The sequence below is a fragment of the Gibbsiella quercinecans genome, assembly GCF_002291425.1.
In the GTDB taxonomy this organism is placed as follows: Bacteria; Pseudomonadota; Gammaproteobacteria; order Enterobacterales; family Enterobacteriaceae; genus Gibbsiella; species Gibbsiella quercinecans.
This window is the reverse complement of the sequence record NZ_CP014136.1, coordinates 1,266,806-1,493,491: the sequence shown is the minus strand read 5'-3', so window position 1 is coordinate 1,493,491 and position 226,686 is coordinate 1,266,806. Positions and strand designations below refer to the sequence as shown.

The following is a 226,686-nucleotide window of genomic DNA, read 5'->3' as shown; positions in this document are numbered from 1 at the left end:
GCCTTGATTCGTCGCCTGACGGCGATGGGCACCGCGGTGCTGTATATTTCCCATCGCCTGGCCGAGATCCGCGCGATCGCCAGCCATGCCACGGTGCTGCGCAGCGGCAAAACCATCTCGACGGTGCAGCTGGCGCAGGTCACCAATGGCGATATCTTTGAAATGATGGTGGGCCGGCGCTCTGCGCACAGCCAGGCCGCCGCGCGGGCGACGCCGCAGCGGCAACAGGCGGCGCTGGTGGCCAACGATCTGTGCGGGCAAAATTTCCGCGATGTGTCTTTCCAACTGTTTAAAGGCGAGATCCTCGGCGTGGCCGGCCTTGAAGGGCAGGGCCAGCGCGAACTGTTCCGCACGCTGGCGGGCCTGATGCGCCCGCAGGGCGGGCAAATGCTGCTGCAGGATCATGAAGTTACGCTGCGTAACCCGCGCGACGCGTTGCATAAACATGGCGGCATCGCCTTTGTGGCCGAGGATCGTAAAAGCGAGGGGATTTTCCCCACGCTCTCGACGGCGGCAAATGTCACCCAACCGGTTTTGCAACGTTTTGCCCGCGCGGGGCTGATTTTCGGCGATCGCGAGCGGCGATCGATCCAAAGCGTCGCGCCCGAAGTGGAACTGAGTGAGCGCTATTTGAACTTCAAAATCAGCAACCTTTCCGGCGGCAATCAGCAAAAGGCGTTGATTGCCCGCGCGCTGTTGACCGGCGCAGAAACGCTGCTGCTGTTTGATCCTACCCGTGGCGTTGACGTGGGCACCAAAGAGATCATCTACCAGGCGATCAATCGCTTTGCCGCTAAAGGCGGGGCGGTGCTGGTGTATTCCACGGATCTGGCTGAATTACAGGCGCTGGTGGATCGCTGCCTGATCATGTATAGCGGGCGGATCGTCGCCGATCTTCCGCGGGAGCAGCTTGATGAAGGAGAGATGGTCGGCTTTATGACCGGTAACCGTGCGGGCTAAGGAGATTTCCCGCGCCGATGGGCCGCGGGAATGCCATCGTGGGCGTTATCAAGCGCACCGATACCGGCATTGCGCTGTATGCCATCGGTGCGGATGACACCGCCGCCGGGCTGTCCGGCATCGGCGTGAAGTGGGCGCGCTGTAAGGCTTTCATCCTGGCCGGCGGCATGGATTTGTCGGTGGCTTCACTGTTTATGTACGGCGGCGTGATGTCGGCGGGCATGATCGGCAGCAGTGGCGACAGCATGATGCGGCGTGCGATATTTGACTCAGAAACTTGCGATATTTGAGTATCAATTGGGCGTGTTAGAAATTCCGTGTCACGATAAGTTCGTTATAGCGTAATCACCTTATTCAGCCGCCCATCAAAATAAATGGCTAACTGCGATAAGGTCAAGTTCCAGTTCTGAATCGGCATGGTCCATTTCTTCTGCGCATTCATCAGCCCCAGGTAAAGCACCTTTAACAGGCTGTTTTCATTCGGGGAGGCGCCTTTGGTTTTCGTCAGCTTACGGAACTGCCGGTGAACTGACTCGATGGCGTTGGTGGTGTAAATCACCTTGCGGATGTCTGCCGGATAGCGGAAGTAGGCCGACAGATTTTCCCACTTGCGACGCCACGATTGGAGCACCACCGGATACTGCTGGCCCCATTTCGCCTCCAGCGCATCCAACGCCATTTCTGCCGCTTCTTTTGACACCGCACGCTTCCATACCAATACAACAAGGCGGGAGATTGGCAAAATACGCCAACATTTTTGAGGGCGGCAACTGTTTTTTGAGCACAGTCTTACCCTGTGCATCAATGTCGTGGAGTTGAAAGACGCTTTTTGCCAGATCGATACCAATCGTTGTAATCTTCATGGTGGACGCTCCTGTTGTAAAATAGTGTGCTATGACACAACCATTTTGGCACATTGATGCCGGTTAAATGGGGGCGTCCATTCCATTAGAATGGTGTACAGGCTCCGTTAATCGTTTCTAGCAGTTGCTCCAAAGATGATACCCCTCACATCCTGATTCGCCGCGACATACGGCGTGGATGTGAAGGGTATGGAGTGTGTTATTTAGAGGCTTATCCGATCAGCGCTTTTGCTTTAGCCCTGATATCTGCAAGTTCGGCAGCACTGACTATCCCTTTTTTGGCAACCTTCCTTGCCCGCCAGTCTATGCATGTCACCTGATCCGCCAGTGCCACGCCGTCCCTATCACCCGCGATTTCCACCTCAAATGGATAATCCTTAGCCTTTGTCGTGCATGGAACGCACAGCAATAGCCCAACCTTGTTGTTGTAGGCAAAAGGTGACAAGACAACAGCTGGTCGGCGTCCGCCCTGCTCATGCCCTTCTACCGGATCGAAGTCTAGCCAGATTAAATCACCGGCATCAGGTACAAAACGCGATACCATTAGATCAATTCCTTCCCAACCGGTCCACCAAAATCCACTTTCTCATGCAGATTTTCATCAGTTATTCCAACTAACAACGCATCTAACGAATACTCTTTCGCTCGTACCGGAACGATCACAATACGGCCATTTTCTACGACAATATCCACAGTATCATCAACATTCAGCGCTGCTGCTTTCATAATCGCCGCTGGCAACCTTACAGATGGGCTATTGCCCCATTTTTTAACCACTGACTGCGCCATAATTCATTCTCCACAAGATGTATATACGTTTGGATATACATTAAGCCGGGTTAAAAAAAGAGTCAACATTGTTGATACACTGAAAAAATCACAATCTCCGCACCACAGCTGCTCTAATCACAAACAGGAGCTGTTATGGAACAGAACGGTAATCCCCCCAAAAAAGCAGAGTATTCAACCGGTTTTGCAACGTTTTGCCCGCGCGGGGCTGATTTTTGGCGATCGCGAGCGGCGATCGATCCAAAGCGTCGCGCCCGAAGTGGAACTGAGCGAGCGCTATTTGAACTTCAAAATCAGCAACCTTTCCGGCGGCAATCAGCAAAAGGCGTTGATTGCCCGCGCCCTATTGACCGGCGCAGAAACGCTGCTGCTGTTTGATCCCACCCGTGGCGTTGACGTGGGCACCAAAGAGATCATCTACCAGGCGATCAATCGCTTTGCCGCTAAAGGCGGGGCGGTGCTGGTGTATTCCACGGATCTGGCCGAATTACAGGCGCTGGTGGATCGCTGCCTGATCATGTATAGCGGGCGGATCGTCGCCGATCTGCCGCGGGAGCAGCTTGATGAAGGGGAGATGGTCGGCTTTATGACCGGTAACCGTGCAGGCTAAGGAGATTTCCCGCGCCGATAGGCCGCGGGAATGCCGCCAGAGCGCCGGTTGTGGCGCAACCGTGGGCGTTATTTCCGCGCCAGGAGGGTGGCGAAACGCAGGCGGATACGGTTGCCTTCGGCATCGGTTTTATGCAGTGCGCCCACGTCCTCATTGTATTTGATGATATCCCAGCCCTGGTAGGCGTTTTTCAGCTCGCCGGGCTTAAAGGTGAACGGGAAGGGCAGCGGGCACGGGTAGTCAGGGGTATCCATTGCGGCGACGATCAGGTTATAGCCGCTGGGCACGGTGCTGGCCTGCATGTCCAGCAGCAGGCGCGGTATGGCGGCCGGCTCCAGGAACATCATCACCACCGTTGAGAGGATAAAATCATACTGGCCGCTAAGGCGCAGGCTGTTGAGATCCCGCTCGGCGGCGGTGATGTTGCTCAGCCTTTCTTGATCGATAATGCCGTTGAGCGTGGCGATGCTCAGTGGGTTTTTATCCCAGGCGGTTACGTTGAAGCCTTTCAGGTTCAGATACAACGCATTGCGCCCGCTGCCACAGCCCAGATCCAACGCGTTGCCGGGGGCGATCTGCTCCACGGCTGCAATGACTTCAGAGTGGGTGCGCGTCAGGCCGTGTTTTTTCTGGTAGTAGTCTTCCGCGCTGCAGTAAAACGCCAGTTGGCAGAGCATATCGGCAGAACAGGAAACGATGCGGTGCCATTGCTGCGGCTCCACGAACGGCGGCTGGCTTTCCGGGGTGAACTGCAGGGTTTGAGTGGTTTCCCCGGCTTCGGTCATCAGTGCAAAATCCAACGTGCCGCGCAGTATCCGCAGCCTGGCCCAGGTGCCGGCCTGCGTGTTGTGCTTTTGCCGGAAAGCCGCGGGCAGCGTGGCGTTGTCCCATTGCGGCATGGTTTTATAGCAGAATAGTGTTTCCATGGGTTTTCCCCTGATGTGGCGCCGGTTTCGGCCTGATGATGATTAATAAGATGCATGTAAAATACACCTTATTGGCAGTGATTAACATGGCCGGCAGGCGTTTTTCCGCCGTGTGGGCTGGATCATAATGCCCGGCTGGGATAACGTCACCGCAGTCTATTCGATGATCTTCAGGGAAAAAATGCCAAATTACCGTATTTTTGCGCCGCGTGGCTGCGTGCTGGCTGCGTTGCTGGCGCTGGCCGGCTGTACCAGCAAAGCACCCGAGGCGCCGGCGCCGCGCCCGGCGGACGTTAAAGCGCAATTGGGCCGGCTGCTGCCGGCAAATGCCAGCGATCGCCAGGGCTGGGCCACTGACATTACCGCCGCCTTTGTGGCGCAGGGCATCCCCGCCAGCAATGAGAACCTGTGCGCGGTATTGGCCGTTACCGAGCAGGAGTCCACCTTCCGGGCTAACCCGCAGGTGCCGGGGCTGGCGAAAATCGCCTGGCAAGAGATCGATCGCCGCGCCGGCCAAATGCATATTCCGCCGTTTTTGGTGCACACCGCGTTGTTGATCACATCGCCAAACGGCAAAAGCTACAGCGAACGTTTGGACAAAGTGCGTAGCGAAAAAGAACTGAGTGAGATCTTTGATGATTTCATCGATATGGTGCCGATGGGGCAGAAGCTGTTTGGCCGCCTGAACCCGGTGCGCACCGGCGGGCCGATGCAGGTCAGCATTGCGTTCGCCGAGGCGCACGCCAAAGGCTACCCCTACGCCATCGACGGCTCGATTCGCCGTGAAGTGTTCAGCCGCCGTGGCGGCATGTATTTCGGCATCATGCACTTGCTTGGTTACCCGGCTGATTACAGCCAGCCGATTTATCGCTTTGCCGATTTCAATGCCGGTTGGTACGCCAGCCGCAATGCCGCGTTCCAAAGCGCGGTCAGCCGCCTGAGTGGCATTCCGCTGGCGTTGGATGGCGATGTGATCAATTACGGCACGGACAAGCCCGGTTCAACCGAACTGGCGGTGCGCTCGTTGGGCAAGCGCCTGGCGATGAGTGATTCGGCGATCCGTCGTGCGTTGGAAAAGGGTAACGAGCAGGCGTTTGAAGACACTACGCTCTACCAGCGGGTTTATGCACAGGCAGATAAGGCCGCGGGTAAAACGCTGCCGCGGGCGATACTGCCGGGCATTTCGCTGGAAAGCCCGAAAATCACCCGTAAACTGACCACCGCCTGGTTTGCCAAGCGGGTGGACGAGCGCTACCAGCGCTGCCTGGCCAGGGCGCAGTAGCCGGCTAGAAGAAGGCTGACCACAGCGATGAAATAGGCATCGCCAGCACCAGCGCCGGCAGCATGTTCGCCACCGGGAACAATTTGATGCCGCAGATGCGTAGCCCGGTCGCCAGCATCATCAGCCCGCCAACGGCAGAGAAATCCGCCTGCATGGCGGTGGTAGTGAGCGGCAGGATAAACACCGCGCCGAATGCCAGTAGCAGTTGGATCGCCATTTGGGGAATGGCGATCAGCGCCACGGCGATCCCCAGCGAGGCGGCGAAAATGGTGGCGGTGAACAGATCGAGAAACGATTTGGCGATCAGCACGCTGGCATCGCCGGTCATGCCTTCGTGCATCGATCCGAAAATGCCGGTGCCGCTGGCGCAAAACAGCACCACAATGGCGACGAACGCGTCCAAAAACTCCTGTTGGCCGCCGGCCGGCGCTGAGCGCGCGGATGAACGCGGGGCGATAAGCCCGCGCGCCCAACCGGCAAGGCGGCCAATGCCGCGCTCAATGTAGCAAAGCTCGCCAATCAGGGCGCCAAGCACCAGCGACAACACCATCACCGGCATGTGCGCCACTTTGACAATCAGCACCACGCCCATGCCCATTGAGGCAATGCCGAATGTTAAAGGCAACGCCAGGCGCACCCGCTCCGGCAGTTTGTTGCTTAGTACGGCGCCGGCGATGCCGCCCAGCAAAATTGCCGCCGCATTGATAAATGGCCCAACAACCATAATTCCCGTCTCCCAAAATTAAAATATTGCCCCTGCCATACGCCTGCGCGTTGCAGCCGCCACTATACACAAAATCATTCAAGGTGCATCGAGGCGGCAAGTGAGGAAATCCCCGGGAGCATAGATAACTCTGTGACCGGGGTTGCTGAACGCAGCCAACAAAGCGGCAGCTTGAAGGGTGACGTGTATATATCTGCCGGCATTAAAATTACCCGCCTGCTGGTGGTGCGCTAAACTTTTGTCATAAACGCGTTGGTTTTGCCCGTTACCCTACAAATTATTTCGAGTATAGGTTTTTTCTGATAGAGCGCGGTACCGGATATGGGCAGAATCGCTGACACCCGAGATATTGCACATGCCGCTAGGTGAAGCCATACCTAATATCACACGCTGTCAGCCGTCTGGGATCGAGTAACCACCCGCATGCCTGCAACGTGCAGTATGACGGGGATAGGCCGTTGATATTCATGCCTCTGGCGATAACGAAACTTAATAGACCGTCAACAAGTGATAAAAGTCGCTGGATAAAGAAAATACAGTTCTTGATATTCTCCATACGATCGGTAAGAATCCCCGGCCTTAATTTATGCAGGAGTTCTATGATGTTTTTTAAACGGACACTTTTGGCTTGCTCCCTGGCGTTGATATTTCCTGCACTGCCTTCTTATGCCGAGGTTAGTGCAGAAAATGGCAATGTGCAGCAGACGGAGAATCCGGGGTTGTGGCAACGCTTCAAAAGCAATGTGGCGGAAACCTGGAACAACTCGCCGAATCATGACGTATACCTGCCGGCGATTACCTGGCATAACCGTTGGACTTACGATCAGGAAAAGATCGACAAGTACAATGAGCGGCCGTGGGGCGCAGGCTATGGTATTTCGCGTTTCGATCAGGACGGTGATTGGCACGGTATTTATATCATGGCATTCAAGGATTCCTTCAATAAATGGGAACCGATTGGCGGCTATGCCTATGAGAAAATCTGGCGCCCGCTGGATGATAAAGATTTCCGGCTGGGGTTAGGTTTTACCACCAGCGTTACCGCACGCCATAACTGGGACTATATTCCGATCCCGGCGCCGCTGCCGTTGGCTTCTATCGGCTATAAGCGGTTGACCTTTCAGGCCACGTATATTCCTGGCACATACAATAACGGCAACGTATTCTTCGCGTGGCTGCGCTGGCAGTTTTAACCCTGCAAGGGCCGGTAACGCGGCCCCCTGCGATATCGCCCGATATTTTCTTCCTCTATTCCTAAAATACTGCGTTGGCCAAGATAAAAGGAACTTGTCGGCGTGGTGGGCATCAATATAGCGCTTAATAGGATTATTTGGCTTTTAACGTATAACGCTGATTTTTGGCTGTTATCATGAAGAAAAAACAGGAGTTTTCGCATTATGAGCAACAAATATCGTGTATTGCTGGCGCTGGCATTGAGCGCAACCATGGCCTGCGGTGCCGCCCAGGCGGCTGGCCTGATGGATTCCCTCAGCAGTGCGGCGGGTGAGTTGAGCAAATCGGGGAGCAGCGATAGCGGCAGTACCTCTCTGTCTTCATTAACCGGCCTGCTGAACGGCGGCAATAACGCATTGAGTTCTGGCAGCATGACCAACGCCGCCGGCGTTCTGCAATATTGTGTGAAGAACAACGTGCTGTCGCAAAGCGGCACCGAAACGGTGAAAGACAAACTGTTGGGTAAGCTGGGCATCAGCAGCAGCGAAAACGCCAATAGCCAGGATTACCAGCAAGGGCTGGGCGGCCTGTTGCAGACCCGCGAAGGCAAGAGTGTGGATCTCAACAGCCTGGGCAGTTCGCAACTGACAGAGAAAGTGAAACAAAAAGCCTGCGATCTGGTGTTGCAGCAGGGCAAAGCTTTTATTTCCTGATCATAGACGGCGCGGCCGCCGCGCCGGTAATTCAGACGCTGTTAGCCAAGGTGGGCAACATGAATAAAACGTTGGTTCCTTCCCGCATTTCCCCTGCGCGGCGCACGATTGCCGCCTACTGCCTGCCGCTGTTGGCGGCCGTTACATTGCTGCCTGGGTGCAGCCGTGCGCCAAACCGCGAAGCACCGCCGCCGCCGCGGGCGACGATCGGTATGGCGAACCCCGCAGACGTTTATTGTACGCAAATTGGCGGTACGCTCTCCGCCAAAAAAAATGACCAAGGGCAGTACAGTATCTGCACGCTGCCAAACGGTGAGTCACTCGACAGCTGGGCGCTGTTCCGCCGCGATCACCCGGTGCAAAAATAGCCGCAGTTAAAACCCGCCGTTGCCGATCGGGTGGAACGGTATTCCCTCCGCCGCCGCCAGTTGCAGGGAAAGCCGCTGTTGCGGCGTTTTATCCAGGGTAACGGGCGGGGACTGGAAAAAACAGCCGCTGTTGATATCTTTGATTTTCACCACATATTCCTGCGCCGGCGTGATTTTTATATTGAAGCGCCCGCTGGCGGGAATGAAAACCTCGGCCGATTGCTGCGGCGCGTTCTGGGGCTCGAGTTTCACCACCACGGGGAAGTTGTTGTGTTGATTATCCAACGTCAACGGCTGTGCATTGGCGCCGCCCTGGCGCGTTGGCAGGTGCAGGTAGCCGGGGGCGCTCGGCCAGGGTTGGCCGTTGTTATCATGCAGCGGCCCGTCGCAGTGTTCACGCGCCTCGCGGTGCGGTAACTCACGCGTGATGGCGTAATGGCGTAATGGCGCGGCGGCCAGTTCGTCGCTGGGCTGGGGCGCGCGAAGATAGTGCTTGATGCCGAACAGCGCGGCCGCCAGCAGCATAAAGAAAATAAAAATCGTCAGGCGATTTTTGAAGATCCCTCCAGCCAACCTGCCGGGCAATTGGAACAGCCATTTTACGATTTCTACCAGCATCGTTTTTCCTTCGCGCTTAAGTCGTTACGTCTGGGGTAACGTTATTTCACCAGTATAGCCAACATCTTTATTTGCAACGTTTTTTCTGCCGGCGGCATTACCGCGCCCGCCAGTGTTGGTTGGCGTTGCTATCACCGCCTATCACCCTGCATAGGCAACTGAATGAAATACCGGGGGAAAAGCGCGATATTTACGCATCTTTACCTTCAGAGTGATTGAAATATCAACAGTCCGGCCCAATATAATAGCCTGTTCAGCCAAAACAAGGAGCATGTATGGGCATCAGTGAAGAAGAGTCTATCCGCCGGCTTAGCAACGAAAAGAACGCGGTGGGGAATATGGCAAAATGGGTGGCGATTGTCTCTGCGGCTTATTTTATTTTGATGGTGTTTTACGGCCATCCGGTTGACGTTTTGGCGATGTCCGGCACGGTGTTTGTGGTTTCAGCCGTCACTTGGCTGCGCAAACGGCGGAAGGTGAAAATCTATCGGCAGGCGCTGGCGAAAATCGACGATGCGGAGACCGCACAGCAGCCCTGATCGCTACCACCCGCCAATTATCGGCATTTTGCCAGCATTTTGCGCCGGCCGGGCAGCGTTATTGCTGTTTGTTGGCCTTGTGTGAGTTTTCGCGTTGATAGATGCCGGCGGCAAAGCCAATACCCTGCGCGCCGAACACCCTTGATTATCCTCTCTGGCCTCTGTTGGGCTACACCCCTCACATCAAAGAAATGAACCGTCGTCATCGTTGAAGTCGCTATCGAAGCCGTTATCGGTCAAATCATTGTCGTTTGAATAATCCGCCTGCTGGAACCCCGCATCGCCATTATTGAACGTATCCAGATTGTTGGCGGCATCAAACTGCTGCATCGCGCTGTTATCAGCCGGCGTTTCATTGATGATGTTAACGATTTCTTCCGGTTGGGTATGGTGGAACATGCCGGTTAGCATATCGGCCAGCACCACGCCGCCCGCCACGCCCGCCGCGGTTTGTAACGCGCCGCCAAGGAAACCCGCTGCCCGGGAAGGCGCGGCCTGCGGCTGGCTGTATTGTGGGTTGCCCCAGGCCGCGTTATTTTGCTGGGTTGGCTGCGGCGCCTGGGGCGTGCGGTTGCCGCCGCCGAACAGCCCGGCCAGAAAGCCGCCGCTGCCCTGTTGGCCGGCATTATTTTGCTGCAGTTGGGCTACCTGGTTTTCCAGCTCTTTCACCCGTTGATCCATCTGCTTCAGCGCCGCTTCCTGAATGATCAGCGCCTGCGCCATATAATACGGGGCGGCCGGCTGCGCGTGGATGTACTGGCTAATTTGCTGTTCAGCCTGGCGATCCCGCGGGCCTGTTTTTTGCTCTGTGTCTTTCAGGCGGCTAAACAGACCATCGATAAGGCGTTGTTCTTCCGTTTGCATAAGTTAACCTCGCGAAGATGCAAATCACGTGATGAAAATCATCATGGATAACGTCCACCCTAGCGCGTTCATGCGGCGTGATAAATCGCCGGTAGGTAAAGCTATTTGTGAATTTGTTACCAGTTACGGCAGCGGGATTAACATCACTAGCTTCAACCCGCTGTTTTCCGCCGGGTGGAAGGTCATCTGCCGAAAGCGCAACCGGCCTTGCCGGGCGTGAATAAATTCCCGTTCGCCGCCTTCGCGCGCCATCACATCGTGCTGTTGCCACCAGTGATTAAAGGCTTCGCTGTTCTGCGTCATGTGGCGCACAAATGCGCGCATCTCTTCAGTGCCTTGATGGTGGCTGGTTTCGGCGCGAAACTCGGCCACGATGCGTTTGGCGCGCTCATCCCAACTGCTCACCAGGGTTTTTGCCAACGGATGGAAAAACATAAAGTGCAGCAGGTTCGGCGTATCGGCCCGATCGAGCCAGCCGCAGAACAGCTGCTCGGCCTGCGCGTTCCAGGCCACAATATTCCAGGTGTTGCCCAGCAGGTAACTGGGCACGGCGATCTGCTGCACGCTTTGCAGCAGCGCGTCGTTGGTGGTTTCCTGCTGCTGTTCCTGCGCCGGATCGGCTATGCGCGCCAGGGTAAACAGATAGTGGCGCTCGGCCGGCCCCAGGCGCAGCGCTTGCGCAATACGCGCCAGGGTGTCTGGGGAGATGGAGACGTCGCGCCCTTGTTCAATCCAGGTGTACCAGGTGGCGCTGATACCGCTGATTTGCGCCAGCTCTTCGCGGCGCAGCCCGCTGGTACGGCGCCGGGGCGCGCTGGGCAGGCCGAGCATCTCCGGCGTAATACGTTCACGGTGCGCGCGCAAAAACGCGCCCAGGGCCTTGGGGCCGGATAAAGCGTCTGTTGGCATAAGGGTAGTACCTATTCATACTAGGATAACTGGTTATATTGTACCCGTATAATCCCCCGATTATAGTGTTTACACACCATTAAAACAGGGGAAGCAAACATGAGCACCAGTAACAGCCATAAAAACGCGGTCGATCGCCAGTTCGGTGAACAGGCCGGCGCCTATCTGACCAGCGCGGTGCATGCGCAGGGTAAAGATCTGCAACGGCTGGCTGCGCTGCTGGCGGCCGAAGCGGGCGCGCGCGTGCTTGATCTGGGCTGTGGCGCCGGGCATGCCAGTTTCACCGCCGCGGCCAGTGCGGCACAGGTAGTGGCATACGATCTGTCTGCGCAGATGCTGGAGGTGGTGCGCCAGGCCGCGGCAGAAAAAGGGCTGGGCAACATTGTGCAGCAGCAGGGCGTTGCTGAATCCCTGCCGTTCGACGATGCTAGCTTTGATATTGTGATCAGCCGTTACTCGGCCCACCACTGGCATGATGTCGGCCAGGCGCTGCGTGAAGTGAAACGCGTGCTGAAGCCGGGCGGCAAAGTGGTGTTGATGGACGTGGTCTCGCCGGGGCACCCGTTGCTGGATGTTTACCTGCAAACGGTTGAGGTGCTGCGCGATACCTCGCACGTGCGTGATTACGCGCCAGGTGAATGGTTGAGCATGTTCACTGAAGCCGGGCTTACCATCAGCGGCGTGACGGCAGACCGTTTGTTGCTGGAATTTAGCAGTTGGGTGGCGAGGATGCGCACGCCGGAGCACTTCGTGACGGCGATCCGTGCGCTGCAGCAGGGGGCTTCGCAAGAGGTGATGAACCATTTCGCTATCCAACCGGACGGTTCATTTTCCACGGACATCATGATGATTACCGCCAGTAAGGGGTAAGCGCCAACGGGCAGCCATAGCGGCTGCCCGCTGCTATGCTATGAATATCCAGGGAAAAGAATCTGTTTTCCCATTGGTGAGTAATCTTTGCCAGCGAATGTTACCCGTTGAATAATGATATTATTTCGCCTGCGGTTTTATCCCGATGGTAGGTTTGACGCATTTTCTCCTTATTTCTCTCACAATAATTGATGTTCTTTACATCGAATTACGTCGGTTTTCATTGGCTGGTTAATAATTAATATCACTGACGTTCAGTCAGCCAGAAAATAGGAGACAATGATGAAATTATTACCTACCATCGCCGCCGTTGTGATCGCGACAGCCTCTTTCTCCAGCCTCGCGGCGTCTTTATCGCCAAAGCAGGTCGATAGCGAACAGGCGCTTAACCTGCAAAGTATCGGGGTCGTTTCTGTTTCCGGCATCACCGGTTCTACAGATGATGCAATCCATGTGCTGAAAGAAAAAGCAGCGCAAGACGGCGCTTCCTATTATCGCGTCATTGGGGTGGATACCCCGGGGGATTCAAGTAATTGGCGCGGCAATGCGGAAATTTATCGTTAATAAATCAGGAAAGGTATTTCCCATGCTATTAACAACCCGCCATAATATATACCCAAAATAATTCGAGTTGCAGGAAGGCGGCAACGCCGCGAATCTCCAGGAGCTTACTTCAGTAAGTGACTGGGGTGAGCGAGGAAAGCCAACACACCTGCAACTTGAAGTATGAAGGGTATAAACGGTTGTGAATAATACCCAGCACGGCTAACGTTAGACAGCCCGCGGGTTATTATTGCAGCCGTTTTTTTCTGTCTCAAATATGCCTGTTGCATTTTATTACAACTGTTTGGGCCGCTTTCGGATTTATTTTAATGAAACGCTAAGAATTTCGGCTCAGATTAGAGGCTTCCAATCAGAGGAGGCTCGAATGTTAAATGCGACGCGGCTGCAGTTGAAGAACCATTTTTCCTATATCCAGCAGTTTATGGCAGCACCTCGCACCGTTGGCACCCTAATGCCTTCCTCCCCCTGGCTTTGTCAGGCGATGCTCAATCAAGTGGAATGGACCCGCGCCTTGTCGATTGCCGAGCTGGGCGCCGCCGATGGGGTATTGACCAAGCGTATTCTGGCCCGTATGCGTGCGGATGCGGTGTTGGACGCCTACGAAATCCAACCCGGCTTTGTGCGCCAACTGCGCCAGATTGACGAGCGTCGCCTGCGGGTGATGGCGCATTCCGCCGAGCAATTGAGCCAGGACTATGACGTGATTTTCTCTTGCCTGCCGCTGTTGTCGATGCCGGTAAAGGTCAGCATGCGTATTTTGCAGCAGGCGCAGGCCAGGCTACATGCGCGGGCGGGGGTGTTGGTGCTATTCCAATACAGTCCGCTGTCTGAAAAGTTGCTGTCGCGTTATTTTTATTGGAAAAAGCTGCGCGTGGTGCGCAACTTCCCGCCGGCGCTGGTGTACGTATGCACCCCGATTAAAGGCGTTTGACCATGATCACGACGTTGCCGCCAGGTTGTGTGCGGCGTTCGATCGCCTGCCAGCCCCAACGGGCATAGAGCATTTCTGCTGAATCCGTTTTCAGGTATAACGCCGGGTAATGCCGTTGCCGTGCCAGGCGTTCGATAGCCTGCGTCAGGCGTTGTGCAATGCCTTGCCGCCGATAGTCCGGGTGGACAAATAGCCCTGTCAGCCAGGGTGAAAGCGGCATACGGTGGTGATCGTCACTGGGCCACAGGCTGGCCATCGCCAGTGGGGTAGGGCCGGCCACCATCAGCAGCGTGGCATGATCGGCGCTTTGCCGCGCGCACAGCCGAAAGCGCTGGCGTGCCTGTTCCAGCGTACCACCGTGTTGTGAGCCCCATTGTTCAAACGCCCAGGCGGCGCAAACGTCAATAAACTGGGGAACGTCGGCCAGAGGCACAATGCGTTGCGGCATCTTTTTCTCCCGTTTTCCCGCTATTTCTCCCGCTTTATCACCGTATATTGCGTTTTTTTAACTTTCTAAATCGGTTTAAGATTGCCGCTTATTGAAAGCGTTAATATGAATGATTATTATGCGCAAAATTTTTCTTATTGATATAAATCATGCGAAATCCCCTCATTTTATGCCTCTTTTCCCTGCTATTCGCTGTAATCAACGTACAGGCGAAAACCGTTACCGATATCCTGGGCCGCCAGGTCAATGTGCCGGACAATCCGCAGCGTATTGTGTTGGGGGAAAGCCGCATGCTGTATACGCTGGCGCTGCTGGAGCCGGGGAACCCGGCGCAGCGGGTCATCGGCTGGCCGGGAGATCTGGCGCGTTATGATGCGCAAAGCTGGCAGCTTTACACCGAAAAATTCCCTGCAATTAAACAGATCCCATTAATTAGCCCGGGCAACCTGCGCCAGATTAATGCAGAAAGCCTGCTGCAACTGCGCCCCGATCTGGTCATTTTGCCGCGCTTTGCACGCGAAGAAGGCGACAGCGACATGCTGCTCAAAGGGCTGATGCGCGCCAATATCCCAGTGATTTACGTCGATCTGCGGGTAGATCTGCTGCACAACACGGTGCCCAGCGTGCGCCTGCTGGGCGAGGTGCTCAACCGGCAGCAGCGAGCAGAGCAGTTTGTCGCGTTCTATCAGCAGCATATGGCGGTGATCCAGCAGCGGCTGGCCGGCTATCAGGGCAGCAAGCCCACGGTGTTGCTGCACCTGCACCTGGGGCGGCGCGAGACGTGCTGCACCACGGCTGCCCACGGCAACCTGGGCGATCTGGTGGCCTTTGCCGGCGGTGATAATATCGCCAATGCCAGCATTAAAGGGGTTTATGGCGAGCTGAACCCAGAAACCATCCTGGCCGCCAACCCACAAATTTATATTGGTACCGGCATGGCCGGGCCACAGGGTAAACGCTATTCCAGCCTGCTACTGGGGCCGCAGGTAACACAGCAGGAGGCGGATGAAAGCTTCCACCAACTGATGCAAAACCAGCCCTTGCTTGCCAACCTGCGCGCCGTGAAGGACCACAAAGCCTGGAGTATCTGGCACAACTTTTATCTCAGCCCCTACCACGTGGTGGCGGTAGAGATGTTTGCCAAAGCCTTCTACCCGGCGCTGTTTGCCGATATTGAGCCGGAGCAAACCTTCAAGCAGCTCTACCAACAATTTTTACCATTGCCTTTTTCTGGGACTTATTGGAGTCAGTTAACAAATGAATAATGATAAGCGCCGTCTATGGTGCGTAATACCTCTGGCTGTCTGTGTTTCGGCGCCGGCGAGCGGCGAGGAGCAAAAGACAGAGGAAAAGCTGGTGGTTACGGCCCAGAAAGACGGGGCAGGGGCACAACGTTACCAGCCGATCACCAGCGTAACCGGCACCCGCAGTGAAACCCGTTTGCTGAACGTTCCGCAGGCGATTGACGTGGTGCCGCAGCAGGTGATTGCCGATCAGGCGGTAAGCAATCTGGATGAGGCGTTGTATAACGTCAGCGGGATTACCCAGGGCAATACCCTGGGCGGAACGCAGGACGCGGTAATGAAGCGCGGCTTTGGCGATAACCGCGACGGCTCGATCCTGCGCGATGGTATCCGTTCGGTGCAGGCGCGCAACTTCACGCCGACCACCGAGCGTGTAGAAGTGCTGAAAGGGCCGGCTTCCATGCTGTATGGCATGGGTGAACCCGGCGGTATGATCAACATGATCACCAAAAAGCCGCAGTTGCAGCAGCATACCCATGTGGAAGGCTGGGGCAGTAGCTTTAACGGCGGTGGCGGCCAGGTGGACGTCACAGGCCCGATCGGTACCTCCGGTTTTGCTTACAGGATGATCGTCGATCATGACGAAACCGATTACTGGCGTAACTTTGGCCGCAACCGCCAAACCGTGATCGCGCCATCGCTGATGTGGTATGGCGAGACCACCACGGTGCGCCTGGCCTATGAGCACATGGAATACCTGACGCCGTTCGATCGCGGCACCATTATTGATTCGCGCACCGGCAAACCGGTCAATACGCCGCGCGATCGCCGTTTTGACGAGAGCTACAACGCCACGCGCGGCGATCAGGACAGCGTGACGCTGCAGGTCGACCAAACGCTTAACGAAAGTTGGAAAACCTCATTAACCTATTCCTATAACCGCAACGCCTATAGCGATAATCAGGCGCGAGCAACCGCGCTCAACCCGACCACTGGGGTACTGACTCGCCAAGCGGATTCGACGGCCCACGCCGTGAGCCGCGCGCATGCCGCGCAGCTGACCCTGAACGGCGATGTGGATTGGGGGAGCGTTAACCACCAGATGCTGTTCGGCTTTGATTTTGAAGACAACCGCACCTTCCGCGGCGATATGATCCGTGGTACCCGTGACACCAACTTCAATATCTATAACCCGGTGTACGGTCTGATGCCGGCTTCCACTGCGGTGAGCGCCGCGGACAGCGATCAGCGTGAGAACCTGACCAGCTATGGTTGGTTTATGCAGGACTCAATCCAACTGAATGAAAAATGGTTGGTGATTGGCGGCCTGCGCTACGACTCCTTTGACGTGTACGCCGGCAAAGGGCGGCCGTTCGTCGTGGGCGCCGACAGCTCTGACAGTAAGCTGGTGCCGCGCGCTGGCGTGGTGTACAAGCTGACGCCGAACGTTTCGCTCTACAGCAGCTACACCGAATCGTTTAAGCCGAACTCGTCGATTGCCACACAGATCGGCGCGCTGCCGCCGGAGCAGGGCAAAGCCTGGGAGGTGGGCAGCAAGGTTGAACTGCCTAACGGCGTGACCGGTACGCTGGCGTTATTCGATATCACCAAGCGCAACGTGATGGTCAGTGAGCTGGTGGGCGGCGAGACGGTTACCCGCACCGCCGGGCGCGTGCGTTCACAGGGCGTGGAGTTGGATGTTGCCGGCAATATTACCGATTCTCTTAGCGTTATCGGTACTTATGCCTATACCGATGCGCGCGTTGTGGACGATCCGGACAACAAGGGCAAGGAAATGACCAACGTGGCGCGCCATACCGCTTCACTGTTCCTGACCCAAAACCTGGGATCGCTCGGTCTGTACAGCGGCGATGAACTGCGCGTGGGCGCGGGCGCGCGTTACGTCGGCCGCCGGCCGGGGGATGCGGCGAACAGTTTCTATCTGGACAACTACACCGTCGCCGATGCGTTTGCGGCATATACCATGCCGGTTAACGGTTATCGGGTGAAATGGCAGTTGAACGTGAAAAACCTGTTCGATAAAACCTATTATCCGTCCAGCGGCAACAACCTGCGTGTGGCCATCGGCGAGCCGCGTGAAGTGGTGCTGCGCGCCAGCGTCGATTTCTAACCCCACCGGCGGCGCGCTTTGCCGCCGTGCTCACGGGCCGTGCGCTGTTCAGCGCCTGCCGGCCCGCGAGCCCTGGCATTTACGCCGTTGTAAAGATTGAAATACAGGCGGATGACGGTATGATGCAGCAACCATATCATCAAGTGAACCGTGCACTGGTTAAGCAGTGTACAGGCTTGTGCTCAAGCCATCGTAATCAAGGGACAACCCGTCATGACACAACCCATTTTCATGGTAGGCGCTCGCGGAGCCGGTAAAACGACCGTGGGGCGCGCACTGGCGCAGACGCTGGGCTATCATTTTGTCGACACCGATCTGTTTATGCAGCAGACTGCGCAGATGAGTGTGATGGAAATGGTTGAGAAAGAAGGGTGGCCGGGCTTTCGTCAGCGTGAAACCCTCGCGTTGCAGGCGGTTACCCAACCGCGCACCGTTATCGCCACCGGCGGCGGCGTGATTCTGGCGGAAGAAAACCGCCGCTTTATGCAGCAGCAGGGCATCGTGATCTATCTTTGCTCGCCTGCCGGAGTATTGGCCCAACGGCTGCAGGTTTCCCCGCAAGATGCGCAGCGCCCAACGCTGACCGGCCGGCCGATTGCAGAAGAAATGCGTGATGTGCTGGCTGCGCGTGAAGCGCTGTATCAGGAAGCCGCCCACCACGTGCTGGACGGCACTACCCACCCGGCGCAGGTGGTGGAGCAGATCCTGGCCGTGCTACAGCGCGAGACGGTAAAGTAACTTCCCTGGCCGCCTCGGCCAACCCACGGTATTTTTCTCTATTGAACCGGCCCCGCGCCGGTTCGCCTGCTTGCGCCTGCGGTGGGTGGCGCGTAAAGTAAGCAACAGCGTGACAGTTCTTGCATCAATCAGGTTGTTCAACGGGCCAGCGGGCCTGACGGGTAAATCGACTATGAAAGCGCTCCAGCGGTTTTTTCACCAGCATGCCAAAGCCTTACCGGCCTTTTGGGCGCTGTTGATTATCCTGTTTGAGGCATCAATCGCGCTCTACATTCTGCGTAATTTATAGTTCTCTTCAACGGTGGTTGATCGCTAATCCTCGGTTTAACGTGCAATAAAATTTTCTTCTCCCAGGCCGCCGTGGGATGACTTCATAGATTTTCCCCAACGCTGCCGCAATACCTGCCTGAACGCCGCGGTTTCAGTAGCATTTTCCGCTACGGCCTGCCGCTATTTTCGCGTGAAAAACCAGTGACAGGGCGCGCTCAATCCCCCAATATGGCCTTTCCACAAAGATAATTAGCGGGACGCGTTATGCTGAATGTAAATGAGTATTTTGGCGGGAAAGTGAAGTCGATTGGTTTTGACAGCGATAGCATTGGCCTGGCAAGCGTTGGGGTGATGGCCAAAGGGGAATACACTTTTGGCACCGGCAAGCCGGAAGAGATGACGGTCGTCAGCGGCGCGTTGAATGTGCTGCTGCCGGGCGCCACCGAGTGGCAAGAGTTTAACCCCGGCGAATCCTTCCGGGTGCCGGGCAACAGTGAATTCAATTTGCAGGTGGCCGAAGCCACCTCGTATCTGTGCCGTTACCTGAGTGAGTAAGCCCGAAAGGTTCCGGTAACTGCCGCAACGTGGGCTGGCAAGCCGCCGGCCCACGTTGGCAGGTTAGCGCTGGGCCTCGCCGCCCAGGGCTTCAATCAGGTTCTGGATCAGCGCAGCCAGTTCGCTGGTCATCAAAATAAAGTCGGCGTCAAAGCGTTGGGCGAAATCATCGCGGTCAATATCATCGTTTTGATCGCGCAGCGTATCGGCAAACTTCAGGCGCTTAATCGAACCGTCGTCGGCAATCACCACTTGGATCCGCTCCTGCCAGTCAACCGCCAGCTTGGTCACCAGCTTGCCGGCCTCAATATGCACCGCAATTTCGTCGCTGATCAGGTTTTGCTTTTTGCAGCGGATCACGCCACCTTCTTCCAGTATCGCCTTCAGCTCGGCTTCGTCCTGAATGATAAAACCGGCCGGCAGCTCGCCGGAACGCACCCATTCGGTTAGCGTCAGTTCGATCGGGCTTTCCATGGTCAGCGGCACCACCGGCAATGAACCCAGGCTCTTGCGCAGCAGCGCCAGCGTGTCCTCGGCGCGTTTGGCGCTGGCGGCGTCGACCATGATCAGATTGTTGACGGTGTCGATCCACATAAAGGTTTGGTTGAAACGGCTGAAGGCCCGCGGCAGCAGGCTATGCAGCACTTCATCTTTCAGCGAGTCTTTCTCGGTTTTCTTCAGTTTGCGATGCTGCTCGCCTTCCAGCTTGTCGATCTTGGCCTGCAGTTCCTGCTTGATGACCGGTGAGGGCAGGATTTTCTCTTCCTTGCGGGCGCAGATCACAATCTGGCCGTTGACCGAGTGGGTCAGCGCGTCGCTGTGGGAGCCCATCGGGGAGACCCAGCCAGTTTTCGCCATATCCTGGCTACCGCACGGCGTGAACGAAAATGCGCTGAGCTGTTTTTCCATTTCATCCGCGTTCAGCGCCACGTCGCTGCTCAAACGGTAAACCATCAAATTCTTAAACCACAGCATATTGTTATCCCAGGCTGGGCGTGCATTTTACACGCTGATTCATCAAAAGCAGGGCGGCATGATAACCAATCAGCCGTGAAAAATCGCCCTCTTCCCACGCAATTCCCTCTCCGTCGGGTTCAGCGGCGGGATGGGCGCCGGGGCGTGTGGTGATGCGCAAGCGGCCACCGGCCGCCGCTTAGTCGGTGTCGAGGGAGGGCGTTTCGCTTTCGCTGCGCACCCGCTCGATATGGATCGTCAGGAACAGCATTTCTTCGGTAGTGAGCTGATGCTGGTAGTGTTTCTCTATGTGTTGGTTGATTTTGCCGGCGCAGGCGAACGAGGTGCGATATTTCTCTTTCACCATCTGGTAGAGCGAATCATCGGCGTTGTCGACGTAGTTTTTCCCCAGCAGGCGTTGGGCGAAGAACTTCAGGTGGGTAACGAAGCGGTGGTAGCTTAACGCTTCTTCGTTGTAATCAAATTGGAAATGGTATTTGACGATGTTGAGGATTTCCTGCATCACGCGGGTGATGTGCAAGGTGTTTTGCATTTCGTCGTTCAACTGGGCATTGACCAGGTGCAACGCGATAAACCCCGCCTCATCTTCAGGCAGCGTGGCGCCAAGCCGCTGGGCAATCAGCGCCAGCGCCTCCCGCCCGATCGCGAACTCATTAGGGTAAAGCTTTTTGATATCCCATAGCAGCGCGTTGCGGATGTTAACCCCTTGTTCATGGCGCTGCAGCGCGGAATGAATGTGATCGGTCAGAGTGATATAAGCAATGTTGTGCAGCTTGCCCGGCAGGCGCTCGCGGGCGAGGGTAATGATTTTATCCGCGGTAGTGACGCAGGCTAAAGGGATCTCCGCCAGCAATTGTTTGAAATGTTCGCTCACTTCCCCCTGGTTCAGGGTGAAGACTTTTTCAATCAGGCTCTCATCTACGCTGTCGCCGACTTTCTTTTTAAAGCCGATGCCGCAGCCCATTACTACTGTTTCTTCCGTATGCGCATCAAGCGTAATCACCACGTTATTATTAAGTATTTTAGCGATCTTCATGGCTTTTCCCGGCGTTGTTGCTCGCTGAAAACAAAAAAACCTGACGCCCAGGTATAGCCCCGGATGTCAGGTTTTGCCTGCGCCCCCACATTCTTCTTCGCTACGCAGGCATGCTGTCTTTCTGCTAATGCGCGTGATGTGGGGGATTTACACAGTGACAATCCTGTAACCGCTCTATGATAACGGTTCTCAGTAGCGGTTCAACGCTTTTCACCATGGACTGCCGCCGGGATCACATTTATCAGTCGCTGCCCGACAGCATCATATCTTGCGGTGCGTTGCGGCGCTGAGTTTTGGTCAGCAGGAAGTAAACGTAGCCGCAGGCCATCAGGGCGATAAACAGGCCGCCGATGATCGGGTTAAACCACAGCATGGCGATCAGGCAAACGAAGGCCAGCACCAGTGCGATGGCCGGCACCACCGGGTAGCCGGGCGCCCGGAAGCTGCGCTCCAGATCCGGCGCGCTGCGGCGCAGTTTGAACAGGCTGAGCATGCTCATCAGGTACATCACGATGGCACCGAATACCGCCATGGTGATCATCGCGGCGGTCAGGCTCATCCCCTGCAGGTTGATCACGCCGTCGCTGAAGATCGCGGCAATCCCGATGACCCCGCCGGCAAGAATGGCGCGGTGCGGCGTTCTAAACCGCGACAGCTTCGCCAGCGACGTGGGCAGATAGCCTGCGCGCGCCAGGGCGAAGAACTGGCGGGAATAGCCGAGGATAATGCCGTGGAAGCTGGCCACCAGCCCGAACAGGCCGATCCACACCAGCATGTGCATCCAGCCGGAATTCTCGCCCACGATCATTTTCATCGCCTGCGGCAGCGGATCGTTAATGTTGGCGAGCTTGCTCCAGTCGCCGGCACCGCCGGCCAGCAGCATCACGCCCAGCGCCAGCAGCACCAGCGTCATAATGCCGGAGATATAGGCGCGTGGAATGGTGCGTTTGGGATCCTTGGCCTCTTCGGCGGCCATTGCGGCGCCTTCAATAGCCAGGAAGAACCAAATGGCGAACGGAATGGCGGCGAATATGCCTGCCACGGCCGTGCCGCTGAATGTATTACTGCCGGCCCAGCCGTTGAGCACAAAGTTGCTGAAGCTGAAGCCCGGCGCCACTACCCCCATGAACACCAGCAGTTCGAACACCGCCAGTACGGTAACGCACAATTCGAACAGCGCCGCCAGTTTAACGCCGAGGATATTCAGCGTCATGAAGATCGCATAGGCGCCGACGGCCGCCACCTTGGGGTTCAGCGCCGGGTACTGCACGTTGAGGTAGGCGCCGATCGCCATGGCGATAGCCGGCGGAGCAAACACAAACTCGACCAGCGTGGCCAGCCCGGCGATCAGGCCGCCAGTTTCGCCGAAAGCGCGGCGGCTGTAGGCAAACGGGCCGCCGGCGTGTGGGATCGCGGTGGTCAGTTCGGTGAAGCTGAAGATGAAGCAGCTGTACATGGTCGCCACTAATAGCGTGGTGATCAGGAACCCGAGGGTGCCTGCAACGCCCCAGCCGTAGCTCCAGCCAAAGTATTCCCCTGAAATTACCAGCCCGACGGCAATCCCCCATAGGTGCAAGGTGTTTAGCGTGGGTTTGAGTTGCATGGTCATTGGTGTTCTCCCGATCGAAACGGTGCATAGCCGCCAGACGCCGGTCAACCGGCGCGGGCGGACGTCATTTCCACCGGTCTGGGCCTGCCAGACCGCCCTGCAAGATATTCGGATGCTATCAGTGCACCGAAAAATTATGTTTTTCAAAAAGATACTAGCCATCTTGGCGAGTGTGGCCTTATGGGTAGGGTGTGCTGCTCGCGCAGCCCTTGGGGGGATAATGCCTGTGCAACTGAGGGGAAACTTGACCACGGAATAACGAAAAGGGCCATTTACGGTCAATTTTTGCCATTGAGAAACGCGCTTGCAACCTAAAGTCAATATTTTGCGCCCTGCGGTCAAGCGGGGTGGGCTCGGCCACATCATGCTGGAAGCCTGTTGACCGCTATGGAGTGACGCGCGATGACCGCAACACAGTACGACACGTTGGATAATCATACCCTGCAGCAGATTGCCGAACGCGGGCTGCAGCGTTACGCAGCCACCCTGAACGGCGCTCTGACGCTGTTATGCCGTTCCGAAAACGCTACTTTCAAGCTTGATAGCGCCGACGGACGGCGTTATGCCCTGCGCATTCACCGCGCCAACTATCACCAGTGCGATGAAATCGCCAGTGAATTGGACTGGCTGGATGCGCTGCGTGAACACGGCATCGTGGTGCCGCAGGCGGTCTATGGCGAGGATGGCGAACGAGTACAAACCATCACTTTGGCCAACGGTGAAGTGCGCCACCTGGTGGTGTTCCATTGGATCGAGGGCGATATGCCGACCACCGAGGTGGATCCTCGTGCCTTTCAGCGGTTGGGGGAAATCACCGCCCAACTGCATCAGCACAGTCGCAGCTGGCAGCAGCCGGCGGGCTTCCGGCGTATTATCTGGGATCATCCTTCCATGGTGGGTGAAGCGGGCCACTGGGGGCGCTGGCAGGATGCCCCTAACCTGGCGCAGGCCGATCATCCGGTGATCGAAGCCACGCTGGCGCGCGTTGGCCGGGAACTGGCGCAGTACGGGCAAGATCGCCAGCGTTATGGGCTGATCCATGCCGATCTGCGCCTGACCAACCTGCTGTTGCAGGGCAATGAAACGCGGGTGATCGATTTTGATGATTGCGGATTCGGCTGGTATCTGCACGATTTGGCGGCGGCAATCAGCTTCGTTGAGCATCATCCGCGGGCGGCCGAGTGGGTGGAGCACTGGCTGGCCGGTTATCAGCGCGTTTGCTCACTGAGCGAACAGGATCTGGCGATGGTGCCGACTTTTATCATTCAGCGCCGCATTCAGATGCTGGCCTGGATAGGCTCGCATGCCGAAACGGAAATGGCGCTTAGCCTTGGCGATCGTTGGGCGGCGGAAAGCGTGCGTTTGTGTCGCCGCTATCTGGAAACCGATCTGCTGCCGGTGGGCGCCGCCTAGGCGCACCAAAACCGGGCGGCCCGATGGCGGTGATGTATCGCGGTGGTGAACGGTTAACCGGCAACGGCCAACATTGGGCGCGCACTGGCGTGCTTTAATGTGCCCTGCACGCCGCAGTTTGCCGGCAGCGCGCCGTGTTGGCCTGGTTAACCCGGCGCTGCGGGCAATCTGGTACAGAAGTTGCTTCATTCCCTGAATCATTTTACAACCACAGTGGGATGAATCATGCAGATAGCACTTTCCAGCCAGCCGGGGTTGTTCTCACATCTGGATGCCGGTCTGGCACAAGGCAACCGTGGCGTTCTGGCCGCTGCCGCCAGCGGCCTGAGCGAGTTCATACAGAATAAGGGTGGCGATGTTGATCGGATTTTCGGCATTTCCGGCATTGATGCGGAACAGTTGGCCTGCCCGACGCTCAGTATCGGCCTGACCAACTATTGCCAGGTGCTGGAGCAGGCAGCGCGCCATTCCGGTTGTGATAACTTCGGTTTGCACTACGGCCAGCAGTTTAAACCGCAGTCATTAGGCCTGATTGGCTATGTCGGCCTGTGTTCGCCAACGCTGGAAATGGCGTTGAAGAATCTGGTGACGGCATTTCCCTATCACCAGCACAGTACGCTGACGCGGCTGGTCGATAAGGGGGAATATTATCGCTTCGATTATCAGGTGCAGCACGGCGCTATCCTGTGCAAGCGCCAGGATGCCGAACTGACGCTCGGCATGGTGATGAACCTGATCCGCCATGTGCTCGGCAGCCGTTGGGCGCCGCGCGAGGTGCATTTTGAACATCCGCGGCCGGAGAGCTGGCATGAGCACTGCAAGCTGTTCGATGCCCCGGTGTATTTTGATCAGCCTTACAATTCCCTGATCTTGCCCAAACGCGATCTGGCCCGCGCGATGCCGGAACGTGACGCAACGTTGCTGATGGTGGTGCAGGATGCGATCCGTCGGCTTAACGCGCAGGAGCCGCACCAGACGCTGGTGGACGGCGCGCGCGCCCAGGTGCGCCATGCGTTGCTCAGTGGTGAGCCCGCGCTGGAAATCATTGCGGAAAAAATGGGGATGTCTGCCGGTTCGCTACAGCGCCGGCTGCGCGATCAGGGGCTGACTTTTACTGCGCTGGTGGATAAGGTGCGCTGTGAGCTGGCGACGTACTATTTGCAGCAGCGCCATTTGCCGATTTCTGAGCTGGCGTTGTTGTTGGGGTATTCGGAGGTGAGTGCGTTTTCACGTGCTTTCCGGCGCTGGTTTGGTATCAGTCCGCGGCAGTGGCGGCAGGTGCCGAATTGAGGGGGAGGGCGTTTCGTTAACGTTCTTTGTTGTGTTCGGGGAGGGGGTTCAGTCGCTACGGCATCGTGGTTATCTATCACGATGCGGCGGGTTACAGAGTGTGGTTTCGTTAATGTTCTTTGCTGTGTTTAGAGAAGGTTTCGGTCGCCATCATATCGTAGCTTTTTGTTGCACTGCAGCTCGCGCCCGAGTTAGGGGCCGTGGGCTGTATGAACCGGGCACATAGGTTACAGATCTGACCAGCCTCATAGGTAACGCATTTATTCTTTAATCAGCCCGGATTATACGATGGTTCTGTCTATCGTACCGGGCCAATACCAACTCCCCGAACCCTATTTCGTCCGTGTCATCGTCAACTTCTTTCATCCACACCCATTCATACCTGAGGGCCTCCGATAGGAAGATTCGTCGGCCGTTGAACCATAAATCACCTTTCACTTCCACACGCAGTAACTTCGCCCCCTTTGGTACCGGCATCTCCTTTTGTGCCCCAGTATAAATCCGGGGGGAAGGACACCAGACTGATTGGGGCGTTTTTCCTCCCAGAGCCTTATGTGGCCGAACTTCATTAAATTCTTTTCTCCATGTGTTTAGCCATGTCTGTTGTTCCTCCAGAGAGGCAAATTTATGACACTGTTTCATTCCCTCTTTCATTGTTCTGTGCATTCTTTCATGACGTCCATTCTCTGTCGGTTTCCCTGGGCGAATTCGCTCGGGAGTAACACCACATTTGATTAGCCAGATAGACATCTGGCTTAATCCCCACAGCCCGGCACCGGCAAAAGGTGGACCGTTATCGGTGCGTAGAACCTGGGGCAAACCACATTCGTGGAAGACTCGCTCGAGGCAGGGAATGACAAATTTCCCATCGGGTAAATACGTGGCATCACAGGCAAGTACCATTCTGCTGTAGTTATCCGTCAGTGTGAAAGGATGACACCAACGTCCGGTTGTATGGGTGAACTTGCCTTTGAAATCCGCGCTCCAGACATCATTTGGCTGGTTTATCTTATGGAGCACATAAGACCGTTTGGGTTTGTATTTCAATCGATTACGTTTTTTTGTCAGGCCATGGATCTTAAATATGCCCCCAATAGTACTGGCAGCGGGCACATCCGAAACATCCATATTCAAAAGTAATTGTCTTATCTTTTCCGGGCCCCATGTAGGGTGCTGCTGTTTCTTCTCAAGAAGCAATTCCACCGTTGGCAGCGGTATGGAAAGTTGATGATGGCGAGCTCGGGAATGGTCAGAAAGAGAGGAAATATCATCAGGAGAAAATCGGGACAGCCACTTATAGCCAGTTTTGCGACTAATGTTGAAACGGCGGCATAGCTCAGCGACAGAAGTATCGCCCTTCAGACAAGCGGTGACAAATTGCAAACGTTGCATGGTAACACTCTCAGGCCAAGGCACAGTAAACCTCCCTATCTCGTTAACTGTGCCAGTTATAACCTGTTACCCATGTGCCCGGTGTAAAGTGTTACCCATGTGCCCGGTTCATACAGGCCGCGGCCCCTAACGACCCACGCCTGCGCCATATCAGGCGGCCGCTGCGCGGCTGCCCTCACTGTGTCACTTCGCATCACGGCCGGCTACGACAGGCGTCCCTGCCTGTCTCGCCTGAAACCGCCGTCCTGGCGGTTTCGCCTATGCTACGTTCCGCCGTTCGGCGCCTTCAATGGCTTCCACACCCGTGCTCCACTCACCTAATGAATCGTCTTTGATTGTGTCAAAATCGGCGGTTAGGTTGCCCGGTGGCGATAGATTGGGGTGTTGACGTTTAGCGCGCATCTTGGGCTGCCGAGCAAGGCACCGTTGCCAGGGGCAATCGGCCACGGACGGCCGGTTGAGGCGAGACAAACAGGGATGTTTGTCGTAGCCGACCCGTCCGGCGACGGGGACGCCGCGAGGGTACCCGCGCAGCGGGCAGGCCATGTTAAGCGCAGGCCGGGGTGTCGGGGCCGGGCCTGCGGCCCTGACAATTGCCTGCCACTATTGCCGCAGAGAAACTCGATACTATTAAGGCAATTCTATTTACGCTGGTGGTGGCAGAGTACCGTTTCGGCAATGTTCTTTGCCCTGACCGAGAGGGTTTCGGTCGCTATAACTCGGTCGTTTTTTGTGGCACCGTAGCCCGCGCCCAAGTTAGGGGCCGTGGGCGCGGCCCCTAACGACCCACGCCTGCGCCATATCAGGCGGCCGCTGCGCGGCTACTCTCACTGTGTCACTACGCATGAACGGCCGGCTACGACAGGCGTCCCTGCCTGTCTCGCCTGAAACCGCCGTCCTGGCGGTTTCGCCTATGCTACGTTCCGCCGTTCGGCGCCTTCAATGGCTTCCACACCCGTGCTCCACTCACCTAACGAATCGTCTTTGATTGTGTCAAAACTGGTGGTTAGGTTGCCCGGTGGTTTATGCCACCCGGAACTGGCTTTCGAGCTTACTGACCCCCAGCCCATTGATCTTTTTCACCTTTATCTGCACTGGAATGCGCTCCTTCATCGCCTCGACGTGGCTGATCACGCCAATGGTTTTCCCGGATGCATTCAAACTGTCGAGGGCGTCCAGCGCGGTATCCAACGTTTCGGCATCCAGCGTGCCGAAGCCTTCATCCAGAAACAGCGAATCGATGCTGGTCTTGTGGCTGACCAAATCGGACAACGCCAGCGCCAGTGCCAGGCTGACCAGAAAGCTCTCACCGCCCGACAGCGTGCGGGTATCGCGCACCGCATCCGCCTGCCAGGTATCCATCACTTGTAGCTCCAGCGCATCGCTGGTTTTACGCTGCAGCAGATAGCGGCCGTGCAGCCTGGCTAGCTGCAGGTTGGCCAGATACACCAGATGATCGAGCGTCAGCCCTTGGGCGAACTTGCGGAATTTGTCGCCTTCTTTCGAACCGATAAGCTGGTTAAGGTAGCTCCAGTCGTCGCAATACTGCTGGCTTTGGGCGATCTGCTCAAACAGCGCCTGTTGGCTGATGCGCCGTGCGGCGTCGCTTGCCAACTGGCTTTGCACTTCGCCCTGGCGCTGCTGCAGCGTTTTCAACCCTTGCGCCAGATCCGCCAATGCCTCGGCTAACGCGCCGGCGTCGGCATCGGCTTCATCCATGTCTTGCGGCCGGGTTTGCGTATGCTGTTCCAGCGTTTGCTGAGCCTGCGCCAGCAGCGCCTGGGCCTCGGCCTGCTGCTGCTGCAGCCTTTCTTTCAACTGTTGTAGCTGTTGGCGCTGTGCGTCATCCAGCAAGGCGGCGGTAAATGCCGCTTCATCGTCAAACTCGCTGGCCGATAGCGCTTGCTGCCAGTGTTGTTCAGCCTGTTGCAGACGCTCGGCCCATTGCCGTTGCTGTTTTTCCAATTCGGCAAGCTGCCCGGCCAGGCGATCGCTTTGCACCTGGGCCTGCTGCAACCGCTCCGCCGCCTGGCTGCTGGTTTGTTCGCACAACGCCTGGCGGCTGCGCAACTGCTCGCGCACCTGTGTGACCTGCTGTTCGCCAAATAACGCCAGGCGTTGCGCACGCAGTTCGCCCAGCGCTCGCGTGCTTTCCTGACATTGCTGCTGCAGGCGTTGCTGCTGGCTTTGCGCCTCACTGAGGTTTTTCTCCAACTGGCCGCGGCGTTCGTCCAGCAACAGCTGTTGCTGTTGGCTGCGCTGCTGTTCCTGTTGCAACGCCGCCAGCGCGTCTTTGGCCTGCTGCACTGCCTGGAGCGCCTGTTCGTGCTGTTGCAACTGTTGCTGACACTGGCGTTCCTCGGCTTCGCAGCTTGCCAGCCAGGCTTCCAGCTGTGTGCCTTCATGCAGGCCGAAGCCCAAATTCAACGGCGCGCTGAGGGCTTGCCAATCGTTGGCATGTTCCGCCTGCTGCCGTTCGTCCTGTGCGATGGCCAGCTGCAGGCGCTGCTGCTGTTCTTGCAGGCTTTCGCTGCGGGTGCGCAGCTCGGTGCCCTGGCGTTGCAAATCTTCGGTGGTTTTGCGTATTTCCACCAGGCGCCGTTCGGTTTCCGAAGGTTTAGCCGCCTGGTACTGCGCAATTGCCGGGTGCTGGGTGGCGCCGCACAGCGGGCACGGCTCGCCGCTTTGCAAATGCGCGCGCTCGGCTTCCAGGCTGACGATGCGTTTTTCCAGCTCCCACCGCTTTTCCACCTCCTGCTCAAGCGCCCGGTGTTGTTTGAACTGCTGGCGGGCCAGCTCGAGCTGTTGTTGTAGCGCGGCGAGCTGGGTTTGGCGTTCGCTGAATTCCTGCCGTTGCGGCTCCAGACGCTGGGCGATTTGCCGCGCCAGGGAGGAGAGCGTGTATAAGCGCTGGCGGGCAGGGCGCTGCTCGGCCAACCTGGCCTGATGCTGGCGCAGCGTGGCCAGCGGTGCGGCGGCCTCCAGCGCCTGCTGTTGCTGCTGCTGCTGCGCCAGCGCGTTCGTGAGCTGTGTCTGTTTGGCCTGGTATTGTTCGGCTTGCGCCGCCAATTGGGTGCGTTCCGCATTGAGCTGCGTTAACTGTTGCTGCTGCTGGCTACACTGCTGCGCCTGAGCGTCGCTGGCCTGCTGCGTTTCCGTCAGGGTTTGCTGCAGCAGGGCAATGCGGCCGTCGAGCGGCACCACTTGTTCGTCAATCAGCGTGACTTGCTGCTGCTGATGCGCGGCATGCGCTTGCTGTTCGGCACGTGCTTTTTCCAGCGCCTGTTGCAGCGGTGCAAGCTGTGCCAACTGCTGTTCCTGCTGCTGCGTAAGCTGTGCGATGTGCTGCTGCATTGCCGCCGCCTCCTGGCTGCAGCGCGCGCGTTGGTCCATTAAGGGGCGCAGTTTTTCCGCCGGTGCGCTGCGTGCCAGGCGTTGCAATTGCGGTTCGGCCTGGCGGTGTTCCTGCTGCACGGCCGCCAGCCGGGCCTGGGCGGTTTGCTGCTGCTGTTGCGCCTGCCGCCACTGCTGTAGCCAGTTCAACGCCAACTGCTGGCGCTGCGTTTGTTGGCTCAGTGCGGCCTCTTGCTCGCCCAGTTCGGCGCGTTGTTTTTCCAGCGCCAGGCGCTGTTCGTCGTTCAGCAGTTCAATACCGCTGGCGCGCTGGTGCAGGGCGTCCAGATCGATGCGTGCTTGCTTGTGCTGCTCAAACACCTGTTCGGACAGCCGGCCGTAAATTTCGGTGCCGGTCAGCTCTTCCAGCAGTTCGGCGCGATCGTTGGCGTCGGCATTCAAAAAGGCGGCAAATTGCCCCTGCGACAGCATCATGGATTTGGTGAAGCGGCCGAAGTCCAGCCCGGTGATGGTGGCGATCAAATCCAGCTTGTCGCGCACTTTGTCGGCGATGATTTTGCCGTCTTCCAGCAGCGCCAGTTCAACCTTCGGCGCCTGCAGGTTGCCTTCCGCCTGGTTTTTGGCGCGGCGCTGGCTCCAGAAGGCGCGGTAGCCGATGCCTTTCACTTCAAATTCCACTTCGGCCAGCGATTCGGCGGTGTGGCGCGTCATCAGTTCGTTTTGGCTGGGGGAGACGTGCAGACGCGGCGTCTGGTGGTACAACGCCAGGCAGATGGCGTCCAGCAGCGTGGTTTTGCCGGCGCCGGTCGGCCCGGTGATGGCGAACAGCCCATTGCTGGCGAATGGCTCGGCGCTAAAATCGATTTTCCACTCGCCCTGCAGCGAGTTTAGGTTTTTTAAGCGCAGGCTCAGGATTTTCATGCGGAAGGCTCCTCATCGGGCTGCGCCAAGTTGGCCACCGTCTGCTGAAACAGCAGGCGGATACGTTGTTGCCGCAGTTCATCCATTTCCGGCTCCAGCGCCAGCCGCCGTTCAAAGACGTCGTCGACGCTCAATTCGTTCAGCGTTTCTTTGTCCTGCTGGGCGATCGCCAGCCGCCGCTGCTCCTTGCTGCGGCGTAGCAGCAGCACTTCCACCGGCAGCGCTTCCGTCATTTGCTGAATGCGCCGCTGAATATCGCTGAGGTAATCCTGGGTTGCCACCTCAATATCCAGCCATACCGGCAGTTCCCCCTGGTAATCGGCGAACGGTTGCAACTGCTGTTCGATCTGCTGCAAATCGCCTTTAATCAGCTGCATCGGCTGGAAGCACGGGATCGCCAGCGGCGTCACCTGCTGCAACTGGCCGTCGGCGAAGTCCACCAGGTAGACGCTTTTACCCGTGCCAAGCTCGTCAAAGCTGAGTGGGATCGGCGAGCCGCTGTAACGGATGTGTTCGCTCTTGGCCACCGTTTGCGCCCGGTGAATATGGCCCAGGGCGATATAATCCGCCGCCGGGAAGTGCTGGGCCGGGAAGGCATCCAGCGTGCCGATATAAATGTCACGCACCGAGTCGGAGGTGGTGACGCCGACGGTGGTCAGGTGCCCGGTGGCGACGATCGGCAGCGTGATGCCCAGCTCGGTACGGCGGTCACAGGCGGCCTGGTACAGCGCCTGGTAGTGGCGGGTAATGGCATCTTGCAGGGCGAGCTGTTTTTGCGCGCCGGATTCCCCCGCCTGGCTGGTGAGCAGATCGCGCGGGCGCAGGAAGGGGATAGCGCACAGCACGGCGCCGGGCTGGCCGTCCCGCTGGTGCAGTACCACGATCTGTCGCTCCAGATCGGCCTGTGCGCTGGCCACCACGGTAGTATTCAGGCAGGAAAGTAGCTCGCGCGATTCATTAAGCGTCGCCACGGAATCATGATTGCCGCCCAACACCACCAACTGGCAGCCGGTGTGCTGCAGCTCGACCACGAAGAGGTTGTACAGCTCGCGCGCATAGCTGGGGGGCGAGCCGCTGTCGAACAGATCGCCGGCGACGATCAGCGCATCCACCTGCTGTTGTTCCACCTGGGCGATCAGCCAGTGCAGAAAAGCCTGGTGCTCCGCGGCGCGGGTTTTGGTGAAAAAAAACTGGCCCAAGTGCCAATCAGACGTGTGAATCAGGCGCATGCGGCTCTCCCGTGGCGATATCATCCTGGCGGTGATTATAAGAGGAATAGGGCAGAAGTATGATATTTCTGTGTAAATTGTAATAATCGCTATGCTTATCCTGACCCCGCAATGCGGTTGCTATGGCGATTTGTTTCATAAATCTGTCATAAAACTGACGCATAATGGCGCCCGCAAACAAGGCTGAATTTATGCTACGTGGCTGCCGGTGGCGTTTATGCGCAACTGCAAAATGATGGCACGCGGCCTCACAGAACGTTAACACATTAGCAGGATTGACGATGGCAAGACGCATATTGGTGGTGGAAGACGAAGCGCCGATCCGCGAGATGGTGTGCTTTGTGTTGGAGCAAAATGGTTACCAACCGTTGGAAGCCGAGGATTATGACAGCGCCGTGACGCGCCTGTCTGAGCCGTTCCCTGATTTAGTGTTACTTGACTGGATGTTGCCCGGCGGCTCCGGTATCCAATTTATCAAACATATGAAGCGCGAAGCGCTGACCCGCGATATTCCTGTGATGATGCTGACCGCCCGCGGGGAAGAGGAAGACCGGGTGCGGGGCCTGGAGGTGGGGGCTGATGACTACATCACCAAGCCGTTTTCACCGAAAGAGCTGGTGGCGCGCATCAAAGCGGTCATGCGCCGTATCTCCCCGATGGCGGTAGATGATATGATCGAAATGCAAGGGCTGAGCCTGGATCCTTCATCGCACCGTGTTATGGCTAATGAGTTGGCTCTGGATATGGGCCCGACCGAATTCAAGCTGCTACACTTTTTCATGACTCATCCCGAGCGTGTTTATAGCCGTGAACAATTGCTTAATCACGTCTGGGGCACTAACGTGTATGTAGAAGACCGCACCGTTGACGTGCATATCCGCCGGCTGCGTAAGGCGCTGGAGAGCAGTGGTCATGACAAAATGGTTCAAACCGTTCGCGGCACTGGCTATCGGTTCTCAACGCGCTACTAGACTCATTGGTAACGCACAGGAGAACATAGCGTGCTAGAAAACCTATCCTGGAAGCGGCTGGCGCTGGAGCTGGCCCTTTTCTGTCTTCCCGCCTTGCTGTTGGGTTTGATCGTCGGCTATTTACCCTGGCTACTGTTGATTGCCGTACTGGCGGCGCTGGTCTGGAACTACTCTAACCAACTCAAACTTTCCCACTGGCTGTGGGTGGATCGCAGTATGACGCCGCCGCCCGGCCGCTGGAGCTGGGAGCCTCTGTTTTATGGCCTGTATCAAATGCAGCAGCGCAATCGCCGCCGCCGGCGTGAACTGGCGCTGCTGATCAAACGCTTTCGTAGCGGGGCCGAATCGCTGCCGGATGCACTGGTGATGACCACGGAAGAGGGCAATATCTTCTGGTGTAACGGCCTGGCGCAGCATTTGCTGGGCTTTCGCTGGCCCGAAGATAGCGGCCAGCACATCCTTAACCTGCTGCGCTACCCAGAGTTCACTCACTACCTGCAACAGCAGGAATTCAGTAAACCACTGACGTTGCAGTTGAATAATGAGCATTACGTGGAGTTCCGCGTGATGCCCTACGCCGAAGGGCAACTGCTGATGGTGGCGCGCGACGTCACCCAGATGCGCCAGTTGGAAGGCACGCGGCGCAACTTCTTCGCCAACGTCAGCCATGAGCTGCGTACGCCGCTAACGGTGCTGCAGGGCTATCTGGAAATGATGAGCGACGCCGAGCCGGGCGGCTCGATGCGCGGCAAAGCGCTGGCCACCATGCAGGAACAGACCAAGCGGATGGATGGCCTGGTCAAACAACTGTTGACCCTGTCGCGTATTGAAGCGGCGCCGCTGGTGGATATGCATGAGAAAGTCGATATGCCGCTGTTGCTGCGCGTATTGCAGCGTGAAGCACAGTCGCTAAGCCACGGCAACCATGAGATCAGCTTCCGGGTGAATGAACAGTTGAGCGTGTTTGGCAACGAAGATCAGTTGCGCAGCGCCGTTTCCAACTTGGTGTATAACGCGGTCAACCATACGCCGCCGGGCACCCATATCGAGGTGAGCTGGCAGCAAACCCCGCACGGCGCCGAGTTCCAGGTGAGCGACGATGGGCCCGGCATCGCCGCCGAGCATATCCCGCGCCTGACCGAGCGCTTTTACCGGGTGGACAAAGCCCGTTCACGCCAGACCGGCGGCAGCGGGCTGGGGCTGGCGATCGTCAAGCATGCCCTGAGCCACCACGATGCGCGGCTGGAAGTGCTCAGCGAACCCGGTATCGGCACCCGTTTTATCTTCACCCTGCCTAATCGGTTGATTGTGCCGGCGGCTTTATCAGAAAATGCGGTGAAACATTAACGCATGGGCCCGCTATGATCCGATTTACCCGCTGGGGGCTGCTTGGCCTGTTGTTGGTTGGCCGCAGCCTGTTGGCGCAACCCGACGGTATGCTGTCGGGCAACCTGTCCAGCGTCGGTTCCGATACGCTGGCTAACCTGATGGTGCTGTGGGGGCAGGATTTCAGCCAGCACTACCCGAACGTCAACCTGCAGATTCAGGCCGCCGGATCCTCCACCGCCCCTACGGCGCTGGCGGCCGGGGCGGCGCAGCTTGGCCCGATGAGCCGCCCGATGAAGGCGGCGGAAGTCTCGGCGTTCGAGCACCGCTATGGCTATGCGCCGCTGGCGGTGCCGGTGGCGGTGGATGCGCTGGTGGTGCTGGTGCACCAGGATAACCCGCTGCGCGGGCTCAACCTGGCGCAGCTTGATCGGCTATTTTCCGCCACCCGCCGCTGTAGCGAGCAACCCCCGTTGCAGCGTTGGGGGCAACTGGGCATGACCGGGGACTGGGCGCAGCGTAGCATTCAACGGTTTGGGCGCAATTCCGCTTCCGGCACCTACGGCTACTTTAAGTTACGCGCCCTGTGCGGCGGTGATTTTATGGCGCGGGTGAATGAGCTGCCGGGTTCGGCTTCCGTGGTGCAGGCGGTGGCCGGTTCGCTCAACAGTATCGGTTACGCCAGCATTGGCTTTCGCGCCAGCGGCGTGCGCCTGCTGCCGCTGGCTGAACGCGGTGATGAGTATATCCCGCCAACGGAAGACAACGTGCGCAACGGCAGCTACCCGTTGGCGCGCTACCTGTATATCTATATCAACAAAGCGCCCAACCAGCCGCTAGAACCGCTGACCGCAGCGTTTCTCGATCGGGTGCTCTCCAGCCAGGGGCAAAGCCTGATCAACCACGATGGTTATCTGCCGCTGCCGCCGGATACGCTGCGTAAAACGCGTGCCGCATTGGGGCTGGAGCCACTTGCCCGCGGTTCGCTATCGCCGAGCGCATCGGGATCGTGAATTTTTCTCAATACACATGAAAATTCCTCAATTGCTGCTTTTGATGCGGCATGACAGGATGCTTTCCTACAGATTTAGCCGTCTAGAAGTCTGAAAATAACGCAGCGTAATAATTCATCGTGTAAACTATTTGGGCTGGCGGCGGGTGCCGCCTGCATTTAACCAGGAGCAGACATGTCCAAATCCAGTCATGCATTCCATGCCGATGTTGTCGGCAGCCTGTTGCGCCCTGCGCCGTTGAAAACGGCGCGTCAGCAGTTTCAGCGCGGCGAGATTGACGCGGCGCAATTGCGTGCCGTTGAAGACGAGCAGATCCGCTACGTTGTTGCCAAGCAGCGGGAAATTGGCCTGAAGGTCGTGACCGACGGGGAGTTCCGCCGTGCGTGGTGGCACTTTGATTTTCTGGAAGGGCTGGATGGCGTGGAAGGCTACCAGGCCACGCAGGGTATCCAGTTTAATGGCGTGCAGACCGCGGCGCGCGGCATCAAGGTGACCGGCAAGCTGGGGTTCAGCTCGCACCCGATGCTGGACGATTTCCGTTTTCTGAAGAGTGTGGCCGGCGATGCGGTGCCTAAGATGACCATCCCAAGCCCAAGCGTGCTGCATTTCCGCGGCGGCCGCCAATCGATCGACCACCAGGTTTACCCGGATCTCGGCCAGTATTTTGCCGATCTGGCGCAAACTTATCGTGATGTGATCAAGGCATTCTACGACGCCGGCTGCCGCTATCTGCAGTTAGACGACACGGTGTGGGCCTATTTGTGTTCTGAAGATCAGAAACGCCAGATCCGGGAGCGTGGTGAAGATCCAGCGCAGCTGGCGCGCACCTATGCCGATGTGCTGAACAAGGCGCTGGAAGGCAAACCGGAAGATCTGACCGTGGGGCTGCATGTGTGCCGCGGCAATTTCCGCTCCACCTGGATCTCTGAAGGCGGTTATGAACCGGTTGCCGAGATCCTATTCGGCGAAGTGAACATCGATGCCTTCTTCCTGGAATATGACAACGAACGTTCAGGTGGATTTGAGCCGCTGCGCTTTATCAAGCCGGGCAAACAGCAGGTGGTGTTGGGCCTGATCACCACCAAAACCGGCGAGCTGGAAGATCCGCAAGTGGTGAAAACGCGCATTGCGGAAGCCGCGCAGTATGTCGATCTGAAGCAGCTTTGCCTAAGCACGCAGTGTGGGTTTGCGTCAACGGAAGAGGGCAATAGCCTAAGCGAACAGCAGCAGTGGGATAAACTGCGCAGCGTGGTGGATATTGCCGAGCAGGTTTGGCGCTAGCCGCCGGCCTAAGAGTGAACCGCGCATAAACAACGCAGTAATTGTGTGTTTTGCGCGGTGAACGGCGCTATGTTTCACATTTTGTGAGGTGGTCGCTCAAAAATAATACAAATCATGTAGTGTATATTTCATAAAGTTTGGCACGATCAACTGGATGTTAAATATTATCTGGTCGATTACTCTGCTTTAGAATCCTCGTCTTGCCTTTCTGCGCTATAAACGTTTTACTTAGTCCCCGTTGTCGGACTAATCCTCTATTTTTATAACTTCTAAAGTCCAGCCCATCATCAACAGTGGTTACCGTTATTCAAGGAATAAAGCCCCACCTGGGTGCGTTTTTTCTATTGTTACAGGCAACGACGATGGCGCGGCAAGCCGGCAACCCGGGTGGGGCGTTTCGCCACCACACAACAGGCAATTTTTTATTTAACAGGCAACACGACACCTTATGAGTCATCGTTTAACGTCAAAAGACATCATGGCATTGGGCTTTATGACCTTTGCCTTATTCGTCGGCGCGGGGAATATTATTTTCCCGCCGATGGTGGGTTTGCAATCCGGCGAACACGTTTGGACTGCCGCACTCGGTTTCTTGCTGACAGCGGTCGGGCTACCGGTGATCACCGTGATCGCATTGGCACGCGTGGGTGGCGGGATCGATGCGCTTAGCACGCCGATTGGCCGTAAAGCCGGCCTGGTGCTGGCCACCGTGTGCTATCTGGCCGTCGGCCCGCTGTTTGCCACGCCGCGTACCGCCACCGTTTCCTTTGAAGTGGGCATTGCTCCGCTGACCGGCGAAGGCGCCGCGCCACTGCTGGTCTACAGCCTGATCTACTTCGCGCTGGTGATCGCCATTTCGCTGTACCCTGGGCGCCTGCTTGATACCGTGGGCCGCTTTCTGGCGCCGCTGAAAATCATTGCGCTGGGTATTCTGGGCGTTGCCGCGGTGTTTTGGCCGGTGGGTGCCCCGATTCCTGCGATTGAAGCCTATGAGGGCGTGCCGTTCTCTTCTGGCTTTATCAATGGCTATCTGACGATGGATACGCTGGGCGCGCTGGTGTTCGGCATCGTTATCGTTAACGCTGCGCGTTCTCGTGGCGTGAAAAACGCCGGCCTGCTGACCCGTTACACCATCCTGGCCGGTTTGATCGCCGGGGTTGGCCTGACGCTGGTTTACCTGAGCCTGTTCAAACTGGGCTCCGGCAGCGGCGCTTTGGTGCCGGAAGCCACTAACGGCGCGGTGATCCTGCATGCCTATGTGCAGCATACCTTTGGCAGCCCGGGCAGTGCTTTCCTGGCGGCGTTGATCTTCATCGCCTGCATGGTCACGGCGGTCGGCCTGACCTGCGCCTGCGCCGAATTCTTTGCGCAATATCTGCCGTTCTCGTATAAAACGCTGGTGTTTATTCTGGGCCTGTTCTCGATGGTGGTGTCCAACCTGGGGCTGAGCCACCTGATCCAGATCTCGATTCCGGTGTTGACCGCCATTTATCCGCCATGCATTGTGCTGGTGCTGATGAGCTTCACCCTGCGTTGGTGGAACAGCGCCAAGCGTATTGTGGCGCCGGTTATGCTGGTCAGCCTGTTATTTGGTATCCTTGACGCCGTTAAGGCGTCCAACTTCAAACCGTTCTTGCCGGCCTGGTCTACCCATTTGCCGCTGGCTGAGCAAGGGCTGGCCTGGTTGCCGCCTTCGTTATTGATGCTGGTTATGGTCGCGATTTATGACCGTGTCTGCTCACGGGCTGAAGTGACAGTGCATCAGTAACCCCCGGTCTGAGTTTGGGCCACGGACATGTCCGTGGCTTTTTTGCGTATTAGAGCCTGCCCCTCCAGGCATTGATTTATCCGGCCCGCGGCGCTGTTCCTGGCGCAACGGGCTGAATCGGCAACACCATGGGGTGGGAACGGCTCGCAGAAAACAGGTTTTTTTGTATGCAACAGGAATCATCTACACAGCAACCGGCCAATAAGCTCAAGCGCGGCCTGAGCACCCGCCATATTCGCTTTATGGCGCTCGGTTCCGCGATTGGCACCGGTCTGTTTTACGGCTCGGCGGATGCGATCAAAATGGCCGGCCCCAGCGTGCTGCTGGCGTATCTGATTGGCGGCATCGTTGCCTTCATCATTATGCGTGCACTGGGGGAGATGTCGGTCAATAACCCGCAGGCCAGTTCGTTCTCACGCTATGCGCAGGATTATCTGGGGCCGATGGCGGGCTATATCACCGGCTGGACCTACTGTTTTGAAATCCTGATCGTGGCGATTGCCGACGTGACCGCCTTCGGTATCTATATGGGCGTCTGGTTCCCAGAGGTGCCGCATTGGATCTGGGTGTTGAGCGTGGTACTGATTCTCGGCGGCATCAACCTGATGAGCGTGAAGGTCTTTGGTGAACTGGAGTTTTGGTTCTCGTTCTTCAAAGTGGCCACCATCATTATCATGATCCTTGCCGGTATCGGCATCATCATCTGGGGCATCGGCAACGGCGGGCAGCCAACCGGTATCCATAACCTGTGGGCCAACGGCGGCTTCTTCAGCAACGGCATTATGGGGACGATTCTGTCGCTGCAACTGGTGATGTTTGCCTATGGCGGCATCGAGATTATCGGTATTACCGCCGGTGAAGCCAAAGATCCGAAAAAATCGATCCCGAAAGCCATCAACTCCGTACCGTGGCGTATTCTGGTGTTCTACGTGGGCACGCTGTTCGTCATCATGTCGATTTACCCGTGGAACCAGGTGGGCACCAATGGTAGCCCGTTTGTGCTGACTTTCCAGCATATGGGCATCACGGTAGCGGCCGGCATCCTTAACTTTGTGGTGATCACCGCTTCGCTGTCGGCAATTAACAGCGATGTGTTCGGGGTTGGCCGCATGCTGCACGGTATGGCGCAACAAGGCCATGCGCCGCAGATCTTCAGCCGGGTGTCCAAACGCGGTATTCCGTGGGTGACGGTGGTCGTCATGATGGCCGCGCTGTTGGTGGCGGTTTATCTTAACTACATCATGCCGGAAAGCGTCTTTTTGGTGATTGCTTCGCTGGCCACCTTCGCCACCGTGTGGGTGTGGATCATGATCCTGTGCTCGCAGATTGCGTTTCGCCGCAAGCTGAAGCCCGAGCAGGTTAAAGCGCTGGAATTCCCACTGCGCGGCGGTGTGTTGACCTCGGCGGTGGCGATTGTTTTCCTGGTGTTCATCATTGGCCTGATTGGCTACTTCCCGACCACCCGCGTTTCGTTGTACGCCGGCCTGGTGTGGGTTGTGGTGCTGCTGGCTGGATATTACATCAAGATTAATCGCCAGAAAAAACAGGCCGTACCGGCCGCCCAGCAAGAGTAATTGCGTAAGCGCCGGCCCTGTGCCGGCGCAGTTTTAATGCCCGCCTGTTTTACCACCGCCTGCTTGTAACCCGCAAAGCGCATCCTGTCTCCACCCCCTGGCTCCTCCCCGCGATTGCCGGTAAAAGAGGAGGGGGAATGCGATCCACTATGGCACTGTAAATCATTCGCCCGTTTTGTTTCGTATCACAGGAGAAACTTCATGCTCAATGCCTGGCATCTTGCGGCCCCGCCATTCGTGGCGCAGAAAGGGCCGTATCTGTACATTACGCTCTGGCTGCAGGGGGATGAACTGCCTGAACAGGTGTTTTTGCGCGCGGAACCGGATAATGAGGAATGGTTGCTGCCGATGAAAGCGCGGGCCAGCGAGGGGCTGTGGCGTTACCAGGCCCGCCTGGCCTTAAACGAAGGGGAAGCGACGCGCCGCTATTGTTTTAAGCTGGTGTGGGCGCATAGCCAACGTTGGTTTGGCCCATTGGGGTGGGCAACCATGCCGCCGGGGCAACTGGCGCAGTTTGCGCTGGATGTACCGGACAGCAGCCCGGCGTGGGTGGCCGATCAGGTGTTCTACCAGATATTTCCCGATCGTTTTGCCAGCAGCGGCGGCAGCCACGGCATCCAGGACGGCAGTTACTACCATCATGCGGCGGCAAGCGATGTGATTCGCCGCGATTGGCAACATTCACTGGAAGATAACCATGCCGCCTCCACCTTTTATGGCGGCGATTTGGACGGCATACGCCAAAAGCTTCCCTACCTGCAGCGTCTGGGGGTGACGGCGCTATACCTTAATCCGATCTTCACCGCCCCCAGCGTGCACAAATATGATACCGAAGACTATTACCAGGTGGATCCGTACTTTGGCGGCAACGATGCGCTGCTGCGTTTGCGAGTGAGTACTCGCAAGGTGGGTATGAAACTGGTGCTGGATGGGGTTTTTAACCACACCGGCGATTCGCACCCGTGGTTTGATCGCTACCAAAACCATGGCGATGGCGCTTGCCATAACCCGGCTTCCCCGTACCGGGGCTGGTTTAATTTCTACCCGGACGGGCAGGCGCTCAGTTGGAAAGGGCACACCAGCCTGCCGAAGCTGAACTTTGCCGCGCCGCAGGTGGCCCACGCGATTTATCTGGGGGAAGACAGCGTGGTGCGCCACTGGCTGCGGCCGCCGTACAGTATCGACGGCTGGCGGTTGGATGTGGTGCATATGCTGGGCGAAAATGGCGGCGCGGCCGGTAACTTGCGCCATCTGGCCGGGATTTATCAGGCGATCAAACAGGAAAACCCGCAGGCCTATGTGCTGGGCGAACACTTCGGCGATGCTCGCCGTTGGCTGCATGCCGGGGTGGAAGATGCGGCGATGAACTACATGGGGTTTGCTCTGCCGGTACGCGCCTTTTTGGCGGGTTTGGACGTGGCGCACCATCCGGTGCAGATCGATGCCGCCGCCTGCGCCAATTGGATGGATGAATACCGTGCCGGCTTGCCGCATGGGCGCCAGCTTATTTTGTTTAATCAGTTGGATAGCCACGACACCGCCCGTTTTATTACGCTGCTTGACCACAATATGCCGCGCATGCAGATGGCGTTGGCATGGCTGTTTTGTTGGATAGGGGCGCCTTGTTTGTATTACGGCGACGAAATTGGCCTGGATGGCGCGAACGATCCTTTCTGCCGCAAGCCGTTCCCGTGGGATGAAAGCCGTTGGAACCCGGTTTTGCTGGCACAGGTGCAACGGTTGGCGGCACTGCGCAAACGCAGCATGGCCCTGCGCCGCGGCGGCTGCCAGGTGCTGTACGCCGCCGGTGAAACGCTGGTGTTTGTACGTGCTTACCATCAGGAACGCGTTTTGGTGGCGTTGCAGCGCAATGGCGGCGGCGAGGTGGTTTTGCCGTACAGCCCGTTGCTGATGCCAGGTGCGTGGCAGCAGGAAGAGGGCGAAAGTCTGCTAATGGCAGAGGAAGGGGGCGTGAGGCTGCAGTTGACGGAGGAGTCAGTGGCGGTGTGGCGCGCCCTCACCCCAACCCTCTCCCGCAGGGAGAGGGAGCAGCCCGGCGTTGTTGATGAGCAGGGTGACTAAATATCGTCTGGCGCGAAATTCGGTGTTGGCTGATCAACTGGCCTTCTGGGCAGGTTCTGTCCCCTCTCCCTGTGGGAGAGGGTTAGGGTGAGGGCGGTTGAAGCGTAAATAAGCCTGCCCAACGGACATACCGGGCAGGCTCTGCTCCCTCTCCCTGTGGGAGAGGGTTAGGGTGAGGGCGGTTGAAGCGTAAATAAACCTGCGCAACAGGTATAGCGGGCAGGCTCTGTTCCCTCTCCCTGTGGGTGAGGGTCAGGGTGAGGGCGGTTGAAGCGTAAGAAGCCTGCCCAACGGGTACAGCGGGCAGGCTCTACTCCCTCTCCCTGTGGGAGAGGGTTGGGGTGAGGGCGAGGGCTTAATACCCGATGGCAGAACCGGCTGGGCGGCGGACGTCGTTGGCGCCGTACAGATAGCCTTCACGCACCTTGCCGGACACCGCCGAATCGTTGCCCGAGTTGGCCGGCGTTACGCCCGCAGCGCCAGGCAGGCCGACCAAAATCAGCTCCGCGGCGCCCCACGGGGTTTGTTCCACCATCTTGTAGCCCATGTCGTTGAGGATTTTCAGCGAATCAGCGGAAACGCCCCGCTGCTCGTAATACACCTCATCCGGCAACCACTGCTGGTGGATACGCGGCGCGTCTACCGCCTCCTGCGGCGCCATACCGTGATCGATCACGTTCAGCGCGGTTTGCAGGGTGATGGTGATAATGCGCGAACCGCCCGGTGAGCCGAGCACCATAAAGATTTTATTATCCTTAGTCACCAGCGTCGGGCTCATTGATGATAGTGGGCGCTTACCGGGGGCAATGGCATTTGCCGTGCCTTGCACCAGTCCGTACAGGTTTTTCTCGCCCACCTTCACGGTGAAGTCGTCCATCTCATCATTGAGGAAGAAGCCCGTGCCCGGGGCGATCACCACGGCGCCGAAGCGGCCGTTGACGGTATAGGTGGTGGAAACCGCGTTGCCTTCATGATCGACGATCGAGTAGTGGGTGGTTTCCGGTTTTTCATGCGGTTCCATTCCCGGCTGCACGTTTTCGGAAGGCGTTGCCTTGCCCGGGACGATTTTCGCCCGGATCTGTTCGGCGTAACTTTTACTCAACAGCCGATCGATCGGGTTGTTGATAAACGCCGGATCGCCCAGATAGGTATTACGGTCCATATAGGCGTGGCGCATGGCTTCGGCCATGGTGTGTATCGCCGCCGCCGAGTTAAAGCCCATGCTTTGCAGGTTGTAGCCTTCAAGAACGTTGAGCGTTTCACACAGCGCAACGCCGCCGGAGCTTGGCGGTGGCGAGGAAACAAACTTATAGCCGCGGTAGCTACAGGTGATCGGCGCCGTTTCGGTGACTTTATAGTTGGCGAAGTCGGCCGCCGTCAGAACGCCGCCGCCCTTTTTCGCCGCGGCTTCCACTGCCTGCGGGATTTTGCCGTGATAAAACGCATCCGGGCCTGCTTTGGCGATCGCTTCCAGCGTATGCGCAAGATCGGTTTGCACCAGGCGATCGCCCGGCTGCAGCGCCGAACCATCTTTACGCAGGAAAATCCGCGCCGCCTCGGGATCCTGCTTAAAGCGGGCGACGGTGGTATCAAGAATGTCAGTATCGGCGCGCGTCAGGATAAACCCTTCGCGAGCCAGTTTGATCGCCGGCGCCATGACCTGTTCGCGGCTCAGTTTGCCGTATTTTTGCCGCGCGGTTTCCATCCCCAGCACCGTGCCCGGCACGCCGGCCGCCAGGTAGCCGTACAGGCTGGCGCCTTTTTTCACCTTGCCGTCGGCGTCCAGATACATATTGGCGCTGGCGCCGGCCGGCGCGGTTTCACGGAAGTTGATAAAGGTATCGGTGCCGTCCGCCAGGTGTACGGTCATAAAGCCGCCACCGCCGATGTTACCGCAGCACGGGTTGACCACCGCCTGCGCGTAGCCGACAGCGACGGCAGCATCGATGGCGTTACCGCCCATTTTGAGAATATCGACGCCAACCTGCGAAGCCAGATGTTGCGATGTCACCACCATACCGTTGCGTGCTTCGACCGCCGGGTTCGAGGCGGCGTACAGGCTGCTGCTCACCAGCATGGCCGCCATGGTGAGCGGCTTGCCCCATTTTTGTAAAAACATAGTCTTACCTGCCCTGTCAGTTTTTATTGTGTTGGTTGTTTTTCATATGCCATAAATAATTTACCAGCGTGATAATAGTTACCACAGAATGGGACTCACGCAAAATGTTGAGGAAAAAATAAAGATAAAACAAGGAGGTAAATCAAAATCCGGCCAGCGGAGTTCCGCTGGCCGGCCGGCTGACATTCGCAGGGAATTACAGCTTAGCGGCGTTTTCAGACAGGTATTTAGCAACGCCATCCGGAGAGGCGCCCATCCCTTCTTTGCCTTTTTCCCACTGTGCAGGGCAGACTTCGCCGTGTTCTTCGTGGAACTGCAGCGCGTCGACCATACGCAGCATTTCATCAATGTTGCGGCCCAGCGGCAGATCGTTCACCACCTGGTGGCGCACAACGCCGTTGGCATCGATCAGGAAAGAACCGCGCAGGGCAACGCCGGCTTCCGGGTGTTCAATGCCGTAGGCTTTTTGAATTTCACGCTTAACGTCGGCAACCATTGCGTATTTCACTTCACCGATGCCGCCTTTATCGACAGGGGTGTTACGCCATGCGTTGTGGACGAATTCAGAGTCGAAAGAAACGCCGACCACTTCAACGCCACGTTTCTGGAATTCTTCATAACGGTGATCAAACGCGATCAGTTCTGAAGGGCATACAAAGGTGAAATCCATTGGCCAGAAAAACAGGACGGCAGGTTTGCCGTTCAGGTGTTTTTTCAGGTTGAAATTTTCAACGATTTCGCCGTTGCCCAGTACGGCTGCTGCAGTGAAGTCAGGGGCTTGACGAGTTACCAGGACCATGAATTACTCCTGTAATAGTTGGTAAGTGGTTGATGTAAAAGACGGCCGCAAGTATAGGGGCCATGTGTTGGTGAATAAAGGGTAAAAAGACCAATCGATGAGATAGCTTTCACCTATCGAAGCAATCAGTAAAACTTTTCGAAGATTAAAAATAACCTTTTTATGGCAAAGGGCAAGCCAGGCGATACCCATCTGCTGTAAAGCCGGTTAAACCCCTCAATTACAGCGTTTTTTCTTTCGCCATCTGCATCATCTGTGGGTAAAACTGCCAGAAATGTGTTTCAAGCTGATGATAGTGGCGCTCCACATCGTGATAGGAGCTTGCCAGCGCCGCCAGGCGCGGGCGGCGTTTGGCCATGCCCGCCAGCACGTTGGCGATAAAGGGCAGCTCGGCATAGCGTTCCAGCCAGCGCTCTTGCCACAGGTAATTGTTCAGGTTTTGGAAGCGCGCCGGCGTGTGCGGCAGGTGCGGGACGATCTGGCGGCGCGCCGCCTGGCTAAAGTGGACCAGGCTGATTGCCGGTTCGATCTGCTGCCAATGGCGTGCCAGGAAGTGATCCCACACCACATCCAGCGTGATCGGCGCGACGCGGCGGTGTTCAGGGCTGAAATAGCGACGGCAGGCTTTAACCTGCGGCAACGAATCGGTCAGCACGTCGATGCGGCGGTGCAGCATAATGCCGCTGACTACGGCGGCGGGATAGTCGCCTGCCGGGTTGCCGCGGACAAAGTCGGCCAGCAGATTGCCCAACAGGGAGCTTTCCGCCAACTGGGCCAAATGGAGATGCGCAAGAAAATTCATGCGGCAACTATACCTCAACGTGGGCAAATCCTCCTTATTTCTTGCTGCTGAACGCTCACCGCTTTAGACTAGGCCGCTTGTTTTTTACCAACCGACTAAATATTGAAGAAGTGAATATTCATGCGCGTCGCCGATTTTTCTTTTGAACTCCCCGAATCACTGATCGCCCGTTATCCGCAGGCTGAACGCAGCGCCTGCCGTCTGCTGCAGTTGGACGGGCCAACGGGCGAGTTGACGCACGGTGTATTCACCGATCTGCTGAACCAACTGGAAGCGGGCGATCTGCTGGTATTTAACAACACCCGGGTGATCCCGGCGCGGGTCTTTGGCCGCAAGGCCAGCGGCGGCAAGATTGAAGTGCTGGTAGAGCGCGTGCTGGATGAGCACCGCGTTTTGGCGCACGTGCGTGCGTCGAAAGCGCCGAAGGCGGGAGCCGAGCTGCTGCTGGGGGATGACGAAAGCATCAACGCTACCATGGTGGCGCGCCACGATACGCTGTTTGAGTTGCGCTTCAATGACGATCGCGATGTTTTCACTCTGCTCAACGCCGTCGGTCATATGCCGTTGCCGCCGTATATCGATCGCCCGGATGAAGATGCCGATCGCGAACTGTACCAAACCGTTTACAGCGAAAAGCCGGGCGCGGTGGCGGCGCCGACCGCCGGGCTGCATTTCGATGAGCCGCTGCTGGCGGCGCTGCGTGAAAAGGGTGTGGAGATGGCGTTTGTCACCCTGCACGTTGGCGCCGGCACCTTCCAGCCGGTGCGGGTGGAAACCATTGAAGACCACGTGATGCATGCCGAATACGCTGAAGTGCCGCAAGAGGTGGTGGATGCGGTGCTGGCCTGCAAGGCGCGCGGTAAACGGGTGGTCGCCGTGGGCACCACCTCGGTGCGCTCGCTGGAAAGCGCTGCAGCGGCCAGCCAGGATGCACCGATCGCGCCGTTTTTCGGCGACACCCGCATCTTTATCTATCCTGGCTATCACTATCAGGTGATTGACGCGCTGGTGACCAACTTCCATTTGCCGGAATCCACGCTGATCATGCTGGTTTCGGCGTTTGCCGGTTACCAGAACACCATGCATGCCTATCGGCAGGCGGTGGCCGAGCAATATCGATTTTTCAGTTATGGCGATGCCATGTTCATCAGCCGTAACCCGCAGGCGGAACAAGAAACCGTCGGCGCTTAACCCCCCGATATCCCTGTTAAACGACATCAGACTGTTTCTCTGATGCTGGAGGCTGAGTGAAGTACGAATTACAAAAAACCGATGGCCGCGCACGTCGCGGCCGGATGGTGTTTGAGCGCGGCGTGGTCGAGACGCCGGCCTTTATGCCTGTCGGTACCTACGGCACGGTAAAAGGCATGACGCCGGAAGAAGTTAAAGAAACCGGCGCACAGATCCTGCTGGGCAACACCTTCCACCTGTGGCTGCGCCCCGGCCAGGAAATCATGAAGCTGCACGGCGATCTGCATGATTTTATGCAGTGGCACGGGCCGATTCTCACCGACTCCGGCGGTTTTCAGGTGTTTAGCCTAGGGGCGATGCGCAAGATAAAGGAAGAGGGCGTTTACTTCCGTAATCCGATTAACGGCGACAAGATATTCCTCAGCCCGGAAAAATCGATGGAGATCCAGTATGATCTCGGCTCTGATATCGTGATGATCTTTGACGAGTGCACGCCATACCCGGCGGATTGGGATTACGCCAAGCGCTCGATGGAAATGTCGCTGCGCTGGGCGCAACGCAGCCGCCAGCGTTTTGACGAACTGAACAACAAAAATGCGCTGTTTGGCATTATCCAGGGCGGTGTTTACGAAGATTTACGCGATGTTTCAGTAAAAGGGCTGGTGGATATCGGCTTTGATGGTTACGCTGTGGGCGGCTTGGCGGTAGGCGAGCCGAAAGAGGACATGCATCGTATTCTCGAACATGTTTGCCCGCAAATCCCGCAGGATAAGCCCCGCTACCTGATGGGGGTGGGTAAACCGGAAGATCTGGTGGAAGGCGTGCGGCGCGGCATTGACATGTTTGACTGCGTGATGCCGACGCGTAACGCCCGTAACGGCCACCTGTTCGTGACCGAGGGCGTGGTAAAAATCCGCAATGCCAAGCACAAGGATGATACTTCCCCGCTGGATCCCGAGTGTGATTGCTATACGTGCCGTCATTATAGCCGCGCCTACCTGCACCATCTCGATCGTTGCAATGAAATACTGGGTGCCCGTTTGAACACCATTCATAACCTGCGCTATTACCAACGCCTGATGGCGGGTTTACGCCGTGCCATTGAAGAGGGTAAATTAGAGCTGTTCGTTGCTGATTTCTACGGTCGGATCGGCAAGCCGGTTCCACCTTTAAAGGCCTGATCAACGTCAACGCGCGGCACGGCGGCCGGCCAATGCTCCCCAGGCATATTCACCTTTGCTTCGGGGGCTATGGGGCTGGCGGCGCTGCGCTTTGGCAGTTGAAGGGCAAGAAACGCTTGATTAAATAATTGATAACTTAATGAGGGAATTTCAATGAGCTTTTTCATTTCCGACGCCGTCGCATCCGCTGGAGCCCCGGCTCAGGGAAGCCCGTACTCTCTGATCATTATGCTGGTGGTGTTTGGTCTGATTTTCTATTTCATGATCCTGCGCCCGCAGCAGAAACGTGCCAAAGAGCACAAGAAGCTGATGGATTCGATCGGTAAAGGTGATGAAGTGTTGACCACCGGCGGGCTGATTGGCCGCGTAACCAAAGTGGGTGAAACCGGTATTATCGCCATTGCGCTTAACGACACCACGGAAGTGATGATCAAGCGTGACTTCGTGGCGGCCGTTCTGCCGAAAGGTACCATGAAGGCCCTGTAATTATTTTTCCCGAAGGGAATTGCCGTGCTAAACCGTTATCCTTTGTGGAAGTATCTGATGCTGATCGTTGTGATCGTCGTCGGTCTGCTTTATGCGCTTCCCAACATCTACGGTGAGGATCCGGCCGTACAAATCACTGGCGCGCGCGGTGTCGCCGCCAGTGAAGCTACGCTGGACCAGGTCCGTACCGTATTAGAAAAAGACAACATCGCAAGCAAGTCTATCGCGCTGGAAGATGGCGCCATCCTTGCTCGCTTTAAAGATCCCGATGTGCAACTGCGTGCCCGTGAAGCCTTGCTTGAGGCATTGGGCGATAAGTACGTTGTGGCACTTAACCTTGCCCCGGCGACGCCAATGTGGCTGACCATGCTGGGGGCAGAGCCGATGAAGCTCGGCCTTGATTTGCGCGGCGGCGTGCACTTCCTGATGGAAGTGGACATGGACACCGCCCTGGGCAAGCTACAAGAGCAGACCATGGATACCCTGCGCAGCGAGCTGCGTGACAAGGGCATTCCTTACGCCACCATCCGCAAGCTCGACAACAACGGCGTCGAAGTGCGTTTCCGCGACAACGCCGCGCGTGATGAGGCCATCAGCTACATGACCCCGCGCCAGCGCGATCTGGTGCTCTCCGCCAACGGCACCAACACGCTGAAGGCCACGCTGACCGATGCGCGCCTGAGCGAAGCGCGTGAATACGCCGTCCAGCAGAACATCACCATCCTGCGTAACCGCGTCAACCAGCTCGGCGTTGCTGAACCTTTGGTGCAGCGCCAGGGCGCAGACCGCATTGTGGTTGAGCTGCCGGGTATCCAGGATACTGCGCGCGCTAAAGAAATCCTTGGTGCTACCGCCACGCTGGAATTCCGCCTGGTGAACACCAACGCCGACAGCACGGCGGCCGCCAATGGCCGTGTGCCGGGCGACTCCGAGGTGAAAAATACCCGTGAAGGGCAACCGATCGTGCTGTACAAACGGGTGATTCTGACCGGCGACCATATTACGGATTCCACCTCCAGCACCGATGAGTACAACCAGCCGCAGGTGAATATCTCGCTGGACAGCGCCGGCGGTACGACCATGTCCAACTTCACCAAGGACAACATTGGCAAGCCAATGGCGACCCTGTTCGTGGAGTATAAGGACAGCGGTAAAAAAGATGCCAATGGCCGTGCGATTCTGGTGAAGCAGGAAGAAGTGATCAACGTGGCGAATATTCAGTCGCGTCTGGGCAACAGCTTCCGCATCACCGGTATCGGCAACCCGAACGAAGCGCGCCAACTGTCGCTGCTGCTGCGGGCGGGCGCATTGATTGCGCCTATCCAGATTGTGGAAGAGCGCACCATTGGCCCAACCCTGGGGCAACAGAACATTACCCAAGGGCTGGAAGCGTGTCTGTGGGGCCTGGTGGCATCCATTGTCTTCATGGTGGTTTGGTACCGTAAATTCGGCGTTATCGCTACCAGCGCGCTGGTGGCCAACCTGGTGCTGATTGTCGGCGTGATGTCGCTGCTGCCGGGCGCTACGCTCACCATGCCGGGGATTGCCGGTATCGTGCTGACGCTGGCGGTGGCGGTTGACGCCAACGTACTGATTAACGAGCGTATTAAGGAAGAGCTGAAGAACGGACGTTCCGTTCAGCAAGCGATCCATGAAGGCTATAAAGGCGCGTTTTCCAGTATCGTCGACGCCAACATTACCACGCTGATCACTGCGGTGATTTTGTATGCGGTAGGCACCGGTTCGATCAAAGGTTTTGCGATAACCACCGCAATCGGCGTGGCAACGTCCATGTTCACCGCGATTGTCGGTACCCGTGCCATCGTCAACCTGCTTTACGGCGGCAAACGCATTAACAAGCTGTCTATCTGAGGAGTGCGTTGTGGCACAGGATTATACTGTTGAGCAACTCAACTACGGCCGTAAAGTCATCGACTTTATGCGCTGGGACTACGTGGCCTTTGGCATCTCGCTGGTGCTATTGATCGCGTCCATTGCCATCATGTCGGTGCGTGGCTTTAACTGGGGCCTGGACTTTACCGGCGGCACCGTCATTGAGATCAGCCTGGATAAACCAGCCGATCTCGATCTGATGCGCGACACGCTGGAAAAGGCCGGCTTCCAGGATCCGATTCTGCAGAACTTCGGCAGCAGCCGCGATGTGATGGTGCGTATGCCGCCGGTTTCCGGGCAGGCGGGCCAGGAGCTGGGCAATAAAGTTATCAGCGTGCTGAATGAATCGGTGGACAAAAGCGCCACGGTGAAGCGCATTGAATTTGTTGGCCCGAGCGTGGGGAGCGAACTGGCGCAAACCGGCGGCATGGCGCTGCTGGTTGCGCTGATTTGCATCCTGGTTTACGTCGGCTTTCGTTTTGAATGGCGCCTGGCGTTGGGGGCGGTTATCGCCCTGGCGCACGACGTGATCATTACCATGGGTGTGCTGTCGCTATTTCATATCGAGATCGATTTGACCATCATCGCCTCGTTGATGTCGGTTATCGGTTACTCGTTGAACGACAGCATCGTGGTTTCTGACCGTATTCGTGAGAACTTCCGCAAGATCCGCCGCGGCACGCCTTACGAAATTATGAACGTGTCATTGACCCAGACCCTGAGCCGTACCCTGATGACGTCCGGGACGACGCTGGTGGTGGTGCTGATGCTGTACATCTTCGGTGGCGCGATGCTGCAAGGCTTCTCGCTGGCGATGTTGATCGGTGTGTCGATCGGTACCGTTTCCTCTATCTACGTCGCGTCCGCGCTGGCGTTGAAACTGGGGATGAAACGCGAGCACATGCTGCAGCAGAAAGTGGAAAAAGAAGGCGCCGACCAGCCCTCTATTTTGCCTTAATCTGCTGTCGTCTCACGCAATAAAAAGAGCGCAGTCCGGCATGCCGGCTGCGCTCTTTTTTTATGCCGCTCCCGCTATGGCGCAGGGCTTTGCGCATCACGTGGCGTAATACTGTGCAGGCGGACATAGCCCAACTGCTCCGGCGTGACCCCGCTGAAACGCAGTTCAACCTGGCGCTCGCTGCTTGCAGGCTGCGTATCGCCAACGACGATGGGTTGCGACAGTGAGCCTGCGCTGAGCGGTTTCCCGCTGGCGCTATCCAACGGCCCCCATTCCACCACGGCATGGAACGGCGCCAGCGTGTGGCCAGACGGCACCTGCAGTTGCAGTACGGCCTGGGTGCCGCCGGCTTCGGGGCGGATCTGCGTGAGCGCAATGCTCAACTCGCCGATGCTGCTCTGCAATTTTGCCGGGCTGTTGGCGGCAGGCAGCAGGTAAGCGCCGCGGGTGGAATTTTGGTTCAGCTGATTTTGCTGTTCCAGCGCCGTGGCCTGGTTGGTCAGCGTACTCAGCTTCTGTTTTAGCTCAACCACCTGATTATGCAGCTTGGGTATTTCTGTTTGTTGCGCGCAGCCGGCCAGTAGCACTGCGGTAGCCAGCAGGCAGGCTGGGCGATAACGGGTAGAAGACATGGTGCCGTTTCCTTTGCAATAACGCTGGTGCCCAGCTTAGCTAGCCGCAGGTGGAAAGTCATGTTTTAGTGCCTGAACAGGGTAATGCCGGCCTGAGAAGCGGATCGCAACAAATGAGCGCTCGCTTTTGTTGTAACCGGAGTTCAGGTTACACTGTATTAATTCTCAGATTGTTTATCAGGACGTGTTATGCATTGCCCTTTCTGCGCCGCCGTTGATACCAAAGTCATTGATTCCCGCCTGGTTGGCGATGGTTCCCAGGTGCGCCGTCGCCGCCAGTGCCTGGTTTGTAATGAACGTTTTACCACCTTCGAAGTGGCGGAACTGGTGATGCCGCGGGTGATTAAAAGCGACGAAGTGCGTGAACCGTTCAACGAAGACAAACTGCGCCGGGGCATGCTTAAAGCGTTGGAAAAACGCCCTGTCAGCTCCGACGACGTGGAAAACGCCATTAATCATATAAAATCGCAGCTGCGCGCCACCGGTGAGCGCGAAGTGCCGACCAAACTGGTGGGTAACCTGGTGATGGACGAGCTGAAAAAGCTGGATAAGGTGGCGTACATTCGCTTTGCTTCGGTATACCGCAGCTTTGAGGATATCCGTGAGTTTGGCGAAGAGATCGCCAAGCTGCAGGATTAACAGGGTTTTTTATGCATAACGATGAATTTTACCTGGCCCGCGCTTTTGAACTGGCGCGGCTGGGGCGTTTTACCACGGCGCCGAATCCGAACGTTGGCTGCGTGATCGTGCGTGATGGCCAGATTGTCGGCGAAGGCTACCACCTGCGTGCCGGTGAGCCGCATGCGGAAGTGCACGCGTTGCGCATGGCCGGGGAGCTGGCGCGCGGCGCCACCGCGTATGTGACGCTTGAGCCGTGTAGCCATCATGGCCGCACGCCGCCCTGCGCCGATGCCCTGGCCGCCGCCGGCGTGCGCCGGGTGGTGGCCGCCATGCAGGATCCCAACCCGCAGGTCGCCGGCCGCGGCTTGTACCGGCTGCAGCAGGCCGGCATTGAGGTGCGCCATGGCCTGATGCTGGCGGAGGCCGAGGCGATCAACCCCGGCTTCCTTAAACGGATGCGCACCGGTTTTCCCTATGTGCAACTGAAAATAGGCGCTTCGCTTGACGGCCGCACCGCCATGGCCTCTGGCGAAAGCCAGTGGATCACTTCCCCGCAGGCCCGGCAGGACGTGCAGCGGCTGCGGGCGCAAAGCGCCGCCATTCTCAGCACCAGCGCCACGGTGCTGGCGGACGATCCTTCCCTGACCGTGCGCTGGGATGAGCTGGACAGCGGCACGCAGCGCGTTTATCCGCGTGAAAACCTGCGCCAGCCTCTGCGCATTATCCTCGATAGCCAAAACCGCGTGACGCCGCAGCACCGGGTGGTGAACCAACCGGGCGCTACCTGGCTGGCGCGCCTGCAGCCGGATGCGCAAAGCTGGCCGCAGGAGGTGGAGCAGCGCATCTTCCCGGCGCACGGCGGCGGTATCGATCTGGTAGTGATGATGATGCAGCTGGCGCAGAGCCAGATAAACAGCGTTTGGGTAGAAGCGGGCGCTCACTTGGCCGGCGCGTTGTTGCAGGCCGGGTTGGTGGATGAGCTCATTGTGTATATTGCGCCGAAATTATTGGGTGATAATGGCCGGGGGCTGTGCCATCTGCCTGGGCTGCAGGCGCTGGCCGATGCGCCGGAGCTGGTGTTTAGCGAAGTGCGGCAGATCGGCCCTGATTTACGCCTGCGCCTGAAGGCCAAAGCCTAAATCTGAACGCCTGCCGGCCGTTTTACAAAACCGCCGCGCAGGCGGATGAAGAATATGATAGAATCCGCCCCCCTGCGGGGTATTGAACTCATTTTTAAGGAAAGCCCATGAAAGTGATCGAAGGTGTTGTTGCTACTCCTAAAGCCCGTGTGGCGATCGCCATTGCGCGTTTTAACAATTTCATCAACGATAGCCTGCTGTCTGGCGCCATCGACGCGTTAACGCGTATCGGCCAGGTGGCGGATGACAACATCACCGTTGTCTGGGTGCCGGGTGCCTATGAGCTGCCGCTGACGGCGCGCGTGCTGGCCAACACCGGTAAATACGACGCGGTTATTGCTCTGGGTACGGTGATCCGTGGGGGCACTGCACACTTTGAATATGTGGCGGGCGAAGCCAGCTCCGGCCTGGGCAGTGTTTCTTTGAACACTGAAGTTCCGGTTGCCTTCGGCGTGCTGACGACAGAAAGCATCGAACAGGCGATTGAACGTGCCGGTACCAAGGCGGGTAACAAAGGTGCAGAAGCTGCCCTGACCGCGCTTGAAATGATTAATGTTATCAAAGCTATTAAAGCCTGAATTTAGTTAAGGGGAATTCCGTGAAACCTGCTGCTCGTCGCCGCGCTCGTGAGTGCGCTGTTCAAGCGCTTTACTCTTGGCAGTTGTCTAAAAATGACATTGCCGATGTTGAATTACAGTTCCTGACGGAGCAGGACGTCAAAGATGTTGACGTTGCTTATTTTCGCGAACTGCTGTCCGGTGTGGCGGTGAATGCAGGTACTCTGGATGCCCTGATGAAGCCTTTCCTGTCGCGCCAGCTCGAAGAGCTTGGTCAGGTGGAAAGAGCCATTCTGCGCCTGGCGCTGTTTGAGCTGAAAATGCGCGAAGATGTGCCTTACAAAGTGGCTATCAATGAAGCGATCGAACTGGCGAAAACCTTCGGTGCTGAAGATAGCCACAAGTTTGTGAATGGCGTGCTGGATAAAGCAGCGCCGACCATCCGCAAGAAAAAATAAAAATTAAGGCCGGGCGACCGGCCTTAAATTCATTTATCTGGAATATCGACCATGGCATGTGGCGAATTTGACCTCATTGCCCGCTATTTTGACCGGTTCAAGAGTGTGCGCCGGGATGTTCAGTTAGGCATCGGCGATGACTGCGCACTGCTGGCAGTGCCAGAGAAACAACTGTTGGCCGTCAGTACTGATACGCTGGTTGCGGGCGTGCATTTCCTGCCGGATATCGATCCGGCCGATCTCGGCTATAAAGCGCTGGCGGTGAACCTAAGCGATCTGGCTGCTATGGGCGCCGATCCCGCCTGGCTTTCATTGGCCCTGACCCTCCCTGAAGTTAACGAACCCTGGCTGAAGGCGTTCAGCGACAGCCTGTTCGAACAGCTTAATTACTACGGCATGCAGTTGATTGGCGGCGATACCACCCGCGGCCCGTTGAGCATGACGCTCACCATTCACGGCCTGGTGCCGGCCGGGCGCGCCTTAACGCGTTCAGGCGCCCGCGTGGGCGACTGGATCTACGTGACCGGTTCGCTGGGCGACAGCGCCGCTGGCCTGGCCATTCTGCAACAGCGCCTGGCGGTGAACGATGCGGCGGCGTGCAACTATCTGCTGGGCCGCCATTTGCGCCCGCATGCGCGCGTGCTGCAAGGGCAGGCGCTGCGCGATCTGGCCAGTGCGGCTATTGATCTTTCCGATGGGCTGATTTCCGATCTGAAGCACGTGCTCAAGGCTTCCGAGTGCGGCGCGCGCATTGATCTGGGTGCATTGCCGCTTTCCCCGGCGCTGATCGGCCTGGGCGACGCTGACCAGGCATTGCGTTGGGCGCTGACCGGCGGCGAGGACTACGAGCTGTGCTTCACCGTGCCGGAAATCAACCGCGGCGCGTTGGAAGTGGCGCTGGACCATCTTGGCACCGATTACACCTGTATCGGCCAGGTTGGCCCGCTTTCCGAAGGTATTACCTTCCATCGCGCAGAGCAGGTTGTCGAACTGCCCTGGGCGGGCTTTGATCATTTCCGCGGGGAGTAAATTGCCACATGGATGAAGCAAAACGCCGGTTGCGGCTGCGCAACCCGTGGCACCTGCTGGCGACCGGTTTTGGCAGTGGCCTGTCGCCGGTGATGCCCGGCACGATGGGATCGCTGGCGGCGATCCCTTTCTGGTTACTGTTGATACAATTGCCGTGGCAGCTCTATTCGCTGTTGGTGATGTTCAGCATCTGCATTGGCGTGTACCTGTGCCACCAGACGGCCAAAGACATGCGCGTGCACGATCACGGCAGCATCGTCTGGGATGAGTTTGTTGGGATGTGGATTACGCTGATGGCGCTGCCGGTTAACGATTGGCAGTGGGTCGCCGCCGGTTTTGTGATTTTCCGCGTCTTGGATATCTGGAAGCCGTGGCCGATCCGCTGGTTCGATCGCAATGTGCACGGCGGTATGGGCATCATGATCGATGACATTGTGGCCGGGGTGATAGGGGCGGGGGTTATTTATGCCATCGGCCATCACTGGCCGGTGGCGTTGTTTTAAACGGTTTGCCGGCGGAGGCGCCGCCGGTTTAGCGCAATCGCTGCTGCTTTACCATTGGCGGCGCTTTCTCGCCGTTGATTATTGTGCCAGCCAGGCTTCAATCTGCCGCTGGATCCCGGCCGCATCCAGGCCCAGGTCGCTGCGTATTTCTTCCTGGCTGCCCTGCGGAATGAAGCGGTCCGGCAGGCCGATATTAAGCACCGGCACCGCTTGGCGCTTCGCCATCAGCAGCTCATTCACGCCGCTGCCGGCGCCGCCCATGACGGCGTTCTCTTCCAATGTCACCAGTGCACTGTGGCTGGTCGCCATTTCCAACACTCGTTGTTCATCCAGCGGTTTGACAAAGCGCATGTCCACCAGCGTAGCGTTCAGCGCTTCGGCCGCGGCTTGCGCCGCAGGCAGCAGCGTGCCGAAGTTGAGAATCGCGATATTTTCGCCCTGGCGGCGCACCACGCCTTTACCCAGCGGCAGGGCTGTCAGGGGTTCCAGTTTGGCGCCGGAGCCGTTGCCACGCGGGTAGCGCACCGCGCTAGGGCCACCGTTGTAATGGTAGCCGGTGTACAGCATCTGGCGGCATTCGTTTTCATCGCTCGGCGTCATGATCACCATGTTTGGGATGCAACGCAGGAAAGAGAGATCGAATGCGCCCTGATGGGTTTGGCCGTCGGCGCCGACAATGCCGCCGCGATCGATAGCGAACAGCACCGGCAGGTTCTGGATCGCCACATCGTGGATCACCTGATCGTAGGCGCGCTGCAGGAACGTGGAGTAAATGGCCACCACCGGCTTGTACCCGCCGATCGCCAGCCCTGCGGCAAAGGTCACCGCATGCTGTTCGGCGATCGCCACATCGAAATACTGCTGCGGATATTCACGCGAGAACTGCACCATGCCGGAGCCTTCGCGCATCGCCGGGGTGATTGCCATCAGCGCGCTGTCTTTGGCGGCGGTTTCACACAGCCATTCGCCAAAAATCTTTGAATAGGTCGGCAGGCCGCCGGCGCTCTTGGGCAGCGTACCGCTGGCCGGATCGAACTTTGGCACCGCGTGGAAACTGATCGGATCTTTTTCCGCCGGGGCGTAACCACGGCCCTTTTTGGTCATGATATGCAGTAACTGCGGGCCTTTCAGATCGCGCATGTTTTTCAACGTGGCAACCAGCCCTTGCACGTCATGCCCGTCTACCGGGCCGATGTAATTGAAACCCAGCTCTTCGAACAGCGTGCCTGGCACCATCATACCTTTCAGGTGTTCTTCGGTGCGCTTCACCAACTCTTTGAACGGCGGCAGGCCGGAGAGCACCTTTTTGCCGCCTTCGCGTAGCGTGGAATACAGCTTGCCGGACAGCAACTGCGCCAGGTGGTTATTGAGCGCGCCGACGTTCTCGGAAATCGACATCTCGTTGTCGTTGAGCACCACCAGCATATCCGGGTTGATATCGCCAGCGTGGTTCATGGCCTCGAACGCCATGCCGGCGGTAATGGCGCCGTCGCCGATCACGCACACCGTGCGGCGGCCTTTGGCTTCGCGCTCGGCGGCTACCGCCATGCCGAGGCCGGCGCTGATCGAGGTGGACGAGTGGCCCACGGACAGCACGTCATATTCGCTTTCCGCGCGCCATGGGAAAGGGTGAAGGCCGTTTTTCTGCCGGATGGTAGCGATGCGATCGCGCCGGCCGGTGAGGATCTTGTGCGGATAGGCCTGGTGCCCCACGTCCCATATCAGGTGGTCGAACGGGGTGTTATAGACGTAGTGCAACGCCACCGTCAGTTCGACGGTACCCAGCCCGGAAGCAAAGTGACCGCTGGAGCGGCTGACGCTGTCCAGCAGGTATTGCCGCAGTTCGTCACACAGCTTCGGCAGGCTTTCTTTCGGCAGGGAGCGGAGTTCCTCGGGGTTTTCCGCCAGCGCCAATGTTGGGTATTTGGCTATATCAAGACTCATTCGATGCTCATATCAGAGGAGTATGCCCTTTATCTTCCAGGGTGCAGCGGCCATCACGTAGCCCGGCCACTGAGCGATGTGGCCAGCCGCACCTCGAAATCTATGGGGTATAACGTTCGTTACACATTAATTATCGCGTTCAATAATGAAGCTGGCTAACGCTCGTAGTGGCGCGGTGTTATAAGATTGCGCTGCCAGGGCATCCAGGGCGGCTAATGCTTCCTGGTAGAGATCCCACGCTTTTGCCTTCGCGCTGTCAAGCCCGAGTAAGGCCGGGTAGGTGCTTTTGCCATGCTGTTGATCGGCGCCCTGGCGTTTACCAATCTTGGCAGTTTCACCGATGACATCAAGAATGTCATCCTGAACCTGAAACGCCAGCCCGATGGCCGCGGCGTAGCGATCGAGCAACGGCAGGGCGGCGCGGCCTCTCTCACCCGCAGCCAGCGCGCCCAGGCGCACCGCTGCGCGGATCAATGCGCCGGTTTTATGGTTGTGAACCTGCTCCAGCGCTTCCAGATTAATCTGAAGCCCTTCAGCGGCCAGATCCAGCGCCTGGCCGCCGCACATGCCGGCGACGCCGCTGGCGCTGGCCAGCTCGGAAACCATCGCCAGACGATCGCGCAGGGCGACATCGGGCATCTCGGCATCCGCCAGGATGGTGAACGCCAGCGTTTGCAGCGCGTCGCCGGCCAGAATCGCATTCGCTTCGCCAAATTTGATGTGGCAGGTCGGCAGGCCGCGGCGCAGATCGTCATTGTCCATCGCCGGTAGATCGTCATGGATCAGCGAATAGGCATGGATGCACTCTATGGCCGCTGCCGGGGCATCCAGGCTGCCTGGCTGCAGACCAAACATTTGCCCGGTTGCGTACACCAGAAACGGGCGCAGCCGTTTGCCGCCCAGCAGTGCGCCGTAGCGCATGGCTTCCACCAGGCTGCTGTCATTGAAGGGCAAGGGGGCAAGAAAATCCGTCAGTGCGCGATCGACCCGTTGGCGATAGGCCTGTAACTGGCTGTTAAAGTCAGTCATAGCAATTACTCAGCATCCGGGGTAAAAGGCGCCAGGGGCGCTTCATCGGTGCCGTCGTTAAGCAGGATCTGCACGCGTTGTTCCGCTTGCTGCAGCTTTTGTTGGCCCTGGCGCGCCAGCTGTACACCACGCTCGAATTCGTTCAACGCGTCTTCCAGTGGTAGTTCGCCCGTTTCCAGACGGGTGACGATCCCTTCCAGCTCCTGCAGCGCGCTTTCAAAGCTAAGGGTTTGCTCGGTACTGCCTGATTGTGCAGGTTTTTTCGGCATAATTTTCTTTTTACATCATCATGTGAACAGTAGGGCTAAAGACTATCGTAGCGGATTTTGAACAGTAAATCATGGCGCGCATGTATGGTTTTGCGCGCAGAGCGGCACCAGATGGTGATATACTCCGACCGCCGAATATATTGTGACTCTTTTTCCCCCGAAATCCTTATCTGACTATAAAGACCGCCATGAAGTTTATCATTAAATTGTTCCCAGAAATCACCATAAAAAGTCAATCTGTGCGTTTACGCTTCATTAAGATCCTGACGACCAACATTCGTAACGTCCTGAAGCAGTATGATGAAACGCTGGCGGTGGTGCGGCATTGGGATTTCATTGAGGTGCGCGCCAAAGACGAAAACCAGCGCCCGGCGATTGCCGATGCCTTGACGCGTATTCCCGGTATCCACCATATTCTGGAGGTGGAAGACCGTGCCTATACCGATATTCACCATATCTTCGAACAAACGTTGGAAGCCTACCGCGATCAGTTGGAAGGGAAGACCTTCTGCGTGCGCGTTAAGCGCCGCGGCAAGCAAGACTTTAATTCCCAGGATGTGGAGCGCTACGTCGGCGGCGGTTTAAACCAGCATATCGACAGTGCGCGGGTCAAACTGACGCGCCCACAGGTGACGGTTAATCTGGAGATCGAAGACGATAAGTTGATGCTGGTGAAAGCGCGCCGTGAAGGGATCGGCGGTTACCCGATCGGTACGCAGGAAGATGTCATGTCGTTGATTTCCGGCGGCTTTGATTCCGGGGTTTCCAGCTACATGCTGATGCGCCGTGGCTGCCGTGTGCACTATTGCTTCTTCAACCTCGGCGGCTCGGCGCATGAAATCGGCGTTAAGCAAGTGGCGCACTACCTGTGGAATCGCTTTGGCAGCTCGCACAAAGTGCGTTTTGTGGCGGTTGATTTTGAACCGGTGGTGGGAGAGATCCTGGAAAAAGTCGATGACGGCCAGATGGGTGTGGTGCTGAAACGCATGATGGTGCGTGCCGCTTCCCAGGTGGCGGAGCGCTACGGCGTGCAGGCGCTGGTCACCGGCGAGGCGCTGGGCCAGGTATCCAGCCAAACGCTCACCAATCTGCGTTTGATCGACAATGTGTCAGACACGCTGATTCTGCGCCCGCTGATCTCCCATGATAAAGAGCACATCATCAATATCGCACGGGCGATCGGCACTGAAGACTTCGCCAAAACCATGCCGGAATACTGCGGTGTGATTTCCAAAAGTCCAACGGTGAAAGCGGTTAAAGAAAAGATCGAAGAAGAAGAGGGCAAGTTCGACTTCACGATCCTCGATCGCGTGGTGCGCGAGGCGAAAAACATCGATATCCGCACTATCGCCAGCGAAGTTCAGGAACAGGTGACGGAAGTCGAGACCGTGGCGGCGTTCGCTGCCAGCGATGTGGTTCTGGATATCCGCGCGATTGACGAGCAGGATGAAAAGCCGTTGCAATTGGCGCAGGTTGAAGTGAAATCGCTGCCGTTCTATAAAATTGGCAGCCAGTTCGGCGATCTGGACCAGAGCAAAACCTATTTGCTGTACTGCGAGCGCGGCGTGATGAGCCGCCTGCAGGCGCTGTACCTGCTGGAGCAAGGCTACACCAACGTTAAAGTGTATCGCCCTTAAATCTGCTTTACGTTGAACCGCTTTCAGGTCGCAGCCGGTAACGCTGCGGCCTGAAGGGATCAGTCGCTGAAATCGTACATCCCTGGGATCAACACCAACTGCGCCGCCACCTCCGCCGCTTTCTCTTTCCCCAACAGTAAATCGATCAGCTTCAGGCTGAACTCCATGGCGGTGCCCGGCCCCTGGCTGGTTAGCAGGTTGACGCGTGGGTCAAACACCACGCGGCGCTCCATCCATTTATCCTGCGGAATTTTGTCTTTCAGCCCTGGGAAGCCAGTCATGTTACCCACCGGGAATAGATCGTGATGTTGCAGCACCAGCGCCGGTGCCGCGCAGATGGCGGCGACGATTTTGCCTTGCAGGTGCATGCGGCGGACTTTCTCCACCAGCAGCGGGCTATCGCGGAAACATTCGGCCCCTTTCAGGCCGCCGGGCAGCACAATGGCGTCAAAAGGCTCATCCACAATCGTCACCAGCGGCGCATCCGCCAGCAGTTTGACGCCGCGTGAACAGGTTATGGTCAACTCGCCGTCCCCCGCCACGCTGGCGGTGGTGACATTAACGCCGGCCCGCACCAACAGGTCGATCGCTGTGACGGCCTCGGTTTCTTCGCTACCAGGTGCCAGGCATACCAGCGCCGATACGCTCATAATCATTTTCCTTTTTCTTAATCAGTTCGAATAATCGGGTATTTTCCGCCAGCACGCGGCCGTGGCTGCGCGCCTTGCGCAGCACGTAGCCGTTGATGTAATCAATCTCGGTGTGCCGCTGGGCGCGAATGTCCTGCAGCATAGAGGAAATATTATCCGCGGTGCTGTCGATCACTTGCAGCACATACAGCAGCAACCCTTCACTGGAGGTATGCAGGCCCTCCATCTCCATCACGGCGGCAACTTCATTGCAGACGGCTTCGACTTCCGGCAGGTGCTGGCGCAACTCGCCGTTACGGCAGTCATACAGCGCGGTGAGTGGATTAATCACGCAGTTAACCGCCAGCTTGCGCCAGTTGGCCGCCGTGATGTTGTTGTGCCAGGCAACGTCCGGCAGCGCCTGATGCAGCACTTCGGCCAGGCTGCTGAGGTGCATGGCGCCGGGCGAGGTGGGGCCGATATGGGTGGTGCCGCTAGCCACATGAATAATGGTCGAACCGTCACGGCGCGCAGCGTGGGTGGTGGTGCCTTGCAGAATCGGCTGGCTGTTGGCGTCCAGCTCATCCTGGGTGCCCATGCCATTATGCAAAAGCAACACGGCGCATTGTGGGTTGAGGTGTGGCAGCAGGGCGTTGACTGCACCGGAAACCTGCCAGGCTTTCAGCGTGACCAGCAGAAGTTCACTTTGCGCCAGGTGTGCTGGATCGTTAGCCGGGAGATTGTGGTTAAATACGTTGCCGTCGGGGGCAATGACATTCACTGGGCAAAAAGGCTGGGGCACCCGGAGCCATCCCTGCACCTCGTGCCCTTGCCGATAAAGTTGGGCGAGCCACAGTTGGCCGAGCGCGCCGCAACCAAGAACCGTTATTTTCATCTTGCCTCCCTAAGCAGTGTCCCGCAATCGTACGTCAGCGCCGCAGGCGGTCATTGGGCGCCACGGCCTATTGCGGGGCACTGTCCTGGTGTTCGGGGTTCCGATCAACGGCGGTCTTATCATTATAGACTTTCGCGTTGCCGGGCTCCCCACGGCGATCCGTAGGGTTTTGTCTTCCCGGGTAAAGCGGTTATTATGCTCGCCATCGAATGGCCTAACGTTGTTTTAGGCTAAATTTATTTGCCATGTCGGGCCCGTAAGCGCTCTGGGTGGCGATGACCAATGCGCCTACTGGGATAGGTCGTATTCAGAAGGAGGAAGTATGCCATCTTTTGACATCGTTTCTGAAATTGATATGCAGGAAGTCCGTAACGCCGTTGACAATGCGTCACGTGATCTCGGCACCCGTTGGGATTTTCGCAACGTGCCGGCCAGCTTTGAGCTGAACGAAAAAAACGAAAGCATCAAGGTGGCCAGCGAATCTGATTTCCAGGTGAAGCAGTTGCTGGATATTTTGCGTGAGAAGCTGGCCAAGCGCGGCATTGACGGCGCAGCGCTGGAGATCCCGGATGCGCTGGAGCACAGTGGGAAAACCTATAGCGTTGAGGCTAAGCTCAAGCAGGGTATTGAAACCATGCAGGCCAAGAAGCTGGTGAAGCTGATCAAGGACAGCAAGCTGAAGGTGCAGGCGCAGATTCAGGGCGACGAAGTGCGTGTGACCGGTAAATCGCGTGACGATCTGCAAAGCGTGATGGCATTGGTGCGTGGCGCAGATCTGGGGCAGCCGTTCCAGTTCAAAAACTTCCGCGATTAACTTTTCTGCCCAGACAATGCCAAGGGCCAGCATGCTGGCCCTTTTCTTTACAGCGAATTCACCAGCGCTTCTAACTGCCGGCGATTCGTCTGCTGCGTGTCCACTTTCACATAGGCGCTGCGCTCATCCGCCACGACGATCGCTTCCGCCACGCCCGGTTGCGCTTTCAAACGCGACTCCAACGCAGAATCCTTCACCGCCAGTTCAGACAGCGTAATACGCAGGCTGCTGACGTACGGCGGCTCTTTCATCGTGCGGCATACCAGGAACCACAGTGCGGCCACCAACGCCCCGGCAATGAATACGCCGCCCGCGCCCAGCAGGCCATACAGCCAGCCGCCGGCGCTGCCGCCGATTGCCACGCCGATAAATTGGCTGGTGGAGTAGACCCCCATCGCCGTGCCTTTATAGCCGGCGGGGGATTCCTTGCTGATTAACGAAGGCAGAATCGCTTCCATCACATTAAAGGCGACAAAGAAGAGCTGCACGCCGGCGATAATGCCCCACAGGTGGGCGCCGGAAAGCCACAGCACAATCTCGGCGCAGAATAAAAACACCACACAGCCGGTGAAAACCCGTTTCATGCGGCGTTTTTTCTCGGCATAGATGATGAAAGGCACGACGGCGGCAAACGATACCAGCATGGTCACCAGATAAACAACCCAATGCTGTTGCGCCGCCAGCCCCGCCTGTTCCATTGCCAGCGGCAAGGCCACGAAGCTCGACATCAGCAGAATATGCAGGCACATGATGCCGAGGTTGAGCTTCAGCAGGCGAGGGTTGCGGAGCACTTTGTGAAAGCTGCCGCTGACGATGCTCGATTCGCGGTTTAGCACGTGGCTGTCTGCATTGGGCACCACCAACAGCGTGATGGCAATCCCGGCCAGCGCCAGCACGGCGATCATCCAGAACAGCGCGTGCAGGCCAAAGGCGTGGGTGACAATCGGGCCGATCACCATGGCGATGGCAAAGGTAATGCCGAAACTGACGCCGATGAAGGCCATGGCTTTGGTGCGGTTCTGCTCACGGGTCAGATCGGACAGCAGCGCCATCACCGCCGCGGCGATAGCGCCGGAACCCTGCAGGGCGCGGCCCAGAATGATCCCCCAGATGGAATCGGTCACGGCCGCAATGACGCTGCCGAGGGTGAAGATCAGCAGGCCGCCGACAATCAGCGGCTTACGGCCGATACGGTCAGAAACCAATCCGAAGGGGATCTGGAACACGGCCTGCGCCAAACCGTAAATGCCGATGGCGAAGCCGATAAGCGCCTCACTGGCGCCTTGCAGCGCCATCCCATAGGTGGTGAGGACCGGCAGCACCATAAACATGCCGAGCATGCGTAGCGAGAAGACTACGCCTAGCCCCCAGGTTGCCCGCCGTTCCTGTGGAGTCATGGTATTGTCGTTCATTGTTACCTCGGTAAAAACCATTCGGCAGGCGACTGCGCTGCACGGCCTGCCGAATGGTTTCTAAAAATAGTGGAAGCATTTTAGTGTGTGGGGCAGGGGGGGTAAATCGAATGTTGTTTAACAGATATTACCGGTGTGCCCCGCGATACGAATAAAATGGGCCGCAAAAGCGGCCCATGCAATACGGCGGTGTTTACGGCTTACCACACATAGGTCAGCAGGGCTTCCTGCGCCGTGCTGGCGCTGAAGTCGATTGACATCATCACGCTCAGGGAGGTGATGGCGACGATCGAAAACACAAACAGCTTGCGCGCCCAGATACTGTCGTTTTCAGCTTTATAGCCGCGCAACGCCATACCGAGCCACCATACGCTCACTGCCGCGGCGACAATCAGGTATTTGTAGCCGGCATAACCGCTCAGGGCCAGCATCAGCGTGGCGATCATAAACGCCAGTATGTAGACCGTGATGTGGTTCTTGGCGACGGAAATGCCTTTCACCACCGGCAACACCGGGATATTGGCAGCCTGGTAATCCTTGAAGCGGAAAATGGCAATCGCATAGGAATGCGGCATCTGCCACAGGCTGAAAATCGCCAGCAGGATAAGCGCCCCGGCGTCGAACTCGTTGGTGACGGCGCAGTAGCCGATCACCGGCGGCGCAGCGCCGGACAGGCTGCCGATCAGCGTGCCGTAGACCGAGTGGCGTTTCATATACAGGCTATAAAGGCCGACATAAACCACAAAGCCCATCACCGCCAGCCACATGGCCAGCGGATTGGCCGCGGTATACAGCAGGATAAAGCCGGCAATACCCAGGACGGTAGCGTAAACCAGGCTGGCACTCGGCGCGATCAGGCCTTTTACCAGCACCCGATTCTTCGTTCTCTCCATTTTTTTGTCGATGTCGCGATCGATATAGTTGTTGAAGACACAACCCGATGCGACCACCAGCGAAACCCCGACCAGGGTGGCGAGAAACAGGGGATAGTCGATGCTCCCTTTGGACGCGAGCAGAAATCCCCCGACGACAGAAATTAAATTGCCGAAAATAATTCCTGGTTTCGTTACTTGCAGGTATTGCTTAATCATCACGTGCGGCTCGGCTCTTAACTGACCATCATATTGACGTTGAGGTTGTACATAATCCAGAGTGAACCCACCACAACAATACCGATGATCATAGCGGTAAACAGCAATGCCACCAGGTTCCAGCGCTCTTCCGATGAGGTATTCATGTGCAGGAAGTAAACCAGGTGAACAATCACCTGAATTACTGCCATGCCGACAACAACCGCCAGAATAGTGGAATGAGAGGCTGCGCCGTTCATTACCATCGCAAACGGAATCACCGTCAGGATGATCGACAGAATAAAGCCGATCAGGTAAGACTTGACGCTGCCGTGGCTTGCGCCGCCGTGAGAGGTTTCATGGGATGAATGGCTCATTACATAACCCCCAGCAGGTAAACAACGGTAAATACGCAGATCCACACCACGTCCAGGAAGTGCCAGAACAGGCTCAGGCACATCAGGCGGGTTTTGTTGGTGCTGGTCAGGCCGCGTTTGCCCACCTGCAGCATCATCACAACGATCCAAATCAGGCCGGAAGCAACGTGAATCCCGTGAGTCCCCACCAGCGCAAAGAAGCTGGACAGAAATGCACTGCGATCCGGGCCAAAGCCTTCGGTAATCAGGTGATGGAATTCATAGATTTCCATACCGATAAAGCCCAGGCCGAATAGGAAGGTCAGGAACAGCCAGAGGTTAACGCCGCTCACTTTACCGTTGTTCATGGCAATCATCGCCATGCCGTAGGTAATGGAGCTAAACAACAGCAGGAAGGTTTCGACCAGCACAAACTTCAGATCGAAAATATCCTTGCCGGAGGGGCCGCCTGCGGTCCCATTAACCAGCACTGCATAAGTTGCGAACAAGCTCGCAAACAAAATACAGTCGCTCATCAGGTAGATCCAAAATCCGAAGACTTTGGTCTCTCCCGCCTCATGGTGCCCATGCTCTGCATGGGCTGCGTTATGGTTAGTCAGAGTATCAGTTGACATGTTTCACGCCTGCTTTGCTGATTTGTTCATAGTGTTGGTTCTCAATGCGCTCAATTTCGGCAACAGGCACATAGTAATCAACATCTTGATCGAAGCTCTTGGCAATCCAGACCACGATCATGCCGATGAAGCCGATGATCGCCATCCACCAGATTTCCCAGATCATCGCGAAACCGAATACCAGGCTGAAGAAGGCGATGATCACGCCGGCGCCGGTGTTCTTAGGCATATGGATCTGTTCGTATTTCGCCGGTTTCTTATACGCTTCGCCTTTTTCTTTCATGTCCCAGAATGCGTCACGATCGTGAATTTCCGGGGTGATGGCAAAGTTGTAGAACGGCGGTGGTGAAGAGGTAGACCATTCCAGCGTACGGCCGCCCCACGGGTCACCGGTCAGATCGCGGTTCTGATTGCGATCGCGGATACTGACGAAGATCTGAATCAGCTGGCACAGGATACCGCAGGCAATCAGCGCCGCACCGCCCGCAGCCACCATCAGCAACGGATGGAACTCAGGGTTGATGTTCTGGCTGATACGGCGGGTCATCCCCATGAAGCCCAGCGCGTACAGCGGCATGAAGGCAACGAAGAACCCGATGATCCAGAACCAGAATGCGCGTTTGCCCCAGGTTTCGTTCAGCGTGAAGCCGAAGGATTTCGGGAACCAGTAGGTCAGGCCGGCGAAGCAGCCGAACACCACGCCACCGATGATAACGTTGTGGAAGTGCGCAATCAGGAACAGGCTATTGTGCAGCACGAAGTTTGCGCCCGGCACGGCCAGCAGCACGCCGGTCATCCCACCGATGGAGAAGGTGATGATGAAGCCAACGGTCCACAGCATGGCGGAGTTGAACTGAATGCGGCCCTGATACATGGTGAACAGCCAGTTGAAGATTTTCACCCCGGTCGGGATAGAAATGATCATCGTGGCGATACCGAAGAAGGCGTTAACGTTCGCCCCGGAACCCATGGTGAAGAAGTGGTGCAGCCATACGATAAATGACAGAACGGTAATCGCAATGGTTGCCCATACCAAAGAGGTATAGCCGAACAAGCGTTTCTGCGAGAAGGTGGCGGTTACTTCAGAGAACACACCGAAGACCGGCAGCACCAGAATGTACACTTCCGGGTGGCCCCAGGCCCAAACCAGGTTGATGTACATCATCATGTTGCCACCCATATCATTGGTGAAGAAATGGGTGCCCAGATAGCGATCCAGGGTCAGCAACGCCACGGTAACGGTCAGAATAGGGAACGAAACGATAATCAGCACGTTTGTGCACAGCGAAGCCCAGGTGAACACCGGCATTTTCATCATTGGCATGCCAGGCGCGCGCATTTTCATGATGGTTGCGAAGAAGTTCACACCGGTCAGCAAGGTGCCAAGGCCGGAGATCTGCAAGCTCCATATCCAGTAATCAACCCCGACGCCGGGGCTGTACTCCTTGCCCGACAGCGGCGGATAGGCCAGCCAGCCAGTTTGAGCGAATTCACCCACCCCTAAGGAGAGGTTAATCAGCACCACGCCGACGACAAAGAACCAGAAGCTCAGGGAGTTCAGGAACGGGAAGGCAACGTCACGCGCGCCAATCTGCAGCGGCACCACGATGTTCATCAGGCCGACCACAAACGGCATCGCCATGAAGAAGATCATGATGACACCGTGAGCGGTGAAAATCTGATCGTAGTGGTGAGGCGGCAGGAAGCCTGCTTCACCGGCAGAGGCTAGCGCCTGCTGGCTACGCATCATGATGGCGTCGGCAAAACCACGCAGCAGCATCACCATCGCAACGATGATGTACATGATACCAATTCGTTTATGGTCAACGGAGGTCAGCCATTCGCTCCACAACCACTTCCATTTGCCGAAATATGTTATCAGCGCCAGCAGTGCCAGGCCTCCAACCACAATTGCAGCAACGGTGACCATGATGATCGGCTCATGGTACGGAACCGCATCAAGTGTTAATTTTCCCAACATCAGATTATTCCTCGGCTCCGGCGTGAGCGTGTTCACCCATGTCCATACCCTGGCTCATGTCCATACCTGCATGCGCGTTGGCTTCTGCCGGTGCGCCGTGGTGCATGTGCATGTCGCCCATGAATTTGGCAATAGTTTCTTTGAACAAATTCGGTTTGACACTGGAGAAGTACTCAACCGGGTTGTTTTCACTCGGCTCTGCCAGTTTGTTAAAGTCGTCGGTGGTATTAAGGTTGTTAGACGATTCTTTCACCTTGGCTACCCACTGGTCGAAGTCGCCTTCGGTTGGGGTGACAATCGCGGTGAATTTCATGCCGGAGAACCCGCGGCCGCTGAAGCTGCTGGAAATACCTTTGTATTCGCCTGCTTCATTGCCGATCAGGTGCAGTTTGGTCTGCATCCCGGCCATCGCATAAATTTGCCCACCTAACTGAGGAATAAAGAACGAGTTCATTACCGAGTTAGAGGTGATCTTGAATTCGACGGGAACGTCTTTCGGGAAAGCCAGTTCATTAACGGTCGCAATCCCTTGTTCTGGGTAGATGAACAGCCATTTCCAGTCAAGCGACACCACTTCGATCGTCATCGGCTTTTTGTCGGAGACAATCGGCTTGAACGGATCCAGCGCGTGGGTCGTTTTCCAGGTGATGGTGCCCAGGATAGCGATGATAATGATAGGAATGGTCCAGACGACAGCTTCAATCTTGTTGGAGTGTGACCAGTTCGGACTGTATTTGGCGTCTTTGTTGGAGGAACGATACTTCCAGGCAAAGGCAAACGCCATAAAGATAACTGGTATCACCACGATCAGCATCAGCGCGATCGCAGTGAGTATCAGTGTCCGTTGTTCAACGCCTATTGCTCCCTTGGGATTCATCAGCACGGTATCACAGCCACTGAGCAATACAGTGGATGCAATTAATGACAGCATCCCAATACTTTTATTGTATTTCTTAAGTCTCATCTAACGACCTCAATTACAAAGGCTCTATTGTCGTTTCATGTGTGCGGGCATTTTACGGGAAGGTTGCAACACTGTAAACACGCTTCAAGGAGTGTCAGTGCCTTGTTGACACTTTCTGTTAAGGGTGTCACAGATGTTACTGTTGAGTGACAATTACCAATAGCAACAATGTGTTGCCGTAGTGCATTGCCATACTCTGGCCGTATGTTCAGGAAAAGCAACGGTTATGGGCGACTATACGCTTTACCGACTATGTTTTAAACAAAAACGGAAGTATATTTAATGTAAAATAAATGTAGTTAAAAGGTGTATTTATTTTTATTTTTTTGCTGGCGTTTGTGGATGAAAATAATTAGGGCGATTCTTTTTAAATAAATTTGGTTACGACATATTTTGCGGCAGCCGGAAAAACCGGCCGCCGCAGGTATTACGCCAGGCGGGTGCGGCGCAGCGCCAAATAGTCGAGCAGGCTGCCCATCGCAATGCCGGCTACGCTCAGGATAGCGCCGGCCTCTAACGTGTTATCGGCAAGCGCCGGCAGGTTGAGCCAACCCAGCGCGTTGCCGATCAACAGCAACAGCCAAAGCCCCAGTAGGGCACACCCGGCGGTGAGCAGGCGCAGCGCCCAACGGTAGGCATTGCGGTACTCGGTGCGCGGCAGGAAGCCGTCGGTGTTCTGGGTGTATTCCAGTGTTTGCCGGCATACCGCCAGCAGGAACAGCCCCGGCAGCGCGGCAGCGATAGAAAACAGATAAAACAGCGGCCAGCCATGCGCTTCAACGAACCAACCGGCGATCGGCCCGACGTAAACGCGGCCAACGGCGGAAAGGGCGGAGAGCAAAGCAAACTGGGTGGCGGAGAAGGATTTGTTACACAGGGTCATCAGCAAGGCGACAAAGGCCGCCGTGCCCATGCCGCCGCACAGGTTTTCCAGGAAGATGGCGCTGCCCATGGTGATGATGTTTTTATCGGTCACCGACAGGACCCAATACCCCACGTTTGATATCGCTTGCAGGATGCCGAACAGCATCAGGGCGCGGAACAGCGTCAGGCGTTGCATCAGCACCCCGCCGAACAGCGCACCGACAATAGTGGCGAACAGCCCGAGGGTTTTGTTCACCAGCCCCACTTCCCCAGCGTCGAAACCAACGCCGCGGATCAAAAACGTGGTGCTCAGGCTGCCCGCGAAGGCATCCCCCATCTTATACATGACGATCAGCAGCAGAATGAGCCAGGCATTATTGCGGGCGAAAAAATCCCGCAGCGGCGCGACCACAGCTTGTTCCATACTGCGTGGCACCGGCACCTGCTCATCCGGCTCGGGCGCCATCAGGGTGGCGACTATGCCGATCAGCATCAGCGCGGCCATCAGCCAGTAGGTCGCCTGCCAGCCAAGGTAGCGATCCGCCAGCCAGAGCGCCAACCCGCCGGATACCAGCATAGCCAGCCGGTAGCCCAGCACCGAGATCGCCGCACCGGCGCCGCGTGCTTCCGCGCTTAGCAGATCGGTTTTATAAGCATCGAACACAATATCCTGTGAGGCGGAACAGAAGGCCACTAGCACGGCCAGCGCCGCCAGCCACCACAGGTGCTGTGCGGGCTGCATAAAGCCCATCGCCACAATGGCCGCCACCAGGAGCAGTTGGCTGATGAGCAGCCAGCCGCGACGCCGGCCGAGAAACGGCGGCGTGTAGCGATCCATAAAGGGTGACCAGAGGAACTTGAAAACATACGCCTGCCCGACCAAGGAGAAAATCCCAATGGTCTTCAGATCGATGTTTTCAACGGTCATCCAGGCTTGCAGTGTGCCGGAGGTCAGGGCCAGGGGCAGGCCTGAAGCAAAGCCCAGCAGCAGAAGAATGGCGGAGTTACGCTGGGTGAAGATATTCAGATACTGTTTCGACATGGGATCCTTGTCTGCGCCGCCCGATGCTCCGGGCGGCAATTAAGGCATTGACTGATTAACGCGCGTTCTGCTTGATGAAATCACTGACGCTGGTGTCTTGCGCCATATCGGCGATGACATCGCCCAGAACGGTATTGACCGCGCTGGTGATCTTGTCGTTGTTGGCGGTGAAGGCACCCTGCACGTTATAGGTAGAACGGTAGTTTTTCACCTGTTTGCTGCCGTTTTTCGCCTGAACGATGATTGAAATATCCGCCTTGGTGGTGATGTTGTAGCGCAGGTTCCCTTCAGAAACGTCGGCGTACAGGTTGTTCACCACGATTTGCAGATCGGCCTGCCCATCAGGGCCAATCATATAACCGCGCGCGCCCATTTGTTTTTCAAGCACTTCTTGCAACAGGAAGCGCAGATCGCGTGAAGGCGTCAGGGTGATCAGTTGGCCGTCGCGGTTAACTTTCGCCAGTGCCTGATCCGGGCGCTGGTCTGCGCCGTTAATGCTGATGGTGATACCCTGCAAAGTAGGATCCTGCTGCGGCAGGACGATCTTCGGCGTGACGTTCAGGGTATTGCTGCTGGTGGCGCAGCCTGCAAGCATCAGGGCGGCCAACAAGGGAATACACAGTTTTTTTAGCATATTACATTCTCGTCATTCGTGGGTTGCGTTGTCGGGCGCCAGTCGGCGCAGGCCAATTAAATGGGGAAAGCTCATCATAAAAGCGCCGACATCATAGCATCGCCGCCGGCCGGGGGAAGTGTTGAACGCCGGAGGGCGGCAAATTTTTAACTGTGGTTGATGAAAACACGCTTTTTCGCCGCTCTCAATCGGAAAAAGCCCAAGCGGGCGCGTCGATTGGCGGTTTTTTCCGCGCTCTGTCGAGAAATTTTTATTGGGCATAGTCTAACCGGATGAAAAACGGCTAATATTGAGCTAGATGGCGTGTTCCTCTGCCGGCGTAGTAAGGAGATCCTATGATTCGCGAGCAAATAGAGGCAAAGTTAAGGGCGGCGTTTGAGCCCGCGTATCTGGAAGTGGTTGATGAAAGCTATCGGCATAACGTTCCGGCGGGCTCAGAAAGCCATTTCAAAGTGGTGATCGTCAGCGATCGTTTTATCGGCGAACGTTTTCTTAACCGCCACCGCGCAATTTACGGCGCGCTGGCGCAGGAATTGGCGGACGGGGTGCACGCATTGGCGTTGCATACCTATACCTTGAAAGAGTGGGAAGGGCTGCAGGATACCGTGCCGGCTTCACCGCCCTGCCGCGGTGCGGGGACGTTGGCCTGAGGGCTAAATCTGCAGGTTTCAGTGGAACTTTCCCCCTGATTTAAGGTATTACTACTGGCGAATTTTGCGACGGCCTGCGGGCCGTTTCTGTTTTTTTGATGGCGGCAGCCGTATGGCATGCAGCGCAAATGTGGCGGCAGCGGGTGTTCTTTTAGGGGAATTCGGTAAAAGTGTGAGTTTAACTTGCCTTCGCCGCCCTGCTCTCCTCGACTCCCTCCGCATGCGCCGCTATAATGTCGCGTCTATTTTTCCGGAATGGTTTCGGGACACTTCTGACATCAGGGAACTCGGTTCTTATGTGGCCGTCCTGGTTCTTGGAACGGAGTTGACCGAGCACTGTGATTTTTTTGAGGTAACAAGATGCAAGTTTCAGTAGAAACCACCCAAGGCCTTGGGCGCCGTCTCTCTATTACTGTACCCGCTGATGTCATCAGTCAGGCTGTTAAAAAAGAGTTGAACAACGCGGCGAAAAACGTGCGTATCGATGGCTTCCGTAAAGGCAAAGTGCCGATGAACATCGTTGAACGTCGTTATGGCGCTTCTGTTCGTCAGGACGTTCTGGGCGATCTGATGCAGCGCAACTTCGTTGACGCTATCATCAAAGAAAAAGTGAACCCGGCCGGTGCGCCAAACTACCAACCGGGCGAGTACAAAGAAGGTGAAGATTTCACTTTCACCGTCGAGTTCGAAGTGTATCCGGAAGTTGAGCTGAAAGGTCTGGAAACCATCGAAGTTGAAAAACCGGTTGTTGATGTGAACGATGCCGACGTTGACGCGATGCTGGAAACCCTGCGCAAACAGCAGGCGAGCTGGAAAGAAACCGATCGCGCTGTGGCTGCGGAAGACCGCGTAACCGTTGACTTCACCGGCGCTATCGACGGTGAAGAGTTCGAAGGCGGCAAAGCGGCCGACTTCGTACTGGCAATGGGCCAGGGCCGCATGATCCCAGGTTTTGAAGAAGGCTTGGTAGGGCACAAAACCGGCGAAGAATTCACCATCGACGTGAGCTTCCCGGAAGATTACCATGCGGAAAACCTGAAGGGTAAAGCCGCCAAGTTCGCTATCGTTCTGAAGAAAGTCGAAGAACGTGAATTGCCAGAGCTGACCGAAGAGTTCATCAAGCGTTTCGGCGTGGCTGACGGTTCACTCGACGGCCTGCGTGCAGAAGTGCGCAAAAACATGGAACGCGAACTGAAAGGCGCGGTGCGTAACCGCATCAAAACTCAGGCTATCGACGGCCTGATCGCTGCTAACGAAATCGACGTACCGGCAGCGCTGGTTGACGGTGAAATCGACGTGCTGCGCCGCCAGGCCGCACAGCGTTTCGGCGGCAACGAACAGCAAGCGTTGGAACTGCCGCGCGAACTGTTCGAAGAGCAAGCCAAACGCCGCGTAGTGGTTGGCCTGTTGCTGAGCGAAGTGATCAGCAGCCACGAGCTGAAAGCGGACGAAGATCGCGTTAAGGTGCTGATCGAAGAAATGGCATCTGCTTACGAAGATCCGAGCGAAGTCATCGAGTTCTACAGCAAAAACAAAGAGCTGATGAACAACATGCGTAACGTGGCGTTGGAAGAGCAGGCGGTTGAAGCCCTGCTGGCCAAAGCGAAAGTGACTGAAAAAGCCACCACGTTCAGCGAACTGATGAACCAAACTCAGGCGTAATGCCGGTAGACGCGCCTGGCGGATAGCCGCCCAGCGCTGAAACAAAAAAGCCCGTAGCTTCGGTTACGGGCTTTTCTTGTCTATGGAAAACCCCCAGCTAGGCTGGGGGTTCCGGAAAGCTTTCAGCTTTAAGCCAGTTATTAAAACCCCTTTTGATTTGTTAAAACATCTTGCGGTCTGGCAACTGCAAAAGTTCAACAAGAAATCAAAAGGGGGTCCCAATGGGGGACGAAAAGAGCTTAGCGCACACCCGATGGAACTGTAAATATCACATAGTTTTTGCGCCAAAATACCGAAGACAAGCGTTCTACGGAGAGAAACGTCTGGCGATAGGCAGTATCTTAAGAAAGCTGTGTGAGTGGAAAAATGTACGTATCCTGGAAGCTGAATGCTGCGCAGATCATATCCATATGCTTGTGGAAATCCCGCCCAAAATGAGCGTATCTGGCTTTATGGGATATCTGAAAGGGAAAAGCAGTCTGATGCTTTATGAGCAGTTTGGAGATCTGAAATTCAAATACAGAAACAGGGAGTTCTGGTGCCGGGGGTACTACGTAGACACGGTGGGGAAGAACACCGCGAAGATACAGGAATACATAAAGCACCAACTTGAAGAGGATAAAATGGGCGAGCAGTTATCGCTCCCTTACCCGGGCAGCCCGTTTACGGGCCGTAAGTAACGGAGTCTGATGCAAATGTCAGATCGTATGCGCCTGTTAGGGCGCGGCTGGTAACAGAGCCTTATAGGCGCATCAGAAAAACCTCCGGCTATGCCGGAGGATATTTATTTTTTTGCCACCTTGCTGATTAATATCAGCTTAATTATGGCAATATGCACTATATTTACTCTGTAACGGCGGCATTACGCCAGATGCTCAGGGGCGGGGTGGTCGCTGTGCCACTATGGGGCTATTAGCCTGTCAGGAAATGCGGTGATGTTATTGACGGTTGGCCTTGAAATCGCGGCCAGGCTCCCCAATTAATGTTTACTCTCACATCAAAGGGTGTTTGCCGGATAACGCACAATGACAGCAACCGTCGGCCAGGCGCGGAGTATGTCGGATTCTTGGCGTAGTCATGGTGGCCGTTCTCAAGTAGAATCGGTCGGTAAGGGTGCCAAGGCAATTTCTATTAGGAGACGGTAATGTCATACAGTGGCGAACGAGATCAATTTGCACCTAGCATGGCTTTGGTGCCAATGGTGGTGGAACAGACTTCACGCGGGGAGCGTTCTTACGATATCTATTCCCGCCTGCTGAAAGAGCGCATCATTTTTCTGACCGGTCAGGTTGAAGACCACATGGCTAACCTGATTGTGGCGCAAATGCTGTTCCTGGAAGCGGAAAGCCCGGAAAAAGACATTTTCCTCTATATCAACTCGCCGGGTGGCGTGATTACCGCAGGCATGTCAATCTATGACACCATGCAGTTTATCAAGCCGGACGTCAGCACTATTTGTATGGGCCAGGCGTGCTCTATGGGGGCCTTCCTGCTGACGGCAGGGACGAAAGGCAAGCGTTTCTGCCTGCCGAACTCCCGCGTGATGATTCACCAACCGTTGGGTGGGTTCCAGGGCCAGGCGACCGATATTGAAATTCACGCACGGGAAATTCTGAAAGTGAAGGCGCGCATGAATGAACTGATGGCGCACCATTCCGGGCAGTCATTGGAACAGATCGAGCTTGATACCGAGCGAGATCGCTTTTTGTCTGCACAAGAGGCGGTAGAATACGGCCTGGTGGACAACGTGCTGACGCACCGTAGCTAACGTGGCTTAATCCAATGCGGGCCGATTGGCTACTATAATATTCAAAGCGGGTTTGGCCCGCTTTGTGTCAGCATCATCGGCGTTCTTGGTATAGGTTTGGGCGCACGGTTGCCGTAGTTTTCCTGCGGGACAAAGACTAAAGAAGAGGTTTGACTCATGACAGATAAGCGCAAAGACGGTTCGGGAAAGCTGCTGTACTGCTCTTTCTGCGGCAAAAGCCAGCATGAAGTGCGTAAGCTCATTGCTGGGCCGTCGGTGTATATCTGCGATGAATGTGTTGATCTGTGTAACGACATTATTCGCGAAGAGATAAAAGAAGTTGCCCCGCATCGCGAGCGCAGCGCACTGCCAACCCCGCATGAGATCCGTGCGCACCTGGATGATTATGTTATCGGCCAGGAGCCGGCGAAAAAAGTGCTGGCGGTTGCGGTATACAACCATTACAAACGCCTGCGCAACGGCGATACCAGCAATGGCATCGAGTTGGGCAAGAGCAATATTCTGCTGATCGGGCCGACGGGTAGCGGTAAAACGCTGCTGGCGGAAACGCTGGCGCGCTTCCTGGATGTGCCATTCACCATGGCGGATGCCACCACGCTGACCGAAGCAGGTTATGTCGGCGAAGACGTGGAAAACATCATCCAGAAGCTGCTGCAGAAATGTGATTACGATGTGCAGAAGGCGCAGCGTGGCATCGTCTATATCGATGAAATCGACAAGATTTCCCGTAAATCAGACAACCCGTCCATTACCCGCGACGTGTCGGGCGAAGGCGTGCAGCAAGCGCTGTTGAAACTGATCGAAGGCACTATCGCCGCGGTGCCGCCGCAGGGCGGGCGTAAGCATCCGCAGCAGGAATTCCTGCAGGTTGATACCTCCAAGATCCTGTTTATTTGCGGCGGTGCGTTTGCCGGCCTGGATAAAGTCATCGGCCAGCGTGTTAACACCGGTTCCGGCATTGGTTTTGGCGCCACGGTGAAAGGCGAGGCGGAAAAGGCCAGCGAAGGCGAACTGCTGCTGCAGGCCGAACCGGAGGATTTGATCAAGTTTGGTCTGATCCCAGAGTTCATCGGCCGTTTGCCGGTGGTGGCGACGCTGAGCGAACTGAGCGAAGACGCGCTGATCCAGATCCTGAAAGAGCCGAAAAATGCGCTGACCAAGCAGTACCAGGCATTGTTCAACCTGGAAGGGGCCGAGCTGGAGTTCCGCGATGAAGCGCTGAACGCCATTGCCAAGAAAGCCATGGCGCGCAAGACCGGTGCACGTGGCCTGCGTTCCATCGTTGAAGGCGCGTTGCTGGACACCATGTATGATCTGCCGTCAATGGATGGCGTGGATAAAGTGGTGATCGACGAATCGGTGATTGCCGGCCAGTCTAAACCGCTGCTGATTTACGGCAAGCCTGAAGCACAGGCATCAGGCGAATAATTAACCAGCCAAACCAGAAAGTTATCAGAAAAATGGGGGATTTTATCCCCCATTTCCTTTTCCACACATTCTTGCCGTTGAATGTAAGAGATTCATCCCCATATACTCATTAACCAGATTTTGTGAAACGTGATACCCAATAGATTTCAACGTGCAGCATGGCGGCGGCTAAGCGCTCATTTCAACCGCTTAGTTCACTGGGCAACGGAGGCGTGAAGGTAGCCAACGCCGTGACAACTTGAAAGATGAAGGGTATAGATGCTTACGTCTCATGAGATTCCCCTCAAACCTGGCGGAAATTAAACTAAGAGAGAGCTCTATGAACCCTGAGCGTTCCGAACGCATTGAAATCCCCGTTCTGCCTTTGCGCGACGTGGTGGTTTATCCGCACATGGTGATCCCGTTATTTGTTGGCCGGGAAAAATCAATTCGGTGCCTCGAAGCGGCAATGGATCACGATAAGAAGATCATGCTGGTGGCACAGAAAGAGGCCTCAACGGATGAACCTGGCATTAACGATCTGTTTTCTGTCGGTACTGTGGCGTCGATCCTACAGATGCTGAAGCTGCCCGACGGCACGGTAAAAGTGTTGGTCGAAGGCTTGCAGCGCGCGCGTATCACGACGCTTTCCGACAGTGGCGAACACTTTGCCGCCCAGGCGGAATACCTTGAATCTCCGGCCATTGATGAACGCGAGCAGGAAGTTCTGGTGCGCACGGCCATTAATCAGTTTGAAGGCTATATCAAACTGAACAAGAAAATCCCGCCGGAAGTGCTGACGTCGCTCAACAGTATTGACGACGCCGCACGGCTGGCCGATACCATTGCCGCGCATATGCCGCTGAAGCTCAGCGACAAGCAGTCGGTATTGGAAATGTCCGACATCACCGAACGCCTCGAGTACCTGATGGCGATGATGGAGTCGGAAATCGATCTGCTGCAGGTTGAAAAACGCATCCGCAACCGCGTCAAAAAGCAGATGGAAAAAAGCCAGCGCGAGTATTATCTGAATGAGCAGATGAAGGCCATTCAGAAAGAGCTGGGCGAGATGGACGACGCGCCGGATGAGTATGAGGCGCTGAAGCGTAAGATCGAAGCGGCGAAAATGCCGAAAGACGCGCGTGAAAAAACCGAAGCGGAACTGCAGAAGCTGAAAATGATGTCGCCGATGTCGGCGGAAGCTACTGTGGTACGTGGCTACATCGATTGGATGTTGCAGGTGCCGTGGAATGCGCGCAGCAAGGTGAAAAAGGATCTGGTCAAGGCCCAGGAAGTGCTCGATACCGATCACTACGGCCTGGAGCGCGTTAAAGACCGTATCCTGGAATACCTGGCGGTGCAGAGCCGCGTCAGCAAAATCAAAGGGCCGATTCTGTGCCTGGTTGGGCCTCCGGGCGTGGGTAAAACCTCGCTGGGCCAGTCGATCGCCAAGGCGACCGGCCGTAAATACGTGCGTATGGCCTTGGGCGGCGTGCGTGATGAGGCAGAGATCCGCGGCCACCGCCGGACCTACATCGGTTCTATGCCGGGCAAGTTGATCCAGAAAATGGCGAAGGTTGGGGTGAAAAACCCACTGTTCCTGCTCGACGAAATAGACAAAATGTCGTCCGACATGCGTGGCGATCCTGCTTCTGCGTTATTGGAAGTGTTGGATCCGGAACAGAACGTGGCGTTCAACGATCACTACCTGGAAGTGGATTACGATCTGTCCGACGTTATGTTCGTCGCTACCTCGAACTCGATGAACATTCCGGCGCCTCTGCTGGACCGTATGGAAGTGATCCGTCTTTCCGGTTATACCGAAGACGAAAAGCTGAATATCGCCAAGCAGCACCTGTTGCCGAAGCAGATCGAACGTAATGCGTTGAAAAAGGGCGAGCTGACCGTCGACGACAGCGCCATCATCGGCATCATCCGCTATTACACCCGTGAAGCCGGGGTGCGTAGCCTGGAACGTGAAATTTCCAAGCTGTGCCGTAAGGCGGTAAAAGCGCTGTTGATGGATAAGACGCTCAAGCACATCGAAATCAACGGCGACAACCTGAAAGACTACCTGGGCGTGCAGCGCGTCGACTACGGCCGTGCGGACACCGAAAACCGCGTGGGCCAGGTCACGGGGCTGGCGTGGACGGAAGTGGGCGGCGATCTGCTGACCATCGAAACCGCCTGTGTGCCGGGCAAGGGCAAGCTGACCTACACCGGTTCGCTGGGTGAGGTGATGCAGGAGTCGATTCAGGCGGCGTTGACCGTGGTGCGCGCGCGCGCCGACAAACTGGGCATCAACGCAGATTTCTACGAGAAGCGTGATATCCACGTGCACGTGCCGGAAGGCGCGACGCCGAAAGACGGCCCAAGCGCCGGTATCGCCATGTGTACCGCACTGGTCTCTTGTTTGACCGGCAACCCGGTGCGCGCCGATGTGGCGATGACCGGTGAGATCACCCTGCGTGGCCAGGTATTGCCGATCGGCGGTTTGAAGGAAAAACTGCTGGCGGCGCACCGTGGTGGTATCAAAACCGTGCTGATCCCTTACGAGAACAAGCGCGATCTGGAAGAGATCCCGGATAACGTCATTGCCGATCTGGAGATCCATCCGGTTCAGAAAATCGACGAAGTTTTGAACATCGCGTTGCAAAATCCGGCCTTCGGCGCCCAGCCGGTAGCGGTAAAATAGTGATGGATCGCAAAAACCATCGATAAATCTTGCGCTGGTAAGCTATTTCGGACTTGCCAGCGTTTTTTTGTACCGCTAACTTAGGGGGCTGTCAGGCCACGTTATGTCACGCTGTGGCAGGTTATCCGGGCCTGACGGGTTTGAATAACAGCTGCGCTGTCGCAACCGTAGGGATTTTTCGGTGCGACGATAGAATTCTAGAGGGGATGGTAGAGTGAATAAGTCACAACTGATCGACAAAATTGCCGCAGATGCTGATATTTCGAAAGCGGCAGCTGGGCGTGCTTTAGATGCAATCATTGCATCCGTTACGGAATCCTTGAAGGAAGGGGATGACGTGGCTCTGGTAGGTTTCGGTTCATTTACCGTGCGTGAGCGTTCAGCCCGCACTGGCCGCAACCCACAAACCGGTAAAGAGATCAAAATTGCTGCGGCCAAAGTTCCGGCTTTCCGCGCAGGTAAAGCGTTGAAAGACGCCGTAAACTGATCGCCACATCTACCGGTCGCGTCAGCGATTTCTTGACAAACAATCACCTGACGCAACGGAGTTGGTAAGGTAAGATATAAGGCGCATCGAAACGGTGCGCTTTTTTTATTTTTGTTGCAGGGAACGCGCCTGCGCAAGGGCTTTTAATCCACATCACAGCGGAGTGTTGTCACACTATGATGGACAATTTACGCGCGGCAGCTAATCACGTCGTGCTCAAAATCATTCTGGCCTTGATTATCGTGTCATTCGTTTTGACCGGCGTGGGCAACTACCTGATCGGTGGTTCCGGCGATTATGCAGCGAAAGTCAATGGTCAGGTGATCGAACGTGCTCAACTGGAGCAGGCTTTCCAGAGTGAACGCAGCCGCATGCAGCAGCAGTTGGGTGACCAGTTCTCTGCGCTGGCGGGTAACGAAGGCTACATGCAGCAGATGCGTCGCCAGGTGCTGTCACAGTTGATTGACAACATGCTGTTGGATCAATACGCCAAAAAATTGGGCCTGAGCATCAGCGACGATCAGGTCAAGGAAGCTATCCGTAAGGCCTCTTATTTTCAGACCAACGGCCAGTTCGATAATGCAAAATATCTCGATTTGATCAGCCGGATGGGCTACACCGCGGAAAACTTTGCACAGTACATGCGCCAGCAACTGGTTAACCAGCAGGTCATTCAGGGCGTGGCGAACTCCGGCTTTATACTGCCTGCCGAATCCCAGTCCATGGCCGAACTGGTGCTGCAGGAACGCGATGTGCGGCTGGCTACGCTGGATCTGCAAGCGTTAATCGCCAAACAGGCGGCCAGCGATGATGAACTGAGTGCCTACTACGATCAACACAAGAACAGCTTTATCGCGCCAGAGCAGGTGAAAGTCAGCTATATCCCAATGGATGCGGCGGCAATGCAGGATAAGCAGGCCGCGACCGATGCGGAAATCGCCGCCTACTACGATCAGCATAAGAGCAGCTATGGCCAGCCTGAGCGCAAAAACTACAGCATCATTCAGGTGAAAACAGAAGACGAAGCGAAGGCGCTCCTGGAGCAGTTGAAAGGCGGCGCTGATTTTGCCGCACTGGCGAAAGAAAAGTCTACCGACATCATCTCCAGCCGTAACGGCGGCGAGTTGGGTTGGTTGGAGCCGGAAACCACGGCGGATGAGCTTAAGCAGGCTAACCTGACGGAGAAAGGGCAGCTTTCGGGCGTGGTAGCCTCTTCCGTTGGCTACCTGATTGTGCGCCTCAATGATATTCAGCCGGAACAGATCAAACCGTTGAGCGAAGTGCGTGATGCCATCGCACAGCAGGTGAAGCAGGAAAAAGCGGTGGATGCTTACTACGCGCTGCAACAAAAGGTCAGTGAAGCGGCTACCAGTGATAATGAATCCCTGGCATCCGCGGAAGAAGCCGCTGGGGAAAAAGCGGTTGAAACCGGCTGGTTCACGCGTGATAACGTACCGGCGGCGTTGAACTTCAAACAGTTGACTCAGGCGATCTTCGACGGTTCGCTGATCGGTGAAAACGGCGCGCCAGGCAGCAATTCCGATGTGATTAACGTTGAAGGCGATCGCGCATTTGTGGTTCGCGTTACCGGCCACAAGCCTGAAGGGATTGAGCCGTTCGACAACGTGAAGGATAAGGTTGCCGAACTGGTAAAACGCAGCAAAGCGGAGCAAGAAGCCAAACTGCAGGGTGAAAAACTGCTGGTTGAACTGAAGCAGGGCAAGGGCGATGAGGCAATGAAAGCCGCCGGCCTGAGCTTTGGCAGCGTGCAGAAGATGGCGCGTGCGCCGGAAGACAGCCAACTGGTGGAAAGCGTGTTTGCTCTGCCACACCCGCAAGAGGGCAAGCCGGTTTATGGTATGTCGCAGGATCGCCAGGACAATGTGGTGCTGATTGCACTGGATGCGGTGAAACCGGGCGCCCTGCCGGAAAACGAAATGAAAACCTTTGCTGAGAAAATGCAAGAAAGTGCCACTGGCGTGACCTTTGACTCGCTGCTGGCTAACTTGCGCACCGAGGCCAAGATTAAGATGGGCTCTGCGGAACAATCGCCGCAATAATCCCCGCATTTCTTTGCAACGCAATGTAATAACCAAAGGCCGCTTTCGCGGCCTTTTCCACATCTGGCGTCTGCCACTTGTTGCCCATTGGCCTCTGCGGCAAGGTAGCCGTGCTGTTAAACACAAGGAGGATACAGCATGCAACCGAATGAAAGAAAAGCGGCACACCGCCCGCGTATTAACCTGAAAGCCCTGTTTGCCGCCCTGCTGCTTGGCCTGTTCAGCGTGCCGGCCAGCGCGCAGGATAACGCGCCCGATCGGCCGGTGGTGCAGCATGAGGCGGCGGCCGGCGCTGCTGAAGAAGATGCGCTGGTCAGTATCAATACGGCGGGTGCCGAGCAGTTTGCCAGCGTGCTGAAGGGGGTTGGGCTGAAAAAAGCCGAAACCATTGTGCGCTACCGTGAACAGAACGGCCCATTTACGGCGATAGAACAATTACAGGAGGTGCCAGGGATCGGCCCGGCGTTATTTGAGCGCAACCGTGCCCGTTTGAAACTGTGATCGCGATCGCGGCTGTATGGCAAGCTGCCTTGGCAGCCGCGTTCTTTTGCTACATTTTACAGGTCGTACCTGTTTCGTTCTACCGGTGCCGCCAGGCGGCGCCCAATTGCCTTATCCTCAACTGGAGTGGCTTCTGGCTATGCAAACCTCGATCAAAGTTCGCGGGTATCATCTTGATGTCTATCAGCACGTGAATAACGCACGCTATCTGGAGTTTCTGGAAGAAGCACGCTGGGCGTGGCTGGATGAACTGGCGGCGTTTCAGTGGCTGGCGGCCAACAACGTTGCTTTTATTGTGGTGAACATCAATATCAACTACCGCAAACCGGCGCTATTGGGCGATACCCTGCTGATCGATAGCCAGGTTGAGCAACTGAACGGCAAAAGCGGGGTGTTGAGCCAATGCATCACCCGGCCGCCGGAAGGAGAGCGTGTGGCGGATGCGCTGTTGACCTTTGTGTGTGTGGATCTGCACACCCAGCGGGCGTTGCCCATTGAAGGGGAACTGCGCGAGCACTTATTGGCGCTCACGCAGCAAAGCAGTGGGGCGTAGTGCCCATGGTACCGGTTTGGTTGGTTCAGGCCAGCCCGGCTTTTTGCTTCAGGCTCGCCAGCACGGCCGCCTGGTTTTCCTGGTATTGCCTTAGCCCGTTGGCGCGCAGGTTACAGGCGGCGCATTCACCACAGCCATCGCCCTGAATGCCGTTATAACAGGTCAGGGTTTCCTGGCGCACGAGCGCCAATTGGTGGTAATAATCGGCCAGCGCCCAGGTTTCTGCTTTGTTCAGCCACATCAGCGGCGTTTCAAAACGAATATCGCGCGCAATACCCAGCACCACGGCGTGGTTGAGCGCCTTAACGAACGCGTCGCGGCAGTCGGGGTAGCCGGAAAAATCGGTTTCGCATACGCCGGTGATCACTGCTTCGGCTTCAACCTGGTAGGCATAAATGGCCGCCAGCGTCAGGAACAGGATATTACGGCCCGGCACAAAGGTGCTCGGCAGCGCATCGGGTTGTTCGCTGCCGTAGGCTGGCACGGGAATATTGTCGCGGGTCAGGCTACTGATAGCCAATTCATTGAGCAGGTTCACGTCCAGCACTTTGTGCGCCTTGGCGCCCAGTCGGTGGGCGAGCCGCTGAGCGACTTCGATCTCAGCACGGTGGCGCTGGCCGTAATCGAAGGTGATGCAGTGAACCTCATCATAGTGTTGTAGTGCCTGGATTAAGCAAGTCGTGGAGTCTTGTCCACCGCTGAAAACGACGACAGCACGTTTCATTCAATTAACCTTATTGGTATGGGCCCCTCCCGATGCACATTCGGGCGGCCGGGTTAGAAAATGGCGGCTGTTATGGTAGCAGATGTGCCCTTGCCCTGCATGTCTGGCAGTTCTCGCGGCTATGTGCCCGGTGGTGGCAACCACGCCTGGCTGAAGTCAAACCAGCCGTAGGCGGTCAGCGTGACGCCATGGATATGTGGCGGGGCGTTCACCTGGTACTGGTAGTTGAAAAGCGGCGTGATGGTGGCCGTTGCCATCAGGTGCTGAAAGTAGGCGTGCAACTGGTGGAAACGCGCTGTTGGCGCGGGCTGCTGCTGGATGCGGCGCAACGTTTGCCGTTGGTGGCGCCAGCGTGCCGTGGGCAGAATGCCGCGCCAGAGCACATCCTGTTGCAACCAGCTTTCCAGCGACGCCTCCGGCGCTTCGCCAATGAGCCGATCGGCCAGCAGTAGATCGGCCTGTGCCACCTGTTCTTCGCTTTGCCAGCGCTTGCCGGCGAAGTAGTGGATCTCAAGGGTGCAGCCGTGCTGGGCCAATAGGCGCTGGAGCGCCAGGGTGACCGCCTCCAGCTCCATCGGCGGGCGGTAAAGCAGCACCAGCCTGCGCGGCAACGTGACCGTTTCATCCGCGATGTGTCGTGGGATTTGCCAACCGGGCAGCATTTCCTGGCAAGGGGTAATCACCCCGTTGGGAATGGGCAAGTTATTAAGCAGGCCCGATTGCTGGATCAGCATCAGCAATTTCTTCCCCTGGGCTTCGCTCAGGGTAGCGCGCTGCAGGTTAAGCGCCAGGTAACACCAGCCAGGGCTCAGGCTGCGCTGCACCGGGCGGGCCTGCGCCAGATCCTCCTGCTGGCCAATGGTAATCCTTACCGGATAATGGCAATTGGCGCCGCCCGGCTGCTCGGGGGTGATCCAGTATTCGATGCGTTCCAGATACGGGTGTTGCAGATGGTAGAACGGGTGCTGCTCCAGCCGTATCAGATGCGGCTCATTCAGGGCCAGTTTGAATGGCCCTGCGCCCAGCGTCGGGTCTTGCGGGTGGGGTATCAGGCACGGATATTCCGCCAGGCGGTGCGCCAGCCAGTAATCCGGCGTGTGTAAATCAAACTGCAGGCATAGCGCGTGGGGCAGGGTGATCGCCGCCACGCTGTGCAAATTGGCCCGGCTGCGTGGGTGATGGCGCAGTTTTTCCAGCGTTTGCAGCAGTTGTTGGCCGGTCAGGTTCTCGCCGTTATGCCAGCGCAACTGGCTGCGCAAGAAAAAACGCCAGCGCAGGCCATCGCGATCGATTTGCCAATGGTGCGCCAGATCAGGCACCGGTTCGGCGTTGCCGGTATTAAACCGCGTTAAGCCGGCAAACAGTGTCGAGACCAGATGCTGTTCCGCGCGGCCAGTAAGGGTGAGCGGATCGAGCGCCTCCAGCCTGCGATAATAGGGGATACGCAGCGTCGGGCTGCCCGCCTGCCACTGCCCGCCAAGATAGGGGCTGAGCAAATCCTGCAGGTGTTGCGGGGCCAACTGAGCCATCATCAGGGCGCCCTGGTGGTCGCCGGTTTGCAGTAGCCGTTGCAGGTGGCCGGCGCGCAGCTCATCCGGGGTTTTCAGGCACTGTAGCTGCGCACGTTTGCCGCGCCCGGCCTGGGCCTGCCAGCTAAGCCAGCCCTGCGCCTGCAACTGTTGCACCAGGGTTCGGGCATGGCGTTCACTGCAATACAGTATCGCCGCCACGTTGCTGACGGTCACGCTGGCCGGGGTGGTGCCGAATTGTTGAAACAGGCGTTGATACTGGCAGAGGCGGTGCACTATACGCATAGTGAAATCCGGAAGGCTTTTGGGAAATTGTTCACTATTACTTCCGCAAATACCACCTCATACTGCAGTGATTGTAATCCTGCTCACACTTCTTAAGAGATGGCTCTATGTATCGTCTAACGGCTTTTGATATGGATGGCACGCTGCTGACGCCGGCGCATCGCGTGGGTTCTGAAACCCTGGCCGTGTTGAACCGGTTGATCGAACGCGGCGTTATTGTGGCCTTTGCCACCGGGCGGCACTATCTGGATGCCCGTTCGATCATGGTGCAGCTTGGCCTGAAGGGGTATTTGATAACCGGTAACGGCACGCGTGTATATGACAGCGACGGCTGGCAGTTGCATGCAACCGATCTGGCCGCCGACGTGGCGGAAGAACTGCTGCATAGCGACTGGGGGACCCAAGCCAGTATGCACGTATTCCGTGATGAAGGCTGGTTAACTGGTTATGCGGTGCCCGGTATGCTGGAAGCGCACCATCTGAGCGGTTTTTGTTATCAACTGGCGGATTTGCGCCGGCTACCGGCTTTCGGCAACAGTAAGGTTTGCTTCTGTGGGCCGCATGAGGCATTAATCTCGCTGCAGGGCCGGCTGTTACAGCATTTTGGCGCCAGGATTGACGTCTGTTTTTCGGCTTATGATTGCCTGGATGTGTTGCCGCACGGTTGCAACAAAGGTACGGCCTTGGCGTACCTGACGGAGCACCTTGGGCTGCGGCTGGCAGACTGCATGGCGTTTGGCGATGCCATGAATGACAAAGAGATGCTGGCCGCGGTCGGCTGCGGCCTGGTGATGGGGAATGCATTGCCACAGCTCAAGGCACAGCTGCCGCAGCTACAGGTTATCGGCCACTGTGAACATCAGGCGGTCGCCCATTATTTGCAGCATTGGCTGAGCGCATCTGGCTCCCCTTATACCCCCGTATGACAGAGCCCATTCCAGCCAGCCGGGTTCGCTCGCCCGGCTTTTTTATCTCAACTTATTAAGCTGTTAAGTTATGTGCTTACAGCGCGCGGAGCTGTGTCAGATAAGGCTCTACGTCCCCAATGTGGCTATTGACCCACTGCGGATTATAGTAGGTGTCCAGATAACGTTCCCCGCTGTCGCACAGCAGGGTGACGATCGCCCCCTGCTCGCCACGGGCACGCATTTGCTGTGCTAACTGCAGCGCGCCCCAAACGTTGGTGCCGGTAGAACCGCCGGCCTTGCGCCCCAGCACCTCGGCCAGCCAGTAAAGCGTCGCAATGCTGGCGGCATCCGGCACCCGCAGCATGTCATCGATCACCGAGGGGATGAACGACGGTTCCGCTCGCGGGCGACCGATACCTTCAATCCGGCTGCCGCAACTGGCGGTCAGGGAGCGATCGCCGCGGTGGTAGCAGTCATAAAATACCGAGTTTTCCGGATCCACAATGGTGAGCTGGGTATCATGGCCCTTGTAGCGGATATAGCGCCCCAGGGTGGCGGAGGTGCCGCCGGTGCCAGCGCTCATGACAATGTGTCTGGGCACCGGGAAAGGTTCGTGCGCCATTTGGCGGAAAATACTGTCGGCGATGTTGTTGTTTCCGCGCCAATCAGTGGCCCGCTCTGCGTAGGTGAATTGATCCATGTAATGGCCATTGAGTGTGTTGGCCAATTCTTCCGAGGCGGCATAAATCTGTGCGGAATTATCGACAAAATGGCAGCGCCCACCATAGAAGGTGATCTGTTCCACCTTACGGCGTGCGGTGGATGAGGGCATTATGGCGATAAACGGCAAGCCGATCAGTCGGGCGAAATAGGCTTCGGATACCGCGGTACTGCCGGAGGAGGCTTCGATAATCGTGGTGTTTTCCGTGATCCAGCCGTTGCACAGGCTATAAAGAAACAGCGAGCGCGCTAAGCGGTGTTTCAGGCTACCGGTAGGGTGAGTGCTTTCATCCTTGAGGTACAGGTTAATGCCGGGGAAGTTCGGCAAGTTCAGGCGGATCAGGTGCGTATCGGCTGAGCGTTGGAAATCCGCTTCTATTTCGCCGATCGCATATTTTACCCAAGCGTTTGTCATCATCAGGCCTCAGAATAGGGAAGGTTATGTGGGCTAGCATAGCGTTTCCATCAGGGAAAAAGGTTGCCATTTAGCCTACGGTTTTGGCTAAATGGAGAAAATTTTTCTCTGGAGTGGCGTTATGTTGGATAAAACAGACCGTAAGTTGTTAAGCCTGCTGCAACAGGATTGCACACAGCCGCTGCAGGCGCTGGCCGATGCGGTGCATCTGACATCGACCCCCTGCTGGAAACGGTTAAAGCGCCTGGAAGATGAAGGATACATCCGCAAGCGCGTGGCGCTGCTGGACAGCGATAAGCTGGGCCTTGGGCTAACGGCGTTTGTTTTGATTAAAACCCAGCAGCACAGCAGTGATTGGTATCAGGCGTTTGTGCAGTTCACCCGACAAATGCCCGAAGTCCTGGCGTTTTATCGCATGGCCGGGGAATACGATTATTTGATGCAGGTGGAAGTGGCTGATATGAAGAGCTACGACAATTTTTACAAGCGCCTGGTGAATGGCGTGCCGGGGTTGATTGATGTGACCTCAAGCTTCGCGATGGAAAAAATCAAATACACTACCGCACTGCCGCTGCCGGAGTGAAAAGTTCAACAAACTGGCCGGTTAACAATGGTATTCTACTGCGCTAAAACGTGGGTGCCTCTACGCGCTGTGGCGAGACGGGCAGGTAACCCCCCGGCAAGAGATAGATGTACCGCGGCCGGGCGCCGTTCGCCGAATCAAAGGAACTAAACCACTATATTTTGGAATAAAACTGCGTGAGATTATTTGCTCAAATCGGCTGGTACTTCCGCCGTGAATGGCGCCGCTACCTGGGGGCTGTGGCGCTACTGATCATCATCGCTATACTGCAACTGCTGCCGCCCAAGCTGGTGGGCATTATCGTCGATGGCATAACGCAAAAGCAGATGTCCACCAGCATGCTGATGGCATGGCTGGGGCTGATGTTAGGCACGGCGATTGTGGTTTATCTGCTGCGTTATGTATGGCGGGTGCTGTTGTTCGGCGCGGCTTATCAACTGGCGGTTGAACTGCGCGAGCGCCTTTATCAACAGCTTAGCCGCCAGAACCCTTCCTTCTACCTGCGCCACCGCACCGGAGATCTGATGGCGCGCGCCACCAATGATGTGGATCGCGTGGTTTTTGCCGCCGGCGAGGGCGTGTTGACGCTGGTGGATTCGCTGGTCATGGGGCTGGCGGTGTTGGTGGTGATGAGCACGCAAATCAGCTGGCAACTGACTCTGCTGGCGTTGATCCCTATGCCGGTGATGGCGGTTATCATCAATTATTATGGCGATCAACTGCACCAGCGCTTTAAATCCGCCCAGGCGGCGTTCTCCAGCCTGAACGATCAGGCGCAGGAGAGCATGACCAGTATCCGCATGATCAAGGCATTCGGCCTGGAGGATCGCCAGTCTAGCCAGTTTGCCGAAGTGGCGGCGCAAACCGGCGCCAAGAACATGAAAGTGGCGCGGATAGACGCCAGGTTCGATCCCACTATTTACAGCGCCATCGGTGCGGCCAATCTGCTGGCGGTGGGCGGCGGTAGCTGGATGGTGGTGCAAGGCACGCTAACGCTGGGCCAGTTGACCAGTTTTGTGATGTACCTTGGCCTGATGATTTGGCCGATGTTGGCTCTGGCCTGGATGTTCAATATCGTTGAGCGCGGTAGCGCCGCCTATAGCCGAATTCGCAGCCTGTTGGACGATGCGCCGGTGGTAAAGGACGGCGAACAGGATCTGCCCGCCGGGCGCGGCGTTCTGGCGGTGGACATTCGTGCCTTCCACTATCCGCAAAATTCGCGCCCGGCGCTGCATGATGTGGCGCTGAACCTGGCGCCCGGGCAAATGTTGGGGCTGTGCGGCCCCACCGGCGCGGGGAAAACCACCTTGCTGGCGTTGATCCAGCGCCAGTTTGATATCGATGACGGCCAGATCAGCTACAACGGCCTGCCGCTAACGCAGCTGAAATTGGATGCATGGCGTTCGCGCCTGTCGGTGGTGAGCCAAACGCCGTTCCTGTTTTCTGACAGCGTAGCGAACAATATCGCCCTGGGTAAGCCGGGGGCCACGCAGCAGGAAATCGAACAGGCGGCGCGCCTGGCCAGGGTACATGACGATATTCTGCGCCTGCCGCAGGGGTATGAAACCGAAGTGGGCGAGCGCGGGGTGATGCTCTCCGGCGGGCAAAAGCAGCGTATTTCAATTGCGCGCGCGCTGCTGCTGGAAGCCGAAATTTTAATTCTGGATGATGCGCTTTCCGCCGTTGATGGCCGCACCGAGCACCAGATCCTGCACAATTTGCGCAGTTGGGGGAAAAACCGCACGGTCATCATCAGCGCCCACCGCCTCTCGGCGCTGACGGAGGCCAGCGAGATCCTGGTGATGCAGCATGGCACGGTGGTACAGCGCGATGTGCATAGCGAGTTGGCGGCCCAGCCCGGCTGGTATCGTGACATGTACCGTTACCAGCAGTTGGAAGCGGCGCTGGATGATGTTGCCGACATCGTGGAAGAAAAGGTAGCGAATGAATAATGTGCAAAAGCAGTGGCCGACGCTGAAACGGCTGCTGGCCTATGGATCGCCATACCGTAAAATGCTGGGTCTGGCAGTGGTGATGCTATGGATTGCCGCGGCGGCCGAAGTCGCCGGGCCGATTTTGGTCAGCTATTTTATTGATAGCTATGTGTCCAAAGGAAATCTGCCGGTGATGATCACCGCCGGGCTGGCGGTGGCCTATGTGTTGCTGGAGCTGTTGGCGGCGGCGTTGCACTACTTTCAGGCCATTTTGTTCAACCGGGCGGCGGTCGGTGTGGTGCAGCGTTTGCGCACCGAGGTGATGGACGCGGCCTTGCGCCAGCCGCTCAGCGCCTTTGATACCCAGCCGGTAGGGCAGTTGATCTCGCGCGTGACCAACGACACCGAAGTCATCAAGGATCTGTATGTCACGGTCGTCTCCACCGTGCTGAAAAGCGCGGCGTTGATCGGCTCGATGCTGGTAGCGATGTTTGGCCTTAACTGGCGGATGGCGCTGGTGGCGATCTGCATTTTCCCGGCGGTGATCGTAGTGATGTGGGTATACCAATACTACAGCACGCCGATTGTCCGCCGGGTGCGCCACTATCTGGCTGATATCAATAATGGCTTCAACGAAGTGATTAACGGCATGAGCGTTATCCAGCAGTTTCGTCAACAAGCCCGCTTCAGTGAGAAGATGAACAACGCCAGCCGTGCGCATTATTTCGCGCGTATGCAGACATTGCGCCTTGACGGTTTCCTGTTGCGGCCGTTGCTCAGCCTGTTTTCCGCCATGGTGCTTTGCGGCCTGCTGATGCTGTTCAGCCTTGGGGGGCAAGGCACAATCGGCGTGGGGGTGCTGTATGCCTTTATCAGTTACCTTGGGCGCCTGAACGAGCCGTTGATCGCGCTGACGTCGCAGCAATCTATGCTGCAGCAGGCGGTGGTTGCCGGTGAGCGCATCTTTGAATTGATGGATCGCCGCCAGCAAAGCTATGGTGCTGACGATCGGCCGTTGGCCAGCGGCAGCATCGAGGTTGCCAACGTCAGCTTTGCCTACCGTCACGATAAGCCGGTCTTGCAGCATATCTCGCTTCGGGTGCCTTCCCGCGGCTTTGTGGCGCTGGTGGGCCACACCGGCAGCGGTAAAAGCACGCTGGCGAATTTGCTGATGGGCTATTATCCGGTCAATGAGGGCGAGGTGCGGCTGGATGGCCGGCCGTTGCCCAGCCTGTCACACCGGGCGCTGCGCCAGAGCGTGGCCATGGTGCAGCAGGATCCGGTGGTGATGGCCGATTCGGTGCTGGCCAATGTCACGCTGGGGCGCGATATTAGCGAAGCGGCGGTCTGGCAGGCGTTGGAAACGGTGCAACTGGCCGAGCTGGTGCGCGGTTTTTCCCAGGGTATCCATACTCGCCTGGGGGAACAGGGGAATAATCTGTCGGTCGGGCAGAAGCAGTTGCTGGCCATGGCGCGTGTCCTGGTGCAGGCGCCGCAGATCCTGATCCTCGACGAAGCCACCGCCAATATTGATTCCGGCACGGAACAGGCGATTCAGCGTGCCCTGGGCCTGATTCGTGAACAGACGACGCTGGTCGTGATTGCTCACCGCCTGTCTACCATTGTTGATGCGGATACCATCCTGGTATTGCACCACGGCCACGCAGTCGAACAGGGGGCGCACCAGCAGTTGCTGGCGCAACGAGGCCGCTACTATCAGATGTATCAATTGCAACTGGTGGGGGATGAGCTGGCCGCTGCAATGCAGGAGGACTCTCAGCCCGCATAGCGGCGATGCCGTATTGGCCTGTCGTCACTTCACGTTCGCACTTGTCAGCGCAATTTCCTCTCCGGCAGGAGAGGAAATCAATATCGTGCCTGGCCGCGCGGCGCACCGTAAAAATGCCCACGCACCACGATCAGGCATTCTCTCCCTTAAACACCCCGGCATGCGCTTTTTTGGCACATGATGCACTATAATGGTGCGCGTTCACGAATCTTTGCAGGCAACGGCTAACACCGCGCACGCCCTGTAGTGCCCTTGGCTGCGTCTCCAACGGTTAATTCGCTGAAATTCTGCGCAAAATTATTTGTGGCATAACCTTTGCTTTAATACCCCCGTACAAGGGTGAGTTTGAGCTTAATTCGTGGAGGGGGCAATATGAAGCTGGTTACCGTGGTGATAAAGCCATTCAAACTGGAGGACGTGCGTGAAGCCCTATCCTCTGTGGGTATTCAAGGGCTGACCGTAACCGAAGTGAAAGGGTTTGGTCGCCAGAAGGGGCATGCTGAGCTTTATCGTGGAGCCGAATACAGCGTCAACTTCTTACCTAAAGTTAAAATTGATATCGCAATCGCCGACGATCAGTTGGATGAAGTTATTGATGTTATTAGTAAGGCGGCCTACACCGGTAAGATTGGTGATGGCAAAATTTTCGTTGCCGAATTGCAACGTGTTATTCGTATTCGCACAGGCGAAACAGACGAAGCAGCTCTGTAAATCACAGGCTCAGTTAAGTAAATGGGGATGGATTGATAATGAAAAAACTTTTATCCATGTTGGGCCTGGGTACGCTGACTATGGCTCCTTCTTTGGCCATGGCGGCTCCGGCAGTGGCAGATACTGGTGATAACGCATTTATGATGATTTGCACCGCTTTGGTGCTGTTCATGACTATGCCTGGCATTGCGCTGTTCTACGGCGGTTTGCTGCGTTCTAAAAACATATTGTCTATGCTGACTCAGGTTGCCGTGACGTTTGCGATGATCTGTGTGCTCTGGGTGCTGTATGGTTATAGCCTGGCGTTCAGCGAAGGCAATGCGTTCTTCGGCGGCTTTCAAACGGCGCTGCTGAAAGGTATTGGTGTGGAAAGCCTGACCGGTACCTTTAGCCAAATGGTTCACGTCGCGTTCCAATGCTCCTTTGCGTGCATTACCGTGGCGCTGGTGATTGGTGCGTTTGCTGAACGTATCCGTTTCTCCGCAGTGCTGATTTTCGCTGCGATCTGGTTCACCATTTCCTATCTGCCGATCGCTCACATGGTGTGGGGCGGTGGTTACCTGGCTGCCGACGGCGCGCTGGACTTTGCCGGCGGCACCGTGGTGCACATCAATGCGGCAAGTGCTGGCCTGATTGGCGCTTACCTGTTGGGTAAACGTGCTGGGTTTGGTAAAGAAGCGTTCAAACCGCATAACCTGCCGATGGTATTCACCGGTGCGACTATCCTGTATATCGGCTGGTTCGGCTTTAACGCCGGTTCTGCCAGCGCCGCGAACGGGATTGCCGCTCTGGCGTTCCTGAACACGGTTATCGCAACTGCTGGGGCAATCCTGTCCTGGACCTTTGCGGAATGGATCCTGCGCGGCAAGCCTTCACTGCTGGGCGCAAGCTCCGGCTGTATCGCTGGCCTGGTTGCGATTACGCCGGCTGCGGGTACCGTGGGTGTTGGCGGTGCGTTGATTATCGGCCTGGTGGGCGGCATTGCCGGTCTGTGGGGTGTGGTAACGCTGAAAAAATGGCTGAAAGTGGATGATACCTGTGACGTGTTTGGTGTGCACGGCGTGTGCGGTATCGTTGGCTGTATCCTGACCGGCGTGTTTACCGCTTCTTCTCTGGGCGGCACTGGCTACGCAGAAGGCGTGACCATGGGCCATCAGGTATGGGTGCAGCTGGTTAGCGTAGTGATTACTCTGGTATGGTCAAGCGTGGCCGCGTTCATCGCCTTCAAGGTTGCGGGTGCTATCGTTGGCCTGCGTGTACCGGAAGATCAAGAACGCGAAGGCTTGGATCTCAACAGCCATGGTGAAAGTGCCTACAACGAATAAACATCGAAGATGGGCAGTGCGCTGAATAGTTAATAAAAATATAACGATAAAAAAGGGCGATGGTGACATCGCCCTTTTGCTTTTTTATTCCCCCGAATGGCGGCGGATAACGCCTTCCTGCACCGTACTGGCGACCAAAATGCCGTCTCGGGTATAGAACTGGCCGCGCACAAAGCCGCGCGCGCCGGAGGCTGAAGGGCTTTCTACCGCATACAGCAGCCAGTCATCCAGGCGGAAAGGACGATGGAACCACATCGAGTGATCGATGGTGGCAACCTGCATGCCGGGTTCAAGGAAGCCATGCCCATGGGGTTGGAGCGCGGTCGGCAAAAAGTTGAAGTCAGACGCATAGCCCAGCAGGTATTGATGGGTGCGCAGATCGTCCGGCATGCTGCCGTTGGCGCGAAACCAAACGTAGCGGTGGGGTTCTTCTACGCTGCCCTGCAGCGGGTTATGGAATTTAACCGGGCGCATTTCAATCGGTTTTTGGCCGGTGAACTTATCGCGGATCGTTTCCGGCAGCAGGTGGGCGACTTTCTGCGCGATCTCGGATTCCGACATCAGCGTTTCCGGCGGCGGCACATCCGGCATGGTGTTTTGGTGTTCAAAGCCGCTTTCCTGGCTCTGGAACGATGCCGTCATGTAGAAGATCGGTTTGCCGTTTTGAATCGCGCTGATCCGGCGGGCGCTGAAACTGTTGCCATCGCGCAGGTTTTCCACATCGTAGACAATCGCTTTGCTGCTATCGCCGGGGCGCAGGAAATAGCTATGAAATGAGTGCACCGTGCGTTCAGCCGGCACCGTTTGTTTGGCGGCATACAGCGCCTGGCCGACAACCTGGCCGCCGAACACCTGGCGCAGGCCAAGGTCTTCACTTTGGCCGCGGAACAGCCCTTCTTCTATTTTCTCCAGATCGAGCAGATCGAGGAGGTTTTTTAATGCCTGGCTCATGCATTCATCCTTTATTTCTTGTCTCTGGCGCAGTGTGCGGAAGTGGGGGGCAGCACGTCAATATACCGCGTTGCGTGGCAAAAGTGCGTGTGTTTAATTACCCGTGTAATCAGCGGGTTGTATAATTAATAATCGAACGTCCGTGTGTTATCAGGATAATGTGCTAACTTTAATATTTAAGGTGGTTAAAACCGCCAACGCATTGATAATAAAAAGGAGGCTGAACCATGAAACTCTGGCAATTGACGAGCGGTGCTGCGCTACTGGCTATCGCTTTGGCTGGGTGCGCACAGAAAAGCGGGGATGTCCCCACGCCGACGCCTGGTAGCCCGGCAACGCCGCAGCAGCTGCAGATCCGTGGCCCGGCGGTCACCGGGACGGTGAATATCCGCCAGCGTGTAGCGCTGCCGCCTGATGCGGTGCTGACGGTAACGCTATCTGATGCATCCGTGTCTGATGCGCCTTCCAAAGTGATTGCCCAGCGGGTGATCCGTACCGAAGGCCAGCAGGCGCCGTTTACCTTTGTGGTGCCCTTTAACCCGGCCGATATCCAGCCAAACGCGCGCATTATCCTGAGCGCGGCGATCACCGTGAATGGGCAGATGACCTTTATCACCGATACTATCCAGCAGGTACTAAACCGCAACGGCGCTCGCGCCGACTTGTTGTTGGTGCCGGTGCAGAACGTACCGGTGCAGGGAACGTTAACCAACCAACCTTAAATCATCAGGGTTTGCCTTCCCCGGTACGCGCCGGGGAAGGGCGTTACCAGCGCCAGCCGTAAACGGATAAATCCACGGTGCTGTTGGCGGCGAATATAATCCCTTCTTCCAGCAGCGCCTGTCGCTGGCGTTGGAAATCTTCCCCTTGCAGTGAAATTTGCCCATGGCGGTTGATCACCCGGTGCCACGGCAGCGTTGAGCCTGCCGGTAATTTCTTTAACACCCCGCCCACCTGGCGCGCTGCGCGCGGGGAGCCGGCCAGGCGCGCCACTTCGCCATAGGTGGTGACCTTGCCGTAGGGGATGGCGGCAATCACCTGAAATACGCGTTGGCGGAACGACGCGTCTTGCTGCTCCATGTTTCACATTCCTACTGTTTAGCATCATGGCTGAAATTGTGCCACAGGCGCAGTGGGTAAGAAAACAGCGGTTGGCCCGGCTTGGCTTGCTATTTGGCTGGCCATCACCGATAATGCCCACCGCTTCAGAATAACGAAGCCGTCAATGGAGGCCCTGTTGGTTCTCCCGCAACACTAACTTGTGAACTCGGTCAGGTCCGGAAGGAAGCAGCCGCAGCAGGTGACGTGTGTGCCGGGATGTAGCTGGCAGGGCCTCCACCAATTTCAGCCTGATAATCCCCTTTCTCCTGTCTTTGTATAACCGCCCGTGCCTTGAACGCACCATCCTGCCCGCATTCTTCTGTGGGGCTTATTTTGCTTTGGTTCCCTGTTTTGCCATATCAAACGCGGCTTAACATTTACTACAGCCACAAAATGGCTAACCCGGTATAGCCCGTCAGATGAGGAGATAAAAGAGAGAGGAAGTCAGCCGTAGGTAATAGCTGATATAGAATGGCTCAATATTCCATGCTGGCAGTACCCACACCATCTTCAATGGTAATGCGGAGATAACGCATTAATCCCAATGTGCTGACTTAGGTAAGTATTCACGCGTCGGATACGGCGGAGACATTTGCCTGGCGCGGATTCAAATGCCGCTGGGACGACTCGCTGGGGCGAGTTGCAAGCACTCTACATACAACCTGATGTATCGCGTACTGCTGCGCTAATTGAACTTAGCCAGGCCAGGGACATAAGCGTATGCAATAGGAAAATACGTAAAATAAATAGGGAAATTGATATTAATTGTAACATTGAGGCCGATAGTATATCGGCTCAATGTTTTTAGCGTACGTATTTCCAGACTGCGGTAGGGATTTTATCATACAGCTTATTCATGGTGAGCTCCGCCAGGCGGTGATCGGCTGCGGAATAAAACAGCTCAAGCTCGTCATCGGAAAGCTCGTATTTATTTTTTTCAATAACACGCTCCAGCGTGTCAAGGTTGGTGCATTTACGTAACCGCATCAAATAGTCGATCTTTGTCATAGTAACCTTTAATCTAAAAACAGGGAGAAAAATCAGAGTTGATTATCTCTTAAGATTTCATTGCCGTACAGGTGCCCTCTCCTGAGAACATTCTGAATAATCGTGCCTTGGTTTTTTGCCAACGGCCCAAGTCTGAATCATTAATACCGTAATTACTAAAAAGGGTATAAGTGTCGTCGAGATACTCTTCGACCAGATCCGAGAGTTCGCTTTCGTCCATGTATTTAATTTTATAACTCATCACAAACGAAGCAATATGTTCGATCAACTCGTTAAGCTGGAGATTGACGGAAGACGTTGGATCGTTCACCCAACCATGATGGCTGTCGCCTATTGTCGCGAGGCCCTCATCATAAAGATTCTCACACAAGAACTTCAGTTGAGCAATATCGTGCCGCTTAGGCGAATACTCATCCATATCATCCCCTCCGCAAGTCTTAATTTCGGTGTTGACAACACTTTGTGAGTAAGCTGATTGATATCATTGACGGAGGTGGCTTACCACGGTTAATAAAAAGCTCCGACAATAATAATATAAATCATTTTTTCGCACTTAGCCTGTAACTATTACGTAAACTTACAATTCATCGAACGTCGATGGGCGTGAGCGATCGATTATATCGAATAACAACTTCCCATCGTTAAGCGTAAAGGTAACATTATCAGTGATGTTTTCCTTTGCGCTGATGTCCAGACAACCGTTGAAAATCTCCCATTGATAACGATAATGCATTGAATATTCGTTGTTATGCAATGGCTTAATCTCAAGTATTTCTAATGAATTTGGGACGTAACGCGCACTTTCAGAATAAAAACTCAATCCAGTGGTCAATGCCGGCACCAGTTCAGCCAAATTGCCTTCAATCACTTCCTTTAATTTTTTAACAGAAAGTGCTGAGGATTGCAGGGGGCAGTCGAGCGTTACCAACATGGCGCATCTTGCTTCATCACGATTAAGGGTGCCTATCTTACTCCTTTTTTAGCGTTTCGTCGGCACTCTTTTTATTGAATAAATATTTTTTTACTTTCAATAACACTTCTTATACTCGTGAATAACCCTATTTACGTTGAATGTATCAATCACCGCAGAGGGTTTATCTGCTATTGCCAGCCATGGCTGCGCGCCCATTGTTACGTTCGGTTGCAGAAAAGCGTTACGGGCCGCTTGAACTCGTGATTAATACTGTGATGTTATATAGTAACAATATGCACGCTTGGTTTATGTTACTGGGTACGGTTATGTTCTGTTTGAAAACACTCTTTACTGCTTCTGCCGCGTTGCGCTGCGGCGTTGCGGCTCTCTTTCTGGTGTTGCTCTGGTTAGCGATTGCCTGGGCGGTGCAGTTACCATGATACAACTGCAACAGGCCGAGATCGGTTACGGCGGCCAGGTTTTATTCCCCGCACTCAGCGGTTGTTTCGCGCGCGGTTCGCTAACGGCGGTCGTCGGCGCCAACGGCACTGGCAAATCCACATTATTAAAAACCTTGGCCGGACTACAGCCGTTGCAGGGCGGGCGCCTGATTTTCCCCCGGCAGAAAACCCACCTGGCCTATCTGCCGCAGCAAGCAGAGTTGGATCGCCAGTTCCCGATGCTGGTGAGCGATCTGGTCGCCATGGGGTGCTGGCACCAGAGCGGCATGTTTGGCCGGCTGAGCAAAGACTCCGTCCGGCAGATCCACGCGGCGCTGGATAACGTGGGCATGGGGGCGATGGTGCGTTCGCCGGTGGGGGAACTTTCCGGCGGCCAACTGCAGCGGGTGTTGTTTGCCCGCTTATTGGTACAGCAGGCCCCGTTAATCCTGCTTGATGAACCTTTCACCGGCATTGATAGCGCGACGATCCAGCTATTGCTACAGGTTATCGCCCAACTGCACCAGCAGGGGAAAACGATTATCGCCGTGTTGCATGACATGGCGATGGTGGCTGACCACTTCCCGCTGGCGCTGCTGTTAACGCCGGATTGCTGCCACTGGGGGGGCGCCGATCATGTGCTGCAGCATATTCCGGGCTTGAATGTGGCAACGGCGCCGGTGTGCCAAATGGCGGTGGCGCAATGATGTGGCTGCATTTATTGGTTGATCCCTTTGCTTCCTTCGGTTTTATGCGCCGCGCATTGGTGGCTTGCCTGGCGCTGTCGCTTAGCACGGCGCCGCTGGGCGTGTTCCTGTTGCTGCGGCGCATGAGTCTGGTGGGTGATGCGTTGTCGCATGCGGTCTTGCCGGGGGCGGCTATCGGCTATCTGATTTCCGGCATGTCTCTGGTGGCGATGGGCGTGGGCGGTTTTATTGCCGGCCTGGCGGTGGCCATGCTCTCGGGCCTGGTCAGCCGCCGCACGCCGCTCAAAGAAGATGCCAGCTTTGCCGGCTTTTATCTTGGCTCGCTGGCGTTGGGGGTCACCCTGGTGTCACTGCGCGGCTCAAGCGTTGATCTGCTGCACGTGCTGTTCGGCTCGATTCTGGCGGTGGATAGCCAGGCGATGTTGATGGTTGGCTTTATTACCAGCTTTTCATTAATTGCCTTGGCGGTGTTGTACCGGGCGCTGGTGATTGAATCCTTTGATGCCAATTTTTTGCGCGTGAGCGCCCCGCGCTGGCTGGCCTGGGTACACGGCCTGTTTCTGGCGCTGGTGGTGCTCAATCTGGTGGCTGGGTTCCAGATCCTTGGCACGCTGATGTCGGTGGGGCTGATGATGCTGCCCGCCGCCAGCGCGCGTTTTTGGGCTAAGAATCTGCCGCATACGTTGGCGGTGGCGATGGGGATCGGTGTGCTTGCCAGCCTGGTTGGGCTGGAATGGTCATACTATGCCTCATTGCCGGCGGGGCCTGCGATTGTGCTCAGCGCCAGCGTGGTGTTCTTTATCTCGGTTTTGTTTGGGACGCGTGGCGGGATTTTTGCCCGCGCGCGTCGTTGAGAAGTGCTTATGTGCAAGGAGAAAATCATGAAACGTTTACCCGTCGCGTTGGCTATTGCCGCGATGTTGTCGAGCTCACTGGCGCTGGCGAAGACCGTTGATGCCGTCGCCAGCTTTTCTATCCTTGGCGATATCGTCAAGCAAGTGGGTGGAGAGCACGTTAAGGTCACCACGCTGGTCGGCCCGGATGGCGATCCGCACAGTTTTGAACCGTCGCCGAAAGACAGCAAGCTGCTGTCGCAGGCTGATGTTGTGTTTGTCAGCGGTCTGGGAATGGAAGGCTGGATAGATCGGTTGGTCAGCGCTTCCGGCTACCGTGGCAAAGTGATCACCACATCCGAGGGGATCAATTCCAGGAAAATGGAAGAAGATGGCGAAACGGTGACCGATCCGCATGCGTGGAACAGCATGAAAAACGGCGTGCAGTACGCAACCAACGTGATGAACGCCCTGATTGCGGCCGATCCACAAGACGCCGGCTATTTCCGCCAGCGGGGTTCTGAATATATACAGCAACTGGAACAGCTGGATAGCTGGGCCAAGGCGCAGTTTGTCGCGGTGCCGCAAGAAAAACGTAAAGTGCTGACCAGCCATGATGCGTTTGGCTACTTCGGGCAGGAATATGGCGTCACCTTCCTTGCGCCAGTGGGCTTCTCCACCGAGGCTGAAGCCAGCGCCAGCGATGTGGCTGGTTTGATCAAACAGATCAAACAAGAACACGTGCATACCTACTTTATCGAGAACCAGACCGATCCACGCCTGGTGAAACAGATCGCAGCGGCAACCGGTGCGAAAGCCGGCGGCGAACTGTATCCGGAAGCGTTGTCTAAACCCGAAGGCCCAGCGGCAACCTATGTTCAGGCCTTCAAGCACAATGTTGAAACCATTGCCGCCAGTATGAAGTAAAGCCTAACCGCCCTGCCAACAGGGCGGTTATTTCATGATTTTTTCTGCACAAAAAAGCCCGTTGCATCAACAACGGGCTTTTTCGAATGGTCACGGCAAATCAGCGTTTTTTCTTGCGCCCTTGCACCGCTTTAAAACGTGGGTTGGATTTGCAGATCACATAAATGCGGCCGCGGCGGCGCACAATCTTGCAATCCGGGTGACGATTTTTTGCTGAACGCAATGAGCTTAAAACCTGCATGGTAAATCCCCTTACTTACGGCTGATGAAACGGCCGAAACGCTGCTGGAAGCGTGCGGTGCTGCCTTCTTTGGAAAACTCTTTCTGCTTGCCGGTGTAATACGGATGGGAAGCGGAAGAGACATCAATGGTGACGTACGGCAGGCTTTCGCCGTCCAGTTCAATGGTGCGGTCGGTCTTGATGGTAGAACCCACTTTGAAGTAGGTATCGGCACTCAGGTCATGAAAAACCACGGTGCGGTACTGTGGATGAATTCCTTGTTTCATGGTTGGTCTCAATGTGATGTTATACTATAACATTATTATGCGCTGTGAACGGCCGCGGATCAACCAGAAAATGGAGGGGGGTCAACGTGAGTAGGCTGGGTTGGCGTCTGCGGCGCAGACAAAAGAAAAGGCCGCATTTGCGGCCTTTGTTTAAAAAAACTATTCGCTTAGTGGTGCTCAACCGGGTGGCTATGCTCCACGTCTTCCGATTTCCTGGAGAAACGGCGGCGAACCACCACGAAGAACACGGGCACGAAGAAGATCGCCAGCACGGTTGCGGTAACCATACCGCCCATTACGCCAGTACCTACCGCATTCTGTGCGCCGGAGCCTGCGCCGGTGCTGATAACCAAAGGCAGTACACCAAGGATGAACGCCAGCGAGGTCATCAGAATAGGGCGCAAACGCATGCGAACAGCTTGCAGCGTGGCTTCGATCAAGCCTTTCCCTTCTTTCTCCATCAGATCCTTGGCGAATTCCACGATCAGTATCGCGTTCTTCGCCGATAGCCCAATGGTTGTCAGCAGACCCACCTGGAAGTAAACGTCGTTACTCAGGCCACGCATCGTGGCGGCCAGCAGCGCGCCGATAACCCCCAGCGGCAACACCAGCATAACCGAGAACGGAATCGACCAGCTTTCATACAGCGCCGCCAGACAAAGGAACACCACCAGAATCGAGATGGCGTACAGCGATGGCGCCTGGTTGCCGGACAACCGTTCCTGATAAGACATACCGGTCCAGTCAAAGCCAATGCCGGATGGCAGCTTGGCCGCCAGCTCTTCCATCAACGCCATGGCTTCACCCGAGCTCTTGCCCGGTGCCGCCTGGCCGAGGATTTCCATTGCCGGCAGGCCGTTATAACGTTCCAGACGCGGTGAGCCGTATTCCCACTTCGCCGATGAGAAGGCGGAGAACGGAACCATCTGGCCACTTGTGCCGCGCACATACCAGTTATTGATATCTTCCGGCAGCATACGGAACGGCGCGTCGGCCTGAACATACACTTTCTTCACACGGCCGCGGTCGATAAAGTCGTTAACGTAAGAACCCCCCAGCGCGGTGCTCAGCGTGGTATTGATGGTTGATAAGCTAACGCCTAACGCCTTGGCTTTTTCCTGATCGATGATCAGTTTGAACTGCGGCGTATCTTCAAGACCGTTCGGGCGCATACCCACCAGCATATCCGGGTGTTGCGCCGCCATGCCCAGCAGTTGGTTACGCGCTTCGGTCAGTTTCTCATGCCCCAGGCCGCCCTGATCGATCAGCTCAAAGTCAAAGCCGGTGGCGGTACCCAGCTCGATAATCGCCGGCAGGTTGAAGGGGAACACCATACCGTCTTTGATCTGTGAGAAAGCGGCCATCGCGCGGCCGGCGATCGCATCAACCTTGTTTTCTTCACCGGGGCGTTCGCTCCAGTCTTTCAGGCTGACGAACGACAGGCCGTTGTTCTGGCCATTACCGTTAAAGCCGAAACCGGCAACGGTAAACACCGAGTTCACGTTGTCTTTTTCTTTGGTCAGGAAGTAATCGGTGACTTCCTGCAGCACTTTCGAGGTACGTTCTTCCGTGGCGCCGGACGGCAACTGCACCATGGTCAGCAACATCCCCTGGTCTTCATCCGGCAGGAATGAAGAGGGCAGGCGCAGGAACAGCACCGCCATGCCAACCACGATCAGCAGATAAAGCAGCAGATAGCGCCCGGTGCTGCGCAGAATGCTGCCCACGCTGTCGGTGTAGTGGTGTGTGCTCTTATCAAACAGGCGGTTGAACCAGCCGAAGAAGCCGGTTTTCGCGCCGTGATCGCCTTTGGCGATCGGTTTGAGCATGGTGGCACATAACGCCGGCGTCAGGATCAATGCCACCAGCACCGACAACGCCATCGCCGAAACAATGGTGATTGAGAACTGGCGGTAGATGGCACCGGTGGAGCCGCCGAAGAAGGCCATCGGCACGAATACCGCCGACAACACCATCGCGATGCCAACCAATGCGCCCTGAATTTGCCCCATTGATTTCTTGGTGGCTTCTTTCGGCGGCAGGCCCTCTTCGGCCATGACGCGCTCGACGTTTTCCACCACCACGATGGCGTCATCCACCAGCAAGCCTATCGCCAGCACCATACCGAACATCGTTAGGGTGTTGATTGAGAAGCCAAAGGCGGCCAGGATGGCAAAGGTCCCGAGCAGCACGACCGGTACGGCAATCGTTGGGATCAACGTTGCCCGGAAGTTTTGCAGGAACAGATACATCACCAGGAAGACCAGCACGATCGCTTCAAACAGCGTTTTCACGACTTCGTTGATGGAGATCTTCACAAACGGGGTAGTGTCGTAAGGGTAAACGACGTGCATGCCCTGTGGGAAAAAGGGTTGCAGCTTCGCCAGTTCGGCCTTCACCGCGGCGGCGGTATTCAGCGCGTTGGCGCCGGTCGCCAGTTTAACCCCCAAACCGGAAGCCGGTTTGCCGTTATAACGTGCGGTTACGGCGTAGTTTTCACCGCCGCGCTCAATGCGTGCCACGTCTTTCAGCCGCACCTGCGAACCGTCGCTGTTCACCATCAACAGGATATTGCCAAACTCCTCCGGTGAGGTCAGGCGGGTTTGCGCGATGATCGACGCGTTAAGCTGTTGCCCCGGTACCGGCGGCATACCGCCCAACTGGCCCGCGGCGATCTGGCTGTTTTGCTCCGTGATGGCCGCCGTCACGTCTGCCGTGGTGAGTTGGTATTTATTCAGTTTGTTCGGATCGAGCCAGACACGCATGGCGTACTGCGCGCCAAACAGCTGAACTTCACCCACGCCCGGTGAGCGGCTGAGTGGGTCTTTGACGTTTGAAGCCACATAGTCGGCGATATCGTCCTGGGTCATGGTCGGATCGTCGGAGATGAAGCCCGCAACCATCAGGAAGCTGCTGCTGGATTTCTCAACCTGCAGGCCCTGTTGTTGCACTTCTTGCGGCAGCAAGGCGGTTGCCAGTGACAGTTTGTTCTGTACCTGCACCTGTGCGATGTCGGGATCGGTGCCTGAATTAAACGTCAGGGTGATTTTTACGCTCCCGGAGGAGTCGCTGGTGGAGGACATATACATCAGGTTATCGATACCGTTCATGTTCTGTTCGATAACCTGCGTGACGGTATTTTGCACCGTGGTAGCATCAGCGCCGGGATAAGTTGCGGATATACTTATCGCCGGTGGCGCAATGGTAGGGTACTGTGCGATAGGCAGTTTCAGTATCGCAAGCACCCCCGCCAACATAATAATGATGGCGATTACCCAGGCGAAAATCGGGCGATCTATAAAGAACTTAGCCATGTATTACCGGCTCCTTTTTATGACTTCTGCGCTTCGGTCTGCGGCTGCGCCTGAGTGTCGACTTCTTGTGCGTTGACCTGAACACCCTGCTTGACTTTCATCAGCCCCGTGACGATCACGCGATCGCCGGATTTCAGGCCGTCTGTAACCAGCCATTTATCGCCAATGGCCTGATCGGCCTGCAGGGTACGCAACTCAACTTTGTTGTCAGCGCCAACCACCAATGCGGTCGCCTGGCCACGCGGGTTACGCGTTATGCCTTGCTGCGGCACCAGCAGCGCGTTGTCACGCACGCCTTCATCCAAGCGGGCGCGAACAAACATGCCTGGCAACAAAGTATCGTTCGGGTTCGGGAACACCGCGCGAATAGTGATGGAACCGGTAGTTTCATCGACGGTCACGTCAGAGAATTCCAGTGAACCTTCCTGATCGTATTCCTGGCCATTTTCAAGCAGCAGTTTCACCCGCGCTTTGCCGTTTTCCTGCTTAAGCGAACCGTTGGCCAGTTCCTGCTTCAGCCGCAGAAAATCGTTACTGGACTGGGTAACGTCGACATACATAGGGTTTAATTGTTGCACGGTTGCCAATGCGGTGGTTTGCGCGCTGGTCACCAGTGCGCCCTCGGTAACCGCGGATTTACCGATGCGGCCTGAAATCGGCGAGGTGACTTTGGTATAAGCCAGGTTGATGCGTGCCGTTTCCACTGCGGCTTTGGCGGCGATGACTGCCGCATTGGCCTGTTGCAGGGTGGAGGTTGCATCATCGTAGTCTTGTTTACTGATGTAATTGGTGCCCAGCAAGGGTTTATAACGGTTGAGCGTTTGGCGGGCGAAGGCGGCAGCGGCTTCTGCTTTGGCTAAATCGCCTTTGGCGCTGTCATAGGTTGCCTGATAGGTCGCGGGATCGATTTGATACAGCGATTCACCGGCTTTTATATCACTGCCTTCAACGAAGTTACGCTTGAGAATAATTCCGCTGACCTGTGGGCGAACTTCAGCGACACGATACGCAGCGGTACGGCCTGGAAGATCGGTAGTCATATTAAGTGGTTGGCTCTTCAAGGTAACCACCCCCACTTCGGGCGCTTGAGCCGCGGCGCTTTGCTGTTGGGTTCCTTGATCGTTACATCCTGTTAGCACTAAGCTGCCTGAAAGCATCAGAACTGCCGCCAGAGGCGTTAACCCTCTGTTTTTGTTCATATAAAAACCTCAAGTGTCCGATTTCAAAATGATCAATGGATCACAAGCTTTTAAACCCATTGCTGCGTTAATTATATGTGCGTGCTATGGTACATACATTCGCAAATGTATGTAAATCACGCTTCCCCGAAAAAGCAACGCTATGGCACGAAAAACCAAACAGCAGGCTCTGGAAACCCGACAGCATATTTTAGATGCTGCGGTGAAAGAATTCTCTGAACGTGGTGTTTCCTCCACGTCGCTTGCCGATATTGCCACCGCGGCTGGGGTGACTCGGGGCGCCATTTATTGGCACTTCAAAAATAAAGTAGACCTGTTTAATGAGGTCTGGGAAATATCTGAGTCGATAATAGACGACTTAGAACTAGAGTATCGGGCAAAGTACCCTGATAATCCACTGCGTATTTTACGCGAAGTGCTGATACAGGTTCTTTCATCGGCGGTGGATGACCAGCGCCGCCGGGCCCTGCTGGAAATTGTATTCCATAAATGCGAGTTCGTCGGCGAAATGGTGCCGCTTTATGAAGCGCGCAAGGTGCTTCATCTCGCTGGCTATGAGCGTATCGAAACGCGGTTGCGCAATATTATACTGCATGGGCAACTGCCGAATGATCTTGATACCCGGCGCGCTGCAATTATTTTGCGGGCTTATATTACCGGCCTAATGGAAAACTGGCTATTTATGTCGGAGAGCTTTGATTTAAAGGCCGAGGCAGAAATGCTGGTGGATACCTTTATTGAAATGGTGCAGTTTTGCCCAACGCTGCGGCTTAAATTCGGCGAACAGGGGCCAGCGCGCCAACACCTCGATTGCCCACACTCTTAGCCGGCGGGCGGTTTCACGCCAGGGCCAACCGACCTTGACATTCTCTGCAACGTTTTCCCCTTTTTGCTCCACCAGCCCGCGTGCTACCCTTTAGCTTCCTCTGTTGGACAGATATTACATCATGCGTTGCAGGTCAGTCAGCCGTTTCTCTTCTTCGGTGCGGCGTCCCTCCATGACGAGGGCTTTACGTACCGTTCTTTTGTTTATCATGCCGCTTTTTCTTGCCTTGTGGTTCACTCCCGCGTGGGCGGCGCTAAGCTATGATCTGCCGGCGCGCGGCGAAGTGCAGGCCCAGTTGGATGCGCTGAATAAGCAAAAAAACCTGACGCAGATAAACCGGCTTGAGCAGCAGGATCTCAACCGCACGCTGGTATTGCTGGATGCGATTGAGCGGGTGAAGCAGGATTCGGCCCAGTTGAAACAGCAGGTCCAACAGGCGCCGGCCAAGCTGCGCCAGGTGATGCAGGATCTGGAAGACGTGAAAGCGCAGCAGAATGCGGCGGCGATGCGCGCGGAGCTGCAGCCGCTTTCACTACGCCAGTTGGAAAGCCGGCTCTACCAGATGCTTGACGATCTGCAGAACGCCCAGGAAAACCTGTCGGCCTACAACAGCCAGCTTATCTCGCTGCAAACCCAGCCGGAACGGGTGCAGAGCAGCATGTATTCCTTATCGCAGCGCCTGCAGACGATCCGTAACCTGCTCAACGGCCAGACGCCCGGCCAGGCCACGCTGCGCACCACGCAGCAGGTGATGTATAACACGGAGCAGGCGCTATTGAGTACGCAGTTGGAACTGCAGCGCAAAAGCCTGGAAGCGAACACCACGCTGCAGGATCTGCTGCAGAAACAGCGGGATTACACCAATGGGCAGATTGACCGGCTCGATCGCACCGTGCAGGTGCTGCAAAGCGTGGTCAACAGCAAGCGCCTCACGCTGTCGGAGAAAACCGCCAAAGAGGCGCAGAACCCGGCAGACGCCACTGACATTCAACATGATCAACTGGTGAGCCGTGAACTGGACGTCAACCGCCAGCTTAGCCAGCGCCTGATCGCCGCAACCCAAGAAAGCAATACCCTGTTCCAGCAAAATATTCAGGTCAGGAACTGGCTTGATCGCGGCTTGCAGTCGGAACGCAACCTGAAAGAACAGATACAGATGCTCAAGGGCAGCCTGGTGCTGTCGCGCATCCTTTATCAGCAGCAACAAAATCTGCCGCCAGCCAGCCTGGTGACCGATATGACCAACCGCATTGCCGATCTGCGCCTGGAGCAGTTTGAGCTGAATCAGCAGCGCGACGATCTGTTCAAAGGGGACGACTTCGTCAATAAGCTGCTGGTTGATAACAAAGAAAGCGCCAACAGTGATGTGGTCGATGCGCTTGATGAAATTGTCGAAATGCGCCGTGAGCTGCTGGATCAGTTGAACAAACAGCTCAGCAACCAACTGGCGTTAGCGATCAATCTGCAGGTGAATCAGCAACAGTTGAGTGGCATTTATGATTCGTTGCAGGAAACGCTGACGCAGCAAATTTTCTGGGTGAACAGCAACCGGCCGATCGATCTGGCCTGGCTGAAAGCGCTGCCCGGCGCGATCAACGATCAGCTCGCTTCTCTGCATATCGCTTTTGACGGCAGAAAAATGCTGGCCGGGGGCTTGAACGCGTTGGTTTTCCTGGTGCCGCTGTTGATATTGATCGGGCTGTTGCGCTGGCGCTACCGGCAGATCGACGCGCATCTGCAACAGTTGGCTAATGACGTGGGGCAATTGAAACGCGATGGTCAACTGCATACACCGAAAGCCATTGCGCTGACGCTGCTGAAGGTGGTGCCGGGGTGCGGCCTGCTGCTGGGCGCGGGTTACTGGTGTTACCGGGCCGAAATGAGCATCAGCGATTTCCTGTGGGCGCTATCGCAGCATGAATCGCTGTTTTGGCTGGTGTTCAGTTTCTCCTTCCGCATGCTTTCGCCGGGCGGGATCGCCGAGCGGCATTTCAATATCGCCGGCGCGCTATGCGCGCACTACCGCCGCCAGGTGCTGCGGCTGGGCTTGGCGTTGCAGCCGTTGATTTTCTGGACGGTACTGGGGGAAAAAGCACCGCTGCGGCTGGTGGAAGATGTGATCGGCCAGGTGGTGATCATTCTGACGCTGGCGTTACTGGCGGTGTTGGTATTCCCGATGTGCCGCGATAGCTGGCGTGAAAAGGGCTCGCATGCGGTACGCCTGGTGTTGGTGACGGCCATTGCCGCAACGCCGTTGATATTGCTCGGCCTGATGTTCGCTGGCTACTTTTACACCACCCTGCGGCTGGCCGACCGTTGGATTGATAGCCTTTATTTGTTTTTCCTGTGGAACATCGTCTACTTGAGCGCGTTGCGCGGGCTAAGCGTCGCCGCCCGCCGCCTGGCCTATCGCCGTGCTATCGCCCGGCGCCAAAACCTGGTGAAAGAAGGGGCGGAGGGCAGCGAGCCGGTCGAGGAGCCGCCGCTGGCGCTCGATCAAATCAACCAACAGTCGCTGCGCCTGACCACCATGGTGCTGTTTATGGTATTCGCCACGGCGCTTTACGCGATTTGGTCCGATCTAGTTACGGTGATCGCGTACCTCGACAGCATCAGCCTGTGGCACTACAGCAGCGTTATCGCTGGCAGCAACATGCCGCAGACGGTGACGCTGGGCAATCTGCTGGTGGCCATCTTGGCGATCATCGTCGCCTATGTGATGACGCGTAACCTGCCGGGCTTGCTCGAAGTGTTGGTACTTTCGCGCCTGCAACTGCGCCAGGGCGCCTCATACGCCATCACGACCGTGCTCACCTATCTGATTACCGCCGTGGGAGCCGTGGCGGCGCTGGGGTCGCTTGGGGTTTCGTGGGACAAATTGCAGTGGTTGGTCGCCGCGCTGTCGGTGGGGCTGGGGTTTGGCCTGCAGGAAATCTTCGCCAACTTTGTTTCCGGCCTGATTATCCTGTTTGAGCGGCCGGTGCGCATCGGCGATACCATCACCATCGGCTCGTTTTCCGGCACGGTCAGCCGTATCCGTATCCGCGCCACCACCATTACGGATTTTGATCGTAAAGAAGTGATTATCCCGAACAAAGCGTTCGTGACCGAACGGCTGATCAACTGGTCGCTGTCGGATACCATTACCCGCGTTATTATCAGCGTTGGCGTGGCCTATGGTTCCGATCTGGAGAAGGTGAAGAGCGTCTTGCTGCAGGCAGCGCATGATAATCCACGGGTGATGGCCGATCCTGAACCGCAGGTGTTTTTCCTCAACTTTGGCGCCAGCACGCTGGATCATGAACTCCGCCTGTACGTGCGGGAACTGCGCGATCGCAGCTACACGGTGGATGAGTTGAACCGGGCTATCGATCGCCTGTGCCGGGAAAACGACATCGACATCGCGTTCAATCAGCTTGAAGTTTATTTGCATAATCCGCAGGGCAAAGAAGTGCAGGAAGTGAAACGTGTGCTGAAAGGCGGGCCAGACGAGCAGCCGGCAACGGCGTAACGGTTATTGGCCGGGCTGGGCTGGGGGCGTTTCGCGATGCTGCAGCTTCGCCTGGTAATCCCGTTTGACGATCTCCAGGGCGGCCAGCGCCGTGGCGGGAGCGATCTCGTTGCATTCCAGCAGATAGATCAAATCCACCGCTAATTGTAATTCTGCCGGTGCCTTTTCCAGTGACATAAAACCACCTTCATTTTGGGGAGCCTGTGCGTTGAGTATAACGTTTCACCGCGGCGCGCTCTGTCAGAAACCGTTTTCTTTGCGTTCGATACTGCGTTCAATACGCGTCAGCGCCTGGCGGCAGCGCATCAGCCGGCCTTCCAGCGCGGCCAATTCCTGCTGCAATTTTTGCTGGCCGGCCAGCGTGGTTTGCCGCCCGAGCAGGCTTTCGCGATCCTGTATCATAGAAAGCAGACGGCGCTCATAATCCTGGTGCTCTGCCAGCTTGTGGTACAGATCCGGCGCCGACGCGCGTTGGGGCTGATTTTTCCGCCGTAGCGCCTGGGTGGCCTGTTCCCGCTGTAACGCCGCGATTTGCGCAACCAGCTTTTCAGCCAGGAAAGCGACCTGCGCCGTGCGGTTATCCCTGACGGCCGCCTGCAACTGGGCGAAATTTTTCTCTATTTCCGCCAGATAGTCGCGCAGGCGCGTTCCCCGGCTATTAAACAAGGTGGCGTCGAAGCGTGCCTGCTGAAGGGGAGCATTGCCTTGCGGCGAAAGCCCCGCCGCCAGGGCCGCAATTTGTTGTTCTAACACCTGCAAGAGGCGATGCGTGCTCACGCGTGTTCCTTTACATTAACCATATCGTTGCCCAGCTTGCCTGTGAACCACTGCAGAAACAAGCCTGCCGTGCGCGCCGTTGCTGGCACGGCCCGGTTGGCCGGTGGTACAGTAGGCGGCAATAATCGTTGCGGGGGCGGGCATGGCGCGTTGGTTACTGATAATTTTGGGGTGGTTGGCCGTGGTGCTGGCAATGCTCGGCGTGGTGTTGCCATTGTTGCCGACCACGCCATTCCTGCTGCTGGCCGCCTGGTGCTTTGCCCGCTCTTCGCCGCGTTTTCACCACTGGCTGCTCTATCGTTCCTGGTTTGGCGGCTACCTGCGCCACTGGCAGCAGCACCGTGCGTTGCCCCCCGGGGCGAAATGGAAAGCGGTATTGATGATCGTGCTGACGTTTGCGGTTTCATTATGGTGGGTGAAGATCTGGTGGGTGCGTGGCATACTTTTCGTCATGCTGGTTATTTTGTTAACCTTTATGCTTCGCCTGCCGGTTATTGACCTGCCACAACAAAAGCAGCGCTGATAGTGCACTGCCAGTTGCATTTATCCGGTAGTTTGCATAGATTTGTGCGTTTTCGTGCGTGGGGTACTCCGCCATTCTCAACCGCAGGGCAACATGCTGCGGTGGCCGGGCGGCCTGCGTTCCAGTTTCAAGCAGTTTTATCAGGCAATAATTATGACCGCTACTGCGCAGCAGCTTCAGTTTATTAAAGACAGTATCAAAACCATTCCGGATTACCCTAAGCCGGGCATACTGTTCCGTGACGTAACCAGCCTGTTGGAAAACCCACTGGCTTATGCCGCCAGCATTGAATTGCTGGTTGAGCGTTACCGCGACGCAGGTTTCACCAAAGTGGTTGGTACCGAAGCGCGTGGTTTTCTGTTCGGCGCCCCGGTAGCGCTGGCGCTGGGGGTGGGTTTCGTACCCGTGCGCAAGCCAGGTAAGTTGCCGCGTGAGACCCTAAGCGAAAGCTATGAGCTGGAATACGGCACGGATACGCTGGAAATCCACAGCGACGCGATTGTGCCGGGTGATAAAGTGCTGGTGGTGGACGATCTGCTCGCCACCGGCGGCACCATTGAAGCCACCGTCAAACTGATTCGCCGCCTGAAAGGGGAAGTCAACGACGCCGCTTTCATCATTAATCTGCCGGATCTTGGCGGTGAAACACGCCTGAAAAATCTCGGCGTCACCAGCTACTGCCTGGTGGACTTTGCCGGCCATTAATCCACATGGCGACAACGGCCTCGCGGTTTGCCGCGGGGCTGTGTTAGCATGACCCTCCAGATTACTCGACATCTCCGGTATTAATGAGCTATCAGGTTCTTGCCCGTAAGTGGCGCCCTCAAACGTTTGCAGATGTTGTCGGACAGGAACACGTCCTGACAGCGTTGGCTAATGGCCTAAAACTTGGGCGGATTCATCACGCCTATCTGTTTTCGGGCACCCGTGGGGTGGGGAAAACCACCATTGCACGCCTGTTGGCGAAAGGCCTGAATTGCGAAACCGGCATTACCGCCACCCCGTGCGGGCAATGCGATAATTGCCGCGAGATCGAACAGGGGCGCTTTGTTGATCTGATCGAGATCGATGCGGCGTCGCGTACTAAGGTAGAAGATACCCGCGAACTGCTTGATAACGTGCAGTATGCGCCGGCGCGCGGCCGCTTCAAGGTCTATTTGATCGATGAAGTGCACATGCTTTCGCGCCATAGCTTCAACGCGCTGTTGAAAACGCTGGAAGAACCCCCCGCGCACGTTAAATTCTTGCTGGCAACCACCGATCCGCAAAAGCTGCCGGTCACCATTCTGTCGCGTTGCCTGCAGTTCCACCTAAAAGCGCTGGATGTAGATCAGATCCGCAACCAGTTGGAAACGGTGTTGCAGGCCGAGCACATCACCAGCGATGCCCGGGCGCTGCAACTGCTGGCGCGGGCCGCCGACGGTAGCATGCGCGATGCGCTTAGCCTGGCCGATCAGGCCATCGCGATGGGGCAGGGCCAGGTCACGACCGCCACCGTCAGCCAAATGCTCGGCACGCTGGATGATGAACAACCGCTGGCGATCCTGGAAGCGCTGGTCAGCGCGGACGGCGAGAAAATGATGGCCCAGGTTGCGCAGGCCGCATCGCGCGGCGTTGATTGGGAAAACCTGCTGGTCGATACGCTGGCGTTATTGCACCGCATCGCCATGGTGCAACTGCTGCCATCGACGCTGGATAACCACTATGCGGCGATCGAGCAGCGGCTGCGGGAGCTGGCGCGCACGCTGCCGCCGGCCGATGTACAACTGTATTATCAAACGCTGCTGGTGGGGCGCAAAGAGCTGGCGTTCGCGCCGGATCGCCGCATGGGCGTTGAGATGACGCTGCTGCGCGCGTTGGCGTTTCATCCCAAGGCCGTGATCCCGGAGTCGGTCGCGCCGGTGCAAAGCCCGCCGCCGATGGCGCAGCCACAAGGGCAGTCGTTGCAGCAGCCCGCGCCGCCAACGCAGCACAATGCGCCGGCCGGGCCCGCTGATGCGCCCGCGGCAAGTTTACCGGATGCCACCGCGCAGTTGCTGAAAGCGCGCACCCAGTTGCTGCGGCAACAGGGGGCATCCCCGCCAAAAAAGGCTGAACCGGCGGCGCCATCAAGCGCGCGGCCGGCGAATTCTGCGTTGGAACGGCTTGCTTCTGTCACTGAACGCAGCCAACAGCGCCAGGCCGAGCGGATCGTCAAGGAAAAACCGGCCAAGCCGGAAGCCTACCGCTGGCGTGCCCAGAATAAAGCGCCGGAAGCCGAGCCTGAACCGCTGGCAACGCCAAAGGCCTTGCGTACGGCGCTGGAGCATGAAAAAACGCCGGAGCTTGCGGCGAAGCTGGTGGTTGAATCGCTTGAACGCGATCCCTGGGCTGCGGAAATCGATAAGCTGAAAATCCCAAAACTGGTCCAGCAGTTGGCGTTGAACGCCTTTAAAGAACAGTTGGAACCCGGCAAAATTTGTCTCCACCTGCGGCCGTCGCAGCGCCATCTGAATTCGCCTTCGGCGCAGAAAACGTTGGCGGAGGCGCTCAGCGAGCTGCACGGCAGCCCGGTTGAGCTCAACGTAGTGGAAGATGATAATCTGGCGCAGCGCACTCCGCTGGAGTGGCGGCAAGCCATTTATGAAGAAAAGCTGGCGCAGGCGCGCCAGGCGATCATTGCGGATACCAACGTGCAGACGCTGCGCCGGTTTTTCGACGCGGATCTGGACGAAGAGAGTATTCGCCCCATTTAACCGCTGTGCACAATGCGCGGCCCATGCGATGAGAGATGACTATGTTTGGTAAAGGCGGTCTGGGCAATCTGATGAAGCAAGCCCAGCAAATGCAGGAAAAAATGCAGCAGATGCAGGAAGAAATCGCCAAGTTGGAAGTAACTGGCGAATCTGGCGCTGGCTTGGTGAAAGTAACCATCAACGGCGCGCACAACTGCCGCCGCGTGGAAATCGATCCCAGCCTGCTGGAAGACGACAAAGACATGCTGGAAGATCTGATCGCCGCTGCGTTTAACGATGCCGCGCGCCGTATTGAAGAAACCCAGAAAGAAAAAATGGCGTCGGTTTCCAACGGTATGCAATTGCCGCCTGGCTTTAAGATGCCATTCTGATGCAAACCAGCCCGCTCCTTGAATCATTAATGGAGGCGTTGCGCTGCCTGCCGGGCGTTGGCCCGAAATCGGCGCAGCGTATGGCTTTCCACCTGCTGCAGCGCGATCGCAGCGGGGGGATGCGCCTGGCGCAGGCGCTGACGCGCGCCATGTCGGAGATCGGCCACTGCGCCGATTGCCGCACCTTCACCGAGCAGGATGTGTGTACTATCTGTACCAATCCGCGCCGCCAGCAAAACGGCCAGATTTGCGTTGTGGAAAGCCCAGCGGATATCCACGCCATTGAGCAGACCGGGCAATTTGCCGGGCGCTACTTCGTGCTGATGGGGCATCTGTCGCCGCTGGACGGCATCGGGCCGGGGGATATTGGCCTGGACCGCCTGGAACAGCGCCTGGAGCAGGAAACTATCACCGAGGTGATACTGGCCACCAACCCAACGGTAGAGGGCGAGGCCACCGCCAACTACATTGCCGAAATGTGCGGCCAGTACGGTGTGATGGCTAGCCGAATCGCCCATGGCGTACCGGTGGGCGGTGAGCTGGAGATGGTTGACGGCACCACGCTGTCGCATTCATTGGCGGGCCGCCACGCCATTAAGTTCTGATTCCCCCTCGGCGGGCGTGTGGTGGGGCTGCCTGCGGTTGCGCCCACCCATGTTTTCACCGCCCGAGTTTGCCGCCGTAGTCCTTCATTCTCTGCAAAAATTTCCCGCCAGCCGCTTGAAAAACCACGCCCCTATCCCCACCTAATGTGCATTGTTTGGTTTTGGTTGCAATTGTCTTTGAGGTAATCAATGAGTATGAAAGGTCAAGAAACACGCGGGTTCCAGTCTGAAGTTAAACAGCTGCTTCATTTAATGATCCATTCGCTGTACTCCAACAAAGAAATTTTTCTGCGCGAGCTGATCTCCAACGCATCCGACGCCGCCGATAAGCTGCGTTTCCGCGCGCTTTCCGTGCCGGAGCTGTATGAAGGTGATGGCGATCTGCGTGTCCGTCTGTCCGTTGATAAAGACAAAAGCACACTGACCATTTCCGATAACGGCATCGGGATGAGCCGCGACGAAGTGATCGAAAACCTTGGCACCATCGCCAAATCAGGCACTAAAGCTTTCCTGGAGTCCATCGGTTCCGATCAGGCTAAAGACAGCCAGTTGATTGGCCAGTTCGGCGTGGGCTTCTACTCGGCGTTCATCGTTGCGGATAAAGTTACCGTGCGCACCCGTGCGGCAGGCGCGGCGGCGGATGAGGGCGTATTCTGGGAATCCGCCGGTGAAGGCGACTACACCATCGCCGACATTACCAAAGAAGATCGCGGCACCGAAATTACCCTGCACCTGCGCGCTGACGAAAGCGAGTTCCTGGATGCCTGGCGCTTGCGTTCGGTGATCGGCAAATACTCCGATCACATCGCGCTGCCGGTTGAGATCGAAACCAAGGGCGAAGAAGAAGACAGCGCCACCACCTGGGAAAAAATCAACAAGGCCCAGGCGCTGTGGACCCGCAATAAAGCCGATATCACCGATGACGAATACAAAGAGTTCTACAAGCATATCTCCCATGACTTCACCGATCCGCTAAGCTGGAGCCACAACCGGGTGGAAGGCAAGCAGGAATACACCAGCCTGCTGTATATCCCGGCGCAGGCGCCGTGGGACATGTGGAACCGCGACAGCAAGCACGGTCTGAAGCTGTATGTCCAGCGCGTGTTCATCATGGACGATGCGGAACAGTTCATGCCGAACTACCTGCGTTTTGTGCGCGGCCTGATAGACTCCAACGATCTGCCGCTGAACGTCTCGCGTGAAATTCTGCAAGACAGCCGTGTGACCCAGAGCCTGCGCAGTGCGCTGACCAAACGCGTTCTGCAAATGCTGGAAAAACTGGCGAAAGACGATGCCGAAGCCTATCAGAAATTCTGGCAGCAGTTTGGCCAGGTGCTGAAAGAAGGGCCGGCGGAAGATACGACGAATAAGGAAACCATCGCCAAGCTGCTGCGCTTTGCTTCCACCCAAAACGATAGCTCCGCGCAGACGGTATCGCTAGAAGAATACGTTAGCCGCATGGCCGAAGGGCAGGAAAAAATCTATTACATCACCGCCGACAGCTATGCCGCCGCGAAAAGCAGCCCGCACCTGGAGCTGCTGCGTAAGAAGGGCATCGAAGTGCTGCTGCTCTCCGATCGTATCGATGAGTGGATGATGAGCTACCTGACCGAGTTTGACGGCAAGCCGTTCCAGTCCATCAGCAAGGCGGATGAGTCGCTGGAAAAACTGGCGGACGAAACCGAAGAGCAGAAAGAGGCTGAAAAACAGCTGGAGCCGTTTATCGAACGCGTGAAAACCCTGCTGGGCGACCGTGTGAAAGACGTGCGCCTGACCCACCGCCTGACCGATACGCCGGCTATCGTCACTACCGATGCGGACGAAATGAGCACCCAAATGGCGAAGCTGTTTGCCGCCGCTGGCCAGCAGGCGCCGGAAGTGAAGTATATTTTTGAGCTGAACCCGGATCACGCATTGGTTAAACGCGCTGCTGACGTCGGCGATAACGACCAGTTCGCTGAATGGATCGATCTGCTGCTGGATCAGGCGCTGCTGGCTGAACGCGGCACGCTGGAAGATCCTAACCAGTTTATCCGCCGGATGAATAAACTGCTGTCTGCCTGATAGCAAGCCAGGCGCCCTTAACCGCCGGTTAAGGGCGCTTTTCCCACCTGCCAGCCGCGCCTTTTATTCCCTGCCTGTGATTTATCCCATGCGCCTTGAGCCGCCCCCCCGGTAAATGGTATGGTTTAGCGTTTTCTCAATTTTATAAAAAACTACAAGCAAGGGGATTTACGCAATGCGTATCATTCTGCTGGGCGCTCCGGGCGCTGGTAAAGGTACTCAGGCTCAATTCATCATGGAGAAATACAGCATTCCGCAAATCTCCACTGGTGATATGTTGCGCGCAGCCGTAAAGGCCGGCACCGAACTGGGCAAACAGGCGAAAGAGATCATGGACGCCGGCAAGCTGGTGACCGATGAGCTGGTGATCGCGCTGGTTAAAGAGCGTATTGCACAGCCTGACTGCCGCAACGGTTTCCTGTTGGACGGTTTCCCACGCACCATTCCGCAGGCCGATGCCATGAAAGACGCCGGCATTGCGGTGGATTATGTGCTGGAGTTCGACGTGCCGGATGAGCTGATTGTCGATCGCATCGTTGGCCGTCGCGTGCATGCCCCTTCCGGCCGCGTGTACCACGTTAAGTTCAATCCGCCGAAGGTGGAAGGCAAAGACGACGTTACCGGCGAAGAACTGACGACCCGTAAAGACGATCAGGAAGAAACCGTGCGTAAGCGCCTGGTTGAATATCATCAGATGACCGCGCCGCTGGTGTCTTACTATCGTAAAGAAGCCGATGCCGGCAACACCGAATACCATAAAATCGACGGCACGCGCAAAGTGGCTGAAATTAGCGCCGAACTGGCGAAAATCCTCGGCTAATTGTCGGTTTTACGTGACTACGCTGGGCAACTGCCCGGCGTTTTTTGTCTATGGAAAACCCCCAGCTAGGCTGGGGGTTCCGGAAAGCTTTCAGCTTTAAGCCAGTTATTAAAACCCCTTTTGATTTGTTAAAACATCTTGCGGTCTGGCAACTGCAAAAGTTCAACAAGAAATCAAAAGGGGGTCCCAATGGGGGACGAAAAGAGCTTAGCGCACACCCGATGGAACTGTAAATATCACATAGTTTTTGCGCCAAAATACCGAAGACAAGCGTTCTACGGAGAGAAACGTCTGGCGATAGGCAGTATCTTAAGAAAGCTGTGTGAGTGGAAAAATGTACGTATCCTGGAAGCTGAATGCTGCGCAGATCATATCCATATGCTTGTGGAAATCCCGCCCAAAATGAGCGTATCTGGCTTTATGGGATATCTGAAAGGGAAAAGCAGTCTGATGCTTTATGAGCAGTTTGGAGATCTGAAATTCAAATACAGAAACAGGGAGTTCTGGTGCCGGGGGTACTACGTAGACACGGTGGGGAAGAACACCGCGAAGATACAGGAATACATAAAGCACCAACTTGAAGAGGATAAAATGGGCGAGCAGTTATCGCTCCCTTACCCGGGCAGCCCGTTTACGGGCCGTAAGTAACGGAGTCTGATGCAAATGTCAGATCGTATGCGCCTGTTAGGGCGCGGCTGGTAACAGAGCCTTATAGGCGCATCAGAAAAACCTCCGGCTATGCCGGAGGATATTTATTTTTTTACCTGTTGGCCGCCGGCCGCGCGTTATGCAGCCATCCAGCGGCTGGAACTGCTACCCTTTAGGCATTGGTGATGCTCGGCATCTTTGGCATCAATCATCGCGAAGATAAGGAATGTGGATGAGAACGCTGAAAAAAGTGGTCATTGCTCCGGATTCATTCAAAGAGAGCCTGAGCGCGCTGGAAGTGGCGCAGGCGATTGAGCGTGGTTTCAGGGAGATATTCCCTGACGTGCAGTATGTCGCGCTGCCAATGGCGGACGGCGGCGAGGGCACCGTGGATGCGATGGTGGCCGCCACCGGCGGCGAGAAAATAAATGTCACCGTGACCGGCCCGTTGGGCAAACCCGTTGAGGCTTTTTACGGCCTGCTGGGCGATGGCAATACGGCGGTGATAGAAATGGCGGCGGCTTCCGGCCTGCATTTAGCCACCGGCAGCCAGCGCGATCCGCGGGCTACCACCAGCTATGGCACCGGTGAACTGATTCGCGCCGCACTGGAGCGCGGCGTGCAGGCGATCATTCTGGGCATTGGCGGCAGCGCCACCAATGACGGCGGCGTTGGTATGATGCAGGCCCTGGGGGCGAAGTTCCTGGATGCACAAGGCCAGCCCCTGGCGCCGGGCGGCGCGGCGCTGGCGCAACTGGCGGATATCGATCTGGCTGCGCTGGACAGCCGCCTGAAACAGATCGCCTTTACCGTTGCCTGCGATGTTGATAATCCGCTGTGTGGTGAAAAAGGCGCCTCTGCGGTATTCGGCCCGCAAAAAGGGGCGACGCCGGAGATGGTGCGGCAGTTGGATGCGGCGCTGCGCCACTACGGCGAATTGCTGGAGCGAACCACCGGCCGGGCGGTGATGGATACGCCGGGGGCCGGAGCGGCCGGCGGCATGGGGGCCGCGCTGCTGGGGATGTTGCAGGCGCAACTGCGGCCGGGAATTGAGATTGTCATTGAGACGCTGCGGTTGGAAGACGCCGTGCGCGATGCAGATCTGGTGATCACCGGGGAAGGGCGGCTGGACAGCCAGTCGATCCACGGCAAAACGCCGATCGGTGTGGCGCGCGTCGCCAAACGCTATGGCCTGCCGGTGATCGGCATCGCCGGGAGCCTGGCCCAGGACCACCAGGTCGTGCACCAGCACGGCATCGACGCGGCGTTTTCCGTGATTGACCGCATCGTGACGCTGGAACAGGCGCTGGCCGACGCAGCGCACAATCTGCAGGTGACGGCACGCAACGTGGCGGCCGTATGGCGCTTGGCGCAAGCCTAATGGCGTGAGCACTGCATGGTTAATGGGCCATGCCTGTTGCTGATATCGGTTCCGATTAACCGCTTTTCCGTTACAATGGCAGCCAATCACGGTTGCTAACACCCTGATTCAGAAAGGGGGTAAGCTGAAACGGTATGAAGGAAACTGAGATGAAGCAAGAAAAGTACGGGGTTTTGCTGGTCAACCTGGGCACGCCAGATGCGCCAACCCCGCAGGCGGTAAAGCGCTATTTGAAGCAATTCCTCAGTGATAACCGCGTGGTTGATACCTCTCCCTGGCTGTGGTGGCCGATCCTCAATGGCATCATTCTGCCCACCCGTTCGCCACGGGTGGCGAAGCTGTATCAGTCGGTGTGGATGGAAGAAGGCTCACCATTGCTGGTTTACAGCCGCCGGCAGCAGCAGGCTTTGGCCGAGCGTATGCCGAATACGCCGGTTGCGCTGGGCATGAGCTATGGCTCGCCCAGCCTGCAAAAGGCCATCGATTCGCTGCTGTCGCAGGGCGTGACCCATATGGTGGTGCTGCCGCTTTATCCGCAATATTCCTGCTCCACGACCGCGGCCGTGTGGGATGGGGTGGCCAACATCCTTAGAGGTTACCGCCGCCTGCCTGCCGTGAGCTTTATCCGCGATTATGCGGAACACCCGGCCTACATCGCCGCGCTGCAGCACAGCATTGAACGCGCGTTTGCCGAGCATGGGCAACCGGATCGCCTGGTGCTGTCGTTCCACGGCATCCCAAAACGCTATGCGCACCAGGGGGATGATTACCCGCTGCGCTGTGAAGCAACGCGGCGCGCTCTGTTAGATAACGTATCGCTGCCAGCAGATCGAATAATGATGACCTTCCAGTCACGTTTTGGCCGTGAGCCCTGGCTCACCCCCTATACGGACGAAACGCTCAAAGCACTGCCGGCACAGGGCGTGAAGCATATTCAATTGATCTGCCCCGGCTTTGCCGCCGACTGCCTGGAAACGCTGGAAGAGATCAAAGAACAGAACCGTGAGATCTTCCTGTCGGCCGGCGGGGAGAAATTTGAATATATTTCGGCGCTTAATGACGATCCTGAACATATCGATATGCTACAGCAACTGGTGGCCCAGCGTTTCTGACGCGCTGGATTCATTAATCGGGCTGGAATGTGCTACCATTCGCAGCCCGATAATTGCTACTACCGCCCATTAAATGAAATTTCCTGGTAAACGTAAATCCAAACACTATTTTCCGGTCAGCGCCCGCGATCCGTTGCTGCAGCAGGCCCAGCCGGAAAATGAAATCAGCACTTCCTATATCGTCGGTATCGATCAGATTGTGGTGGATATCGAAGCAAAGGTAGATGATGCGTTTATCCAGCGCTACGGCCTAAGCCTGGGCCATTCTCTGGTGATTGACGATGATGTTGCTGAAACGCTGTATCAGGAGTTGATCGACAACAATCTGATCACCCACCAGTTTGCCGGCGGCACTATCGGCAATACGCTGCATAACTATTCCGTATTGGCTGACGATCGTTCGATCCTGCTTGGCGTGATGTGCAGCAACGTGAAAATCGGCAGCTATGCCTACCGCTACCTGTGCAATACCTCCAGCCGCACCGATCTTAACTACCTGCAGGGCGTGGATGGTGCGATCGGCCGCTGCTTTACGCTGATCAGCGAAAGCGGCGAACGTTCCTTTGCCATCAGCCCGGGGATGATGAACCAACTGCGGCCGGAAAGCATTCCGGAAGACGTGATCGCCGGCGCGTCTGCGCTGGTACTGACCGCCTATCTGATGCGTTGTAAACCCGGCGAGCCGATGCATGCCGCCACCCAGCAGGCAGTGGCATATGCCAAAAAATATGACGTGCCGGTGGTGCTGACCCTGGGCACCAAATATGTGATTGCCGATAACCCGCAGTGGTGGCGCGATTTCCTGCGTGAGAACGTGTCTATTCTGGCGATGAACGAGGAAGAAGCGCTGGCGTTGACCGGCCAGAGCGATCCGCTCAGCGCGGCGGATATGGCGCTGGAGTGGGTGGATTTGGTGCTATGCACCGCCGGGCCGAACGGCCTGTATATGGCAGGCTATACCGAAGAGGCCAACAAACGGCAAACGCAGCACCCGCTGCTGCCGGGCAAGATTGCCGAGTTCAACCGCTACGAATTTAGCCGTGCGATGCGTCGTGAACGGTGTGAAAATCCGTTGCGTGTTTATTCGCACATTGCGCCGTACATGGGCGGGCCGGAGAAGATCATGAACACCAACGGCGCCGGTGACGGGGCGCTTTCCGCGTTGTTGCATGATATTGCCGCCAATGGCTATCACCGCAGCAATGTGCCGAACTCTAGCAAGCATGCACGCAGTTACCTGACGTATTCCTCGCTGGCGCAGGTGTGCAAGTATGCCAACCGTGTGAGCTATCAGGTGTTGAATCAGCATTCGCCGCGCCTGACGCGCGGCCTGCCGGAGCGCGAAGACAGCCTGGAAGAGGCTTACTGGGAACGTTAAGTCCCGCGTTAACCCCTCTTTTTCCCTCACCCCAACCCTCTCCCATAGGGAGAGGGAGCTATGAGAACGTGCCCGAGATGCGGCTTGTTTTCGTTATTATAACCGGCTGGTTCGCTCCCTCTCCCTGTGGGAGAGGGCCGGGGTGAGGGCCAAGACTTAAATCGGGCAGCCGGCGGTGCGTTCTTCCGTGCTCAGGCTATCCAGGCTCAGGATATTCAACATACTGTTGGCAATTTCGCGTTCGCCCATCACCACTTGGTTGGCGCCCCGCTCGGCGATGTAAGACACCTCATCGTCATAGTGCGCGCGGGCGATAATCTCGATATTTTGCCGTTTGCTGCGGGCGGACGCGACAATCTCGCCGGCTTCATAGCCGTTGGGGATAGTCAGCAGCAGCCAACGCGCGCAGTCCAGCCGTGCCAAATCCATCACCTCGGGATTGGCCGCATTGCCCAGCACCGTCTTGATCCCTTGCTCACGCAGCGCTTCCACGCGTGGGCGCGAGTTCTCAATCACCACCAGCGGAATACCGGCTTCCGCCAGTTTGGCGCCAAGCAGGCTGCCCACGCGGCCATAGCCGACGATTAGCGCGTGGTTGCACATATCGACCGGGATCTGTTTCTCTTCTTCCACCGCTTCTTCCATACTCTGTTCGTCGATGGTTTCGTTCTTCGCCAGATAGCGCTCCAACAAGGTAAACAGCAGCGGGTTCAGCATGATAGAAAGAATCGCGCCGGCCAGCACCAGGTTGCGGCCGTGCTCTGACATCATCCCCAGCGCAATCCCCAGCCCGGCCAGGATAAAGGCGAATTCACCGATCTGCGCCAGGCTGGCGGAAATGGTCAGCGCAGTGCGCTTGGAGTGGCCGAACAGTTTCACCAGCAAGAATGCGGCGGCAGACTTACCGAACACGATAATCGCTAACGTTGCCAGCACGGCCAGCGGTTCACGGATCAGAATCAGCGGATCGAACAGCATGCCGACAGAAACAAAAAACAGTACCGCGAAGGCATCGCGCAGCGGCAGCGTATCGTGTGCGGCACGGTGGCTAAGCTCGGACTCATTGAGCACCATGCCGGCGAAGAACGCCCCGAGTGCGAAGGAAACGTCAAACAGGCCAACGGCGCCATAGGCAATCCCCAGCGCCAATGCCAGCACCGCCAGCGTAAACAGCTCGCGTGAGCCGGTGCTGGCGGTTTTTGACAGGATCCAGGGTACCAGGCGGCGGCCGACCACGATCATCAGCGCGATGAAGGCGATCACTTTCCCGATGGTCACCGCCAGCTCGGTCAGCAGCTGGCCGGTGCTGGCATTGCCGCTGCCCATCAGGTTGCCGACGGCCGGCAGCAGCACCAGCGTCAGCACCATGGCCAAATCTTCAACAATCAGCCAGCCAATGGCGATTTGCCCACGCTGGCTGTCGATCAGTTGCCGCTCTTCCAGGGCGCGCAGCAGCACCACGGTACTGGCCGTGGACAAGCACAGCCCGAACACCAGGCCGGAAATCAAATCCCAGTCGAGCAGTTTCGCCAGGCCCATCCCCAGCAGGGTGGCGACGGCAATCTGCGCAACGGCGCCGGGAATGGCAATGGATTTTACGGCTAGCAAGTCTTTGAGCGAGAAGTGCAGGCCAACACCAAACATCAGCAGGATCACACCGATTTCCGCCAGTTCGGGCGCTAATGAGGTATCCGCCACGAAACCCGGAGTGAACGGGCCGGCCAGCACGCCGGCGGCCAGGTAGCCCACCAGCGGTGAGATCCGCAGGCGGTTTGCCAGCATACCAAGCAGGAAGGCCAGAACCAGCCCCCCGACAATGGTTGTGATCAGCGGTGTAGAATGGTGCATCCAGACTCCTTCTCGTTATAAATCACAGGGGGGCTTGCGGCGTGTAATCGAGATTACAGAAAGATACATTTAGTTTATTGCATTTATACGCGCTTTGCTTAGCTAAATGCGTAGCTTTTGTAAAAAAGCAGAGGATTCTGCCTGCGGATCGATGAAGAGAGGATTTGTGAGCAGATAAGTAAAATTGCTTTGATTTATCGGGGGGATTACCCGGCCTGCTTATGCGTTTCAGCCGGGAATATCGCCGGGGCTACTGTGCGTTGTGTTCAATATTCGGCAGTAAAACGGTGATAATGCCGATCAGTGGCAGGAAAGCACAAATTTGGTAGACCAGATCAATGCCGGCCAAATCAGCAATATAGCCCAGCACTGCCGCGCCCAACCCACCCATGCCGAAGGCAAAACCGAAGAATAAGCCGGAAACCATGCCCACTTGGCCCGGAATCAGCTCCTGAGCATAGACCAGGATGGCAGAAAAGGCCGATGCAAGGATTAATCCAATAATCACGGTTAAAACGCCGGTCATTTCCAATGATGCATAGGGTAAAACAAGGGTAAACGGTGCTGAACCAAGTATCGAGCCCCAAATAACATACTTGCGGCCAAAGCGATCCCCTAATGGCCCGCCAATAATGGTGCCGGCGGCAACGGCGAACAGAAAAGCAAACAAATGTATCTGGGCATTCTGCACGGAAACGCCAAACTTATGTATCAGATAAAAGGTGTAATAGCTGCTGATGCTGGCCAAGTAGAAGTATTTTGAAAAAATCAGCAACAGCAGAATAGCGAGAGAAAAAATCACCGTGCGTTTCGGCCGCGTTTGCAGCACCCGGGCGCTCATGGTTTTTTTCTGAAAGCCCTGTTGCTGTAGTTGGTACCATTTGCTGACCTGCAGCAGCACGACGATCGCCAGCAGTGCCGCCAGTGAGAACCAGGCCACGTTGCCTTTGCCATAGGGGGCGATAATCAAGGCGGCCAGCAGCGGGCCGAGCGAGCTGCCAAAGTTGCCCCCCACCTGGAATAACGACTGTGCAAGCCCATGCCGGCCACCGGAAGCCATTCGCGCCACGCGCGAGGATTCAGGGTGGAACACGGAAGAGCCGGTGCCCACCAGCGCGGCGGCGAGCAGTACCAGCGGGAAGGTCTGGGCAAAGGCCATCAGCAGCAGGCCGGTGAGCGTGAAGCCCATGCCGATGGGCAGTGAATAAGGCTGCGGGTGTTTATCGGTGTAATAACCGATGAGCGGCTGCAGCAGCGATGCGGTTAACTGATAGGTCAGGGTGATCATACCGATCTGGACAAAGCTTAGGCTGAATTCCGATTGCAGCATCGGGTAAATGGCCAGGATCAGCGATTGGATCATGTCGTTGAGCAGGTGTGAAACGCTGATGGCGCCGAGGATGGAATAGGCAGTGCCTTTTAGCGCACTGCGTTGGGCGAGCGGCCCGCTGCTTTCACTACGATCGGTCATTAATAGTTAGCCTGGTATGTTTTTTAATTTAAGTAAGCAACATATTAGTCGATTATTCGGGCTTTACCATGGCTGAAATAATTTGATTTACCTCGCAAAAATTTGAAATTATCCCTTTGGTTCACGTTACAATTTCGCGCACGCAAAAACTGTTATTCATTATTTACGGAGTTCCTCCATGCGTTTTTCGCTTAAAACCACCGCATGTATGTTGGCTGTTTCCCTGGCAAGTCTGCCCTGGGGAGCCGCTAACGCCTGGGAAAAGGATAAAACTTACGACATCACGATCCTGCACACCAACGATCATCACGGCCGCTTTTGGCAAAACGATCGCGGCGAATACGGCCTGAGCGCCCAGAAAACGCTGGTTGACAGTATTCGCCAGGAGGTTGCGGCGCAGGGCGGTAGCCTATTGCTGCTTTCGGGCGGGGATATTAACACCGGGGTGCCGGAGTCTGATTTGCAGGATGCCGAGCCGGATTTCCGCGGTATGAAACTGATCGGCTACGACGCCATGGCGTTGGGGAACCATGAGTTCGATAACCCACTGAGCGTGCTGCGTCAGCAGGAGAAATGGGCCGGCTTCCCGCTGCTTTCCGCCAATATTTACCAGAAAAGCACCCAGCAACGGCTGTTTAAACCCTATGCGCTGTTTGATAAGCAGGGGGTGAAAATCGCGGTCATCGGGCTGACGACGGACGATACCGCCAAACTGGGCAACCCGGAATATTTTACCGATATCGAATTCCATGCGCCGGCGGCCGAGGCGAAACGGGTGGTGGAACAGCTGCGTGAACAGGAAAAACCGGATGTGATCATAGCGGCGACCCATATGGGCCACTACGACAACGGCCAACATGGCTCCAATGCGCCGGGGGACGTGGAAATGGCGCGCAGCCTGCCGGCCGGCTACCTGGATATGATTGTCGGCGGCCATTCGCAAAACCCGGTATGCATGGCCAGCGAGAACCATAAGCAGGTGGACTATGTGCCGGGAACCCCGTGCGCGCCGGATCGCCAGAACGGCACCTGGATTGTTCAGGCGCATGAATGGGGCAAGTACGTTGGGCGCGCCGATTTCCAGTTCCGCAATGGCGAACTGAAGCTGGTGCATTATCAACTGATCCCGGTCAACCTGAAGAAAAAGGTGGAGCAGGCGGGCGGCAGCCAGTTTGCCTATTACACCCACGAGATCCCGCAGGATACGGGGATGTTGAAACTGCTGACGCCGTTCCAGGACAAAGGCACCGTGCAGTTGAAGCAGACGATTGGCCACGTTAACGGCCGGCTGGAAGGGGACCGCAGCAAAGTGCGCTTTGAGCAGACTAATCTGGCACACCTGATTTTGGCGGCCCAGAAAGAGCGTGCTAACGCAGATTTCGCCATCATCAGCGGCGGCGGGGTGCGCGATTCCATCGACGCTGGCGACATTACCTACAAGGATGTGCTGAAGGTACAGCCGTTTGGCAACACGCTGGTGTATATCGATATGCCAGGCCGCGATCTGGAGAAATACCTGGCGGTAGCGGCCAACATGAAGCCGGACTCAGGCGCCTACGCGCAGTTTATCGATGTGAGCCTGATCGCCGACGGCAAGGGCGTGAGCGCGGTGAAAATCAACGGTGAACCTTTGCAGGCGGATAAAACCTATCGTATGGCGATGCTGAATTTTATCGCGTTGGGGGGCGATGGCTACCCACGGATTGATTCACTGCCGGGCTACGTGAATACCGGTTTTATCGATGCGGAAGTGCTCAAGCAGTATATTGAAAAACACTCACCGCTGGATGCGGCGGCCTATGCGCCGCAGGGCGAGATCGTTTACCGTTAAGCACAAGAAAGCCACCCGGCGCTGCCAGGCGCCGGGTTTATGCCAGCGCCGGGGTTAGTCCCGTTTGGCAATGTCGGCAAATGAAGCGGCCAGTAGGCGGCCCAAATCGCTGGCGGCCAGCTCAATGTCCAGGCCGCGTTTACCGCCGGAGACAAAGATGGTGGCGAATTGCTGCGCCGGGCTGTCGATCACCGTGGGCAGCCGTTTCTTTTGCCCAAGCGGGCTGATGCCGCCCACCAGATAGCCGGTGACGCGCTGCGCCAGCGTGGGATCGGCCATCTCCGCCTTTTTAGCGCCTAACGCCTTGGCGACTTTCTTTAAATCCAACTGGCTGGCGACCGGCGTGACGGCGACCGCGAGCTTTTTGGCATCGCCATTGAGCGCGACCAGCAGCGTTTTATAAACCTGGTTGGCGTTCAGCCCCAGCTTTTTGACCACTTCATCACCAAAGTTGGTTTCGTCGCTGTCATGGTGATAGGTGTGGAGAGTAAATGCGACTTTTTGTTTTTCAAGCAGGACAACTGCGGGTGTCATAGTGTGTTTTCCCAAATATATCCCGAAGGACAAGTTGCAACACGGAGCAACAAAATTACCTAATACGGCCCTGAAACAACCGGCGAATGCGTCCGCCCGGTTGTTACCCCATCAATTGTAACCGCCCGGCGGTTTCAATACGAATGACTAGCATATCAAAAATGCCGCGTTGACTGGCCAATAGCCATATTGGCCCTTTTTTACTGCGCTTGCAGCATCGCCGGCAGATTGTCTTCGCCGTACAGGTGCAGCGCGCCTACGGCGACCACGTATTTACCCGGCGGCAGCGCCTGCAACTGCTGTTGCCAGGCGCGGTTGCGCTGGTGCATCAGCACGTCAAACAGGCCGGCGCTAAAGGTGGCGGGCAGGCGCTCCTGCATACTGCCCGGCCTGGCATCCAGCCACCAGCCGATCATGGTTTGCAGCAGGCGGGCATTGGTATGCCAGTGCTCCAGGGTATCGCGCAGCAGTGCGATACCGCCTTCCGGCAATTGTTCCAGCATGTTGAGTTGTTGATCTGCGCCTTCCAGCTCGATCACCGTTTTCTGCTGTTCTCTGGCCGCCCGCAACAGTTGGTAATCAATGCCGTATTCCCCGCGTAGCCCCAGCCTTTGCGCCTGGCGCGCCTGCATCATCAGCGCCACTTGCCAGGCGGGAAGGGTGGAAAACGTCTCTACGCTGGTTCCCAGCTCCTGGCACAATGCCTGCAACTGCTGGAACTCCGCGCCAGACAGGCGTTGTGCCAGTTCCGGCGCCGTATCGGCGTGATCGAACGGCGATGCGGCTTCGGTGATGTCGGCCTCGACGATCAGCGCATCGGCCTGTTTCAGGTGCGCGAGCAGCCTGGCCGGCAGCGGCGCCATATCCACCGTGCCCATATGGATGCTGCCCACCAGGTGCAGTTGGCGATCGCCCGGCAGCGTGATATCCAGCGCCGGGTAGGGGTAGGCCATCGGGGAAATAATGCCAAGGAAAGCGGCAATGCGGCGTAACAGTTGACCCATACAGCGGCTCCTGGTTAACGTTTACACCATGCTAAACGCTATCCACTGGACAAGAAAGCCTTTAGGGTGAATGAATTATCCTATCTCCCGGCGAGATTATGCTTTGGGTTTAAAACGCAGTAGCCGGTTGGCGTTGCTGACCACGGTAATGGACGATAGCGCCATGGCCGCGCCGGCGACCACCGGGCTAAGCAGCGTGCCGGTCAGTGGGTATAACACGCCGGCGGCAATCGGGATGCCCAGAATGTTATAGATAAATGCCCCCAGCAGGTTCTGCTTCATGTTGCGCAGCGTGGCTTTGGCCAATATCAGGGCGTCGGCCACGCCGTTGAGACTGTGGCGCATCAGGGTGATCGCCGCGGTTTCAATGGCGATATCGCTGCCGCCGCCCATGGCGATGCCAACGTCGGCCTGCGCCAGCGCCGGGGCGTCGTTGATGCCGTCGCCGATCATCGCCACGCGCTGGCCCTTGGCCTGCAACTGCTTTATGGCTTCGGCCTTGCCCTCCGGCAGTACGCCGGCAATCACGCGATCGATACCGGCTTCTTTGGCAATGGTATTGGCGGTAACGGGGTTATCGCCGGTCAACATCACCAATTGGTAGCCCATTTGATGCAAACGTTGCAGCGCGGCGACGCTGTCATCGCGCAGCGGATCGCGGATGGCGAACAGCGCCGCCGGTTTGCCATCCACCGCCAGCACCACTGGCGTGATGCCGCGTTCAGCCTGCTGCTGCATTGGCCCCTCCAGTTCCGCGGTGTTGATCTGGTTATCCTGCAACAGGCGGGCATTGCCCAACAGCAGCCTCGCACCGTCAACATCGCCGCTGATGCCGCTGCCGCGCAGCGTGCGCAACCGTTGTGCCACCGGCAGCGCCTGGTTGCCGGCGTGGGCGACGATAGCCCGGGCCAGCGGGTGATTGGCCCCCTGTTCCAACGCCGCCGCCCAGCGGATAGCCTGTTCCTGGCTCACCTGATTGAAGGTCTGCACTTCAACAACGCGCGGCTGCCCTTCCGTCAGGGTGCCGGTTTTATCGAACACCAGCGTATCGAGCCGGCTGGCCTGTTGCAGCGCATCGGCATCGCGCACCAGCACGCCGAATTCCGCCGCCCGGCCGACGCCGGCGATGACCGACATGGGCGTTGCCAGCCCCAGCGCGCATGGGCAGGCGATGATCAGCACCGTAGTGGCGATCACCAGCGTATACGCCAGGTTTGGCTGCGGGCCAAAGAAGAACCAGATCGCCGCGCTGAACAGCGCCACGGCCACCACCGCCGGCACGAACACCGCCGAGATGCGATCGGCGAGCTGGCCGATCGCCGGTTTACTGCTTTGCGCCAGCCGCACCAGTTTAATGATGCGCGCCAGCGTGGTATGGCTGCCGATTGCCGCCGCGCGAAACAGCACGCTGCCGTCTTCCACCAGGGTGCCGGCGTGAACCTTATCGCCAACGCCTTTTTGCTGCGGCACCGCCTCGCCGGTGAGCATCGCTTCATCCAGCCAGGCTTCGCCCTGCACGATCTCGCCGTCCACCGGCACGCGATCGCCGGTGACCAGCCGCAGCGTCATGCCGAGTTGCACGTCGGCCAATGGCAGCGGCTTTTCGCCTTCGTCGCTGATCCAGCGCGCCACCGGTGGCGTTAAATCCAGCAGCCGCTCAAGCGCCTGGGAAGCACGCTGCCGCGCCCCTTGCTCCAGCGCATGGCCCAGGTTGATTAACCCGATGATCATTGCGCTGGCTTCATAGTACAGGTGGCGCGCTTCCATCGGGAAGCTTGCAGGCCAGAGCGTGACGCCAAACGAGTACAGCCAGGCCGCCCCAGTGCCGAGCGCCACCAGCGTATCCATCGTGGCGCTGCCGTTGCGTAATGCCCGCCAGGCGTTGCGGTAGAAATGGCCGCCGGCGAAAATCATCACCAGCAACGTGATTATGCCTACCAGCAGCCAGGGGCGCTGGCTGTTTGGCGTGAGCGCCATGCTGCCGCCGAACAACCCCCAGGCCATCAAGGGGATCCCGAGCGCCAGGCCGAGCGCCGCTTGCCAGCGGAAACGTTTCATCGCCGCCTGGGCCGTTTGCTGTTGGCGCTCGCGCCGGGCGGTTTCATCAGCCAGAATTTCAGCGCCATAGCCGGCTTTTTCCACGGCGGCGATCAGCCGCTGGGGATCGGGGCGGCCGCTGACCAGCGCACTGCGTTCCGCCAGATTGACCCGCGCCTGTTCCACACCCGGCACGCTTTGCAACGCTTTCTGGACTTTGTTGACGCAACTGGCGCAGCTCATACCGCTCAATAACAGCTGCAGGCTGTTTTCTTCATCTTGTTCTGCCGGAAGGGGAACCTGAGCCGCTGTCTGCGTTTCCGGCATGGATGGCACTGCATCAGCCAGCGGCTCAGTTTTTGGGTGTGTGGCCCCGGCCAGGCTGGCCTGGTAGCCCGCTTGCTCGACGGCTTCAATCAGCGTTTGCGCCCCGGCATCGCCATATACTTTGGCTTTATCGAGGGTCACGTCGGCGGCAACCACGCCCGGCACGGCTTCCAGCACTTTACGGGTGGCGCCGACGCAGTGCATGCAGCTGAGGCCGGCTAGCTGGAGCTCGGTATCCGCCTGTTGCGCCAGCGTGGCCTGATAGCCAGCGGCGATGACGCTGTCGATCAACGCCTGGCTAGGCGCGCTGCCGGTAACTTTTGCATAATGAACATCTACCTGCGCCTGTTCGACATCGGCGCGGCTTTCCAGAGCTTGCTTTACCCGCTGGGCACAGTTCATGCAGGATAATCCCTGCAGCGACAGCACTGTGGTTTGTGACATGGTTTGGCTCCTCGCTGACGGGCCTTGTTCAAGGCTTGACCGTCATGACAATTTTCATTAAGAATGAGGTTAAACCTTCCTGCAAGGGGAAGGTCAAGGGGGGAAGATGAATATCAGTGAGGTTGCCAAAAAAACCGGCTTGACCAGCAAGGCCATCCGTTTTTACGAAGAAAAAGGGTTGCTGACCGCACCGCTGCGCGCCGGCAATGGCTACCGCTGCTATGGTTCGAAACAGATTGAAGAACTGACGTTACTGCGCCAGGCGCGCCAGGTGGGCTTCACGCTGGATGAATGCCGTGAGCTGGTGGCGCTGTTTAACGATCCCAAACGCCACAGCGCCGATGTGAAGGCGCGCACGCTGCAAAAAGTCGCGGAAATTGAAAAGCACATGCAGGAACTGGATGGTATGCGTCAACGTTTATTGGCGCTGGCGGAGCAATGCCCCGGCGATGAAGGGGCGGAGTGCCCCATTATTAATAACCTGGCTGGTTGCTGCCACTAGAAAGCCCATCTGGCAGGCGCAATGGCCGTGCGCTCCCCAAGACGGGCACGGTTTAACGCGGCACTTTGCTGATGATAAGCGTGGTGCCTTCCACCGCCACCACTTCAACCTCGGTGCCCACCGGGTAGTCCTCACCGGCCTGCGCGCGCCAACTGCCGTCACCAATGTTCACGCGCCCCAGGCCGTTGGACACGGGCTCTGTCAGCGTGGCGCGAAAGCCGATCAGGCTGCGGCCGCGCTGGTTTAGGGGCGAAACCGTCTGGTTTTTCGCCGTCTGGCGCCGCAGCCAGGCCCACCACAACCAGGCGACCACCACGGTCAGCACCGCAAAGATAATGCCTTGCCAATCCCAGCCGAGCAGCGGCCACAGCCAGGCAATGGCGCCGGTCACCATCGCCGCCACGCCGCTCCATAGCAGGTAACCACCGGCGCCGAGCATCTCGGCCGCCAACAACAGGCCGCCGAGCGAGAGCCAGAACCCGTGTGGATTCATGGCGATGCTGGCGATGATGTTCATTTCCCTTTGCTCTCTTTCAACAACTCCGCAATGCCGCCAATGGAACCCAACAGATTGCTGGCATCCAGCGGCATCATGATCACTTTGCTGTTGTTGGCGGAGCCGATATTTTGCAGCGCTTCGGTATATTTCTGCGCCACGAAATAGTTGATCGCCTGAATGTTGCCGCCGGCGATCGCGTCGGAAACCAACTGGGTGGCGCGGGCTTCAGCTTCGGCGGCGCGTTCGCGGGCCTCTGCCTGCAGAAAAGCAGATTGGCGTTCACCTTCAGCCTTCAGGATTTGCGACTGTTTTTCCCCTTCGGCGCGCAGGATGGCCGCCTGGCGCACCCCTTCGGCTTCGAGAATATCCGCGCGTTTGGTACGTTCGGCCTTCATCTGGGCATTCATTGAGGCAATCAGCTCCGCCGGCGGGCGCACATCGCGGATCTCGATGCGGGTGATTTTTACCCCCCACGGGTTGGTGGCCTCATCGACGATATGCAGCAGGCGGGTGTTGATGCTGTCGCGTTGCGAGAGCATTTCGTCCAGCTCCATGGAACCCAAAACTGTGCGGAAATTCGTCATCGTCAGGTTAACAATGGCCTGTTCCAGATTGCTGACTTCATAAGCGGCGCGCGCCGGATCGATAACCTGAATAAAACACACCGCGTCGATTGCCACATTGGCATTGTCGCGCGAGATGACTTCCTGCGAAGGGATATCCAGCACCTGTTCCATCATATTGATTTTACGCCCGACGCGATCCATAAACGGCACCACCAGGTTCAGGCCGGGCATCAGAGTTTTGGTATAGCGGCCGAAGCGTTCCACGGTCCATTGAAAACCTTGCGGCACAATTTTTACGCCGGCAAAGACGACGATCAGAGCGACAACGATAATAATCGGGATAACGGTAATCATGGCATAACCTCCTGTCAGGCATCTGTACCTGATAGTACGCCAGCGGTAAGGGGAATTGCCAATTATTCACCGTTATTACGCTGGAATCATGCCAAATGGGCATGAATTCAATAATTTTAATTCATTTCATGCCCTTGCCGCGCTTGGCTACAGTAAAAGGTAGCGTCGTTTTCTCTTTAAAAAAATTGTCATTTCAATTTGCGACAATGAGGTTTGGAATGGCGGGCAGAGCAAGGATTGTTATGAACTCGGTCAGTGTCGAACAACTCACGCACAAGAAAGATCGCTGGTATCAGATCGTTGAGAATATGCTCAGCGAAGCCGGCATTGCCATTAATGGTAATAATGCATGCGATATTCAGGTGCACAATCCTGAATTATTCAAACGGGTGCTGCAGGAAGGCTCGCTCGGTTTTGGCGAAAGTTATATGGATGGCTGGTGGGATTGCGAACGGCTGGACATTCTGTTCACCCAGATCCTGCGTGCCGGAATTGATGAACGGCTGCCGAAAAACATGGCGGATATCGCCCGCATCCTTTATGCCCGGTTGTTTAACCGCCAGTCCCGCCGGCGCGCCTGGCAGGTGGGGAAAGAGCATTACGATATCGGTAACGATCTGTTCGCCCGCATGTTGGATCCCTACATGCAGTATTCATGCGGTTACTGGAAGGATGCCACGACGCTGGAGCAGGCGCAGCAGAACAAGCTGAAAATGATCTGTGAAAAGCTGCAATTGAAACCGGGCATGTCGCTGCTGGATATTGGCTGCGGTTGGGGCGGCCTGGCTCAGTATGCGGCGCAGAATTACGGCGTTTCCGTGTATGGCGTGACGATCTCCGCCGAGCAGCAGAAACTGGCGCAGCAGCGCTGCGAAGGGCTGGATGTTCAGATCTTGCTACAGGATTACCGTGACCTGGAGCGGCAGTTTGACCGCATTGTCTCGGTGGGCATGTTTGAACACGTGGGGCCTAAAAACTACAACACCTATTTCACCGTGGCGGCGCGGAACCTGAAGCCAAACGGTTTGTTCCTGCTGCACACCATCGGCTCCAACCAGACCGATTTGAACGTTGATTCCTGGATCGACAAATACATTTTCCCCAACGGGTGCCTGCCTTCGGTACAGCATATCGCTCAGGCGAGTGAAGGGCGGTTTATCATGGAAGACTGGCATAACATTGGGGCGGACTATGATCGGACGCTGATGGCATGGTATGAAAATTTCCGCCAGGCCTGGCCCGCGCTGGAAGGCCGCTATTCGGCGCGCTTTGAACGCATGTTCAGCTATTATCTGAATGCCTGCGCCGGTGCGTTCCGGTCACGTAATATTCAGCTGTGGCAGGTATTGTTCAGCCCGAGCGGTGTGCCGGGCGGTGTGCGGGTTTACCGCTAAGCGTAAGGCTAGGAGTGGGGAAGGGTTCACCCTCACCCCGGCCCTCTCCCAGTGGGAGAGGGGGTGCATATGGGGGGCAAATCAATACAGCAGGGAGTAGAGCTGGCGGCGGAATTTGGCGGCCAGCGCATCGCCGGTGCCGAGCGCGGCCATAATATCCATCAGCGTCTTGCGCGCATTACCGTTGGCTGCGGCCAGGTTTTTTCTCAGATGCTCCATCAACAGCGTTAATGCTTCTTCGTTGCGCCCAACCTGATGCAACTGCAGCGCAAGCTGGATGGCCAGTTCCACGTTGTCAGGCTGTTGCTGCACTTGCTGCTGCAACTGTTGGATCTCCGGGGTGTCCGCTGCCTGTTTCAGCAGTTCAATCTGCGCCACCAGGCCCTGATAGCGGGTATCCTGATCCTGCAGCGGGATGGTCGCCAGCACCGCTTCGGCGTCTTCCGTGCGGTTCAAGGCGATCTGTGCTTCCGCCAGCGCCAGGCCGATATCGCTGCGCTGGTTGCTGATCTGCCACGCATCTTTCAGCAGCGGCAGCGCTTCCTGCGCCTGCCCTTCGGCAAGCAGCGCCGTTGCCTGCTCTAGTTTGAGATCTTCTTCCTTCGGCAAAAAACGCTGCAGCAAATCGCGAATAGCCTCTTCCGGCTGCGGGCCCTGGAAGCCGTCTACCGGCTGGCCGTCTTTAAACAGATAAACCGTTGGAATCGAGCGCAAGCCAAACTGCGAGGCGATCATCTGCTCGGCGTCGCAATCCACTTTTGCCAAAATAAACTGCCCGGCATACTCGGCCGCCAGTTTGTCCAGCACCGGAGTAAGCTGCTGGCAGTGTTGGCTGCGTTCGGACCAGAAGTAAAACAGCACCGGAACCGACATGGATTGATCCAGCGTCTGGTGCAGGTTGGTTTCGTTAATATCAACAACGGCTTGAGTTAGCATGTATTTTCTCTCTGAAACTTTCGGAGCCAATAAAGGCTACGTGGGGGCAGGGGCCAGCATCTTCAACCCCCGGCGCGAATATAGGGGCGAAACGCCGTTGCCGATGGGGCGCTTAGCCGTTGCTGCGCAGCAGCCAGTCAAGCGCCCGGCCAGGAAGAATACGGCGCAGTATGCTGAGCGCATGGGCGATCAGCGTCACTGGGTAGCGCAATTTGGGCCGTGGGCTTTCCAGCGCATGGCGCAGTTTGGGCAGGATGGCTTCCGGCGGCAGCGTCAGACGTTTGGCGATGCCGGGGTTATGCACCGGTTTATCGCGCAGCGCCTGGTTCACGTTCTGGCTGAAATGGGTGGCGATTGGGCCGGGCTCGATCAGGCTCACCGTGATGCCGCTGCCGTGCAGCTCCATGCGCAGCGCGTCCGACCAGGCCTCCAGCGCGAATTTGCTGGCGGCGTAGGCGCCGCGCCCGGCGCTGGCCACCAGCCCCATTACCGAACTGGTCTGGATAATGCGCCCTTCGCCGTGCGGCAGCATGGCGGGCAGCAGCAGTTGGGTCAGTTGGTGGGTGCCGAACAGGTTGGTGGCGAACTGTTTTTCCAACTGGGCGCGGGAAATACTGCTTAGCGGGCCGTAAACGCCAAAGCCGCCGTTATTGAACAGGCCATATAACCGGCCGCCGGTCAGTTCGATCACCTGGCTGGCTGCGCGCTCAACGCTGGCGCTGTCGTCCAGATCCAACTCAATGCCCTCCAGCCCAAGCTGGCGCATGTTTTCCACGTCCTGTGGCTTACGGCAGGCTGCCAGCACGCGATAGCCGCGGTTACGCAGATCCTGCGCCGCTATCAAGCCGATCCCGCTGGAACAGCCGGTTATTAATACCGCTTTTTGCATAACTTTACCTACCGTACGGCCTTATTTAATGAGACTCATGTTTTACTAAGGGTTCCAGGCGCTCTGCCATCCAGGCAGCGATAAACGGCTGGGCATCCTGATTGGGATGCAATCCATCATCCTGCATCCATTCCGGTTTAATCACCACCTGTTCCATAAAGAACGGTAGCAGCGGAATGTTGAACTGCCCGGCAAGCTGCGGGTAAATGGCGCTGAAAGCGTCAGTATAGCGCTTGCCGTAGTTGGGCGGGATGCGAATCTGCATCAGCAGCGGCTGGGCGCCGGCCTGCTGGATCAGCGTGATGATTTGGCTGAGCTGCTGTTGAATATCGGGCGCCGGAAAGCCGCGCAGGCCATCGTTGGCGCCCAGCTCAACCAGCACCCAGCGTGGCTGGTGCTGCTTTAGCAGCGCCGGCAGGCGCGCCAGCCCTTGGGCGCTGGTGTCGCCGCTGATGCTGGCGTTAACCACCTGTGGGCTACCTGGCTGTTTCTGCCAGCGGGCGGCCAACTGCGTCGGCCAGGCCTGCGCCACCGGCAGGCGGTAGCCGGCGCTTAAACTGTCGCCCAAAATCAATAGGGTATCTGCGGCGGCAGCGCGTAAACTGAATAATCCCAACAGCAAAAGGAAGGGAAGATGCCAGCGGAAAACGTTCTTGAAGTTCATCATCTTAGTAAACACGTTGGTGAGGGGGAACATCGGCTCACCATACTTACCGGTGTCGAGCTGGTTGTCAAACCCGCGCAGACCATCGCCCTGATTGGCGAGTCCGGCTCCGGCAAATCGACGCTGCTGGGCATTCTGGCCGGGCTGGACGACGGCAGCGCCGGCGAAGTGCGTCTGCTGGGGGAAAATCTGCCCGCGTTGGATGAAGAAAAACGTGCGGCGCTGCGCGCCAGGGATGTGGGGTTTGTCTTTCAGTCGTTCATGCTGGTGCCGACGCTCAGCGCGCTGGAGAACGTGCAGTTGCCCGCATTGTTGCGCGGCGAGAGTGAACGCCAAAGCCGCGAGCAGGCGGTGCAACTGCTGGAGCAACTGGGCCTGGGCAAGCGCTTGGGCCACCTGCCGGCGCAGCTGTCCGGCGGCGAGCAGCAGCGGGTTGCGCTTGCCAGGGCCTTCAGTGGCCGGCCGCGGGTGCTGTTTGCTGATGAACCTACTGGCAACCTGGATCGCCAGACCGGCGTGCGCATTGCCGATTTGCTGTTTTCCCTCAACCGCGATTTTGATACCACGCTCATCCTGGTCACCCACGACGAAACGCTGGCGGCGCGCTGCCAGCGGCGGCTGCGCTTGCGTGAAGGCAAGCTGTGGGAGGAAGCATGATTTGGCGCTGGTTCTGGCGTGAATGGCGCTCGCCTTCGCTGCTGATTGTCTGGCTGGCGCTGACGCTGTCGGTGGCCTGTGTGCTGGCGCTGGGCAGCATCAGCGATCGTATGAACAAAGGGTTAAGCCAGCAAAGCCGGGATTTTATCGCCGGCGATCGGGTTCTGCGCACGGCGCGCCCGGTGCCGGAAGGCTGGATCCTGGATGCGCAGCAGCAGGGGCTGCAGGTGAGCCGCCAGTTGTCCTTCACCACCATGACCTATGCCGGCGATCGTCCGCAACTGGCGCAGGTAAAAGCGACCGATTTGGCCTATCCGTTATACGGCACGCTGGAAACGCGCCCGGCCAATGTGAAGCTGGAGCCGGGCACGGTGCTGGTGGCGCCGCGTTTGTTGGCGCTGCTGAATGTGAAAGTGGGCGATAATCTGGATGTGGGCGATACCACGCTGCGCATCGCCGGGGAAATTATTCAGGAGCCAGACTCTGGCTTTAACCCGTTCCAGACGGCGCCGCGCATCATCATCAACCTGGCGGACGTGGATAAAACCGGCGCGGTGCAGCCCGGCAGCCGTTTGACCTATCGCTATATGTTCGCCGGCGCGGCGGAGGATATCCAACGCTATGAAGATCGCCTGGTGCCGCAGCTTACGCCGGGGCAGCGTTGGTACGGGCTGGAGGATTCCGGCAGTGCGCTGGGCAAATCACTGCAGCGCTCGCAGCATTTTCTGTTGATGTCCGCGCTGTTGACGCTGCTGTTGTCGATCGCCGCCGTGGCGGTGGCGATGAGCCATTATTGCCGTAGCCGTTACGATCTGATCGCGGTGTTAAAAACCCTTGGGGCTGGGCGCAAGTCGCTGCGGCGCCTGATTGCCGGCCAGTGGCTGGCGGTGTTGGTGCTGGCCGGGGTTTGCGGCAGCGTCATTGGCTTGGCGTTTGAGGCGTTGCTGATCCGCCTGTTGGCGCCGGTGCTGCCGGGGGAATTGCCCGCCGCCAGCGCCTGGCCCTGGCTATGGTCGATCGGCGCGTTGGTGATGATTTCACTGCTGGTGGGGCTGCGGCCATACCGCCAATTGCTGGCGACGCAGCCGCTGCGGGTATTGCGGCGTGATGTGGTGGCCAACGTGTGGCCGCTGCGTTATTTCCTGCCGGCGGCCTTGCTGATTGTGGTGTTGCTGTTGGCGGCGCTGATGGGCGCCAGCACGCTGCTGTGGTCAATATTGGCTGGGATCGTGGTCCTCGCGTTGCTGTTGGGCACTATCGGCTGGGGCAGCCTGATGGTGCTGCGGCGTATTACGCTGAAAAAACTGGCGCTGCGGCTGGCGGTCAACCGACTGTTGCACCAGCCGTGGGTGACGATCAGCCAGCTTGGGGCGTTTTCGCTGTCGTTTATGCTGTTGGCGCTGCTGCTGGTGATGCGCGGCGATATGCTCGATCGCTGGCAGCAACAGTTGCCGCCGGGCACGCCGAACTACTTCCTGTTGAACATGAATGATGCGCAGGTGCCCCAGGTGAAGGCATTCCTGGCGCAGCATAAGGTGCATGAGGAAACCTTCTACCCGATTGTTCGCGTGCGGCTGGCTGAAATTAACCAACAGGCGGCGACGGAACGGGTGCATGAAGACGATCCGGGCGGCGAAGCGGTGAACCGCGAATTGAACCTGACCTGGCTGGCGGCGTTGCCGGACCACAACCCGCTGTTGGCCGGCACCTGGCCGCCGAAGGCCGGGGAAGTGTCGATGGAGCAGGGCGTAGCCAAGCGCCTGAATGTCAAACTGGGGGATACGCTGACCTTTAGCGGCGATACCCAGACATTCAGCGCCAAAGTCACCAGCCTGCGGCAGGTGGACTGGGAAAGCCTGAAGCCGAACTTCTACTTTATTTTCCCGCCGGGTGGGCTGGACGGCCAGCCGCAAACCTGGCTGACCAGTTTCCGTTACGATGGCGACGGCAGCATGCTGACCCAGCTTAACCGCCAGTTCCCGTCGCTCAGCCTGATGGATGTGGGGTCGATCCTGCAACAAATCGGCGGCGTGTTGCAGCAGGTGAGCCGTGCGCTGGAGGTGATGGTGGTGTTGGTGGTTATCTGCGGGGGATTATTGCTGTTGGCTCAGGTGCAGGTGGGGATGCGCCAGCGGCGGCAGGAATTGGTGGTTTACCGGACGCTGGGCGCCGGTAAGCGCCTGCTGCGCGGCACGCTTTGGTGCGAATTTGCGCTGTTGGGGCTGGGGGCCGGTATTGCCGCCGCGCTGGGTGCGGAAGCTGCGCTGTGGCTGCTGCAAAGCCGGGTGTTTGACTTCCCCTGGGAGCCGACCGTATTGCTGTGGTGGGCGTTGCCGCTGTTCAGTGCGCTGTTGCTTTCGCTGTGCGGCGGTTGGTTGGGTGTGCGTTTGCTGCGCGGCAAGGCGCTGTTTCGCAATTACGAAGGGTGATTGCGCGCGATAGCCTGAAACGTGCGTTCCCGCTTTCTGGCGCTGGCTTGCCTCTCTCCCTTTGGGAAAGGGGCAAGCCGAAACCGCGGCAGTGAAAACGCCAGGGGTTAGCCCAGCTTTTGCTGCGCCCACTCCAGGCCGCTTTGGTACTCGGCCGGCAACAGCGGCGCCAGCGCCTGTAACGCCTGCTGCAATGCGGCGCCGTGCGGATCGTTTAAGTTCAGATGGCCGACCTTGCGCCCAGGGCGCACTTCTTTTTCATACCAGTGCAGCCGCACCAGCGGCAGCGACAGCCATTGCGTATTCACTGCGGTGCCGATCAGGTTGACCATCACCGACGGCGTGTTAACCACCGGCTTCGGCAACGGCAAACCCAGAATAGCCCGCAGGTGCAGTTCAAACTGGCTGATCGACGCCCCGTTTTGCGTCCAGTGGCCGCTGTTGTGTACGCGCGGCGCCAGTTCGTTGATCAACAAACGATCGCCGACAATAAAGCATTCCATCGCCATCACCCCAACGTAGTCGAGCTCGTTAAGGATCGCGCCGAGCATCTGTTCGGCCTGCTGTTGCAACGCCGGGAGTGGCTGCGGCAGCGCAACGCTGGTGCGCAGAATGCCGTCCTGATGCAGGTTGTGGGTCAGCGGGTAAAATACCGCCTGGCCATCATGGCCACGGGCGCCCACCAGCGACACTTCGCCAGAGAAATTGATCCCCTGTTCAACGATGCATTCGCCGTAGGCATCGGCCGGCAGCTCATTCTCCTGGCCGGGGCGCAGGCGCCATTGGCCGCGGCCGTCATAGCCGCCGACGCGCCGTTTAACGATAGCCAACTCGCCCAGTTGGGAAAACACCTGCGGCCATTCGCTGGCATCGGCCAGCAGTTGCCAGGGGGCGGTCGCCAGGTTGAGCCGATCCAGCAGCTGTTTTTGCGTCAGGCGATCGGCCAGGCGCGGGAAAATGTCGCGGTTGACGAACGCGTTATGGCGCGCCAGTTCGCGCGTGAGCGCGGTTTCCGGCCAGCGCTCGATTTCCGCGGTAATCACACTGTTTTGATACGGCACCGCTTCCGGTTCGGCATCAAGGCCAACCGGATAGACCGCAATGCCCAAAGGCTCGCCGGCCTGGCGCAGCATGCGCCCCAGTTGGCCGTTACCCAATACGCAAACCGGCTTCATGCTTCCTCCCGTGGATCCGGGTTATTCAGCACTTCATCGGTTTGCGCCTGGCGCCAGGCTGCCAGGCGCTGTGCCAACGCGCTGTCGTGCAGCGCCAGGATCTGCGCCGCCAGCAGGCCGGCGTTGGCTGCACCGGCTTTGCCGATGGCCAATGTGCCCACCGGGATGCCGCGCGGCATCTGCACGATGGAATACAGGCTGTCGACGCCGCTCAGTGCCGCGCTTTGCACGGGAACCCCCAACACCGGGACCAGCGTTTTAGCCGCCAGCATGCCGGGCAAATGCGCCGCGCCGCCCGCGCCGGCGATGATCACATCAAAACCGTTGCCGCTGGCCTGTTCGGCAAAGCTGAACAGTTTGTCCGGGGTGCGGTGGGCAGAGACGATCTCGACGTGGAATGGAACGTTCAGTGCGGTGAGGACGTCGGCGGTGAATTGCATGGTGGCCCAGTCACTTTTGGATCCCATAACAATTGCGATTTTAGCTCCGGCTTGGGTGGCTGAAGCGGCGTTGGCTCCCATGGGTGTAAGGCTCCTGTAAATGATACAAGCTTTGGCCGGTTGCGCGGGTGGCAGGCCGTTTGAGGGCGTAGAGCATAACATGTGAGCACGGCGAGGAAAACGGTTGCGTCGCCGCTTTTCGCCGGCAAACCCGGGAATTTTTTAGCGCGTTTTAACGGCCGCCGCGTAAACAACGCCTTATGGCGGCGTTGGCGAATGCGGCGGGGCTAAAATGGGAAGCGGATCAATTCAACGCCGTTCGCGCTGACCTTGACCATGGAACCTTCGTTGTGCCAGGCGCCGAGCACCACCCGGTGCGCTTCGCCGTTGCTCAACGCGAGCGTATGCACCGCCGGCCGATGGGTATGGCCGTGGATCATCCAATGCACCTGGTGGCGCAGCATGGCCTGCTCAACCGCATGTGGGTTAACATCCATGATCGCTTCAGATTTGTACTGATTGCTCTGTTGGCTACGGGCGCGCATGTTGGCGGCGATCTTTAGACGCCAGCGCAGCGGCATGGCAAGGAATAGCGTTTGGATCACCGGGTTGTGCACCCGGCGGCGGAACCGCTGGTAGGCGTGATCGTCCGTACACAGCGTATCGCCGTGCAGGATCAGGATCTTTCTGCCGTACAGATCGAGGACTTTTTCTGCTGGCAGCAGCGCCATGCCGCTTTCGCGCGCGAAGCGTTTGCCCAGCAGAAAATCGCGGTTGCCGTGGATAAAGTAGCAGGGCACGCCGGCCAGATGCAGCGCTTTCAACGCGGCGGCGACCTCACGGTGCAGCGGCTGGGGATCGTCATCGCCAATCCAGGCTTCGAACAGATCGCCAAGGATGTACAGTGCGTCGGCATGGATCGCATCACGTTGCAAAAAACGCAGAAAACCGGCAGTAATTGCCGGTTCCTGTGCGCATAAATGCAAATCTGCAATGAACAGGGTGCTCATGCAGTTGTGATTATTCGCTGACGGTAACGCTGTTGATTACCACGTCTTCAACCGGAACGTCCTGGTGCATACCGCTGCGGCCGGTTTTCACGCCTTTGATTTTGTCGACGATGTCCAGGCCTTCAACCACTTCGGCAAATACGCAGTAGCCCCAGCCCTGGGCGTTTTCGCCACGGAAGTTCAGGAAGTCATTGTCGACAACGTTGATGAAGAACTGGGCGGTGGCAGAGTGCGGATCGTTGGTACGGGCCATTGCCAAGGTGCCACGGGTGTTTTTCAGGCCGTTGTTGGCTTCGTTTTTGATTGGCGCCTGGGTGCTTTTCTGGTTCATGCCTGGCTCAAAGCCGCCGCCCTGGATCATGAATCCATTGATAACACGGTGGAAAATGGTGTTGTCGTAGAAGCCTGCACGGCAGTAGTTCAGGAAGTTTTCAACGGTAACCGGCGCTTTGTCAGCAAAGGTCTTGATAACGATATCGCCGTGGTTGGTGTGGAAAGTAACCATATTTTAATCCTAACAAGGTGAAGTGAGATGCCACATATACGCTCAACATACGCGTTGCCGGAAAGCCAGCGCGCCTGTCATTACAGCGTGCACGATCAGACCGCTCTTATAACATATCTCACTTAGCGAGTCAGTATTGGCGGGTTGGGGCGGATACTGCAATACGGGATTTTTTGCCCTGCCTGGTGATACTATTCATGGTTATGAGCTTTTTTACCGGCCTGGGCAGCAAACCCGTGCCTGAACCTTGCATTACATCACCCTTCGGGGTTCAATACGCAGCATTAAGTTGATGCCCTGTAATTAATACTGTTATCACGTACACCACGGAATATCCTGATGCTAAAGATTTTTAATACCCTGAGTCGTCAAAAAGAGGAATTCAAACCTATTCATGCCGGGAAAGTGGGCATGTACGTGTGCGGGGTGACCATTTACGATTTGTGCCACATTGGCCACGGGCGCACCTTTGTCGCCTTTGACGTGGTGGCGCGCTATCTGCGCTACCTGGGCTACGATCTGGATTATGTGCGCAACGTTACCGACGTTGACGACAAAATCATTCGCCGCGCGGCGGAAAACGGTGAAACCTGCGAGCAACTGACGGCGCGCATGCTGGCCGAGATGCATGCGGATTTCGATGCGCTGCTGATCGAACGGCCAGACCAGGAGCCGCGCGCTACCCAGCATATCGGCGAAATTATCGCGCTTACCCAGCGCCTGATTGAGCGCGATCATGCCTATGTGGCGAGCAACGGCGACGTGATGTTCGCGATCGACAGCGATCCGGATTACGGCCTGCTGTCGCGCCAGGATCTGGATCAACTGCAGGCCGGCGCGCGCGTGGAAATTGATGACGTGAAACGCAACCCGATGGACTTCGTGCTGTGGAAGATGTCCAAGCCGGGTGAGCCGAGCTGGCAATCGCCATGGGGGCCAGGCCGCCCAGGGTGGCACATTGAGTGCTCGGCGATGAACTGCAAACAGCTTGGCACCCATTTCGATATCCACGGCGGCGGCTCGGATCTGATGTTCCCACACCATGAGAACGAGATCGCCCAATCAAGCTGTGCGCACGATGGCCCGTACGTCAATTATTGGATGCACTCCGGCATGGTGATGATTGACAGAGAGAAGATGTCTAAATCCTTAAACAACTTCTTTACCATCCGTGACGTATTGGGGCATTACGATCCTGAAACCGTGCGTTATTTCCTGATGTCTGGCCATTATCGTAGCCAGTTGAACTACAGCGAAGAGAACCTGAAACAGGCGCGTGCTTCGCTGGAGCGTTTGTACACTGCGCTGCGCGGCACCGACGCTGCGGCCCGGCCGGCCGGCGGTGAAGCCTTTGAGGCACGCTTCCGGGAAGCGATGGACGATGATTTCAACACGCCGGAAGCCTATTCGGTGCTGTTTGATCTGGCCCGCGACGTCAACCGCCTGAAAGGGGAAGATATGGCGGCGGCCAACAGCCTGGCGGCGGAGCTGCGCAAGCTGGCGAAGGTGCTTGGCCTGTTGCAGCAGGAGCCAGAGCAGTTCCTGCAGAGCGGCGCTCAGGCGGATGACGGTGAGGTGGCGGAGATTGAAGCGCTGATCAAACAACGCAACGACGCCCGCCAATCCAAAAACTGGGCGGCAGCCGATGCGGCGCGCGATCGCCTAAACGAAATGGGTATTGTGCTGGAAGACGGCGCGCAGGGAACGATCTGGCGCCGTAAGTAACCGCGATAATGGCAACCTGCGTGGCGGGTTGCCCACTTTCCACCGCGGTTTTCAACGATAGCCGGCGGCGATAACAGCACAGCCGGCCATCAATACGGTAGGGTTACGCAGTTACGGTGATCTGTTGCCCGGCGTAGCTGACCGTTTGCCCGGCGAGGATTTTGCAACGCTTACGGGTTTCCACCGCGCCGTCTACCGTAACCAGGCCATCGGCAATGGCGTTTTTCGCCTGCGCGCCGCTTTCACTCAAGCCTTCCAGTTTCAGCAGATCGCACAGTTCGACGTGCGGGTATTTACCCAGGGAAAAGGTTGCCATCTTAGTGGTTCTCCGTGTCATGGTACTCTTCACACGCCTGTAGCGTGTTTTGGATCAACGTGGCGACCGTCATTGGCCCAACGCCGCCCGGTACGGGGGTGATGTACGAGGCTTTGGCGGCGGCTTCTTCAAACAGCACGTCACCCACTACTTTACCGCTTTCCAGCCGGTTAATGCCCACATCGATCACGATCGCGCCTTCTTTGATCCATTCGCCAGGGATAAAGTTCGGCTTGCCGACGGCGACGATGAGCAGATCGGCATGTTCGATATGATGGCGCAGGTTTTTGGTAAAGCGGTGGGTGACGGTGGTGGTGCAACCCGCCAGCAGCAGTTCCATGCTCATTGGGCGGCCAACGATGTTGGACGCGCCGACCACTACGGCATTCAGCCCGAAGGTATCGATGTTGTAGCGCTCCAGCAGGGTGACGATGCCGCGCGGTGTGCAGGGGCGCAGCTTCGGCGCGCGCTGGCATAGGCGGCCGACGTTGTACGGGTGGAAGCCATCAACGTCTTTATCCGGCAGGATGCGCTCAAGCACCTTGACGTTATCGATACCGGCCGGCAGTGGCAACTGTACCAAAATGCCGTCGATTTCTTTGTCTGCATTTAGCGTGTCGATCAGGGCCAGCAGCTCCGCCTCGGAGGTGGAAGCGGGCAGATCGTAAGAGCGGGAAATAAAGCCGACCTCTTCACAGGCGCGGCGCTTGCTGGCGACGTAAATCTGTGAGGCCGGGTTTTCACCGACCAGTATCACCGCCAGGCCGGGAGCACGTTTGCCAGCGGCCAGACGTTGTTTAACATGCTCAGCCACTTCATTTCTAACCTGCTGCGCAATCGTTTTACCATCAATAATTTTTGCTGCCATCAGTGAGGAAATCCATCAATTAAGAAAAGCGGGGGGATGGCGCTATTTTGTCAGAAGCTGGCCGCGCTGTCAGGCGTTGAATCAGGGTTATTGCGTGGAACGGCGTCAGACTTGGCTGATTTGCGGCGTTTTAGCTGCCATAACGTAGGGGGATTGGTGCCGGCGGCAGGGGAGAATGCTAAGGCCGCTGGGTGAAATAGCAATGATTAACGGTGGGATAGCGATGCCGCATGGGCGAAAAATCGCCATAAGGCACCGCAGCTGGCGCAACCCTATGAAAAGGCATTGACTCAGTACCCGCTGACCGTATAATCCCAACCCGCAACCCCCGGTTGCCGCATCCCAATGCGCCCTTAGCTCAGTTGGATAGAGCAACGGCCTTCTAAGCCGTAGGTCACAGGTTCGAGCCCTGTAGGGCGTACCATTAAATATCAATGAGTTACACTCATTCTCCCACTGCAATATTTTCCAAAAGTGCCAGATTAGTGACATTGCCCGCCAAGACGTCGTCAATTTTTCTCGCATGTTGGGTTACCGGCGTATCCAACAGTTAGTTTGTTGCGGACAAAAGTGATGCTTGAGTTTCACCAGTTCGTGAATGAAATCACGTATTTCAACTGTGAGTTTATCGGTGATGCCTCGTTTTATAGCGGCGTTAACCGCGCTGGAGATTTCGTAATTTCGTGCCATAGGTCTCCTCCGGAGAGGTGGGGTACAATTAGATTGTACTGTATAAATAAACATAATTGTTTGTGCTAATCCTCCTGTACCGTTAATTCGTTCCATGCGGTTGCTTCTACGATAAGGGTGGTATTTTCTTCGGCATATGCGAACACTGTCGTAGCGTTTTCACCGGTAGTTTCAACAGTGATGCGGCCATTGGCGACAGAAATCGCCTGTCCTTTGGTGTAACCGAGCGGCATCGGATTTCTCTCAAGCGTGTTAAACGCCTTTTCAATTTCTGCTGCCGGGTACACATCACAATATCGTCGACAACGGGCGTGATACCACGAACCACGATATGTGGTTTGCCATCGATGGTTTCGGTTGTGATGTTTGAAACGGAGTTGACGACGGTCAGCACGTTAATGCGGTTGCGTTTCATGCTGGGTCCTCTTTGGCGGATTTCAGGCAATAAACAAGGCCGCCGTGGCAGCTTTGTTATCTTTTCAATTGAATTTCAGTTCCGATCTCGCATCCTCGAGAATTGCGTCTATGGATGATTGAATGACTTTCGACATTTCATGGTAACCGATGAATTCAGGGTATCCCTCTTCGCAGATACTATAATTATTATCATTGTCTTTTTTCAGCAATTCATCAAGTAAAATCTTAACGTTATGACTGAATGAGATAGGTGATAGCACATAAAGTCGGTGCACCTGAGCCCGAACCTCATTTATCTTATTCCAGTCAACTTTTCCCTTTGGATAAGTACTTAACTCCCTATCTACATTATATTTCATCTCTGTGATAAATGAGGCATATACGTATAAATCTTTAAGCTCGAGAAGCTTATCAATCAAATTATTATAGGATGAAACTTTCTTTTCCCACCATTTCTCACGATAGAATCGATTTAACGCAAAGTAGGCTGTAAATCCCGCTGCTACAACCCCTGTTGTGATAGGAACCACAAGAGATAAAAAAAGCGAACCTACCTCTGCTACTGTAATGTTACTCATTGCTATCCTACCAATATAATAATGATGATTCAGATAATATAGACTAGCCTCATAGATCACCAGACACTTAGTCTCTCTTAAAATAATAGGTAGTCTTAGGACTATGTTTAACACCAGTCAGAATGCTAATATAGTTGAAGTATCATCAGGGCCTGAACGACGTCGGCGCCGTACTCTGCAGGAAAAATTGCTATTATTCAGTAGACTATGGAACCCGGAATGACCGTGTCTCATGTTTGCATGGTATTAATACAAACCAGATATTTAAATGGCGCAAACAATATGAAGACGGTTCGCCGGCGGTTGCATTGGACGACGAATAGCCGACGCCTTCAGAAGTCTTGACGTGTCGCGTGCACAACTGAGTATTGTTCACCACGGGAATATATATGCAGGAAATTATTGCAATCGCAAGAGAGAAAAACGTCTGGATATATAGGGTCACATCCATGGTATCCGAGTAGTGGCATTGGACTAATAATGGATTAAGTGATAGAAGTTTTATGGAGATATAGTGACCAATCAGATCTGCTCGGGAATAATTATGGGAAAAAATGATAACAGCGCGTTATCTCCGTCTGACGCTGATAAGCGACAATATCACAGAGACCAAATTGAACGCGATCGAAACCGTACAGTTACCGCTCTTTCTGGAGATGAACTCGTTAAACGTTTTGGCAGTGCAAGCGCGGAATACCTTAAAAACTATCGTGGCGTTGATAACGAGACGGGTCAACGGTTTGCTAAAGGACTAGCGGATGTTGCGACACATAAAGTGAATCCTGATTACGCGACAAAAAATATTAAGCAGCAGGCGGGTTTCTCTGCCGAAATTGCAACCACCAGTCGCGATAACGCAGAAGCGATTATTAATGGCAATACATTACGAACAATGCGTAGCGACGATTTGCAAGAGTATGGTCGTAACCATAACGTCGTTGACCGCGTGAAGATTCAGAATGGCGTGATTGTTGAAGGTTCGCAGAGCCAGATGAAATTTGTCGGCGACCACAACCAACTTTTGAAAGATATCGCCAAAGATGACGGTAAGTTCTCTCGCTACCGAGGCGTTAAGCTGGAGCTACCGTCTGAACAGTATAAAGGGGCGGCGGAACACTGTCGTACACAAGCCTCTACTCTGCGTGAACAAGCGAATAAGGTTGAGGCGGCCGGAAAGCAGGATGTTGCAGATAAGCTTCGCCGTGAAGCAGACAACTACGATCAGATAGCTGGCAATGTTTGTGACAGTGGTTTAACGACCGAAAAAGCCATTTTTTACCGCGAGAATCCTAAGATCGCAACAGCAATGGATATTGCACGCACCAGCCACCGCGCTGGTATCGAAGGGGCAAAAACAGGGGGGGTTGTTGGCGGGGCGATTTCATTGGTCGTCAACATCTTCAATGTGGCGCAGCAGAAGAAAGCGCTGGGTGAAGCTGTTGAAGATATCGCCGTTGATGCCGTTAAAGCAGCAGCACTAGGCTATGGTTCGGCATTCGCGGGTTCTGCAATAAAGGCGGGCTTACAGCAGTCAGAAAAGCAGACACTGCGAGCGATAGCCGGAACGACAGCCCCCTCGCTGGCGGTCAATATCTGCCTGTCGCTGGGAATCTCCATCAAGTGTTACATCAATGATGAGATTGATGAGGCTGAACTGCTGAATGATATCGGTGAAAAAGGGGCCGGAATGCTTTCCAGTGGCATGATGGCGGCACTGGGGCAAATTGCTATTCCTATTCCGGTGGTTGGGGCGGCGATTGGCGGCATGATTGGTTACACGCTTTCGTCCATGTTTTATCAAAGCGCTCTTGAAGCAGCTCGTGGTGTGACACTTTCGCGTGAACGTCTGGCACATATCAGCGCCATTGAGACTGAAGCTCGTGCACATATCGTACAACAGCAGGCGTTGCTTGATGAATTTACGGCTCGGGAAATTCCACAGCTTCGCAACGATACGCAACGCCTCTTTGAAGTCATTTCTGGTGGCAGCGATAACATTAATGACTTGGCGTTTGCGATTAATGATTTTGCCACTTTGCTCGGCACTCAATTGCAGTTCCAGACCATGCCTGAGTTCGAAGGTTTTATGGATTCAGACAAACCTTTAATGTTGTGAATGGGGTAGGATCCCCATGCTAATTAAAATGCTACCTTATGAAAAAAAGGCTCTACTTGTTGAACTTGACAGACTTCTTGCATTGTCTGATAACCCATTGCTTTGGGACGGAAAAACGAAGGATGAACTGACGTCGGACTCTGACCTGAATAATCTGACAATCCAAAAGGACTCGCTGGAAACTGAATTGCTGGAAGAGATGGAACAGTACTCTCCAGGCTTATCTGATAAGGGAGTCTTTGGTGGAGTCTTCAGCCGGTCTGCTGAGGACAACTTAATTGAGAAATTGAAGGTTTATCCGCTTTCCAGAATTGATGCGCCTGGAAGTCGTATTCAGGCCGCAACCGCAGTATTAAAAATTCTGCTCGAAGATAAAAAGACGGAAAATCTCGCGACGCCAAAAATCATCATTTTCCAGCTTTTTTTGGTTGCTCTGAGAGATGGCCAAATCTCCAGTATTGAATGGATGCTGCTGAAAGATATTCAGCTTTATTTCAAGGTTCCGGATTTTATTTTTAAAGACCTTCTGGATCGTGCCGAAGAATTAAACAGTGAAGTGAGTAAAACACTCTCTCTGATTATTGAATAAAGGAGTTATGACATGCCTATTCCAATTATTATTGGTGCGATAGCAGCAGCCGCAGGGATTTACGGTATTACGAAAGGTGTTGGTGGTGCAAAAGACCACAGCAATGCAAAAGACATCAATGAAAGCGCACAAAGCATGGTTAACGACATCAGCTCTCAAATCGAGTCCAGCCGTGAAGCCACCAATAAAATCATTGAAGACTATGGTCAGCGTAAGCTTCGCGCGTTTAACAGCGTCATTAATGAGTTTATCGTTACCTATGGCCGCCTTAAAAACGTCGAGCTAACTCACAGCGCGGAGCTGGAAAAACTCAACGCGGATGATTTTACCAGCACAACCTTGTCGGGCCTGAAGCAGGATTATCAGATGCTGAAAGATGCCGGTTTGGGTATTGGCGCGGGAATGGGAAGTGGTGCAGCGCTGGCATTTGGCGCCTATAACGGCACTATGCTGCTAGCAACTGCAAGCACAGGGACTGCGATCTCTTCTCTATCTGGCGTAGCGGCAACCAACGCCACTCTGGCATGGCTGGGGGGCGGTTCACTGGCTACAGGTGGTTTTGGCATGGCTGGTGGAATGATGGTGTTGGGCGGGATTGTTGCAGGCCCAGCATTGGCTATTTTCGGCCATATTCTGGGAAATAAGGGGGAAGAAGCGCTAAACAACGCACGCTGTAACCTAGAACAGGCAAGAACGATCCACGCTCAAGGCGTATTAATGGTTGGTAAACTCCAGTCTATTGAAAAGGTAACGACACTGGCGAATAATGCTTTTTCCCTGACGAGTAGTCGCCTTCGCGGTACCGTTTACGACATGAAGAACGCTCTGGAAAGCTACGGTGAAAACTTCCGTGACTTCCCGCAGGAGTGCAAAGAAGTCGTGTTTATGTCGGTTAAATACGCACAATTACTGAAAGCGATGATTGATACTCCGATCCTTGATCAAGAGGGGAATCTGGTGCTTTCCACTGAACGACGCATTATTGATATTTCGGCCGTCGCGGAAGGCAAAAAGGACAAACTGGATGATGTTGTCGCGTAAAGTGAAAACAAGCTCGCGATCATACGCGAGCCTGATAACGAGTGATGAAGATGTCCTGCTACAGCAATCTTTCACCATTTCCATGTTCTCAGTGTGGGATTTGTTGCCAACGCGTGAGTATGGCAGAAGAGACTTGTTTTCTGGATCGGGGTGACGGCACGTGCCGACATTATGACGCAGCCAGCAAAGGCTGCAGCATCTACAATTTTCGTCCGGATATTTGTCGGGTTGATCTGCAATTTGAGCGCCATTATTCCCGCCTATACAGCTGGGAAGAGTTTGTTGAGCTCAACTTGGCGGTATGTCGCCAGCTTATCGCAGAAGAAGGACAGATGTAATGTTGTGCTATCTATTATTCTTGATCGTATGATGAAAATTTGTCGTGACCAATTAATTTAGGCGAGCGATTTTGTACAATAAATTAAACTATTACTGAATGCTAAATAAACGTTCACAATAGTAGATAACTGGAAGCCACTTACCCCAGATTCTGTGTTATGAACAATCGCCAAATATCCTAAATAATTAACCAGACTACAGATTGAGGTATTCCGCTTATATCATCCATAACTCAAAGAATGGTACCTAATGTTGAACTGGAAACAGAAAGTGAATTGGAAGAACTGAAACATTGATAGATAACAGCAAGGTTAATGGAGCAAAACTGATATGAAGATTCAATCCGTTCGCATTAATAATTTCCGAGCACTCAAGGATATAACGATCACCTTCGACTCGGTCACAACCTTCATTGGGCCAAACGGTGCAGGGAAGTCGACTGTGCTGCGTGCTCTAGATTGGTTCTTCAACGGTAAACCGGGGTCCTTGACAGAAAAAGATTGCTCCTTCGGGGCGGCGGATGAAGAAGTCGAGGTCCAAATTACGTTCACTGACCTTACCCAAAAGGACCGCGAAGCCCTTGGCAGGTATGCACCGGATGGGGCTACTACTTTCACTGCATGGAGAAGACAATCACCTGATGGATCCGATCGACTCTCAGCTAACGCAAAGGGCTTCCCCGATTTCAATCCAATAAAAGCCGCGAGTAGCGCAACCGCGAAGAAAGATTTGTACAACGGGCTACGGGCACGGCGCCCAGAGCTGGATCTCCCGGCCGCGAAAACAGGCCCTAATGTTGAAGAGGCGATAACAACCTGGGAGGCATCGCATACCGAGCTGCTCGAGGATGTACTCGAATCGCTTCAGACTAACTTTTTCGGTTTCAACAGCGGCGGTAAGATGAGTGGCCTCTTCGACTTCGTCTTGGTGACTGCAGATCTTCGTGCAAGCGAGGAATCAATGGATGGTAAGTCAAGCATCATCGGGCGCATTCTGGAGCGATCCATTGACCGTACTGCAGCGGATGAAGAAATTGCAACAATCGTCGAGGAATCAAGAGAAAAGCAGCAAAAAGTTTACGAAGAAAAATTCAGAACACAATTAGAAACAATAACAACAGAGCTTAATGCAGTCGTTGCGTCTTATTCACCTGGACGGGCTGTCACAGTTTCCCCAGCCGAGGTGGAACTCAAGGCCCCCAAGACCACATTCGAAGTAGCTGTGCTTGATGGAACAACCGAAACGGCTGTCGAACGGCAGGGACACGGTTTCCAACGGACGATTCTGATCTCCGCGCTTCAGCTCTTGGCACAATCGGGCTCTGCTTCAGCAGACGGTGTCATCTGTTTGGCAATTGAGGAACCGGAACTTTTTCAACACCCAATCCAGGCGCAGGCATTTGCAAAAGTGATCCGCTCGCTCGTAGAAAACCCAGACAAGTGCATCCAGGTAACCTATGCGACTCACAGCCCCTATTTTCTTGAAGCTCGCCATTTCAATCAGGTTAGGCGGCTGACAAGATCATCTGATGAACCTCCTGTAGTTTCTGTTCATTGCGCAACCATTGAAGATGTTAAAGCCAGGCTGAACGGAATTGTGGATGACGATGTGGTTGCTCGCAGGCTTGACCACAATGTGGCTGATCAACTCTCTATCGCACTCTTTGCTAACCGGGCATTCATCGTGGAAGGGACAACGGAATCATCCGTCTTCTATGGCATTGGAGACAGGACATCACACGGCTTACTTGAGGCTGGCGGCGTATCGATTGTCCCCGTAGGGTCAAAGACATCCATACCGCTTGCACATGCCATTCTCAGTACTATGGGTGTGCCCGCTTATGCACTCTTTGACGCAGATGCTGGCTTTGAGTCCCGTGCCAAAGCAAAAAATAAGAGACAAGAAGCAATTGACAGTGAAAAGAACAACCATGCTAAGGAGAACCGAAAGCTTCTGCGGTATTTCGGTATGGTTGAAGAAGATTTCCCGTTGGCCTGTGTTGCGAATGAAGTTGCGATCTTTGAGGATCATCTAGAATCGTTCTTGTCAGAAAACTGGCCTGAATGGGTTGGAGCCTGCAACGAGATCGAGGCTGCCACCGGTCTTAGTCTTTCGAAAAATCAGCTCGCATACCGCACGGCAACACTCAAGGCTGATGGAGCAGTTCCGGAGATGCTTCAACAAATTTTGACCAAGGTAGAAGGAGAATAGACATGCATGAAATCATCTGTCCACACTGCAAAAAGGCCTTCAAAGTGGACGAAGCCGGGTATGCGGAAATCCTGAAACAGGTTCGCGATAGCGATTTTGAGAAGCAGTTGCATGAACGGCTGGAGTTGGCAGAGCAGGACAAGCGCAACGCCGTCGAGCTCGCCCAGGCCAAGGTCACAAGCGAGTTGCAGAAAGAGGCTTCCGCCAAGGATACTGAGATTCAAGAGCTGAAGGCAAAGCTCGATGCAGGTTATGTTGCACAGAAACTCGCCGTCAGTGAAGCACTGAGCACAGTGGAGAAAGACCGAGACGCGCTGGCAAGCGCTCTGGAGAAGATAAAGCAGGAGAAGGAAACGGCTGCTCAATTGGCTGAAGCTAATCTCCTGAACGAACTTCAAAAGGCTGCCGTCGCCAAGGATTCTGAAATCCAGGATCTACAAGCTAGGCTCGATGCCAGTGAAGTGGCACAAAAACTCGCTGTCAGCGAGGCGCTAAGTGTCGTGGAAAAGGATAGGGATGCACTGGCAAGCGCACTGGAAAAGGCAAAGAACGAGCAAGAAGCCGCATCTCGTTTGGCTGAGATGAAGCACTTAAGCGACTTACAGCAAGCCATTGCAACCAAAGATGCAGAGATTCAGAGCCTGCAGTCTAGGCTTGAGACTATTGAAGTCTCACAAAGGCTCACTCTCTCTGAAGCAGTAAGTGAGGTTGAAAAGCAACGTGATGAACTAAAGAGCGGACTTGATCGAGCTGCTCTAGAAAAACAGCTCGCCGAGACAGCGCTCAAAGACAAGTACGAAACACAGCTCAAGGACCGCGATGATGCCATCGAACGCCTTAAGGATCTGAAGGCAAAATTATCGACCAAGATGGTTGGCGAAACCCTTGAACAGCATTGTGAGATCGAGTTCAATCGCTTGCGGGCCACCGCGTTTCCGAAGTCCTACTTCGAGAAAGACAATGACGCACGGACCGGCAGCAAAGGCGATTTCATTTTCCGCGACCAAGATGATGCAGGCTCTGAGATCGTCTCAATCATGTTCGAGATGAAAAACGAAAGCGACGAAACCGCCACTAAGAAGAAAAACGAAGACTTTTTCAAAGAACTCGACAAAGACCGTACTGAAAAATGTTGTGAATACGCCGTGTTGGTCTCCCTACTTGAGCCTGATAATGAGCTCTACAATGCTGGGATCGTTGATGTATCTTACCGCTATCAGAAAATGTATGTTGTTCGGCCGCAGTTCTTCATCCCCATTATCACGCTACTACGTAATGCGGCGATGAACTCGCTCCAGTACAAATCAGAGTTGGCACTGATGAAAGCGCAGAATATTGACATCACAAATTTCGAAACCCAGCTTGATGACTTCAAGAGTGCATTTGGGCGCAACTGGCGCCTGGCTTCAGACGGCTTCGAGGAAGCGGTCAAGCGCATTGACGAAGCCATCAAGGATTTGGAAAAAACGAAAGAAGCGCTGCACAAATCAGCCAACAACTTGCGGCTCGCCAATGATAAGGCAGAAGACCTCACGGTCAAGAAACTGACTCGCGGTAACCCGACGATGGCTGCCAAATTTGCCGAATTCAAACACGAGGGCGCGCCTGACACCAAATAAGCAATAGAGTCTGTCCGTAATTCTGTGTAACTGCCACCGAATTAAAGGTGATCGCTCAGGCGGTCACCGAACTCGATAATAAAACTGCTCATCGCCTGCCGCCAGTTCTGAATCGGCATGCTCCATTTTTTTAACGCATCCTTGATCGCCAGATAAACCACCTTTCGTACCGAGTCGTCCGTCGGGAACATCTTGCGCTTCTTGATGGCTGCGCGGAGCTCGCTGTTCAGTGACCTGATGGCATTCGTGGTGAAGATAGCTTACGGATATCTGTCGGATAGCAGAAGAACGTATTGAGTCTTTCCAAGTGTTACATGCCAGCTTTTACTGATTTGCGGGTATTTATCATCCTAGATGCCTGCGAACTTATCCAGCGCCACCTCAATCTCAGACGTGGCAAGCCGACTCGCCCAAGTGTGTCGCAAGTCGTGGCATCGAAAGTTATCTATACCTTCCCTTACTCTGATTAATTTTTATATATTTATCAGTAAGATGAATTCATACCAATAAAAAATCACTCAAATTTATCATTCTGATGCGTGTACTTTTTATTCGGAAAATATCATTGATATAAGTCAACAATTAAACACTTGATCAGAAAAGCCACTCACATACGGCCCTGCACGATACAAATCACCACTTCTCATCCTCAATCCAGCCAGACATCATTAAATTCCGACAATTTCAAAAATTAATATTTAGATGAAAATACTTAATTAATTTATTTTTTGGTATATCGATCTGAATATTTGATCTTCGTATTCTTATTATTCTACTATCGCGGGTAAAGAAGTGTAGCGTCTCATCCGTCATTAGCATGTTGAAGCTATCCAAAAAATGTAAGGTAGCATCCTTACTGTGCGCTGATGCGGCTAAGAATGATAAACACCATGGGTCAATGAACGGACAGCGCACAATACTCACCAGGACGGTAGCCCTTGCATTCTTCAGATAACGAAATCACAGCAAAAACCCTTGATACCCTGATGCAGGATACCTGGCTGTTGGCGCTTGCTATTCGCAATAAACAACCCGTTACGGTTGATGATGCGCTGTACCAGCGTTGCTTTGACATGATCCAGCAGGTGCAGGATCAGCTTGCCGCCGCGGGTGCGCCTGAATATCTCATTGAAGAAATCAAATTCGCCCACAGCGTTTTTCTGGACGAGGCAGTCATGACCCAGCCGGATACGGATGTGTCCACCTGGTGGCGGCGTACACCGCTGCAGGGCCATTTCCTGGGGCATATTCACGGTGGCGAGCATTTCTACGAACATATTAAAAAACTGCTACGCGAACCGGTTCCTTCTGAAGCACGGGCGAGCTGTTACTACCGGATGCTGCGGTTCGGTTATGCAGGGAAATACAGGACTGAGGGCGATGATGAGCGCCTGTCGTTGATGCGGCAGTTGAAAACATTATTGCCTGAGCATTCAGCGCCTCTTAATACCCCCGTGCTTATCCGGCGTTCACGCCATAAAACGCCATTCTGGCAGCGCTGGCCCTGGCTTATCTGCAGCGGCGTGTTTATTGCCATTGTTATCGCAACCATCATCATAAACGGCCATCTGCATTACCTGGTTGGCAAGTGGTGTATCCCCGGCTGACGCAAATATCGGGAAGGAACCTGTAAATGGGCAAAAAGGATTTTGTTATTCAGGGCGGCAAAATGCCGGTGTACAACCACTACCAACTGAGTATTCCAGAGTTGAAAAAACAGCATCCGGAAATTCAGCTGTCAGTGCTGCGATTCAGCGGTGAAGAAGCCCTGAATACCCCATGGTGCTATACGATTGAAATCACCAGCGCAACCCGTGACATCCTGGCTGATAGCCTGATTAATACCACTGCTCAACTACTGTTTTACCCGGACGGCCAGCCCTGGCAGTCCGTTGCGCCCCGTATTCTGCGCGGCGTGATTACCGGCTTTCAGCAATGTGATTCCTCTGCGGATGAAACCCGCTATGTGGTGACCTTGCAACCCCGCCTGGCGCTGCTAAAAAACAGCCTGATGTATGCCGTTTATCAACATAAAAGCGTGCCGGGTGTGGTGGAGGATATTCTCAACCGTTGGGCATTCTCCTCGCTGGATTATCACTTTCGGCTGAATACTCAATACCCGGTTCGTGAGTTTTATATCGCTTATGCGGAAAGCGATCTCGACTTCATTGAGCGCCATCTGGCGCGTATCGGTGTGTTTTATTACTTCACATGGGACGAGGAAAATCACCGTGACGTGCTGGTGCTGGGAGATACCTCCCAGGCATACGGGGAACGACAAGATATTGCCTTTCGTCACCCCTTAGGGCTGTTTGATGGCGGGCGTGAATCCCTATGGGATATTTCGGTCAGCCGTCAGTCTGTTGCTGCCAGAACGAAGCTCAATGATGAGTATTACCGTAATGCGCAGGACGATCTGCTGGTGCAGATTGAAACGGACCTGGATAAGCCCGCACTGACGGGAGAACTGTATCGCTACGGTGAGAACTATCAGCAGCAGGGGCGGGAGGTTCAGGCGCTGCCAGAGCAGGGGCGGTGGTTTGTCAAACGTCGTCAGGAACGCCTGATTACGGAGCAGGTAACATTCGATGGTATGTCGAACGGCATGGATATTCGGCCTGGTATGGTTATCTCCCCGCAGGGCAAGGCTTGGCCGGATGCGCCGGACGGCCTATTGGTGGTGTCCACCTCGTCGACCCGTATTTCCCGTGACACCGCTTATGTGATCCGTTTTACCGCCGTGCCTGTTCGACCGCATATTTCATATCGCCCACCGTTGAAACCGTGGCCGCACATTGGCGGTACGCTGCTGGCAAGGGTGACCAGCCCGGTTGAAAACGCACAGTATGCCGAACTGGACGAACATGGTCGCTATCGGGTGCGTTTTCAGTTCGATCTGAACGCGTTATGGCAACCTGGTTTTGAAAGTGTGCCGGTAAGGCTTGCGAAGCCCTATGCCGGTAACGTGTATGGCTGGCATTTCCCGCTAATAGCCGGGACTCAGGTGATGATCGCTTTCACCAACGGTGATCCAGACAGACCCTATATCCTTTGCTCAATGCATGACTCTCGGCACGAGGATCATGTCAATCTCTATAATTATCAACGCAATGTGCTGAGAACTCCGGCGAATAATAAGCTCAGATTTGAGGATCGGCGGGGCTATGAACATGTCAAACTGTCAACGGAATTTGGCGGAAAAAGCCAGCTGTCGCTTGGCCATATCGTTGATAATGCCCGCAATAAACGCGGCGAAGGCTTTGAACTGCGCACCGACAGCACGGGAACGCTGCGTGCCGCGAAGGGCCTTTATCTTACCGCTGATGCCCAGATCACGGCAACCGGCCAGGTATTGGAGATGGCCCCAGCCATCAGTCTGGTCAACGGTGCCGTCAGTCAGATTAGCGACTGGCAGACTATCACTCAGTCTCATCACAACCTTCAACCCGATGCTAGCCATCTGAAAGCCTACCTGGCCGCAGTGGACCAGTTGAAATCCCCGGCAATGTTGCTCAGCGCTCCGGAAGGGATTGGCGCCGTCAGCCCGAAAAGCATTCTGATCAACTCCGGCACCACCCTGCACTTGCAAAGCCAGACAGAAACCAGCATTGCCAGCGGCCAGCGTATCCAGATGAACGCCGGCCAGGCGATTTCCCTACTGGCCCACCAGGAAGGGATTCGAATAGTGTCGGGCCAGGGGCCGCTTGCTGTCGAATCCCATGGCGATACGCTGGGGCTTACGGCATTGAAGGATATCAGCGTGCAGACGGTACAAGGCGAACTGCGCCTGACGGCAAAAAACGGCATTGTGCTGGGATGCGCAGGGGCAACCATCCGTATCACACCTCAGGGGGATATCCAGATCCATTCACCGGGTAAAACCAGCATTCGTGGCGTGCATACCTGGAATACGCCCGCCAGTGAAGAAACTCAGCTACCGGAACTGCCCAAGTCGGTGTGTAAAGACTGCCTGAAAAAAGCGCAGCAAGCCGCCCTCGCATTTGTGCCAAGAGGATAAGTGATGAAAAAGGATAACAGTGCGCAATGGTTGAAACAGGCTCAATTACTCTGCACCGCTGCCGGGCAGGATTATATTGATGTGCTGGTTGACCAGGCCGGAACGGAACAGCCATTACAAAATGCTCTACGCCAGATCTTCCCAGAGGTTCGCTGGTTCGCTCTGTTTGACGGCACGCCGGAAGCCGGAACGGAAGAGTACTCCCCGCTGGTGATGCGTCTGCACTTTCCAGCCTGCAGTCACCAGCGCTGGCTGGAGCAACTGGCGCAGCATTTTTCTGGTACGCCCCGCCTGACGCTACTGATCTCACCGCTGGTTTTCGATCTGTTAATCCACCATCTGCAGTCGTTGTCGCAGGTTTACTGGGATGAGCAGAGTGGATTGCTGCGTTACTACGATAATCGGATATTCCCTCAGCTGTTTGCACATATTCTTACGCAGGAACAGCAGGCTTCATTCACCGACATCGCGTTGTTCTGGGGTTGGCGGGATCGGGACGGTGAGCCGGCCTGGAAAACCGGGACGTACAGCCCTGAGCGCCTGCTTGCCGATGAGCCGGAAATGAACTGCGTTAATGATGCGCAGGTGGAGATGATGGGATGCGTCAGTGATGCCGAGGCGCTGATGAAAGACCTGCCAGCCACCGTTATCTCTCGGGAAGCACATTTTGCGCACTGCATGGCAATAGCTATTCAGGCAAGCCAGTCTGGCTATATAGGCGATCTTATGACGGAGCCAGCAACATGTCCGGTAAAATAAGGAATGGAACATTCATGGAGAAAATAATTACTGGCTGTGTATTGCTGATTCTATTTTTGGTTTCAGGGTGCTCACAGGTAAATCGAGACGGTGGTTATACCGCCGGGGATTTGAGCGGTATTAACCATATGGCCGATAGCGGTATTAATTCATTTTCGGTTAATGGTTACGGCGGAACACTAACGGGTAACTCATGCTGCATCATTCTTCCTGAAAAGTGGACTACCGGCTTGAAAGCACGAGTTGAATGGGAGGTCGATCCCTATATCGCACCTCCATTTCCTGGATATAAAGATAGGGTAAAATTTAATGCATGGAAACGTGTTCTGGAGAGCAGTTTTCAGCAACACAGTACCATCGTTGATATTCCGCAGTACGGCAAAGAACGCTGTGGTTTAACGGTGCACTTCCTGCCGTGTAATCAGGTGAAAGTGACAACGGTATGTTCCGGGTATGGTACGCAGAACTATCCGATTAAAGAGCCTCTTAATATGAAGGAGCCAGCAACATGCCCGGTGAAATAAGGAATGGGACATTCATGGAGGAAATAATTACTGGCTGTGTATTGCTGATTCTATTTTGGGTTTCAGGGTGCTCACAGGCAAATCGAGACGATGGTTATACCGCCGGAGATTTACGTGCGCTTAATCACACGCTAAAGGGTATTAATTCGTATTCTGTAAATGGTTACGGTGGAACAATGACCGGGAATAGTTGTTGCATTATGCTTCCCGAAAAATGGACTCCGGACTTGAAAGCTCGAATTGAATGGGAAACTGATCCTGATCCTTACGCGCGAATGCCCCCTTTGGGCACCGATGAATTCCGTAAAGCATACGCAGAACATGCAACAAAATATCAACAACACAGCGCCGTCATTAATATTCCGCAGTACGGCAAAGAACGTTGTGGTTTAACGGTGCACTTCCTGCCGTGTAATCAGGTGAAAGTGACTACTTCATGTTACGGGTTTAATGCCCCTGAATATCCGATTAAGGAACCTTTTGATATGAAGGAGCCATCAGCATGTCCGGTGAAATAAGGAATGGAACATTCATGGAGAAAATAATTACTGGCTGTGTATTGCTGATTCTATTTTTTGTTTCAGGGTGCTCACAGGCAAATCGAGACGGTGGTTATACCGCCGGGGATTTACGTGCAGTCAACCACGTTGAAGGGCAAGGTATAAATGGCTTTTCGGTTAATGGATATCATGTCCCAGGGTTAGGTGGTGGATATTGCTGCATCATGCTTCCTGAAAAGTGGTCTCCCGGCTTGAAAGCACGGGTTGAATGGGAAATTGATCCTGATCCTTATGCACGAATGCCCCCTTTGGGCACCGATGAATTCCGTAAAGCATACGCAGAACATGCAACAAAATATCAACAACACAGTACCGTCATTAATATTCCGCAGTACGGAAAAGAACGCTGTGGTTTAACGGTGCACTTCCTGCCGTGTAATCAGGTGAAAGTGACAACGGTATGTTCCGGGTATGGCACGCAGAACTATCCGATTAAAGAACCTCTTAATATGAAGGAGCCTGTCACATGTCCAGCGAAATGAGTTTAGCGTTGCCCTGTTTTGCACCGCCACCATTTCCTGATGCAGGACGTTTACTGCTGAGCGCTGCGCAGGTTAATGCCAATTACAAAAAGCAGGTTCGAGACGAAATGGATTACCGTATCAAGTTAGCCGCACAGACAGGGAAAAAAGGCATTATCCCCTGCTGCCGAAGCCTGCATATCAGCTTGTTCTTTGATGGTACGGGAAACAATGAAGAGAACGATACCCGTGCAGCAAAACCATCGCATCCAACTAATATTGCTAAACTATATCATGCGACATACCAGGATGCCGATCGTGATGGGTATTTCCGCTATTACCTTCCTGGCGTTGGTACACCATTCCCTAAAATTGGTGAAATGGATTACAGCACTCATGGTCTGGCCTTTGCGACAGGTGGGGAAGACAGGATTAACTGGGCGTTATTAAGATTGGTCGATGCCCTGAGTTATGCAATTACTAAAGGCGCCAAGCGCCTTGACGATAGCGTAGCGAAGGGAATGCTACCCGATATGCAGGCTCATGCACCTTTCTCTGGTGAAGTTAATCGCCGCAATGTGATGAAGCCTCTTTTAAAGGCACTGGAAACCCAGGCGGTGCCGAGCCAGCAACCCCATTTACTACGCATTAAACTGTTTATCTACGGTTTTTCCCGCGGTGCTGCCGAAGCACGTACTTTTGTAAACTGGTTAACCCAGTTACCCGATCCGAAAACGAAAACAGAACATCAGGAACTGACGCTGGCGGGCTTACCGGTCAGTATTGAGTTTCTGGGGTTACTGGATACCGTGGCCTCTGTCGGTGCGGCCCATATATTGCCCGGTGCGGCAGGGCATATGGGCTGGGCGGATAACACCCAGCAACTGCCGGATGAACGCACGTTTCCGGGGTTAATAAAATGCTGCCGACATTTTGTTTCTGCTCACGAACAGCGCCTGTGCTTCCCGCTGGATTCGGTTCGCCGCCCGGATGGCAGTTACCCGGCCAATACCCAGGAAGTGATCTATCCCGGTATGCATTCCGATGTGGGGGGCGGTTATCCTCCACAAGATCAAGGGAAATCATGCAATGGCGTGGGCGAAATTTTATCGCAAATCGTTCTCCACGATATGTACGCCACCGCGTTTGAGGCAGGAGCGCCGCTGTCGGTATTAGCTGAATGCGTTACGGATTGTATAAAAGATAAATCACCTAATCGTCAGATAGATATTAAAACTCAAGGAGAATTTGATTTTAGTAAGGAACTAGTCAAACGCTTCAACATCTGGCGCCAAACCCTGCTCAATACCACCTTACAGGGCGCCGAAGAGTCTGAAGATAAGCAGCAAGGTTATCGCGCGTATCAACTTTCACAGGCGCTCGAAAGTGCCGTTATCGATCAGGTGGGCTGGATCACCGCCTGGCGCATTGGCCGCTATGCCAATGGTAGCCTCACCGCGCAGTACTTCTACAAAAGTGCACCCCAGTTGGATGCAGAAGGGCTACAGCGTGAAAAAGATGCGCATGACGCGGCAGTAAAAGAACTTAATGCCCACCGCGCCGAAGCGGAAAAAAACCGCAAGCCACTGGACGAAAGCTTACAGGGCAAACCCGATCTTGATCCGACCAACGCGCAGTATCAGCTACGCGAAGCTGCCCGTGAATTCCAGCATGATTATCGGGCATGGGGCCGGGACATCAACGGCGGTATTTTCTGGGATAAAACCCTCCAGATAGCGCTGGATGTGATCCCTAAACACGCCATATTTCTGATAAATGGCGACGATGAGGCCGCTGAATACGAGCAGATGAAAGCCGATGGTAACCGGCGCTATTCCCAACTGTTTATCGATAAGTTGGGAACCGGTATTCGCACCCAACCCCGAGCCGATCTGCTGGCACTTTATGATGAGCAAATCCACGACTCCCGCGCCTGGTTTATGCAGAGTGCGCTGGGCGGGCGCGAGCCGTGGGGCGGCTATTTCCGCTATCGCATGATTTACTGCGGCAATCAGGCCAATAAAAACCTCAGGTTGATTTCGGTGGAAGGCAAGGTGCTCAATGCTGCGCCAACCTCAAACAACGTGGTCTGGTTTGTCGAGCCGAAAACGGCATATAACAACGCCACTTACAAAGTGAAGGATATGGCGACCGGTGTGGTTCAGACGCTGAACCCTCCGGCGTCAACCATGCAGCCGGGTGCCGTGGTGGCACAGGCCCGCTCTGGTGTTATCAGCGAACAGCATCAGGCCATGATGGCCTCTGCTATCAACATGCTGAAGGAATCAGGAGCAAAAGTGGTATGACGCTGAAAAAGCTGGTTCGCGTGGGGGATACGCTTAAGCCTTACGGCGGGGAAGTGCTCAGCGGCAGTTTTGATGCCTTTGGCAAGCCGGTGGCCTGCGTGGACGATAAGGTGAAGTGTAATAAGCACGGCATAACCACCATTATTCAGGGCGCACCGGGCAGTACTGTGAATGATAAAGCAGTGGCGCTGGACGGGCACAAGTGCGCCTGCGGCTGTACGCTGGTCAGTTCCCTGCCGGATATGGATGTCTGCGGATGAATCACCCGCCCGATTACGCCGATTACGCCGTTATCCATCCGGCCCGCTGGCGGCGCTGGTGGGTGGTGCTGCCGGTGCTGTTGTTTCTGTCGTCAATGACCACCATTCTGCTGTGGCCGGAGGGCAAACCCACCCGCACGCCACTATTCTGGTTCTGGAGTGTGGAGCTGCCGCTGTTGTGCTGGCTGCTGGCCGTCGCATTACGCGCGTTGGTCTGGCTCCAGGGCACGGACAACCGTGAAACCTATTATGCAGAGACGTCGCGGGCGCTGGATGCCTGGTGGCAAAAGCGTAGCCAGGCCCTGCCGGTGGAAACCGTGCTGCTGGTGTCGCCCGTAGGGGATGAGACTACAGAGCATCTGGCCTTGCTGATGCAACCGCCTGACGCACCGTCTGCGCTTATGGATGCAGGCGGCAACGCCGTGCTGCGTTGTCCGCTGGTGCTGAGCGGCACGCTCAGCCGTCCGGCAATGTTGGCCGCTTATCTGGCCCGCAGGCTGGTGGCTCACTTGCACCGCTCCGGTGAAACCCGCCTTATCGGGCACCTCTGCTGGCTGGGGGATGATGAAAGCCTTGGGGCATTTCGTGAGGTGCTGACCACTGCGGGTATTGTCCTGCCGGAAGAGAACACGCGGCTTATGGCGTTGAACGGTATCGATAATGTTATCGATATTATGGCGGAAAATGCGTTTTTGCTGTGCGCCGGCAGCGGGGAAGGTTTGCCTGCTGATGCCCGGGTGGCCGGGGAAGCTGCCTTTGCCTGGCTCTGCTCCCCGCAGGCTCCGGTGCTGCTGCACCGCTCAGAAGCCTGGCCACTTTTACCGGGGGAAACCGCCGCTCAGGTTGTGGCACAGCTTTCCCGCTATGCACGGTTGATTGATGCCCCAGAGAACGTGATTGCCGCAGACAAAGCGGCTATGGATGCGCTGCTGGACGGCGGATGGTCTGCTATTGACCATGTGCTTGCTCCTTGGCTGGGTGATGCCGGAAACATCACTCCGTTCACCCTCTGTTCGCTGGCGCTGTTGTCTGCGCTGAACGGCCAATCTTGCGGCTGGACTGCCTCATTAATGGAATCCCAATTTATTACAGGAGTTTGCGTTCCCCGTGGAAACCTCCCGCACTAAATCCCGGCACTCGCTGTTCTGGCTGGTGACCGGCTACCTGATAGCCGTCACCCTGCTGGTGCTTATCGGGGCAGGTCTTTATTACTTTGCTGGCAGTAGCCTCGGCCTGCAGGCGGCATTACCACGCCAGATTGCCTTCTGGTCACTGATGGTCTGGCTGTCGCTGGTCTGGTTCTGCCCGCTGTTTATTCTCGCCTGGCGGGGGCTGGTGCGCCTGAACGCGCGGGAAGCCACCGGGGATAGCGGGCCCAAAAAACAGCGCCCGCCAGAAAATCAGCGGGTTCAGGATATCGTCACACAGATGCGTTATCAGTACCGGTGGCGCTGGCGCAGCCGGGTACGCATTCTGCTGGTGGTCGGAGAGGCGCATCTGGTTGAACAGACCATTCCGGGGTTGACTACCCAGCACTGGCTGGAAGGGCATCACACGCTGCTGTTGTGGCATGGCGGCCCGCAGGATGAACCGGTTCCGTCTCAGTTGAAGGCATTGCGCAAAATCCGTCGCCAACTGGCCGATGCGGTGGTCTGGGTGGTGAATGCCAACACAGAACTGACCCAGGATATGCTGGACACCACCGCCCGGCAGATGCAGAAGCGCTACAGCCTGCTGGGGCAGGATATTCCGCTTTGGCTGTGGGAAACCCATGAGCCGCAGCAGGCACAACCCGGATTACCGATGCAGGGGACAGGCTTTATCATCGCGCCTGGATATGGGGCAGATGAGTATCACCGTTCCTTTGCTGACCTTGAACGCTTGCTGATTGAGCGCGGGATGCAGCAGACGGACCATGACCGCCAACACAGTTTTCTGCTGGAGCTGGCCCATGCGTTGCGCAATGGTGGAGCCGAACGCTTAACGCATACGCTGTTGCAGCTCTCTGAAGGCGCACGGGCGCTGCCGCTTGCCGGGATGGTGTTCAGCCCGTCGGTTACTTCAGGGGCTGCCTCCCTGCGGCATGCCTGGCAGCCGGGAAAAGCCTGGCTGGATTTACTGGCGCAGCGCTGGCGGAAACCGATCACTAACGGTGCCTCCTGGCGCAAATCCCTGCTGTTGGCGTGTTCCTGCCTGCTGGCCGTATGGTTGGCCTGCGTGGTGTTTTCGGCTATCGCTAACCTGCGTCTGATACAGGCTGACCATCGGCTTGCGCTGGCGGCAACGGACACACATCAGCCACTGCGCCAGCAACTGTTCGCTCTGCGGGAACTGCAGAAAGAGATGGAGCGCCTGCAGCATTGGCAGCGGTACGGTGCGCCGTGGTATATGCGTTTCGGGCTCAGCCAGAATGCCCCCCTGCTGGCAGCCCTCTGGCCACAGTGGCGGCAGGGCGCGATGCCGTTGCTGCGTGATGCATCTGCACAACACCTTATCGTGCAGATGAGCGCCTGGCGCAGCCTGCCGCCGGATAGCCCACTGCGGGCAGAACAGGCGAAAAGTATGTACGACCTGCTGAAAGCGTACCTGATGCTCTCCCGCCCGGACAAAGCCGACCCGGTGTTTTTCAGCACCACAGTGATGAAGGGGTGGCAGCAGCGGGAGGGGGTTGCGGACGGCACCTGGCTGATGATCGGGGGCGATATGCTGGCCTTTATGATGGCGAATATGCCTGCACATCTGGATTGGCGGCTGACGCCGGATATGCGCCTGGTCAGCAGCATGCGTTCCGCGCTGCTGCGCCAGATTGGCGCCAGTAATGCTGAAGTTACCCGTTACCAGAAACTACTCGACCAGGTGTCCCGCGACTATGCCGACATGCCCCTCAGCGAGATAGTCAGCGGCACCGACAGCAGCCGCTTATTCAGTACCGATGAAACGGTTCCCGGCGTATTCACCCGGAAGGCCTGGGAAGAGGAGGTGCAGCCCGCGATTACGAAAGCGGCCAGAGCCCGCCGGGATGAGATTGACTGGGTGCTCAGCGACAGTAAGCCAAACGCTACCACTGATATTTCCCCGGAAACGCTGCAGGCCCGGCTGACGGCGCGCTATTTCTCCGATTACGCTGGAGCCTGGCTGAAGTTCCTCAACAGCCTGCAATGGCATCGGGCCGAGAGCCTGTCCGAATCCATTGAGCAACTGACCCTGCTGGCAGATGTACGCCAGTCACCGCTTATTGCATTGATGAACACCTTGAGCGTTCAGGGCCGGGCCGGCCAGACCGGCGGTGACCTGACCGACTCGCTGGTGAACTCCGCAAAAAAACTGCTCAACAGCGATAAGGCAAAAGCCATCAGTCAGTGGCAGGGAGCCAGCGGCCCGCTGGATGCGACTTTTGGCCCACTGTTGTCGCTGACGGATACCGGCTCAGCGGCACAGAACAGCCTTAGCCTGCAGACCTTCCTGACCCGTATCACCCGCGTTCGCCTGCGCCTGCAGCAGGTGACCAATGCTCCGGATCCGCAGGCTATGATGCAATCGCTGGCTCTGACGGTGTTCCAGGGCAAGGCTGTGGATCTCACCGACACCCGTGACTATGGCAGCCTGATTGCCGCCAGCCTCGGGCAAGAGTGGAGCGGCTTTGGTCAGACGGTGTTTGTTCAGCCGATGGTGCAGGCCTGGGAGCAGGTCCTGGGCCCGACCTCTGAAAGCATCAATAGTCAGTGGCAGAGCGATATTGCCACCCCGTGGAACCAGGCCTTTGCCGATCGCTACCCGTTTGCGGACCGTCAGAGCGAGGCCTCTCTGCCGGAGCTGGCGCAGTACATGCGCAGCGATACCGGGAAAATTGCGCAGTTTATCCAGACCCGCCTCGGTGGTCTGCTGCGCCGCGAAGGCGATAAATGGGTGCCGGATGCGATGAACAGCCAGGGACTGGCCTTTAATCCGGCGTTCCTGGCGGCTTTGAACCGATTGACCCATATCGCGAACGTGGCGTTTGCCCGTGGTGATGTGGCACTGCATTTTCAACTGATGGCAAAGCCGTCGCGCGACGTAGTGGAGTCTGAACTGACGGTGGATCGCCAGAAAATACAGTACTTTAACCAAGAGGAGAGCTGGCAGACGCTGACCTGGCCGGACAATCGCTGGCAGCCGCGAACCTCGCTGAGCTGGCGAACCGTGCATACAGGCTCCCGCCTGTATGCCGATATGCAGGAAAGCTGGGGGTTTATCCGCCTGCTGGACAAGGCGCTGGTAACCGACCTTGGCGACAACCTGTACCGGGTGTCTTGGCTCACACCGGACAGGTTAGTGCTCAATTATCAGATGCGTACCGAACTGGGTAAAGGGCCGCTGGCGCTACTCGACCTGCGCGGCTTTGCCCTGCCATTGCAGATATTCACTTCCGGCAGCCCAGATGCCATTGCCCGCAACGGAGGTGAGAAATGATAACCCGTTCCTGTAAGCTATTCCTGCTCTGCTGCTCCCTGGCGTTGCTGAACAGCTGTGGCCTCTGGCAGAAGACGAAACAGGGGACGGTGGATGTGGCAAAGGCAGTATTCTATTGCCAGGTGGAAAATCTACATCTGGCCTTCACCGCCCGTGCCGCCATCAATCAGGATGATACGCAGCAGGCCATGCCGCTACGCCTGCGCGTTCTGCAACTCAATGACCGCAAAACTTTTGATACCGCCGAATACACTGATCTGCTGATGCAGCCGGATATCGTGCTGAAAGATAGCCTTGTGGCCCAGCGACAAATCAGCGTGGTGCCGGGCCAGAGCGTCAGTCTGGCTATCCCGATGGATAAGCAGGCACAGTTTGTCGCGGTGGTGGGCCTGTTCCGCCAGCCTGACAGAACCCGGGGCACCTGGAAGCAGGTGCTAAGTCGCGATGATCTTGACCCGGACGAGCCACGTACTCTTGAAATTCGTAATAACACGCTGATCCTGACGCCGGAGCAGAAATGAACGACCACGACTTCCTGAAGTATTTCGACAGCGAAATGCGCTACCTGAAAGCAGCTGCGCGGGAGTTTGCGCAGCAGTACCCGGAAGCCGGTCGCCGTCTGGGTGTGGACAGCATGTCCCTGAAGATGGACGAGTCCGTGGAGCAGTTGTTCCAGGGTTTCTCCGTGATGATGGCGCAGATGCGGCGCAAAATTGACGATGATATCCCAGAGCTGACCGAGCCGCTGCTGGGGCACTTGCTGCCGGTGGTTAACCGCACGCTGCCGTCAATGGCGGTGGTTGAGCTGACGCCGAACATGGCGGCTCAGGTGCGTGATGTGGTGTTGCCGGAGGGGACCACTTTACTGGCCCACCCGATGGATAAAACAGCGCTGCGCTGCCCGTTCCGCACCACCGATGTGTTGACGTTGCATCCGCTCTCGATGGGGAACGTTACAGCCTCGTTCCACCCTGACGGGCACCAGATTATCACCTTGCTCTTTTCCCTCAGCCCGTATGCTGATCCCGGCCAGGTGAATCTCAGTGCCATTCCGCTCTATATTCACGGTGAGCGCCCCTTGCAGTCGCTGATGTATCACACCCTGACGCATCATATCGCGGCTATCACGGTTCGTTTGCCGCAGACTGGTGTTCCGGATCCACAGCCTTTTAACGGCACCATCAGCGCCTGCTGGCAGCAGCACTGGCGTTCAGTATGGCCGGAGAGCGACAGCCCGGCACTGTGTGGCGAAATTCGCCCGCTGCTTGAGTATTTCAGCTTCCCGGCCCGTTTTGCCTTTTTTACCCTCTACGGACTGGATTCGCTTCCCTTCAGCGAAGACTGCCGGGAGGTTATCCTGGAGATTCATCTGCGCCAGTCGCTCCCCCGTGATATTCCGGTGCCAGAGGACAGCCTGCGTATCCACTGCATCCCGGTAATAAATTTATTCTCTCTCAATGCCGAGCCGTTGAGGGTGGAGCCTGCGGTACAGGATTACCGGTTGCGTCCGCATCGCCTGCGCGATCACCACACTGAAATCTACAGTGTGGATGAGGTTGCCGCCAGCGAGATGCTGGATAAGCGACGCTATGTGCCGTATAGCCACTTCCGCCATAAAGGCGGCATGCTCCAGCGTAAAGATGCCTGGCCGGAACGTTACTACCATACCCGTATCTGGCGTGGCGTCAGCGGCCTGTATGAAACCCTGCTGATGCTGGGGGGCGACGAAAGTGAGACGGATCGTCGCCAGGATGATGCCACGTTGTTTATGAACATCACTTGTACCAACGGGAATTACCCGCGCATGGCGCTGGAGAACGCCGTCTTTGACGGGATCACCGTTGCCGGAAACCTGACGCTGCATTGCCGGACCCGGCAGCCGCCCTCCATGCCATGCTACCCACCGACCACGCCGCTGTATCAGTGGCACCTAATGGCGCAACTGCATCCGCGGGCGCTGAGCCAGATGATAAGTGGCGCTGAAAATCTGAGAGCCGTGCTGTCGCTGTTTAACTGGCGCGATGATGATGAGAACAACCGCCGCCGCATCAGCGGCATCCGTCACGTCAGCTATAAGCAGGCTTATAACTCCTCGTATCACTGGCACGGCGTACGTATTCGCGTGATGCTGGACGAAACCCAATTCAGCGGTACCGGCGATGCCAGGCTGTTCTGCGACCTGCTGGAGCGGTTCTTCACCCAGTACGCCAGCGTCATCCGCTTTACCCAACTGACGGTGCTGCTCACCGGATCCGGCACCGAGTGGGCCTGGCCGGAACGGCGTATTGACAGGGTGCTGATGTGACTGCTGAATGCAAAAAAGATAAGCTGCCCCTGCCGCCGTTCTGGCTGGACGGGGAAGGCAATGACCATACGGCACGGTTTAACTTCTATCGCTTTTGCCAACTGATCGAGCGGGCGACCAATAGCCGCCTGGGCACGGGGCACACGCCCGACACTGACCCGGTACGCTTTCGTCCTAACCCGCATCTGGGCTTTCCCTCGGCTGAGCTTAAACGCACGGAAACTGACCCGGATAAACCAGATGCGCCGCCCACGGTCAGAACGAATTTCTTCGGCCTGTACGGCGTGGACTCTCCACTTCCCACGGCCATCATTGATGATATCAATCAGGGGCGCGACGGGGCCGATGCGATGGCTGCGTTTCTGGATATCTTCAACCACCGGCTGATGACCCAGTTTTACCGTATCTGGCGTAAGTACAGCTACCCGGCCACCTTTGAGCCCGGCGGCACGGATAATATTTCACAAAGTTTGATGGCGCTGGCGGGGATCGCCCACAGTCGGGATCTGCCGCCATCCCGCTTACTGGCAATCCTGCAGCCCCTGCTGCATCCGGCACACACAACGGAAGGCATTGCAGCGGTCATCCGCAGCCAGGCACCGCATACAGCGGTGCATGTGTTCCCGTATCACCCGGCAAGAATGCCGGTAGCAAAACGGGCCCGGCTCTCGCTACGTGATGGCATGACGCTCGATCAGCATCCGATCCTGGGGAACGAAACCACCGTTGCCGGGTACTGCTCAAGGGTGGAACTCTCAACGGAAGACCCCGGTGAAGCAAAAGGCTGGATGCCCGATGGCCAGCTCAGGCAGGACGTGATGGTGCTACTGCGCACGTATCTTGGGTGTGATTATGATGTGCGGCTCTGGCTGACTATTCCCACCCGGTTGCTGCCGGTTCCCCGGCTTGGTGAACCAGGGTTGTTCTCTGGGTATAATGTGATGCTGGGGCTGAGGAACGACAATCTGGAGCAGATGCCGAAAACCACCCGCATCAGAGTAGGGCGGCTCCGGGAAAATAGCGCGGAGTTTGGGCGGGTATGATTAATGCGTAAAAAAATAAATAATGAAAACAAAATATTGTGTGTAATACATTCACCCGTGTTATCGGAGACATGGCTTTGATGGAACGCTTAAAAATGCCTTCGCTTGCTATCAGAATAGGGCTGGCAGTCGGGATTATCATTATTGGTATTGTCATCTGGACCAAAGTGATGGCCCGGTGGGGAAATGGATCGCCACCTGCGGCTTACCCGGCGGATCAACAGGCTGATCTTATTGTGGTTAACAAGGCGGCACGGCATTTGGTATTGATGCGTCAGGGAAGGGTTATTGGCCGCTATGCTGTTTCTCTGGGGACCGGTGCTGACCAGGGCGCCAAACGGCGTGAGGGCGATAAGAAAACCCCCGAAGGGCGTTACGTGATTGACGGGCGTAACCCTCATTCACGTTTTTATCTCAGTTTACATATTTCCTATCCCGATCTGAATGACGTACAGCGTGGAAAAGTGGGGGGATATAAACCTGGTGAAAATATCATGATCCACGGGGTGCCTAACGGGTGGGGATGGTTCAGCTCGATATTCAGCCATTTTGACTGGACCGATGGTTGCATCGCTGTCAGCAACGCAGACATGCAGCAGATCTGGGCCAGAGTGCCGACGGGGATTGCCATCACTGTTGCGCCATGATGAACGGCGATAACATTGGCAGCCCCTCCGTATGAGAGGCGCTGCCAGTGCCCGGCATTATTTAGTCGTGTAGCCCCCGTTGACCAGAATCGTCTGCCCGGTCATCCACCAGCCGTCGCTGACCAGAAAGCGGACCCAGGGAACGATGTCTTCAATATCCGTCAGGCCGGTTTTACTAAAAGGGGACAAGGCCGCCGCGGTTTTGTGGTAAGCCACGGCATCCGAGCCTTCGGCCGGATAAAAGAACGGAGTGTCCATTGGCCCGGGGCCGATAGCGGTGACGGAAATACCGCGTTCGCCCAGCTCTTTCGAAGCCGCACGCGTGAAGTGTTCAACCGGTGCTTTCATGCCCGCATAGGCAGCATAGAATGGGGTATAGGCACCGAGCAGCGAAGTAACTAGCGTGCAGATTTTACCGTTATCCCGGACGTGTTTACCCGCCTCTTTCAGGAAGAAAAACGCAGACTTAGCGTTAACGGCGCTCATGTCATCAAACTCCGCCTCGGTGATCTCGGCCATCGGCTTCTTGAGCACTTTCCCTACGGTGTTGATGGCGATGTCCGGTGCCCCCAGCGCAGCGGCGGCGTCAGCAAAGAGCTTTTCCATGGCGGCGGCAGTGGTCAAATCAGCCTGGAGCGCCACCGCTTCCGCGCCGGCGGCCTTGATCGCCGCGGCTGTGGCTTCAGCATCTTGCCGCGTCGCGTCGCTGTTATAGTGAATCGCAATGGCACGGGCCCCTTGCTGCGCGAAATCACGGGCAATCAGGCCCCCGAGATTCTTAGCCCCACCGGCGATTAGAACGGTTTTACCTTTGATAGCGTGGTCGGTCATGTTCCAACTCCTGTGTCGGTTATTGACGGGTGTGTTCGTAAAAACAGCTTAATACAACGAAATGCTGTATAAAGACCCATTACCTGCATGCACTATTCAGCATTAACGAATAATGAGAGCCTATGGACACCATCGAACTGTTCCGGATATTTATCCGTGTTGCGGAAAATGGCAGCTTTATTCGGGCGGCGGAGACGATGAACCGGCCCGCCTCGACCGTTTCTGCCGCCATCAAAGAACTTGAGTCCCGGCTAGGGACCCGCCTTTTACACCGCACCACGCGCAGCGTTTCACTGACCTCCGACGGAAGCGCGTTTTATGCGCGCTGCCAGGTTGTGGTTCAGGATGTGGAAGAAACCGAGAATCTTTTCCGGCAGGCCGATGGGCATGTGCAGGGGAAAATCAGGGTGGATGTGCCAGGGCGGGTCGGAAGACGCATTATCGTGCCCGCACTACCCGATTTTTTTGCCCGTCATCCCTCGATTCAGATTGATCTCGGTGTGACCGACCGCAGCGTGAATCTCCCGGAGGAAGGTATTGACTGTGCCATTCGCGTTGGCGTGCTGAATGACTCAGGGATGGTGGCGCGCAGGGTCGGTTATCTGAAGTTTATTAATGTGGTTTCCGGGGGCTACATTTCCTCTTTCGGCGCGCCCGAATCCCCGGAGCAGCTTGATAAGCATTTTACTGTGGGCTATGTCTCGCCGACGACCGGGCGCCAGGAACGTTGGGAATGGCAACGTGATGGAGAAACGTTCAGTACGGACGTTAACAGTTTTCTGACCGTTAATAACGCCGAAGCGTATATCGAGGCTTGCGTCGCGGGCATGGGGATGATTCAGATCCCGGAATATGACGTGAGTGAACGCCTGGCGGCCGGTGCCCTGCATGAGGTTATGCCGGCCTTTTTGCCTCGCCCGCTTCCTGTCAGTATTTTGTATCCCAGCCGAAGGCATCTTGCACGCCCGCTCCATCTATTTATTGCCTGGCTTGAGCCGCTATTAGTGGAAAAAATGCAACTCAGCAAAACGGCTTAAGTTTGCCTCCGTGTTTTGGGGCAGATGGCAGGGGATTTATTATACTGAAATATACGATGGCGCAGGCTGAATAGCCCATGCGTCATCATGTTTGAAAAAAACTGAACGTAATAAACAAAACTATTCACTATCAACGTTGTTAATAGCTTGTGAAAATGTCTTTCCTAATGCTTGCTCATTCATGAGGGTAGTGCAGTGAATAATATGAAAAAGATCACCATCGCGTTGTTTGCGGCAACAAGTCTTTATGTCCCGCTGTCACAGGCAGAAGCTGTAAAATACGAGCTCAACCCAGAACATACTTCCGTTATTGTAACCTGGAACCACTTCGGTTTTTCTCATCCGACAGCGGTGATCCCGAATGCCAAAGGCGAACTGGTATTCGATAAAGAAAGCCCAGAAAAATCAACTATTAATGTTACCCTTCCGGTTTCTGAAATAGACAGCCACGTACCGCTTCTGACCAAAGAGTTTAAGGGCGCGGAATATTTTGACGTGGCGAAATACCCTTCGGCGACGTTCCGTAGCACCAAAGTTATCGCCAAGGGTGATAATCAGTTCGACGTTGAAGGTAACCTGACCATTAAGGGCACCACTAAACCGGTCACGCTGCATGCCACCCTCAACAAACAGGATATTCAGCCGATGCTGAAAAAACCTGCTATCGGGTTTGATGCCGTAGGTACGATCAAACGCTCTGACTTTAAAATTGATAAATACGTTCCTGCCGTTGCTGATGAAATCACACTGACTATCTCAACCGAAGCCTATAGTAAATAACCGGTTGTTTTCTGGCTGGCCTGTGCCAGCCAGATATTGATTTCCTCCCCAACAACACGCCGCTCTTTTTAGCACTTGGTTCCCCTGCTGAAAATCGCCCCCAGTTTCGCCAAAACCGCCGCGCCCCGGTCGGTGCCATAAGGCAGCAGCGCTGGCCTGTTTTGGTGCACGCACCGCAGCTGCGTGACCGCCGCCTTCCGTTTTATCTCCATTCCGCTTTGGCACGATAAATGCTTACATTAGCACCCCTGTATATACATGTATGTTTATAAACGGCCCGCGTGTCAGGGCTATGCCTTAATCGTCTATTTCACAGGGAATAATGCTGATGTAGCGGGTTGCCTTGGCAGGCGTGATCCACCAGTATCAAGTTTTGCCAGCAAGCCGGTATTACGCTTCACCGGCATAAACACAGATGTCACCTGCGGCAGGCCAATAACCTTGCCTGCCTTTTATTGCATGATTTTTCAGGGAGTAAGCAATGAAAAAACGACTGTTATCCGCCTGCTTGGCTGGGTTACTGGGCTTTTGCGGCGCGGCGGCGGCCCAACAGACGCTGCGTTTTGGCGTCGATCCGACCTTCCCGCCCTTTGAGTCCAAAGCGCCGGATGGCGCGTTGCAGGGCTTCGACATTGATTTGGGCAATGCGATTTGCCATCAGGCCAAGGTGCAATGCCAATGGGTGCAAATCGGCTTTGATGGCATTATCCCTGCGCTGCAGGCCAAAAAGTTCGACGCTATCTTGTCCGCCATGTCGATGACGGATAAGCGCCGCCAACAGGTTGCCTTCTCCAACATGGTTTACAACACGCCGAGTGCGCTGGTCGCACCGAAAGGCAGCGGGTTAACGGCTGATATCGCCACCCTCAAGGGCAAAAACATTGGTGTAGCCCAGGGCACCATCCACGAATCCTGGGCCAACGAAAAATGGGCGCCGGCGGGCGTACATGTGGTTGCCTACCCGAACCAGGAAGAGCTGTGGCCGGATCTGGTTACCGGCCGGTTAGACGGCACGCTGACCAATGCCGTATCGGCCGATGAGGGATTTCTGAGCCGGGATCAGGGCAAAGGGTACGCCATCGTAGCAACGCTGGTGGATAAAAAATTCTTTGGCGAAGGCGTTGGGATCGGCTTGCGTAAAGATGATGAGGCCAATCTGGCCCTGATTAACCAGGCGCTGGCCGAGCTACATAAAAATGGTGAATATGATCGCCTGACCAAAAAGTACTTCCATTTCAACGTCTATCCAAACAAGGAATAAGGCCGTGACGGATGCCGTGGCATTACCTGATTATGGCGCCCAGCGGGCGCGTTTTCTTGCGGCAGTGCAGCGGGCCGGCGGGGCGTTGAGCCACTGGCGGCACCCGCTGCCCGGCCCGCAAGGCGAAACCCTATATACCGATGTTGCGTTGATCGGCCCGGCGCAGGCCAGCCGCCTGCTGGTGATTATTTCCGGCACGCACGGGGTAGAGGGCTACTACGGTTCAGAGAGCCAGATCGCCTGGCTGGATGAATACGATCCGCACGCCTTGCCGCCGGATACTGCCGCGGTGCTGATCCATCTGATCAACCCCTGGGGCACCGCCTGGCTGCGGCGCGTAAACGAAGACAACATTGATCTTAACCGTAATTTCGTCGATTTTGGGCAACCGCTGCCGGTGAACGCAGATTATGAAAAATATCATGCGTTTTATCATGGCGAGCGGGAGCCGGCGGATTGTGCGTTGGCGGCGGTGTTGGGCGCCCAGGGCTGGCCGGCGGTGAAGCGGGTGGTGGAAGCCGGGCAGTATCGCCATGCCGACGGCCTGTTCTTCGGCGGCGTGGGCGAGAGTTGGTCGCGCCAAACCCTGAAACAGATTATCGAACGCCACTTTAGCCACGCCCGGCGGATCATCAGTTTTGACCTGCATACCGGTGCCGGCGCCTGGGGCCACCCGATGCTGCTGGCTATTTCCGAAACGCCGCGCCCGGAGCAGGCGCTTGCCCGGCAGTGGTTCGGCGAATGGCTCACCGTGTTGTTTACCGGTGCCGAGCGCGAGAGCGACACCGGCGTTACGGCCAGCGCAACCGGCTATCTGTCCCAGTTTATGTTGGATAGCCTACCTGGCGTGGAACTGACCCAACTGGTGATTGAGTGCGGCACCCTGAGTGGGGAACAGATGCACCAGCGGGTGCGGGCCGATCACTGGCTGCACTTGGCAGGCGATCCGCTTAGCCCCGCTGGGCGGGCGGTGAAGCAGGCGCTGCTGGCCGGTTTCTGGCCGGAAGATGAGGACTGGCGTGAGCTGGTGGCGCTGCGTACCCGGCAGATTTTCCGCCGGGCGTGGCGGGCGTTAGCGGAAAGCGAGCCTTTATAGCCGCCCGTAAAACGTCATGCGAGCCGTTTCAGACAGGGCGATCCCCGGTTGTGCGTTCCAGGCCAGCACTGCCAGCATCCGGGGTTTTTCACCTTCGGTCGGGGTGACCCGGTGCAGCGCGTTGCGCCCGCGAAAGAGCACCAGATCGCCTGGCTCAATCGCCAGTTTGGCGACCGGGCGCTGTTCATCCAGCACCTCCGCCACCCCGGCGTAGTTCATTTCGCCGGCGTCGGCGTCACGCAGATCGCGGACATATTCGAACACGCCGCCGCCCAACGGTTTTTGGATCAGCAACGTGATGGCGAACGATGAATTGTCGAAATGCCAACCCAGTTGCTGATCGGCATGGGCATAGTGCAGGTTGATGGACGACAGCGGATCGGCATAAGGCCACAGCGCTTCTTCTTCCAGCACATCGCACAGGAAATCGCGGAACTGGGCATCGTTATAAAGCTGGCGCAGCGGGGAATCCGGCGCAACCTGATCGTCGGTAATGCAGCCCTTGGTGGAGACAACCTCACGGTTGCGCGGATGCTCGGCCGGCAAGGCCGGATCGGGCTTCTGCAGGTAAACGTTATGGCGGTTGACGGCGTACCAGGCCAAATGGTGGCGGGCCTCGCCTTCCTGGCGCACCTGCTCGAGCGCTGCGCCGGTCAGGAAGCCGCGCAGTACCAGCGCGCCGTCGTGCTGCAGCGTTTCCCGGCAGGTCTGGCGCCAGGCGGGATCCGCTAAGGGATGGGCATCGATTTGGACGATAGTGTTCAACATGGTTTTGGTTCTCGTTTTGTGCAGGTGGCGTTCACTATAAGCAGCCTGCCGCTATCAGCCGTAGCAAAAATTTCTTAACGCTAACAAAAGGAAAGTTATATGCCGCCCGTGCAGCCCAAATTGCCGAAAATGAACAGCATCCAGGCCTTTCAGGTGGCGGCGGAAGCAGGGAGCCTGGCGAAAGCGGCGGCGCTGCTGGCGTTAACTCCCGCCGCGGTGAGCCAGCAAATCCGGTTATTGGAGGAACAACTGCACGTCACGCTGTTTGTGCGCACTCGCAGCGGCGTGAAACTGACCGAGGCGGGCAAAGAATACCTGCGCTATGTGAAAGAGGCGTTCGAGATCCTGCAACTGGGGCAGCATAACCTGAATGCGGAGCGCCAGGCGCAGCGGCTTGCGCTGTACTGCCTGCCGGCGCTGGCTTCGCTGTGGCTGCTGCCCGGCCTGGCAAGCTGGGAACACTATTGCCCAGAGGTGGATCTGGCGCTGCACGCCACCCACGCCCATGTGGATTTCAACGCCATGTCGGCGAACTTTGTTATTTGCTTCGGCGCGCATCAGTACCCCCAACTGGAAAAGCGCCAGCTGTTTCAGGATGAGGTGTTGCCGGTGGCCAGCCCGGCGCTGGCGGCCGCCATCAATGGGCTGGCCGGCCTGGCTACGGCGCCGCTGATTCATCTTGACTGGGGGCAGGACGGGCGCTTTTTGCCCAACTGGCGCGAGTGGTGCCAGGCCCGAGGGATCGCCGCGCCTGCCGGGCGCCGGCATCTGACCTTTAATCTCACCTCGCTGGCCATTGATGCGGCAATCCAGGGCCACGGCCTGTTGCTTGGGCAGCGGCGGCTGATCGGCCCAGCGCTGAAAAGTGGGCAATTGGTGGTGATCGATAGCCTGAGCCTGCCGCTCAGCAAACCTTATTTTGTCGCCTGGCCGCCAGGTAGCCTTGAGCTGCCCGGCGGGCGGCAACTGCTGGCGTGGCTGCTGGCGATGGCCCAAGGCGTATAGATTGCGCGCCCATTTCTTAATAGTTATACTCACGGCAGGCGTGATCTGCGCCGCCATCTGCGGAAAGGGCTACGCCCAGGATTGTTTGCCCACAGCGTATCTTACGACTCCCTACCTGAATGCGGATAAGGTAATGATAAGGAGCTCGTATGTCTGCATCACACATCGACAATGGTCACATCAACCTTGAGCAACAACGCAAACGCGCGAAGGCACTGCTGCGTCGGTTAAAACAAGGCGCTGCGCCTGATGAATTGGCCTTGCTTCAGCGCCTCAACCCCACCGCTGCTCTCACCCTGTCGGGCGCCCAGTGGCTGATCGCCCGCGGCCTTGGTTTTAGCAGTTGGCCCAAATTAAAAGCGCACGTAGAGGCGCTCGATTTCGCAGCCCGCCACCCCAGTTTCGCCGCGGACAACGAAGCGCATACCGTGCACTGGCGCTGCGGCAATGATATCGAACACGCGCTACGGATTGCCGGTTTCCGTGGGGAATTCCAAATGCTGACCGATCCTTTATGCATGGGGCCGGTTCAGGATCTGCCCTTTTCGCAATACCGGGCGCAGCGCACTGAATTCATCAGTAGTGCCTTTGGTATTGCAAAGGCTGAGGTCACGTCGCGTTTTGATAACGAATACCAGTGCCTGGAAAATCTGGCGCGCAGTGCCAACGCCATATTGTGGTGCGAAGCGGATGCCTACGATCAGCTGTTCCTGATCCGGGTGTTGGCCGGCCTGAAACAGCTGCCGCAGAAGCTGGAGCTGATTGAAATAAACCACGTGCCAGGGGTTGAGCGCTTTATTGGCATCGGCCAGCTTTCCCCCGATGTGCTGGCCTGGCTGTGGCCACAGCGCAGGCCCATTGGGGCTGCGGCGCACCGTTTGGCCTGCCAGGCGTGGGCCGCGTATTGCAGCGCATCGCCGGTGCAACTGGCGGCGCTTGCGCACCAGTCCCATGCGGCGCTGCCTTTTCTTGCCCCGGCCATGCTCCGGCAATTGCAAGAGTTACCGCACATCCAGGATGGGCTGTCGCTAACGGAACGCTTGGCGTTGCACTACATCCATCAGGCCGGCCCGGTGGCATTCGGTAAAGTTTTCGGGGTGCTTACCGCACTGCGGGAGCCGCTGCCTTATTTAGGCGATTTAATGTTCCATGCCTTGATCCGGCCGCTGATTGATGCGGATGAACCCCTGCTGATAGAGGCCGATCCGCAGCGTGAATGGCCCGCGCGGCGATTAACGCTGACCGAATTGGGGCGGGCGGTAGTGAAAGGCCAGGCATACTGGCCGGATTATGCCTCGCAGGCGCGCTGGGTGGGTGGGGTATGCATCGCGCCACGCCAAGCGCACTGGGCGATCGACGCCGATCTTTCCCCGGTCTGGCGCGAATCGTAATCCTTATTTGCCGCGGATTTTCGCGCCATTTAGCGTGATAATCCGCACTATCTCATCGTAAATCGCCTTGATGCGCGGCGTTGTGGTTTCGGTGGCATGGGTGAGCAGCCATAAAGGTTCGATTGGCAACGCCGGTGCTTCAATCCTGATAAGGCCATCGGCCAAAAACTGAGGGAGCACACCGATCCCAATTCCCGCGCTAATTGCCGCCCGGTGCGCCGCAAGGCTGGTAAGACGTATATCTGGCTCCCTGCCGGTTACCCGGCGCAGCCAGCGAGCGGCGGGCAAATCAATCGCGGCATCCCAGCCAATCAGCCGGGCCGTTTCCAGATCGCTGGAAGCACCGGGCGCGGCATAGAGTCCACTGGCCATAGAACCTATCTGCCTGATGGTTAATGCCCCTTGCTCCGGCCTCACCAACCGCAGCGCAATATCGGCATCGCCCCGGGCTATGCCCACCGGCGCGATGCCCGTGATCAACTCAAGCTCAAGGGACGGGTGCAACTGGAGGAAAGGTTGCAGCGCGGGCAGCAGCAGCTCGACGGCGATCGTTTCGGGGGCCGCCAGCCGCACCGGGCCTGTCAGGTTTTCTGCGCGGGCGCTGAAGTTGGCCTGCAGCATGACCATTGCTGCCTCCACTTTTTCGGCTTCAGCGGAAAAGGCGAAGGCGTCGGTGGTGGGGTGATAACCGGTCGGGTGCCGCACAAATAGGGTGGTGCCGATTTCCGCTTCCAGGATCGTGATCCTGCGCCCGACGGTTTGGGCGCTCACGCCTAAAACACGCGCCGCGCCGCTGAGGCCACCGTGTTGCATCACGGCTGAAAAATAGCGTAGGTCATCCCAGTTCATAGGCTTTCCATAATTGGAATTCGGTTCTCACTTATATTCCATTCTAAGAAAACGAGGAAAGGTTTATTTTGGCCGTGAAGATAACCCATTCATTTTTCTTAAAGGAACGCCATGAACACTGCCAAGACCCAGCCCCATGATACTGAAGCCGTTGCAACCGTTCGCCGCTACCTGGCGGCCTTCGGCCAAGGCGACGTTGAGCGCGCCATGGCCTGCGTGCACCAAGACGCCGTCTGGCACATTGATGGCGATCCGGCCGTGACCACCGTGGGTATTTTGCGCGGGCATGCGCAAATCCGTGGCTGGATCGCCCGTTTCCCTCTGGGCTTCACACCGTTGGCTTTTAGTGTCGAACGTTTGATCGATGCGGGAAGCGACGTGATCGCGCTGGGGCGGTTTCGTCACCGCGTTATGGCCAGTAGCGCCATCGTCGACAGTGACTATGCCATCCGCTTCACCGTCCGTGAGCAGCGGATTGCCCGCTACCAAATTTTTGAAGATTCGCTGTTGCTGGCACAGGCTCATGCAAGCGCGTCGCCTGCCAGGTCGGTAGCCATTAACCAAATGCATTATGGCTGGGAAGACGTAGGTCAGGGCCCGGCGCTGATATTCCTGCACGGTCTGTTTCTGGATCGTTCATTCTGGGCGCAGCAGATTGCCACGTTGCAGGGGAATTATCGTTGCATCGCCTTTGATATGCCCGGCCATGGCGCTACGGGCTGGCGCTCCGGGCTTGATCTTGACCTTATTGCTGATGATTTGGCATTGTGGCTGCAAGAGCACGGCATTAAGCACGCTACCTGGATCGGCCACAGCCAGGGGGGAATGATTGCGATGCGTCTTGCCGCCAGGCATCCCGCATTGGTTGAACGCTTGGTGTTGGTGAATACCAGCGCGCGGGAAGAATACCCAGAACGTATTCCCGCATGGCATCGGCGTGAACAGGCCTTGCTGGGAAGCGATGCCGAGCGCCTGGCGATGTTTAAGGAGATTCAGGGGATGAAGGCGGCGGGAGCCTGGTTGGCCGCGCATCCACAAGCGGCGCAGCAGGAGTTGGCAAACATGATGGCGCAGGATCCTGAAGGTTTGGCTGCCGCGCTGCGCGCTGCGGTTATCCAGCGCCGGGATATACGGCCGCTGATCGGCGCCATTTGCGCGCCCACCGTGGTGTTATCCGGCGGCCAGGATCGGGCTACGCCGGCCGAGCTTGGGCTTGAGATCGCCAGCCTAATCCCCGCGGCCGAGCATCTTTTAGTCCCCGATGCCGGGCATTCGATCCCGGTCGAGCAACCGCAGGCGTTGCTGGCCGCCATCACGGGGCGCTGAACGCCTGGCGGCATGTTTATCTGAGGGATGACGACAAATGACGGGTATTTTCACCGCACAGGAAAGCGAGTTTGATGCGTTGGCGGATCTCTGGGAAGCGTCCGTCAGCGTCACTCACGATTTTTTGCAGGCAGCGGACATCGCCTGGCTGCGACCGCGCATTCGTCATGATTATCTTTGCGCGCTTGAACTGCGCGTTTGCAAGAACGCCGCAAATGCGATGTTGGGGTTTATCGGCGTTTCAGGCTGCAAGGTTGAAATGCTGTTCGTTGCGCCACAGGCGCGCGGGCAGGGGGTTGGCAAGCAGTTATTGCAGTATGCGATTGCGCAATGGGGCATCAGCGAACTGGATGTGAATGAACAGAACCCACAGGCCATCGGCTTCTACCAACGCCAGGGGTTTGTTGTGGTTGGCCGTTCGCCCCTGGATGGCTTGGGCAAGCCCTTTCCCTTGTTGCATATGCGTTTGGCGCATGCGCCCACGGTGGTGACGTGACGATCGCGGTGCTGGCTGTTCAGTAGTGAGGCGGTGGTAGGTTAGATGTTATAGTAGCGGCTATCTATCAGGCCAGATTGAGGTAAGGATGAGTCAGGTTGCCACCGCAAAACAGCGTGAAGTACAACGTATCGTTGAGGCGCTGTCGGTTGCTATTGCTCAGCACCGGCTGAAGCCCGGTGCCCGGTTGGTGGAAGCGCAGATTGTCGAGGCTCTGAATGCCAACCGTAACCATGTACAGGCCGCGCTGCAGCGCCTGGCGTTGCTGCATATTGTCACCATTGAGCCGAACCGCGGCGCGATGGTGGCGCAGCCAGAGGCGCGGGAAGCGCGTGAGATTTTCATTGCCCGCCGCGCCATTGAAAGTGCGATTGTGGCCTCTATCACGCCGGAGCGTATCGCGCAGTTTGGCGACGAGATCGCCGCCCAGCAGCAGGCGGAACGCGCAGCGGCGCAGCGGCAGGATCGCCGGGACATCGTGCGCGAGCTCAGCGCCTTTCACCTGCTGCTGGCCAGTGTCAGCGGCAATAAAGTGCTGGGGGAAATCCTTGCCAACCTGATGGTGCGCAGTTCGCTGATTGTCGCGCTTTATCAGCGCAACGATACGCCGGCCTGCCAATGCGCGGAACACGGCGCGATTGTGGCGGCGCTAGCGGCCGGCAAGGTGGAGGAGGCGCAGCGGATCATGCTGGCGCATTTAAATGAGCTGGAGGCGGAACTGGCGCTGGAGCTGGATCCAGCGGCTGGCGCGATGTCGCTGCGCCAGGCGCTGAATGCTGAAGCAAGCCTAGCGAAGTAGCGCGGTGCGCGGGCGGTGGAAGGTCTGGCGCCCGCGCTTAAAGCCCATTCTGGGTGCGGCGATCTCCGCCACCACCTGATCGGCGCGTTCGGCGTCAAACACCACAAAATCCGCCTGGCAGCCCGGCGTTAACCCGTAATCCTTCAGGCGCAGCAGCCGTGCCGCCTGGCTGGAGATCCACGACAGGCAGCGCAGCAGATCCGCCTGGGTGCCGAGCTGGCGGACGTTGGCGAACAGGTTGGCCTGCCGCACCAGCGATGCATCGCCAAACGGCGTGAACGGGTTGGCGATATTGTTGGTGGAAAGCGAACAGACGACGCCAAGGCTATCCAGTTCATCTACCGGCGCTACGCCGCGCGGTTTGAGCGCAAAGCGATCGCGTGCGGTGAGGAACAGATCGGTGGCGGGCAGGGCGGTGATCTGCACCCCGGCCAGGGCCAGTTCAGCGCCCAGTGCCCGCAGCGTATCTTGTTCCAGCAGCGCCAGCTTGGTGACGTGCCCGGCGGTAACGCGCCCACCGCGCCGCCAACGGCGCGTTTGGCTGATCACCTCATCGATTAATCGGTTTTCCGGCAAAAGATCAAAATCGAGGTGGAAATCCAGATCGACATCGTACTGCGCCGCCAGCGCAAACAGCCGCCGGATCTGCCCGATCGGGTCGCTGTCGGTGTAGGGGCAGCCGCCCAACAGATCCGCCCCGCTGGCCAGCGCCTCGCACAGTAGCGCTTCGGTGCCGGGGTTATTGAGCATCCCTTCCTGCGGGAACACGCACAGTTGCAGATCAATCGCCCAGGCGTAATCGGCCTGCAGACGGCGAATGGCGTTAAAGCCCGTCAGGCCAATCACCGGATCGATCTCGATATGGGTGCGCATGTGGCTGGTGCCTTGCATAATCGCCATTTCCAGCACTTTGGCCCCGCGTTGATAGACATCTTGCTCGCTGAAATCCGTCTTGGCGCGCGCCGTTTCGCGGATGGCTTCCGCCAGCGTGCCCTCCTGTTGGCGGCAGCGATCGATAATACAGGCTTTATCCAGGTGGATATGGGTTTCGATCAGGCCGGGCAGTACCAGCGCGCCCTGCAGATCCAGCGTTTCGGCCGGCGCCGCCAGGGCGGCGACAAAACGCCCGTCCTCAATCATCAGGCTGTGCAGCCCCGGCTGGTTCGCCAGGCGCGCGTTTATTATCTTAAGGCGTTTCATGCGTTCGCAGCTCCCAGCCAGGCGTCGGCCAGATCCGCCTGCGCCAACAGATCCCTGGCGCGGCCGGCTTTCACCACGACGCCCGATTCCAGCACCAGCGCCCGATCGGCGATGGTCAGCGCCAGGTTGGCCATCTGATCCACCAGCAACAGCGTAACGCCCTCATCGCGCAGCGCCGCCAGCGCATCGTACAGCTCGCCGATCATCGCCGGCGAGAGGCCAAGGCTCGGCTCGTCCAGCAGCAGGATCGATGGGCGCGACATCAGGCCGCGGCCGATCGCCACCATCTGCTGTTCACCACCGGAAAGCAGCCCTGCCGGGCTGTGCAGCCGCTCACGCAGGCGCGGGAAGCGTGTCAGCACCTTTTCGATCTCCGCCTGCGGATCGTGTCTTTCGGCACAGGCATGCTGGCCGATCAGCAGGTTATCCAGCACCGTCATCTGCGGGAATAACTGCCGCCCTTCCGGCACCAATGCCAGGCCGCGAGCGGCAATCTGGCTGGCGTTCAGTTCTTTGATTGAATGGTCGTGCAGATAAATCGCGCCGCTGCGCGCCGGATGCAGGCCGGCGAGGGTTTGCAGAATGGTGGATTTGCCGGCGCCGTTGGCACCGAGGATCGCGACCGTTTCCCCCGGATTGACGCTGAAGCTGACGTCGCGCACCACCGGCGCGGCGCCGTAATCCAGCGTCAGTTGGTTCACCACCAGCCCCGGCTGGCCATCGGAATATAGCGCCCGCTGGCGCGGTTTGCCGCGGTAGTCGGTGCCGCCAAGGTAGGCCGCCACGACGGCCGGATTGCGCTGCACTTCGGCGGGTGCGCCGTGCGCCAGCGGTTTGCCGGCGTCCAGCACCTGGAGCCGATCGCTCACTGCCATGACCAACGCCATATCGTGCTCGACGACGATTATCGCCAGCCCAAAGCTTGCCAGCCGGCGCAGCAGTGGGATCAGCGCGTCGGTTTCTTCGCGGCTCAGGCCCGCCGCCGGTTCATCAAGCAGCAGCAGAGCCGGGTTAAGCGCCAGTGCGCGGGCGATCTCCACCAGCCGACGATCGACGTGCGGCAGATCTTCCGCCGGGGTATGTACTGAACCGCGGTAACCCACCAACGCCAGCAGCGCGAGCGCAATATCATGGGCCTCGGCGGCCGGGCGCCGCCACGGCAACCCCTGCCTGCCGCGTTGCTGGGCCACTAACAGGTTTTCCAGCACGCTCATGCCGCTGAATAGTTGGGTAGTTTGGTAGGTACGGGCGATGCCGTTGCGGGCGACCCGCCAGGCGGCCAGCCCGCGCAGTTCCCGTTGCAACTGGATGCTGCCGTTGTCGGCGCGGTAAAAGCCGCTGATCATATTCAGCACGGTGGTTTTCCCGGCGCCGTTGGGGCCGATCAGCCCCAGCACTTCCCCGCCGCGCACGCTAAAGCTGACGTCCTTCGCCGCCTGCACGCCGCCGAAGCGGATACCGATATTTTCCACCTTCAGCAGCGGCTGGCCACTGTGGCTGAAATGGCGTTGCAGCAGGGCGGCGTCCGGCGTTTGCGGCGCCAATGCCACCGGCGGTTTCGCCAGCCAGCGGCTCAGGGTGCCCAACAGCCCGCGCGGAGCCAGCCACAGTACCACCAGCAACAGCACGGCGAAGATCAGCAACCGGTATTCGGCAAATGAGGACAACAGTTCCGGCAGCACCACGATCAACAGCGCCCCCAGCACCGGCCCTAGCAGCGTGCCGCTGCCGCCGATGACGACGGCGAGAATGAACAGTATCGACTGCGAAAAAGGGAAGGAATCCGGGTTGATGAACATCATCAACGGCGCCACCAGGGCGCCGGCGGCGCTGGTCAACATGGCGGAAAGGGTAAAGGCGAGGGTTTTGCTCACCACGGGGTTAAAGCCCAGCGAACGCGCGGCGATTTCGCTGGCTTTCACTGCGCGCATCGCCAGCCCCCATTGGCTGTGCTGCAGGCGGGCGAAGCCGCACAGCGCCGCCATCATCAGCAGGCCGCAGCAGACCGCCAGGCCGATAGCCGGATCGAGCCCGCCGAATTCAGGCATCGGGATGCCCATCAGGCCGTTAGAACCACCGGTCACATCGCGCCATTCAATCAACACATGGCGCACGACCAGCGCAAAAGCGATAGTGATCATCGCCAGGAATGGGCCGCTCACGCGCAGCGCCGGGATCGCCAGCAGGCCGCCGATCAGGCCGCACGCCAGCATTGCCGCCAGCATCGCTATGCCGAGCGGCAGCCCGGCCAGGGTCAGCCCGGCGGAAATATAGGCCCCCAGCGCATAAAACGCGATATGGCCGAAGGAAACCTGGCCGCTCAGCCCAAGCAAAATATTCAGGCCGGCGACGGTGGTGACGCCAAGCGCAAACAGTGAAAACACCAGCAGCGCATAGCTGCCGAGGAAAAAGGGCAGTAGCAGGGCGATCACGCCAAGCAGCGCCAGGGCCACCGTATTGACAGGAAAACGTTGCATTACACTTTCACCCTCAGTTTTTTACCAAACAGCCCGTCGGGGCGCAGTGCCAGCGCCAGGATCACCAGCGAGAAGGTGAAAATCTGCGTAAAGGCGGAGCCAAACCACAGCGTGACCAGCGCTTCGCTAAGGCCAAACAGCAGCCCGGCGATCCAGATGCCGCTGCTGCTGGCCAGGCCGCCCAGGATCGCCACGGCAAAGGCTTTCAGGCCAAACAACGTGCCCATGTCGCTGTGGATATTAAACAGCGGCGCAATCAGCAGCCCGGCCAGCGCGGCGAACAGCGTGGAGAGGGCAAAGGCCACGGCCACCACGGCGTTGACGCGAATGCCCATCAACTGTGCGGCGCGCGGGTTTTGCACCGTGGCCTCCAGCACTTTGCCCAGGCGGCTATAGCGGCGCACCAGCGTCAGCGCCACCACAATCACCAGGCCGGTGAGCGGGATCAGCAGGTTAATCAGCGACAGTTGATTGCCGAACAGCGTGAAGTTGACGTCGGTCACCGGGAACTGGCGCGGCTCTTTACCGAAGGTGAACATCGCCAGGTTATCCACCAGGATGCCGCCCGCCACCGTCGCCATCAGCCAGGCGTCCGAATTGCGCGCGACAAACGGGCGTACCAGCAGGCGCTCGATCAACATGCCGTACAGCGCGCAGCACAGCAATGTGGCGGGCAGCGCCAGCCACAGCGGCCAGCCCCAACTGACGCTTAGCGTGTAGCCGAGCGTGGCGCCGACCATCATCGCACTGCCCTGTGCGAAGTTAAGCGTGCGCGACACAATCCAGGTGATATGAAAGCCGAGCGCCAGCAGCGCATACATGCTGCCGAGGCTCAGGCCGGTGGTCAGGGCAGTGCTCCACATGGTCAGGTTCCTCGCGTGGGTTACTCGTTAACCGGGACGATCTGCTCGCCGACGAAGTGGGCGAAGACATAGTCTTTTGGCCCCAGAGCATCGTGCTGTTCTGGGCTGAAGGGTTGCGTATAGTGCTTGATCAGGCCGGGGTAATCTTTAATGGCGTAGAAACCGTCGCGCACCGCCGTGCCGTCCAGGCTGCCGGCGTTGTTCATCGCCATGGCGGTTAGGTGCATGGCGTCATAGGCATTGGCGATGCCCACGGCGGGGGTAACGTCGGCCAGGCTTTTGATCTGCGGATATTTGGTTTTCAGCGCCGTCAGCACCCGTTCGGCCTTGGCGGAGTTGTGTTCGGTAAAGACAAAGGTTTGGATGAAGGTCACGCGATCGGCCCCCGGCCCGGCCAGCTCGCTAAAGCGCCCGCCCGCCGGCCCCCAATGGGAAACCACCGGCACCTGCCAGTTCATTTTATGCAGCGATTTCACCACCTGAGCGGAAGGGCCTACATTGCCGACCATCAATAAGGCATCGGCGCCGGCATTTTTCAGCCGGGTTAACTGCGGCACCAGATCGACATCGCTGTCTTCGATACGCTCAACGCCGGCGATCGGCAGGTTGCGCTTTTGCAACGCGGCACGGAAGCCTTTCTCGTTGGATTCGCCCCACGGGTTGTTCACCAGGATCATGCCCGGTTTTTTCATGTCTTTCTTGCTGATGCCGTATTCCACCAGCGCTTCATCCACCAGCTCATCCACCGCCGAGACGCGGAACACATAGTTTTGTTTCGCCCCGTTTTGAGTGATGCCGGTGCCCGCCGCCCAAATGCCGACGAACGGCATTTTCAACTGATTGGCTAACGGCACAATCGCCAGCGATACCGGCGTATCCAGCCCGCCAAACAGCACCGCCACTTTCTCGCGCTGGATCAGTTCGCGCGCCGCCAGCATGCCTTTACTGGGGTTGCTTTCGTCATCGCGGCGCACCAGCGCCAACGGGCGGCCTTTTACGCCCCCCGCAGCGTTGATTTCGTCGATGGCGATGGTCAGGCCGCGCGTCAGCGCTTCACCAGACTTGGCCGACTGGCCGGTGAGCGCCGCCACCAGGCCGACTTTAATCGGTTCTTCCGCCGCCAGGGCGCCGGCTGACATCAGAGTAAACAGGGTGGCTGCCGCAGTATGCAGGCGCCAGGTTTGCAGACGTGATTTTCCGAACATATTGCACCTCAGGTCGATTGCTAGCTATTTTGTATATTATTTCTAGCAATTTGAGTGCCAGTTTGATATTGCTGAAAAGCCGCGCCAAACGGCGCCTAATTCCCGCGAAGTTGCGCCATTTTGGTGCCGACGCGTCAAAATAGTGCAGTGATAACACAGGAGTGCTTATGTCTGAGATTGAAAACGCCGTTGAGATCGTAAAAGGCTTTCTGGAGGCTTCGATGGCCCCCGATGCGGTGCGCGCCGCGACCTATATGCACCCACAGGTTAAAATCACTTTTACCGGCAAGCGTGAAATGCCCACCACCCAAGGTATCACCGACTTTAACGGCGCACGCTATAAATGGGTGAAAAAGCGCGTTGGGCAGTTTGACTGGATGGATCGTGGCGATCACGTCGTGGTGTATTCCAACGGCACGCTGTATGGCGAATGGCCGGACGGTCGCCCGTTCGCCGGCAACCGCTATCTGGATCGCTATGAAGTGCGCGGCGGCAAGATCGTTAAAATGGACGTGTGGAATGACAGCGCCGAGTGGATTCTGGCGCCGGAAATCGCACTGGGTGAGTAGCGGCCCGCCTTAGCCGGCGTGGAGCCAGGTTTTATAGTGCGTGGGCCAGGCCACGGTAGGGGTGCCGGGCCGGCCCATGCCAAAGCCATGGCCGCCGGTTGCGTAGCGGTATAATGCTACCGCCACGTGCTCACGCCGGCAGGCGGCGGCCATGATCAAGGTATTCGCCGGGTTGGAAACTTTATCGTCTTCGGCTTGCACCAGGAACATCGGCGGCGTGCGCGGCGTGACAAAATTTTGCACCGACCACTGCGCATTGACGGCATCCGTAGCATGTGGGCCAGCCAGCAGTTTGTGCGTTGCGCTGTGGGTATAGGGCCGTTCAAGGGTGATGATCGGGTAGATCAACGCCGCGCGATCGGCGTAAGCCGGGGTGTCGTCCAGCACATCCTGTGCCGGGTAGCTTGGGTAATCCGGGCGGCAGGCGGCCAGCCCCAGCAGATGCCCGCCGGCAGAGAAACCAAGCACTGTTAGGTGCTTCTCGCGGCTGCGGACAATACGCAGCGCGCGCTGCGCATCCTGCAGCGCAACCCGGTTGCCATCGTGCCAACCTTCCCCCGGCAGGCGGTAGCTCAAAACATACGCCGTATACCCCAGATTCATCAGCCAAACGACGGCGGGCCATGCCTCTTTCGCCATCTCCATGCGCTTGTATCCGCCGCCGGCAGCGATAAGCACGGCATGCCCATTCGGCCTTGCCGGTTGGAAAACCGCCAGGGACGGGTGCGCTACATGGCTCAACGCCCCGTTGGCCGACCAACGTTCACCGCCGGCGGGGCCGCCGCCGCCGGGCGGAACCGCCGGCCATAACGGCAGCGTCATCGGTTTGCCGGGCGCGACCGGCGGCTGCGCGAAGCCTGTTCCCATCCGCAGTACGAAAAGTGCGCCGGCTGAACCGGCGATAAACTGACGGCGATCCATCACGTTTTGTTTCCCCCGATTTGCCAACACGGCATCAAACCATGCTAACCCGGTAAGAGGATGACGGTGAGATGTCAATGGGTAACCAAAGGTTACCCATGCCAGGTGTGGTTATCTATTTCAGCGTTGCCGATATTGATGATGTTCTGGCGAAAGCGGCGGCGTTGGGAAGTGAAACGCTGTTTCCGAAAACCGCGATCGGCGCCGCCGGATTTGTTGCAGAGATCACTGATAGCGAAGGCAACCGCATTGCGGTGCAAACGGCCTGAGACGCTGATGCGCGGCGCGCACTGTGGCTGGCGTAAAGGGGAGTGATCAATCGTATGCGCCCATTTGGCTTTCGGCGATTTATACTCGCTTAGCCGTCTAGACATATAGCCGTAAACCCGTGTAGCATACAGAAAGTCTTATGCGATCGGGGTCTATCCAATGGGAAGTTCGATAACCATACTCGATGGTGGTATGGGGCGTGAGTTAGCGCGTATTGGCGCGCCTTTCCGCCAGCCTGAATGGTCGGCGCTGGCGCTGTATGAAGCGCCGGAACGGGTGCGAGAAGTCCACCAAAGCTTTATCAATGCCGGTGCTGAAGTGATAACCACCAACAGCTATGCCGTGGTGCCTTTTCACATTGGCGAAGCACGTTTCCAGCAGGATGGGCAACGCCTGGCCGCGCTGGCTGGCCAGTTGGCGCGTGAAGCGGCAGCAGCGGCGGCAGTGCCGGTGCGTGTAGCGGGGTCGTTGCCGCCCGCGCTAGGGTCTTATCGCCCCGATCTGTTTGAACGGGACAAAGCACAGGCCATCCACCGTGTGCTTATCGCTGCCCAGGCACCGTATGTCGATCTTTGGCTGGGCGAAACCATCAGTTCCATTGCCGAAGCCGAGGCCATTCAGGCGCTATTGCAAGGCAGCCCACAGCCGCTTTGGCTCTCTTTCAGCCTGCATGACGATATTAATGATGTAAAACCAGACAGCGTATTGCGCTCGGGTGAACGCGTTACGGATGCGGTTGCTGCGGCTATCCGGCTGGGGGCGCAAAACGTGTTGTTTAACTGCAGCCACCCGGAAGTGATGCTTTCTGCGGTGCGGCAGGCTCATGAAACCCTGGCTCGGTTGGGCGCCACGGCGGGCATTGGCGTTTACGCCAATGCCTTTGAAGGGGGCAGCAACGGCGGGGGCGCCAACCAGGGCCTGAGCGCGTTGCGTAAAGATACCCATCCGCAAGGCTACCTACAGTGGGCGCGCGAATGGCAGCAGGCCGGGGCCACGCTGGTGGGCGGTTGTTGCGGCATTGGCCCGGAGCACATTGCGGCGCTGGCGCATGCATTGAAATAACCAAAAGAAAAATAAAATCCCCCTGTGGTTAACCCAGGGCATAAAAACAAAACCCAGGAAAAACAACATCATGAATCGTCGTCATTTTTTAAAAACCACGGGCGCCGTTGCGGCGGCGGCGGCCTTTAGCAGTTGGCCACTTTCTTCAGCATGGGCACAAGACGCCGCGGGCACGCCGAAAAAGGGCGGCCACCTGGTCATCGGCATGGATAATGGCTCGACAACCGATCGGCTCGATCCGGCGTTTTGGTTCGAGTCTTACATGTACGTTGTCGGATCGCAGTTGTTCAACTGCCTGGTTGACGTTGATGAGCAGGGCAAGATCGTGCCGTCGCTGGCGGAATCCTGGGAAACACAGGATGGCAGCCGTACCTGGATCCTCAACCTTCGTAAAGGTGTGGCGTTCCACGATGGCCGTACGCTGGGCGCCAAAGACGTTATTTATTCACTGAACCACCACCGCGCGAAAGATTCCAGCTCCTCGGTCAAAGGCTATCTGGAGCCTGTGGTATCGATCACGGCGACCGACACTCACCAGGTGACGATCAAGCTGCAGGAACCGAACGTGGAGTTCATTGCTTTGTTGAGCGATGTGCACTTCGTGATTACGCCGGAAAATGAAAGCTTTGATAAGGGCATCGGCACCGGCGCCTTCATTCTGGAAAGCTTCAAACCCGGCGTGCGCACGCTGACCAAACGTAATCCAAACCACTGGAATAGCGCCCATGGCCACGTCGATTCGGTTGAAACCCTGGCGATGTCCGATTCTACCGCGCGGGTCGCTGCGCTGGTCAGCGGTTCGGTGCATATCATCAACCGCGTTAACCCGCGCATCGTCGGCCGGCTGAAGAACATGCCGACGATCCAACTGCTGCGTTCGCGCGACAGCCAGATTTTCACTTTCCCCGGCCTGGCGACGGCCGCGCCGTTCAATACGCTGGATGGCCGGTTGGCGCTGAAATATGCCATCGATCGCCAGCAGATGATCCAGACCGTGCTGGGCGGTTACGGCACCCTGGCCAACGATAACCCGATCTTCCCGTCCAGCCCGTATTTCGCCAAAGATATTCCGCAGCGCCCATACGATCCGGAAAAGGCCAAATTCCACTGGCAGAAAACCGGCTTCAGCGGCCCGCTGACGCTCTCCGTGGCGGAAGCCGGCTTCCCCGGCGCCGTGGATGCCGGCCAGCTTTACCAGGCTTCCGCCAAACGCGCCGGGATCCCCCTCAATGTGGAACGGGTGCCGGACGACGCCTTCTGGGATAACGTGTGGATGAAGAAAACCTTCGTCTCTTCCAACTGGTCGATGCGGCCTACGGCGGATGCATTGTTGTCGCTGGTCTTTACCAGCAACGCTCCATGGAACGAATCGCAGTGGAAAGAGCCCGCATTCGATCAACTGGTGGTCGCGGCGCGCGGCGAACAGGATGAGCAGAAACGCCGCCAGATCTACCACGATATTCAACTGATGCTGGTAGAAAAGGGCAGTGAGATCATCCCGTTGTACGCCGATTCGTTGGACGCCTCCAGCAACAAAGTAAAAGGCTTTACCGCTATTCCGGGGTTCACCATGAGTGGCAACCGTGCTGCGGAAAAAGTCTGGTTGGCGTAACGGCCGATGGATAATTCAGCCACATTAAATGGGGGCCTGCGCCTGGTACTGCTTAAGCTGATCGGCCAGCGTTTGCTGGCCGGTGTGGTGATGCTGCTGGTGGTTTCGCTGCTGATCTTTGCTGGCATTCAACTGTTGCCCGGCAGCGCGGCGACTGCGATTCTCGGGCAGACCGCCACGCCACAGGCGGTGGCCGCCCTGAATCAACAGTTGGGGCTGGATCAACCCGCCATGCAGCGCTATCTGAGCTGGCTTGCCGGCGTGCTGCAAGGGGATTTCGGCCACAGTTTCACCACGCGCGAGGCGATTGGCCCGGTGCTGCTTGAGCGCTTGGGCAACAGCCTGTCGCTGGCGTTTTTCACAGCGCTGGTGGCGGTGCCGCTGTCGCTGGCGATTGGCTTTCTTTGCGCCCGCTACCAGGGCCGCTGGCCGGATCGGGTTCTGAGCTTGTTTACCCGCACAGCGGTATCGCTGCCGGAGTTTTTCTCTGGCTACCTGCTGATACTGGTCTTTTCCATCACGCTGTTCTGGCTGCCGAGCAACGGCAGTATCTCTGAGGGCATGCCGTTCGGCCAGCGGCTGCTGGCGATAGCGCTGCCGTGCCTGACGTTGATCCTGGCGGTGCTAGGGCATATGAGTAATATGACGCGTGCGGCGCTGGTGAATGCACAGAACGCCGCCTATGTGGATACCGCCTTGATGAAAGGGCTTTCTTCTTCTGCGATCCTATTTCGCCACGTGTTGCCCAACGCCTGGGGGCCGATCATTAACGTGATCGTGTTGAACCTGGCCTACCTGATGGTGGGCGTGGTGATCGTCGAGAACGTATTTGTCTATCCCGGCCTTGGCCAGTATATGGTCGACAGTATCAGCAAGCGTGACATCCCGGTGATCCAGGACTGTGCGCTGCTTTTAGCGGCCATTTACATTCTGCTGAATCTGCTGGCAGACGTGGTGGCGCTGGTTGCCAACCCGCGCTTGCTGCATGGCCGTTAAGGGCATCGGCGGCCCCGATATGTTTAAGAAACAAGGAATACCTTTGGATGTTTAGCCTGAAGTTATCCGCTATTCCCGGCATGCTGGGTATGCTGCTGTTTATTTTGGTGGCGCTTTGCGCCCCTTGGATCGCGCCCTATAGCGCCGATCAGGTTGTCGGCGGCGCCTGGGAGGGCATATCGGCCCAGTATTGGTTAGGCACCGACAATCTTGGGCGCGATCTGTTTTCCCGCCTGGTATGGGGCACGCAAACGTCGCTGGGCGTCAGCGCGCTTGCCACGCTGCTGGCGTTCGTTCTTGGTACCTTGCTGGGGTTCCTGGCGGGTTTCTGCCGTGGCTGGGTCGATCAGCTCATTTCACGCCTTAACGATATTTTAATGGCGATCCCAACGTTGATTCTGGCGTTAGTGGTGTTGGCGCTGCTGCCGAAAACCATCCCGATGATTATTCTGGTGCTGGGCGTGCTGGAATCCACCCGCGTGCTGCGCGTGGCGCGTTCGCTGGCAGTGGACATTTCTTCGCAGGAGTTTATCGAGGTGGCGCGCCTGCGTGGGGATTCGGTGAGCTGGATCCTGTGGCGCGAGATTTTGCCCAACGCATTCACTACCTTGATCGCCGAATTTGCGCTGCGCTTTATTTTTGTGCTGCTGTTCCTTTCTTCGCTGTCGTTCCTTGGCCTGGGCATTCAGCCGCCGACGGCGGATTGGGGCGGGCTGGCGCGGGATAATAAAGACGGCATTTTATTCGGCGTGTGGGCGGCGTTGCTACCCGGTGCGGCCATTGCGCTGCTGGCCATTTGTTTGAACAGCGTGGCGGACTGGTTGCTTAGCCGCCATAGCCGCAGTTGGTAGGAGCCCGCGATGAGCACACTTTCTTCTTTCCCCTTGCTGCAGGTTGATCAACTGCAGGTTTGCGCGGGCGATGCCGTACTGGTAGACAACATTTCGTTCACCCTGAACAAGGGGCAGGTGCTGGGGCTGATTGGCGAATCCGGCGCCGGCAAATCGACCATTGGCCAGGCGATCCTGGGCCACTGCCGCCAGGGGATGAACATCACTGGCGGGCGCATTCTGTTTGAGGGCCGGGATATGGCGAGAATGCCAGAGCGCCAACTGCGCAAACTGCGCGGCAGCCGAATCGCCTATGTAGCGCAGTCAGCCTCGGCGGCGTTTAACCCGGCGAAAAAGATTGGCGAGCAGGTGATTGAAAGCGCGCTGCGCCACGGCGTATTCAACCGCCAACAGACGGTAGCGCGCGCCATCACGCTGTTTGAGCAACTGTTGCTGCCGGAGCCGGCAGTCTTCTTCCACCGTTATCCGCACCAGGTTTCCGGCGGCCAGCTGCAGCGCGCGATGATCGCCATGAGCATCTGCGCCGGGCCGGATCTGATCATTTTTGACGAACCGACCACCGCGCTGGATGTTACCACTCAGCTTGAAGTGCTGCGCGCCATTGATGCGGTGATCCGCCAAAACGGCGTGGCGGCGATTTATATCAGCCACGATCTGGCGGTGGTGACGCAGGTCTCCCAGCGGATTATGGTACTGCGCTACGGTAAGCAGGTTGAAGTGGGGAGTACCGCTGCGCTGTTGGCCGCGCCGCAAGCGGCCTATACGCGTGAGCTGCTGCATACTTATGGCGATGTTCACGTGCCGCGCCCGGCCGCCGCGCCGGTGTTGGAAGTGAAGGATGTGTCGTTGCAGTACAACCAGCAGCCGATCTTGCAAGATATCTCGCTGGCGCTCGGGCGTGGGCGCACGCTGGCGCTGATCGGTGAATCCGGCGCGGGTAAGTCGACGATCGGCCGGGTGATCTGCGGCCTGGCGACGGCGCAGCATGGGGCGGTTACGCTGGAAGGGAAGCCACTGCCGGCCACGCTGGCGAAGCGTAGCCGGCAGCAGCTTGGCGCGATACAGATGATCCATCAGCACCCAGATACGGCCCTGAATCCGTGTTTGACCATTGGCCAGCAAATTGAACGTTCGATGCAGTGCCTGACGGCGCTGCCTGCCGATGAGCGCCGGGCGCGTATCCACCGCCTGTTGCAACAGGTTGGCTTGCCTGCCGAATTGGCTGAACGTTATCCCAGCCACCTTTCCGGCGGGCAAAAACAGCGTGTGTGTATCGCCCGCGCTCTGGCCGTTGAGCCGCAGGTGATCGTCTGTGATGAGCCCACTTCCGCGTTGGATCCACTGGTTGGGCGCGATGTGCTGGCGCTGTTGAAATCCATTCAGCAGGAAACGGGCATTGCTTTGCTGTTTATCACTCACGATCTGAACGTGGTGCGGGCGATTGCCGATGAGGTGATTGTGCTACGCCACGGCGATATCGTGCGCCGGGGGGAACTGGATCGGGTGTTCACACCGCCACTGGATAATTACACTTACACCTTACTGCACTCGGTGCCGGAGATGCGCGCTGGCTGGTTGCAGGAGAAATTGGCTGAGGCCGCGCACGTGGGGTGAGGGATGAAACGCCGTTCACAACGGCGTATCCTTGGCACAGGGAATTGCGATAGGAGTTTATAGATGATACGCCATATTTTGTTGATTACCTTTAAGGATGATGCCCCAGCGAGCGAAATCGAAAGGCTAAAACAGGCGTTTTTGCATATGCCCGAGCATATCGACGGGGTGTTGGCCGTTGAGTGGGGCAACAATGACAGCCCTGAAGGGAAAAATGCCGGCTTTAGCCACTGTGTGATGATGACTTTCCGCGATGAGCAGACGCGTGAACGCTATTTACCGCACCCGCAGCACGATGCCTTAAAAGCGATCTTCCGGCCATTGCTGAGCGATATTATCGTCTTTGATTACCCGGTATTGCCGAGCAGCGTGAGTTAAGAAGGGGCAAGAATAAATAGAAAAGCGGCCGTAGGGCCGCTTTTGCGTAGTAAACCGGTTCAGGTATTTGGCGGTTTATTTATCGCGATAATATTTACCCAGTGAGTCAGCCACTTTCATCGCATCATAGACATCGTTCGCCGTGACTTTTCTTACCATGTTACCCATGGTGTCGCCTTCGGCGCAGGCCACTTCAGCAACGGCACGCCACTCTGCTTCTTTCCATTCCGTCAGGCCGAAGTCTTCCAGGCACAGCGGCAGTTTGGCGATTTTGATGATATTAATGACTTCTTCCAGCTCTTCTTTCGGCGTGTTTTCCAGCACCAGCTGGGTTAACAGACCGAACACCACTTTTTCGCCGTGCTGAGCCCGGTGTAATTCCGGCACCACGGACATACCGTTGTTCACCGCATGGGCCGCGGCCAGGCCGCCGGATTCAGCGCCCACGCCGCTGGCGTAGATGGTGGCTTCCAGGCAGGCTTCGAAAGCCGGCGAGCTGACTTTATTTTCCACGGAGATCATCGCCTGCTCGACGTTGGCTTTCAGCAGATCAAAGCACAGCTTGGAGATAGCCAGGCCGGTCGCGGACGGTTTTCTCAGGATCAGGTTCAGGCCATCGGCGTTGTAGCAGGCGCGGGCTTCAAAGTAGGTGGCCAACGCGTCGCCGATGCCGGCAGAGAAAAAGCGCGCCGGCGCTTTAACCAATACGTTTGGATCGGCTAATACGGCATCCGGGTTTTCCGGCAGGAACAGATATTTATCAAATTCACCGTTTTCTTTATATAGCACGGACAGGGCGGTGCATGGGGCATCAGTGGAAGCGATGGTTGGAACGATGATGACGGGTTTTTTATGTTGGTAAGCAACGGCTTTTGCTGCATCCAGTGTTTTCCCGCCGCCGATGCCGACAATAACATCACAACTATTTTTTTCTCGTATTTCACACAGGCGATCGACTTCTTTCTGTGTACATTCACCCGCGAATTTTTCTATAACGCTGCCGACATTGTTTTTTTGCAGGTTGAATTTAGTCGTTGAGTTGACGGTATCCAGAAAGAAAACGTCGCAAACAATAAGCGCTTTATTACCGAAGTCATGAATATATGCACTGGGATCCAGCATGAGATCTTTTGCGATGATAAATTTCTTTGGGGATGATATTGAGCGGTGATTGGACACGGATTATTCCTTTTTTGTATTGTACTAAATTTTTAAAAATACTATAGATATTTGAATGCTTGCTAATCAAATGAAAGTCGGGCCTGAATTGATCTGGCTCAATTTAGCCTTTCCCTTAAGTTATTTTGATATGAATGGCGGTATTTGTATAGGATTATAATATAATGAAATAAGATTATTTTTTTGTTTTTGTCCAGTGAATTTTCCAGGTGGGCTTTTATTGAACGCTGGGGGGAGTTAGCCCTACTTGCGTAACCGAACTATGGGGTTAGCGCTGGCTGGAGCTCACCCTGGTGATATTAATTATCTTAATGAATTAACATGGTTTTTTCCGTGGTCGCTCTTGATCGGCTGCGGGGCATTTTGGTATAGCTATCGCAAGTGATGCGTGAGAAGATCGCTGGCGCGATTCGCAGGAGCCCAGATGAAAAAAATCGTTTTCGTGTTTTGTTTGTCACTTATGTCACTTTTCACGCTGGCGGCGGCCGCTGCTAATACGCCGTGTTCCGGTAAAAAAGGCGGCATATCCCACTGTGCGGGTGGGAAATTTGTTTGTCATGATGGTTCAATCAGCAAGTCGAAAAAAATGTGCCGTTAGGCCGAAAAGGTTGGAGAACGTGAGATTATTTTTTATTACTCTGGTGGTGTTGGTCGTGTTTGTTGGGGTTATATCCTATCTGAGCGGCTCTTCGCCCTTCCCCTGGGGGTGAGTCCAGGTTGATGTGTTCCCTATGGTTTGCGGCTGGCGCGTGGGTTGCCGGTGTGGTAAGCAACTGTCGCAGCCGGGTTCATATCGTTGCTTAAGATCCGGCCGCTGTGCGGCATATTGTCAGTGCAACGGCGATACAGATGTTTTGCGTACATTTGGCCGGGGTGGGGCGGTCATTGCCGCCAGGAACCGCCGGGAAGACGAAATATTAAGCGTTAACTGGATCACGGAAATTATGTAATTGATTGATTTTAAATTAATTAAATTCTATTTCCCTGGAGTTGACAACGCCCGCCAGCGTTAATATATTTTTTAGACCGTGGCCGGGCGCTACTGCGCTTAGGTTCGCGGTGGTAGTGCCGTTGTCGGTATTTCTTAATCCCTTGATAGCTTTGCAACACTATTTGGAGGTTTATGTATGAAATATCCTGTTGGCAGTATCGTTAAGCTTATTTCAGAGAATAAGAAAGGCCAGGTTATTAACGTGATACGCTCTGAAAGTGCTTCCCAATATGGCGTTAAATGGGGGGATGGATCTTACAATATCCACCCGGAAAGTGAAGTCAGGCTGGCAAGCTCTGATTTACCTAAAGTTTTCCCATGTTTATATGGTTAATTAATTCCATTTAAATATCTGCATCTTAACCATGCGCAATATTTTTTATTATCTAAATATGGCAATCGGATGAATTTTTAGTTTTTTTATCGTTATGATTGCTTGTCATTATTGCCGACGTTCACCGTTGTATTATTGCACATGGTAACCGATGTAGCGCCTCACCCCGGCCATGGCCGGGGTTTTATATTGTATCCGGGCATGAAAAAAGCCGCCTGTTATCAGGCGGCGAAATGCTTAGCTAAAACGTTACAAAGGTGGTCACAAAAGGGCATTGCGGGCCCGGATGCGACCATTGCAGAATATCTTCTGGCCTCTGGCTGCACAAGAACTCCTCCTGCTTGCTAATTGAAATAGGAATAACCTCATCCCGGCTAAAAAACGTGGTTGGGCTGCTGTTTGTCGCGTTTGAATTCAAGGTTACATCTGGCCAGGCAAACTTACCTGATGATGACAAATCTATACACTCACCTTGGTAGGGTAGTCCTACCCGATGATGTTGTGTGTTACTCCTTATTCCTTCCTGTAGCGTATTATTCATTCCCATCCTTTATCCCGCCGCGAGCGGGATTTTTTTTACCCATTACTGCGGTGAGCCGCAGAGCCAGCAGGCCGAAGGGCACTTTTTATCATTGAGCCCGATGAATTGCTGTTACCCAAGGGCGGAACGCACTAGATTATTAGGTACCCGTCATACTTCAAGTTGTAGGTGTGTTGGCATTGTTGGCCTGTAACTCGAATTATTTAGGGTAGAGAACCCACTCGATAGCGGGCCATGCGCCCGCTGCGGTAATTCAACTTCAGGAGTATATTATGGCTAAGACTGTGGTTATTTATCATTCCGGCTACGGCCACACGGAACGTCTGGCAAAAACGGTGGCAGAGGGCGCGGGTGCTGAACTGATCGCCATCGATCCGGAAGGCAACATCAGTGAACAGGCCTGGCAAACGCTGGATGAAGCCGATGCCATTATTTTCGGCTCGCCAACGTATATGGGCGGCCCGTCGTGGCAATTCAAGAAGTTTGCCGATGCCAGTTCCAAAGCCTGGTTTGCCGGTAAGTGGAAAGATAAAGTGTTCGGCGGCTTTACCAACAGCGCCAGTTTGAACGGTGATAAGCAGGTGACGCTGATTGCGCTGCAGACGCTGGCTTCACAGCACGGTGGGCTGTGGGTCAGCCTGGGGCTGCTGCCGGCTAATACCAAGGCGGCGCAGCGTACCGACGTCAACAACCTGGGGGGCTCGGTTGGCCTGCTGGCGCAAACCCCGGCGGATGCCAGTGTGGATGAAATGCTGACCGGCGATTTGGAAACCGCTACGCTATATGGGCAGCGCATTGCGGCGGTAGCCGCAAAACTGGCCTAATAGTATGCTTCCCGCCCCACTTTCGCGTGGGGCGTTACGATCACTCCAGCACCGTGGCTTTTTTTTGTCACGGCGAGATTGTGTTTGGCTGTTTGGCTTTACCCGCGGCTCTGGATGAGCGGCGTGGTGTCTTATTGGCGCAATGATGCGCGGTGAACTGAATGACAATACATTACGCTGCGGTTAGGATGATTCTGTTAAACAAAAGTTGATGTTCGTTATGTATTGATTAGACTTGGTTTCTTCGTTTCAATCAGGTTTATTTATCCTATCAAGTTGCCGAGCACGCGAATATGCGCATAATTATTCTGGTTATTATGGGATTATGGACAAGGTTATGGATGCCAGAATAAATACTAAACATGGGCTGCCTTTGACGGTCCAATTGATTAATCTTTTTCTACTGGCTTTTTTATTGTCGCTGGTGGGCGTTTTTACTCGGCCAATTGATTCACTGTCGCTGTTTTGGCCGGTGAATGCCATTTTGCTCGGGCTGCTGCTGCGCAAGCCTGCTTATGCCACACGGCCCGGCTGGGTGGTGATTTATCTGGGGATGATCGTCTCCGATCTGGTGACCGGTGAACACTGGTCGATGGCGCTGTGGCTTAATGCCTGTAACATGGCGATGATCGGCATCGGCTACAGCGTTATGTTGATACTGCCGCAATCACAACGGCGGATGGGGCAGCCGCAGGCGATTCTTTACCTGTTTACCGCCAGCCTGCTTGGCGCTGCCGTTGCGTCGACGATGTCGGTGGTGCGCCATGACAACCTATACAATAACCCGTTTGTGGTGGCCTGGGCGGCATGGTTTAGCGAACAGTTCTCCACCAATCTGCTGATCTTGCCGGTATTTTTGGCTGCGCCGCGCATGAAGCAATTGCTGAACATGCGTTTCAACTGGCAACTGCGAAATAGTGTGCCGCTGCTGGTGTTGCTGCTGTCTCTGCTTTTCAGCGTGTATATTGGCGGGCCGGGGGCGATTGCTTTCCCGATCCCTGCGCTGCTGTGGTGTGCGGTGCGCTATCAACTCTTTACCGTGACGTTGCTCTCGTTGCTGACCGGGGTTACCGAAATCGTCAGTATTTCTGCCAATCTGCTGCTGTATGGCGCGCCAAACGCCCACAATGAGTTCATCGATACGCTGATGTCGGCGCGGTTGGGCATCGCGATGCTGGTGATGGGGCCTCTGATCCTGTCGAGCTCAATCGCCGTGAATCGCAAGCTGTTACGGCGACTGGAGCACAGCGCCAATCATGATTTCCTGACCGGCGTCTTAACGCGTAGCGCGCTGACCAGCAAGGCCAGCGAACTGCTGGAGCAGAAACACAAATCGAAAGAAGCACTGTCGCTGCTGTTGATTGATATAGACCATTTCAAACTGATAAACGATACCCACGGCCATGTGGTGGGCGATCGGGTATTGGCGTCCTTTGCCCATATTCTGCGGCGTGAATTGCACAACGATCAGCTGTTCGGCCGTCTGGGGGGCGAAGAGTTTGCGATCGTGATGCCGCGTGCGTTGGCGGTGCAGGCGGTTGCGCTGGCCGAGCATTTGCGCAAGCTGATCGAACAGGCGGATTTGGATTCGGGCAGCAATGTTCCACTGAAGGTGACGATTAGCATCGGCGTCGCCAGCCTGGCGATGAATGAGGTGAAGTCGTTGGAGCAGGTCATGAACATGGCCGATATCGCGCTGTATCGCGCCAAATCCCTGGGCCGCAATCACGTGGAATCTTTCAACGTGGTAAATGGCAACAGCCTTGGCTATGTCAAATTTAAATAAGAATTACGCCTGCTTGGGTTGAAAACGAACGCCGCAGTTGGGGCAGATCAACTCGACGTTTTCCTGCAGGCGTGAGCACTGTTGCTTGGTGACATAGGCGCATTTGGGGCAGGCAATCGGCGTGGTGCGTTCAGTGTAGCCTTTAACGCTGCGGGAATGGGGCATAACAACGACCTGCGTAAAGTAAAGAACCACGCTAACACAGGTAGTTTTAAACTGCCTCGATTATTTTCCCGCCTTATTTCACAGTTGTTTAAGCATGTCGAGCGTTTCGTCGATGTCGATTTCATGCTCTGAGAAAGTATGCGTAGCGTTCTGGAAGGTGGCCACTGACAGCATGCGCAAAGTTTGCGTCGCTGCGGGATCCTGAGCGGCCTCTGGCCGGATGCGGTTCATCAGCAGGCCAACCGATAGCACGGTGTTTTCCTTATCGATCTCGGTTTTTACCGGGACTTCCTGGGTAAAGGTGTGGAACGATTTAATGCTGGAAATCTTAATCCGTTCATTGGCGATGATGATGTATTTGCTTGGCGCCTGTACTTTGACGGCGTAGGCCGATGGACCCTTGGCGTTATTGGTTGGCTCAAAGGTGACCGTTGCATCTTTCTTGATAAGCTCTGGGTTTTGCACTTTGACCACGTGAAAATAACGATTTTCCCCGTTCTCATCGCGAATAAAGCCGAAGCCTTTGTCTGCAAAAAAAGTCGTTATCTTGCCGTTCATCATTATTCTCTAAAGTCGTTAATCCTGTGCTAATCATAACGTGGAATGCCGCGCTATGACAGGGAAAGGGGCCCCGGCTGCTGCTGTTAGCCCAATGTTTGCGGCGCTTGAAGAGAATATCTCCGCAAATGGCGCCGTGTGTATGCAGTGTGGGCATCTAACCTGGCGTTCTACCGAGTTTTTCACTTTTTATTTATTTTATGTGATCCCGATAGTGGACAAAATCCGATCTAATTGCTGTACTGTATTTGACACACGTTTTGTGTCTTACATTCACGTTAAAGGTAAGTTTGATGTCCAAGATTAAAGGTAGCGTTAAGTGGTTTAATGAATCCAAAGGCTTCGGTTTCATCACCCCTGAAGATGGCAGCAAAGACGTTTTCGTTCATTTCTCCGCCATTGTCAGCAACGGTTTCAAAACCCTTGCCGAAGGCCAGCGTGTAGAGTTTGAAATCACTAACGGCGCCAAAGGCCCGTCTGCTGCCAACGTTACCGCTATCTAAGCTATCGCAGCTGATTTTCTTAAAACCCGCGCCTTTGCGCGGGTTTTTTATCGCCTGGCGATCACGGCTGCGTGCGGCGGCGCGCCATGAAGACAAACAGTAATATCGCAATAAAATAGCAGCCGACGATAGTGAGCGCCATCGAAATGCTAGAGGTGCCGCCTAGCCCGGTTAGCGGCACGCTGCAGGCGCCAAGGGCGAACATGCACACCCCGATCAGCGCTGAAGCGCTGCCTGCGTTTTCGCTTTGGGACTGCATCGCCAGTGATGATGCCGTGGGGCCGACCACGCCAATGGCCGCCACGGAGAAGAACAGCGTTACCAGCAGCAGCGTCAGCGAGGTATGCAGGAGGCTTGCCAGCAGCAACAGTAACGATGCCACGGCCGCTAACGCCAGGCCGCCCTTCAGCACGCGCCATTCCCCCCACAGGGCGCTGATGCGCGCCGTCAGTTGGGAGGCGATAATCAGGCCGATGCCGTTAACCGCAAAACACAGGCTAAATGCCTGTGGGCTAAGGCCATAGATTTGCTGTAGTACAAACGGCGAGGCGCCGATGTAAGCGAACATCCCCGCCAGGGTAAAACCCTGTGTCAGGCACAGGCCCATAAACTGGCGCTGTTTGGCAAGCCCGCCGAGGGAGAGCAGCATCGCCATAATGCCCCCCTGGCTGCGCCGTTCCGTGGGCAGGGTTTCTTGCAGCTTGAAGGCGGTTAGGGTAAACAGCGCCAGGGCAATGATCGCCAGCGAGGAGAAGATGCCGCGCCAGTCGAGAAACTGCAGCATAACGCCGCCCATCACCGGGGCGATAATCGGCGCCAGGCCGTTGATCAGCATCAACAGGGCAAAAAAGCGCGTCAATTCATGGCCGGTGTACAGATCGCGTGCGACGGCGCGTGAGATGACCGCACCGCCGGCGCCGGCCACCCCCTGCAGCAATCTGGCAATCAGCAACTGTTCAATACTGGGAGCCAGCGCGCACCACAACGAGGTGGCCAGTAACAGCAGCAGGGAAATCAGCAGGGGGCGCATACGGCCGAGTTTGTCGCTGTATGGCCCGAAGATTAACTGCCCCGCCCCAAGCCCCAGCAGCCCGGCGGTCAGGCTCAACTGGGCGGCGGCGGTGGATGTCTGCAGTTCGCTGGCGATTTCCGGCATGGCAGGAAGGTAAAGATCGGTGCACAGTGGGCCAAGTGCGGCCAATAAGCCTAAAATAACGGCATACAGCAGGCGTTGCCGGACGGTTTGTTTGACCATGTGATGGTTACCTAAGTAGTGATGATGGCTAAATTGTAGTGCACCCGTTGGAAAGCGGGTTAGCGCCCGCCGATCCAACTTATCAGCAGGAATGCCAGCAACGTCATGGCCAGTGAGCCGAGCAGGTTGAGCGCAACGTTGGCCAGCGCCCAGGCAAAACGGCCGTCCTGCAGCAGATAAACGACTTCAAAGGAAAAGGCGGAAAAGGTGGTCAAACCGCCGCAAAACCCCGTCGTGATTAACAGCTTCAGCGTGGGATCGGCCGTGTTCATGCGCATAAACAACGCCATCGCCAGGCCGATAATAAAACAGCCGACCAGGTTCACGGCCAATGTGCCCAGTGGGATGTGGGCATGGAGCGGGTTCAACTTCACGTTCATTGCCCAGCGCAGTGCGCTGCCTAAACCACCACCAATAAATACAGCCAAAAAAGCGTTAAACATGATCAAAACAACCTTTCATAACAGATAGGGGAAAGTCACTCAGAAAGGCCCGGGCGCGACGCTACGCACCTCTCTGAGAGGTTACGTAGACATCATCAGCCGGTTAAGGCGGTTATGGAGGAATGCCATCTCCGTTCGCCAGCGCGGTTTTCCACCCTGGCGCAGCGATTTTACACTGGGCGCGGCCGTTTTTGTAGAGGCAGCTGCAAAAGAGGTGGGCGGCCGGCATTGGCCCCACGTTTTACCGGTTCCGCCAGGCGCATACGATCTCACTCTGTTACATGTTGCTGTTGTTTTACCCGGCTGAAAGCCGCTAAATAACAGCAGGCAAGGTTTGTTTTCTCGCTGCCGCAGGCAGCTATAATGAATAAAAGAAGGTGAGTATGGAAGGTATCAGTATTACCAAACTTCTGGTTATTGCGGTGTTGGTGGTGTTGCTGTTCGGCACCAGCAAACTGCGCACCCTGGGTGCGGATCTGGGCGCGGCGCTGAAAGGCTTTAAAAAAGCGGTCGGCGATGATTCGACAACGGCACAAAATAGCGCTGAGAATACGTCAGCACAGCCCGGCGTTGAGAAGAAAGATATCTAACGCGTTCGCCATTTCCTCCCGGCAATAAAAAACGGATGGCCCATCTGGGCATCCGTTTTTGTGTTTTTGCTGCGTGAAACGTAACAAAACATTACGTTTGTTTATTTCACTTCGATCCCTTTTGCCTGCAGATCCGCATGGTAAGAGGAACGAACAAACGGGCCGCATGCTGCATGGGTGAACCCCATCGCCAGCGCTTCTTCTTTCATCTCGTCGAACTCGGCTGGGCTGACGTAGCGCTGCACCGGCAGGTGGTGGCGGCTTGGCTGCAGGTATTGGCCCAGCGTCAGCATGGTGACGCCGTGGCGGCGCAGGTCACGCATTACTTCAACGATTTCTTTATTGGTCTCACCCAGGCCAACCATCAGGCCGGATTTGGTTGGGATTTCCGGATGCAGTGCTTTGAACCGTTCCAGCAGGCTCAGTGACCATTCATAGTTTGCGCCTGGGCGCACCTGGCGGTAGACGCGCGGCACGTTTTCCAGGTTGTGGTTGAATACGTCCGGCGGGCTGGCGTTCAGGATATCCAGCGCGCGGTCCATACGGCCACGGAAGTCTGGCACCAGGGTTTCGATCTTGATGTTCGGGCTTTTGGCGCGGATTGCGGTGATACAGTCGGCAAAGTGTTGGGCACCGCCGTCGCGCAGGTCGTCGCGGTCAACGGAGGTGATCACCACGTAGCGCAGGGCCATATCGGCGATGGTTTGCGCCAGTTTTTCCGGCTCGTTGTTATCCGGGGCGACCGGGCGCCCGTGCGCCACGTCGCAGAATGGGCAGCGGCGGGTGCAGATGGCGCCCAGGATCATGAAGGTTGCCGTGCCGTGGTTGAAGCATTCAGACAGGTTAGGGCAGGAGGCTTCTTCGCAGACCGAATGCAGGCCATTTTTGCGCATGGCTGCTTTGATACCCTGGATACGCGACGAATCGGCCGGGAGTTTAATTTTCATCCATTCGGGTTTACGTAACAGCTCCTGCCGTTCAGTGACCACCGTTTTTATCGGGATCAGCGCCATTTTATCGGCATCGCGGTATTTAACGCCGCGTTCCATCTGAATTGGTTTACTCATAGTCGTGCAGGTTCCAGTTACAAAAACGGCTTTTATCTATCAAAATCAGTAAAATAAAAGCAGCAGTAAAAAAATAGTAAAATTCTGGTGATACTATACCACTTTTACTGTGATCCATTCAGCCCCTCTTGTATCACGATCTCGGGCCATTCATCCTGCTGTTTTGTGCGCCTTTACGTCCGGTTTTCTGCCGTGACGCCTGTCACCCGTGCCGGTTGGGCATTGCGCCGCCTTGATGCCGGCGGCGCAGCGGTAAATGTTATTCGCCTATCGGTAAGTAGCCCTGCCAATGCGGTTTTGCCGGCTGGCCGTTTGGGTTTTCAACCAAGTGTAAATAGAACTTCCCGACTTTTTCCAGCAGCAGACAATCATCCACGTCTTTCAGATTATCTTTATGTTGGTGCGCCGCCCCTGAGAGCAATGCAGCAAGCGCTTTTTGTTTGGCGACGGCGGGGGTTTCAGCAACGAACAGATCGAATTCATGCAGTTCCGCCAGTGTGTCTGGGCTATAGCCGCCGACGTTGACGAAATAGAGCTTTTGGCTGCCCGGGTAAGGCTCGGTAGACAAGCGAATATCATAGCCATCCGCCCAGGTCAGTTGGGTGTAACCGTCGAGATGGATTTTATTTTTATCGCCAAACCAGGCCTCACGCAGCAAGGGGTAGGCATCTTCGGGTTTTTCAACGGCGGCGAATTGCACGTCGTGCACTTCGATATTCGATTTGCCTGCGTTGCCGCCGATATAGAACATATAAAAATTCATGCAGTTACGCTCTCCATTGGGTATCGATATATTAATTACTATATAACGAGTAATGGTATACAAAGCGGGTGGGTATGAAAAGTGGAGGATGAAAACAGGCGGCCCGCCTGTTTTGCGTGCTGCGGGGTTACTGGTAGTCGGCCAAGTGCCACGTGCGCGGTTCGATTTTCTGATAGCCGAGAAGATGCGCGAATGCTTTCACCAGCACCGGATGAACATCATCCAGCCCAACGCCTGCCGCCAGCGCGCTGATCTGCGTCATCTGCATGCCGGCATAGCCACAAGGGTTGATGCGCAGAAACGGGCTGAGATCCATCGCCACATTTAACGCCAGGCCGTGAAATGAACCGCCTTTGCGGATGCGTAACCCCAGCGAGCAGATTTTGCTGTCGCCCACGTACACGCCGGGCGCATCCGGCCGTGCGTGCGCCACAATGTCGAAATGGGCCAGCGTATTGATAATGGCGTTTTCAATGTGCGTGACCAACTGGCGCACGCCAAGCTTGTTGCGCTTGAGATCGATCATCACATACATCACTTGTTGGCCCGGCCCGTGATAGGTGACCTGGCCGCCGCGATCGCTTTGGATAACCGGGATATCCCCGGGCACCAGCAGGTGTTCCGCTTTGCCTGCCTGCCCCTGGGTGAACACCGGGTGGTGTTGCACCAGCCACAGTTCGTCGGGGGTATCGGCATTGCGGCGGTCGGCAAAGTTGTGCATCGCCTGGGAAACCGGCTCATACGGTTGCAACCCCAGTTGGCGCAAAATGATCGTATCGTGTTGCAAGTGGCTCATCGTCGGGCTATGTCTCGCATCGGGTAAGTATGATCTTTACGTGCGCGCGGCAAGCAGCCCAAGGCGGGCTACCTGCCGGGGCTTTACAGCACCATGCGGACAATTTCGATGTTGCCCAACTCTTCGTACAGCGTTTCCACCTGATCGATATGGGTCGCGGTGATGGTGATGGAAACGGAATGGTAGTTGCCTTTGCTGCTCGGTTTAACCTGCGGGGTGTAATCCCCGGGAGCATGGCGCTGCACCACTTCAACCACCTGGTCTACCAACTCGGGTTGTGCCAGGCCCATTACCTTGTAGGTGAATGTGCAAGGGAATTCGAGCAGTTCGTTCAGTTTAGTTTTCATGTGCGCTCCAGAAAGGGTGCCGCCACGGTGGTGGTGACAGTTGGGGATGCTAAAAATTATAACTCCCGACCAGGCGGGAGTTAATGTTAATCAGTAGATGGGGGCAAAACAGCCGTTTTCAAGGCTTAGCCGAACCAGTGGTGGAACATCAGCTTGATGTAATCCACGATGCGGCTGAAGAACCCGCCTTCTTTCACTTCGTTAAGCACCACCAGCGGGCGCTGATCAATCGTCTTGCCGTCCAACTGGAAGTTGATGCTGCCAACCACCTGGTTTTTCGCCAACGGCGCGTGGATTTCGGTGTTGTTCAGCACATAGCTGGCTTTCAGATCTTTCATGCGGCCGCGTGGGATTGTCAGGTAGACATCTTTATCCACCCCCAGCTCCACGCGATCGCTGTCGCCGAACCATACCGGCTCGGAGGCGAATTCTTTGCCGGCCTTCAGCGGTGCGACGGTTTCGAAGAAGCGGAAGCCCCAGGTCAGCAGCTTTTTGCTCTCGGTTTCGCGGCCTTTGAAGGTGCGCCCGCCTAATACTGCGGAGATCAGGCGCATTTGGCCTTCGGTCGCGGAGGCGACCAGGTTGTAGCCCGCGGCCTCCGTGTGGCCGGTTTTGATGCCATCCACATTCAGGCTGGTATCCCACAGCAGGCCGTTACGGTTCATCTGGCGGATATTGTTGAAGGTGAACTCTTTCTCTTTATAGATGGCGTATTCATCCGGCACGTCGCGGATCAACGCCTGGCCGATCAGCGCCATATCGCGCGCAGAGCTGAATTGGCCTTCTGCATCCAGGCCGTGCACGGTCTGGAAGTGGGTGTTCTGCAGGCCCAGCTGTTTAACGTAGGTGTTCATCAGGTTAACGAACGAATCCTGGCTGCCGGCGACGTAGTCGGCCATGGCCACGCAGGCATCGTTACCGGATTGCAGATTGATGCCGCGGATCAGTTTAGAGACCGGTACGCGATCGCCGGGTTTGAGGAACATCAGCGAAGAGCCTTTGAACACGGGGTTACCGGTCGCCCAGGCATCCTGGCCGATGGAGACGACGTCATCCTGGCCGATTTTGCCGGACTTCAGCGCCTGGCCGATGACATAACTGGTCATCATTTTGGTCAGGCTGGCAGGATCGCGCCGGGCATCGGCGTTGGATTCGGCCAGCACTTTACCGGAGTTGTAATCGATCAGGATATACGATGCCGCGTCAATCTGGGGAACACCCGGGATCATGGTTTTAAGGTTAACGTCATCAGCCTGCGCAACGGAAGAGGCGCTCATCGCGATAACGGTGCCGAGCGCTATGCTCTTGATTAAGCGAAAAGAAGTTAAATGTTTCATGATCGGGACTACGACATCCGTGAAAGTAAGTGAAAAAACGAGCCACACTATAACAGATGGGATCCCGGCAGGCATCAGGCATTCGTGCAGCAGCGTTGGGGTTTCCCCGTTTTAGCTGCAAGAAAATGTTTCAGCTAAATAACGGTTTGCTGGGCCGGTGGCCTGCCGGGCATCTTGATTCAGGGTGCGGCGGTAATAAATGATTGCTGCTGGGCTTGCGAGGCGAGCCGTTGCTGCAGTTGTTCGGCCTGTTGGCGGCTGCTAAATGGCCCCATCTGGACGCGGTACATCGCACCGCTGGCGGAAACCTTGCCGGGCACGCCGAACTGCTGGCTCAGCTTTTGCTGCCAGGCTTGCGCCCGCTCTGCGTTGCTCAATGCGCCAACCTGCACGACATAGCCGCCGGTGCTGTTGCTCACCGCCGGGGCTGCCACCGGTGCGGCCGCGGCTGCCGGTGCTGGGCTGCTTACAGGAGCCGGTTGCGGCTCGGCGCTTTCCAGCACGCCTGCCGGCAGGGCGCTTGGCGCCCCCAGGAAGCCGCTGCGGCTGTTGCCGCCGTTCAGGGTGCTGTTGTCTATCGGGCGTACGGCGGTGTTGTCAGCCACGGGCGTTTCCTGTTGCATTGGGGTGCCCATGGCGCTGCTGCCCAGGTCTGGGCGGGCGGGCAGCGCATAGCTTTGTTTGGCGACCACGGTGCCGATGGTGCCTGGGCCGCTCAGCGTGCCATCCGGAGCGACGTTGATGAAATCAACCTTCACTTTGGTGTTATTGGACAGGTTGAGGCGCTCGGCCGCCGCCTTGGACAAATCGATAATCCGCCCTGGGGTATAAGGCCCGCGATCGTTAACCCGCACCACCAGTTGGCGGCCGTTGGCCAGGTTGGTGACGCGCACGTAGCTTGGGATTGGCAACGTTGGGTGTGCAGCCGTTAAGGCGTTGGGATCAAACTGTTCGCCGATGGCGGTGCTGTTGCCGTTGGCTTCTTCGCCATACCACGAGGCCAGGCCGCTTTGGCTGAAGTTTTGTGGATCTTTGATGATACGGTAAGTGTCGCCATTAACCTTATAATCCTGCAGCGTGCCAGGGTTATAGGGTTCATAGTGAGGCTCCACGCCGCCGATTTCCACCACCGGCCCGTTGTATGGCTGCGGCGGCGCCTGCTGTTCTGTGGTCGTGGTGGTACAGGCTGCAAGCAGCATTGCCGATACCACGACCCCTAGCCATTCCTTACGCATTGCACACCTCTTATAAACTTTTAGACAGCATTTTCCGATGCGTGTGGATCGACATCACGATGCCGAACCCAGCCATCAGCACAATCAGCGCCGAACCGCCGTAGCTCACCAGAGGCAAAGGTACGCCAACTACCGGTAAAATGCCACTGACCATACCAATGTTAACAAACACATAGACGAAGAGAATCAGCATCAGGCCGCCCACCATCACGCGGCCGAAGGTTGTCTGCGCCTTGGCCGCAATGATCAGGCCGCGCAGGATAACCAGCAGGTACAGCGCCAGCAGTACCAGAACGCCAATCAGGCCGAGCTCTTCCGCCAGCACGGCGAAGATAAAGTCGGTATGGCGTTCAGGCAAAAATTCTAATTGGGATTGGGTGCCGTGCAGCCAGCCTTTGCCCGACAGGCCGCCGGAGCCGATGGCGATTTTCGACTGGATAATGTGGTAGCCGGCGCCGAGCGGATCGCTTTCCGGATCGAGCAGCATCATCACGCGCGCGCGCTGATAATCATGCATCAGGAAAAACCACAGCACCGGGACAAACGCGGCCACCAGCAGGGCGGCAACGGCGATCAGTTTCCAACTCATGCCGGAGAGGAACAGCACGAACAGGCCGGAGGCGGCGATCAGGATCGCGGTGCCGAGATCGGGCTGGGCGGCCACCAACAGGGTGGGCAGGAAAATCAGCACCAGCGCAATACCGGTGTTTTTCAGCGACGGCGGGCAAACGTCACGGTTCATAAAGCGCGCGACCATAAGCGGCACGGCGATTTTGGCAATTTCCGAAGGCTGAAAGCGCACGAAGCCCAGATCCAGCCAGCGCTGCGCGCCCTTACTGATCTGGCCGAAGGCATCGACCAGAATCAGCAGGAAAACGCAAAAGATATACAAATAGGGCGCCCAGCTTTCATATACCCTGGGCGGGATCTGCGCCATGACCGCCATCACAATCAGCCCCATCAGGATCTGGCCGATTTTTCGCTCCATCATGCCGATATCCTGGCCGCTGGCGCTCCACATCACAAAGGCGCTGTATACCAGCAGCGCCAGGATGAACAGGAGAAACGTGGGGTCGATATGGATTTTGGTCCAGATCGTGCCTTTTTGTTGACTGTCAGTCATGATCCGTTAGTCACCTTCTGTACCGGGCGGGACAGGCGCCGCGACCGGTAGTTGCGTATTGTTATCGCCCAGCAGGATGTGGTCGAGGATCTGGCGGGTGATGGTACCCACCGCCGGGCCAGAACCGCCGTTTTCCAGAATAATGGCGACTGATACTGTCGGGTTATCGTAAGGTGCAAAGGCGGTCATCAGCTTGTGATCGCGCAGGTGCTCCGCCAGCTTATGTGCGTTATAGGTTTCATAGCCGAATACCTGTGCGGTACCCGATTTTGCCGCGGCTTTGTACGGTGTGCCTTCAAAATACTTGCGCGCCGTGCCGTTAGGCCGGTTGGCCACGCCGTACATACCGTCTTTGGCGATTTCCCAGAAGCCGGAGTGAATGTCGCCAATCTGCGTATGCTGTTCCTGGGCATAGGGCACCTGTTCGCCGTTGACCCGGGTGGCCTGCAGCAAGTGCGGCACCTTGACACTGCCGTCGTTAATCAGCGTATTCAGCGCTTTGGACATTTGGATCGGGGTGGCGGTCCAGTAGCCCTGGCCGATGCCCACCGGGATGGTGTCCCCCTGATACCACGGTTTCTTGAAGCGCTTAAACTTCCATTCACGCGTCGGCATCAGCCCGGAGCGCTCTTCGGACAGATCGATGCCGGTGTATTGCCCGTAGCCGAATTTGGTCAGCCACTCGGACAGACGATCGATGCCCATGTCGTAGGCAACCTGGTAGAAGAAGGTATCGGCGGACTCTTCCAGCGCTTTGGTCACGTTAAGGCGGCCGTGGCCCCATTTTTTCCAGTCGCGGAAGCGTTTTTCAGAGCCGGGCAACTGCCACCAGCCGGGATCGAACACCACGGTATTTTTGGTGATCACCCCGGCGCTGAGCGCCGAGACGGAGATATAGGGTTTCACCGTGGAAGCCGGCGGATAGACCCCCTGCGTGGCGCGGTTGATCAGCGGGCGGTTTGGATCGTTCAGCAACCCCTGGTATTCCTTGCTCGATATGCCGTCCACAAACAGGTTGGGATCGTAGCTTGGCGTGGAGACCAGCGCCAGAATACCGCCGGTGCGTGGATCGCTCACCACCACTGCCGCGCGGCTGTTCACCAGCAGCTGTTCAATATAACGCTGCAGGTTGAGATCCAGCGTCAGGTAAATATCCTGCCCGGCGGAAGGCGGCTGTTCATGCAACTGGCGGATGACCCGGCCGCGGTTATTCACCTCGACTTCTTCATAGCCGGTTTTACCATGCAACACGTCTTCGTAATAGCGTTCAATGCCCAGTTTGCCGATGTCATGCGTGGCGGCGTAATTGGCCAGCTTGCCGTCTTTATCCAGCCGTTCCACGTCGCGATCGTTAATTTTCGATACGTAGCCGATGACGTGGGTGAGCGCCGAGCCGTAAGGGTAATAGCGGCGCTGGTAGCCCTTCACCTCAACGCCGGGGAAGCGGAACTGGTTGACGGCAAAGCGCGCGACCTGCACTTCGGTGAGCGCCGTTTTTACCGGGATGGAAACAAAGCGGCGCGAGCGTTTGCGCTCTTTTTCAAAGTTGGCGATGTCTTCATCGGTAAGATCGACAATGGGCCGCAGCGCCTGCAAGGTGGCTTTCAGATCGTCGACCTTTTCCGGCATCAGTTCTAGCTGATAGATGGTGCGGTTAAGTGCCAGCGGGGTGCCGTTGCGATCGTAAATAATGCCGCGGCTGGGCGCGATCGGCACCAGCTTGATGCGGTTCTCGTTGGAACGGGTACGGTAATCTTCAAAGCGCAGGATCTGCAGGTTGTACAGATTGGCGATCAGAGTGCCTGTCAGCACCAGAATGACAAAGAACGCCACCAGGGCGCGGCGTACAAACAGGGCTGATTCAGCCGTATAGTCGCGAAAAGGGTTGCGTTCTATTTTCATCCCGCTGCTTTATTCACTCTGTCACTGTCATCACCGGTTATTCCCGATGATAAGGATGATTTGTTGTTATGCTCCAGGCGCGGTACAGGCTTTCGGCAACCAGTACGCGCACTAACGGGTGGGGCAGCGTCAGCGGCGACAGCGACCAGCTTTGCTCTGCCGCGGCCTTGCAGGCAGGCGCCAACCCTTCCGGGCCGCCGATCAACAGGCTGACATTGCGGCCATCCTGCTTCCAACGCTCAAGCTGCTGCGCCAACTGCGGCGTTTCCCACGGGGTGCCGGGGATATCCAGCGTGACGATGCGGTTGCCCTTGCCGACGGCGGCCAACATTTGCTCGCCTTCCTTTTCCAGTATGCGTTTGATATCGGCATTTTTGCCGCGTTTGCCCGCCGGGATCTCGGTCAGCTCAAACGGCATATCTTTGGGAAAGCGGTGCAGGTAATCCATAAAGCCGGTGTGCACCCAGTCCGGCATTTTGGTGCCGACGGCGACCAGTTGCAATTTCACCGTTTAACTCCAGAGCTTTTCCAGTTCATACAGGCGGCGGCTGTCTTCCTGCATCACGTGCACGATCACATCGCCCAGATCCACGACCACCCAGTCAGAAATACTCTGGCCTTCTACCCCCAGAGGGATCAAGCCGGCAGCGCGGGATTCCTGTACAACGTGATCGGCAATGGACATCACATGGCGGCTGGAGTTACCGGTGCAGATGATCATGCAGTCGGTGATGCTGGATTTACCCTGAACGTTCAGAGCAATTATGTCTTGGCCTTTCAGGTCATCAATCTTATCGATGACGAAGTCTTGGAGCGCTTTACCTTGCAAAGGTTCCCCCTCTGGTGTTTTTTGTTCATTCAGCGTAGGCGGGCAATCACCCGCGTACGGCCAATATTCATGGTAATCGGCAGAACGCTGCCGTTAGACGTGGGCGAGCCAGTGTTGCCAGGGCTTCCAGCCGTTACCGGAAAAATAGCGGCGCAGTATAGCATGCACCTTTGGCTAACGATATAAACCCTGCAACTCGATATAGCGTTGCACCGAGCGGGGCAGCAGATCGTCACAACTGATGCCCTGGTGCCGCCGATCGCGGATCTCGGTGGCGGAAATATCCAGCAATGGTGTGTCCGCCAGATAGATGGCGCCCTGCGGCCGTTGGCGCAATAAGGCGCTGTCCGTCACCTGGTGTTGTTCCAGCCACTGTTGCAGCGCCGGCGTATCCATGTGGTCGCGGTAGCCCGGGCGCGCCAGCACCAGCAGATGACAGTAGGTTAACAGATCCTGCCAGCGGTGCCACTTGTGCAATGTCAGCAATGAGTCCTGGCCGATAATAAACGCCAGCGGTTGGGCCGCGCCGCGTTCTTTACGGATCGCTTCCAGCGTTTCGATGGTATAGGAAGGGGTGGTGCGGTGCAGTTCGCGATCGTCAACGGTGAACAGCGGGTTATCGGCGATCGCCAGTTCGACCATTTTCAAACGCTGCCGGGCATTGGCTTCCGGCTGCGGCCGGTGCGGCGGCACATGGTTTGGCAATAGCGTAACCTGTTTCAGCCCGACTTCTTCCGCCAGCGCTTCAACCGGGCGCAGGTGGCCGTAGTGGATCGGATCAAACGTGCCGCCGAATAGGGCGTGCAGCGTGGTGATAGGTTCTGCGTTATCAGACATCAGAAAGACTCGTGGCCAAAGGTTTGCCGCACAGCAGCATCGACAGGGTTTCCAATTCCGGCCAGACGGTCTGACCATAGTCCTGCTTTAGGGTCAGTTCTACCTGCGCCAGCAGGTGCACGGCCTGTTGCAACTGGGCCCCGGACAGGCGCTGCAGCGCCTGGGTGATCAGGTTGCGGCGGTTCTGCCACACTTTGTGCTGATCGAACAGCGTGCGCAACGGCGTGGTCGCCATGCGCCGCTGCAGCGTCAATAACAGCAGTAATTCACGCTGCAGGGTGCGCAGCAGGATCGCCGGTTCGGCGTCTTCCTGCTGCAACTGGCGCAGGATATGCCAGGCGCGTTTGCTTTTCCCCGCCAGCAGGGCATCCAGCCAGTGATAGGGGGTGAAGTGGGCGGCGTCGTTCACCGCCTGCTCAACGCGGGGCAGCGGCAGTTTGCCGTCTGGGTACAGCAGTGCCAGGCGTTCCAGCGCCTGCGCCAGCGCCAGCAGGTTGCCTTCATAGCAATAGCACAGCAGTTGATTGGCGGCATCGTCGAGCGCCAGCCCCATGGCTTTGGCGCGCGCGGCGACCCAGCGTGGCAACTGCGCCTGCTCCGGCGTTTGGCAGACCACGTATGCGCCCTTGGGCGCCAGCGCCTTGAACCAGGCGCTGTTCTCCTGCGCCTTGGTCAGGCGCGGGCCACGCAGGATCAGCAGAATGTCATCGTGCAGTAGCCCGGCCAGTTTGACCAGTTGTTCGCCGATCGGCGCCGTTGGGCCGCTATCCGGGAAGATCAGCAGCAGCGTCTGGCGGCTGGCGAACAGGCTCATTGACTGGCACAGGTTAAAAATAGCGCCCCAGTCGGTGTGGGGATCGAGCGTGATGCTGTAATGCTCGCTGAACTGTTGCTGCTGCGCCGCCTGGCGGATTACATCCTGGCTTTCCTGCAGCAGCAGCGGTTCATTTCCGCTTAACACATAACAAGCGCGCAACCCCTCACGGAGTTGCGCGGCAAGTTGTTCTGGATAGAGGCGGGTCATTGGGCTACGCGGCTTTCCGCTTTGTTAGCGGCGGCCTTATGCTGAGCGTCTTCCTCGGCGGCATGCACCGACAACAGTTTACGCACCAGCTGCTGAGCGGCCTGCTCACGCATTTCCTGCAGGATGATTTCCTGCTCGGAATCTTTCGCCAGCGCGGTCAGCGGGTTATCGAAGAAAGAGCGGAACACGCTAACGCTGAGCGGATAAACATCGTGGCCAGGGATCAACACCTGAGCGTGGACATTCATCACCAACTGGTATTCCGCGGTTTTCCCATCCTGGAAGATGGAAACCGTATCCTGGCCCACGGTGGAGCCCGTGATGCGCAGGGAAGGAATATCCTTGCGCATCGCGTCTTTGACAATGGTTACATCGTTCAGGCGCAGTTGCTCACGCACGGCGCGGGTTAGCGGCCCGTAAGGATCGTAGCTGTCCAGCAGCATGGTTTTCATTTCAGCCGGGATCTGCGTGGTGCCGCGCAGGTGGAAACCACAGCCGGCGGTGACCAGCACCGCCAACCCCAGCAACAACGTGATAATACGATGTCGCACAACGCCTCCTTGTTTAACCCACAACCAGGTTAAGCAGTTTGCCTGGAATATAGATCACCTTACGCACGGCAACCCCTTCCAGATATTTCGCCACCAGATGTTCCTCTGCAGCGCGTTCGCGTACCTGCTGTTCGGTTGCATCGGCCGGCACGGTGATTCTGGCGCGGACTTTACCGTTAACCTGTACCACCACCAGTTTGGAGTCTTCAACCATCGCGGCTTCATCAGCCACAGGCCACGGCGCGGTGTCGATATCGCCTTCGCCGCCCAGCGCCTGCCACAGGTTGAAGCTGAAGTGTGGCGTGAACGGATACAGCATGCGCACCACGGCCAGCAGCGCTTCTTGCATCAGGGCGCGATCCTGTGCGCTTTCCAGCGGCGCACGGCCCAGCTTGTTCATCAGCTCCATAATCGCTGCGATAGCGGTGTTGAAGGTCTGGCGGCGGCCGATATCGTCGGTCACTTTGGCGATGGTTTTGTGCAGATCGCGGCGCAGCGCTTTCTGATCTTCATCCAGCGCGGCAACGTCCAATGCCTGAACGGCACCGTTACCGGTGTGATCGTAAGCCAGTTTCCAGACGCGTTTCAGGAAGCGGTTTGCCCCTTCGACGCCGGATTCCTGCCATTCAAGGGTCATTTCCGCCGGTGAGGCGAACATCATGAACAGGCGCACGGTGTCCGCACCGTATTTTTCTACCATCTCTTGTGGGTCGATGCCGTTATTTTTCGACTTCGACATTTTGCTCATGCCGGCATAGACCACTTCACGGCCCTGCTTATCGGTCGCTTTGACGATACGGCCTTTGTCATCGCGCTCGACGGTCACATCAACCGGGGAAACCCAAATGCGTTCGCCGCTGTTGCCGGTGTAGTAGAAGGCATCCGCCAGCACCATCCCCTGACACAACAGGCGTTTGGCCGGCTCGTCGGAATCCACCAGGCCGGCGTCGCGCATCAGCTTGTGGAAGAAACGGAAATACATCAGGTGCATGATCGCGTGTTCGATACCGCCCACGTACTGATCCACCGGCAGCCAGTAGTTGGCCGCGGCCGGATCGAGCATACCTTTGTCGTACTGTGGGCAGGTGTAACGCGCATAGTACCAGGAGGACTCCATAAAGGTGTCGAAGGTATCGGTTTCACGCAGCGCAGGCTGCCCGTTGACGGTGGTTTTCGCCCATTCTGGATCGGCTTTGATCGGGCTGGTGATGCCGTCCATCACCACGTCTTCAGGCAGGATCACCGGCAGTTGATCTTCCGGCGTCGGTATTACGGTACCGTCTTCCAGCGTGACCATCGGGATCGGCGCGCCCCAGTAACGCTGGCGGGAAACGCCCCAGTCACGCAGGCGGTAGTTAACCTTGCGTTGGCCCACGCCCTGCGCCACCAGTTTATCGGCGATGGCGTTAAAGCCGGCTTCGTGATCCAGCCCATCGAACTCGCCGGAGTTGAACAGCGTGCCTTTATCGGTCATCGCCGCCTGGCTGACGTCCGGCGCGCTGCCGTCCAGATTACGGATCACGGGTTTGATGGTCAGGCCATATTTGCTGGCGAACTCCCAGTCGCGCTGGTCATGGGCAGGAACCGCCATGACCGCGCCGGTGCCGTATTCCATCAGCACGAAGTTGGCTACCCAGATCGGCAGCTTTTCACCGTTCAGCGGATGGATGGCATACAGGCCGGTGGCCATGCCTTTTTTCTCCATGGTGGCCATTTCAGCTTCGGCAACCTTGGTATTGCGGCACTCTTCGATGAAGGCGGCCAGTTCCGGGTTGTTTGCCGCACCCTGCTGCGCCAGCGGGTGGCCGGCGGCAACGGCCACGTAGGTGGCGCCCATAAAGGTATCCGGGCGGGTGGTGTAAACCGTTACTTTCTCATCGCTGCTGGCGACATCAAAGGTGATTTCAACCCCTTCGGAGCGGCCAATCCAGTTGCGCTGCATGGTTTTCACCTGCTCCGGCCAGCTTTCAAGCGTGTCCAGATCGTTGAGCAGTTGATCGGCGTAAGCGGTGATTTTGATGAACCACTGTGGGATTTCTTTGCGCTCGACCTTGGTGTCACAGCGCCAGCAGCAGCCGTCGATAACCTGTTCGTTGGCCAGCACGGTCAGATCGTGCGGGCACCAGTTCACCGCAGAGGTTTTCTTGTAAACCAGGCCTTTTTCATACAGCTTGGTGAAGAACCACTGTTCCCAGCGGTAATAGTCGGGTTTGCAGGTGGCGATCTCGCGATCCCAGTCATAGCCGAAGCCCAGCAGTTTCAGCTGGTTCTTCATGTATTCGATGTTGTCGTAAGTCCACGGCGCCGGCGCCGTATTGTGTTTTACCGCAGCACCTTCCGCCGGTAGACCGAATGCATCCCAGCCAATCGGCTGCAGCACGTTTTTACCCAGCATACGCTGGTAGCGCGAGATGACGTCACCGATAGTGTAGTTACGCACGTGCCCCATGTGCAGACGCCCGGATGGGTACGGCAGCATCGACAGGCAGTAATACTTTTCCTTGCTGGAATCTTCGGTAACTTTGAATGTTTGCTTCTCTTGCCAGTGAAGCTGTACGTTCGGCTCTATGTCTTCTGGACGGTATTGCTCTTGCATGGCGGCTGGTGGTCCTATAGGTGTAAAACACTATACCTTCTGCCTTCGCGCACGCAGCCTGACTGGCCGCGCCTTGAAGCCCATCGGGTATAAATCCGTAGCTTTTGGTTTATAGATAGATCCGCATAGCATAGCTGATAAGGGCTCTTGGCAACAACACTAAGCGTTTCCGAGCCGCCGGATTTAAAAATCCCCGCTACGATCGGGTTCACATTTGTACAATTGCGCCGCAAGCGAGTGACATCAGTAATTTACGGCTAAAATGGTAGGGGGTAACGTAGGAAGACATCCTGTCGCATCGCTTCACGAGGAGAGACTATGAACAAGGTAACTGAGCATTACCGGGAATTGCTGTCATCACTCACAGAACGTTTGAAGGCGGGGGAACGTGATATCGATGCATTGGTCGCCAGCGCCGAACAGCGGCTGAACGCCGCCGGGGATATGACACGTACCGAGATCGCACAGCTTACCCAGGCCGTCCGGCGCGATCTGGAAGAGTTCGCCAGAAGCTATGGCGAGAACCAGGAAGATTTTACCGACAGCGTTTTTATGCGGGTGATTAAAGAGAGCCTGTGGCAGGAGTTGGCGGATATCACCGATAAAACCCAGCTTGAGTGGCGGGAAGTGTTCAAAGACGTGAGCCACCACGGGGTTTATCACAGCGGCGAGGTGGTCGGGCTGGGCAATCTGGTGTGTGAGAAATGCCATTATCATCTGGCTTTTTACACGCCGGAGGTGTTGCCGCTCTGCCCAAAATGCGGGCATGACCAGTTCCAGAGGCGGCCGTTTGAGCCTTGAGCCCTCACCCCAACCCTCTCCCGGAGGGAGAGGGAGCAGCCCGGCGTTGTGGGCTGGTGGGGTGACTAAAACTCGTCTGGCGAAGCTAAAGTGATGGCTGTTCTGCGGCATGTATCGTCGCACCGGCCGGTTCCCTCTCCCTTGGGGAGAGGGCTAGGGTGAGGGGGCAAATGAGCTTAAGGCCGGTTCCTTCTATCGGTGGGTAGGTAGTCGCACGGTTCGGTTTCCTCACCCTTGGGGAGAGGGTGAGGGGGAAAATGAGTTTAAGGCCGGTTCCCTCTCTCGGTGGTTAGGTAGTCGCACGGTTCAGTTCCCTCTTCCTTGGGGAGAGGGCTAGGGTGAGGGGGAAAATGAGCTTAAGGCTGGCTCCCTCTCTCGGTGGGTAGGGAGTCGCACGGTCCAGTTCCCTCTCCCTTGGGGAGAGGGTTAGGGTGAGGGGGTAAATGAGCTTAAGGCTGGTTCCCTCTCTCGGTGGGTAGGTAGTTGCACGGTTCAGTTCCCTCTCCCTTGGGGAGAGGGCTAGGGTGAGGGGAAGCCGGTTCAATAACGAGAAACGCACTCCACCAGTAAATCCACAAAGCCGGCGCGATCGATATGCGTCAAGACTTCCACATTGGCCGGCTTGCCGTTTTGCTGGAACTCATCCGCTACTGTCTGGCCCAGGGTATACTCTCCCTTGGTTTCCACCCCCACCCACAGCTGGCGGCTGTTGAACAGTTCCGGCGCCAGCAGCCAGGCGATGGTGCAGGGATCGTGCATGGCGGCGCCCGGCAGGCCGCGCGGGTGCTGAAGATAAAGCGGCAGATAGAAATCCAGCATTTCAGCCACCGCCGTGGCGACCGGGTTGCCGATGGTGCGGATGCGTTCGGCTTCTTGCGGCAACACCAGCGCCTGATGGGTCACGTTAAGGCCGGCCATCACCAGCGGAACGCCAGACTGCAGGACGATTTCGGCGGCTTCCGGATCCACATAAATATTAAATTCCGCCACCGGCGTGGCGTTGCCGGCGTGTATCCCGCCGCCCATAAACACAATCTGCTCGATGCGCGGCTTCAGTTCGCTATGCTGGGCC

Annotated in this window: 211 protein-coding genes, 1 tRNA gene, 1 other RNA gene, 5 pseudogenes, 1 riboswitch and 1 other annotated feature (2 of these 220 only partly in view); of the genes and pseudogenes, 122 read left to right on the top strand and 96 right to left on the bottom strand. The window is 56.5% G+C overall.

Features of this window, described 5'->3' with window-relative positions; translation table 11 throughout:
* On the top strand, positions 1-960 hold the 3' portion of the coding sequence (locus ACN28Q_RS06925) for a sugar ABC transporter ATP-binding protein (RefSeq protein WP_095845671.1). 552 nt of this gene lie to the left of the window's left edge; only the last 960 of its 1,512 coding nucleotides appear in the window; its start codon lies off the left edge, out of view; it ends in the stop codon at positions 958-960.
* 17 nt (positions 961-977) lie between these two features.
* Positions 978-1,250, top strand: a complete 273-nt coding sequence (locus ACN28Q_RS06920) for a hypothetical protein (RefSeq protein ID WP_095845670.1) — start codon at positions 978-980, stop codon at positions 1,248-1,250.
* Positions 1,251-1,294: 44 nt separating this feature from the next.
* Here the strand turns inward: ACN28Q_RS06920 and ACN28Q_RS06915 are convergent.
* From ACN28Q_RS06915 to ACN28Q_RS06900, 4 genes and pseudogenes are all read right to left on the bottom strand, one after another.
* A pseudogene (locus ACN28Q_RS06915) lies at positions 1,295-1,666 on the bottom strand (transposase); the annotation flags it as partial.
* Positions 1,662-1,823, bottom strand: a pseudogene (locus ACN28Q_RS06910) (IS110 family transposase); the annotation flags it as partial. The pseudogenes ACN28Q_RS06915 and ACN28Q_RS06910, both read right to left, overlap by 5 nt.
* Positions 1,824-2,034: 211 nt before the next feature.
* Positions 2,035-2,367 carry an endoribonuclease MazF gene (gene mazF, locus ACN28Q_RS06905; protein WP_095845669.1) on the bottom strand — a complete coding sequence of 111 codons (333 nt, stop codon included), beginning with the start codon at positions 2,365-2,367 and terminating at the stop codon, positions 2,035-2,037.
* On the bottom strand, positions 2,367-2,612 hold the full coding sequence (locus tag ACN28Q_RS06900) for an AbrB/MazE/SpoVT family DNA-binding domain-containing protein (protein WP_095845668.1): 246 nt from the start codon (positions 2,610-2,612) through the stop codon (positions 2,367-2,369). The genes mazF and ACN28Q_RS06900 overlap by 1 nt, the downstream gene beginning before the upstream one ends.
* On the opposite strand from ACN28Q_RS06900, the gene ACN28Q_RS06895 reads away from it, so the two are divergent.
* Positions 2,581-3,222, top strand: a complete 642-nt coding sequence (locus ACN28Q_RS06895; RefSeq protein ID WP_165907129.1) for an ATP-binding cassette domain-containing protein — start codon at positions 2,581-2,583, stop codon at positions 3,220-3,222. The two genes, ACN28Q_RS06900 and ACN28Q_RS06895, sit on opposite strands and share 32 nt — an antisense overlap.
* Before the next feature lie 68 nt (positions 3,223-3,290).
* Here ACN28Q_RS06895 and tehB read toward each other — a convergent pair whose 3' ends face one another.
* Entirely contained in the window at positions 3,291-4,148 is an 858-nt protein-coding gene (gene tehB / locus ACN28Q_RS06890) for an SAM-dependent methyltransferase TehB (protein ID WP_095845666.1), read from the bottom strand.
* Between the two features lie 181 nt (positions 4,149-4,329).
* On the opposite strand from tehB, the gene ACN28Q_RS06885 reads away from it, so the two are divergent.
* Entirely contained in the window at positions 4,330-5,430 is a 1,101-nt protein-coding gene (locus ACN28Q_RS06885; RefSeq protein ID WP_095848942.1) for a DUF1615 domain-containing protein, read from the top strand.
* Between the two features lie 4 nt (positions 5,431-5,434).
* On the opposite strand, the gene ACN28Q_RS06880 is transcribed toward ACN28Q_RS06885, so the two are convergent.
* The gene (locus tag ACN28Q_RS06880; protein ID WP_095845665.1) at positions 5,435-6,154 is read right to left on the bottom strand and encodes a DUF554 domain-containing protein; all 720 of its coding nucleotides are present in this window, start codon (positions 6,152-6,154) and stop codon (positions 5,435-5,437) included.
* A 599-nt stretch (positions 6,155-6,753) separates the two neighbouring features.
* Between ACN28Q_RS06880 and pagP the strand changes: the two genes are divergently transcribed.
* The 3 genes from pagP to ACN28Q_RS06865 all read left to right on the top strand — a co-directional run bounded on the left by pagP (position 6,754) and on the right by ACN28Q_RS06865 (position 8,408).
* The gene (gene pagP / locus ACN28Q_RS06875; RefSeq protein ID WP_183096718.1) at positions 6,754-7,347 is read left to right on the top strand and encodes a lipid IV(A) palmitoyltransferase PagP; all 594 of its coding nucleotides are present in this window, start codon (positions 6,754-6,756) and stop codon (positions 7,345-7,347) included.
* A 204-nt stretch (positions 7,348-7,551) separates the two neighbouring features.
* A complete protein-coding gene (locus ACN28Q_RS06870) occupies positions 7,552-8,040 on the top strand; it encodes a YjjA family protein (protein ID WP_095845663.1) in 489 nt (162 codons plus the stop codon).
* Positions 8,041-8,099: 59 nt separating this feature from the next.
* Entirely contained in the window at positions 8,100-8,408 is a 309-nt protein-coding gene (locus ACN28Q_RS06865; RefSeq protein WP_095845662.1) for a putative hemolysin, read from the top strand.
* Between the two features lie 6 nt (positions 8,409-8,414).
* On the opposite strand, the gene ACN28Q_RS06860 is transcribed toward ACN28Q_RS06865, so the two are convergent.
* Complete coding sequence (locus tag ACN28Q_RS06860; RefSeq protein ID WP_095845661.1) at positions 8,415-9,026, bottom strand: hypothetical protein; 612 nt, start codon at positions 9,024-9,026, stop codon at positions 8,415-8,417.
* 275 nt (positions 9,027-9,301) lie between these two features.
* Here ACN28Q_RS06860 and ACN28Q_RS06855 point away from each other — a divergent pair, with 275 nt between their 5' ends.
* On the top strand, positions 9,302-9,565 hold the full coding sequence (locus ACN28Q_RS06855; RefSeq protein WP_095845660.1) for a hypothetical protein: 264 nt from the start codon (positions 9,302-9,304) through the stop codon (positions 9,563-9,565).
* A 183-nt stretch (positions 9,566-9,748) separates the two neighbouring features.
* On the opposite strand, the gene ACN28Q_RS06850 is transcribed toward ACN28Q_RS06855, so the two are convergent.
* The gene (locus ACN28Q_RS06850; RefSeq protein ID WP_095845659.1) at positions 9,749-10,429 is read right to left on the bottom strand and encodes a DUF2076 domain-containing protein; all 681 of its coding nucleotides are present in this window, start codon (positions 10,427-10,429) and stop codon (positions 9,749-9,751) included.
* Positions 10,430-10,552: 123 nt separating this feature from the next.
* Positions 10,553-11,338 (bottom strand): helix-turn-helix transcriptional regulator, encoded by a 786-nt coding sequence (locus tag ACN28Q_RS06845; protein ID WP_095845658.1) that lies wholly within the window; start codon positions 11,336-11,338, stop codon positions 10,553-10,555.
* 99 nt (positions 11,339-11,437) lie between these two features.
* On the opposite strand from ACN28Q_RS06845, the gene ACN28Q_RS06840 reads away from it, so the two are divergent.
* From ACN28Q_RS06840 to ACN28Q_RS06830, 3 genes are all read left to right on the top strand, one after another.
* On the top strand, positions 11,438-12,208 hold the full coding sequence (locus tag ACN28Q_RS06840; protein ID WP_095845657.1) for a class I SAM-dependent methyltransferase: 771 nt from the start codon (positions 11,438-11,440) through the stop codon (positions 12,206-12,208).
* Between the two features lie 282 nt (positions 12,209-12,490).
* Positions 12,491-12,772 (top strand): YdgH/BhsA/McbA-like domain containing protein, encoded by a 282-nt coding sequence (locus ACN28Q_RS06835; RefSeq protein WP_095845656.1) that lies wholly within the window; start codon positions 12,491-12,493, stop codon positions 12,770-12,772.
* A gap of 364 nt (positions 12,773-13,136) precedes the next feature.
* Positions 13,137-13,703, top strand: a complete 567-nt coding sequence (locus ACN28Q_RS06830) for a class I SAM-dependent methyltransferase (RefSeq protein ID WP_095845655.1) — start codon at positions 13,137-13,139, stop codon at positions 13,701-13,703.
* On the opposite strand, the gene ACN28Q_RS06825 is transcribed toward ACN28Q_RS06830, so the two are convergent.
* Positions 13,690-14,151, bottom strand: a complete 462-nt coding sequence (locus ACN28Q_RS06825; protein ID WP_095845654.1) for a GNAT family N-acetyltransferase — start codon at positions 14,149-14,151, stop codon at positions 13,690-13,692. The genes ACN28Q_RS06830 and ACN28Q_RS06825 overlap by 14 nt on opposite strands.
* A 149-nt stretch (positions 14,152-14,300) precedes the next feature.
* Here ACN28Q_RS06825 and ACN28Q_RS06820 point away from each other — a divergent pair, with 149 nt between their 5' ends.
* The 4 genes from ACN28Q_RS06820 to ppnP all read left to right on the top strand — a co-directional run bounded on the left by ACN28Q_RS06820 (position 14,301) and on the right by ppnP (position 19,089).
* Positions 14,301-15,416: an ABC transporter substrate-binding protein gene (locus tag ACN28Q_RS06820; RefSeq protein ID WP_095845653.1), complete on the top strand. Its 1,116-nt coding sequence runs from the start codon at positions 14,301-14,303 to the stop codon at positions 15,414-15,416.
* The gene (locus ACN28Q_RS06815) at positions 15,409-17,526 is read left to right on the top strand and encodes a TonB-dependent siderophore receptor (protein ID WP_095845652.1); all 2,118 of its coding nucleotides are present in this window, start codon (positions 15,409-15,411) and stop codon (positions 17,524-17,526) included. Before ACN28Q_RS06820 ends, ACN28Q_RS06815 begins: the two co-directional genes overlap by 8 nt.
* Before the next feature lie 213 nt (positions 17,527-17,739).
* Complete coding sequence (aroL, locus tag ACN28Q_RS06810) at positions 17,740-18,264, top strand: shikimate kinase AroL (protein ID WP_095845651.1); 525 nt, start codon at positions 17,740-17,742, stop codon at positions 18,262-18,264.
* A gap of 534 nt (positions 18,265-18,798) precedes the next feature.
* Positions 18,799-19,089 carry a pyrimidine/purine nucleoside phosphorylase gene (ppnP, locus tag ACN28Q_RS06805; protein WP_095845650.1) on the top strand — a complete coding sequence of 97 codons (291 nt, stop codon included), beginning with the start codon at positions 18,799-18,801 and terminating at the stop codon, positions 19,087-19,089.
* 63 nt (positions 19,090-19,152) lie between these two features.
* Here the strand turns inward: ppnP and rdgC are convergent, their stop codons facing one another.
* The 3 genes from rdgC to eat form a co-directional block, all read right to left on the bottom strand.
* Positions 19,153-20,064, bottom strand: a complete 912-nt coding sequence (gene rdgC, locus ACN28Q_RS06800) for a recombination-associated protein RdgC (RefSeq protein WP_095845649.1) — start codon at positions 20,062-20,064, stop codon at positions 19,153-19,155.
* Positions 20,065-20,242: 178 nt separating this feature from the next.
* Positions 20,243-21,100, bottom strand: coding sequence for a BglG family transcription antiterminator LicT (gene licT / locus ACN28Q_RS06795; RefSeq protein WP_095845648.1), 858 nt, complete (start codon positions 21,098-21,100; stop codon positions 20,243-20,245).
* Positions 21,101-21,341: 241 nt separating this feature from the next.
* Positions 21,342-22,709, bottom strand: a complete 1,368-nt coding sequence (gene eat, locus ACN28Q_RS06790; protein WP_095845647.1) for an ethanolamine permease — start codon at positions 22,707-22,709, stop codon at positions 21,342-21,344.
* 402 nt (positions 22,710-23,111) lie between these two features.
* Here eat and ACN28Q_RS06785 point away from each other — a divergent pair, with 402 nt between their 5' ends.
* Together ACN28Q_RS06785 and qhpR are read left to right on the top strand one after the other, a co-directional pair.
* Positions 23,112-24,122, top strand: a complete 1,011-nt coding sequence (locus ACN28Q_RS06785; RefSeq protein ID WP_095845646.1) for a phosphotransferase enzyme family protein — start codon at positions 23,112-23,114, stop codon at positions 24,120-24,122.
* Positions 24,123-24,347: 225 nt separating this feature from the next.
* On the top strand, positions 24,348-25,412 hold the full coding sequence (gene qhpR, locus ACN28Q_RS06780) for an AraC-like transcriptional regulator QhpR (RefSeq protein ID WP_095845645.1): 1,065 nt from the start codon (positions 24,348-24,350) through the stop codon (positions 25,410-25,412).
* A 267-nt stretch (positions 25,413-25,679) separates the two neighbouring features.
* On the opposite strand, the gene ACN28Q_RS06775 is transcribed toward qhpR, so the two are convergent.
* The 3 genes from ACN28Q_RS06775 to sbcD all read right to left on the bottom strand — a co-directional run bounded on the left by ACN28Q_RS06775 (position 25,680) and on the right by sbcD (position 32,308).
* Entirely contained in the window at positions 25,680-26,828 is a 1,149-nt protein-coding gene (locus ACN28Q_RS06775) for an integrase core domain-containing protein (RefSeq protein ID WP_095845103.1), read from the bottom strand.
* 999 nt (positions 26,829-27,827) lie between these two features.
* The gene (sbcC, locus tag ACN28Q_RS06770) at positions 27,828-31,079 is read right to left on the bottom strand and encodes an exonuclease subunit SbcC (RefSeq protein WP_095845644.1); all 3,252 of its coding nucleotides are present in this window, start codon (positions 31,077-31,079) and stop codon (positions 27,828-27,830) included.
* Positions 31,076-32,308, bottom strand: a complete 1,233-nt coding sequence (gene sbcD, locus ACN28Q_RS06765; protein ID WP_095845643.1) for an exonuclease subunit SbcD — start codon at positions 32,306-32,308, stop codon at positions 31,076-31,078. The genes sbcC and sbcD overlap by 4 nt, the downstream gene beginning before the upstream one ends.
* A 281-nt stretch (positions 32,309-32,589) precedes the next feature.
* Here sbcD and phoB point away from each other — a divergent pair, with 281 nt between their 5' ends.
* The 7 genes from phoB to malZ all read left to right on the top strand — a co-directional run bounded on the left by phoB (position 32,590) and on the right by malZ (position 42,323).
* A complete protein-coding gene (gene phoB / locus ACN28Q_RS06760; RefSeq protein WP_095845642.1) occupies positions 32,590-33,279 on the top strand; it encodes a phosphate response regulator transcription factor PhoB in 690 nt (229 codons plus the stop codon).
* A gap of 30 nt (positions 33,280-33,309) precedes the next feature.
* Positions 33,310-34,626, top strand: coding sequence for a phosphate regulon sensor histidine kinase PhoR (gene phoR, locus ACN28Q_RS06755; RefSeq protein WP_095845641.1), 1,317 nt, complete (start codon positions 33,310-33,312; stop codon positions 34,624-34,626).
* Between the two features lie 14 nt (positions 34,627-34,640).
* On the top strand, positions 34,641-35,618 hold the full coding sequence (locus ACN28Q_RS06750; RefSeq protein ID WP_095845640.1) for a PstS family phosphate ABC transporter substrate-binding protein: 978 nt from the start codon (positions 34,641-34,643) through the stop codon (positions 35,616-35,618).
* Positions 35,619-35,792: 174 nt separating this feature from the next.
* On the top strand, positions 35,793-36,899 hold the full coding sequence (locus ACN28Q_RS06745; RefSeq protein ID WP_095845639.1) for a cobalamin-independent methionine synthase II family protein: 1,107 nt from the start codon (positions 35,793-35,795) through the stop codon (positions 36,897-36,899).
* A gap of 448 nt (positions 36,900-37,347) precedes the next feature.
* Positions 37,348-38,667: a branched-chain amino acid transport system II carrier protein gene (gene brnQ / locus ACN28Q_RS06740; protein WP_095845638.1), complete on the top strand. Its 1,320-nt coding sequence runs from the start codon at positions 37,348-37,350 to the stop codon at positions 38,665-38,667.
* Positions 38,668-38,834: 167 nt separating this feature from the next.
* A complete protein-coding gene (gene proY, locus ACN28Q_RS06735; protein WP_095845637.1) occupies positions 38,835-40,241 on the top strand; it encodes a proline-specific permease ProY in 1,407 nt (468 codons plus the stop codon).
* Positions 40,242-40,442: 201 nt separating this feature from the next.
* Entirely contained in the window at positions 40,443-42,323 is a 1,881-nt protein-coding gene (gene malZ, locus ACN28Q_RS06730) for a maltodextrin glucosidase (protein ID WP_095845636.1), read from the top strand.
* A gap of 355 nt (positions 42,324-42,678) precedes the next feature.
* Here malZ and ggt read toward each other — a convergent pair whose 3' ends face one another.
* The 3 genes from ggt to ACN28Q_RS06715 all read right to left on the bottom strand — a co-directional run bounded on the left by ggt (position 42,679) and on the right by ACN28Q_RS06715 (position 46,043).
* Complete coding sequence (gene ggt, locus ACN28Q_RS06725) at positions 42,679-44,442, bottom strand: gamma-glutamyltransferase (RefSeq protein WP_095845635.1); 1,764 nt, start codon at positions 44,440-44,442, stop codon at positions 42,679-42,681.
* Between the two features lie 196 nt (positions 44,443-44,638).
* Complete coding sequence (locus ACN28Q_RS06720) at positions 44,639-45,241, bottom strand: peroxiredoxin C (protein WP_095845634.1); 603 nt, start codon at positions 45,239-45,241, stop codon at positions 44,639-44,641.
* Between the two features lie 220 nt (positions 45,242-45,461).
* On the bottom strand, positions 45,462-46,043 hold the full coding sequence (locus tag ACN28Q_RS06715; protein WP_095845633.1) for an ACP phosphodiesterase: 582 nt from the start codon (positions 46,041-46,043) through the stop codon (positions 45,462-45,464).
* Between the two features lie 120 nt (positions 46,044-46,163).
* On the opposite strand from ACN28Q_RS06715, the gene queA reads away from it, so the two are divergent.
* Together queA and tgt are read left to right on the top strand one after the other, a co-directional pair.
* Complete coding sequence (queA, locus tag ACN28Q_RS06710) at positions 46,164-47,234, top strand: tRNA preQ1(34) S-adenosylmethionine ribosyltransferase-isomerase QueA (protein ID WP_095845632.1); 1,071 nt, start codon at positions 46,164-46,166, stop codon at positions 47,232-47,234.
* A 56-nt stretch (positions 47,235-47,290) separates the two neighbouring features.
* A complete protein-coding gene (gene tgt / locus ACN28Q_RS06705) occupies positions 47,291-48,415 on the top strand; it encodes a tRNA guanosine(34) transglycosylase Tgt (RefSeq protein ID WP_095845631.1) in 1,125 nt (374 codons plus the stop codon).
* Here the strand turns inward: tgt and ACN28Q_RS06700 are convergent.
* Entirely contained in the window at positions 48,373-48,582 is a 210-nt protein-coding gene (locus ACN28Q_RS06700; RefSeq protein ID WP_131929012.1) for a hypothetical protein, read from the bottom strand. The two genes, tgt and ACN28Q_RS06700, sit on opposite strands and share 43 nt — an antisense overlap.
* Here ACN28Q_RS06700 and yajC point away from each other — a divergent pair.
* The 3 genes from yajC to secF are packed head-to-tail and all read left to right on the top strand — an operon-like array spanning position 48,569 to position 51,752.
* Positions 48,569-48,901, top strand: coding sequence for a preprotein translocase subunit YajC (yajC, locus tag ACN28Q_RS06695; RefSeq protein ID WP_095845630.1), 333 nt, complete (start codon positions 48,569-48,571; stop codon positions 48,899-48,901). The two genes, ACN28Q_RS06700 and yajC, sit on opposite strands and share 14 nt — an antisense overlap.
* A gap of 24 nt (positions 48,902-48,925) precedes the next feature.
* Entirely contained in the window at positions 48,926-50,773 is a 1,848-nt protein-coding gene (secD, locus tag ACN28Q_RS06690) for a protein translocase subunit SecD (protein ID WP_095845629.1), read from the top strand.
* 10 nt (positions 50,774-50,783) lie between these two features.
* Entirely contained in the window at positions 50,784-51,752 is a 969-nt protein-coding gene (gene secF / locus ACN28Q_RS06685) for a protein translocase subunit SecF (protein WP_095845628.1), read from the top strand.
* Between the two features lie 74 nt (positions 51,753-51,826).
* Here the strand turns inward: secF and ACN28Q_RS06680 are convergent, their stop codons facing one another.
* Positions 51,827-52,384 carry a SadB/YajI family lipoprotein gene (locus tag ACN28Q_RS06680; protein ID WP_095845627.1) on the bottom strand — a complete coding sequence of 186 codons (558 nt, stop codon included), beginning with the start codon at positions 52,382-52,384 and terminating at the stop codon, positions 51,827-51,829.
* A gap of 189 nt (positions 52,385-52,573) precedes the next feature.
* Between ACN28Q_RS06680 and nrdR the strand changes: the two genes are divergently transcribed.
* The 6 genes from nrdR (at position 52,574) to pgpA (ending at position 56,691) form a co-directional block, all read left to right on the top strand.
* Positions 52,574-53,023: a transcriptional regulator NrdR gene (gene nrdR, locus ACN28Q_RS06675; RefSeq protein WP_095845626.1), complete on the top strand. Its 450-nt coding sequence runs from the start codon at positions 52,574-52,576 to the stop codon at positions 53,021-53,023.
* A gap of 11 nt (positions 53,024-53,034) precedes the next feature.
* Positions 53,035-54,144 carry a bifunctional diaminohydroxyphosphoribosylaminopyrimidine deaminase/5-amino-6-(5-phosphoribosylamino)uracil reductase RibD gene (gene ribD / locus ACN28Q_RS06670; protein ID WP_095845625.1) on the top strand — a complete coding sequence of 370 codons (1,110 nt, stop codon included), beginning with the start codon at positions 53,035-53,037 and terminating at the stop codon, positions 54,142-54,144.
* A 107-nt stretch (positions 54,145-54,251) separates the two neighbouring features.
* A complete protein-coding gene (gene ribH / locus ACN28Q_RS06665) occupies positions 54,252-54,722 on the top strand; it encodes a 6,7-dimethyl-8-ribityllumazine synthase (protein ID WP_095845624.1) in 471 nt (156 codons plus the stop codon).
* A 20-nt stretch (positions 54,723-54,742) separates the two neighbouring features.
* Positions 54,743-55,159: a transcription antitermination factor NusB gene (nusB, locus tag ACN28Q_RS06660; protein WP_095845623.1), complete on the top strand. Its 417-nt coding sequence runs from the start codon at positions 54,743-54,745 to the stop codon at positions 55,157-55,159.
* Between the two features lie 51 nt (positions 55,160-55,210).
* Complete coding sequence (gene thiL / locus ACN28Q_RS06655) at positions 55,211-56,188, top strand: thiamine-phosphate kinase (RefSeq protein WP_095845622.1); 978 nt, start codon at positions 55,211-55,213, stop codon at positions 56,186-56,188.
* Positions 56,189-56,196: 8 nt separating this feature from the next.
* On the top strand, positions 56,197-56,691 hold the full coding sequence (gene pgpA, locus ACN28Q_RS06650) for a phosphatidylglycerophosphatase A (protein WP_095845621.1): 495 nt from the start codon (positions 56,197-56,199) through the stop codon (positions 56,689-56,691).
* Between the two features lie 78 nt (positions 56,692-56,769).
* Here the strand turns inward: pgpA and dxs are convergent, their stop codons facing one another.
* The 3 genes from dxs to xseB form a co-directional block, all read right to left on the bottom strand.
* Positions 56,770-58,635, bottom strand: coding sequence for a 1-deoxy-D-xylulose-5-phosphate synthase (gene dxs, locus ACN28Q_RS06645; RefSeq protein ID WP_095845620.1), 1,866 nt, complete (start codon positions 58,633-58,635; stop codon positions 56,770-56,772).
* Positions 58,636-58,761: 126 nt separating this feature from the next.
* On the bottom strand, positions 58,762-59,664 hold the full coding sequence (gene ispA, locus ACN28Q_RS06640) for a (2E,6E)-farnesyl diphosphate synthase (protein WP_095845619.1): 903 nt from the start codon (positions 59,662-59,664) through the stop codon (positions 58,762-58,764).
* A 5-nt stretch (positions 59,665-59,669) separates the two neighbouring features.
* Positions 59,670-59,933 carry an exodeoxyribonuclease VII small subunit gene (gene xseB / locus ACN28Q_RS06635; protein WP_095845618.1) on the bottom strand — a complete coding sequence of 88 codons (264 nt, stop codon included), beginning with the start codon at positions 59,931-59,933 and terminating at the stop codon, positions 59,670-59,672.
* A gap of 188 nt (positions 59,934-60,121) precedes the next feature.
* On the opposite strand from xseB, the gene thiI reads away from it, so the two are divergent.
* Complete coding sequence (gene thiI / locus ACN28Q_RS06630; RefSeq protein WP_095845617.1) at positions 60,122-61,570, top strand: tRNA uracil 4-sulfurtransferase ThiI; 1,449 nt, start codon at positions 60,122-60,124, stop codon at positions 61,568-61,570.
* Between the two features lie 59 nt (positions 61,571-61,629).
* On the opposite strand, the gene yajL is transcribed toward thiI, so the two are convergent.
* Complete coding sequence (gene yajL, locus ACN28Q_RS06625; protein ID WP_095845616.1) at positions 61,630-62,220, bottom strand: protein deglycase YajL; 591 nt, start codon at positions 62,218-62,220, stop codon at positions 61,630-61,632.
* Positions 62,183-63,094: a 2-dehydropantoate 2-reductase gene (gene panE / locus ACN28Q_RS06620; protein WP_095845615.1), complete on the bottom strand. Its 912-nt coding sequence runs from the start codon at positions 63,092-63,094 to the stop codon at positions 62,183-62,185. Before panE ends, yajL begins: the two co-directional genes overlap by 38 nt.
* Before the next feature lie 322 nt (positions 63,095-63,416).
* Here panE and ACN28Q_RS06615 point away from each other — a divergent pair, with 322 nt between their 5' ends.
* On the top strand, positions 63,417-63,908 hold the full coding sequence (locus tag ACN28Q_RS06615; protein WP_095845614.1) for a YajQ family cyclic di-GMP-binding protein: 492 nt from the start codon (positions 63,417-63,419) through the stop codon (positions 63,906-63,908).
* Positions 63,909-63,955: 47 nt separating this feature from the next.
* Here ACN28Q_RS06615 and ACN28Q_RS06610 read toward each other — a convergent pair whose 3' ends face one another.
* From ACN28Q_RS06610 to ACN28Q_RS06570, 9 genes are all read right to left on the bottom strand, one after another.
* Complete coding sequence (locus ACN28Q_RS06610) at positions 63,956-65,320, bottom strand: MFS transporter (RefSeq protein WP_095845613.1); 1,365 nt, start codon at positions 65,318-65,320, stop codon at positions 63,956-63,958.
* 200 nt (positions 65,321-65,520) lie between these two features.
* The gene (cyoE, locus tag ACN28Q_RS06605) at positions 65,521-66,411 is read right to left on the bottom strand and encodes a heme o synthase (RefSeq protein WP_095845612.1); all 891 of its coding nucleotides are present in this window, start codon (positions 66,409-66,411) and stop codon (positions 65,521-65,523) included.
* A gap of 17 nt (positions 66,412-66,428) precedes the next feature.
* Positions 66,429-66,767: a cytochrome o ubiquinol oxidase subunit IV gene (locus tag ACN28Q_RS06600; protein WP_095845611.1), complete on the bottom strand. Its 339-nt coding sequence runs from the start codon at positions 66,765-66,767 to the stop codon at positions 66,429-66,431.
* A complete protein-coding gene (locus tag ACN28Q_RS06595) occupies positions 66,767-67,381 on the bottom strand; it encodes a cytochrome o ubiquinol oxidase subunit III (protein ID WP_095845610.1) in 615 nt (204 codons plus the stop codon). The genes ACN28Q_RS06600 and ACN28Q_RS06595 overlap by 1 nt, the downstream gene beginning before the upstream one ends.
* Complete coding sequence (gene cyoB, locus ACN28Q_RS06590; RefSeq protein WP_095845609.1) at positions 67,371-69,362, bottom strand: cytochrome o ubiquinol oxidase subunit I; 1,992 nt, start codon at positions 69,360-69,362, stop codon at positions 67,371-67,373. The genes ACN28Q_RS06595 and cyoB overlap by 11 nt, the downstream gene beginning before the upstream one ends.
* 4 nt (positions 69,363-69,366) lie before the next feature.
* Complete coding sequence (gene cyoA / locus ACN28Q_RS06585) at positions 69,367-70,326, bottom strand: cytochrome o ubiquinol oxidase subunit II (protein ID WP_095845608.1); 960 nt, start codon at positions 70,324-70,326, stop codon at positions 69,367-69,369.
* Between the two features lie 427 nt (positions 70,327-70,753).
* Positions 70,754-72,232, bottom strand: coding sequence for a muropeptide MFS transporter AmpG (ampG, locus tag ACN28Q_RS06580; protein ID WP_095845607.1), 1,479 nt, complete (start codon positions 72,230-72,232; stop codon positions 70,754-70,756).
* A 55-nt stretch (positions 72,233-72,287) separates the two neighbouring features.
* A complete protein-coding gene (locus tag ACN28Q_RS06575) occupies positions 72,288-72,866 on the bottom strand; it encodes a lipoprotein (protein WP_095845606.1) in 579 nt (192 codons plus the stop codon).
* Positions 72,867-72,878: 12 nt separating this feature from the next.
* Positions 72,879-73,127 (bottom strand): hypothetical protein, encoded by a 249-nt coding sequence (locus ACN28Q_RS06570; RefSeq protein WP_131929011.1) that lies wholly within the window; start codon positions 73,125-73,127, stop codon positions 72,879-72,881.
* Positions 73,128-73,201: 74 nt separating this feature from the next.
* Between ACN28Q_RS06570 and bolA the strand changes: the two genes are divergently transcribed.
* The 10 genes from bolA (at position 73,202) to ACN28Q_RS06520 (ending at position 84,649) form a co-directional block, all read left to right on the top strand.
* Complete coding sequence (bolA, locus tag ACN28Q_RS06565; protein WP_095845605.1) at positions 73,202-73,516, top strand: transcriptional regulator BolA; 315 nt, start codon at positions 73,202-73,204, stop codon at positions 73,514-73,516.
* A 360-nt stretch (positions 73,517-73,876) separates the two neighbouring features.
* Positions 73,877-75,178, top strand: coding sequence for a trigger factor (gene tig, locus ACN28Q_RS06560; protein ID WP_095845604.1), 1,302 nt, complete (start codon positions 73,877-73,879; stop codon positions 75,176-75,178).
* A 221-nt stretch (positions 75,179-75,399) separates the two neighbouring features.
* A complete protein-coding gene (tnpA, locus tag ACN28Q_RS06555; RefSeq protein WP_121572405.1) occupies positions 75,400-75,858 on the top strand; it encodes an IS200/IS605 family transposase in 459 nt (152 codons plus the stop codon).
* Positions 75,859-76,322: 464 nt separating this feature from the next.
* Positions 76,323-76,946, top strand: a complete 624-nt coding sequence (clpP, locus tag ACN28Q_RS06550; RefSeq protein ID WP_095845603.1) for an ATP-dependent Clp endopeptidase proteolytic subunit ClpP — start codon at positions 76,323-76,325, stop codon at positions 76,944-76,946.
* Between the two features lie 156 nt (positions 76,947-77,102).
* Entirely contained in the window at positions 77,103-78,374 is a 1,272-nt protein-coding gene (clpX, locus tag ACN28Q_RS06545; RefSeq protein ID WP_095845602.1) for an ATP-dependent protease ATP-binding subunit ClpX, read from the top strand.
* Positions 78,375-78,693: 319 nt separating this feature from the next.
* The gene (gene lon, locus ACN28Q_RS06540; protein ID WP_095845601.1) at positions 78,694-81,048 is read left to right on the top strand and encodes an endopeptidase La; all 2,355 of its coding nucleotides are present in this window, start codon (positions 78,694-78,696) and stop codon (positions 81,046-81,048) included.
* 214 nt (positions 81,049-81,262) lie between these two features.
* Complete coding sequence (gene hupB, locus ACN28Q_RS06535; protein WP_095845600.1) at positions 81,263-81,535, top strand: nucleoid-associated protein HU-beta; 273 nt, start codon at positions 81,263-81,265, stop codon at positions 81,533-81,535.
* A gap of 176 nt (positions 81,536-81,711) precedes the next feature.
* Complete coding sequence (gene ppiD, locus ACN28Q_RS06530) at positions 81,712-83,595, top strand: peptidylprolyl isomerase (RefSeq protein WP_095845599.1); 1,884 nt, start codon at positions 81,712-81,714, stop codon at positions 83,593-83,595.
* Between the two features lie 138 nt (positions 83,596-83,733).
* Entirely contained in the window at positions 83,734-84,096 is a 363-nt protein-coding gene (locus ACN28Q_RS06525) for a ComEA family DNA-binding protein (protein ID WP_095845598.1), read from the top strand.
* Positions 84,097-84,235: 139 nt separating this feature from the next.
* Positions 84,236-84,649: an acyl-CoA thioesterase gene (locus tag ACN28Q_RS06520; RefSeq protein WP_095845597.1), complete on the top strand. Its 414-nt coding sequence runs from the start codon at positions 84,236-84,238 to the stop codon at positions 84,647-84,649.
* A gap of 25 nt (positions 84,650-84,674) precedes the next feature.
* Here the strand turns inward: ACN28Q_RS06520 and queC are convergent, their stop codons facing one another.
* Both queC and ACN28Q_RS06510 read right to left on the bottom strand, forming a co-directional pair.
* Complete coding sequence (queC, locus tag ACN28Q_RS06515) at positions 84,675-85,373, bottom strand: 7-cyano-7-deazaguanine synthase QueC (RefSeq protein ID WP_095845596.1); 699 nt, start codon at positions 85,371-85,373, stop codon at positions 84,675-84,677.
* 119 nt (positions 85,374-85,492) lie between these two features.
* A complete protein-coding gene (locus tag ACN28Q_RS06510) occupies positions 85,493-87,187 on the bottom strand; it encodes an SgrR family transcriptional regulator (RefSeq protein WP_095845595.1) in 1,695 nt (564 codons plus the stop codon).
* 107 nt (positions 87,188-87,294) lie between these two features.
* Between ACN28Q_RS06510 and cof the strand changes: the two genes are divergently transcribed.
* Positions 87,295-88,113 (top strand): HMP-PP phosphatase, encoded by an 819-nt coding sequence (gene cof / locus ACN28Q_RS06505; RefSeq protein ID WP_095845594.1) that lies wholly within the window; start codon positions 87,295-87,297, stop codon positions 88,111-88,113.
* Between the two features lie 76 nt (positions 88,114-88,189).
* Here the strand turns inward: cof and ACN28Q_RS06500 are convergent, their stop codons facing one another.
* A complete protein-coding gene (locus tag ACN28Q_RS06500) occupies positions 88,190-89,230 on the bottom strand; it encodes a PLP-dependent cysteine synthase family protein (RefSeq protein ID WP_095848941.1) in 1,041 nt (346 codons plus the stop codon).
* Positions 89,231-89,351: 121 nt separating this feature from the next.
* Here ACN28Q_RS06500 and ACN28Q_RS06495 point away from each other — a divergent pair, with 121 nt between their 5' ends.
* The 5 genes from ACN28Q_RS06495 (at position 89,352) to amtB (ending at position 95,572) form a co-directional block, all read left to right on the top strand.
* Entirely contained in the window at positions 89,352-89,813 is a 462-nt protein-coding gene (locus ACN28Q_RS06495) for an Lrp/AsnC family transcriptional regulator (RefSeq protein ID WP_095845593.1), read from the top strand.
* 176 nt (positions 89,814-89,989) lie between these two features.
* A complete protein-coding gene (locus ACN28Q_RS06490) occupies positions 89,990-91,765 on the top strand; it encodes a SmdA family multidrug ABC transporter permease/ATP-binding protein (protein ID WP_095845592.1) in 1,776 nt (591 codons plus the stop codon).
* Positions 91,758-93,536: a SmdB family multidrug efflux ABC transporter permease/ATP-binding protein gene (locus ACN28Q_RS06485; RefSeq protein WP_095845591.1), complete on the top strand. Its 1,779-nt coding sequence runs from the start codon at positions 91,758-91,760 to the stop codon at positions 93,534-93,536. Before ACN28Q_RS06490 ends, ACN28Q_RS06485 begins: the two co-directional genes overlap by 8 nt.
* A 372-nt stretch (positions 93,537-93,908) precedes the next feature.
* Positions 93,909-94,247 carry a P-II family nitrogen regulator gene (glnK, locus tag ACN28Q_RS06480; protein ID WP_002208627.1) on the top strand — a complete coding sequence of 113 codons (339 nt, stop codon included), beginning with the start codon at positions 93,909-93,911 and terminating at the stop codon, positions 94,245-94,247.
* A 38-nt stretch (positions 94,248-94,285) separates the two neighbouring features.
* Complete coding sequence (gene amtB / locus ACN28Q_RS06475; RefSeq protein ID WP_121525299.1) at positions 94,286-95,572, top strand: ammonium transporter AmtB; 1,287 nt, start codon at positions 94,286-94,288, stop codon at positions 95,570-95,572.
* Between the two features lie 84 nt (positions 95,573-95,656).
* On the opposite strand, the gene tesB is transcribed toward amtB, so the two are convergent.
* Entirely contained in the window at positions 95,657-96,523 is an 867-nt protein-coding gene (tesB, locus tag ACN28Q_RS06470; RefSeq protein WP_095845589.1) for an acyl-CoA thioesterase II, read from the bottom strand.
* A gap of 227 nt (positions 96,524-96,750) precedes the next feature.
* Here tesB and ACN28Q_RS06465 point away from each other — a divergent pair, with 227 nt between their 5' ends.
* Entirely contained in the window at positions 96,751-97,245 is a 495-nt protein-coding gene (locus tag ACN28Q_RS06465) for a YbaY family lipoprotein (RefSeq protein WP_095845588.1), read from the top strand.
* 43 nt (positions 97,246-97,288) lie between these two features.
* On the opposite strand, the gene ACN28Q_RS06460 is transcribed toward ACN28Q_RS06465, so the two are convergent.
* Positions 97,289-97,603: an MGMT family protein gene (locus ACN28Q_RS06460; protein WP_095845587.1), complete on the bottom strand. Its 315-nt coding sequence runs from the start codon at positions 97,601-97,603 to the stop codon at positions 97,289-97,291.
* Positions 97,604-97,758: 155 nt separating this feature from the next.
* On the opposite strand from ACN28Q_RS06460, the gene ffs reads away from it, so the two are divergent.
* An RNA gene (gene ffs / locus ACN28Q_RS06455) (signal recognition particle sRNA small type) lies at positions 97,759-97,855 on the top strand.
* Positions 97,856-98,428: 573 nt separating this feature from the next.
* Here the strand turns inward: ffs and ACN28Q_RS06450 are convergent.
* From ACN28Q_RS06450 to ACN28Q_RS06440, 3 genes are all read right to left on the bottom strand, one after another.
* On the bottom strand, positions 98,429-98,632 hold the full coding sequence (locus tag ACN28Q_RS06450) for an HHA domain-containing protein (RefSeq protein ID WP_095845586.1): 204 nt from the start codon (positions 98,630-98,632) through the stop codon (positions 98,429-98,431).
* Positions 98,633-98,681: 49 nt separating this feature from the next.
* Positions 98,682-99,050 (bottom strand): Hha toxicity modulator TomB, encoded by a 369-nt coding sequence (tomB, locus tag ACN28Q_RS06445; protein ID WP_095845585.1) that lies wholly within the window; start codon positions 99,048-99,050, stop codon positions 98,682-98,684.
* Between the two features lie 159 nt (positions 99,051-99,209).
* Positions 99,210-99,563 (bottom strand): hypothetical protein, encoded by a 354-nt coding sequence (locus tag ACN28Q_RS06440; protein ID WP_095845584.1) that lies wholly within the window; start codon positions 99,561-99,563, stop codon positions 99,210-99,212.
* Between the two features lie 418 nt (positions 99,564-99,981).
* Here ACN28Q_RS06440 and ACN28Q_RS06435 point away from each other — a divergent pair, with 418 nt between their 5' ends.
* From ACN28Q_RS06435 to ACN28Q_RS06425, 3 genes are read left to right on the top strand one after another with little or no spacing between them, the layout of a single operon-like run.
* Positions 99,982-100,692, top strand: coding sequence for a metal ABC transporter ATP-binding protein (locus ACN28Q_RS06435; protein ID WP_095845582.1), 711 nt, complete (start codon positions 99,982-99,984; stop codon positions 100,690-100,692).
* Positions 100,689-101,546 (top strand): metal ABC transporter permease, encoded by an 858-nt coding sequence (locus tag ACN28Q_RS06430; RefSeq protein ID WP_095845581.1) that lies wholly within the window; start codon positions 100,689-100,691, stop codon positions 101,544-101,546. Before ACN28Q_RS06435 ends, ACN28Q_RS06430 begins: the two co-directional genes overlap by 4 nt.
* Positions 101,547-101,573: 27 nt before the next feature.
* Positions 101,574-102,452, top strand: a complete 879-nt coding sequence (locus ACN28Q_RS06425) for a metal ABC transporter substrate-binding protein (protein ID WP_095845580.1) — start codon at positions 101,574-101,576, stop codon at positions 102,450-102,452.
* 100 nt (positions 102,453-102,552) lie between these two features.
* Here the strand turns inward: ACN28Q_RS06425 and ykgO are convergent, their stop codons facing one another.
* From ykgO to sdeX, 4 genes are all read right to left on the bottom strand, one after another.
* On the bottom strand, positions 102,553-102,693 hold the full coding sequence (gene ykgO, locus ACN28Q_RS06420; protein WP_073529259.1) for a type B 50S ribosomal protein L36: 141 nt from the start codon (positions 102,691-102,693) through the stop codon (positions 102,553-102,555).
* An 11-nt stretch (positions 102,694-102,704) separates the two neighbouring features.
* Positions 102,705-102,959: a type B 50S ribosomal protein L31 gene (locus tag ACN28Q_RS06415; RefSeq protein WP_095845579.1), complete on the bottom strand. Its 255-nt coding sequence runs from the start codon at positions 102,957-102,959 to the stop codon at positions 102,705-102,707.
* 167 nt (positions 102,960-103,126) lie between these two features.
* Positions 103,127-106,273 carry a multidrug efflux RND transporter permease subunit AcrB gene (gene acrB / locus ACN28Q_RS06410; RefSeq protein ID WP_095845578.1) on the bottom strand — a complete coding sequence of 1,049 codons (3,147 nt, stop codon included), beginning with the start codon at positions 106,271-106,273 and terminating at the stop codon, positions 103,127-103,129.
* Positions 106,274-106,290: 17 nt separating this feature from the next.
* On the bottom strand, positions 106,291-107,472 hold the full coding sequence (sdeX, locus tag ACN28Q_RS06405) for a multidrug efflux RND transporter periplasmic adaptor subunit SdeX (protein ID WP_095845577.1): 1,182 nt from the start codon (positions 107,470-107,472) through the stop codon (positions 106,291-106,293).
* A 142-nt stretch (positions 107,473-107,614) separates the two neighbouring features.
* Here sdeX and acrR point away from each other — a divergent pair, with 142 nt between their 5' ends.
* Both acrR and mscK read left to right on the top strand, forming a co-directional pair.
* Positions 107,615-108,298: a multidrug efflux transporter transcriptional repressor AcrR gene (gene acrR, locus ACN28Q_RS06400; protein ID WP_095845576.1), complete on the top strand. Its 684-nt coding sequence runs from the start codon at positions 107,615-107,617 to the stop codon at positions 108,296-108,298.
* Positions 108,299-108,506: 208 nt separating this feature from the next.
* Complete coding sequence (gene mscK / locus ACN28Q_RS06395) at positions 108,507-111,809, top strand: mechanosensitive channel MscK (protein ID WP_230469577.1); 3,303 nt, start codon at positions 108,507-108,509, stop codon at positions 111,807-111,809.
* Positions 111,810-111,812: 3 nt separating this feature from the next.
* On the opposite strand, the gene rsmS is transcribed toward mscK, so the two are convergent.
* Both rsmS and priC read right to left on the bottom strand, forming a co-directional pair.
* Positions 111,813-111,986 (bottom strand): pleiotropic regulatory protein RsmS, encoded by a 174-nt coding sequence (gene rsmS / locus ACN28Q_RS06390; protein WP_095845574.1) that lies wholly within the window; start codon positions 111,984-111,986, stop codon positions 111,813-111,815.
* A gap of 63 nt (positions 111,987-112,049) precedes the next feature.
* Positions 112,050-112,586 carry a primosomal replication protein PriC gene (gene priC / locus ACN28Q_RS06385; protein ID WP_095845573.1) on the bottom strand — a complete coding sequence of 179 codons (537 nt, stop codon included), beginning with the start codon at positions 112,584-112,586 and terminating at the stop codon, positions 112,050-112,052.
* A gap of 142 nt (positions 112,587-112,728) precedes the next feature.
* Between priC and ACN28Q_RS06380 the strand changes: the two genes are divergently transcribed.
* The 11 genes from ACN28Q_RS06380 to ACN28Q_RS06330 all read left to right on the top strand — a co-directional run bounded on the left by ACN28Q_RS06380 (position 112,729) and on the right by ACN28Q_RS06330 (position 124,223).
* Positions 112,729-113,109, top strand: coding sequence for a DUF454 family protein (locus ACN28Q_RS06380; RefSeq protein WP_095845572.1), 381 nt, complete (start codon positions 112,729-112,731; stop codon positions 113,107-113,109).
* Between the two features lie 153 nt (positions 113,110-113,262).
* Positions 113,263-113,814: an adenine phosphoribosyltransferase gene (gene apt, locus ACN28Q_RS06375; protein ID WP_095848940.1), complete on the top strand. Its 552-nt coding sequence runs from the start codon at positions 113,263-113,265 to the stop codon at positions 113,812-113,814.
* 83 nt (positions 113,815-113,897) lie between these two features.
* Positions 113,898-115,844 (top strand): DNA polymerase III subunit gamma/tau, encoded by a 1,947-nt coding sequence (gene dnaX / locus ACN28Q_RS06370; protein WP_095845571.1) that lies wholly within the window; start codon positions 113,898-113,900, stop codon positions 115,842-115,844.
* Positions 115,174-115,238 (top strand) — a sequence feature (DnaX frameshifting element). It overlaps the preceding gene by 65 nt.
* A 41-nt stretch (positions 115,845-115,885) precedes the next feature.
* Complete coding sequence (locus tag ACN28Q_RS06365) at positions 115,886-116,215, top strand: YbaB/EbfC family nucleoid-associated protein (protein WP_095845570.1); 330 nt, start codon at positions 115,886-115,888, stop codon at positions 116,213-116,215.
* The gene (gene recR / locus ACN28Q_RS06360; protein ID WP_095845569.1) at positions 116,215-116,820 is read left to right on the top strand and encodes a recombination mediator RecR; all 606 of its coding nucleotides are present in this window, start codon (positions 116,215-116,217) and stop codon (positions 116,818-116,820) included. Before ACN28Q_RS06365 ends, recR begins: the two co-directional genes overlap by 1 nt.
* Before the next feature lie 195 nt (positions 116,821-117,015).
* On the top strand, positions 117,016-118,884 hold the full coding sequence (gene htpG, locus ACN28Q_RS06355) for a molecular chaperone HtpG (protein ID WP_165907137.1): 1,869 nt from the start codon (positions 117,016-117,018) through the stop codon (positions 118,882-118,884).
* Between the two features lie 175 nt (positions 118,885-119,059).
* On the top strand, positions 119,060-119,704 hold the full coding sequence (gene adk, locus ACN28Q_RS06350) for an adenylate kinase (protein WP_095845567.1): 645 nt from the start codon (positions 119,060-119,062) through the stop codon (positions 119,702-119,704).
* A 189-nt stretch (positions 119,705-119,893) separates the two neighbouring features.
* Positions 119,894-120,352: an IS200/IS605 family transposase gene (tnpA, locus tag ACN28Q_RS06345; RefSeq protein ID WP_121572405.1), complete on the top strand. Its 459-nt coding sequence runs from the start codon at positions 119,894-119,896 to the stop codon at positions 120,350-120,352.
* A gap of 232 nt (positions 120,353-120,584) precedes the next feature.
* Positions 120,585-121,733 carry a glycerate kinase gene (locus ACN28Q_RS06340; RefSeq protein WP_095845565.1) on the top strand — a complete coding sequence of 383 codons (1,149 nt, stop codon included), beginning with the start codon at positions 120,585-120,587 and terminating at the stop codon, positions 121,731-121,733.
* A gap of 149 nt (positions 121,734-121,882) precedes the next feature.
* Positions 121,883-122,845, top strand: coding sequence for a ferrochelatase (gene hemH, locus ACN28Q_RS06335; protein ID WP_095845564.1), 963 nt, complete (start codon positions 121,883-121,885; stop codon positions 122,843-122,845).
* 73 nt (positions 122,846-122,918) lie between these two features.
* Complete coding sequence (locus ACN28Q_RS06330) at positions 122,919-124,223, top strand: inosine/guanosine kinase (RefSeq protein WP_095845563.1); 1,305 nt, start codon at positions 122,919-122,921, stop codon at positions 124,221-124,223.
* 156 nt (positions 124,224-124,379) lie between these two features.
* On the opposite strand, the gene ybaL is transcribed toward ACN28Q_RS06330, so the two are convergent.
* Entirely contained in the window at positions 124,380-126,071 is a 1,692-nt protein-coding gene (ybaL, locus tag ACN28Q_RS06325) for a YbaL family putative K(+) efflux transporter (RefSeq protein WP_095845562.1), read from the bottom strand.
* 250 nt (positions 126,072-126,321) lie between these two features.
* Positions 126,322-127,542: an MFS transporter gene (locus tag ACN28Q_RS06320; RefSeq protein ID WP_095845561.1), complete on the bottom strand. Its 1,221-nt coding sequence runs from the start codon at positions 127,540-127,542 to the stop codon at positions 126,322-126,324.
* Between the two features lie 178 nt (positions 127,543-127,720).
* Here ACN28Q_RS06320 and ushA point away from each other — a divergent pair, with 178 nt between their 5' ends.
* Positions 127,721-129,373: a bifunctional UDP-sugar hydrolase/5'-nucleotidase UshA gene (ushA, locus tag ACN28Q_RS06315; RefSeq protein WP_095845560.1), complete on the top strand. Its 1,653-nt coding sequence runs from the start codon at positions 127,721-127,723 to the stop codon at positions 129,371-129,373.
* 54 nt (positions 129,374-129,427) lie between these two features.
* Here the strand turns inward: ushA and ybaK are convergent, their stop codons facing one another.
* The 3 genes from ybaK to copA all read right to left on the bottom strand — a co-directional run bounded on the left by ybaK (position 129,428) and on the right by copA (position 133,719).
* On the bottom strand, positions 129,428-129,907 hold the full coding sequence (ybaK, locus tag ACN28Q_RS06310) for a Cys-tRNA(Pro)/Cys-tRNA(Cys) deacylase YbaK (protein WP_095845559.1): 480 nt from the start codon (positions 129,905-129,907) through the stop codon (positions 129,428-129,430).
* A gap of 200 nt (positions 129,908-130,107) precedes the next feature.
* Positions 130,108-130,911: a TraB/GumN family protein gene (locus ACN28Q_RS06305; RefSeq protein WP_095845558.1), complete on the bottom strand. Its 804-nt coding sequence runs from the start codon at positions 130,909-130,911 to the stop codon at positions 130,108-130,110.
* Between the two features lie 96 nt (positions 130,912-131,007).
* Positions 131,008-133,719: a copper-exporting P-type ATPase CopA gene (copA, locus tag ACN28Q_RS06300; protein WP_095845557.1), complete on the bottom strand. Its 2,712-nt coding sequence runs from the start codon at positions 133,717-133,719 to the stop codon at positions 131,008-131,010.
* Between the two features lie 106 nt (positions 133,720-133,825).
* Here copA and cueR point away from each other — a divergent pair, with 106 nt between their 5' ends.
* Positions 133,826-134,221 carry a Cu(I)-responsive transcriptional regulator gene (cueR, locus tag ACN28Q_RS06295; protein ID WP_095845556.1) on the top strand — a complete coding sequence of 132 codons (396 nt, stop codon included), beginning with the start codon at positions 133,826-133,828 and terminating at the stop codon, positions 134,219-134,221.
* A 52-nt stretch (positions 134,222-134,273) separates the two neighbouring features.
* Here cueR and ACN28Q_RS06290 read toward each other — a convergent pair whose 3' ends face one another.
* A complete protein-coding gene (locus tag ACN28Q_RS06290) occupies positions 134,274-134,738 on the bottom strand; it encodes an NfeD family protein (protein WP_413541228.1) in 465 nt (154 codons plus the stop codon).
* A complete protein-coding gene (locus tag ACN28Q_RS06285; protein ID WP_095845555.1) occupies positions 134,735-135,640 on the bottom strand; it encodes an SPFH domain-containing protein in 906 nt (301 codons plus the stop codon). The genes ACN28Q_RS06290 and ACN28Q_RS06285 overlap by 4 nt, the downstream gene beginning before the upstream one ends.
* 242 nt (positions 135,641-135,882) lie before the next feature.
* Between ACN28Q_RS06285 and cfa the strand changes: the two genes are divergently transcribed.
* Positions 135,883-137,034: a cyclopropane fatty acyl phospholipid synthase gene (gene cfa, locus ACN28Q_RS06280; RefSeq protein ID WP_095845554.1), complete on the top strand. Its 1,152-nt coding sequence runs from the start codon at positions 135,883-135,885 to the stop codon at positions 137,032-137,034.
* An 81-nt stretch (positions 137,035-137,115) separates the two neighbouring features.
* On the opposite strand, the gene ACN28Q_RS06275 is transcribed toward cfa, so the two are convergent.
* From ACN28Q_RS06275 to tesA, 3 genes are all read right to left on the bottom strand, one after another.
* Positions 137,116-137,970, bottom strand: coding sequence for a co-chaperone YbbN (locus tag ACN28Q_RS06275; protein ID WP_095845553.1), 855 nt, complete (start codon positions 137,968-137,970; stop codon positions 137,116-137,118).
* Between the two features lie 112 nt (positions 137,971-138,082).
* Positions 138,083-138,859, bottom strand: a complete 777-nt coding sequence (locus ACN28Q_RS06270) for an SDR family oxidoreductase (protein WP_095845552.1) — start codon at positions 138,857-138,859, stop codon at positions 138,083-138,085.
* Positions 138,860-138,884: 25 nt separating this feature from the next.
* Positions 138,885-139,523, bottom strand: coding sequence for a multifunctional acyl-CoA thioesterase I/protease I/lysophospholipase L1 (gene tesA / locus ACN28Q_RS06265; RefSeq protein ID WP_165907008.1), 639 nt, complete (start codon positions 139,521-139,523; stop codon positions 138,885-138,887).
* Here tesA and ybbA point away from each other — a divergent pair.
* Both ybbA and ybbP read left to right on the top strand, forming a co-directional pair.
* Positions 139,494-140,180: a putative ABC transporter ATP-binding protein YbbA gene (ybbA, locus tag ACN28Q_RS06260; RefSeq protein ID WP_095848937.1), complete on the top strand. Its 687-nt coding sequence runs from the start codon at positions 139,494-139,496 to the stop codon at positions 140,178-140,180. The two genes, tesA and ybbA, sit on opposite strands and share 30 nt — an antisense overlap.
* On the top strand, positions 140,177-142,609 hold the full coding sequence (ybbP, locus tag ACN28Q_RS06255; protein ID WP_095845551.1) for a putative ABC transporter permease subunit YbbP: 2,433 nt from the start codon (positions 140,177-140,179) through the stop codon (positions 142,607-142,609). Before ybbA ends, ybbP begins: the two co-directional genes overlap by 4 nt.
* A gap of 107 nt (positions 142,610-142,716) precedes the next feature.
* Here the strand turns inward: ybbP and purK are convergent, their stop codons facing one another.
* The 4 genes from purK to ppiB form a co-directional block, all read right to left on the bottom strand.
* On the bottom strand, positions 142,717-143,784 hold the full coding sequence (purK, locus tag ACN28Q_RS06250) for a 5-(carboxyamino)imidazole ribonucleotide synthase (protein ID WP_095845550.1): 1,068 nt from the start codon (positions 143,782-143,784) through the stop codon (positions 142,717-142,719).
* Positions 143,781-144,305, bottom strand: coding sequence for a 5-(carboxyamino)imidazole ribonucleotide mutase (gene purE, locus ACN28Q_RS06245; protein ID WP_095845549.1), 525 nt, complete (start codon positions 144,303-144,305; stop codon positions 143,781-143,783). Before purE ends, purK begins: the two co-directional genes overlap by 4 nt.
* A gap of 206 nt (positions 144,306-144,511) precedes the next feature.
* Positions 144,512-145,234 (bottom strand): UDP-2,3-diacylglucosamine diphosphatase, encoded by a 723-nt coding sequence (gene lpxH, locus ACN28Q_RS06240; RefSeq protein ID WP_095845548.1) that lies wholly within the window; start codon positions 145,232-145,234, stop codon positions 144,512-144,514.
* Positions 145,235-145,244: 10 nt separating this feature from the next.
* On the bottom strand, positions 145,245-145,739 hold the full coding sequence (gene ppiB / locus ACN28Q_RS06235) for a peptidylprolyl isomerase B (RefSeq protein WP_095845547.1): 495 nt from the start codon (positions 145,737-145,739) through the stop codon (positions 145,245-145,247).
* A gap of 339 nt (positions 145,740-146,078) precedes the next feature.
* On the opposite strand from ppiB, the gene cysS reads away from it, so the two are divergent.
* On the top strand, positions 146,079-147,464 hold the full coding sequence (gene cysS / locus ACN28Q_RS06230) for a cysteine--tRNA ligase (protein ID WP_095845546.1): 1,386 nt from the start codon (positions 146,079-146,081) through the stop codon (positions 147,462-147,464).
* 103 nt (positions 147,465-147,567) lie between these two features.
* On the opposite strand, the gene ybcJ is transcribed toward cysS, so the two are convergent.
* Complete coding sequence (gene ybcJ, locus ACN28Q_RS06225; RefSeq protein ID WP_095845545.1) at positions 147,568-147,780, bottom strand: ribosome-associated protein YbcJ; 213 nt, start codon at positions 147,778-147,780, stop codon at positions 147,568-147,570.
* Between the two features lies 1 nt (position 147,781).
* Positions 147,782-148,648 (bottom strand): bifunctional methylenetetrahydrofolate dehydrogenase/methenyltetrahydrofolate cyclohydrolase FolD, encoded by an 867-nt coding sequence (gene folD, locus ACN28Q_RS06220; RefSeq protein ID WP_095845544.1) that lies wholly within the window; start codon positions 148,646-148,648, stop codon positions 147,782-147,784.
* A gap of 347 nt (positions 148,649-148,995) precedes the next feature.
* Here folD and ACN28Q_RS06215 point away from each other — a divergent pair.
* Positions 148,996-149,072 (top strand) — tRNA-Arg (locus ACN28Q_RS06215).
* 436 nt (positions 149,073-149,508) lie between these two features.
* Here the strand turns inward: ACN28Q_RS06215 and ACN28Q_RS06210 are convergent.
* Positions 149,509-149,753: pseudogene (locus ACN28Q_RS06210) on the bottom strand (DUF2213 domain-containing protein); the annotation flags it as partial.
* A gap of 64 nt (positions 149,754-149,817) precedes the next feature.
* Positions 149,818-150,333: a hypothetical protein gene (locus ACN28Q_RS06205; protein WP_095845543.1), complete on the bottom strand. Its 516-nt coding sequence runs from the start codon at positions 150,331-150,333 to the stop codon at positions 149,818-149,820.
* A 103-nt stretch (positions 150,334-150,436) separates the two neighbouring features.
* On the opposite strand from ACN28Q_RS06205, the pseudogene ACN28Q_RS06200 reads away from it, so the two are divergent.
* The 6 genes and pseudogenes from ACN28Q_RS06200 to ACN28Q_RS06175 form a co-directional block, all read left to right on the top strand.
* Positions 150,437-150,635, top strand: a pseudogene (locus ACN28Q_RS06200) (IS3 family transposase); the annotation flags it as partial.
* A gap of 212 nt (positions 150,636-150,847) precedes the next feature.
* On the top strand, positions 150,848-152,449 hold the full coding sequence (locus tag ACN28Q_RS06195; protein ID WP_230469589.1) for a hypothetical protein: 1,602 nt from the start codon (positions 150,848-150,850) through the stop codon (positions 152,447-152,449).
* Positions 152,450-152,465: 16 nt separating this feature from the next.
* The gene (locus tag ACN28Q_RS06190; protein WP_095845542.1) at positions 152,466-153,038 is read left to right on the top strand and encodes a hypothetical protein; all 573 of its coding nucleotides are present in this window, start codon (positions 152,466-152,468) and stop codon (positions 153,036-153,038) included.
* 12 nt (positions 153,039-153,050) lie between these two features.
* The gene (locus ACN28Q_RS06185) at positions 153,051-154,079 is read left to right on the top strand and encodes a hypothetical protein (RefSeq protein WP_095845541.1); all 1,029 of its coding nucleotides are present in this window, start codon (positions 153,051-153,053) and stop codon (positions 154,077-154,079) included.
* Between the two features lie 669 nt (positions 154,080-154,748).
* Positions 154,749-156,629 (top strand): ATP-dependent endonuclease, encoded by a 1,881-nt coding sequence (locus tag ACN28Q_RS06180; RefSeq protein ID WP_095845540.1) that lies wholly within the window; start codon positions 154,749-154,751, stop codon positions 156,627-156,629.
* Positions 156,630-156,631: 2 nt separating this feature from the next.
* Positions 156,632-158,248: a DUF2130 domain-containing protein gene (locus ACN28Q_RS06175; RefSeq protein WP_230469587.1), complete on the top strand. Its 1,617-nt coding sequence runs from the start codon at positions 156,632-156,634 to the stop codon at positions 158,246-158,248.
* A gap of 41 nt (positions 158,249-158,289) precedes the next feature.
* Here ACN28Q_RS06175 and ACN28Q_RS06170 read toward each other — a convergent pair.
* A pseudogene (locus tag ACN28Q_RS06170) lies at positions 158,290-158,598 on the bottom strand (transposase); the annotation flags it as partial.
* 636 nt (positions 158,599-159,234) lie between these two features.
* Here ACN28Q_RS06170 and tssL point away from each other — a divergent pair.
* The 14 genes from tssL (at position 159,235) to ACN28Q_RS06100 (ending at position 175,580) form a co-directional block, all read left to right on the top strand.
* Positions 159,235-159,855: a type VI secretion system protein TssL, short form gene (gene tssL, locus ACN28Q_RS06165; RefSeq protein ID WP_230469401.1), complete on the top strand. Its 621-nt coding sequence runs from the start codon at positions 159,235-159,237 to the stop codon at positions 159,853-159,855.
* A 26-nt stretch (positions 159,856-159,881) separates the two neighbouring features.
* Positions 159,882-162,266: a type VI secretion system Vgr family protein gene (locus ACN28Q_RS06160; RefSeq protein WP_095845538.1), complete on the top strand. Its 2,385-nt coding sequence runs from the start codon at positions 159,882-159,884 to the stop codon at positions 162,264-162,266.
* A gap of 3 nt (positions 162,267-162,269) precedes the next feature.
* Positions 162,270-163,025: a toxin Tle1 chaperone Tla1 gene (locus tag ACN28Q_RS06155; RefSeq protein ID WP_095845537.1), complete on the top strand. Its 756-nt coding sequence runs from the start codon at positions 162,270-162,272 to the stop codon at positions 163,023-163,025.
* Positions 163,026-163,039: 14 nt separating this feature from the next.
* Positions 163,040-163,549 carry a Tli1a family immunity protein gene (locus ACN28Q_RS06150; RefSeq protein ID WP_230474295.1) on the top strand — a complete coding sequence of 170 codons (510 nt, stop codon included), beginning with the start codon at positions 163,040-163,042 and terminating at the stop codon, positions 163,547-163,549.
* A 14-nt stretch (positions 163,550-163,563) separates the two neighbouring features.
* On the top strand, positions 163,564-164,067 hold the full coding sequence (locus tag ACN28Q_RS06145; protein ID WP_095848933.1) for a Tli1a family immunity protein: 504 nt from the start codon (positions 163,564-163,566) through the stop codon (positions 164,065-164,067).
* Positions 164,052-164,591, top strand: coding sequence for a Tli1a family immunity protein (locus ACN28Q_RS06140; protein ID WP_095845535.1), 540 nt, complete (start codon positions 164,052-164,054; stop codon positions 164,589-164,591). Before ACN28Q_RS06145 ends, ACN28Q_RS06140 begins: the two co-directional genes overlap by 16 nt.
* Entirely contained in the window at positions 164,576-166,876 is a 2,301-nt protein-coding gene (locus ACN28Q_RS06135; RefSeq protein WP_095845534.1) for a T6SS phospholipase effector Tle1-like catalytic domain-containing protein, read from the top strand. The genes ACN28Q_RS06140 and ACN28Q_RS06135 overlap by 16 nt, the downstream gene beginning before the upstream one ends.
* Positions 166,877-166,878: 2 nt before the next feature.
* Positions 166,879-167,136, top strand: coding sequence for a PAAR domain-containing protein (locus ACN28Q_RS06130; RefSeq protein WP_095848932.1), 258 nt, complete (start codon positions 166,879-166,881; stop codon positions 167,134-167,136).
* The gene (locus ACN28Q_RS06125; protein WP_095845533.1) at positions 167,133-168,263 is read left to right on the top strand and encodes a KPHS_23130 family T6SS system protein; all 1,131 of its coding nucleotides are present in this window, start codon (positions 167,133-167,135) and stop codon (positions 168,261-168,263) included. The genes ACN28Q_RS06130 and ACN28Q_RS06125 overlap by 4 nt, the downstream gene beginning before the upstream one ends.
* Complete coding sequence (locus ACN28Q_RS06120) at positions 168,244-171,585, top strand: ImcF-related family protein (protein WP_095845532.1); 3,342 nt, start codon at positions 168,244-168,246, stop codon at positions 171,583-171,585. The genes ACN28Q_RS06125 and ACN28Q_RS06120 overlap by 20 nt, the downstream gene beginning before the upstream one ends.
* A complete protein-coding gene (gene tssJ, locus ACN28Q_RS06115) occupies positions 171,582-172,106 on the top strand; it encodes a type VI secretion system lipoprotein TssJ (RefSeq protein WP_095845531.1) in 525 nt (174 codons plus the stop codon). Before ACN28Q_RS06120 ends, tssJ begins: the two co-directional genes overlap by 4 nt.
* Complete coding sequence (gene tssF, locus ACN28Q_RS06110; protein WP_095845530.1) at positions 172,103-173,890, top strand: type VI secretion system baseplate subunit TssF; 1,788 nt, start codon at positions 172,103-172,105, stop codon at positions 173,888-173,890. Before tssJ ends, tssF begins: the two co-directional genes overlap by 4 nt.
* Positions 173,887-174,933 (top strand): type VI secretion system baseplate subunit TssG, encoded by a 1,047-nt coding sequence (gene tssG / locus ACN28Q_RS06105; protein WP_095845529.1) that lies wholly within the window; start codon positions 173,887-173,889, stop codon positions 174,931-174,933. The genes tssF and tssG overlap by 4 nt, the downstream gene beginning before the upstream one ends.
* A gap of 80 nt (positions 174,934-175,013) precedes the next feature.
* The gene (locus ACN28Q_RS06100) at positions 175,014-175,580 is read left to right on the top strand and encodes a L,D-transpeptidase family protein (protein ID WP_230469399.1); all 567 of its coding nucleotides are present in this window, start codon (positions 175,014-175,016) and stop codon (positions 175,578-175,580) included.
* Between the two features lie 57 nt (positions 175,581-175,637).
* Here ACN28Q_RS06100 and ACN28Q_RS06095 read toward each other — a convergent pair whose 3' ends face one another.
* Positions 175,638-176,411, bottom strand: a complete 774-nt coding sequence (locus ACN28Q_RS06095) for an SDR family oxidoreductase (protein WP_095845527.1) — start codon at positions 176,409-176,411, stop codon at positions 175,638-175,640.
* Positions 176,412-176,533: 122 nt separating this feature from the next.
* Here ACN28Q_RS06095 and ACN28Q_RS06090 point away from each other — a divergent pair, with 122 nt between their 5' ends.
* From ACN28Q_RS06090 to ACN28Q_RS06075, 4 genes are all read left to right on the top strand, one after another.
* Positions 176,534-177,448 carry a LysR family transcriptional regulator gene (locus ACN28Q_RS06090; RefSeq protein WP_095845526.1) on the top strand — a complete coding sequence of 305 codons (915 nt, stop codon included), beginning with the start codon at positions 176,534-176,536 and terminating at the stop codon, positions 177,446-177,448.
* Between the two features lie 204 nt (positions 177,449-177,652).
* Positions 177,653-178,228, top strand: a complete 576-nt coding sequence (locus ACN28Q_RS06085; RefSeq protein WP_413541184.1) for a YceI family protein — start codon at positions 177,653-177,655, stop codon at positions 178,226-178,228.
* 481 nt (positions 178,229-178,709) lie between these two features.
* Positions 178,710-179,489, top strand: a complete 780-nt coding sequence (locus ACN28Q_RS06080) for an ABC transporter substrate-binding protein (RefSeq protein ID WP_095845524.1) — start codon at positions 178,710-178,712, stop codon at positions 179,487-179,489.
* Positions 179,490-179,505: 16 nt separating this feature from the next.
* Positions 179,506-180,585 (top strand): DUF2817 domain-containing protein, encoded by a 1,080-nt coding sequence (locus ACN28Q_RS06075; protein WP_095848931.1) that lies wholly within the window; start codon positions 179,506-179,508, stop codon positions 180,583-180,585.
* On the opposite strand, the gene ACN28Q_RS06070 is transcribed toward ACN28Q_RS06075, so the two are convergent.
* Positions 180,580-181,353 (bottom strand): HalD/BesD family halogenase, encoded by a 774-nt coding sequence (locus ACN28Q_RS06070; protein WP_095845523.1) that lies wholly within the window; start codon positions 181,351-181,353, stop codon positions 180,580-180,582. The genes ACN28Q_RS06075 and ACN28Q_RS06070 overlap by 6 nt on opposite strands.
* A 99-nt stretch (positions 181,354-181,452) precedes the next feature.
* On the opposite strand from ACN28Q_RS06070, the gene ACN28Q_RS06065 reads away from it, so the two are divergent.
* Both ACN28Q_RS06065 and ACN28Q_RS06060 read left to right on the top strand, forming a co-directional pair.
* The gene (locus ACN28Q_RS06065; RefSeq protein WP_095845522.1) at positions 181,453-182,358 is read left to right on the top strand and encodes a LysR substrate-binding domain-containing protein; all 906 of its coding nucleotides are present in this window, start codon (positions 181,453-181,455) and stop codon (positions 182,356-182,358) included.
* A 149-nt stretch (positions 182,359-182,507) separates the two neighbouring features.
* The gene (locus tag ACN28Q_RS06060) at positions 182,508-183,749 is read left to right on the top strand and encodes a DUF1835 domain-containing protein (protein WP_095845521.1); all 1,242 of its coding nucleotides are present in this window, start codon (positions 182,508-182,510) and stop codon (positions 183,747-183,749) included.
* A 3-nt stretch (positions 183,750-183,752) separates the two neighbouring features.
* On the opposite strand, the gene ACN28Q_RS06055 is transcribed toward ACN28Q_RS06060, so the two are convergent.
* Positions 183,753-184,598 (bottom strand): LysR family transcriptional regulator, encoded by an 846-nt coding sequence (locus ACN28Q_RS06055; protein ID WP_095845520.1) that lies wholly within the window; start codon positions 184,596-184,598, stop codon positions 183,753-183,755.
* Positions 184,599-184,709: 111 nt separating this feature from the next.
* Here ACN28Q_RS06055 and ACN28Q_RS06050 point away from each other — a divergent pair, with 111 nt between their 5' ends.
* The 3 genes from ACN28Q_RS06050 (at position 184,710) to ACN28Q_RS06040 (ending at position 187,219) form a co-directional block, all read left to right on the top strand.
* Positions 184,710-185,924 (top strand): alpha/beta fold hydrolase, encoded by a 1,215-nt coding sequence (locus ACN28Q_RS06050; protein ID WP_095845519.1) that lies wholly within the window; start codon positions 184,710-184,712, stop codon positions 185,922-185,924.
* Positions 185,925-185,961: 37 nt separating this feature from the next.
* Positions 185,962-186,420 (top strand): GNAT family N-acetyltransferase, encoded by a 459-nt coding sequence (locus ACN28Q_RS06045; RefSeq protein ID WP_095845518.1) that lies wholly within the window; start codon positions 185,962-185,964, stop codon positions 186,418-186,420.
* 88 nt (positions 186,421-186,508) lie between these two features.
* Positions 186,509-187,219: a GntR family transcriptional regulator gene (locus ACN28Q_RS06040; protein WP_095845517.1), complete on the top strand. Its 711-nt coding sequence runs from the start codon at positions 186,509-186,511 to the stop codon at positions 187,217-187,219.
* Here ACN28Q_RS06040 and ACN28Q_RS06035 read toward each other — a convergent pair.
* Genes ACN28Q_RS06035 through ACN28Q_RS06020 form a run of 4 tightly spaced genes read right to left on the bottom strand, consistent with a single transcriptional unit; the run spans position 187,208 to position 192,964 of the window.
* Complete coding sequence (locus tag ACN28Q_RS06035; RefSeq protein WP_095845516.1) at positions 187,208-188,419, bottom strand: amidohydrolase family protein; 1,212 nt, start codon at positions 188,417-188,419, stop codon at positions 187,208-187,210. The two genes, ACN28Q_RS06040 and ACN28Q_RS06035, sit on opposite strands and share 12 nt — an antisense overlap.
* On the bottom strand, positions 188,416-190,896 hold the full coding sequence (locus ACN28Q_RS06030) for a branched-chain amino acid ABC transporter ATP-binding protein/permease (RefSeq protein WP_095845515.1): 2,481 nt from the start codon (positions 190,894-190,896) through the stop codon (positions 188,416-188,418). The genes ACN28Q_RS06035 and ACN28Q_RS06030 overlap by 4 nt, the downstream gene beginning before the upstream one ends.
* On the bottom strand, positions 190,896-191,759 hold the full coding sequence (locus tag ACN28Q_RS06025) for a branched-chain amino acid ABC transporter permease (RefSeq protein ID WP_095845514.1): 864 nt from the start codon (positions 191,757-191,759) through the stop codon (positions 190,896-190,898). The genes ACN28Q_RS06030 and ACN28Q_RS06025 overlap by 1 nt, the downstream gene beginning before the upstream one ends.
* Positions 191,760-191,779: 20 nt before the next feature.
* A complete protein-coding gene (locus ACN28Q_RS06020; protein ID WP_095845513.1) occupies positions 191,780-192,964 on the bottom strand; it encodes an ABC transporter substrate-binding protein in 1,185 nt (394 codons plus the stop codon).
* Between the two features lie 167 nt (positions 192,965-193,131).
* Here ACN28Q_RS06020 and ACN28Q_RS06015 point away from each other — a divergent pair, with 167 nt between their 5' ends.
* A complete protein-coding gene (locus ACN28Q_RS06015) occupies positions 193,132-193,533 on the top strand; it encodes a nuclear transport factor 2 family protein (protein WP_095845512.1) in 402 nt (133 codons plus the stop codon).
* A gap of 9 nt (positions 193,534-193,542) precedes the next feature.
* Here the strand turns inward: ACN28Q_RS06015 and ACN28Q_RS06010 are convergent, their stop codons facing one another.
* A complete protein-coding gene (locus tag ACN28Q_RS06010; protein ID WP_095845511.1) occupies positions 193,543-194,454 on the bottom strand; it encodes an alpha/beta hydrolase in 912 nt (303 codons plus the stop codon).
* A gap of 98 nt (positions 194,455-194,552) precedes the next feature.
* Here ACN28Q_RS06010 and ACN28Q_RS06005 point away from each other — a divergent pair, with 98 nt between their 5' ends.
* The 7 genes from ACN28Q_RS06005 (at position 194,553) to ACN28Q_RS05975 (ending at position 201,237) form a co-directional block, all read left to right on the top strand.
* A complete protein-coding gene (locus ACN28Q_RS06005) occupies positions 194,553-194,723 on the top strand; it encodes a VOC family protein (protein WP_183096669.1) in 171 nt (56 codons plus the stop codon).
* Between the two features lie 160 nt (positions 194,724-194,883).
* A complete protein-coding gene (locus ACN28Q_RS06000) occupies positions 194,884-195,786 on the top strand; it encodes a homocysteine S-methyltransferase family protein (protein ID WP_095845510.1) in 903 nt (300 codons plus the stop codon).
* A gap of 70 nt (positions 195,787-195,856) precedes the next feature.
* A complete protein-coding gene (locus ACN28Q_RS05995; RefSeq protein WP_095845509.1) occupies positions 195,857-197,398 on the top strand; it encodes an ABC transporter substrate-binding protein in 1,542 nt (513 codons plus the stop codon).
* 6 nt (positions 197,399-197,404) lie between these two features.
* Positions 197,405-198,394 carry an ABC transporter permease gene (locus ACN28Q_RS05990; RefSeq protein WP_095845508.1) on the top strand — a complete coding sequence of 330 codons (990 nt, stop codon included), beginning with the start codon at positions 197,405-197,407 and terminating at the stop codon, positions 198,392-198,394.
* Positions 198,395-198,441: 47 nt separating this feature from the next.
* Positions 198,442-199,245, top strand: a complete 804-nt coding sequence (locus ACN28Q_RS05985) for an ABC transporter permease (RefSeq protein ID WP_095845507.1) — start codon at positions 198,442-198,444, stop codon at positions 199,243-199,245.
* Between the two features lie 9 nt (positions 199,246-199,254).
* Positions 199,255-200,859 carry an ABC transporter ATP-binding protein gene (locus ACN28Q_RS05980; RefSeq protein ID WP_095845506.1) on the top strand — a complete coding sequence of 535 codons (1,605 nt, stop codon included), beginning with the start codon at positions 199,255-199,257 and terminating at the stop codon, positions 200,857-200,859.
* 63 nt (positions 200,860-200,922) lie between these two features.
* Entirely contained in the window at positions 200,923-201,237 is a 315-nt protein-coding gene (locus ACN28Q_RS05975; RefSeq protein ID WP_095845505.1) for a Dabb family protein, read from the top strand.
* A 75-nt stretch (positions 201,238-201,312) separates the two neighbouring features.
* Here ACN28Q_RS05975 and ACN28Q_RS05970 read toward each other — a convergent pair whose 3' ends face one another.
* Positions 201,313-202,359, bottom strand: coding sequence for a glycerol dehydrogenase (locus ACN28Q_RS05970; RefSeq protein ID WP_230469398.1), 1,047 nt, complete (start codon positions 202,357-202,359; stop codon positions 201,313-201,315).
* 481 nt (positions 202,360-202,840) lie between these two features.
* Here ACN28Q_RS05970 and ACN28Q_RS05965 point away from each other — a divergent pair, with 481 nt between their 5' ends.
* The 4 genes from ACN28Q_RS05965 to ACN28Q_RS05950 all read left to right on the top strand — a co-directional run bounded on the left by ACN28Q_RS05965 (position 202,841) and on the right by ACN28Q_RS05950 (position 206,892).
* Positions 202,841-203,014 carry a YdcA family protein gene (locus ACN28Q_RS05965; protein WP_165907002.1) on the top strand — a complete coding sequence of 58 codons (174 nt, stop codon included), beginning with the start codon at positions 202,841-202,843 and terminating at the stop codon, positions 203,012-203,014.
* A gap of 529 nt (positions 203,015-203,543) precedes the next feature.
* Entirely contained in the window at positions 203,544-203,741 is a 198-nt protein-coding gene (locus ACN28Q_RS05960; RefSeq protein ID WP_121525268.1) for a hypothetical protein, read from the top strand.
* 813 nt (positions 203,742-204,554) lie between these two features.
* Entirely contained in the window at positions 204,555-205,106 is a 552-nt protein-coding gene (locus ACN28Q_RS05955; protein ID WP_095845503.1) for a flavodoxin family protein, read from the top strand.
* Positions 205,107-205,431: 325 nt separating this feature from the next.
* Positions 205,432-206,892 carry a GGDEF domain-containing protein gene (locus ACN28Q_RS05950; RefSeq protein WP_183096668.1) on the top strand — a complete coding sequence of 487 codons (1,461 nt, stop codon included), beginning with the start codon at positions 205,432-205,434 and terminating at the stop codon, positions 206,890-206,892.
* Between the two features lie 3 nt (positions 206,893-206,895).
* On the opposite strand, the gene ACN28Q_RS05945 is transcribed toward ACN28Q_RS05950, so the two are convergent.
* Positions 206,896-207,057 carry a YnfU family zinc-binding protein gene (locus ACN28Q_RS05945; protein WP_165907003.1) on the bottom strand — a complete coding sequence of 54 codons (162 nt, stop codon included), beginning with the start codon at positions 207,055-207,057 and terminating at the stop codon, positions 206,896-206,898.
* 78 nt (positions 207,058-207,135) lie between these two features.
* Positions 207,136-207,615 (bottom strand): cold-shock protein, encoded by a 480-nt coding sequence (locus tag ACN28Q_RS05940; protein WP_095848930.1) that lies wholly within the window; start codon positions 207,613-207,615, stop codon positions 207,136-207,138.
* A gap of 293 nt (positions 207,616-207,908) precedes the next feature.
* Here ACN28Q_RS05940 and cspE point away from each other — a divergent pair, with 293 nt between their 5' ends.
* A complete protein-coding gene (gene cspE, locus ACN28Q_RS05935) occupies positions 207,909-208,118 on the top strand; it encodes a transcription antiterminator/RNA stability regulator CspE (RefSeq protein ID WP_004940030.1) in 210 nt (69 codons plus the stop codon).
* 61 nt (positions 208,119-208,179) lie between these two features.
* Here the strand turns inward: cspE and ACN28Q_RS05930 are convergent, their stop codons facing one another.
* Together ACN28Q_RS05930 and crcB are read right to left on the bottom strand one after the other, a co-directional pair.
* Positions 208,180-209,373, bottom strand: coding sequence for a multidrug effflux MFS transporter (locus ACN28Q_RS05930; RefSeq protein ID WP_095845500.1), 1,194 nt, complete (start codon positions 209,371-209,373; stop codon positions 208,180-208,182).
* Positions 209,374-209,432: 59 nt separating this feature from the next.
* A complete protein-coding gene (gene crcB, locus ACN28Q_RS05925; protein ID WP_095845499.1) occupies positions 209,433-209,816 on the bottom strand; it encodes a fluoride efflux transporter CrcB in 384 nt (127 codons plus the stop codon).
* Positions 209,817-209,895: 79 nt separating this feature from the next.
* Positions 209,896-209,958: riboswitch (Fluoride riboswitch) on the bottom strand.
* A 241-nt stretch (positions 209,959-210,199) separates the two neighbouring features.
* Here crcB and tatA point away from each other — a divergent pair.
* The gene (tatA, locus tag ACN28Q_RS05920) at positions 210,200-210,406 is read left to right on the top strand and encodes a Sec-independent protein translocase subunit TatA (RefSeq protein ID WP_095845498.1); all 207 of its coding nucleotides are present in this window, start codon (positions 210,200-210,202) and stop codon (positions 210,404-210,406) included.
* A 101-nt stretch (positions 210,407-210,507) separates the two neighbouring features.
* Here the strand turns inward: tatA and lipA are convergent, their stop codons facing one another.
* The 14 genes from lipA to leuS form a co-directional block, all read right to left on the bottom strand.
* Positions 210,508-211,473 (bottom strand): lipoyl synthase, encoded by a 966-nt coding sequence (gene lipA / locus ACN28Q_RS05915; RefSeq protein ID WP_095845497.1) that lies wholly within the window; start codon positions 211,471-211,473, stop codon positions 210,508-210,510.
* Positions 211,474-211,732: 259 nt separating this feature from the next.
* Entirely contained in the window at positions 211,733-212,236 is a 504-nt protein-coding gene (locus ACN28Q_RS05910; protein WP_095845496.1) for a DUF1543 domain-containing protein, read from the bottom strand.
* A 127-nt stretch (positions 212,237-212,363) separates the two neighbouring features.
* The gene (gene lipB, locus ACN28Q_RS05905; RefSeq protein ID WP_095845495.1) at positions 212,364-213,032 is read right to left on the bottom strand and encodes a lipoyl(octanoyl) transferase LipB; all 669 of its coding nucleotides are present in this window, start codon (positions 213,030-213,032) and stop codon (positions 212,364-212,366) included.
* An 83-nt stretch (positions 213,033-213,115) separates the two neighbouring features.
* Positions 213,116-213,379, bottom strand: coding sequence for a DUF493 family protein YbeD (ybeD, locus tag ACN28Q_RS05900; protein ID WP_095845494.1), 264 nt, complete (start codon positions 213,377-213,379; stop codon positions 213,116-213,118).
* A gap of 125 nt (positions 213,380-213,504) precedes the next feature.
* Positions 213,505-214,716 carry a D-alanyl-D-alanine carboxypeptidase DacA gene (gene dacA / locus ACN28Q_RS05895; RefSeq protein WP_095845493.1) on the bottom strand — a complete coding sequence of 404 codons (1,212 nt, stop codon included), beginning with the start codon at positions 214,714-214,716 and terminating at the stop codon, positions 213,505-213,507.
* Positions 214,717-214,895: 179 nt separating this feature from the next.
* The gene (gene rlpA / locus ACN28Q_RS05890) at positions 214,896-215,951 is read right to left on the bottom strand and encodes an endolytic peptidoglycan transglycosylase RlpA (RefSeq protein WP_095845492.1); all 1,056 of its coding nucleotides are present in this window, start codon (positions 215,949-215,951) and stop codon (positions 214,896-214,898) included.
* Between the two features lie 10 nt (positions 215,952-215,961).
* Positions 215,962-217,074 carry a peptidoglycan glycosyltransferase MrdB gene (mrdB, locus tag ACN28Q_RS05885; protein ID WP_095845491.1) on the bottom strand — a complete coding sequence of 371 codons (1,113 nt, stop codon included), beginning with the start codon at positions 217,072-217,074 and terminating at the stop codon, positions 215,962-215,964.
* A gap of 6 nt (positions 217,075-217,080) precedes the next feature.
* Positions 217,081-218,976 (bottom strand): peptidoglycan DD-transpeptidase MrdA, encoded by a 1,896-nt coding sequence (gene mrdA / locus ACN28Q_RS05880; protein ID WP_095845490.1) that lies wholly within the window; start codon positions 218,974-218,976, stop codon positions 217,081-217,083.
* Between the two features lie 37 nt (positions 218,977-219,013).
* Positions 219,014-219,484: a 23S rRNA (pseudouridine(1915)-N(3))-methyltransferase RlmH gene (rlmH, locus tag ACN28Q_RS05875; protein WP_095845489.1), complete on the bottom strand. Its 471-nt coding sequence runs from the start codon at positions 219,482-219,484 to the stop codon at positions 219,014-219,016.
* A 3-nt stretch (positions 219,485-219,487) separates the two neighbouring features.
* Positions 219,488-219,805 carry a ribosome silencing factor gene (gene rsfS, locus ACN28Q_RS05870; RefSeq protein WP_095845488.1) on the bottom strand — a complete coding sequence of 106 codons (318 nt, stop codon included), beginning with the start codon at positions 219,803-219,805 and terminating at the stop codon, positions 219,488-219,490.
* A 174-nt stretch (positions 219,806-219,979) separates the two neighbouring features.
* Positions 219,980-220,642 carry a nicotinate-nucleotide adenylyltransferase gene (nadD, locus tag ACN28Q_RS05865; RefSeq protein WP_095845487.1) on the bottom strand — a complete coding sequence of 221 codons (663 nt, stop codon included), beginning with the start codon at positions 220,640-220,642 and terminating at the stop codon, positions 219,980-219,982.
* Entirely contained in the window at positions 220,635-221,666 is a 1,032-nt protein-coding gene (holA, locus tag ACN28Q_RS05860) for a DNA polymerase III subunit delta (protein ID WP_095845486.1), read from the bottom strand. The genes nadD and holA overlap by 8 nt, the downstream gene beginning before the upstream one ends.
* Positions 221,663-222,217 carry an LPS assembly lipoprotein LptE gene (gene lptE, locus ACN28Q_RS05855; RefSeq protein WP_095845485.1) on the bottom strand — a complete coding sequence of 185 codons (555 nt, stop codon included), beginning with the start codon at positions 222,215-222,217 and terminating at the stop codon, positions 221,663-221,665. The genes holA and lptE overlap by 4 nt, the downstream gene beginning before the upstream one ends.
* A 13-nt stretch (positions 222,218-222,230) precedes the next feature.
* Positions 222,231-224,813, bottom strand: coding sequence for a leucine--tRNA ligase (gene leuS, locus ACN28Q_RS05850; RefSeq protein WP_095845484.1), 2,583 nt, complete (start codon positions 224,811-224,813; stop codon positions 222,231-222,233).
* Positions 224,814-225,131: 318 nt separating this feature from the next.
* Here leuS and ACN28Q_RS05845 point away from each other — a divergent pair, with 318 nt between their 5' ends.
* Positions 225,132-225,614, top strand: coding sequence for a zinc ribbon-containing protein (locus ACN28Q_RS05845; RefSeq protein ID WP_095845483.1), 483 nt, complete (start codon positions 225,132-225,134; stop codon positions 225,612-225,614).
* Positions 225,615-226,154: 540 nt separating this feature from the next.
* Here the strand turns inward: ACN28Q_RS05845 and rihA are convergent.
* Positions 226,155-226,686: the 3' portion of a pyrimidine-specific ribonucleoside hydrolase RihA gene (rihA, locus tag ACN28Q_RS05840; protein ID WP_095845482.1), read on the bottom strand. Its footprint extends 401 nt past the window's final position; 532 of the gene's 933 nt are visible here — the last part of the coding sequence; its start codon lies off the right edge, out of view — the gene reads right to left on this strand; the stop codon is at positions 226,155-226,157.

Excerpts from the sequence above, each read along its gene's own strand:
- xseB (WP_095845618.1), bottom strand. The coding sequence starts at position 59,933 with ATGCCGAAAAAACCTGCACAATCAGGCAGTACCGAGCAAACCCTTAGC.
- ACN28Q_RS06715 (WP_095845633.1), bottom strand. The coding sequence starts at position 46,043 with ATGAATTTTCTTGCGCATCTCCATTTGGCCCAGTTGGCGGAAAGCTCC.
- cof (WP_095845594.1), top strand. The coding sequence starts at position 87,295 with ATGTATCGTCTAACGGCTTTTGATATGGATGGCACGCTGCTGACGCCG.
- ACN28Q_RS05940 (WP_095848930.1), bottom strand. The coding sequence starts at position 207,615 with ATGAACGGCAAGATAACGACTTTTTTTGCAGACAAAGGCTTCGGCTTT.
- ACN28Q_RS05930 (WP_095845500.1), bottom strand. The coding sequence starts at position 209,373 with ATGGTCAAACAAACCGTCCGGCAACGCCTGCTGTATGCCGTTATTTTA.
- ACN28Q_RS06610 (WP_095845613.1), bottom strand. The coding sequence starts at position 65,320 with ATGAACGACAATACCATGACTCCACAGGAACGGCGGGCAACCTGGGGG.
- ACN28Q_RS06680 (WP_095845627.1), bottom strand. The coding sequence starts at position 52,384 with ATGTCTTCTACCCGTTATCGCCCAGCCTGCCTGCTGGCTACCGCAGTG.
- ribD (WP_095845625.1), top strand. The coding sequence starts at position 53,035 with ATGCATAACGATGAATTTTACCTGGCCCGCGCTTTTGAACTGGCGCGG.
- ACN28Q_RS06015 (WP_095845512.1), top strand. The coding sequence starts at position 193,132 with ATGTCTGAGATTGAAAACGCCGTTGAGATCGTAAAAGGCTTTCTGGAG.
- ACN28Q_RS06900 (WP_095845668.1), bottom strand. The coding sequence starts at position 2,612 with ATGGCGCAGTCAGTGGTTAAAAAATGGGGCAATAGCCCATCTGTAAGG.
- ushA (WP_095845560.1), top strand. The coding sequence starts at position 127,721 with ATGCGTTTTTCGCTTAAAACCACCGCATGTATGTTGGCTGTTTCCCTG.
- ACN28Q_RS06305 (WP_095845558.1), bottom strand. The coding sequence starts at position 130,911 with ATGGGTCAACTGTTACGCCGCATTGCCGCTTTCCTTGGCATTATTTCC.
- qhpR (WP_095845645.1), top strand. The coding sequence starts at position 24,348 with ATGCAGATAGCACTTTCCAGCCAGCCGGGGTTGTTCTCACATCTGGAT.
- queC (WP_095845596.1), bottom strand. The coding sequence starts at position 85,373 with ATGAAACGTGCTGTCGTCGTTTTCAGCGGTGGACAAGACTCCACGACT.
- mrdA (WP_095845490.1), bottom strand. The coding sequence starts at position 218,976 with ATGAAAATAGAACGCAACCCTTTTCGCGACTATACGGCTGAATCAGCC.
- rdgC (WP_095845649.1), bottom strand. The coding sequence starts at position 20,064 with ATGCTGTGGTTTAAGAATTTGATGGTTTACCGTTTGAGCAGCGACGTG.
- sbcC (WP_095845644.1), bottom strand. The coding sequence starts at position 31,079 with ATGAAAATCCTGAGCCTGCGCTTAAAAAACCTAAACTCGCTGCAGGGC.
- ACN28Q_RS06885 (WP_095848942.1), top strand. The coding sequence starts at position 4,330 with ATGCCAAATTACCGTATTTTTGCGCCGCGTGGCTGCGTGCTGGCTGCG.
- ACN28Q_RS06155 (WP_095845537.1), top strand. The coding sequence starts at position 162,270 with ATGAAAAAGGATAACAGTGCGCAATGGTTGAAACAGGCTCAATTACTC.
- malZ (WP_095845636.1), top strand. The coding sequence starts at position 40,443 with ATGCTCAATGCCTGGCATCTTGCGGCCCCGCCATTCGTGGCGCAGAAA.
- ACN28Q_RS06870 (WP_095845663.1), top strand. The coding sequence starts at position 7,552 with ATGAGCAACAAATATCGTGTATTGCTGGCGCTGGCATTGAGCGCAACC.
- clpX (WP_095845602.1), top strand. The coding sequence starts at position 77,103 with ATGACAGATAAGCGCAAAGACGGTTCGGGAAAGCTGCTGTACTGCTCT.
- ACN28Q_RS06080 (WP_095845524.1), top strand. The coding sequence starts at position 178,710 with ATGAAAAAACGACTGTTATCCGCCTGCTTGGCTGGGTTACTGGGCTTT.
- lpxH (WP_095845548.1), bottom strand. The coding sequence starts at position 145,234 with ATGAGCACCCTGTTCATTGCAGATTTGCATTTATGCGCACAGGAACCG.
- ACN28Q_RS06435 (WP_095845582.1), top strand. The coding sequence starts at position 99,982 with ATGATACAACTGCAACAGGCCGAGATCGGTTACGGCGGCCAGGTTTTA.
- adk (WP_095845567.1), top strand. The coding sequence starts at position 119,060 with ATGCGTATCATTCTGCTGGGCGCTCCGGGCGCTGGTAAAGGTACTCAG.
- lipB (WP_095845495.1), bottom strand. The coding sequence starts at position 213,032 with ATGAGCCACTTGCAACACGATACGATCATTTTGCGCCAACTGGGGTTG.
- ggt (WP_095845635.1), bottom strand. The coding sequence starts at position 44,442 with ATGTTTTTACAAAAATGGGGCAAGCCGCTCACCATGGCGGCCATGCTG.
- ACN28Q_RS06745 (WP_095845639.1), top strand. The coding sequence starts at position 35,793 with ATGTCCAAATCCAGTCATGCATTCCATGCCGATGTTGTCGGCAGCCTG.
- ACN28Q_RS06850 (WP_095845659.1), bottom strand. The coding sequence starts at position 10,429 with ATGCAAACGGAAGAACAACGCCTTATCGATGGTCTGTTTAGCCGCCTG.
- ACN28Q_RS06090 (WP_095845526.1), top strand. The coding sequence starts at position 176,534 with ATGGACACCATCGAACTGTTCCGGATATTTATCCGTGTTGCGGAAAAT.
- ACN28Q_RS06125 (WP_095845533.1), top strand. The coding sequence starts at position 167,133 with ATGAATCACCCGCCCGATTACGCCGATTACGCCGTTATCCATCCGGCC.
- thiL (WP_095845622.1), top strand. The coding sequence starts at position 55,211 with ATGGCATGTGGCGAATTTGACCTCATTGCCCGCTATTTTGACCGGTTC.
- holA (WP_095845486.1), bottom strand. The coding sequence starts at position 221,666 with ATGACCCGCCTCTATCCAGAACAACTTGCCGCGCAACTCCGTGAGGGG.
- purE (WP_095845549.1), bottom strand. The coding sequence starts at position 144,305 with ATGGGAGCCAACGCCGCTTCAGCCACCCAAGCCGGAGCTAAAATCGCA.
- ACN28Q_RS06440 (WP_095845584.1), bottom strand. The coding sequence starts at position 99,563 with ATGTTGGTAACGCTCGACTGCCCCCTGCAATCCTCAGCACTTTCTGTT.
- ACN28Q_RS06750 (WP_095845640.1), top strand. The coding sequence starts at position 34,641 with ATGATCCGATTTACCCGCTGGGGGCTGCTTGGCCTGTTGTTGGTTGGC.
- tssL (WP_230469401.1), top strand. The coding sequence starts at position 159,235 with ATGCAGGATACCTGGCTGTTGGCGCTTGCTATTCGCAATAAACAACCC.
- nrdR (WP_095845626.1), top strand. The coding sequence starts at position 52,574 with ATGCATTGCCCTTTCTGCGCCGCCGTTGATACCAAAGTCATTGATTCC.
- ACN28Q_RS06825 (WP_095845654.1), bottom strand. The coding sequence starts at position 14,151 with ATGCCGCAACGCATTGTGCCTCTGGCCGACGTTCCCCAGTTTATTGAC.
- tomB (WP_095845585.1), bottom strand. The coding sequence starts at position 99,050 with ATGGATGAGTATTCGCCTAAGCGGCACGATATTGCTCAACTGAAGTTC.
- ACN28Q_RS06425 (WP_095845580.1), top strand. The coding sequence starts at position 101,574 with ATGAAACGTTTACCCGTCGCGTTGGCTATTGCCGCGATGTTGTCGAGC.
- cysS (WP_095845546.1), top strand. The coding sequence starts at position 146,079 with ATGCTAAAGATTTTTAATACCCTGAGTCGTCAAAAAGAGGAATTCAAA.
- ACN28Q_RS06070 (WP_095845523.1), bottom strand. The coding sequence starts at position 181,353 with ATGTTGAACACTATCGTCCAAATCGATGCCCATCCCTTAGCGGATCCC.
- hemH (WP_095845564.1), top strand. The coding sequence starts at position 121,883 with ATGAAGCAAGAAAAGTACGGGGTTTTGCTGGTCAACCTGGGCACGCCA.
- tatA (WP_095845498.1), top strand. The coding sequence starts at position 210,200 with ATGGAAGGTATCAGTATTACCAAACTTCTGGTTATTGCGGTGTTGGTG.
- pagP (WP_183096718.1), top strand. The coding sequence starts at position 6,754 with ATGATGTTTTTTAAACGGACACTTTTGGCTTGCTCCCTGGCGTTGATA.
- ACN28Q_RS06720 (WP_095845634.1), bottom strand. The coding sequence starts at position 45,241 with ATGGTCCTGGTAACTCGTCAAGCCCCTGACTTCACTGCAGCAGCCGTA.
- ACN28Q_RS06450 (WP_095845586.1), bottom strand. The coding sequence starts at position 98,632 with ATGACAAAGATCGACTATTTGATGCGGTTACGTAAATGCACCAACCTT.
- ACN28Q_RS06065 (WP_095845522.1), top strand. The coding sequence starts at position 181,453 with ATGCCGCCCGTGCAGCCCAAATTGCCGAAAATGAACAGCATCCAGGCC.
- ppiD (WP_095845599.1), top strand. The coding sequence starts at position 81,712 with ATGATGGACAATTTACGCGCGGCAGCTAATCACGTCGTGCTCAAAATC.
- ACN28Q_RS06510 (WP_095845595.1), bottom strand. The coding sequence starts at position 87,187 with ATGCGTATAGTGCACCGCCTCTGCCAGTATCAACGCCTGTTTCAACAA.
- ACN28Q_RS06190 (WP_095845542.1), top strand. The coding sequence starts at position 152,466 with ATGCTAATTAAAATGCTACCTTATGAAAAAAAGGCTCTACTTGTTGAA.
- ACN28Q_RS05910 (WP_095845496.1), bottom strand. The coding sequence starts at position 212,236 with ATGAATTTTTATATGTTCTATATCGGCGGCAACGCAGGCAAATCGAAT.
- ACN28Q_RS06000 (WP_095845510.1), top strand. The coding sequence starts at position 194,884 with ATGGGAAGTTCGATAACCATACTCGATGGTGGTATGGGGCGTGAGTTA.
- ybaK (WP_095845559.1), bottom strand. The coding sequence starts at position 129,907 with ATGACACCCGCAGTTGTCCTGCTTGAAAAACAAAAAGTCGCATTTACT.
- ybcJ (WP_095845545.1), bottom strand. The coding sequence starts at position 147,780 with ATGGCAACCTTTTCCCTGGGTAAATACCCGCACGTCGAACTGTGCGAT.
- ACN28Q_RS06460 (WP_095845587.1), bottom strand. The coding sequence starts at position 97,603 with ATGGAGCAGCAAGACGCGTCGTTCCGCCAACGCGTATTTCAGGTGATT.
- ACN28Q_RS06060 (WP_095845521.1), top strand. The coding sequence starts at position 182,508 with ATGTCTGCATCACACATCGACAATGGTCACATCAACCTTGAGCAACAA.
- ACN28Q_RS06495 (WP_095845593.1), top strand. The coding sequence starts at position 89,352 with ATGTTGGATAAAACAGACCGTAAGTTGTTAAGCCTGCTGCAACAGGAT.
- tnpA (WP_121572405.1), top strand. The coding sequence starts at position 119,894 with ATGGGGGACGAAAAGAGCTTAGCGCACACCCGATGGAACTGTAAATAT.
- bolA (WP_095845605.1), top strand. The coding sequence starts at position 73,202 with ATGATTCGCGAGCAAATAGAGGCAAAGTTAAGGGCGGCGTTTGAGCCC.
- ACN28Q_RS06145 (WP_095848933.1), top strand. The coding sequence starts at position 163,564 with ATGGAGGAAATAATTACTGGCTGTGTATTGCTGATTCTATTTTGGGTT.
- glnK (WP_002208627.1), top strand. The coding sequence starts at position 93,909 with ATGAAGCTGGTTACCGTGGTGATAAAGCCATTCAAACTGGAGGACGTG.
- ACN28Q_RS06595 (WP_095845610.1), bottom strand. The coding sequence starts at position 67,381 with ATGTCAACTGATACTCTGACTAACCATAACGCAGCCCATGCAGAGCAT.
- brnQ (WP_095845638.1), top strand. The coding sequence starts at position 37,348 with ATGAGTCATCGTTTAACGTCAAAAGACATCATGGCATTGGGCTTTATG.
- tig (WP_095845604.1), top strand. The coding sequence starts at position 73,877 with ATGCAAGTTTCAGTAGAAACCACCCAAGGCCTTGGGCGCCGTCTCTCT.
- ACN28Q_RS06500 (WP_095848941.1), bottom strand. The coding sequence starts at position 89,230 with ATGACAAACGCTTGGGTAAAATATGCGATCGGCGAAATAGAAGCGGAT.
- ACN28Q_RS06030 (WP_095845515.1), bottom strand. The coding sequence starts at position 190,896 with ATGCAACGTTTTCCTGTCAATACGGTGGCCCTGGCGCTGCTTGGCGTG.
- ACN28Q_RS06175 (WP_230469587.1), top strand. The coding sequence starts at position 156,632 with ATGCATGAAATCATCTGTCCACACTGCAAAAAGGCCTTCAAAGTGGAC.
- ybaL (WP_095845562.1), bottom strand. The coding sequence starts at position 126,071 with ATGCACCATTCTACACCGCTGATCACAACCATTGTCGGGGGGCTGGTT.
- ACN28Q_RS05970 (WP_230469398.1), bottom strand. The coding sequence starts at position 202,359 with ATGCTGGATCCCAGTGCATATATTCATGACTTCGGTAATAAAGCGCTT.
- ACN28Q_RS05955 (WP_095845503.1), top strand. The coding sequence starts at position 204,555 with ATGGCTAAGACTGTGGTTATTTATCATTCCGGCTACGGCCACACGGAA.
- nadD (WP_095845487.1), bottom strand. The coding sequence starts at position 220,642 with ATGTCTGATAACGCAGAACCTATCACCACGCTGCACGCCCTATTCGGC.
- ACN28Q_RS06095 (WP_095845527.1), bottom strand. The coding sequence starts at position 176,411 with ATGACCGACCACGCTATCAAAGGTAAAACCGTTCTAATCGCCGGTGGG.
- cyoE (WP_095845612.1), bottom strand. The coding sequence starts at position 66,411 with ATGATTAAGCAATACCTGCAAGTAACGAAACCAGGAATTATTTTCGGC.
- yajL (WP_095845616.1), bottom strand. The coding sequence starts at position 62,220 with ATGAGCGTATCGGCGCTGGTATGCCTGGCACCTGGTAGCGAAGAAACC.
- ACN28Q_RS06830 (WP_095845655.1), top strand. The coding sequence starts at position 13,137 with ATGTTAAATGCGACGCGGCTGCAGTTGAAGAACCATTTTTCCTATATC.
- ACN28Q_RS06380 (WP_095845572.1), top strand. The coding sequence starts at position 112,729 with ATGGCGCGTTGGTTACTGATAATTTTGGGGTGGTTGGCCGTGGTGCTG.
- ACN28Q_RS06835 (WP_095845656.1), top strand. The coding sequence starts at position 12,491 with ATGAAATTATTACCTACCATCGCCGCCGTTGTGATCGCGACAGCCTCT.
- ACN28Q_RS06865 (WP_095845662.1), top strand. The coding sequence starts at position 8,100 with ATGAATAAAACGTTGGTTCCTTCCCGCATTTCCCCTGCGCGGCGCACG.
- dacA (WP_095845493.1), bottom strand. The coding sequence starts at position 214,716 with ATGAAACATTTAACTTCTTTTCGCTTAATCAAGAGCATAGCGCTCGGC.
- ACN28Q_RS06615 (WP_095845614.1), top strand. The coding sequence starts at position 63,417 with ATGCCATCTTTTGACATCGTTTCTGAAATTGATATGCAGGAAGTCCGT.
- clpP (WP_095845603.1), top strand. The coding sequence starts at position 76,323 with ATGTCATACAGTGGCGAACGAGATCAATTTGCACCTAGCATGGCTTTG.
- amtB (WP_121525299.1), top strand. The coding sequence starts at position 94,286 with ATGAAAAAACTTTTATCCATGTTGGGCCTGGGTACGCTGACTATGGCT.
- yajC (WP_095845630.1), top strand. The coding sequence starts at position 48,569 with ATGAGCTTTTTCATTTCCGACGCCGTCGCATCCGCTGGAGCCCCGGCT.
- tssF (WP_095845530.1), top strand. The coding sequence starts at position 172,103 with ATGAACGACCACGACTTCCTGAAGTATTTCGACAGCGAAATGCGCTAC.
- mrdB (WP_095845491.1), bottom strand. The coding sequence starts at position 217,074 with ATGACTGACAGTCAACAAAAAGGCACGATCTGGACCAAAATCCATATC.
- tesA (WP_165907008.1), bottom strand. The coding sequence starts at position 139,523 with ATGAACTTCAAGAACGTTTTCCGCTGGCATCTTCCCTTCCTTTTGCTG.
- queA (WP_095845632.1), top strand. The coding sequence starts at position 46,164 with ATGCGCGTCGCCGATTTTTCTTTTGAACTCCCCGAATCACTGATCGCC.
- sdeX (WP_095845577.1), bottom strand. The coding sequence starts at position 107,472 with ATGAACAAAAACAGAGGGTTAACGCCTCTGGCGGCAGTTCTGATGCTT.
- ACN28Q_RS06815 (WP_095845652.1), top strand. The coding sequence starts at position 15,409 with ATGAATAATGATAAGCGCCGTCTATGGTGCGTAATACCTCTGGCTGTC.
- ACN28Q_RS06010 (WP_095845511.1), bottom strand. The coding sequence starts at position 194,454 with ATGGATCGCCGTCAGTTTATCGCCGGTTCAGCCGGCGCACTTTTCGTA.
- ACN28Q_RS06465 (WP_095845588.1), top strand. The coding sequence starts at position 96,751 with ATGAAACTCTGGCAATTGACGAGCGGTGCTGCGCTACTGGCTATCGCT.
- ACN28Q_RS06860 (WP_095845661.1), bottom strand. The coding sequence starts at position 9,026 with ATGCTGGTAGAAATCGTAAAATGGCTGTTCCAATTGCCCGGCAGGTTG.
- ACN28Q_RS06085 (WP_413541184.1), top strand. The coding sequence starts at position 177,653 with ATGAAAAAGATCACCATCGCGTTGTTTGCGGCAACAAGTCTTTATGTC.
- dxs (WP_095845620.1), bottom strand. The coding sequence starts at position 58,635 with ATGAGTCTTGATATAGCCAAATACCCAACATTGGCGCTGGCGGAAAAC.
- ACN28Q_RS06100 (WP_230469399.1), top strand. The coding sequence starts at position 175,014 with ATGGAACGCTTAAAAATGCCTTCGCTTGCTATCAGAATAGGGCTGGCA.
- ACN28Q_RS05965 (WP_165907002.1), top strand. The coding sequence starts at position 202,841 with ATGAAAAAAATCGTTTTCGTGTTTTGTTTGTCACTTATGTCACTTTTC.
- eat (WP_095845647.1), bottom strand. The coding sequence starts at position 22,709 with ATGACCATGCAACTCAAACCCACGCTAAACACCTTGCACCTATGGGGG.
- ACN28Q_RS05990 (WP_095845508.1), top strand. The coding sequence starts at position 197,405 with ATGGATAATTCAGCCACATTAAATGGGGGCCTGCGCCTGGTACTGCTT.
- cspE (WP_004940030.1), top strand. The coding sequence starts at position 207,909 with ATGTCCAAGATTAAAGGTAGCGTTAAGTGGTTTAATGAATCCAAAGGC.
- ACN28Q_RS06855 (WP_095845660.1), top strand. The coding sequence starts at position 9,302 with ATGGGCATCAGTGAAGAAGAGTCTATCCGCCGGCTTAGCAACGAAAAG.
- ACN28Q_RS06840 (WP_095845657.1), top strand. The coding sequence starts at position 11,438 with ATGAGCACCAGTAACAGCCATAAAAACGCGGTCGATCGCCAGTTCGGT.
- ACN28Q_RS06055 (WP_095845520.1), bottom strand. The coding sequence starts at position 184,598 with ATGAACTGGGATGACCTACGCTATTTTTCAGCCGTGATGCAACACGGT.
- pgpA (WP_095845621.1), top strand. The coding sequence starts at position 56,197 with ATGGATGAAGCAAAACGCCGGTTGCGGCTGCGCAACCCGTGGCACCTG.
- tesB (WP_095845589.1), bottom strand. The coding sequence starts at position 96,523 with ATGAGCCAGGCATTAAAAAACCTCCTCGATCTGCTCGATCTGGAGAAA.
- sbcD (WP_095845643.1), bottom strand. The coding sequence starts at position 32,308 with ATGCGCCTGATTCACACGTCTGATTGGCACTTGGGCCAGTTTTTTTTC.
- copA (WP_095845557.1), bottom strand. The coding sequence starts at position 133,719 with ATGTCACAAACCACAGTGCTGTCGCTGCAGGGATTATCCTGCATGAAC.
- proY (WP_095845637.1), top strand. The coding sequence starts at position 38,835 with ATGCAACAGGAATCATCTACACAGCAACCGGCCAATAAGCTCAAGCGC.
- ACN28Q_RS06005 (WP_183096669.1), top strand. The coding sequence starts at position 194,553 with ATGCCAGGTGTGGTTATCTATTTCAGCGTTGCCGATATTGATGATGTT.
- ACN28Q_RS05985 (WP_095845507.1), top strand. The coding sequence starts at position 198,442 with ATGTTTAGCCTGAAGTTATCCGCTATTCCCGGCATGCTGGGTATGCTG.
- rlpA (WP_095845492.1), bottom strand. The coding sequence starts at position 215,951 with ATGCGTAAGGAATGGCTAGGGGTCGTGGTATCGGCAATGCTGCTTGCA.
- ybeD (WP_095845494.1), bottom strand. The coding sequence starts at position 213,379 with ATGAAAACTAAACTGAACGAACTGCTCGAATTCCCTTGCACATTCACC.
- ACN28Q_RS06160 (WP_095845538.1), top strand. The coding sequence starts at position 159,882 with ATGGGCAAAAAGGATTTTGTTATTCAGGGCGGCAAAATGCCGGTGTAC.
- ACN28Q_RS06340 (WP_095845565.1), top strand. The coding sequence starts at position 120,585 with ATGAGAACGCTGAAAAAAGTGGTCATTGCTCCGGATTCATTCAAAGAG.
- ACN28Q_RS06150 (WP_230474295.1), top strand. The coding sequence starts at position 163,040 with ATGGAGAAAATAATTACTGGCTGTGTATTGCTGATTCTATTTTTGGTT.
- ACN28Q_RS06430 (WP_095845581.1), top strand. The coding sequence starts at position 100,689 with ATGATGTGGCTGCATTTATTGGTTGATCCCTTTGCTTCCTTCGGTTTT.
- ykgO (WP_073529259.1), bottom strand. The coding sequence starts at position 102,693 with ATGCAGGTTTTAAGCTCATTGCGTTCAGCAAAAAATCGTCACCCGGAT.
- lipA (WP_095845497.1), bottom strand. The coding sequence starts at position 211,473 with ATGAGTAAACCAATTCAGATGGAACGCGGCGTTAAATACCGCGATGCC.
- aroL (WP_095845651.1), top strand. The coding sequence starts at position 17,740 with ATGACACAACCCATTTTCATGGTAGGCGCTCGCGGAGCCGGTAAAACG.
- ACN28Q_RS06275 (WP_095845553.1), bottom strand. The coding sequence starts at position 137,970 with ATGCTAACTCAAGCCGTTGTTGATATTAACGAAACCAACCTGCACCAG.
- acrR (WP_095845576.1), top strand. The coding sequence starts at position 107,615 with ATGGCACGAAAAACCAAACAGCAGGCTCTGGAAACCCGACAGCATATT.
- ACN28Q_RS05950 (WP_183096668.1), top strand. The coding sequence starts at position 205,432 with ATGGACAAGGTTATGGATGCCAGAATAAATACTAAACATGGGCTGCCT.
- ACN28Q_RS06025 (WP_095845514.1), bottom strand. The coding sequence starts at position 191,759 with ATGTGGAGCACTGCCCTGACCACCGGCCTGAGCCTCGGCAGCATGTAT.
- ACN28Q_RS05995 (WP_095845509.1), top strand. The coding sequence starts at position 195,857 with ATGAATCGTCGTCATTTTTTAAAAACCACGGGCGCCGTTGCGGCGGCG.
- ispA (WP_095845619.1), bottom strand. The coding sequence starts at position 59,664 with ATGACTGACTTTAACAGCCAGTTACAGGCCTATCGCCAACGGGTCGAT.
- ACN28Q_RS06700 (WP_131929012.1), bottom strand. The coding sequence starts at position 48,582 with ATGAAAAAGCTCATTGAAATTCCCTCATTAAGTTATCAATTATTTAAT.
- ampG (WP_095845607.1), bottom strand. The coding sequence starts at position 72,232 with ATGTCGAAACAGTATCTGAATATCTTCACCCAGCGTAACTCCGCCATT.
- ACN28Q_RS06575 (WP_095845606.1), bottom strand. The coding sequence starts at position 72,866 with ATGCTAAAAAAACTGTGTATTCCCTTGTTGGCCGCCCTGATGCTTGCA.
- panE (WP_095845615.1), bottom strand. The coding sequence starts at position 63,094 with ATGAAAATAACGGTTCTTGGTTGCGGCGCGCTCGGCCAACTGTGGCTC.
- ACN28Q_RS06205 (WP_095845543.1), bottom strand. The coding sequence starts at position 150,333 with ATGAGTAACATTACAGTAGCAGAGGTAGGTTCGCTTTTTTTATCTCTT.
- ACN28Q_RS06290 (WP_413541228.1), bottom strand. The coding sequence starts at position 134,738 with ATGAACATCATCGCCAGCATCGCCATGAATCCACACGGGTTCTGGCTC.
- ACN28Q_RS06570 (WP_131929011.1), bottom strand. The coding sequence starts at position 73,127 with ATGCCCAATAAAAATTTCTCGACAGAGCGCGGAAAAAACCGCCAATCG.
- ybbA (WP_095848937.1), top strand. The coding sequence starts at position 139,494 with ATGCCAGCGGAAAACGTTCTTGAAGTTCATCATCTTAGTAAACACGTT.
- tnpA (WP_121572405.1), top strand. The coding sequence starts at position 75,400 with ATGGGGGACGAAAAGAGCTTAGCGCACACCCGATGGAACTGTAAATAT.
- ribH (WP_095845624.1), top strand. The coding sequence starts at position 54,252 with ATGAAAGTGATCGAAGGTGTTGTTGCTACTCCTAAAGCCCGTGTGGCG.
- ACN28Q_RS06180 (WP_095845540.1), top strand. The coding sequence starts at position 154,749 with ATGAAGATTCAATCCGTTCGCATTAATAATTTCCGAGCACTCAAGGAT.
- ACN28Q_RS05960 (WP_121525268.1), top strand. The coding sequence starts at position 203,544 with ATGAAATATCCTGTTGGCAGTATCGTTAAGCTTATTTCAGAGAATAAG.
- lon (WP_095845601.1), top strand. The coding sequence starts at position 78,694 with ATGAACCCTGAGCGTTCCGAACGCATTGAAATCCCCGTTCTGCCTTTG.
- acrB (WP_095845578.1), bottom strand. The coding sequence starts at position 106,273 with ATGGCTAAGTTCTTTATAGATCGCCCGATTTTCGCCTGGGTAATCGCC.
- ACN28Q_RS06525 (WP_095845598.1), top strand. The coding sequence starts at position 83,734 with ATGCAACCGAATGAAAGAAAAGCGGCACACCGCCCGCGTATTAACCTG.
- mscK (WP_230469577.1), top strand. The coding sequence starts at position 108,507 with ATGCCGCTTTTTCTTGCCTTGTGGTTCACTCCCGCGTGGGCGGCGCTA.
- crcB (WP_095845499.1), bottom strand. The coding sequence starts at position 209,816 with ATGTTTAACGCTTTTTTGGCTGTATTTATTGGTGGTGGTTTAGGCAGC.
- mazF (WP_095845669.1), bottom strand. The coding sequence starts at position 2,367 with ATGGTATCGCGTTTTGTACCTGATGCCGGTGATTTAATCTGGCTAGAC.
- apt (WP_095848940.1), top strand. The coding sequence starts at position 113,263 with ATGACCGCTACTGCGCAGCAGCTTCAGTTTATTAAAGACAGTATCAAA.
- ACN28Q_RS05845 (WP_095845483.1), top strand. The coding sequence starts at position 225,132 with ATGAACAAGGTAACTGAGCATTACCGGGAATTGCTGTCATCACTCACA.
- ACN28Q_RS06415 (WP_095845579.1), bottom strand. The coding sequence starts at position 102,959 with ATGAAACAAGGAATTCATCCACAGTACCGCACCGTGGTTTTTCATGAC.
- ACN28Q_RS06045 (WP_095845518.1), top strand. The coding sequence starts at position 185,962 with ATGACGGGTATTTTCACCGCACAGGAAAGCGAGTTTGATGCGTTGGCG.
- ppnP (WP_095845650.1), top strand. The coding sequence starts at position 18,799 with ATGCTGAATGTAAATGAGTATTTTGGCGGGAAAGTGAAGTCGATTGGT.
- tehB (WP_095845666.1), bottom strand. The coding sequence starts at position 4,148 with ATGGAAACACTATTCTGCTATAAAACCATGCCGCAATGGGACAACGCC.
- ACN28Q_RS06820 (WP_095845653.1), top strand. The coding sequence starts at position 14,301 with ATGCGAAATCCCCTCATTTTATGCCTCTTTTCCCTGCTATTCGCTGTA.
- ACN28Q_RS06185 (WP_095845541.1), top strand. The coding sequence starts at position 153,051 with ATGCCTATTCCAATTATTATTGGTGCGATAGCAGCAGCCGCAGGGATT.
- rsmS (WP_095845574.1), bottom strand. The coding sequence starts at position 111,986 with ATGTCACTGGAAAAGGCACCGGCAGAATTACAATTAGCGGTGGATTTG.
- ACN28Q_RS06785 (WP_095845646.1), top strand. The coding sequence starts at position 23,112 with ATGACCGCAACACAGTACGACACGTTGGATAATCATACCCTGCAGCAG.
- ACN28Q_RS06320 (WP_095845561.1), bottom strand. The coding sequence starts at position 127,542 with ATGACCGATCGTAGTGAAAGCAGCGGGCCGCTCGCCCAACGCAGTGCG.
- ACN28Q_RS06050 (WP_095845519.1), top strand. The coding sequence starts at position 184,710 with ATGAACACTGCCAAGACCCAGCCCCATGATACTGAAGCCGTTGCAACC.
- thiI (WP_095845617.1), top strand. The coding sequence starts at position 60,122 with ATGAAGTTTATCATTAAATTGTTCCCAGAAATCACCATAAAAAGTCAA.
- ybbP (WP_095845551.1), top strand. The coding sequence starts at position 140,177 with ATGATTTGGCGCTGGTTCTGGCGTGAATGGCGCTCGCCTTCGCTGCTG.
- dnaX (WP_095845571.1), top strand. The coding sequence starts at position 113,898 with ATGAGCTATCAGGTTCTTGCCCGTAAGTGGCGCCCTCAAACGTTTGCA.
- cyoA (WP_095845608.1), bottom strand. The coding sequence starts at position 70,326 with ATGAGACTTAAGAAATACAATAAAAGTATTGGGATGCTGTCATTAATT.
- folD (WP_095845544.1), bottom strand. The coding sequence starts at position 148,648 with ATGGCAGCAAAAATTATTGATGGTAAAACGATTGCGCAGCAGGTTAGA.
- ACN28Q_RS06135 (WP_095845534.1), top strand. The coding sequence starts at position 164,576 with ATGTCCAGCGAAATGAGTTTAGCGTTGCCCTGTTTTGCACCGCCACCA.
- cueR (WP_095845556.1), top strand. The coding sequence starts at position 133,826 with ATGAATATCAGTGAGGTTGCCAAAAAAACCGGCTTGACCAGCAAGGCC.
- ACN28Q_RS06020 (WP_095845513.1), bottom strand. The coding sequence starts at position 192,964 with ATGTTCGGAAAATCACGTCTGCAAACCTGGCGCCTGCATACTGCGGCA.
- ACN28Q_RS05980 (WP_095845506.1), top strand. The coding sequence starts at position 199,255 with ATGAGCACACTTTCTTCTTTCCCCTTGCTGCAGGTTGATCAACTGCAG.
- ACN28Q_RS06330 (WP_095845563.1), top strand. The coding sequence starts at position 122,919 with ATGAAATTTCCTGGTAAACGTAAATCCAAACACTATTTTCCGGTCAGC.
- ACN28Q_RS06270 (WP_095845552.1), bottom strand. The coding sequence starts at position 138,859 with ATGCAAAAAGCGGTATTAATAACCGGCTGTTCCAGCGGGATCGGCTTG.
- tssJ (WP_095845531.1), top strand. The coding sequence starts at position 171,582 with ATGATAACCCGTTCCTGTAAGCTATTCCTGCTCTGCTGCTCCCTGGCG.
- ACN28Q_RS05975 (WP_095845505.1), top strand. The coding sequence starts at position 200,923 with ATGATACGCCATATTTTGTTGATTACCTTTAAGGATGATGCCCCAGCG.
- licT (WP_095845648.1), bottom strand. The coding sequence starts at position 21,100 with ATGAAGATCGCTAAAATACTTAATAATAACGTGGTGATTACGCTTGAT.
- leuS (WP_095845484.1), bottom strand. The coding sequence starts at position 224,813 with ATGCAAGAGCAATACCGTCCAGAAGACATAGAGCCGAACGTACAGCTT.
- ACN28Q_RS06040 (WP_095845517.1), top strand. The coding sequence starts at position 186,509 with ATGAGTCAGGTTGCCACCGCAAAACAGCGTGAAGTACAACGTATCGTT.
- ACN28Q_RS05945 (WP_165907003.1), bottom strand. The coding sequence starts at position 207,057 with ATGCCCCATTCCCGCAGCGTTAAAGGCTACACTGAACGCACCACGCCG.
- ACN28Q_RS06285 (WP_095845555.1), bottom strand. The coding sequence starts at position 135,640 with ATGATTACCGTTATCCCGATTATTATCGTTGTCGCTCTGATCGTCGTC.
- ACN28Q_RS06520 (WP_095845597.1), top strand. The coding sequence starts at position 84,236 with ATGCAAACCTCGATCAAAGTTCGCGGGTATCATCTTGATGTCTATCAG.
- ACN28Q_RS06920 (WP_095845670.1), top strand. The coding sequence starts at position 978 with ATGGGCCGCGGGAATGCCATCGTGGGCGTTATCAAGCGCACCGATACC.
- ACN28Q_RS06485 (WP_095845591.1), top strand. The coding sequence starts at position 91,758 with ATGAATAATGTGCAAAAGCAGTGGCCGACGCTGAAACGGCTGCTGGCC.
- htpG (WP_165907137.1), top strand. The coding sequence starts at position 117,016 with ATGAAAGGTCAAGAAACACGCGGGTTCCAGTCTGAAGTTAAACAGCTG.
- ACN28Q_RS06365 (WP_095845570.1), top strand. The coding sequence starts at position 115,886 with ATGTTTGGTAAAGGCGGTCTGGGCAATCTGATGAAGCAAGCCCAGCAA.
- cyoB (WP_095845609.1), bottom strand. The coding sequence starts at position 69,362 with ATGTTGGGAAAATTAACACTTGATGCGGTTCCGTACCATGAGCCGATC.
- ACN28Q_RS06845 (WP_095845658.1), bottom strand. The coding sequence starts at position 11,338 with ATGCCAACAGACGCTTTATCCGGCCCCAAGGCCCTGGGCGCGTTTTTG.
- purK (WP_095845550.1), bottom strand. The coding sequence starts at position 143,784 with ATGAAGCCGGTTTGCGTATTGGGTAACGGCCAACTGGGGCGCATGCTG.
- ACN28Q_RS06035 (WP_095845516.1), bottom strand. The coding sequence starts at position 188,419 with ATGAAACGCCTTAAGATAATAAACGCGCGCCTGGCGAACCAGCCGGGG.
- ACN28Q_RS06600 (WP_095845611.1), bottom strand. The coding sequence starts at position 66,767 with ATGAGCCATTCATCCCATGAAACCTCTCACGGCGGCGCAAGCCACGGC.
- ACN28Q_RS06880 (WP_095845665.1), bottom strand. The coding sequence starts at position 6,154 with ATGGTTGTTGGGCCATTTATCAATGCGGCGGCAATTTTGCTGGGCGGC.
- phoB (WP_095845642.1), top strand. The coding sequence starts at position 32,590 with ATGGCAAGACGCATATTGGTGGTGGAAGACGAAGCGCCGATCCGCGAG.
- recR (WP_095845569.1), top strand. The coding sequence starts at position 116,215 with ATGCAAACCAGCCCGCTCCTTGAATCATTAATGGAGGCGTTGCGCTGC.
- ACN28Q_RS06140 (WP_095845535.1), top strand. The coding sequence starts at position 164,052 with ATGTCCGGTGAAATAAGGAATGGAACATTCATGGAGAAAATAATTACT.
- cfa (WP_095845554.1), top strand. The coding sequence starts at position 135,883 with ATGAACTCGGTCAGTGTCGAACAACTCACGCACAAGAAAGATCGCTGG.
- ppiB (WP_095845547.1), bottom strand. The coding sequence starts at position 145,739 with ATGGTTACTTTCCACACCAACCACGGCGATATCGTTATCAAGACCTTT.